A 224,792-nucleotide genomic window follows, 5' to 3' on the forward strand; every position below is an offset into this window, starting at 1 on the left:
ACCACCGACAGGACGCGGCGGGACGCGGCTAGGCGTTCTCCCACAGCCCGATCAGGTTCCCCTCGGGGTCGGTGAAGTACGCAGCGAAGCCCATGTCGCCGACCGGGGTGCGCTCACCCACGGCCCGGCCGCCCGCCGCCTCGATCCGGCGCAGCGTCGCGTCGATGTCGGCCACGTCCACGACGATGTTCGGTCCCTTGCCCGGGAAGTCGTCGGTGCGCTCGAACATGCCGCCGTTGATGAACCCCGGCTCGGTGGGTCCGGACGCCTGCTCCGTCGGCCCGGTCCGCACGAGCGTGTAGCCCATGCCGGGCATGTGCTCGACGTGCCAGTCGAAGACCTCGGTGTAGAAGGCGCGGGCGCGGTCGCCGTCGTCGAACGGGATCTCGAAGTGGACGACTCGTCCGGTCATGGCGGACCTCCCTGGTGGCGTGCCTCCAGTGAACGACCGGCGCCTCGCTGCCGTCAACGACCGTGGCGGACGGTCGGCGGGGTCCGCCGTCCGTCCGCCACGTCGTCAGTGGGGCCGGGTGCTCACGGGTACAGACCGCGCAGACGGTGCGCCTCGGCGACGCGGCGCACGGCCAGGCACGTGGCCGCCGTCCGCAGCGTGACGCCGCGCTCGGCCGCCTCGTTCATGACGTCCGTCCAGGCCGACGTCATGCGCTGGGCGAGCCGTTCCTCGACCTCCTCCTGGCTCCACCAGTAGGCCTGGTTGGCCTGCACCCACTCGAAGTACGACACGACGACGCCGCCGGCGTTGGCCAGGATGTCCGGCACCACGGTGACGCCGCGCTCGGCCAGCACCGCGTCGGCCTCCTGGGTCGTCGGGCCGTTGGCGCCCTCGACGACGACGCGGGCGCGCACGAGCCCCGCGTTCCCGGCGTGGAGGACGCCCTCGACGGCGGCCGGCACGAGCAGGTCGACGTCCGCGGTGAGGATGTCCTCCCCGTCGACCGGGTGGCCGCCGGCGAAGCCGACGACCGAGCCGGTCTCGTCGACGTGCGCCTCGAGGGCAGCGACGTCCAGGCCGTCCTCGTGGGCGACGCCGCCGTACTGGTCGCTGACCGCCAGCACGCGGACCCCGGCCTCGGCCAGGAAGCGGGCGGCACCGCGGCCGACCTTGCCGAAGCCCTGCACCGCAGCGGTGCAGGCCGCCGGGTCGAGGCCGACGTGGCGCAGGGCCGCGAGGGAGACGTGCACGACGCCGCGGGACGTCGCGCTCGGCCGGCCGGCCGAGCCGCCCAGGCTGGCCGGCTTGCCGGTCACGACGCCGAGGACGGTGTGCCCGGCGGCCACCGAGAAGGTGTCCATCATCCAGGCCATGACCTCCTCGTCGGTGCCGATGTCCGGGGCGGGGATGTCCTTGGCCGGGCCGATGAGCGGCATGATCTCGGAGGTGTAGCGTCGCGTCACCCGCTCCAGCTCGGCGCGCGAGTAGAGCCGCGGGTCGATCGTGATGCCGCCCTTGGCGCCGCCGTACGGGACGTCCAGCAGGGCGCACTTCCAGGTCATCCACATGGCGAGGGCGCGCACCTCGTCCAGGTCGACGTCGGGGCTGAACCGCAGGCCGCCCTTCGCCGGGCCGCGCGACAGGTTGTGCTGCACGCGGTGGCCGGTGAGCACCTCGATCGTCCCGTCGTCGCGGCGCAGCGGGATGCTGACCGTGACCTCGCGCCGCGGCACGGCGAGCATGTCGATGAGACCCGGCTCGAAGCCGAGGATCTGCGCCGCCTCCGCGAGCTGGGAGCGTGCGTCGTCGAGCGGGTTGTGCTGGCTGGCCTGGCGGGATCCGTCCGCGGTCGTGGTCATGGGTCCTCCTCGTCCTCGCCAGTCAGTCTGGAAGGCGGCGTCCATGCTGTCCAATACTTGTTCGGGCTGACATCCATGCCTGAGGGGCATGTGTCGCCGTGCCCCGCGGGACCGGCCGGGCTAGCGTGGCCGGACCCGAGCCAGGAGGTCTCCGTGCCGGACGCGAAGGACGTCGAACGCAGCGACGACGGTCGCTACGTCGTGGTCGACGGACGCCGCTGGCGGGCGAGCGACCCGAGCATCCCCGACGCGCTGCGCCAGGAGCTGGTCGACGAGCTGATGGCCGCCCGCCGCGCCGTCCGGGCGAAGGAGCCTGACGCCCGCGACCGGGTCCAGGACGCCAAGGTGGCGCTCGGCGAACGTGGCCCCCGGTGGTGGGACGAGCCGAGCGACGACGACGTCGCGACCCGGACGGAGGCGACGATCCGCGCCCTGCTGCGCAAGCGGGACGGCCGCACGATCTGCCCCAGCGACGCCGCGCGGGTCGTGGGCGGCGACGGCTGGCGCGGCCGCATGGACCAGGTGCGGGCCGTGGCCGCCGACCTGGCCCGGCGCGGCGAGCTCGTGGTCACCCAGAAGGGCGTCCCGGTCGACCTCGAGGCGGGCGTGAAGGGTCCGGTGCGGCTCGCCCGCCCCGAGGACGTCGACGCCTGACCGGCGCGCTCAGCTCCCGTGCGGGTCGAGCCGGTTCAGCGTCGCGACGACCTGGTCGTAGTCGCCGCGCGCCTCGCCGTAGCGCAGGAACTTCACGTTCTCGACCTGGATCTCGGTCGCGTCCGGATGGGACTCGACCAGCTCGACGACCTCGCTCACGAAGGCGTCCAGGGGCATCGCGAACGGGCTCTCCTTCTGGCCGGGCATGAGGTCGGTCGCGACCGATGGCGGCTCGAGCTCGAGCACCTCCACGCCGGTCCCGCTCAGCTGCAGCCGGATGCTCTCGCTGAGCATGTGGATGGCCGCCTTGGTCGCGTTGTAGGTGGGCGTCACCTTGAGCGGCGCGAACGCGAGTCCGGACGAGACGGTCATGATCGTCGCGTGCGGCCGGGTGCGCAGGTGGTCGATGAACGCGTCGACCAGCCGGATCGGGCCGAGCAGGTTGGTGGTGACGGTCTCGGTGGCGCTCTCGGCGAAGCCGGACGTCGTCCAGTCCTCGGTGCGCATGATGCCGGCCATCGTGACGAGCACGTCCAGGTCGGGGTGCTCGGCCGTGACCTGCTCGGCCGCGGCGGCGATGCTGGCCGGGTCGGTGGTGTCGATCGCGACCGTGCCCAGGCCGTGCTCGGCGGCGATCTGCTCGAGCCGGCCGGTGCGCCGGCCGCCGACGACGACCGTGGCGCCCTTCTGCTGCAGGGCGACGGCGAGCGCGAGGCCGATGCCGCTGGTCGCGCCGGGGATGAAGATGGTGCTGCCGTGGATTCTCATGCCTCGAGTCTTCGCACCCGGCGCCGGCCGGGCCAGGGTCGGCTCATCGGGGGACCGGCGGTCCCTGCCTGCGCGGGCGCGGCTCGGGCATGATCGGCGCATGGACCGTCCTGCCCTCGCCGAGTTCCTCGTGCGCCGCCGGAGCGAGCTGCGGCCGCGCGACGTCGGTCTGCCGGACGGGGCACGCCGACGCACGTCCGGACTGCGGCGCGAGGAGGTCGCGAGCCTGGCGCTCATGTCCACCGACTACTACACGCGGCTGGAGCAGCAGCGCGGTCCGCAGCCGAGCACGCAGATCCTGGCGTCGATCGCCCGCGCGCTGCGCCTCACCCCGGACGAGCGCGACTACCTGTACCGCGTCGCCGGCCACGACGCCCCGGCGCGCGAGGCGCCGACCGAGTACGTCGCGCCCGCCTTGCTGCGCGTCCTGGACCGGCTCTCCGACACGCCGGCGCTGATCCTGAACCCGCTGGGGGAGGTGCTCGTCCAGAACGGCCCGGCGCGGGCGCTGCTCGGCGACGCGTCCGGGTACACCGGCCTGGAGCGCAGCGAGGTCTACCGCTGGTTCGCCCGCCCCGAGACCGAGCGGCAGCGCTACCCCGAGGACGACCGTCCGCGGCAGAGCCGGGCGCAGGTCGCCTCGCTGCGGGCGGCGTACGGCTCGATGGGCGCGGACTCGCGGGTGGGTGAGCTCGTCCGCGAGCTGCAGCGGATCAGCCCCGAGTTCGCCGACCTGTGGGACCGGCACGAGGTGGCCCGCCGCTTCGCCGACCACAAGGTGCTGATCCACCCCGAGGTGGGACCGATCGAGCTCGACTGCCAGGTGCTGCTCACCGAGGACCAGACCCAGGCGCTGCTCGTCCTGACGGCGGCCCCGCGCACCGAGGACGAGGAGAAGCTGCGCCTCGTCTCGGTGCTCGGCACCCAGCAATTCTCCGACGCCCGCTGACGCGTCCGACCGCCGGGCCGCGGTGTGCGGGCGAGGGCCACAATGACCGGGTGGGCCTCCGGGCCGTCCCGAGCGCGAGGAGCGACAGCATGGATGATCGTCAGCAGGTCGACCTGGTGGTCGTGGGCCTGGGCCCCGGCGGCGAGGCGCTGGCCACGGGGGCGGCGAAGGCGGGGCTGCGGGTCGTCGCGGTCGACAAGCACCTGGTCGGCGGCGAGTGCCCGTACTACGGCTGCATCCCGACCAAGATGATGCTCCGCGCGGCGGACGCCCTCGCCGAGGCCGACCGCGCCGGCACGCTCGCCGGGGACGTCACCGTCGTCCCGTCCTGGACCCCGGTCGCGCGGCGCGTGTCGCAGGACGCCACGGCCGACTGGGACGACCGCGCCGCGGTGGAGCGTCTCGAGGCGGCCGGCGCGACCGTGCTGCACGGCGCCGCGCGGCTCGACGGCGCGCGCCGGGTCGTCGTCGACCCGGCCGGTGGTTCCGGCCCGCTGACCTTCGAGGCCAGCCGTGGCGTGGTGCTCAACCCGGGCACCCGGCCGGCCGCGCCGCCGGTGCCGGGGCTTGAGGGCACGCCGTACTGGACGAACCGCGACGCGGTCCGCGCGACCGAGCTGCCCGGCTCGCTCGTGGTGCTCGGCGGCGGCCCGATCGGGTGCGAGCTGGCCCAGGTCTTCGTCCGGTTCGGCGTCCGCGTGACGCTCGTGCAGCGCGGCGAGCGGCTCCTGCCCGGCGACGAGCCCGAGGCGTCCAGGCTGCTGCGCGACGTGCTCGAGGGCGAGGGCGTGGAGGTGCTCACCGGTGCCGAGGCGTCCGCGGTCGAGCACGCCGAGGGCGTCTTCACCGTGACGCTGCAGGACGGTCGCCGGCTCGAGGGCGACCAGCTGCTCGTCGCGGCCGGCCGCCGGTCGAACCTGGACGGCACCGGCCTGGAGTCCGTCGGCCTATCCGCGGACGACCTCGCCGTCGACGAGCGGCTCCGTGCCCAGGACGGGCTCTGGGTGCTCGGGGACGTCACCGGCCACGGCGCCTACACGCACGTGTCGATGTACCAGTCGGCCATCGCCCTGCGCGACGTGCTCGGTGAGGACGGCGCGCCCGCTCGCTACGAGGCCGTGCCGCACACGACCTTCACCGACCCCGAGGTGGCCGGTGTGGGCCTGACCGAGTCGGCAGCGCGGGCCGCGGGCCTCGCCGTGCGTGTCGGCACGGCCGACCTCGGCGCGTCCTCGCGCGGGTTCACGCACGGTCCCGGTGCGGTCGGGCTGGTCAAGCTCGTCGAGGACGCCGACCGTGGCGTGCTGGTCGGCGGCAGCGTCGTGGGCCCGGCCGGCGGCGAGATCCTGTCGATGATCACCCTCGCCGTGCACGCCGCGGTGCCCGTGTCGACGCTGAGCACGATGATCTACGCCTACCCCACCTTCCACCGGACGATCGAGTCGGCGCTGGCCGACCTCGAGGCGTAGCCGACCGAGGCACGACGGGCGCTCCGAGCCGAGGCTCGGGGCGCCCGTCGTCGTCCGGGGCGGTCGGTCAGTCGAGGCCCTGGGCGGCGAGCCAGTCGGCCGCGATCTTCTCCGCCGGCAGCTTCTCGTCGACGCTGCGCTGGTTCAGGTCCACCAGCGCGTCCGTGGTCATCGCCGCGCTGACCTCGTCGATGACCGCGGCGGCGTCGTCGTCGACGTCGTCGCTGGCCACCGGGACGACGTGGGAGGCCAGGAACAGGCCCTCGGGATCCTCGAGGCTGACCAGGTCGTTCTTCTTGATCGACGGGTCGGCCGTGTAGATGATCGCCAGCTGGACGTCGTCGTCCTTGAGCGCCTTGACGGTGAGCGGTCCGCCGCCGTCCTCGATCGGGGCGAAGTCCGCCTTCACGCCGTAGGCGTCCTGGAGTCCCTTCGGTCCGTTGGGCCGGTTCTCGGCCTCGGAGTTGGCGCCGAGGGTGAGCGGCTCGGTGACCTTCGCCAGGTCGGCGATCGTCCTCAGGTCCCACTTCTCGGCGAACTGGCGGGTCACGACGTAGGAGTCCTGGTCGGTCGCGTCGGCCTGGTCCAGGACGCGCAGGCCGTCGGGCGTGGCGTCCTCGAGCGCGGTGTAGACCTCGTCGGTGAGCCGGGCCTTCGTCTTCGGCTCCCAGTACTGGAGCAGGGGACCGGTGTACTCGGGGAACAGGTCGATGTCGCCGGACTCGAGCTCGGGCACGTAGGCCTCGCGCTGGCCGATGCGGAGCTGGCGGTCGACGTCGTGCCCCTCGGCCTCGAGCGCCTGGGCGTAGATCTCGGCGACGATCTCGTTGGAGTAGTAGTCCTGCGAGCCGACGACGATGGTGTCGCCGTCGCCACCGCCGCTCGACAGCGGGTCGGAGCCGCCGCACGCGGAGAGCACGAGCGCGGCGGCGGTGCCGGCGACGAGGCCGGCGGTCAGACGGGAGCGGGACATGGGGCTTCCTTCGGTCAGGCACCGAGCCGGGAGTCGGCGGCGGTGCGTCGGGCGAGTCCGGTCGCGCGGCCCTGCGCGACGGCCAGCAGACGGTCGAGGACGAGTGCGAGCAGCGCCACGAGGATGGCGCCGCCCAGCATCAGCGTGTAGTCGCGGGACTTGAGTCCGGAGAACAGGTACCGGCCCAGGCCGGTGTCGGAGGTGTACGCCGCCAAGGTGGCGGTGGCCACGACCTGCAGGGTCGCGGCGCGGAAGCCGCCGACGAGCACGCCGGCGCCGAGCGGCAGCTCGACGTGCCGGACGATCTGCCGCTCGCTCATGCCCATCGCCCGTGCGGCGTCCACGGCCTCGGGGTCGGCCGACTCGACGCCGGCGTAGGCGCCGGCGAGCAGCGACGGGACGGCCAGGGCCACGAGCGCCAGGAGCGGGGCCCAGACCCCGACGCCGAGCAGCAGGGCGAGGAGGGTCAGCAGGCCGAGGGTCGGGACGGCCCGGACCGCCCCGGCCAGCGCCACGACGACGCCGCGGCCGCGGCGGGTGTGACCGATGAGCACGCCGAGCGGCACCGCGGGCACCGCGGCCAGCAGGACGGCGGCGACGGTGATGGCCAGGTGCTGGGCGACGCGCACGGCGATGCCCTGCGAGCCGCCCCAGCTGCTGGGGTCGAGGATCCAGGCCAGCGCGTCCAGGAAGGTGCTCACCGGACGAGCTCCGGCGGTGCGGGAGCGCGCACGGACCGGCGCCGTGGCTGCCACGGGGTGAGCACCCGGCCGAGGACGACGACCAGGGCGTCCAGCGCGAGGGCCAAGGCCATCGTGACGCCCACACCGATCGCCACCTCGCTGGTGATGCCGCGCTGGAAGCCGTCGGTCAGCAGGGTGCCGAGGCTGGAGATGCCGACGAGCGCGCCGATGGTGACCAGGCTGACCGTGCTCACCGTGATGACGCGCACGCCCGAGATGAGCACCGGCACGGACAGCGGCAGGTCGACGCGCCAGAACAGCGCCGACCGGCCGTGCCCGGTGGCCGTGGCCGCGTCGCGGACCTGCCCGTCGACGGAGTCGAAGGCGTCCGTGGCCGTGCCGACCAGCAGCGCGGTGCCGTACAGGGTCAGCGCGACGACGAGCGTGAGCGGCGAGCGCAGCGGGATGCTCAGCACGAGCGGGACGACGATGAGCAGCGGCAGGGCCGGCACGGCGTACACGACGCTCGCGAGGGCGAGGACGGGCTGGCGCAGGCGCGGACGCCGGTGGGCGACACGGCCCAGGGCGACGGCCAGGACGACGCTCGCCGCGATCGCGGGCAGGGCCAGCAGCAGGTGCCGCCAGGCGAGCTCGACGACCCAGGCGGCGTTGTTCTGCAGCCAGGTCACTGCAGGATCCCGAGCGGACGCCCGTTCGCGTCGACCACGACACGGCGCCCGTCGATCTCGGACGTGCTGAGGGTGCGGTCGGGGCGATCGGCACCGACGAACTCGCGCACGAACGCGTCGGCCGGTGCGGCCAGGATGTTCTTCGGGGTGCCGGACTGCGCGACGACGCCGCCGGCCCGCAGCACGACCACCTCGTCGGCGAGCCGGAAGGCCTCGTCGACGTCGTGGGTCACGATCACGACGGTCTTGCCGAGCTCGGCCTGCAGGCGCAGCATCTCGTCCTGCAACTCGCGGCGGACGATGGGGTCGACGGCTCCGAAGGGCTCGTCCATGAGCAGGATGTTGGGGTCGGCGGCCAGGGCCCGGGCGACCGCGACACGCTGCTGCTGGCCGCCGGAGAGCTGGGCGGGGTAGCGGCGGCCCAGGGACGGGTCGAGCCCGACGAGGGCCAGCAGGTCGGCGGCCGCGGCACGCGCCGCGCGGCGCGGGGTGCCGCCGAGCACCGGCACGGTCGCCACGTTGTCGACCACGGTGCGGTGGGGGAGCAGGCCGCCGGCCTGCGGCACGTAGCCGATGCGCCGGCGCAGGGCGACCTTGTCGAGCTCGCGGACGTCCTGGTCGTCGATCAGCACGGCGCCGCTCGTGGGGTCGACCATCCGGTTGACCATGCGCAGGAGGGTCGTCTTGCCCGACCCGGACGACCCGACCAACGCCACGGTGGTGTGCGACGGCACGACGTGCGAGAACCCCGCGACGGCCACGGTGCCGCCGGGATAGGTCTTGCCGACGTCCCGGAACTCGATGCCCACGCAGGTCTCCCTCGGCTCGGCGATCGGCCGTCGCCCACCCTAGCGACGTGCACTGACAACGGCGCGTCGTCGGACGGCCCAGCTCAGGCGAGCCAGCCGCGGCTGACGACGACCTCGGTGCCGGCCGGCAGGACGACGTCCTCACCGTGGGCGACGCGCTCGGCGAGGGAGCAGAGGCGGTCGGTGTCGTAGGCCGGGTCGCCGCCGGCGCCGCCGCCGTCGGGATGCCACTCGGCCGTCCAGCCGTGGCCGCGCAACATCGCGTACGGCCCGGTGACGACGGAGAGCACGGAGTCGTCGACCGCCTCGAGCAGGTCGGCCGAGCCGGTGTCGCAGGCGTCGCAGCCGCAGTCGGGCCAGCCACCGACGACGAAGTCGGGACGGTCGAGGGCGACGTCGAGCACCGGCAGGGGCGGTCCGGACTCGCGGGCGACCTCGATCTCCACGAGCAGCAGCGGACGGGCTCCGGAGGCCGTCGGCACGAGCCGGCTCCCGCCCACCACGACACGGGACGGGTGCTCGGGGTCGGGAAGCGAGCCGAGCGGCTCGACCCGGACGCCCAGCCGTTCGGCCAGCACCTCGGTCCAGACCCCCGCCCGCAGGTGCACGATCCGGTAACGGTCGGGGTCGGTGACGCGGGAGTACGCCTCGTCCGGTGGCACGGTCGTGTCCCAGTCGTACGCCGGCTCCCAGCTCGGGCCGTCGAGCATGGCGTAGCGCTGCTCGACGAGAGCCTGCAGCTCGTCCGCAGTCGTCATGGCGCGATCATGCCGCGTCATGCCCCCGCACCGCAGCGCCTTTCGCGGGTCACAGGTCGCGGTGCAGGTGCTCCCGGTCGACCGTGTCCTCGGCGTCGGGACGACGGTTGAGGCTGACGATCGCGACGGCTAGGCCGCCCCACAGGATCACCATCGCGAGGACCATCATGACGATCGCACCGGTGCTCATCGGCCGGCCTCCTTCTCCGAGTCGTCCACCGGGGCGGGGGTGACGGGTGCGCGCCGGGTGAACGCGATGACCACCCCGACGACCAGCACCAGCGCCGCCGTGCCCCAGCCGAAGACGTTCAGCATCCAGGTGGGATGGCCCCCGTACGGCGTCTCGACGGTGTCGAGGAACTCGCTGAGCAGCACGTAGCCCAGCGCGAGCGGCGCCACGACGCCGACCAGCGCCATCCACACGCGACCGAGCTTCAGCGACCCGTGCCGGTTGAGGTGGGCCGCGAGGCTGGGCAGCGACCGGACGCCCCAGGCGAGCACGACCATCATCACGACGGCCGCGAGCAGGATGCCGAACCGGTTGATGAAGAAGTCGACGATGTCGAGGACGGTCAGGCCGCTCGTGGTCGAGAACAGCAGCACGCTCACGACGGTGGCCGGGATGCCCACGGCGAGCACCGCGGTGGTGCGTCCGAGGTCGAACCGGTCGCGGACGGCCGAGATCACGACCTCCAGGATGCTGATCAGCGACGTGATGCCGGCGATGAACAGCGACGCGAAGAACAGCACGCCGATCAGCGAGCCGCCGGCCGCCTCGCTGATGATCGTCGGGAAGGCGATGAACGCGAGCCCGATGCCGTTGCTGACGACCTCGTCCACCGCCACGCCGCCGGCCTGGGCCATGAAGCCGAGCGCGGCGAAGACGCCGATGCCGGCGAGCAGCTCGAAGCCGGAGTTCGCGAAGCCGACCACCAGGCCGGACCCGGTCATGTCGGTGCGACGCCCGACGTACGAGGCGTACGTGATCATGATGCCGAAGCCGATCGACAGCGAGAAGAAGATCTGGCCGTAGGCCGCCGCCCACACCGAGGCGTCGGTCAGCGCGCCCCAGTCGGGGCTGAACAGGGCGTCGAGGCCGTCGGCCGCGCCGGGCAGGAACAGGGACCGCACGACGAGGGCGCCGAACGCCAGGACGAGCAGCGGGATGAAGACGACCGACGTCGCGCCGATGCCCTTCTGCACACCCAGCCACATGATGACTAGCACCAGCGCCCACACGAGCAGCAGCGGGACGAGCACGCCCGGGACGACGTCCAGCGTCACGCCGGGGTCGTTCGCCTGGAGGAAGTCGCCGAAGAAGTAGCCCTCGGGGTCGTCGCCCCAGGCCTTGTCGATCGAGAAGAACGTGTAGCGCAGCGAGTAGGCGATGATCACCGCGTAGTAGACGGCGATGACGAAGCAGATGCCCACCTGCCACCAGCCGAGCGGCTCGGCCTTGCGCGACTCGCGCGCCAGCGACAGGGGAGCGGACCCGCGGTGCTTGTGCCCCAGCGCGTAGTCCAGGAACAGGAACGGCAGGCCGGCCGTGAGCAGCGCGACCAGGTAGGGGATGACGAAGGCGCCGCCACCGTTCTCGTAGGCGACGTAGGGGAAGCGCCAGATGTTGCCCAGCCCCACCGCCGACCCGATCGCCGCGAGGATGAAGACCTTGCGGGAGGAGAACGCGCCTCGGCGCGCCTCCTGCGTCTCGGCCGGTGCTGCGCCCTGGCCCGGGCCTGGCGTCGTCATGGTGTGAGCCCCCTCACGTCGGTGTCCGGTCACGGCATCGTAGGACAGACGGGCGGGCGCCGCTGCGGGGGCCTCGGCCGAGCGTCACGGGCGGCGCTCGGCCGCCCGCAGCAGGCGGGTGATCGTGCGGTAGCCGCGGCGCTCGGCGTGCTGCCGCGGCGTGACGCCGTCCCGGTCGGCGATGCTCGGGTCCGCTCCGGCGTCCAGCAGCGCGCGGACGACCTCCTGGTGGTCGCGCCCGCCGTCGCCGAGGATCACCGCCTCCAGCAGCGCCGTCCAGCCCAGGTCGTTGACATGGTCCAGGTCGACGCCGGTGCGCGCGACACGTCGGACGTAGTCGGCGTGCCCGCGCTCGCTGGCCGGGATGGGGGACAGCCCGCCGAACCGGTTGCGGATCGTGAGGTCAGGACGCGCGGGCAGCAGCGTCTCGAGCATCGCCACGCTGCCGGTGACGCCGGTGACCAGCCAGGGGGTGTCGTGCCGGTCGTCGAGGGCGTCCGGGTCCGCGCCCATCGCCACCAGCAGCCTGGCGACGGCGACGCGGTCGTGGGTCGAGGCGAGCAGCAGGGCGGTGCGCTCGTGCCGGTCGCGGGCCTCCAGGTCGGCCCCGGCGCGCAGCGCCACCGCGACGGCGTCCGCGTCGCCCCGCTCAGCCGCCCGGAGCAGGGCGCGGTCCGGGTCGGCCGGACGACGGGCGGACGTGACGGCCTGCAGCGTCCGCTCGAGCCGCTCGTGGCCGCGGCTCCGCGCCATCTGCAGCGGGGTCAGGCCGGCCGACGGCGAGCGCCGGTCGAGCTCGGCCCCTCCGGCGGCGAGGGCGCGGACCGTCGTCACGTAGGACGCGGTGTCGCGGCCGAGCCACACCGCCTCGTGGATCGCCTGGTAGCCGATGCGGTTGACGTGGTCGCGGTCGATGCCCGCCCGCAGCAGCGTGCCGACGACGTCCGCGTGGCCGCGCTCGGCCGCACGGATCAGCCCGGTGCCGTTCCAGCCGTCCTTGTCGTCGACGCGGGCGCCGTGGGCGAGCGTCAGGCGCAGCAGGTCGAGGTGGCCCTCGCTGGTCGCGACCAGGTACGCCGACTGCTGCGTGTCGTCCTTCGCGTTCACGTCGGCCCCCTGCTCGACGAGGCGGCGGGCGCGCGGCACGTCGTCGTCCCAGGCGGCGTCGCGCAGCCGCTCGTCCAGGCCGGGCTGCTCGGCCCGGCCGGGCACGGTCGGTGCGGTCGGGCCTGGCGACGCGCTGGGAGCCGTCGTTGACGGCGACGCCGCGGCGTCCTCGGCCGGACGCTCGGGAGTCGGGTCGGTCTCGCCGCCGCACGCGGCCAGCAGCAGGGCCACCGGCAGGACCGCGAGGGCGGTGCGGGTGAGGGAGGACGTGCGCTTCATGCTCGCTCCTGGGCGGGGGACCGGGACCCCACCACCTTCGCCCTCCGCGCGGGCCGCGGACGTCGGGCGGACGGCCACGGATCGGTAGCCGATCGGATGATGTCCGGCACCTGGTCGGCTGCCTAGAGTGGTCCGACCATGACCGCGTCCCCCGACCGTCCCGGCCCGGCCACGGGTGAGCACGGCATCCTCGCCCCCGCGCGGCTCGACCGTTGGCTGCTCGCCGTGCTGGTGGTGCTGCTCGTCGCCTCGGCCGTCCGGTACGTCGACCGCCACGGCCTCGGGCCCACCGGTGTCGCCGTCCTGGTCGGGGCCGCCGTGCTCGCCCTGGCCTACGCCACGCGCGGGCTGCTGGCCGGACGCGCGTGGTGGCCGACCGTGTGGGTCGTCGCCATGGTGCTGCTGTGGGCGGGGCTGACCGCCGTCGCGCCGTCGTTCGCGTGGTGCGCCGTGCCGGTCGCCTTCGCGGTGCTGCGTGTGCTGCCGTTCGCCTGGGCCGTCGGGGTCGTCGTGGCGATGACCGTGCTGCTCACCGCCGCGTGGCAGCGCATCGCGTCCGGGTTCGACCCCGTGCAGGTCGCTGGGCCGCTCGCGGTGGCGCTGGTGACGGTGCTGGCCTACCGGGCGCTCGACGTGGAGTCCCGGGCCCGGCAGGACCTGCTCGACCGGCTGCTGCTCGCCCAGGACGAGCTGGCCCGCGAGCAGCACCGCACGGGAGCGCTGGCCGAGCGCACCCGGCTGTCGCGCGAGATCCACGACTCGGTGGGGCAGGGACTGTCGAGCATCCACCTGCTGCTGCAGGCCGCCGACCAGGACTGGGAGGTCCGCCCGGAGCGGGCCCGTCAGCACGTCCGCGGCGCGGCGGCGACGGCGCGTGACGGTCTGGCCGAGGTGCGCCGGGTCGTCCGCGACCTGGCCCCGGGCGACCTGTCCGACGCCGCGGCGCTCGCCGAGGCGCTGCGCCGGGTCGCTGAGCAGGCCGGCCCGGCCATGGACGTCGAGGTGCGGGTCGACGGGGACCCGGTGCCTGTGGCGCCCGAGCGCGCCGCGGCGCTCGTCCGGACGGCTCGTGGCGCGCTGGCCAACGTCCGCGAGCACGCCCGGGCCCGGCGGGTCGTGGTCACGCTGACCTACCACCCCGACGAGGTCGTGCTGGACGTGCGCGACGACGGCCGCGGCTTCGAGCCGGCGCGCACGCGGCCGTCCGGCTCACGCGGCCGCGGGCTGGCCGGCATCCGCGACCGGGCCACGCTGCTCGGCGGCGTCGCCGACGTCGAGAGCGCACCCGGCGACGGCACGACGGTGTCGGTGCGCTTCCCGCTGGCCGGGGGAGCGGCGTGATCCGGCTCGTCCTGGTCGACGACCACCCGGTCGTGCGCGCCGGGCTGAGGGCGCTCGTCGAGGGCCAGGACGACCTCACCGTCGTCGCGGACGTCGACGGGCTCGAGCCCGCGCTCGAGGCCGTGCAGCGAGAGCACCCCGACGTGGTGCTGATGGACCTCAACCTCGGCGAGGGACGTCCCGGCGGCGCCCAGGTCACGGCCGCGCTGCGCGTCCTGCCCGACCCGCCCGAGGTGCTCGTCCTGACGACGTACGACACGGAGTCCGACGTCCTGCGTGCCCTCGAGGCCGGCGCCCGAGGCTACCTGCTGAAGGACGCCCCGCCGGCGGAGCTGTTCGCCGGCATCCGGGCCGCCGCCCGGGGCGAGACGGTGCTCGCGCCGTCCGTCGCCGCGACCCTCGTGCGCCGTGCCGCGCCCGGCGCGACGACCATCACCGAGCGCGAGGTCGAGGTGCTCGAGCTGCTAGCCCGCGGCCTGGGCAACAAGGAGATGGCCCGTGAGCTGTTCGTCTCGGAGGCGACGGTGAAGTCGCACCTGTCGCACGTCTACACCAAGCTCGGCGTCGACACCCGGGCCGGCGCCGTCGCCGCCGCCCTCGACCGGCGCATCATCCGGCGCTGAGGGCGACAGCCCCACGCTCGGACGGGCCGGACGGGGCTGTGGAGCGGGGCATCGAGCAACGGTAAGCCGTTCACAATATGGGCGGGGTTAGGTTGGCGCCAATGGCTAGATCGGTGACGTGCTCTTGAATGCGCATGCGGTGCCCCTCGAGCAGGGACCAATCGCTTTCTCGTAGCGAACCGGGAGTCTGCAACTCGTCCCTTAGAAGGGCCGAGATCGCGGAAGTTTCGTCGTAGATTTGCTTCAGCAGCCGGGCGGCGCCTGGCTCAAAAGTTGCGTAGGGTCGTGTGGTCGGCACGCCGACGTCATTGACTCCCTGGGTGAGAAGCCGGCGGATGCTAAGCATGGCTTCCTGCATGGCGTGCCAGTCTTCCTCGGCCGATCTGCGGTCGCGTATCGCCTTGCGGTCTAGGAAAGGGAGGACCGCCTTCTCGAGTTCTTCGCTGTCCGAGCGCAGATGGAACGGACTGATAGTTGACGCGAGACCGTGAAATGCTCGGTCGAGCTGGTCGAGAGCGGCTTCGCCTTGATTCTCGAGTTCAAGGCGCTTCTCGAGGGAAATCCCACGAATCTCGACCGTCTGTTTCGGTGTCGAGATCTTCGTCCAGGACGTAACCTTGACGTTGTTGACGCAGGCCAGTCCGATCACTTCAACCTTCTTGAGGGCCTCGAGACGGTTCTTCCGCTGGTTTAGTTCTTTAGCCAGCACCTCAATGGTCTTGTCGAACTTGGCCTTCCTCAGGTCAGCGGTCGCTTGAATGCCGTAGGCATGGTCCGGCGACACGATGTCGATACCTGGATAGTTGTTGCTTGTTGCGTTGAGATTCGTCCACTGCTCCCCGGTAATGGCCGATATAGCATCCGCAACGGCAGTCTCGGTGTACATCGAGATGTTCTGGCCGTGTCTGCCGAGCAGTTCGACCTGATACCGAATTGTCGCCAGATTGCGCAGGATGCGGGTCTGGGTCTCGACTTTGTTCATCCGCCCACCTCGGGAGACATGGCGCTTTCCATCGCCGTGACCCTATCCGCTGGTCGGGTCTCAGCCCGACGACGGATCATCTGTAGCGGGTCAGAGGCAGCCGCGTCGGCACTCCCACTTAACGTCGAGTTCAGGCGTTGCAGGACGTCCTGCTTGCGAAAGTTGTCGGAGTGGTGGTGGATGTCGTTGCCTCGTAGGGTCACGACCTCGCGGGCAGGGGCTTGCGGCTGTGGCTCCGGATCACCCGGTCGGCAGTGAGGTTGTGGCGTGTCAGCGCCTCGGTGACGGCGTCAGGTCGCTTCCACGCCTCGTCAACTGCGACCTCCGCGGCGAAGCCGATCATGCTCGTCTTGAGGCTATCGAGGTCGTCGGGAGTGATTACCCGGGTGCCCGCCGGCGCTGAGGCAAGGGCGTGGAGCCGCTCGCTCCGAGCCAAGAGGACCGGCACGACCTGATCTGTTTCGTTGACGCTGTTGTCCCAGCTGACGGCGCCGGAAAGCTGGTCCGTCTCCTCTTTCTTGATGTCGGTGTCGAGGCGTGTGGTCCCGGTCTTGAGCTCGATGACTGCGGACATCGTGGGAGTGAGGGGCCAGTGGCCGTCGGGTCCGCGCCCGGCGTCCTTCTCCGGGCGGGACGCCTCGAAGCCCAAGAGCAGGCCCACCTCCTTCATTGCCGCCTCGGCGGGACTGACGCGGTCCTGGTCCGGCGAAAAGACGAGGTCGTCGAGGATCTCCTGGACACGAAGCCGAAGGGCATTGCCGGTCTCAAACCTGGCGCTCATGTACTCCGAGGAGTCCTTGCCCTGCTGGGCGCGACCACGCACCTTGCGGGGGCCGAGGGCCACTGCGGGCATTAGGACGTTGCTATTGAGCTTCTTCGCCGCGGCGACAGTCTGCTGCGCAGCCTCCGGACTTACCTCGTGCTTGTAGGCGGCAACCTCTTCCAGTCGCCAACCGCGCTCGACAGGGTCGAGCCCGTTGGTCGCAGCGTTCAGCAGGTCAGCCGCGCCGCCAGGGTCGCCTGCGACGGCGGCATCCCAGGCGGTTCGCCGGGCTTGGGCGATGCGCGAGACGTGCCCCACCGGGTCGTACTCAGCGCCAGCGATGGCGCTACTGCTTAGCTCGAGCCAGGTTTCATGCCGGTCGAGGAACATGGTAAGGGCCTCGCGGACAGCATCCAAGCCTTCGTCCTCGATCTGGTCGGCGATCCGCTGGCTCAAGTCGATCTGAGCGAGCGTCGCGGGCGAAAACAAGCGTCGGTCGGCGCTGTCGATCAGGGAAAGGGCGAGCGGGTTTCCGATGAGGATGACCGCGCAGTGGTCCTCGGCATCGCGGATGCCGCGCCCCATGCCCTGTTCGAGCCGCTGGACCTTATTGATGCGCATGATGTCGCTGCCCGCCAGCGCGCCGGCTTCGCGCTGCTCACCGGGGTCGAGCGGTGTCGGTACGCCGTCGACGACCAGGAGTCGGCAGGCGTGGTGCGGGAGGTCGACGCCGTCGTACTTGTTGACGAGCACCACCAGGCCGATGTGTTCCCCGCTGCAGAGCCGCTCGATGGTCGGCTTCATGTCGCCGACGTGCAGGGTCGCGTTGGCGTAGGGCGCCCAGTGCGAGGCGCGCGCATCGCTGGGGACAAGTACAACCACATTCACGGGTTCAGCGTCTACCACGCCATCCCCGTCGCGGTCGCCGTGGGCGTAGTCGAACGCCATCTTACGGACGGTGTCGTCGATAATCGAGGGGTTGAGCGCCCCGGGCGCAAGGATCAGCCGGTCTCCGAGATCGGTGGCCCGCTCGGGCGTGATCGGCTGGCGGACCGAGTCGGCGTTGGCGCCGAGTTCGGTGACGAGGACGCCGTCATCGGCGAGGGTGGCCGTGAGGTACACACGACGCCTGGCCTGGTGGAAGGCCGGGATGAGGTGGATGGGCGGGCAGGGGGTCCGCAGTTGGAGGCCACGGTCGGAGATCGTGGCCACGGCCTTATCGAGGTGGTCGGCTATGAGTGGCCAGGTGAAGTAGATAGACTTTTGGGCGATCTGCTTGGACTTGCCGTCCTCGCCCCGTTCGCGGGCACGCTGCGCGTCCTCGGCAACCGACGCGGCGATGAGGTCAGTGATCTCTTTGTGCTTTTCACTCCACGACCAGAACGGGATGCGCAGGGGCGCACAGCGGTCGCCCTCCAGTAGTGCCGCGGCGTTCTTGTAGCTCTGACGCTTTAGCACCTCTCCGAAGACGGTTAGCGCCTTGGCAAAAGCCGGGTGGTCTGCCGGAACGGTGACGGTGAACTGCTTCCGGGCGACGGCGAGCGCGGCGTGTGCGTCGTCGACGATGACGGTGCCAAGGACGACGGCGTGTGGGTCACCGCTCAGACCGAAGACCGTGCGGCCGTTGATGACCTTGTGGAACGTGGCGACAAGGATTGCTCGCCCGGCCCGGAACACCTGGTCACGCGCGTCGGTGGTTACAGGGATACCGAGGCCCACGGCCTCGTCCACGACCTGCTGCACGAGGTAGGTGTCGGGGACCAGGTAGGCAACGGGGCCAATGCCCTCGTTCAGGCTCGACTTGCCGACCAGGAGACCCACCACAGTCTTGCCCCCGCCGGTGTTCTGCTTGATCACCAGGTCACGGTCCTGGTTGCGCCTCTCATGCCAGGTCTTGAGCACCTGGTCCTGCTCAACCCGCAGGCGCGGCCAGGGCTTCCTAGGCAGGCTGGTGAAAATGTCGCGGGGCTCGGTCAGGACGTCGGTCTTGCCGGTCTTGATGCGGCTGAGGTCGAGAGGCACGCGCGACTCCGAGAAGTGGGAACGGGCTCTGCATTCTACCTGGCCCGAGGTCCCAGCGCCTCAGTCGTTGCTCGTCGTTGTCGCGCAGGGACTACAACGCGGCTGCACGCGACGAGGAGCCCCTGCCGGACCGGGTGGAGGCTGGCACGTTCTTGCAACGCAAGGAAGCCCCGGTGAGCAGCGCCAGCTGCGATCGTGCACCACCGCCAGCGGGTCAATCCAGGCGGGTGCGGACCCGGCGCACAGTGGGCGGCGCGGGCGAGGGCCCGCCGGGCCTGGACCTGGTGCCTGTCGGTCCTGTCGCCGCCGTCCTTCGAGCGCTTGCGGTGGATCGGGTTCGACACCTACTGGCAGATGACCTTTCCCGAGGGTGTCGGCTCCGGTCGGACCGCCGGCAAGCTGGAGCATCCGGGCACCGGGGGCGTCCGAATCACCCGGTCCGGGCGAGCATCTGGGCGAGCCGCAGCCGCACGATCGACTCGCGGCCGTGGACCTCGGTCGCCGACGTGCCCTCGCTCCGCGACGCGTCTGACCCGCGATCGTCCTCGTGCAGGAGCCGCCCATGACCGACGTCCAGCAGCTCCTCGGCACCGGCGCCCTCCTCGTCGTGATCGACCTGGTGATCCGCGTCGTCGCGCTGGTCGTCATCCCGCGCAACCGCCTGCCCACCGCCGCGATGGCGTGGCTGCTCGCGGTGTTCTTCATCCCGGTCGTGGGGGTGCTGCTGTTCCTGCTCATCGGCAGCCCTCAGCTGCCGCGGCGGCGGCGCGAGAAGCAGCGCGAGATGGACGTCGTGGTCGAGCAGGCGTCGCGCGACCTCGAGCCGCCCATGCTCGCCGACGCCTGGCCTCCGTGGCTCGACCCGGTCGTGACGATGACCCGGACGCTCACGGCCATGCCGATGGTCGGCGGCAACGACGCCCGTCTGGAGGCCGACTACGAGGGCTCGATCGCCGCCATGGCCGCCGAGATCGACGCCGCCGGCTCCTACGTCCACGCCGAGTTCTACATCCTGTCGCTGGACGCCACGACGGCGCCGTTCTTCGACGCGCTCGAGAAGGCGGCGGGGCGCGGCGTGGTCGTCCGGGTCCTGCTCGACCACTGGGCGTCCTCGCACTGCGCGGGCTACGACGAGACGCTCGAGCGGCTGACCTCCCTGGGTGCCGAGTGGCAGGTGATGCTGCCGGTGCAGCCGCTCAAGGGCCGCTACCAGCGGCTCGACCTCCGCAACCACCGCAAGCTCCTCGTCGTGGACGGCGAGGTCGCGTTCGTGGGCTCGCAGAACGTCATCGACCGCAGCTACAACAAGAAGAAGAACCTCAAGCGCGGCCTGAAGTGGCAGGAGCTGATGTGCCGCCTGGAGGGTCCCGCGGCCACCGCGCTGGACCTGGTCTTCACCACCGACTGGCTCACCGAGTCCGGCGGCGAGCTCGCTTCCGCGCCGGACGACCTGCAGGTCGGGCCGCCGGTGGCTGCGCGCGGCCAGGTCGACTGCCAGGCGGTCCCGAGCGGGCCGGCCTTCGACGTCGAGAACAACCTGCACCTGTTCCTGAGCCTGGTCTACGGCGCCCGCGAGCGGCTCGTGATCACCAGCCCGTACTTCGTCCCGGACGACTCGATGATCCGCGCGCTCACCGCGGCGTCGGCCCGGGGCGTGGACGTGGAGCTGTTCGTGTCCGAGATCGGCGACCAGGCGCTGGTCTGGCACGCGCAGCGCTCGTACTACGGCACGCTGCTGCGCGCCGGCGTGCGGATCCGCTGCTACCCGGCGCCGTTCATCCTGCACGCCAAGCACCTCAGCGTCGACGAGGACGTGGCCCTGATCGGGTCCAGCAACATGGACATGCGCTCGTTCGCGCTCAACAGCGAGATCTCCGTGCTGCTGCGCTCGCGGTCGGTGGTGCGCCAGATGCGTGAGGTCGAGGACGACTACCGACGCCTGAGCGTCGAGCTGACCCGCGAGCAGTGGGAGCGCGAGCCGTTGCGGCGCACCACCCTCGACGGGCTCGCGCGGCTGACCTCGGCGCTGCAGTAGCCGGACTGCCGGGTCGCGCTCGGGGTCGACGCCGACCTCGTCCACGATCGGTTCGGGACGGTCGACGACGCCGACCCGTCACGGGCCGGCGCCGTCGGTTCCTCGGACGACCGTGGGGCGAGGTCAGGAGGACAGCAGCCGCGCCTTCTGCGCGGCGAACTCGGCCTCGGTGAGCACGCCTTGGTCCTTCAGGGCGGCGAGCCGGGTCAGCTGCTCGATCATGTCGCCGGAGTCGGCGGCCGGGGGCGATGGGGCCGGGGGCGGAGGCTGGTAGGCCTGCTGGTCCGGGTACGGCTGCTCCTGCTGGGCCCAGCGTCCGGCCTGGCGCCGCGACACCCGGTTGGAGACGGCGGTGGCGGTGCCGGCCACGACGGCCGTCCGTGCCACCCCGCGAAGTAGTCCTGGCATGACGTGGTCCTCTCCCTGGTGGTCGGTCAGCTCGCCGTGGCGGAGTCGCTGGCGGTGCTCGTGGGCTCGGTCGCCTCGACGGCCGAGAAGAGCTCGTCGGCGGGGATGCGGCCGCTGGCCACGAGCCGGGCCTGGCTCCCGTGCAGGGCGGCGACGAACGGCGCGGCCCAGACGTTCTCGTACAGCAGGATCGCGGCGGCGCTGTCCGGCTCCAGGACGGCGCCGGCGCTGGCGCGGTCGTCCTCGTCCAGCAGCCCGGTGGCCACGCCGGCGAACACCGACAGGTCGAGCTCGCCGTCCCCGTCGAAGTCGCCGATCTCCATGCCCGTGACGGTGCCGTCGGCGTCCTTGCTCACGAAGGTCAGGTCGAGGATCCGGATGATCCCCTGGTCGGCCAGGTCGACGAGGATCGCCAGCCCCTCGCCGGTCATGTGGTTGCCGGGGAACTCGACGACCAGGTAGTCGACCGGTCCCATCGGCGTCTCGTCGTTCTCGGGCATCAGCGCGCCTCCTCGATCGGCCTGGCGGCGGGCCGGTCGGCCGTCGTCCAGGCCTCTCGACGGTAGGTCCGGGCGGACGCCGCACGGCTCACCCGCAAAGGATGATCGGACCCACGCAGGTGCGCCGGAAGGGCCCGTCGTGCCGGACGCGTGCGGGCGGCTACTCCGGGCGCGCGGCGCGAGCGGCGCGCGTCCGGTGCCGCGCCAGCAGCAGAGCACCCGTGCCGGCGACGACGAGGGCGAGCCCCAGGACGCCGGCCGTGGGAGCCCAGCGCGACATGCCGGTGTCGGCCAGGGTGGACACCGGCGCGGCGGGGGCGGCCGGCGGGAACGGGTCGGTCGGGGGCGCCGGAGCGGCGGACGTGGGAGCCGGCGTGGGCGGCGTGGGCGGCGTGGGCGGCTCCACCACACGGATCGAGGCGTCCACGGGCGGCGCCGTCACCGCGCCGTCCTCGGCCGTCGCGGTCGCCACGTTGACGACGCGGCCGCGCCGGTCGACGTCGCTGGCGCGCACGCGGTAACGGCCACGGCACTCGGTCTCGCGGCCGGCCGCGTCGCTCCGGGGCGCTAGCCGGGTGCTGCGGCAGGCGACGGCCGGGATCCGGTCGTCGAGCACCCGCAGGTCGTCGACGGCGGCCAGCCCGGTGTTGGTGACGGTGTACCCGAAGTCGACCACGTCCCCGACCTGGAACGGCCCGTCGTCCAGCACACGCTTGCGGATCCGTAGAAGCGGCGCGGGGTCGACCGACTCCAGCACGACGTTGCGGACCAGGTGGACGTCCGTGAACGCCCCCGTGGAGGCCGAGAACCCGAACTTGTAGCTGTCGGGGACGGGGTCGGGCGCGGGCAGGTCGAGCACCTGCTCCGGCGCGCCACCACCGCGGGAGAGCGAGACGGTGACGCGCGGCGACGGCGCGGGGGAGACTGTGACGGTCACGGTGCGGCGCACCGCGTGCAGCGCCGCCTCGGCCGGCTCGGCCCCGGGCGGGAGCGCGACCAGGTCGCTGCGCAGCGAGAACGGCAGGGTCGAGGGCCACGGGCCCGCGGTGCTGTCGAGGTTGGCCGCCGTCGAGGTGAGGAAGCAGTACCCCTCCGTCCCGTCACCGGGGCCGCGGACCGTCACCTTGTCGGGCTCGGGCCGGCGGAAGCCTGCCCCGGCCGGGGAGCGCTGGTCCGCGGGGCAGCCGTTGCTGCGCCGCTCCCAGTCGCCGAAGAAGTTCCCCAGCGCGTCCAGCCCGATGCCCAGGTAGCCGTCGTTCACGCCGGGCAGGAAGTCGCGCGCCGGGTCGTCGTCGGGGAGCTTCTGTGCGTACCCCAGGCTGCCGCCGAAGGCACCGGGCGCGTCGAGCGTCGCCTCTCCGTCGGTGAGGAAGAACGCGATGCCGTCCGCAGGCGCCTGCGTCGGCCCCGTGGGCGTCGTCGTGCCGTACTGCCACTGCTCGAAGGTGACGGTGAGCCCCTGCGTCGCCGGGATGGGCACGTCGAACAGCACCGCGCCAGCCTGGTCGTTGGACGCGTCGGTCAGCTGCAGGAAGCCGTGCGGCGCGGCGTCCGTCGGGGGAACCGGTCCGGTCCGGGCGGTCGGACAACCGGCCAGCGGATGGTCCCCGCTGCCGGGCGCGCCGGCCGCGGCTCCGGTCAGGCAGGCCGATCCGTAGGCGACGAACCCGGGCACCACGGTCGCGCCGCTGAACGTCTCGTCCAGGTAGGGAGCGCCGTCGGCGGCGGCCGGCGCGGCGGTGGCGAGGCCGGCGACGGCGGCGACCACGCCCACGACGGCCAGCCGGACGCCGGCGGCCGACGTCCCGCGGGGGCGGCTCGTCGTGCGTCGCCGCTCGGACATGCTGCACCTTCCTCGACGTGACGTCCGCCCGTGCAAGGGCACCGGCAGGCTCGGCGTCCGGACTACGTGGCCTCGGGCCGTCGCCGCTTCACCCGTTTCGGGGGACCCGGCTCACCGTGGACTCGCGCCGTGCCCGGGGCGCCGTCGCCCAGCGCCTCGGCGAGCGCGGACGCGGTGGACTCGCCGAGCACCGGGGTGGCGGGCACGACGCGCACCCCGGGGTAGCGGGTGGTCAGGTCGTCGGCCACCCAGCGCCGCACGAGGTCCGGGTCGACGCCGGTCAGGTACAGCCGACCTCCGACGGCCTCGAGGGCGGACGCGTAGTCGCCGGCCACCTTCCAGAAGGTCGCGCCGAGCGTGGTGCGGCCGCGCAGGCGCACCAGCACGACCGGTCCTGGAACCGCGTCGCCACCCCGCCCGGACGGCTTCGGCAGGCGACGCTGCAGCGTCCGGGCGCCGGCGTAGAACAACGAGCCGTGGACGTCGAGCACCACCACGTCGCCAGGAGCCACGGCTTCAGGCAGGTCCACCTCGCGGACCCGGCCGTCGGCACCGCGGACGAGCCGCACGAGACGCAGGTCCAGGGCGTCCTGGTTGAGCTGCAGCACGAGCGAGGCGAGGACGCCGATGCCGACCGCCGTGGCGACCGGCAGCACGAGCACCGCCGCGAACGTCGCGAGCATCGCCACCGCCGGGATGCGGCCGGTGCGCAGCACGGTGAGCAGCTCGCGCGGCCGCACGGAGCCGATGCCGGCGAAGATCAGGACGGCGGCGAGCGTGGCCAAGGCGACCTGCCCGACCGCGTCGGCGAGGAGGACCAGGATCACGACCATCCACAGCCCCGACCAGATGCCGGCCCAGCGCGACCGAGCGCCCGCGGCCACGTTGAGGGCGGTCTGGCCCACCGAGCCGCCCACCGGCTGGCCGCCGACCAGCCCGGAGGCGAGGTTCCCGACGCCCTGGGCCACGAAGTCGCGGCGGGTCGAGGACGGCGACCCGTCCGGGTTGGGCACCGCCTCGGCCACGCCGGCGCCCTGGACGAGCACGAGCGCCGCCACCGAGAGCGCACCCCCGACGAGCTCGGGGCGCAGCAGCCCGAGGTCGGGGAGGGCCGGCGCCGGCAGGCCCTGGGGGATGCGCCCGGTGTCCGCGACGCTCGCGACCGAGTCGGCCCCGAGCAGCAGCACGGCCGCGGTCGGGACGACCAGCGCGACGAGGGAGCCGACGACCGCCAGCCGGGTCCGGGCCATGACCACGAGCAGCAGCAGCGCCCCACCGGTCGTGGCCGCGGTCGGCCAGTCGGTCTCGTCGAGGTGGGCCAGCAGGTGCGCCGCCTTCGTGATGGCGAGGTCGCCCGAGGGCGCGACGCCCGTGGCGTCGGGCAGCTGGCCGAGCACCATGTTGACCGCGACGCCGGTGAGGAACCCGAGCATGACCGAGTAGGACACGAACCGGATCACCCGGCTGAGCCGCAGCGCCGCGGCGAACAGCATCGCGGCGCCGGTCAGCACGGTCAGCAGGATCATCGCCTCGGACCGCTCGTCCGCCTCGTAGGAGGACAAGGCGGAGCCGGCGGCGAGCGCCGCCGCACTGGTCGTGGTCACCACCATCAGGCGGGTCGAGGAAGTGGCGCCCCCGGCGATCGGCCCGGCGAACGACGCGTACAGCCCGTGGGCCGGGTTGACCCCCGCCAGGACGCTGCTGGCCATGCCGTCCGGCACGCTGGAGATGGCACCCGGGATCCCGGCCACCAGGTCGCGGCGCAGGTGCCGGCGCTCCGGCGCCACCGACCGGACGCCCCGGAGCACGCGCTCGCGGTAGAACCGGCTCAGCGCGGTCTCGGGCTCGTCCACGGGTCGGTCCCGTCGTGGCGGGTCGGGGCTCGGCTCACTCCCGGGCCATCGCCGCGGCCGCCTCGCGCTCCAGGTCCAGGTACGTCTCCTCGCTCAGGTCGATGCCGACGCCCGCGATCGTGCCGCCGGTGAACCGGAACGGGCTGGTGTACGTGCGGCTGACGTTGTCGCCGCTGTCGAAGCCGACGCACAACCCGTCACCGCACAGCGTGAACTTGCCGACCTGGGACCGCATCGGCCCCTCCGCCGCGACGTCCTCGTTGACGAACAGCCGGGTGGTGCCGACGGACTCGCCGTTCTCGCCCGTGCTCTCGCGGGTGAACTCCACGCCCAGCGTGTAGCTGCCCGCCCCGAGCACGTCCGAGACGAACGTCTGCTCCGGTGGGATGCCGAGGAAGTTGTAGACGTAGTGCAGCCGGTGGTCGCGCACGAACAGGGCGTGCCCGCCGAAGCGGGAGCCGTGGGCGAAGATCACGCCCTCGGCGTCCGCCTCCAGCTCGACGTCGGTGACGATCTTGTACGAGCGCCCGCGGATGCTGGCTGCGACGCTCTCGGGCACGGGCGACGTGTCGGGGTAGTACACGTAGCGCGTGCGCGGCGGCTCGGCCTGCGGACGCTCGATGGTGAGCTGCTCGCGCGCCGTCCGGTCGTCCAGCGGCAGGACGTTGTTCCGCTGCGCCTCCTCGAACCAGACGTCGATCAGCTCTTGCAGCTTCTCGGGGTGCTCGTCGGCCAGGTCGTGGGCCTCGGCCCGGTCCTCGTCGACGTGATACAGCTGCCAGCGGTCCTGGTCGAAGTGGCCCTTGCCGCTGATCGGCGCGTGGACGGCGACCGCCTTCCACCCGTCCTGCCAGATCGCCCGGGTGCCGAGCATCGCGTAGTACTGGCGCTCCTTGGCGGTCGGGACGTCGGCGGCGTCGAAGCTGTACCGCATCGACACGCCGTCGAGCGGGCGCTGCTCGACCCCGCGGTAGACCGTCGGCATCTCGAGCCCGACGACGTCCAGGATCGTGGCCACCACGTCGGTCGCGTGGTGGTACTGGTGGCGGATCTCGCCGCGTGCGCTCATCCCGGCCGGCCAGTGGACGACCATCGGGTCGCACGTGCCGCCCGAGTACTGGGCGTACCGCTTGAACATCTGGAACGGCGCGCTGAACGCGGTCGCCCATCCGGTCGGGTAGTGGTTGTAGGCGTCCGGTCCGCCGAGCGTGTCCAGGTGCGTGAGGTTCTCGTCGAGGTCGTCGGGGTAGCCGTTGAAGAACTTGTTCTCGTTGACCGACCCGTGCGGGGAGCCCTCGCCGGACGCGCCGTTGTCGGCGCAGTAGAGCACCAGCGTGTTGTCGAGCTGCCCGGTCTGGTCCAGGTAGTCGATGATGCGTCCGACCTGGGCGTCGGTGTACTCGGAGAGGGCGGCGAAGACCTCGGCCATGCGGGAGAAGAGCCGCTGCTCGTCCTGGCTGAGGCTGTCCCACGGCGGCACGTGGTCGGCGGGGACGGCGACCTCCTCGGGCAGCGGGTTGGTCGGGGTCAGGACGGTGCCATCGGGCAGGACGCCCTTCTGCACCATCCGGGCGAGCACCCACTCGCGGTAGGCGTCGTAGCCGTCGTCGAACATCCCGCGGTACTTGTCGATGTACTCCTGGGGCGCGTGGTGCGGGGCGTGGTTGGCGCCGGGGCAGAACCACAGGTACCAGGGCTTGGAGGGGTTGGACGAGCGCTGGTCGCGCAGCATCCGCAGGGCCTGGTCGGCCAGGTCCTTGGACAGGTGGTAGCCGTCCTCGGGGGCGTAGGGCTGCTCGATGAAGTGGTTGTCCTCGACGAGGTCGGGGTACCACTGGTTGGTCTCGCCGCCGAGGAACCCGTAGAACCGGTCGAAGCCCTTGGCCAGCGGCCACTCGCGCTTGCTGCCGCCGCTGGAGACATCCTCCTCGGGGACGTTGTGGTTCTTGCCGACCCAGAAGGTGCTGAACCCGTTGTCCTGCAGGACCTGCCCGATGGTCGCGCACTCGTCCGGCAGCCGGCCGGCGGCGCCGGGGAAGCCGTTGGTGCCCTCCATGATCACGGCGCACCGGTTGACGTGGTGGTTCCGTCCGGTGAGGAAGATCGACCGCGTCGGCGAGCACAGCGCGCTGGTGTGCCACTGGGTGTAGGTCAGGCCCTCGTCGGCGAGCCGCTGCATCGTCGGCATCTGGATGCGTCCGCCGTAGGGCGACCACGACGCCATGCCGGTGTCGTCGTACAGCACCACCAGGACGTTGGGGGTGCCCTTCGGGGCGCGCTTGAGCTCGTAGGGCGACCAGTCCGGGACGGAGTCGCGTACGTCGAGCTCGATCTTGCCGGAGAACTCGTCGGCCATGGGTCTTCCTCCTGGTGGGTGCCGGTGCGGGCCGAACGCCCACGTCGCCACTGTCGGACGCCGGGACCGTCCGTGCCCTCACCCTCAACGGGGGAGTCAGCGGCGGACCCGGGTTCCTAGCGTCGGAGCCGTCCGTTCCCGAGCCCTCCGAGAGGACCACTCATGCTCGTCCGTCGCTTCGGCCGCCCTGGTCTCCTGGGCACCATCGCCCGCACCGCCGTCGTCGCCGGCACGGCGTCGGTCACGGCCAACGCCGTCAATCGCCGCCAGCAGGCGCGGGCCCAGCAGCAGCAGGAGGCGGCCGCCTACGAGCGGCAGGCGCAGTCGTCGGGTGCGGCCGCGCCCAGCCTCGGCGACCAGCTCGAGCAGCTCGCCGCGCTGCACTCCGCCGGTGTCCTCACCGATGCCGAGCTCGCGTCCGCGAAGCGGCGCCTCCTCGGCTGAGCGGGGTCGCCGGTCACGCGGGCGGCGTCGGCGGGAGGTCGCGCACGAGGGCGGCCAGCGTCTCGGGCGCGTCGTCGGCGAGCTGCACGTGCATCAGCGTCACGTCGCCGCGAGCGAGCCCCCGCTCGACGAACGGGCGCACCGCGTCGACGTCGGCGTCGGCCGACAGCACGAGCAGGGCGGACGTGCCCGGCGCCAGCCGTCCGCGGATGCCCTCGAGCACCCCGTCGTCGATGCCGGTCGAGCGGAGCCGCTGGACGACCGTCGCGACCCCGGCGCCAGCCGCCGCGCCCGCCAGCGGGGCGAGCAGGACCGCTCCGGCGAGGGCGCCGAGCACCGACCCCCGCGAGGCGGCGACCGTGGTGCGGTGGCGCAGGTGGCCGATGCGCGGGCGGTCCGCTCCCCGGGCCCAGGTCACGGTGATGGCGTCCAGGACGGTGAGGGCACCTCGTTCCTGCAGGTCCTTGAGCCGCACCTCGCCGCCGGAGGCACCCATGGCGGAGTCGTAGTGCCAGACCGTCAGCGAGCTGGTGCCCATGAGGTCTCCTCGTCGCCGTCAGAGGTCCGGGGGCGAGTCGAGCTGGTGGCACAGCGCCCACAGGACGACCACGTCGATCGTGATGAGCACGAACGCCCACACCGGGTAGTAGGGGATGAACGCGAAGTTCGTCACGACGCTGACCGTGGCCAGCAGCAGGCCGGCGACGCGGGCCCACGTGGCACCGGTCAGCAGGGCGATCCCGACCGCGGCCGCGACCGCGCCGACGCCGACGTGCACCCAGCCCCACGTGGTCAGGTCGAGCGCGGCCCAGTAGTCGGTGCTGATCGCGAACACGTCGTCCTCGGCCAGGGCCGAGAGGCCCTGCAGCACCTGCAGCACGCCGACGGTGGCCAGCAGCGAGCCGGCCACCGCGATGGTGGCCCACGCGAACGCGTCGGCGGTGGAGGCCCGGCCGTTCGAGCGGCGGCCCGGTGGGGTGGTGGTCATGGTCGCTCCTTCGTCCGGCCCGCGGCCTGCGGACCGAGATCGACGCTAGGCACGGACCGCCGGGGGCACGTCGCCCGAATCAGGCGACACCGGCCGTCTTCACCCGGGCCGGGGGAACGCAGCCGCGGGGAACGCCCCGAAGACTGGCCGGACGCCGCGTCGCCTGCCGCGGCGCGTCGATCGCCTCGGACGGGAGGTGGCCCGCGTGAGCGTGGTGGCGCGAGCACGCGAGCACGCCTCGGCCGTCCGCGTGCGGGGGCAGGCGCTCGGAGAGCGGGTGCTGGCGTCCGTGCCGCTCGCCCGCCGCGTGCTGCGCGACCTGGTCCGCGTGGAGTTCGTGGACCGCGCGATCGTCGTGGCGGCCCAGGCGCTGCTGGCGCTCGTGCCGCTCATCGTCGTGCTGGCCGCGTTCCTGCCGGACGAGGCCCGCCAGGTGGCGGCGGACCGGATGCAGGCGGTCACGGGGCTGGAGGCGGGGCGGGAGGCGGTCGCCTCCACCGGAGCGTTCGTCCAGGACCCCGGGCGGGCGCAGCTCGGCACGGTCGGCGCGCTGATCACCGTCCTGTCGGCCTCGAGCTTCGCCCGGGCGCTCATGCGCGCCTACGAGGTCGTGTGGGAGCTGCCCCACGTCGCCGGCCTGCGTGGACGGCGCCGCTGCCTGGGCTGGCTGCTGGGATGGTTGGTGGCGCTCGAGGCGCTGGCGGCCACCCGAGGGTTGCGCGACGTCGTCGACGGCAGCGCCGGGGAGCTGGCCCTGCGCCCGGTCGTGATCGCCGGGCAGGTCGTCCTCGTCTGCGCGCTGTGGTGGTGGACGCTGCACGTGCTGCTGGCCGGGCGGGTGGGGTGGCGGCCGCTCGTCGTCCCGGCCGTGGTCACGGGTGTCGCGGTCATGGCCACCGCCGCCGGTTCCTCCGTCGTGATGCCCCGGTACGCGGCGTCCTCGGTCGAGCAGTTCGGCGGGTTCGGGCTGGTGCTCGCGCTCGCCGCGTGGCTGGTGGCCGTCAGCGGGGTGCTGGTCGTCGGCGCGATCGTCGGCCGGGCGGTCGCGGAGGACCCCACGTGCGCGCGGTGGTGGCACCGCGTGACGGAGCTCGGGCACCGGGCGCGCCAGGTCGCTCGTCGCTGACCGCTACACCAGCTTGGGGAAGGACAGCAGCACGGCGGCGAGCACGAGGAAGCCCACGCCGCCCACGCCGAGCATCGTCCACTGCGCCGTCGTGCTCCGCATGCGTCCCGAGAGCGCGCCGAAGAAGAGCACGGCGGCGAAGCCGATGGTCAGCACGGTGTAGTCGTCGCCGCGCTGGTTGTTCCGGAGCCCCTGCTGGAACTTCCGGTCCGCCCGGGCGTCGGCCGCCTTCGCCTCGGCCAGCTCGGGGATCGCGTACTCGGGCAGGTCGAACGGCGTCGCTGCGGCGTCGGGGTCGATGAGCGGGCGCGAGGCCACCCATACCGGGAACGCGGTGGCGAGCGGCTCCGGGAACCGGGTCTGCAGGAAGGCGGTGAGCTGGTCGTCCTCCGCCTGGTAGGCCTGCAGCCACTGTGTGAACAGGCCGGTCTGCACCGTCAGCCTGCGGTTGGCGTCGGCCTCGAGGCGGGCGGCGGTGATCCGGCTCGACGAGGCCTCCGAGAACGCGATCGACATGGCGCCGCCCCACTTGCTGGCCTGGAAGCCGGTCCAGGCGGTCACGACGGCGGTGATCGACAGCAGGATCACGGCCAGGAGCTCACGCGTCCCCTCGCCCAGGAGCGGGTGAGGGCGGTCGCGCGCAGGCTTGGGGTCGTCCGCCGTCTCGGTCACACGGACCACGAGAGCATCGGCACGGGCCGCGAGCGGTCACCGGATTCGGGCGAACCGACGGTCGCCCGCGTGTCGCACGGTGACGCCATGCATGGATCTGCGAAGGACGCCACTGCCGCCACCGTCGCCCAGCACCGCGCGCTGCTCGAGTCCTTGCCGTTCTCGGACGTGCGGGACTTCCACGACGCGCGTCGTGGACTCGTCGGCCGGCGCCGGCCGAACGCCGTGACCGCCGAGGACGGGTCGACGGTGTGGGACAACGACACCTACGACTTCATCGCGGGGGAGGCGCCCGACACGGTCAACCCCAGCCTGTGGCGGCAGTCCCAGCTCGTGGCCACCGATGGCCTGTTCGAGGTGGTCCCCGGCCTGTACCAGGTGCGGGGCATGGACCTGTCGAACATCAGCTTCGTCGAGGGGGAGACGGGCGTGATCGTCATCGACCCGTTGATCTCCACCGAGACCGCCGCGGCCGCGCTCGCGCTGTACCGCGAGCACCGGGGTGACCGGCCGGTGACCGGCGTCATCTACACCCACTCCCACGTGGACCACTTCGGCGGCGTCAAGGGCGTCACGACCCAGGACGACGTGGACGCCGGACGGGTGCCGGTGCTCGCGCCGGAAGGCTTCGTCGAGCACGCCGTCTCGGAGAACGTCTACGCGGGCACGGCCATGGGCCGGCGCGCGGGCTACATGTACGGCGCCGCGCTGCCGCGGAGCCCCCACGGCGCGGTGGGTGCCGGCCTGGGCCAGACGACGTCCACCGGCACGGTGACGCTCATCGCGCCGACCGTGGAGATCACCACGACCGGTCAGGAGGAGGTGGTCGACGGCGTCCGCATCGTGTTCCAGATGGCACCGGACACCGAGGCGCCGTCGGAGATGCTCTTCTACTTCCCCGACCTGAAGGTGCTGTGCGCGGCCGAGGACGCCACCCACACCCTCCACAACCTGCTCACCCTGCGTGGAGCGCTCGTCCGTGACCCGCACGTGTGGGCGCGGTACCTCACGGAGACCATCGACCTGTTCGGCGGCGAGGTGGAGGTCGTGTTCGCCTCGCACCACTGGCCGACGTGGGGCAACGCGGAGGTCGTCGAGTTCCTGACGCTCCAGCGCGACCTCTACGCCTACCTCCACGACCAGACCCTGCGGATGCTCAACCAGGGCATGACCGGGTCGGAGATCGCCGAGCGCATCGTGCTGCCGCCGGCGATGGAGGACTCCTGGTCCGCCCGCGGGTACTACGGGAGCGTGAGCCACGACGTGAAGGCGATCTACCAGCGCTACATGGGCTGGTTCGACGGCAACCCGGCCCACCTGTGGGAGCACACCCCGGTGGACAAGGCCGAGCGGTACGTCGCCCTGGGCGGCGGGGCCGACGCCATGGTCGAGAACGGGCGGGCCGCCTTCGAGGCCGGTGACCTGCGCTGGGCCGCGGAGGTCCTGGGCCACGTGGTGTTCGCCGAGCCGGAGCACGCCGGGGCCCGCGCCCTGCTGGCCGACACGCTCGAGCAGCTCGGGTACGGAGCGGAGAACGGCACCTGGCGCAACTTCTTCCTGTCGGGTGCCTACGAGCTGCGCAACGGCTCGTTCGGCACCCCGACCGTGACGGCGTCGCCGGACATGGTCGCGCAGCTCAGCCCGGCCATGCTGTTCGACGCCCTGGCCGTCCAGGTCGACGGCCCGGCGGCGTGGGACGAGCGGCTCAACGTCGACGTGGTGCTCACGGACACCGACGAGCGCTACCGCTTGCGGCTCTCCCACGGAGCGCTCACCTACAGCGACCGGCCGCAGCCCGACGAGGCGGACGCGACGCTGACCACCACGCGTCGAACGCTGCCGGCCCTCGCCGCCGGCGCTCCGACGCCGGACCGGCTGAGCGCCGCGGGCATCGAGGTCAGCGGGGACGAGTCGGTGCTCGCCCGGCTGACGGCCGTGCTCGACCCCGGCGACCCCGACTTCGCCATCGTGACGCCGTAGGGAGAGGCCCGGGGGCCACCGGCTCGGCGGGGTCGCGCTTCAGATCAGGTGCATCGTGCGGGCCACGGCGAGCGCCTCGCTGCGCCGCGAGACCGACAGCTTGGAGTACAGGTTCGACACGTGCGTCTTGACCGTGTTCTCCGAGACCACGAGGTTCCGCGCGATGTCGGCGTACGTCGACCCGCGCGCGAGCTCGACCAGCACGTCCCGCTCGCGGGCGCTCAGCACCAGGCGGACGGCCGGCAGCGCCGCGCCGTCGCGCTCGGCCTGCGTCGCGACGGTGCTGGAGAAGGCGGCCGCCACGTCGCCCTGCCCGGTGCGGGCGGCGACCACCTGCTGCAGCCACGAGCCGGGCCGGGGCTCGTCGCGACTCGCCAGGACGTCCAGCAACGACGACAGCGGCGTGCCGTGCCGCGACCAGCCCAGGAACGGCACCGCGTTGTTCCGCACCGCGGTCGACGTCGCCGCCTCGCGCAGCAGGTCGAGCGCGAGCTCGGGCTTGCCGAGGGCGTCGGCCAGCTGGGCGTGGCAGGTCAGGGCGAGCTCACGGCTGGCCGGCTGCGCGAACCGCGTCCCGGCGGCGGCCGCGGCGTGCAGCTCGCCGGCGGCCCGCTGGTCCCCGACGAGGTCGGCCTGCAGCCCGAGCAGCAGCGAGTGCTCTCCGGGCGCGTCCAGCTCGCGCGCCTCGTCGGCCGCGTGGGCGAGCCGGTGCCGGTCGCCGGAGAGGTAGGCCAGGAAGGCCTGCTCGATCACCAGCACGATCCGCAGGTGCGCCGGCAGCGCCGCGGTGGCGACCGGCAGTCCGAGCGGCGCGACCAGCACACGCTCCGCCTCGTCGATCGCCCCCTCCCTCAGGGCCGTGCGGGCCTGGACCATCCGTAGCCAGAACCGGGTGGCCAGGTCGCCGGGGTGCGCCGGGCCGGGCTCGAGCCGGCGATCGAACGGGGTGGTGAGCGAGGGGAGCCCCGGGAGGTCGGCCAGGACGAGCGCGGCGGCCGCCCGGGCGCGGGTGAAGCGCGGCTGCCACCCCGGCACCCGCTCGACCTGCTCGAGCGCCTGCCGGGCCAGCTCGACGCACGCCTGCTCGCGCCCGCGCATGTACTGCGTGAGCGCCAGGTGGCTCGTGGCCGCGCACGTGAGCGCCGGCAGGCCACGGGTGCGGCCGAGCTGTGCGGCGAGCGTGAGGTTCTGCTCGGCCCGCACCAGGTCGCCGGTCCAGTTCTGCGTGATGCCGAGCTCGGTGAGCAGCTGCGGCAGCAGGGCGTGGTCGTGCACCCGGACACCCGGCGCCGCGGCCAGGTCGTCGGCCAGCTGCTGGGCCAGTGCCACCGCGCCGTCGAGGTCCTGCTGGCCCAGGCGCGTGAGCACGAGACCACGGAACGCCTCGATCGCGGCCGCGGTCGCCGTGCTGGGATCGTCCGGCGGCTCGACCGGCCGGTCGCCGAGCCGCTCGGCCCAGCGGCGTGCTGCCTCGGCGTCGCCGGCGACCCACCGCTCCAGCATCGCGACCAGCCACGTGCCGGGGTGCGCCTCCAGCACCGCACCGTGGTCGCGCGCGAACGCGGCGACCGCGGCTCCCTCGCCGCGCATGAGCATCGTGATGCCCTCGGCGGCCAGGAGACGGGCCGCCGCCTCGTGCTCGTGCACGGCGACCAGACGACGGAAGCCCCCATCGCCCTCGCCGCGAGCCACGTCGAGGGCGACGGCGGCCGCGACGGTGGCCCGGGCCCGCAGGACGTCGACGCCGCCGGCCACGAGACGTCGCCGGATCACCTCGGCGAGCAGCGGGTGGATGCAGAAGCGCGTCGTCGGTGCACCGGCCGGTTCGTCCGGGGACACACCGTCGTCGAGACGGGTCACGAGCAGGCCGGTCGCCTCCAGGTGCGCCAGCACCTCGCCGGCGTCCGGGTCGCGCGAGAGGTGCACGGCCGTCGCCGCGGTGACCGTCTCCTCACCGGCGACGCACAGCAGCAGGTGGCGCTCGCGCGACGGCAGCGAGGCGAACACCTCGCTGGTGACCTGACCGGCGATGCCGCCGCCGTCACGGGCGTAGGCGATCGCCGCCGCGACCGGGTCGCGGGACGCCGCGACCGCCCGCGACACGAGCACCACGGCGGCGCACCAGCCCTGGGCCTGGGTCGTGATGGCCTCCACCACCTCGGGGTGGTCGGTGCGCGCGTGCTCGGCCACCAGCACGGCCACCTCGTCGTCGGCAAGCCGCAGCACGTCGCCGCGCAGGACGGTGAGATGGCCCAGCAGCTCCGGCACCAGCCGCCGGAGCGGCAGGTCCCAGCGGGCCAGGAGCAGCAGACGCAGCGCGGTGGGCGCGTCCGACAGCCGCTGGTCGATCAGGCTCACGGTCTCGGCCGGCAGCAGGTGCGCGTCGTCGACGACCACGAGCAGCGGCTCGTCCCCGGCTGCTGCCGCGTGGTCGAGCAGGGTGCGCATCCGCTCGGCGTCCCAGTGGGCGTCGGCCTGGACCCACACCGTCCCCTCGGGGTGCCGCAGCCGGGCCCAACCGCCCGCCCCGAGCGTCTTGCCGGTACCGGTGGGCGCGACCAGGAGCGTGACCGGGCCGCGGGTGGCCCGGTCCAGCTGGGTGAACAGGTGCTGGCGCCGCACGTAGGTGCGGGGGAGCCGGGGTGGCGCGCCGCCGTCCGGCGGCGTGAGCGACGGGGCACCGTCGGACGACGGGGGACCGGCGGCGGTCTGGGGCTCTGGCGACACGGACTCATCCCTCCGAGACGTCGCGCTGCGGACCGTCCTCCCTGAACCGGCCCGCCCGAGCGTGCCCCCGCAGCGCTGGTGGGGCGGCCGTGGGCCGTCCCACCAGCGACGCTACGAGCAGGCCCACCCCCGGGCTATCACCCGGGCCGGGTGAGGACCGGGTGAGAACCGGGCCGGCTACGGGTTCATGTCTCGGCTCAGCTGGGTGGACAGGGCCCACACGACGGCGACGTTGAACAGCAGGATCGCGAGCGACCACCACGGGTAGTAGGGCAGGAACAGGAAGCTGGCCAGGCACCCGAGGACCGCCAGGACGATGCCGGCGTACCGCCCCCATGCGGCGCCCATGAGGAAGCCGATGGCGACGACGAAGGCGAGCACCCCGAGGGCGAGGTGGATCCAGCCCCACGTGCTGACGTCGAGCTCGTACGTGTACGCGACGCCATCGACGAAGATGTCGTCCTGCCCGATCGCGGCCAGGCCCTGCAGGGCCTGGAAGAGACCGACGATCGCGAGCATGAACCCGGCGAAGGCCGAGACCCCTGCCGCGGCGAGGCCCGACGACGAGTCGTCGAAGCCGGACGTCCTGGTGGTCATGACTACCTCCGCGAGCCTGCCGGCGGCTGGCCCGCCGGTCCCGGACGACGTTGGCGGGCGGCTGGGCGGCGCTGCTCACCCCAATCGGGCGAAACGTGTCACTCGGACGTCGCTCAGAGCAGGCCCCGCGTGCGGGCGGCGACGAGTGCCTGGACGCGTCCGTCCGCGGCGAGCTTGCGGTACAGCGAGGCCAGGTGGGTCTTGACCGTGTTCTCGGAGACGAACAGCACGCGGGCGATGGTGCGGTTGGTGCCGCCCCGGGCGAGGGCGTGCAGCACGTCGAGCTCGCGTGAGGTGAGGCCGAGCTCGGCGACGACCGTGGGATCGGCGGGATGCGCCGGCGACCGCCCGTCGGTCCCGCGCGCCGAGACGGTGGGACGGTCGATCGCCCCGAGTGCGGTCGCGACGGCCGGGTGCGGGTCGAGGTGGGCCGCGGCGTCGACCAACAGGTCGCGCAGGCGCGGCGAGATCCCGCCGACGCTGGTGAACGACCGCCACAGCCGCTGGGCCGAGGCCCGGCTGAGCGCGTCCGGGAGCAGGTCGGTGGCCCGACGGTCGGCGGCCGGGTCCTGGGCGCGCAGGAGGAAGCCGAGTCGCGCCGCGGCAGCCATGACCCCGACTCCGCGTGGGAGGCGGACGTCCCCCGGTGCCAGGACGGCGTCGAGCCGGGCGACCGCGCCCGAGGCGTCCCCGGCCAGCCCGGTGCCGAGGGCGTCGACGACCGTGGCCTCGGGGTGCTGGCTTCCGGCCCGCAGCTCCGCCGCCTGCTCGGCGAGGGCGTCGAGGTCGGCCAGGGCGACGGCGACAGAGACGTGGGCCATCGCCACGTGCCGCCGCGCGAACCGCGGGAGGCTGTCGCGGGGCAGCACCTCCAGCACGCGCCGCGCGGTGTCGCCGTCGCCGTCCGCGGCGGCGAGCTCGGCCTCCAGCAGGTGCCGGTAGGCCGTCGACAGGTGGTCGTACGGATCGGGGTCGGCCGCGGCCCGCGCCAGCTCGTCCCGGGCGGCGTCGAGCTCGAGGGCCTGCAGGTGCCCCACGGCGAGGACGAGGTGGGCCCGGGACGCCACCGGGCGTGCCACGACGCCGTCGATCCGGGACGAGGCGAGGCCGGCCAGCGCGCGACGGGCGGACCGGGCGGCGGTCTGGTGTCCGTCGCCGGCCAGCTCCACGACGGCGCGCAGGCTCGCGGCGGACGCGACGGCGACCGGCGACGACGACGCCTGGGCGTGCGCGGCCGCGGCCTGCAGGTGGTGCGCCGCGCCGACGAGGTCGTCCGTGCCGACCTGCAGGGCGGCCAGGTCGAGCATGAGTCCCGCGACGCGCAACGACGAGACGCCGGACGCGTCGTGGACGTGCGGCGCAGCGGGGTCGTCCGGGCAGCCGAGCACCTCGGCGGCGGCGCGCACGGCGCGGGCCGGCGGCGACCAGCCGCAGCGGGCGGTCCAGACCTGCAGGCCGGCCAGGTCGGCGTCGAGGTCCCGCTCGTCGGGAGGCGCCCAGGCCGGCAGGTCCGTCCCGGTCCGGCCCGCCGGGGTCACCGCTCGGTCGGCGAGGCGCTTGGCGATCTCGGGACGTCCGGTCGACCGGAGCAGGAGCGCGTCCAGCGCCAGCACCGCCGGTGATGCGTCCCGCAGCTCGCCCGGGACCGCCTCGAGTGCAGCGGCCACGAGCTCGGTCTCGCTCCGCGCGAGCAGCTCCGGCGCCGTCTCGTGAAGGGTGTCCAGGTGCAGCGCGATCCGCTCGGAGAGGACGGCGTGGCGCAGCGCCTGCGCGGCCTCGCCGGCCCGCAGGTGGTGGGCGACCGCGCGCTCGTGGGCGTCGGCCACCGTCCGGTGCCAGGCGCCACCGGAGAGGGCGCGGCGTCGTAGCACCTCGCCCACGACCGGGTGCAGGCGCCACGCGGGTCGGCCCGGGTCGTCGCCGCGGCGGGCAGCGAGCAGCACGGCGTCCGCCGCGACCTCCTGCAGCAGGGCCGGCGCGCGGGCGTCGCCGGTCAGCACCACGGCCGCCTCGGAGGTCAGGTGCGCCTCCTGGCTCAGGCACGCCAGCACCAGACCCAGGTCGGACGGGTAGCTGTCCAGGGCGGCGTCCACGAGCAGCGCCGCCCGCGCCGACAGCCGGGCCGGGACGTCGTCACCGGGTGCACCGGTCAGTCGGCGCACGCTGCACCAGTCGCCGGCCATCAGCGTCACCGCCGCGGCCCAGCCGTCGGCCGCCACCACGATGCGGGTGACGTCTTCCGGCTCACCACCGGGCAGGAGCGACCTGGCGAGCTGAGCGGCCTCCTCGTCGTCGAGCCTCAGACGGTCGGGACGGGCCACGGACATGTGGGTGGTGAGTGCCGCGTCGGCCCACTCGGGCTCGCGGCGCGCGAGCATCACCAGCCGGGTGCCCCGGACGGCCAGGCGGCGCGCGAGCAGCGCCTGGTCCGCGGTGCCCAGGTCGTGGGCGTCGTCGACGACCAGGGCGGTCGCCGGGGAGAGCGGCTCGTCCAGCACCGTGTCGGCGACGTCGGCAGCGCTGCACCAGCGGACGGAGCCCGCGGGCTGCTGCTCGGCCCACGCGGTGGTGCCACACGTCTTGCCCGTGCCCGCCGGTGCCACGACCAGAGCGACCGGGTGGCCCTCGTCCAGGAACCGTTCGAGCCGGACGCGTCGCAGCACCGGCTCGGCGCCGGACAAGGTCCCCGTCGGCAGGCCCAGCACGCGCGTGTGGTCGCCGGACACCTCGCCTCCCCCCTCCCGTCCCGCGGACGTGCCGCCGGGCCGGGCTCCCGGTGACATCGTGGACCCCTCCGGGTGCACCGCGCAGCACGACGGGCCCGGATCGGGAGATCCGGACCCGTCACGCGGTGTCGGTCAGTCCTGGGCGAAGACCGTCCGCATCGCAGCCTCCTGCTCCGAGCTGAGGTTCGTGAACAGCAGGTCGGACGGCTCGTGGCCGGCGAAGGCGTCCTTCACCTTGTCGACGACGGCGTCGCTGCTCATGAGGAACAGCGCCGACGTCCCCGGCGTGACCTGGTCGCGGACCCGGTTGATGAACTCGTCGTCGATGCCGACGTCGGTCAGCGACCCGGTCAGGGCGCCGGTCGCCGCGCCGACCGCGGCCCCGAGCAGGGGCACGAAGAAGATGAGGCCGAACAGCATCCCCCAGAACGCCCCGCCGAGCGCTCCGGCGCCCGTCGTGGACACGCCCTGGTGGGTCTTGGGCTTCTTCTTGCCCTCCTCCCACGACACGGTGGCCGCGTCGAGCACGGTGATGACGTTCTCCTTGGCGAGCTGGGCGAGCGTCCGAGCGGCCTCCTCGGCGCCGCCGGGGGTGTCGAACTTCCATACGGTCAGAGTGGCCTGGGCCATGTGATGCTCCTTGGTCGGCGCGTCGGCGACGCGGCTGTCGAAGTCGTGTCCAGTTCAGCCGTCCCGGTCGGGACGCCCCTCACCCGTTCGGGGTGAACGTCCAGCCGGTCCGGCGCCCTTCGGGGCCGTCCGCAAGGCGTCCTCGATGGTGGGGTGCAGTGGCGGCTCCGGCTCACCGGCCCGGGCCAGGACGTCGCGCACCTGGCCGACGTCCTCCGCGAGGGCGAGCTCGGCGCCCATGGCGCGCAGGTCCGCCCGCAGCTGGCCGAGCATCTGGACGGCCGTCACGTCGACCGAGGGCGTCGTCCGTCCGTCGAGCACCACCAGGCGCAGCCCCTCCACGCCGGCCGCGAGCTCGCGGATCCGGGCCCGGACGTGGTCGGCGTTGGCGAACACGAGCGGCGCCTCCACGCGCACGACCAGCACGCCCGGCAGCTGCGCGTACGCGGGGTTGCGCTCGGCGTCGACCCAGGCGCCGGTGGGGCCGCCGGGGGAGCCGGTGCCCACCGGGGCGAGCGGTGCGATGTGCGGGCGGGAGGTCCGGGCCAGCAGCAGCACCAGCGAGACGCCCACCCCGATGATCAGGCCGGCGAGGGTCTCGAACAGCAGGACGCCGAGCAGCGCTGACGCGGCGGCGACGAAGTCGGCCCGAGCGGTCAGCTGGTAGACCCGCGCGAGCGGTCCGGTGCGGACGCGCCACAGGCGGCGCAGCGAGGCGAGGTCCACCAGCTCGATCACCGCAGCGATGACGATCGCGGCCAGGAGCGCCTCGGGCAGCTGCTCGAACAGGCCGGTGAGGAACAGCAGCGTCACGAGCGTCAGCACCGCCGCGGTCACGCCCGACAGGGGCGAGCGTCCGCCGGCGGCCCCGTTGACGGCGGTCTTGGAGAGGCTGCCGTTGACGACCATGCCGGACGTCAGGCCGGCCCCGAGGTTGGCCGCGCCGAGCCCGAGCAGCTCGCGGTCGGGGTCGACGTCGTAGCCGGCCTTGGCCGCGTACGTCTTCGCGGCACCCAGGCCCTCGGCGAACCCGACGAGCATGACGGCGACGCCGCCGGCGAGCAGGTCGAGGTAGTCGCTGCCGGAGGCGTCCGGCACGCCGAGGCCCGGCAGGCCGGCGTCGATGTGGCCCACGACGTCCAGCCCGCGCTCCTCGAGGTCGAGCAGCGCCGTCAGGGCGATGCCGGTCAGGGCCACGACCAGCGAGCCGGGCACCGCCGGCACGAACCGGCGCAGCACGAGGAGCGCCGCGAGGCTGCCGACGCCGACGGCCGCGGTGAGCGGATCGGTCTCGCCGAGGTCGCGCACCACGTCGGCGGCCTTCTCGAAGAACGAGCCGGAGCCGCCGTCGAGCCCGAGCAGCGCCGGCACCTGGCCGATCATGATCGTCAGCGCCAGGCCGATGATGAAGCCCTTCAGGACGGGCTCGGAGATGAACGAGGCCAGGAACCCCAGGCGCAGCAGCCCGGCGGCGACCGCCACGACACCGGTCGCGAGGGCGAGCGCGGTGGTCAGCACCAGCACGTCGTCGGACCCGGTGGCGACGGTGGCCACGACCCCGGCGGAGAGGGCTGCGGTCGCCGACATGGGAGCCACGACGAGGTGCCGCGACGAGCCCACGAGCGCGTACAGCACGAGGGCCGGGACCGCGGCGTAGAGGCCGACGACCGGCGGGACGCCGGCGATCGTGGCGTAGGCGAAGGACTCGGGCACGAGCACCGCCCAGACCGTCAGTCCGGCCAGCAGGTCGGGCCGCACCCACGACCGGCGGAAGCCGACGAACGCCGGCGCGAAGGGGCGGGTCACCCCGGCACGGTAGGAGCGTGGCGCAGCCGGTCAGGTCACCTGGAAGGGGTGAACGGCCTGGCTCACAGGTCCCGTGGCTTGACCGCGGCGGCCGGAGGAGGGGGCCACTCGACGGCGACTCCCCGGTGCAGCGGCGACCCTGGAGCGGCGACGGCGTGGGTCACCCGCGAAGCGACCTGTGGTCCGGAGCCGGGGTCGTGCCAGACGTGCAGCAGGAACGTCAGGCGGCCGGGCTCGGCGCCGCAGAGCAGCGCCGACGGTGCGGGGGAGTCCAGGACGCCGGGCAGACCGGCCACCGCGTGGACCAGGACGTCCGCGACCGCCTCGGTGCCCAGCGCGGCGGCGCCGGCCTCGTGCTGGTCGGGCCCCACGTCCACCCGGACCTGCAGGTCGAGCCGCGTGCGGCCGTGGGCGGACTCGTTGACGAGCGGCTCGTCCATGACCAGGCGGTTCGGCAGGTGGACCGTTCGCCCGTCGAGCGTCACGAGCACGACCGAGCGGGAGGTCAGGTCGGACACGTGGCCGCGGTAGCCGTGCGCCTCGACCAGGTCGCCCAGGCGGATCGGGTGCCGGGTCTGGATGGCCAGGCCCGCGCCGAAGTTGTCCGCGATGCCCCGGACGAGCAGGAACGTTCCCGCCAGCAGGACGAGCACGGTGGCGAGCAGGGGCTGGATCGGTGCCCCGAGGATGGCGAGCACGACGCCGACGCCCACCACGATGACGCCGTACCGCGCGACCCGGGCCGCCTGGAGCGCGACGTCGTCGGCGATGCCCTGGACACGAGCGGACACGCGCATCACGGCGCGGGCGGCGTAGCGGGCGGCGAGCACCGTGACGAGCGACGCGGCGATCGCCCACAGGACCGACGACACCGTCAGGTGGAGACCGGCCACCGGCACGTCGAGCGACCAGGCGGCTCCGGCGACCGGCAGCATCGGCACGTCCCTCCTCGGCGGTGCGCGGCGGCACCGGGTCGATCGTCCGGAACGGCGTGGCCCCGGTGCTCGCCCTTTTCCGGTGAGTCGCGGCACCGCCCGGGCTCGTAGCGTCGCGGCGTCGCCCGCCTTCGCCGGGCCCGCAACCGAAGGAGACCGGTCGTGAACGAGGTCGTGGGCGAGCTACTCCCGCTGGCACTGGGCGTGGCGATCTCGCCGGTGCCGATCATCGCGGTCATCCTCATGCTGCTGGCGCCACGCGCCCGGGCCGCGTCGGTCGCCTTCCTCGCCGGCTGGGTCGTGGGCATCACCGTGGTCGTGGGCCTCGTCGCGCTGCTCGTGGACCCGGCGACGGGCGACGAGGACGCGCCGACCTGGGTGGCCGTGGTCAAGCTCGTGCTGGGCGTCGTGGTGCTGCTCCTCGCGGTGCAGCAGTGGCGCGGCCGCCCGCGTGCCGGCCAGAACGTCGAGCTGCCCGGCTGGATGGCGGCGATCGACAAGGTGACGCCCGTGCGCGCCGGCGGGCTGGGCGCGTTGCTGTCCGGCCTGAACCCCAAGAACCTGGCGCTCGGCGTGGCCGCCGGCGTCGCCATCGGCGGCGGAGGGCTGTCCGGCGGCCAGGCGGTCGGGGCGGCCGCCGTGTTCGTCGTGCTGGCGGCGAGCTCGGTCGCCGTGCCGGTGCTCGGCTACCTCGTGGCGGCCGACCGGTTGCGCGGTCCGCTCGACGAGCTGCGCACCTGGCTGACCGCGCACAACGCGGCGGTCATGACCGTCCTGCTCCTGGTCATCGGGGTGGCGATGGTCGGCAAGGGCCTCGCGGGGCTGTGACGACGGGGCGACGAGGGACGACCATGAGCAAGATGGTGATCCGGGTGGACGCCGAGCTGTCGGCCGAGCTGCTGGGCGCGTTCCCGCACCTCGTCCCACGGCACCACCGCGCGTCGACGACCATCACCGGCACGGTCGCCGACCAGCAGGAGCTGCAGGGCGTGCTCAACCTGCTCACGTCGCTCGGCGTCGACGTGGTCGAGGTCGTCACGATCCCCGAGGGCTGAGCTGGCGCGCCCGCCGCGCGCTCACGCCGCGCGGGTGACGCAGCGGAACCCGACGTGCGACGCCGTGTCGCGGACGCCGTGGCCCTGGCGGGCCGCCGGCCGGTACCGCTGGCAGTAGTACGGCGAGCACAGGTGCGAGCCGCCCTTGGTCACCCGCCGGTCGCCCTCGGTGACGACGTCCGGGACGTCCTGCGCGGACGGCGCCACGGCGGCGGTGCGCGAGTGGCCGCCGCAGCAGCTGTGGCCCGCGGCGGCGTGTGGACCGGCGTCCGGCTCGGCGCCGAGCAGCGTCGTGGCGGGGACGAGGTCGCGGTGGTCGGGGGTCCACGGCGTCCGGGTCCACTCCCAGACGTTGCCGATCATGTCGGCGAGTCCGTACCCGTTGAGCGGGTACGACCCGACCGGCGACGTGCGGTGGTGCCCGCGCGCGTCGTCGCTGCGCCACGGGAACGGTCCCTGCCAGGTGTTTGCCAGCACCGTGCCGTCCGGGTGCAGCTCGGTGCCCCAGGCGTAGTCGTCCGGTGGGTGCCCCCCACGCGCCGCGTGCTCCCACTCGGCCTCCGTGGCCAGGTCCTTGCCGGCCCAGCGAGCGTAGGCCAGGGCGTCCTCCCAGCCGACGTGCACGACGGGATGGTCCAGGCGGTCGTCGACGGTGCTGCCCGGTCCGTCGGGGTGGCGCCACTGGGCGCCCGGCTGCCACCGCCACCAGAGGGTCCAGTCGGTGAGCGGCACGGGACGTGGGGCCTGGGTGAAGACCTGGGAGCCGGGCACGAGCATCGCGGGGTCGGCGCCGGGGAAGTCGGCCGGGTCGAGCTCGCGCTCGGCGACCGTGATGTGCCCGGTCTCGGCGACGAACGCCGCGAACTCGGCGTTGGTCACGGGGTGCACGTCGAACCACATGTCGCCCACCGAGACCGGGACGACCGGACGCTCCTCGGGGTAGAACCGCCCGTTGCCGATCGTCGTGACCCCGCCCGGGACGAGCACCGTCGGGGCGCTCGTCCCGGGCGTCACCGGGTGCGTGGCGGTCATCAGTCGCGGGCCATCGCCGCGGCCAGGTGTGCCTGGACGTCCACGTACGCGTCGTCCGCGACGTCGAAGACCACCTTGTGCAGCACGCCGCCCGTGAAAGGGAACCGTGAGCCGACGTACGCCGAGGAGACCGAGTCCCCGCTGTCGTAGCCGATGCACAGGCCCTCGCCGCACAGCGAGAAGTGACCGAGCACCGTGCGGATACGCTGCTCGCCGACCAGCTCGTCGTCGACGTACAGGCGCAACGGCCCGACGCCCTCGCGGTGCGGTCCCGTCTCCTCCTTCACGAACTCGACACCGAGCACGTGGCGGCCGCTCGTCGGGACCTCCGCCGAGATCCGGTCCTCGGGCGGGATCCCCAGGAAGTTGTAGGCGTAGGTGACCTTGCCGTCCTTGAGGAACAGGGAGTGCCCGCCGAAGCGCGAGCCGTGCGCGAACACGACGCCCTCCGAGTCAGGCGTGAGCTCGACGTCGGCCAGCACCTTGTACGAGACCCCGTGGACGTTCGCCGCGGACCGTTCGGGGATCTCCGAGGTGCCCGGGTAGTACGTGTACTGGCCGCTGGGCGGCACCGGCACGTGGAACTCCATCTTGATGAACGTCTCGAAGTCCTCGGGATTGCCTAGGATCTGCAGGTCGTTGAGCGGCAGGACGTTGTTCGCCCGGGCCTCCTCGAACCACAGCGCGACGAGCTCCTCCACCTTCTCGGGGTGCTCGGCGGAGACGTCGTGCGCCTCGGACCGGTCGGTGTCGGTGTGGAACAGCTGCCAGCGGTCGTCGTCGAAGCTGCTGTGCCCGCTGCCGGGACCGTGCTCGGTGACCGCCTTCCAGCCGTCGTGCCACAGCCCCCGGTTGCCGAACATCTCGTAGTACTGCGTCCGCTTGGCCGTGGGGGCGTCGCCCTGGTCGAACGAGTACGCCATGGAGACGCCGGACAGCGGGGTCTGCTCCACGCCCTCGAACACGTCGGGGAAGGTGACGCCGCACGCCTCGAGGATCGTGGGCACGATGTCGGTGCAGTGGTGGTACTGGTCGCGCACCTGGCCGCGGGCGGTGATGCCGGCCGGCCACGAGATGACCAGCGGGTCGCTCACCCCGCCCTCGTACGTGTAGCGCTTGAACATCCGGTACGGGGTCGAGAACGCCGCCGCCCACCCGGTCGGGTAGTGACCGTAGGTGTTCGGGCCACCGAGCTCGTCGACCATCGAGAGGTTCTGCTCGAGGTCGTCGGGGTAGCCGCCGAAGATCTTGCCCTCGTTGACCGAGCCGTTCGGGCTGCCCTCGCCGGACGCCCCGTTGTCTGCGCAGTACACGACGAGGGTGTTCTCCAGCTGGCCGGACTCCTCGAGGTAGTCGATGATGCGGCCGACCTGGGCGTCGGTGTACTCCGACATCGCGGCGTACACCTCGGCCATCCGGCTGAACATCGCGCGCTCCTTCTCGTCCAGCTCGTCCCAGGGTCGCACCAGGTCGGACTCGCTGAACGTGCCGTCCGGCATGGGGTTCAGCGGCGTCAGCTCGGTGCCCTCGGGCAGGATGCCGCGCTCGATCATGCGCGGGAGCACCCACTCGCGGTAGGCCTCGTAGCCGTCGTCGAACACGCCCCGGTACTTGTCGATGTACTCCTGCGGCGCGTGGTGCGGGGCGTGGTTGGCGCCGGGGCAGAACCACAGGTACCAGGGCTTCTCGGGCTCGGTCTGCTTGGAGTCGCGGATCATCCGCAGCGCCTGGTCGGCCAGGTCCTTGGACAGGTGGTAGCCGTCCTCGGGCAGGTAGGGCTGGTCGACGTAGCGGTTGTCCTCGGCGAGCGAGGGGAACCAGTTGTTCGTCTCGCCGCCGATGAAGCCGTAGAACCGGTCGAAGCCCTGTCCGAGCGGCCAGCGCTTCTTGGAGGCGCCGCTCGTCCACTCGTCGATCGGCACGTTGTGGTTCTTGCCGACCCAGAACGTGCTCCAGCCGGCCTCGCGCAGCACCGCCGGCATCGTCGCGTTCGACGGCGGGATGTGCGAGCTGTAGCCGGGGAACCCAGTGGACGACTCCGAGATGGACGCGAACCCGTTGAGGTGGTGGTTGCGGCCGGTGAGCAGCGTGGAGCGGGTCGGCGAGCACAGCGCGGTCGTGTGCCACTGCGTGTAGGTGAGGCCGTTCGCGGCGAGCCGCTCCATGGTGGGCATGCTGATTCGGCCTCCATAGGGCGACCAGGCGGCCTGCCCGGTGTCGTCGTAGAGGACGACGAGCACGTTGGGCGCTCCGGAGGGCGCCTTCTCCGGGAGGAACGCCTCCCAGTCGCCCTGCGAGTCACGGACGTCGAGCTCGATCCTGCCTTGGAACTCCCGCGTCATGGCTTCCATCCCTCCGAGGTCGGGCGTCGGGCCGCCCACGGACGGGCGGCCGACGACGGGACCAATGTGCGGGTCCGGACGAGGGGGAGCCTCACCTGAGACGGGTGAGGCTCCGCCCCGGACGCGCAGGTGGACTGGATCACGACGAAGGGGGGCGCCGGTGGCTGACGACAGGCACGCGCGACGCATCCTGCCGACGATGCAGGGCTACCGCCGGGCGTGGCTGCCCGGCGACGTGCTCGCGGGGCTCGCGGCCGGCACGGTCGTCATCCCGCAGGCGATGGCGTACGCGACGATCGCCGGGCTGCCGGTCGAGGTGGGGCTCTACACGTGCATGGCGCCGATGCTCGTCTACGCCCTGCTGGGCGGAGCGCGCGCCCTGTCGGTGTCGACCACGTCCACGATCGCCGTGCTGGTCGCCGCGACCGTCGCCGGGCTGCCGGCCGCCGACCGGAACGCCCCCGACGAGCTGCTCGGCGCGGCGTTCACGCTGACCTTCCTGGTCGGCGTGGCCCTGCTGGGCATGCGGCTGCTCCGGCTCGGGGCCCTCGTCGAGGTGATCTCGCCGGCCACCCTCACGGGCATCCGGCTCGGCGTCGGACTCACCGTCGCCGCCAGCCAGCTGCCCAACCTGCTCGGGGTGCCGGCCGGGGGCTCGGGGAAGGGCTTCTTCACGATGGTCGCCGACGTGGTGGAGAAGCTGCCGGACGCGAGCGCCGCCACGGCCCTCGTGGCGGGCGTGACGCTGGTCGTGCTGCTGGTGCTGCGCCGGCTCGCGCCGCAGGTTCCCGGCCCGCTCGTCGTCGTCGCCGGCGGCATCGCTCTCGTGCTGCTCTCGGACGTGGAGGACCGCGGGGTCGCCCTGGTCGGCGAGGTGCCTCGCGGGCTGCCGTCCGTCTCGTGGCCCGTGCCCGGCGACGTCCCCGGCCTGCTGCCCGGTGCGCTGGCCATCGCGTTCATGGCGTTTCTGGAGACCGTGCTCGTGGGACGCACGAACCGCCGCCGCGACGAGCCCGCGATCGACACCGACCAGGAGCTGCTGGCCACCGGTTGCGCTGCGCTCGCCGGTGGGCTCACGCAGACGTTGCCGCCCGCGGGCGGCTTCTCGCAGTCGGCCGTGAACCTGCGTGTCGGGGCCCGGACCCAGCTCGCCCAGGTCGTCACGGTGGCCCTGGCGGTCATGGTGGCGCTGCTGCTGGCGCCGCTGCTGGCCGACCTGCCGGAGGCGGTGCTCGCCGCGATGGTCCTGGTCGCCGTCCTGGGGCTGCTCGACCCCGTGGAGCTGCGGCGGTACGCCCGGGTCGACCGGGCCGAGCTCGTCGTCGCGCTGGTGGTGGCCGCGCTGGGCCTGGTCGGCGGGATGCTGCTGGCGGTGGCCGTCGGCGTGGCGCTGACCCTCGTGCTGGTGGTCCGTGCCGTCAACCAGCCGCAGGTGGGGATCGTCGGGACGGCCGACGACGGGTCGCTGCGGCTGCGCATGCTGGGCGGGGTGTACGCCGGCAACGCCCGGCCGACCGGCGACGCGATCGTCCGCCTGGCCGCGGACGCCGCTCCGCCGCCGGTGACGGTCACCCTGGACATGGCGCTCGTGCCGCGCGCGACCGTCCCGCTGCTGGACATGCTCCGGGCCGCCCACGACGACCTCGACGGGTCGGGCACGAGCCTGCGGCTGGACGACGTGCAACCCGCCGTCCTGGCGGCGCTGGTCGGCGAGCGGTGGTGGAACGACCGGGAGCCCGGCCCGTCGGTCGGTGGCCCCCCGGCCGGCCCGGAGCCGGAGCCTGAGGCGCCGCGCGGCTGACTCAGTCCGGCGCGGGCGACGCGACCGGGTCGTCGGCCTTGTTGGCGATGAGCGGACGCAGCCAGCGGGTCTCGTCGTCGGCGTCCACGAGCAGCGCCTTCACCAGCAGCGTCAGCGGGACGGCCATGATCGCGCCGACCGGACCGATGATCCAGGACCAGAACACCAGGGAGACGAACGTGAGCGTGGTCGACAGCCCGACCGCGTCGCCCACCACCTTGGGCTGGATGCCGGACTGGATGATGAGGTTCAGCACGCAGTAGACGGCGATGACGGCGAGCATGAGGCCCGGCCCGGAGTCGAGCAGCGCCAGCAGGGCCGGCGGCACCAGACCGATCACGAAGCCGATGTTGGGGATGTAGTTGGTCAGGAAGGCGAGCAGCCCCCACAGCAGCGGGACCGGCACGTCCATCAGGTACAGCGCGATCGTGTCCAGGATCGCGACGACGAGGCCGAAGACGGTCGAGACGAGCAGGTAGCGACGGGTCCCGGAGGCGAAGTGGCCCAGGGCGCCGACGAGGGACGGACGGTCGGCCCGCGCGGTGTGGAGCTGGGCCGGGAACGAGCGTCCGTCCACGGTCAGGAACAGGCACAGCGCGAGCAGGAACACCAGGGACGACGCGAGGCCCGCGACGCCCGACAGCGTCGACCCGACCACGCCGGCGAGCCGAGCGAGGTCGAACGAGTCGACCAGGCGCTGGACGTCGTCGGGATGCACGCCGAGGTCGTGCAACCACCGGGTCGCGTCCTCCACGGTGGCGACGAAGTCGTCCTCGTAGGCCGGCAGCAGGGTGGCGAACCGCGCGATGGCCACGACGATCGCCGCAGCGATGCCCACCACCAGCAGGTACACGCTGAGGATGCACAGGGTCGAGGCGAGCCAGCCGGGCATCCGGCGCTCGAGCCACAGCCGCAACGGGTGCACGACGATGGCCAGCACCAGGGCCAGGAACAGTGGACCGAGGATCCCGCGGGCCGACTGGACGCCGGCCGCGGTGATGACGGCGGCCGCGGCGCCGACCAGCAGCACGACGGACCGGGGGAGCGCGACGCTCGACCGCGGCGACGGGGTGGGCGCGTGGGTCACACGACGATCGTCGGCGACGTCCGCCGAGCCCTGGTCACCCGCGTCGGGTGAAGCGTGCGGCCCGCGCTGCCAACACGACGCAGCAGCCCCCGCCCGGACGGACCGGGCGGGGGCTGCTGCCTGCGGGCGAGTGCCGACCTCAGCCGGCGTCCCGATCAGATGTCGTAGTACAGCTCGAACTCGTGCGGGTGCGGGCGCAGCTGGACGGGGAGGATCTCCTCGTTGCGCTTGTAGTCGATCCACGTCTCGATCAGGTCGGGCGTGAAGACGCCGCCCTGGAGGAGGAACTCGTGGTCGGCCTCGAGCGCGTCCAGCACCGCGTTGAGGGAGGTGGGCGTCATGTCGATCGCCTCGTACTCCTCCGGCGGCAGCTCGTAGATGTTCTTGTCGATCGGGGCGGCGGGCTCGATCTTGTTCTTGATGCCGTCCAGGCCGGCCATGAGCAGCGCGGCGAAGGCCAGGTACGGGTTGGCCGACGGGTCGGGGCAGCGGAACTCGATGCGCTTGGCCTTCGGGTTCGAGCCGGTGATCGGGATGCGGACGCAGGCCGAGCGGTTGCGCGCGGAGTAGACGAGCGCGATCGGCGCCTCGAAGCCCGGCACCAGGCGGTGGTAGGAGTTCACCGTCGGGTTGGTGAACGCCAGCAGCGCGGGGGCGTGCTTCAGGATGCCGCCGACGTACCAGCGCGCCATGTCCGAGAGTCCGCCGTAGCCGGCCTCGTCGTAGAAGAGCGGCGAGCCGTCCTGCCAGATCGACTGGTGGACGTGCATGCCCGAGCCGTTGTCGCCGAAGATCGGCTTCGGCATGAAGGTCACGGTCTTGTCCGCGGCCCACGCCGTGTTGCGGATGACGTACTTGAACTTCATGACGTCGTCGGCCGACTTCAGCAGCGTGTCGAAGTTGTAGTTGATCTCGGCCTGGCCGGCGGTGCCCACCTCGTGGTGGCCGCGCTCGACGGTGAGGCCCACGTTCTCGAGGTTGCTCATCATGTCGTCGCGCAGGTCGGCGAAGTGGTCGGTCGGCGTGACCGGGAAGTAGCCGCCCTTGTAGCGGACCTTGTAGCCGCGGTTGTCGGCGATCTCGTCACCGGTGGCCCAGGCGCCGGCGGACGACTGGATCTCGTAGAACGAGCGGTTCGCGCTGGTCTCGAACTTCACCCGGTCGAAGATGTAGAACTCGGCCTCGGGGGCGAAGTACGCGGTGTCGCCGATGCCGGTCGTGGCCAGGTACGCCTCGGCCTTGCGGGCGACGTTGCGCGGGTCGCGCGAGTAGGCCTCGCCGGTGATCGGGTCGTGGACGAAGAAGTCCATCGCGATCGTCTTGTGCGCGCGGAACGGGTCGACGTACGCCGTCTTCGGGTCCGGGAACAGCGCCATGTCGGACTGGTCGATGCTCTGGAAGCCACGGACCGAGGAGCCGTCGAAGGCCAGGCCGTTCTCGAACACGCCCTGGTCGAAGGACGAGACCGGCACCGTGAAGTGCTGCTGGATGCCCGGCAGGTCGGTGAACCGGACGTCGATGAACTCGACACCCTCGTCCTTGATGAACTTGAACAGCTCGTCGGCGTTGCCGAACATGTGGCCTCCTCAGCCTGGCCGCCCGGGGAGCGGCCTGTCGTGCTTTGTTGGGCTTCTGCGGTGCGAGTCATCGCACCCTCGCCGTCGAACCTAACGGGAGGCAGTTTCTCGACCGTCACCGCATTGTTTCGGGCATGTTACGGGCGTCGCGGGGATGCTGCGAGCCGGTTTCGCGGGGCGCTGGCTAGGCTCGCGGCGTGGAGAATGCTGGCTGGCCGCGTCGCGTGGGTGCCCTGTTCGTCGACTGGATGATCGCCTGGGCGACCACCCTGCTCATCACCGGGGCGAGCTACGGCGACGCCCCGGACGAGATGCCGTTCTGGCTGCCGATCTTCGTCTTCTGGGTCGAGGTGACCCTCGTGACGTCCCTCCTGGGCATGTCGATCGGCAAGCGCCTGTTCGGCATCCGCGTCGCCGGCTACGACGGGCAGCCGATCGGCCCGGCCGGGGCCGCGATCCGCACCGCGCTGCTGTGCCTGGTCGTCCCGGCCCTGCTGGTCACCGATCGCCAGCGCGGCCTGCACGACGTCGCCGCGAAGTCCATCGTCGTCAAGGCCTGAGCCGGACGCACGAAGGCCCGCCTCCCGGTGAGGGAGGCGGGCCTTCGTCTGCGTCGGGGTGGGTCAGCCGCGCATGGACTTGCGGTGGCCCTTCATGCTCGTGGGCACCGGGCCGCGCGGCATGGGCGCCGGCGGGCGCATGGCGTCGAGCGCCTTCGTGCGCGAGACGACCTCGGTGACCTGCGCCGGCTTGATCGCCTTCTTCATCTTGCGCACGTGCTTGACCAGCTTGGTGACCGGCACCTGGCCCTCGCCGCGGCCGACGACGACCTCGTGGATCGGGACGTCGGCACCGACGATGCGGGCGTGCTTCTTGCGCTCGGCCGACAGCAGGCCGCGGACGCCGCCGGGGGAGCCCTCGCCGACCAGAATGACGCCGGGACGACCCACGACGCGGTGGACGACGTCCTGCTGGCGGTTGAACGCGACGGCCGGCTTGGTGACCCAGCCGCGACGCAGCATGGTCAGGACGCTGGCACCGGCGCCGATCTGTCCCTCGACCTGGGCGTAGGCGGCCTTCTCGGCGCGCTTGCCGAAGATGATGAGGGCACCCAGCGTGCCGCCGAACAGGGCCAGCACGACGCTGATGACGATGCCGAGCCAGCCGGTGCCGAAGATCCACAGGCCGAGGCCCACGAACAGGCCGCCGACCACGAGGAAGGCGAGCAGCATGTACAGCGGCAGCGCACGGTCGGTGCGACGCGTCATGGTGAACGCCTGACGCATCTGGGCGATGCGGCCGGCGGGGACTTCGGGCTGGGCAGCAGACATGCGGCCCAGTCTAGTCGTCAGTGCTGGAGCGAGGCGCGCGCGTCGACGGCCTGCTGGTACAGGCGTCCGGCGCGGTACGACGAGCGCACCAGCGGGCCGGACATCACGCCGAGGAAGCCGATCTCGTCGGCCTCGTCCTTGAGCTCGACGAACTCCTGCGGCTTGACCCAGCGCTCGACCGGGTGGTGCCGCGGCGAGGGCCGCAGGTACTGAGTGATCGTGATGAGGTCGCAGCCGGCCTCGTGCAGGTCGCGCAGCGCCTCGGAGACCTCCTCGCGGGTCTCGCCCATGCCCAGGATGAGGTTGGACTTGGTGACCAGGCCGTACGCGCGGGCCTGGGTCAGCACGTCCAGCGAGCGCTCGTAGCGGAACGCCGGGCGGATGCGCTTGAACAGCCGCGGCACGGTCTCCAGGTTGTGCGCGAGCACCTCGGGACGGGAGTCGAAGACCTGCTCGAGCAGGTCCGGCTTGCCGTTGAAGTCGGGGATGAGGTTCTCGACGCCGGTGCCCGGGTTGAGCGCGTGGATCTGGCGGACCGTCTCGGCGTACAGCCACGCACCGCCGTCGGGCAGGTCGTCGCGGGCGACGCCGGTGATGGTCGAGTACTTCAGCTGCATCTTCTGGACGCTCTCGGCCACGCGGCGCGGCTCGTCACGGTCCAGGTCGGCGGGCTTCCCGGTGTCGATCTGGCAGAAGTCGCAGCGCCGGGTGCACTGCTCGCCGCCGATGAGGAAGGTGGCCTCGCGGTCCTCCCAGCACTCGAAGATGTTGGGACAGCCGGCCTCCTGGCACACCGTGTGCAGGCCCTCGCCCTTCACCAGCCCCATGAGCTCGGTGTACTCAGGACCCATCTTGGCGCGGGTCTTGATCCACTCGGGCTTCTTCTCGATGGGGGTCTCGGCGTTGCGGACCTCGAGTCGGAGCATCTTGCGGCCGTCGGGTGCGATCGTCACGCGGTCACTCTACGCCGCGCTGTGAAGTCGACCACCCCTCCGGTCGGTGGCATAGGGTCGGCGCCGTGAGGCCCCGCATCGACCGCTCCTGGGACCGTCCGCCCCCGACGCCCGCGCAGGTGCGCACCGACGTCGTCGTGGGCGTGCTGCTGGCGGTGCTGAGCGTCGCGTCCGTGGAGGTGTTCCACAGCGTCGCCGGCGCGTCGATGGGCTGGCGGGGCGTCGAGGCCTACGGCTGGTTCGCCCTCGCCGGGCTCGCCCTGGCCGGCCGCCGCGCGTGGCCGCTGACGACGCTGGCGCTCGAGTCGGTCGTCTTCGTGGTCGTCGGCGAGCGGCTCGTCGAGCTCGGCGTCGTCTTCACGATCCAGATGATCATGTTCGCCGCCCTCTACAGCGCCTGGGCCTGGTCGCGCCGGCCGCGGACGCTCGTGGTGGTGACCGCCGGGGTCCTGGTCGTGATGTTCGGCTGGCTGGCGATCGTGTTCGCGCGGCCCGGCGGCACGCCCACGGGTCCGTCGATCGGCCTGCTGCCGCCGGACGTCGCGATCATCGTCTACAGCCTGGCCATCAACGTCGTGTACTTCCTCGGCGCGATCGTGTGGGGCCAGTCGGCCTGGCAGAGCTCCCGCCGCCGGGCCCTGGTCGAGGCGCAGGTCGAGAACGAGCGGCGCCGGCGCGACGCCGAGCGCCGCGAGGCGGTGCAGGCCGAGCGGCTGCGCATCGCCCGCGACCTGCACGACGTCGTCGCCCACCACGTCAGCGGCATCGGCGTCCAGGCGGCGGGCGCGTCGCGGATGATCGACGTCCGCCCCGAGACCGCCCGCCAGGCGCTGGGGACGATCGAGGTCTCGTCGCGCCGCGCGGTCACGCAGATGCAGCAGCTGGTCGGCCTGCTCCGCGGTCCCAGCGACGGGCCGGTCGACCGCGGCCCGCAGCCGGGCCTGGACGACCTGCCGGCGCTCGTGGCCGAGAGCCGCGACCCGAGCGCGACCCTGACCGTCGTGGGCGCGCCGCGACCCGTCGACCCCGGCGTCGGCCTGTCGCTGTACCGCGTCGTGCAGGAGGCGCTCACCAACGTCCGCCGGCACTCCACTGCCCGCGAGGCCCGTGTGACCGTGCGCCACCTCGCCGACCCGCGCGCCGTCGAGGTCGAGGTGCTCGACGACGGCGCCCCACGCACGCCCGACGAGGACTCCGGCGGGCACGGCCTCATCGGCGTGCGCGAACGGGCCGCCGCGCACGGCGGCGTCGCCGAGACCGGGCCGCGGCCGCAGGGCGGGTTCCGCGTGCGGGTGCGCGTGCCGCTCGAGGACGTCTCGTGAGCGCGCCCGTTCGCATCCTGCTGGCCGACGACCACGACCTCGTCCGCGCCGGGTTCAGCATGATCCTCGAGGTCGAGGACGGGCTGGAGGTCGTCGGCGAGGCCCGCGAGGGCGCCGAGGCCGTCCGCCAGGTGGCCGCGCTCGCCCCCGACGTCGTGCTCATGGACGTCCAGATGCCCGGCACGGACGGCATCGCCGCCACCGAGCGCATCACCGCCGAGCACCCCGGCACCCGAGTCGTCATCCTCACCACGTTCGACGACGACGAGTACCTGTTCGCCGGTCTGCGCGCGGGCGCCAGCGGCTTCCTGCTCAAGAACTGCCCGCCCGAGGAGCTCGTGTCGGCCGTGCGCCACGTGGCCGAGGGCCACGCCCTGCTCGCGCCGGAGGTGACCCGGCGCGTCATCGCCCGCTCGGCGTCGCGCGGCTCGCAGGACCTCGACGAGCGGATCGCCGGGCTGACCGACCGCGAGCGGGACGTGCTGGTGCTCGTCGCCCGCGGCCTCAGCAACGCCGAGATCGCCCGCGAGCTGCACGTCAGCGGGGCCACGGTGAAGTCGCACGTCTCGCGGGTGCTGGCCAAGACCGGCGCGCGCGACCGGGTGCAGGCCGTGGTCGTCGCCTACGAGTCCGGGCTCGCCGGCCAGGACTGAGCGTCTCGTCCGCGCGGACGAGGCAGGTGTAGCCGCGCGGCCGATGCGCCGCCCCCGTCGGCGTCCGTAGCGTCGGCGGCATGCTCACCGTCGAATCCCTGACCCGTGCCTTCGGCGACACCGTCGTCGTGGACGACGTGTCCTTCCAGGTCCGTCCCGGACGGATGACCGGCTTCGTCGGCGCCAACGGCGCCGGCAAGACCACGACCATGCGGATGATGATGGGCGTGCTCGCGCCCACCTCCGGCCGCGTCCTGTGGGAGGGCAACGACGTCACCGCCGCCGAGCGCCGCCGCTTCGGCTACATGCCCGAGGAGCGCGGCCTCTACCCGCGCATGTCCGTCTCCGACCAGCTCGTGTACTTCGCCCGGCTGCACGGCATGGACGCCCGCCGCGCCCGCGAGCGCACCACCGAACTGCTGGGGCACTTCGGCCTGAGCGAGCGCGCGGACGACCTGCTCGACACGCTGTCGCTGGGCAACCAGCAGCGCGTGCAGATCGCCGCGGCGCTCGTCCACGAGCCGACCGCGCTGGTGCTCGACGAGCCGTTCAGCGGCCTCGACCCGCTGGCCGTCGACTCCATGGTCGACCTGCTGCGCAGCGAGGCGGGCGACCTGCCGGTGCTGTTCTCCAGCCACCAGCTCGACCTCGTCGAGCGCCTGTGCGACGACCTCGTCGTCCTGTCGCGCGGACGCGTCGTGGCGTCCGGGAGCGCCGACGACCTGCGCGGCACGGCCCGTGAGCGGCATCGGGTGCGCCTGGGCGGTGACGCCGCCTGGCTGCGCGACGTGCGCGGCCTGACCGTGCTCGACGCCGATGGCCCCACCGCCCTCCTGGAGCTCGAGGACCTCGCGGTCGCCGAGCTCGTCCGCCTGCTGACCGAGCGCGCCGACGTGCTCGAGGTCGCCACCGTCCGCCAGCCCCTGTCCGAGGTCTTCCGGGAGGTCACCCGATGAGCACCGATCCCAGCACCCGCGGCATGTGGCGCGTCGTCGCCCAGCGCGAGGCGTCCGTCCAGGTGCGGCAGAAGTCCTTCAGGTGGTCCACCGTCATCTCCGTGCTCGGCGTCGTGCTGTTCGTCGTCGGCCTGCACTGGTTCCAGGGCCGCGACCAGGACCGCACCGTCGCCGTCACCGACCCGGAGGCCGCGGCCATCGTGTCCACCGCGGCGGACGTCGCGCGGGCCACCGACGACCGGGTGGACGTCGAGTCCGAGCAGTACGACGACGTCGAGTCCGCCGAGGCGGCGGTGCGCGACGGCGACGCCGACGCCGCGCTGCTGCTGACCACCACCGGCTGGGAGGTCGTGGGCGACCGCGACGTCGACTCCACGCTCTCGTCCGCCCTGACGTCCGCCGCTCGCACCGCCGCGCTGGAGGCCAACGCGTCCGCCCAGGACGTCGACCTGACGGCGCTCGAGCAGGGCGCCGCCGTGGGGCAGCGCCTGCTCGACCCCACGGCGGACGAGTCGGGCACGCGCCAGGCGGTCTCGTTCGTCTTCGTGCTGCTGTTCTTCCTCACGGCGATCGGCTTCGGCATGGCGATCGCCGGCAGCGTCACGCAGGAGAAGGAGAGCCGGGTCGTGGAGATCCTGGCCGCGGCTGTCCCGATCCGTCAGCTGCTGTGGGGCAAGATCGCCGCCAACACCGTGTTGGCCGTCGGGCAGGTCGTGCTCTACGCGGTGGCCGGCGTCGCGGCGCTGCTGGCCACCGGCCAGCGCGGCGTGCTGGACGTCATCGGCACCCCGCTGCTCTGGTACGTGGTGTTCTTCCTGGTCGGCTTCGTGGCCCTGGCGAGCCTGTGGTCCGTCGCCGGCTCCCTGGCCTCGCGCCAGCAGGACCTGCAGTCCACGACGTTGCCCGCGCAGATGCTGGTGATGGGCCCGTACTTCCTGGCGGTGCTGGGCGGCGAGCAGCTCAAGACGATCTTCTCGATGGTGCCGGTGGTGTCGTCGATGATGATGCCGGCGCGCATGGCCGAGACGGACGTCCCGTGGTGGCAGGTGGCGGTCGCGCTGGCCGGCACCGTGCTGGCCGCGGTGGTGCTCGTGCGGATCGGCGCCCGGGTCTACGAGCGGACGCTGCTGCGCACGGGCGACAAGATCTCCTACCGCGAGGCGCTGCGCCTGGCCGAGTGAGGCCTAGAGCAGGGCGATGGACGGGTGCTCGTCCACGACCCGCTCGATGTCGGGGGAGGGCGCGAACGGAGCCCAGCCGAGCAGGTCGCGCAGGTGCGGCTCGACCGCCGAGGCCGCCTCGTGGACGTCCACGGGGCGGCCCAGCTCGAGCGCCAGGCTGGTGACGCCGGCGTCGGAGATGCCGCACGGGACGAACCGGTCGTACGCGCTCATGTCCATGTCGCAGTTGAGGCTGAATCCGTGCATCGTCACGCCGCGCGAGACGCGGATGCCGATCGCCGACAGCTTGCGCTCCGGGCGTCGGGCGCCGGCGGCGACCCACACGCCCGAGCGGCCCGGCACGCGTCCGGTGGCGACGCCGAGGTCGGCGGCGGCCCGGATGACGGCCTCCTCGACCCGGCGCACGTAGTCGACGACCAGGACGTGCTTCGGCAGCTTGACGATCGGGTAGCCGACCAGCTGGCCGGGACCGTGGTAGGTGATCTTGCCGCCGCGGTCGACGTCGACGACCTTGGAGCCGTCCTGCGGGCGCTCCCACGGCTCGGTGCGCTTGCCCGCCGTGTAGACCGCCGGGTGCTCGAGCAGCAGCAGCGTGTCGGGGCCGGTGTCGGCGACCCGGGCGGCGTGCACCTCGCGCTGCAGGTCCCACGCCCGCTCGTAGTCGAGGGCGGCGGGACCGAGCCAGTCGGCGGCGACGACGAGACCGTCAGGGACGTGCGCGGTGGCCATGGCCACACCGTACTCCGGCTGTGGACGACGCCGGCCCGTACCAGCGGCCCGGGCGCAGGCTGGGGCGATGATCGACTGGCTGCTGGTCCTGGTCGCCGCGCTCGGCGGGTCGTCCGACCCGGGGTGCCTCGTGCTCGACGCGCTCGACGAGCGCCGTGCCCACGCCCTGGCGCACGACGATCCCGCCGCGCTCGCACAGGTCTACCCGCCGGAGTCGACCCTGCTGGCCGCCGACCGGGCCGTCCTGGACGCGTACCGGGAGCGGGGGCTGCGGCTGCGCGGCGGAGCCGTCGAGCGGCTCTCGTGCCGGACGGCCGCCGAGCGTCCCGGGCGGTACGAGGTGGACGTCGTCGACCGGGTGTCCGAGTCGGCCGTGGAGGCGTCCGACGGACGCCGGGCGCTGCCCCGTGACCGCCCGACCCGGCACCTCGTGACGCTCGTGCGGACGCCGGGAGGCTGGCGGGTCGAGCGGGTGCGCTGAGCTACCCGCGGGCGAGCTCGACCGCGACGTCGAGGTGGCCCAGGTGGCGCGAGTACTCGTCGCACACGTGCAGCAGGATCGCCTGCAGGCTCGGCACCTCGTCCGCGGCCAGCTTGCCGGTGGGGTCACGACGGTCGTCGAGGGCGTACGACTGCACGATCTCGCGGGTGCGCCGGCCGCCGTCGTCGAGCTGGGCCAGCAGGTCGTCCAGGTCGACGTCGTCGCTCCACGGCGCGCCCTCCGCGTCCCCGTCGTCGGCCCAAGGGTCGTCGATCTCCTCGCCCAGGAAGAGCCACACCAGCCAGCGCCGCTCCATCGAGACGAGGTGGTGGAGCAGGCCGAGCGGAGTCCACCCGGACGGGACGAGAGAGGTGGTCAGGTCGGCGGGGTCGAGCTCGGCGAGCTTGGCGCGCACGTCGGACCGGTGCTCGTCGAGGTAGGCGAGCAGCGCCTCGGCGGTGTCGTCGGGCACCTGCTCGTGCTGCTCGATCACGACAGCGCTGCCTTCAGCGTGGAGGCCAGCGACGGATGGGCGAAGGTGAAGCCGGCGGCCTCGAGCGCGGCAGGACGGACGTCCAGCGAGCCGAGCAGGTCGTCGGCGATGCCGCCGAGCGCGAGCCGGATGGCGGGGGAGGGCACGGCCAGCACGGTGGGGCGGTGCAGCTGGCGGCCCAGCTCGGCGGTGAGCTCGGCGTTGGTGACCGTCTGCGGGATGGACACGTTGAACGGGCCGGCGAGCGAGTCGTGCTCGACCAGGAACGTCACCGCCGACACCCAGTCGTCGCGCGAGACGACCGACATCCGCTGGCGGCCCGACCCGAGGCGGCCACCGACGCCCAGCCGGAACGGCACCGCCATGAGCTTGAGCGCGCTGCCGGAGGCGTCCATCACCAGCGAGGTGCGGACGAGGCAGACGCGGGCACCGGCCTCGGCGGCCGGCGCGGTCGCTGCCTCCCACTGCTGGGAGACGTCGGCCAGGAAGCCGCTGCCCGGACCGGCGGACTCGTCGAGCGAGTCGTCACCGCGGTCGACGCCGTACCAGGACATGCCCGAGCCGGAGACGAACGCGGGAGGACGGTCGGCCGCCGCGATCGCCCGGGCGAGCGTGCCGGTGGCTCCGAGCCGTGACTGCAGGATCTCGCGGGCGTACGACGAGGTCCGCGGCCAGCGAGAGATGTTGGCGCCGGACAGGTTCACCACGGCGTCGGCCGCGCCGACCAGAGCCTGGTCGACGCGGCCGCTCGCGGGGTCCCAGCGGGACGCGTCCGGTGCCGTGTCGTCGCCGCGCACCAGGCGCGTGACCTCGTGACCGCGCTGGCGCAGCCGTGCCACGAGCGGGGTCCCGAGGAACCCCGACGCGCCCGCGACGACGACGTGCACCGGCCCCGCCTTCCCTACAGCCCGAGCTCGGCCTCGAAGGAGCCGTTCTGCAGGCGCTCCTTCACGGTGGTGAGGAAGCGGCCGGCGTCCGCGCCGTCGATGATGCGGTGGTCGTACGTGAGCGACAGGTACGCCATGTGACGCACCGCGATGCTCTCGCCGCCGTGCGCGTCGGTGATGACGACCGGGCGCTTGACGACCGCGCCGACGCCGAGGATGGCGACCTGCGGCTGGTTGATGATCGGCGTGTCGAACAGGGCGCCGTTGCTGCCCAGGTTCGTGATCGAGAACGTGCCGCCCGAGAGCTCGTCCGGCGTGATCTTGTTCGTCCGCGTGCGCTCGGCGGCATCGGCGATCTTGCGGGCCAGGCCGGCGATCGACAGGTCGCCGGCGTCCTTGATCGTGGGGACGATCAGGCCGCGCTCGGTGTCGACCGCGATGCCCAGGTGCTCACCGGCCGGGTACGTGATCGTGCCCGCCTCGAGGTCGAGCGCCGAGTTCAGGCGCGGGTACACCTTGAGCGCCTCGACCGCGGCCTTCGCGAAGAACGGCAGGAACGTCAGCTTGACGCCCTCGCGCTGCAGGAACGCGTCCTTGTGCTTGGTGCGCAGACGCGCGATCTCGGTGACGTCGACCTCGTGGACCTGCGTGAGCTGGGCCGAGATCTCCAGCGACTCGACCAGGCGCGACGCGATGACCTTGCGCAGGCGCGAGACCTTCTCGGTCTTGCCACGCAGCGGGGAGGGCTCGGACGTGGGGGCCGGCGCCTGGCTCGCGGCGGGCGCCGCGGGGGCGGCGGCGGCCGGCTCGGGCTGCTGCTCGGCGGCCTTGGCCGCGTCGAGGACGTCCTGCTTGCGGATGCGTCCGCCGACGCCGCTGCCGGTGATCGACGCCAGGTCGACGCCGTGCTCCTTGGCCAGCTTGCGCACGATCGGGGTCACGTAGGACTCGGCGTCCGACGAGCCCGACGACTGCTGCGGGGCCGGAGCCTGCTGCTGGGCCTGGGGCTGCGGGTCGGGCGTGGCCTGCGGCTCGGGCTCGGGGAAGCCGGTGGGCTGCGGCGTGGGGGCGGCCTCCTGCTTCGGCTCCTCCTGCTGGGGAGCCTGCTCCTGCTTCGGCTCCTCCTGCTGGGGAGCCTGCTCCTGCTTCGGCTCCTCGGCGGGGGCCTGCTGCTCCTGCTGCGGCTGCTCGGGCTCGCTCTGCTGCGGGGCGGACGCGCCCTGCTCGCCGATCACGGCCAGCTCGGCGCCGACCTCGACGGTCTCGTCCTCGTCGACCTTGATCTCCAGCAGCGTGCCGGCGACCGGCGACGGGATCTCGGTGTCGACCTTGTCGGTGCTGATCTCGAGCAGCGGCTCGTCGACGGCCACGTCGTCGCCGACCTGCTTGAGCCAGCGGGTGACGGTGCCCTCGGTGACCGACTCGCCCAGCGCGGGCAGCGTCACCGACGTGCCCTCGCCGCCGGAGGCGGGCTTGGCCTCGGGCTGCGGGGCGGGCGCCTCCTCGGCGGCCTCGTGCTGCTCCTCGGCGCTCGCCTCCGGGGACGTCTGCTCGGGCTCGGGGGAGGCCAGCTCCTCGTTGTCCTGGCTCGGCGCGCTCTCGCCGGAGTCCTCGCTGCTCGGGGCCTCGCCGCCGCCGGCGGACTCGCCCTCGTCACCGATGACGGCGAGCTCGGCGCCGACCTCGACGGTGTCGTCCTCGTCGACCTTGATCTCCAGCAGGACGCCGGCCACCGGCGAGGGGATCTCGGTGTCGACCTTGTCGGTGCTGATCTCGAGCAGCGGCTCGTCCACCGCGACGGTGTCGCCGACCTGCTTCAGCCAGCGGGTGACGGTGCCCTCGGTGACGCTTTCGCCGAGAGCGGGGAGGGTGACTGACGTGGCCATGGTGTCCTCTGCTTGGTTGTCAGGCGTGAGCCGGGTTGGGTACGCGGGGACCGGACGCCGGTGCGGCGTCGGTGAGCTGGGTGGTGGTGCGGAACCGTCCGGCCGGACGGCTCGACGCGTGCGTGCGGGCAGGGCGACGGAGGTCGGCGATCGAGGTGTCGACCACGGTGCCCTCCCTTCCGCTCGGAACTGTCTGCATCTTTCCACTGCGCCGCGCACGGCCGCCACCGGGGGCCTGTGACCCGGATCTCCTTCCCTTGCGTCCGGCACACTTGTCCGCATGCCGCTGTTCGGACGCCGTCGCACCGCCCCCTGGCCCGTGGGGGCGGCCCGCCGTGCCCGCGAGTCGCTGCAGGAGGAGCTGGAGGCGTTCGTGGCCTCGCGCGCGGGGGTCGAGGCGTTCCTCGAGCCGGCCTCGGCGACGTCGGGGCTGTCGCTGCTGCTCGTCGCCGGCGACGGCGAGTCCACCCGCCGGCCGGTCGACTCGCCCAAGGCGGCCAACCGGCTCGCCGCGGCCCTCGGCGTCCCGCTCTACGAGGTGAACCGCGTGGGCTACCCCCAGCGCATGCGCGACTACGCGCTGCGCCAGCAGGGCCGCCGGCCCCGCTCGCCGTTCTCGACTGCCGCCCCGTCCGCCGACGACCGCGAGCCGGCCGCGCCCACGGCGTACTCGTCGCCGCGCGAGCGTGAGGCGATCGCCGTCCTGGAGCGCGCCGCGGGCGACGAGGCCGGCTCCGGCGCCGCCGACGAGGAGGCGCTCGGACGGCTGTTCCGCCGGGCGCGCGCCGCCAGCCACCCCGACCGGTTCGACGGCGACCGTCTCCGCTGGGACGAGGTCGAGCAGGCCGGTCGCGTGCTCGGCCTGTAGCGCTCGGCCCGCACCCGTGGCTGCCTAGGATCGCGGCAGCCGAGCGAGGGGGAGGGCATGGAACGGCACGTGGCGAGCGTCGAGGACGTCCTGGCGCTGATGGACGACCTGTTCGACGAGGGCGCCGACCGCTGGAGCAGCGGCGCGGGCGCCGACTGGTGGGACGCCTTCTACGACGACCGCGAGCGCGGCGTCCCGTTCTTCCGCGACGCCCCGGACGAGTCGCTGGTCGCCTGGCACGAGGAGGGCCGGCTGCCCGTCGGCGGACGCGTCCTGGACCTGGGGTCCGGACCGGGTCGCAACGCCGTCTGGCTGGCCCGGCAGGGGTACGTCGTCGACGCCGTCGACCTGTCCGCCGAGGCCGTGACGTGGGGGCGGGAGCGGGCGGCCGCGGCCGGCGTCGAGGTGCGCTTCGTCCACGGCGACGCGTTCGCGCTGGACGTGCCGGAGCCGTACGACCTGGTCTACGACTCCGGCTGCTTCCACCACCTGCCGCCGCACCGCCGGCTCAGCCACCGGTGGCTGCTGAAGCGGGCGCTGCGGCCGGGCGGCGCGTTCGGCCTGGTCTGCTTCGCCTGGGGCGCGATGGGCACGCAGGCGCCCGACGCCGACCTGTACCGCGCGGGCGGCCTGGCCGGGGGAGTCGCCTACCGCGACGACGACCTGCGCCGCCTGTTCGGCTGGCTGGACCCGGTCGAGCTGCGTCGCATGCGCCCGCAGCCGCCCGACGCGTCGGCCTTCGGCGAGGAGTTCCTCTGGGCCGGGCTGTTCGAGCGCCCGGCCTGACCGCCGTGGCCGTGGGCGCTCAGTGCCAGCCGGCGTCGTCATGCCCGCCGGGCACGTCGGTGGCCCGGTCGTAGGGCGTCCGGGTGAGCACGAACGACGCCACCTCCAGCGCCACCACGGCGCCGCTGTCGTCGTGGCGCAGCGTCAGGGGCTCGCCGGAGTAGTAGCCGGCCTCACCGGTCCACGTGCCGTCGCCGGTCGGCCGGAAGCGGGCGCCGCGGCCCTGTCCGGGCTCGCCGAGGCGCAGGGCGCCGTCGGGCTCCAGCACGAGGCGGAAGGGGTAGGTGCCCCAGAACCAGTCGCCGACCAGGTCGAGCCGCTCGGCCTGCGCCGGGTCGGCCGTCCACGCCGGTGCGCCGGCGGCCGGCTCGTGCTCGGCGAGCAGGTCCAGCAGCTCGCCGCCCACGGGGGTGAGGCCGGACGTCGCGTTCGCCAGCACCACGACGCCGTCGCCGGACGTGAGGTCGACCCGCAGGTTGGCCAGGAAGCCCGGCATCGAGCCGCCGTGCCCGGCGAAGCGTCGCCCGCCGGCGTTCCAGACCTGCCAGCCCAGCGCGTGGGCGGTGGTCCAGGGGAGCTCGGGCAGGTCGTTGACCGCGACGGGCACGAGCATCTCGCGCAGCGTGCCCTCGGCGAGGACGTCACCGGTGTGCCCGGCCAGGAACGCGGCCCAGCGGGCCAGGTCGCGCGCGGACGACCACAGCTGCCCGGCGGGCGCCATCGCGACGCCGTCGTGCTCGGGCTCGGCGTGGACGAGGTCGGCGAACGGGTGCACGGCGAGGCCGGGCGCGGCCGGCGCCTCGGGACGCAGGGTCGTGCGGGTCATGCCGAGCGGCACCAGCAGCTCGTCGCGCACCACCTCGTGCCACGGCCGTCCTGACAGCCGGGCCACCAGCTCGCCCAGCACGGCGTACCCGACGTTGGAGTAGTGGAACCGGGTGCCCGGTGCCGAGCGCAGCGCCGTCGACGACGCCGCCAGCTCCGCCCACGACACCCCGGCGGTGCGTTCCCACCAGTCGCCGTCGTTCTCAGCCTGGAGGCCGGACGTGTGGGTGAGCAGCTGGGCCACCGTCACGTGGCCGCAGGGCAGCTCGGGCAGGTGGTCGCCGACCCGGTCGGCCAGGTCGAGCTGTCCGGCGTCGCGGAGCCGCAGCACCGCGACGGCCACGAACGTCTTGGTGATCGAGCCGATCCGGTACTGCACGTCGGCCGCGGCCGGCGGGCCTCCGGCGCGGCCGTCGAGGGTGCCGGCGGCACCCGCCCACACGACCTCGCCACCGCGCACGAGCGCCGCGGTCACCGACGGCAGCCGCTGCGCGGACTGCTCGCGGGCCAGCCGCGCGTCCAGCGCCCGGACGGTGGCGGGGTCGAGCCGGGTCACGCGGTCAGGTGCTCGGCCAGCCGGACGAGCGTGCGGACGCCCGAGCCGGTGCCGCCGACGGGCGTGTAGTCGAACGCGCCGCCCTCGTTGAACGCCGGGCCCGCGATGTCCAGGTGGGCCCAGGGCGTGTCGCCGACGAACTCGCGCAGGAACGCGGCGGCGAACAGCGTGCCGCCGGCCGGCTTCGGGTTGTGCTGGCGCAGGTCGGCGATCGACGAGGTGTGGACGCGGTGGGCGACCTCCTCGGGGATCGGCAGCGGCCACATCGGCTCACCGGCCAGCTTCGCGGCGTCGAGCACCTGCTCGCCGAGCGCGTCGTCGTTGGTCAGGACGCCGGCGGTGCGCTCGCCGAGCGCGACGATCGCCGCGCCGGTCAGCGTGGCGACGTCGACCACGAGGTCGGGCTCGAGCTCGGTGGCCAGCGCCAGGCCGTCGGCCAGCACGAGGCGTCCCTCGGCGTCGGTGTTGTGCACCTCGACGGTCTTGCCGCTGCGCATGGTGAGCACGTCGCCGGGACGCGTCGCCGAGCCGCCGGGCATGTTCTCGGCCAGGCAGGCGAACGCGGTGACCTTGATCGGCAGGCCGAGGCGGGCGATCGCGACGGTGGCGGCGACGATCGCGGCGGCGCCGGCCATGTCGCACTTCATGGTCTGCATCGAGGCGCCGGGCTTGATCGAGAGTCCGCCCGAGTCGAACGTGATGCCCTTGCCCACGAGGGTGAGGTGCTTGGTCGCGCCCTCGGGCGCGAGCTCGAGGCGCACGAGGCGCGGGGGAGCGTCCGATCCCTGGCCCACGCCGAGGATGCCGCCGCAGCGCTCGTCGGCCAGCGTCGTCTCGTCCCACACGGTCACGCTGAGGCCGGGGACGTCGAGCGCCGCGATCTCGTCGGCGAACTGCGGCGGGCGCAGGTCGCCGGGCGGGCAGTTGACCCAGTCGCGGGCCAGGGCGACCGCCTCGACGACGGTGTGCGCGGTGGCGACGGCCTGCTCGGCGGCATCTGCGTCGAGGTCGGTCACGACCACGGCGGTCTCGAGCGACGGCGGCACCTCGTCCTCGGCCGGCGCGGCCTTGAAGCGCTCGTAGCGGTACGCGGAGAGCAGCGCGCCCTCGGCGACGGCCGCGACCTGCTCGGCCGACGTGGCGTGGAGCTGCAGGGCGACGGTGGCCGACCGCGGGACGGCGCGCACCGCGTTGGCGGCGGCGCGGCGCAGGTCCTCGGCACTCGGCTCGGCGGCCAGGCCCACCGCGACGACGAGCGGCGCGGACGCCGCACCGTTCGACGGGACGACCGCGACGCTGCCCGGCTTGCCGGTGAAGCCGAGCAGCTTCAGCGGCTCGCTCAGGCCGAGCGGGTCGTCGTCGGGACGGACGCCGAGGACGAGCGCGTCGGCCTCGGTCGTCGTGGGCTGGGCGGAGGTCACGGTGACGGCTGGCATGCCTCCCACCCTAGGACCCCGCGCCGCTCGCGCCTCCGGCGTGCCGCGCGGGCGCGGACGACGCTAGGTTGGCGCCCATGGAGCCGCTGCACTCGCCCCTGCACGACCGCCACCTCGCGCTGGGCGCCAAGCTCGCCGAGTTCGGCGGCTGGAGCATGCCGCTGGAGTACGCCGGGGGCGGCGTGCTCGCCGAGCACAAGGCCGTCCGCGAGGCGGTGGGCCTGTTCGACGTCAGCCACCTGGGCAAGGCGCTGGTGCGGGGCACCGGCGCGCTGGAGTTCCTCAACGCCTGCCTGACCAACGACCTGCAGCGCATCGGTCCCGGTCGGGCGCAGTACACGCTGTGCTGCGACGACGACGGCGGCACGGTCGACGACCTCATCGCCTACGTGCGCAGCGACTTCGAGGTGTTCCTCATCCCCAACGCGGCCAACACCGCCGCGGTCGTCGCCAAGCTGCAGGCCGCCGCGCCCGACGGGCTCGAGGTGACCAACCTGCACCGCCAGTACGCGGTGCTCGCCGTCCAGGGCCCGCTCAGCGACGAGGTGCTGCAGGAGCTCGGCCTGCCCACCGACCACGACTACATGTCGTTCGTCGACGCGACCATCGGCGGCCAGGAGGTCACCGTGTGCCGCACCGGCTACACCGGCGAGCGCGGCTACGAGCTCGTCGTGACGTCCGAGGGCGCCGAGGCGGTCTGGGACGCGGTCATGGCGGCGGGGGAGGCCCACGGCATCCGGGCCTGCGGCCTGGGCGCGCGCGACACGCTGCGTACCGAGATGGGCTACCCGCTGCACGGCCACGAGCTCTCGGCGACCATCAGCCCGGTCATGGCGCGTGCGGGCTGGGCCGTCGGCTGGGACAAGCCGAGCTTCTGGGGCAAGGACGCGCTCGCGCGCCAGCGCGCCGAGAAGACCGTGCGCACGCTGCGCGGGCTCAAGGCCGAGGGGCGCGGCATCCCGCGCCCGGGCATGGCCGTCCGCACGGGTGACGGCGCCGAGGTCGGCGAGGTCACCTCGGGCACCTTCTCGCCGACGCTGCGCACCGGCATCGCCCTGGCCCTGCTCGACCCCGGCACCCCCGACGGCGCGACGCTGACCGTGGACGTCCGTGGCCGGCAGGAGCCCTTCACGGTGGTCAAGCCGCCGTTCGTCGACCCCTCGACCAAGGAGGCATGAGAGATGAGCTGGACCTGGACGTACGAGAAGTCCGACGGCACCGCGACCGGCACGTCGCAGGAGTTCGAGAGCCGCAGCGACGCCGAGACCTGGATCGGGGAGGCGTTCGGCGACCTGCTCGAGGCCGGTGTCGACCAGGTGCGCCTCATGGACGGCGAGACCGAGGTCTACGGGCCCATGGGCCTGGCCGCGGAGTAGCCGCACCCACGACGACGCCCCACGTCCGAGCCGGACGTGGGGCGTCGTCGTGCCGCAGGGGCGAGGGTCAGGGACGTTCCTTGAGCGGCGCGCCGCGCGGCACCATCGGCTTGGGCAGCCGGAAGCGGCGCAGCTGGGTCGAGCGCAGCAGGGCGTACGTCGTCGTGCCGCGCACGAGCTCGGCGCCGAAGCGGGCCCGGATCTGGCGGCGCACGCCGACGACGAGCCGCACGGAGTCCAGGCCGACCAGCAGGATCGTGGCCATCCACAGGTACACGACGACGACCGAGCCCCACTCGCCGCCGACGGTGCTCAGCACCAGCATGAGGACGAGCAGTGGCAGCAGGAACTCCGCGACCGAGAAGCGGCGGTCGACGTAGTCGCGCACGAACGCCTTGACCGGCCCGCGGTCGCGCGGCGGCAGGTCGGCGGCACTGCCCTCGCCGGCCAGCGCGCGACGCTGCTTGTCGCGCGCGGCGTCGCGCAGCGCGCGCTGGGCCTTCATCTGGTCCTTGCGCGTGTTCGCCTTCTTCATCTGCGCCTTGCGCGCGGCCTCGGCCTCGCGGCGCGACGGCGTCGGGCGGCCCTTGCCGCCGGCCTGGTCGTTGTCGCTCACGGGCTACAGAGTAGGGGGTGAGACCTGGGCGTCCGGACACCCGTCGAGGCTGGCGGGCGCTGGCTATCCTGACGCCATGGCGCACGAGGACGCATCGCGATGAGGGCCGTCAGCTTCCGCAAGGACCCCGGCCTGTCCGCCCGCATGGGCGGGGTGGGCCTGGGGCTGGGCGCGCTGTACGTGCTGTTCGGCGTCGTGCTCATGCAGTGGCTCGGCAGCGCCGTGCTCGGCTTCGCCGTCGTGCTGATCATGGCGGCGGGCCAGTGGTTCTTCTCCGACACGCTCGCGCTGCGCTCGATGCGCGCGAAGGTCGTCACGCCCCAGCAGGCCCCCGAGCTGCACGCGATGATCGACCGGCTCTGCCTGCAGGCCGGTCTGCCGAAGCCGAAGGTCGCGATCGCCCAGACCGACCTGCCCAACGCCTTCGCCACCGGACGCTCGCCGAGCCGCTCGGCCGTCTGCGTCACGACGGGCATCCTGCAGCGGCTCACCGCCGACGAGCTGGAGGGCGTCCTGGCCCACGAGCTGGCCCACGTCGCCAACCGCGACGTCTCGGTCATGACCGTCGCCTCGTCGCTCGGCCTGCTGGCCGGCTTCGTCACCCAGTGGGGCTTCCTGCTCGGCGGCAACCGCAACCGCAACAACGGCGGCCCGGCGTTCATCGTCGTGTGGCTGGTGAGCATGGTCGTGTACTTCCTCAGCTTCATCCTGACCCGCAGCCTGTCGCGCTACCGCGAGCTCAGCGCCGACCGGCGCGGCGCCTACCTCACCGGCGACCCGCGCCAGCTGGCCACCGCGCTGCAGAAGATCTCGGGCGACATGAGCCGCCTGACCCCGGCCCAGGTCGAGCAGACGCAGGGCGCGAGCGCGTTCTTCTTCGCCCCGGCGCTCAGCCGCCAGTCGTTCTCGGCGCTGTTCTCGACCCACCCGCCGCTCGAGCAGCGGCTCGCACAGCTCGCCCAGATCGAGGTTGAGCTGCGCAACCCCGGCGCGTCCTGACCGGGTTCCGGCCCGGCCCGCGCGATACCGTTCCGGGGTGAGCCTCCAGACGCTTCCCCGCGACCAGATCCAGCGCCTGCACGACGAGTTCCTGACCGCCTACCGGCAGCTGCAGGACGAGCAGCTGACCCTGGACATCACCCGGGGCAAGCCCTCGCCGGCGCAGCTGGACCTGTCCGAGGTGCTGCTGTCGCTGCCCGGCGCGATCCGCCAGGACGCGTCCGGCACCGACGTGCGCAACTACGGCGGCCTGGACGGCAACCTGCAGCTGCGCCAGACCTTCGCCGAGATCCTCGGCATCCCGGTCGAGCAGCTCCTGGCCGGCGAGAACGCCAGCCTGTCGGCCATGCACGACGCGATCGTCTACGCGCTGCTGCACGGCGTGCCCGGCTCCGAGCGCCCGTGGGCCCGCGAGGACTCGATCGCCTTCATCTGCCCGGTGCCCGGCTACGACCGCCACTTCGCGATCACCGAGCGCTTCGGCATCGAGATGCTGACGGTGCCGATGCTCGAGGACGGCCCCGACATGGACGCCGTGCGCGAGCTCGTCGCCGATCCGTCGGTCAAGGGCATGTGGCTCGTGCCCACCTACTCCAACCCGACCGGCTACACCGTGAGCGACGACGTCGCCCGTCAGCTGGCCGAGATGACCACCGCGGCCCCCGACTTCCGCATCTTCTGGGACAACGCCTACGCCGTGCACCACCTCACCGAGGAGCGCACCCCGTCCGCCGACCTGCTGGGCCTGTGCGCGCAGGCCGGCAACCCCGACCGCGCGTTCGTGTTCGCCTCCACGTCCAAGATCACCTTCGCCGGCTCCGGCGTCGGCTTCTTCGGCTCGTCGCCGGCCAACGTCGCGTGGTGGCGCGAGAACATCTCGTTCCGCACCATCGGCCCGGACAAGGTCAACCACCTGCGCCACGCGATGTACCTGCGCGACCCCGAGGCCGTGCACCAGCTGATGGCCGGGCACCGCGAGATCCTCGCGCCGAAGTTCGACACGGTGCTGCGCATCCTGTCCGACCGGCTCGGCCCGCACGAGGTCGCCACCTGGACGCAGCCGCGGGGCGGCTACTTCGTGAGCCTGGACGTCGTGGAGGGCACCGCCAAGCGCGTCGTGCAGCTCGCGCGCGAGGCCGGCATCGCGCTGACCCCGGCCGGGTCGGCGTTCCCGCACGGGCTCGACCCGCGCGACAGCAACATCCGCATCGCGCCGTCGATGCCGACGGTGGAGCAGCTCGAGGTCGCGATCGACGGCCTGGCCACGTGCGTGCTGCTGGCCGCGACGGAGCAGGCGCTCGCGTCCTGACATGACCCGCGTCCTGGTCGCGCCCGACAAGTTCGCCGGCACGCTGTCGGCCCCTGAGGCCGCCCGCGCGATCGCGGCGGGCTGGGCGCGCCGGGCACCGGACGACGTCCTGACGCTCGCGCCCATGGCCGACGGCGGCCCCGGGTTCGTCGACGTCCTGCACGCCTCGCTGGGCGGCGACCTGGTGCCGGTGCCCGTCCGCGGGCCGCTCGGCGAGCCGCTCGTCGTGACGCTGCTGGTCACCGACGACGCCGTCCACCTGGAGTCGGCGCAGGCGTGCGGCCTCGCGGTCACCGACGGGCGCCGCCCGCTCGACGCGTCGACCACCGGGGTGGGGCAGGCGCTCGCCGCGGGCGTCGCGCTCGCCCGCGAGCGGGGAGTCGGTCGCGTCGTCGTCGGGCTCGGCGGCTCCGCCACGAACGACGGGGGAGCGGGCCTGCTCGGCGCGCTCGGCGCCGTCGCCGACGTGCCGCTGGACGCCGGTCCCGCCGCGCTGGACGGCGTGACCCGCGTCGACCTCGCCCCCGCTCGCGACGCCGTCGCCGGGGTGGACGTCGTCGCGGCGACCGACGTCACCAACGTGCTGCTCGGCATGTTCGGCGCCACCCGCACGTTCGGCCCGCAGAAGGGGCTCGACGAGGACCAGGTGCTCCGTGTCGACCGGGTCCTGGACGGCTGGGTCGACGCTGCCTGCGGCTCGACGCCCGCCGAGCGCCGGGTCGCCGACGCCCCGGGATCGGGAGCCGCCGGCGGACTGGGTCTCGGGCTGCTGCTGCTCGGCGCCGAGGTGCGCTCGGGCATCGAGCTCGTGGCGGAGGCGGTCGGGCTCCCTGCGCTCGCGGGCTCCCACGACCTGGTGATCTCGGGGGAGGGGGCGTTCGACCACTCCTCGCGCAGCGGCAAGGTCGTGCACGGCGTCGCGTCCGTGGCCGCCGCCGCGGCGCGCCCCTGCGTCGTCCTGGCCGGACGCGTCACGGTCGGCAGTCGCGAGATGCGGGCCATGGGCGTCGAGTCCGCGTACGCCCTGACCGACCTGGTGGGGGAGACGACGGCCATGGCCCACCCGTACGAGTCGCTGGTCCACCTGGCCGAGCGGGTCGCCAGGAGCTGGACGCGCTGAGCCCCCTGGCCGGCCCCGGTTAGGATGGAATGAAAGCGTCGTCGGCGCGGTTGTCGATGACGTGACCTCGAGCCTCGAGGCCCCACGCAAGCCAACGCAGGGAGACGACATGACGACGGACAGCACCGCCACCCCGGTGGAGATCCAGTCCCAGAAGCCCATCGACGGCGTGCAGCTCAGCGACGGAGCGGCGTCCAAGGTCCGGAGCCTGCTGGAGCAGGAGGGCCGTGACGACCTGGCCCTGCGCATCGCCGTCCAGCCCGGCGGCTGCTCGGGCCTGCGCTACCAGCTGTTCTTCGACGAGCGCACGCTCGACGGCGACGAGATCCGCGACTTCGACGGCGTCAACGTCGTCGTCGACCGCATGAGCCTGCCCTACCTCCACGGCGCGACGATCGACTTCGTCGACACCATCGAGAAGCAGGGCTTCACGATCGACAACCCCAACGCCACGGGCTCGTGCGCGTGCGGCGACAGCTTCCACTGAGCCGCACCTCCCAGCGCGCGTAGCACGCCGCGACCCGACGATCCCCTCGGCCGCCCTCACGGGCAGGCCGGGGGGATCGTCTAGTCTGGGTCGGTGCGCATCGCGGTAGCTGGATCGGTCGCGACCGATCACCTGATGACCTTCACCGGCAAGTTCGCCGACTCCCTCGTCCCCGACCAGCTCGACAAGATCGCCTTGTCGTTCCTGGTGCAGGACCTCGACATCCGTCGCGGGGGCTGCGGGGCGAACATCGCCTTCGGCCTGGCCCAGCTGGGTCACACGCCGCGCCTGGTCGCGTCCGTGGGCCCGGACTTCGAGGAGTCCGGCTACCTGGGGTGGCTGCGCGACTCCGGCGTCGACTGCTCGACCCTGCACGTCTCGGAGCAGCACACCGCGCGCTGCACCATCACCACGGACGAGTCGCAGGCCCAGATCGTCACCTTCTACGCCGGCGCGATGTCCGACGCGCGGCACATCGACGTCGAGGCGCTGCACGCGGCCGAGCCGATCGACCTGCTGCTCATCGGCCCCGACGACCCCGACGGCATGGTGCGCCACACCGACACCGCCCGCCGGCTCGGCATCGCGTTCGCGGCCGACCCGTCCCAGCAGCTGGCGTGGGCCGACGGCGACCTCATCCGCGAGCTCGTCGACGGTGCCGCCTACCTGTTCAGCAACGACTACGAGGACGCCCTGATCCAGCAGAAGACCGGCTGGAGCGCCGCCGACGTGCAGGCGCACGTCGGCACCCGGGTCGTCACCCGCGGCAAGGACGGCGTCACCGTCTTCACCGCCGAGGGGGAGCAGGTCGACGTGGCCGCCGTGCCCGGCATCACCGCGGTCGACCCGACCGGCGTCGGCGACAGCTTCCGCGCCGGGTTCCTGGCCGGCATCGCCGCCGACCTCTCGCTCGAGCGCAGCGCCCAGGTGGGCTGCACCATCGCCGCCGGCGTCGTCGAGACCGTCGGCACGCAGGAGTACCGCGTCACCCGTGAGGGCTTCCTCGGGCGGGTCAAGCAGGCCTACGGGCCCGAGGCGGCCGACGAGATCGGCGCGGCGCTGCACCTGGTCTGATCCTCAGGGACCGCACGCGGGGTCGGCCGACACAGCCCGACCCGCACGGCGGCGGTCCCGGCACCCTGGAGTAGGGTGCTGTTGTCGTCAGCTGTGTCTTGAACAGTCAGAAAGGCGCCACGTGGTTCGCATGAAATGGGCGGTCATCGCCCTCGGGATGGCGGTGCTCGCCGGGTGCTCCCCGCGCGACGAGTCGGACTTGAAGCGCCTCGCGCTGCCGATCGCCGGAAGCGACCGTTCGGACGCGATGTGGAACGTCTGGCTCGGTGCCTGGATCGCCGCCGGCGTCATCGCCGCGATCGTCCTGTTCCTGATCCTGTACCCGGCCGTCGCGCACCGTCGTCGTCACCCCGACGAGGTGCCGCCGCAGGTCCGGTACAACCTGCCGATCGAGGCGCTGTACACGATCGCGCCGGTCATCATCGTGGCGGTGTTCTTCTACCACACGATCACCGCGCAGAACGAGATGATCAAGGACGTCGAGAACCCCGACCACACGGTCACGGTCGTCGGCTCCAAGTGGCAGTGGTCGTTCAACTACCAGGACGAGCAGGCCGTCTCCGAGGACGTGTTCGACCTCGGCACGCCGGAGGACCCGGCCGAGCTGTGGCTCCCGGTCGACGAGTCGGTCCGGTTCGAGCTGCTCTCGCCGGACGTCATCCACTCGTTCTGGGTCCCGGAGTTCTACTTCAAGATGGACGTCGTCCCCGGACGCGAGAACTCCTTCGACCTGACCCCCACGCGTGAGGGCACGTTCACCGGCCGCTGCGCCGAGCTGTGCGGCGTCTACCACACGCGCATGATCTTCAAGGTCAACGTCGTGTCCCGCGCCGAGTACGACGCCCACCTCCAGGAGCTGGAGCAGGCCGGCGCCGTGGGCGCCCCCGAGGGCCAGAAGTACGCCTCGGAGCTCGCGGGCTCGAGTGACGACGATGCACAGGATGGAGCTGGCAACTGATGGCAACCACCGCAGCGTTCGACGCGGGTGACACGCGGACCGCCGCGCGCTCGGAGTCGTTCGGCCGCAGGGCCGTGCGGATCATGACGACGACCGATCACAAGGTGATCGGCAACATGTACATGATCACGTCGTTCGTGTTCTTCATCATCGGCGGCATCCTCGCGCTGCTGATCCGCGCGAACCTCGCGCAGCCGGGCTCGAAGCTGCTCAGCGACGAGACCTACAACCAGATGTTCACGATGCACGGCACGATCATGCTGCTGATGTTCGCGACGCCGCTGTTCTTCGGCTTCTCGAACGCGATCATGCCGCTGCAGATCGGCGCACCGGACGTCGCGTTCCCGCGGCTCAACATGTTCAGCTACTGGCTGTACCTGTTCGGCTCGACGATCGTCGTCTCGGGCTTCTTCGTGCCCGGCGGCGCGGCCAGCTTCGGCTGGTTCGCCTACGCCCCGCTGAGCGACGGGGTCAACAGCCCCGGCGTCGGCGGCGACCTGTGGGTCATGGGCCTGTACATGTCGGGCCTGGGCACCATCCTCGGCGCGGTCAACTTCGTGACGACCATCTTCACGATGCGCGTGCCCGGCATGACGATGTTCCGCATGCCGATCTTCACCTGGAACACCCTGGTGACGAGCCTGCTCGTGCTGATCGCCTTCCCGATCTTCGCCGCCGCGCTGCTGGCGCTGGGCGCCGACCGCATGCTGGGGGCGAACGTCTTCGACGCCGCGACCGGCGGGCCGATCCTGTGGCAGCACCTGTTCTGGTTCTTCGGCCACCCGGAGGTCTACATCATCGCGCTGCCGTTCTTCGGCATCGCGAGCGAGATCCTGCCGGTCTTCAGCCGCAAGCCGATCTTCGGCTACGTCGGCCTGGTCGGCGCGACGCTCGCCATCGCGGCCCTCTCGGTCGCGGTGTGGGCCCACCACATGTTCGTCACCGGTGCGGTCGACCTGGCGTTCTTCTCCTTCATGACGTTCCTCATCGCGGTCCCGACCGGCGTGAAGTTCTTCAACTGGATCGGCACGATGTGGGGCGGGTCGGTGTCCATGGACTCGCCGCTCCTGTTCACGCTGGGCTTCATGGTCACCTTCCTCCTGGGCGGTCTGACCGGCGTCATCCTGGCGTCGCCCACGCTGGACTTCGCGCTGTCCGACACCTACTTCGTGGTCGCCCACTTCCACTACGTGGTCTTCGGCACCGTCGTGTTCGCGATGTTCGCCGGCTTCTATTACTGGTGGCCGAAGTGGACCGGCCGGATGCTCGACGAGAAGCTGGCCAAGATCCACTTCTGGCTGCTGTTCATCGGCTTCCACCTGACGTTCCTGGTGCAGCACTGGCTGGGCGTCGAGGGCATGCCGCGTCGCTACGCCGACTACTCGCCGCTGGACGGCTTCACGACCCTCAACGAGATCTCGTCGGTCGGTGCCTTCCTGCTCGGCGCGTCCACGCTGCCCTTCCTGTACAACGTCTGGAAGACGCGCAACGCGCCGCTGGTCGGCCTGGACGACCCGTGGGGCTGGGGCCGCTCGCTGGAGTGGGCCACCTCCTCGCCGCCGCCGCGCCACAACTTCGTGTCGCTGCCGCGCATCCGCTCGGAGAGCCCCGCGTTCGACCTGCACCACCCGGACGTCGCGGCCCTCGAGCTCGCCCACAACCCCGGCGAGAAGTCGTCGCTGGCTGACGCCCCGGACGTCGAGGGACGTTCCGAGGCCATTGACCACGGAAAGGACGGTCGCTGACCTTGAAGACCGAGGCCTGGATCTTTGCCAGCTGTGGCATCTTCTTCCTGCTGATCGCCCCGATCTACTGGTTCCTCACCCAGGAGGTCACCGGCACCACGGCGCTGGTGATGACGTTCTTCCTCTGCGCGCTGGTGGTGTTCTACCTCGGCGTCGTGGCCAAGCAGATCCCCGCGCGTCCCGAGGACCGTCAGGACGGCGAGATCGCGGAGGGTGCCGGCGAGCTCGGCTTCTTCCCGCCGTTCAGCTGGTGGCCGCTGTACGCCGCGGGCGCGTTCGCGGTGTGCATGCTCGGCATCGTGTTCGGCTGGTGGCTGTTCATCATCGGCGCCGGCTTCGGTGCCGTCGCGGTGTGCGGCTGGGTGTTCGAGTACTACCGGGGCCTGCACGCCCACTGAGGCTCGGCAGACCCGTCATCAGGTCCCTCTCCCGTCCGCGGGGGAGGGACCTGCTGTTGTCCCGCTCGTAGACTGTCGTGGTGAGAGCAACCGCCCGCCTGGCCGCCGTCGTGGCCGTCCTGGTCCTGACGTCCGCCTGCCAGCCGTTCGGTGGTGACGAGCCCGAGCAGTCCGACGACCGCGGCGGCTCGGCGACCGCGGACGGCGCGAAGCCGGGCCCGGAGGTCAGCGCCTCGGTCGACGACGGCGCCGAGCAGGTGCCGGTCGACACCGTCGTCACCGCCACGAGCGATGGCGGCGAGATCGATCGGGCGCGACTCGTCGCGACGGTCGAGGGCGAGCGGGTCGAGGTTCCCGGCACGGTCGTGGGCGGCCGCTGGCAGGCCGACGGGCTGCTCGAGCCGGGTGCGCGGTACCGCCTGCGGGTCGAGGCCACCGGCGACGACGGGGGACGCACGACGGAGACCCGCTCGTTCACCACGCAGGCGCTGACGCTCGCCCAGCAGACGTACCCGAGCGTCGCCCCGCTCGACGGCGAGACCGTGGGCGTCGGGATGCCGGTGGTCGTCACGTTCGACCTGCCGGTCAAGGACCGGGCCGCCTTCGAGAAGCACATGACGGTCGACGTCGAGGGCAAGGACGTCCCAGGCGCGTGGCACTGGTTCAGCGACACCGAGGTCCACTACCGGCCGCAGTCGTACTGGCCGGCCCGGTCGACGGTGAAGGTCGACCTGGACGTGAACGCGGTGCCGACCGGCAACGGCACGTACGGCCAGGACTCGCGTACCGTCACCTTCCGCACGGGCGCCGCGGCGATCACCCGGGTCGACATCGCGCGGCACCGGATGACCCACTACGTCGACGGTCGCAAGGTCCGCACGTTCAAGGTCACGACGGGCGACGACCGGCACCGCACGCGCCAGGGCACCAAGGTGATCATGGAGAAGTTCTCCAGCATCGACATGGACGCCGCCACGACCGGCGTCGACTCCGCCGACCCCGACTACTACAACATCAAGGGCGTGCGCTGGGCGATGCGCCTCACGTACTCGGGGGAGTTCATCCACGCCGCCCCGTGGTCGACCGGGTCGCAGGGACGGGCCAACGTCAGCCACGGGTGCACCGGCATGAGCATGGCCGACAGTCGATGGCTGTACGAGAACAGCCGGCGTGGCGACGTGGTGGTGTACACCGGCAGTCCGCGCAAGCTCGAGCCGCAGAACGGCTGGACGGACTGGAACCAGGACTGGACGTCGTGGCAGGGCGGCTCGGCGCTCTGAGGGGCGCTCAGGGCCGTCTTCGACGCCAGGGACGCCGAAAGGCCCCGGTCACCGCGAGGTGACCGGGGCCTTCGCCGTACGGGGAGCGTCAGCTCGCCTTGAGCAGGCGGCTGCGCTCGGGGGTGAGGATCTTCTTCGACGAGAGCATGTCGGCGTAGATGTCGATCGACTCCTCGCTGCGCATGACCGTGCGGTACGCGCCGGCGGCCATGCGGAGCTTCGGCTCGTCGTCCAGGCAGGAGCGCTTCACCGTGACCGTGATCGAGCCGTTCCTGCCGTTGCGCGTGCGCAGCTTGGCGGTGCAGGCGCGGTCGAAGTCGCGGTCCAGGACGTCGGCCCGCCTCGAGCCGTCCCAGCCGTAGAGCATGAACGACGCGCTCCTCCGGCCCGGCTTGTAGAACTCCACGTAGATCGTCGAGCCGGACTTGAGCCGCGAGAACTTGGCGGTGATCGTCACCGTCTTCTTGCCGTGCTTGAAGCGCACGCCCTTGGCGTCGATGCCCGACTTCTTGCTCGCGGCGGCGCTGAGCCGCTCGTAGTCGCCCTCGCTGTCCTCCGAGACGGTGGTGCGCAGGACGTCGGCCCGCTTGTCGGTGATCGAGGTCTGCTCGGCGTGGGCCGCCGAGCCGGTGCCCAGGACGGTGGCCGCGGCCAGGGTGGCGGTCGTCAGGGCGGTGATGAGACGCATGCGTGTTCTTTCCTTCGTGGTGGTGGTCCGGGATCCCGATCGGCACGCCGCCCGGCCCCCTGAGCGGATCGTAGGGCCGGCGCATGTCCTGACGCGGCCGTTCGGCCGAAGGACCCACGAGGTCCGGGCGGGCGTGGGGGAGGGGACCCCCCAGGGACGGCGAAGGGCCCCGGTCACCGTGAGGTGACCGGGGCCCTTCGCGTGTCCGGGGGACGCGCTCAGTGCTGCTTCGGCACGCCCGTCTCCGAGACGCCCGCGAACTCCTGGCCCAGCTCCACGGGATGACCCTCGTGGCCGGCGAAGTGCTCGAGCGCGTGCTCGACGTCGTGCGTGGTCGGCTTGTCGTGCGCGCCGGCGTAGTACCAGCGGCGGACCTTGTCGCGGCGCTTGGCCTTGCGACGGGCCTTGCCGGTCAGCTCGACGCCGTTCTCGTCGACCAGCGGCGTCTCGGTCAGCTCGGGGAGCCGCTCGTGGTTGGTGATCGCGTACTGGCGGTTGACCTCCAGCGGAGCGTGACGCTCGCTGTAGGTGCCGTCCGGCGTGCGCTCCAGGACCCCGGTCTCGTAGCCGTGCAGGACGCGCTCGGCGTCCGCACGCTGCAGGCCGATGCAGATGCGCTTGGTGACGATGTAGGCGACGACCGGGAAGACGAAGAACCCGATCCGGAACACCCACGTGATCGCGAAGATGTCCATGTTGAACTGCGTGGCGATGATGTCGTTGCCGCCCGCGGCCCACAGCACGCCGTACGCGGTGACGCCGGCCGCGCCGAGAGCGGTGCGGGTGGGCGCGTTGCGCGGACGGACCAGCAGGTGGTGCTCACGGTCGTCGCCGGTGATCCAGCGCTCGACGAACGGCCAGGCCGCCAGGATGACGAACAGGGACGTCAGGCCGCCGACGGCGGGGATGAAGACGTTCCAGCTCCACGTGTAGTTGAGGAAGCTCCACTCCCAGTTCGGCATGATGCGCACCGCGCCCTCGGCGAAGCCCATGTACCAGTCCGGCTGCGAGCCGGCGGTGACCTCGGAGGGGTTGTACGGGCCGTAGACCCAGATCGGGTTGATCTGGATGATCGCGCTCATCACGGCGGTGAAGCCGAACACGATGAAGAAGAAGCCACCGGCCTTCGCGGCGTACACCGGCAGGACCGGGTAGCCGACGACGTTCTCGTTCGTGCGGCCGGCACCGGGCCACTGCGTGTGCTTGTGGTAGACGAGCAGCAGCATGTGGGCGGCGATGAGGCCGAGGATGAGCGCCGGGATCAGCAGGATGTGCGCCATGTAGAGGCGGGGGATGATCTCGTTGCCCGGGAACTCGCCGCCGAACAGGAAGAACTCGATGTACGAGCCGACGATCGGGATCGAGCGGATCAGGCCGTCGACGAAGCGCAGGCCGGTGCCCGACAGCAGGTCGTCCGGCAGCGAGTAGCCGGCGAAGCCCTCGACCAGGCCCAGGCCCAGCAGGCCGACGCCGATGAGCCAGTTGACCTCGCGCGGCTTGCGGTACGCACCCGTGAAGAAGATGCGCAGCATGTGGGCCATCATCGCCGCGATGAACAGCGCGGCGGCCCAGTGGTGGATCTGGCGGACCAGCAGACCACCGCGGATGTCGAAGGAGATGTCGAGCGTCGAGGCGTAGGCCTGCGACATCTCGACGCCCTGCAGCGGGGCGTACGAGCCGTGGTAGTGCATCTCGGCCATGCTCGGCTGGAACCACAGCGTCAGGAACGTGCCGCTGAGCAGCAGCACGATGAAGCTGTAGAGCGCGATCTCACCGAGCAGGAACGACCAGTGGTCGGGGAAGACCTTGCGGATCAGGCCCTTGCTCAGCGAGGCGCCGCCGACCCGCTCGTCGATCCACTTGACCGGACCAGCGGCCTTCTTCGCGAAACCGGTGTCCTCGACGCGAGGAGTGTCCTCAGCGCTCATGCCTGATCACCCTTATCGAGCTTCTTCTGGTCGCGGTACAGCTCGGGGTAGCTCGGGGCGACGATGTCGGGGAAGTCGCTGGTGGCGATCAGGTACCCCTCCTCGTCAACGGCGAGCGGGAGCTGCGGCAGCGGCCGGTGTGCGGGGCCGAAGATGACCTTGCCGTTGTCGGCCAGGTCGAACGTCGACTGGTGGCAGGGGCACAGCAGGTGGTGCGTCTGCTGCTCCCACAGGGAGATCGGGCAACCCACGTGGGTGCAGATCTTGGAGTAGCACAGGATGCCGTCGACGCCCCAGTTCTCCTTGCCCTTGTCGGGCGAGATGTCCTCGGGACGCATGCGGACGACGATCACGGCCGCCTTGCTCTTGGCCTGGAGCAACTCGGTGCCCTCGACCACGCGCTCGCCCTCGTCGTCGACCTCGTAGAAGACGGCCGGCTCGGCGTTGATGAGCTGGCCGACCTCGACGTCGGACGGCTTGATCGGCATGCCCGAGACGTCGTTGACGACGCGCATGCCCTTCTTCCAGACGGTCTTCCACTGGCTGTGGGGGAGCGGGCCGAGGTCGCGCAGGACGACGATGGCCGGCAGGCCCAGGGCGGCCATGGCGCCGAGCATGCTGCGGCGGATCAGCGGGCGGCGGCCGAAGCCGGACTCGCGGTTCGCGGCGTTGATCGACTCCATGAACGCCGCGCGGTCCTCGGTGGAGGACGCGACCGGGTGGCGCATCTCGACGGCCTCGTGGTCGTCCATGAGCTTCTTGGCCCACTGGACGGCGCCGACGCCGATGAACAGCAGCGACAGGCCCACGGTGGTGCCGAGCGCGAAGTTCAGCGCCGACCAGCCGAGGAACGTCGCGTCGATGTCGACGGCGAAGTAGGCGACGCAGAAGCCCAGCGAGAGCAGGATCGCCAGGATGAACAGCGTGCTGACCTGGCGCTCGGCGCGCTTGGCCTGCGCGGGGTCGACGTCCGTCGGCCGGGGCAGGTGCGCCGGGAGGCCGGGGTTGTCGATCGGCTCCTCGGCGGGAACCGGGGTGACGTCGTGGCTCATGCGTTCGCCTTCTTCTTGCTGCGTGCGCCGTGCGCGCCGATCCAGATCGCGAAGACGATGAGGCCTCCGATGCCGACGACCCACACGATCAGGCCGTCGACCACGGGGCCGAGGCCGCCGCCGCCGAGACCGCCGTAGTTCGGCTGGTCCTGGACCGTCTTGACGTACGCGATGATGTTGCGCTTGTCCTCGGGGGTGAGGACGTCGTCGGAGAACACCGGCATCTGCTGCGGGCCGGTGACCATGGCCTCGTAGATGTGTGCAGCGGTGACGCCCTCCAGCGAGGGGGCGTAGCGACCGCTGGGCAGGGCTCCGCCGGCGCCGACGGAGTTGTGGCACGCGGTGCAGTTGGTGCGGAAGAACTCGCCGCCCTCGGCGATCTCCTCCGGCGTGGCGTTCTGCCAGTCCAGGACGTCCTCGGACGGGATGGAGGGACCGGCGCCCAGCGTGGCGACGTAGGCGGCCAGCTGCTCGATCTCCTCCTTGTCGTACACGGGGGCCTTGCGCGGGGCCTGCGGCGCCAGCTGCGCCATCGGCATGCGGCCGGTGCCGACCTGGAAGTCGACCGCCGCGGCGCCGACGCCCACGAGCGACGGGCCGTAGTTGTTGCCGTCCTTGGTGGTGATGCCCTCACCGTTCTCGCCGTGACAGCTCGCGCAGCCGACGAGGAACAGCTCGCGGCCGGCCTCGACCGTCCGGGAGTCGTCCGCGGCCGCGGTGGCCGGCGACGTCGGTCGGACGACCGAGTACACGCCGCCGATGACCAAGAGACCCAGGACCAGGACGAGCGCCCCCGCCAGGGGGTGTCGTCGTCGGGTCGACAGTTTCCGCACGAAGATCCTCAATTCCTCACAGGTGCGACCAGGCTACTCGCCAGGACCGTACGAAGATGACTTAGGAGACGCTCACACGATGAGGTAGACCGCGGCGAACAGCGCGATCCAGACCACGTCGACGAAGTGCCAGTAGTAGGAGACGACGATCGCCGAGATCGCCTGCTCGTGGGTGAAGCGGCGGGCCAGGAAGGTGCGGCCGATCACGAGGAGGAAGGCGAGCAGGCCGCCGACCACGTGGATGCCGTGGAAGCCGGTGGCGAGGTAGAACAGGCTGCCCCAGGCCGAGCTCTGGATGGTGATGCCCTCGTGGACGAGCTCGGTGTACTCGAACGCCTGGCCGGCGATGAAGACCGAGCCCATCACGTACGTGAGGATGAACCACTCACGCATGCCCCAGAGCTTGAACTGGTGCAGCTTGCCGGTGCGTCCGGGACGGCCACGCTCGGCGGCGAAGACGCCGAACTGGCAGGTCACCGAGGACAGCACCAGGATCGTGGTGTTCGCGGCCGCGAACGGGACGTTCAGGTGCGAGTGCTGCTCGCTCCACAGGTCCGGCACGACGTTGCGGGTCGTGAACCAGGCCGCGAAGAGGGCCGCGAAGAACATGAGCTCGCTGGCCAGCCACACGATCGTGCCGACAGCCACCGCCGAGGGGCGGCCTTCGGTGCCGTGGAGCCGGGACGCTGGGATCGCTGAGGTAGTCGCCACCCCCTCATTATGTACGATCGCTTCGTGAGCGAACGCGACCCCCTGCGTGTGTTGGTCTACAGCGACGATCTCACCGTGCGGGCCCAGGTGATTTCCTCCCTCGGCCCGCGTCCGCACCCCGACCTGCCGGCCTTCGACTACGTCGAGGTGGCCACCGAGCCGGTCGTCTTCCAGCACCTCGACGAGGGCCGGATCGACCTCGTGGTGCTCGACGGCGAGGCGGCTCCGGTGGGCGGCATGGGCATCGCCCGGCAGATGAAGGACGAGATCTTCGACGGTCCACCCGTCGTGCTGCTGACCGGACGCCCGCAGGACGCGTGGCTCGCGATCTGGTCGCGGGCCGAGGCCGTCGTGCCGCGCCCGATCGACCCGGTCCGGCTCGCCGAGGCCGTCGTCGAGGTGGCCCGCGGCCGCCTCACGCGCCGCTGACGGCAGACTGTCCGCCATGAACGTCCCCACCTGGCCCCAGGTCCTGTCCGCGCTCGTGGCCGGCCGTGACCTCGCGACGTCCGAGACGGCCTGGGTGATGGAGGAGATCCTGGGCGGCAACGCCACCCCCGCGCAGATCGCCGGCTTCGCCGTCGCGGTGCGGGCCAAGGGGGAGACCCAGGCCGAGGTCCAGGGCCTGGTCGACGCGATGTACGCCCATGCCGTGCCGCTCTCGGTGCCCGGCCGGGTCGTCGACATCGTCGGCACCGGCGGCGACATGGCCAAGACGGTCAACATCTCCACGACCGCGGCGATCGTCATCGCCGGCGCCGGGGTGCCCGTGGTCAAGCACGGTGGCCGCGCGTCGTCCAGCGCGAGCGGCTCGGCGGACGTGCTCGAGCGGCTCGGCGTCCGGCTCGACGTGCCGGCCGAGCGGGTGGGTGACGTGCTGCAGGAGAGCGGCATCACCTTCTGCTTCGCCCCGGTCTTCCACTCCTCGCTGCGCTACTCGGCCGCGCCGCGGCGCGAGCTGGGCATCGCGACGGTCTTCAACTTCCTCGGGCCGCTCACCAACCCGGCCCGGCCCGACGCGTCGGCCATCGGCTGCGCCGACGTGCGCATGGCGCCGATCATGGCCGGCGTGTTCGCCGACCGCGGGGCCGACGCGATCGTCTTCCGCGGCGACGACGGCCTGGACGAGATCACCGTGACCGCGCCGACGCGGGCCTGGGTCGCGTCCGGCGGCACGGTGAGCGAGGACCGCATCGACCCGCACGACTTCGGCATCGAGTACTGCGAGCCCGAGGCGCTGCGCGGCGCCGAGCCCGAGCACAACGCGCAGGTGCTGCGCCAGGTGCTGGCCGGGGACCGGACGCCCGTGCGTGACGCCGTGCTGCTCAACGCCGCCGCGGCGATCGCCGCGCACGAGGGGACGTCGGGTGCGCTTACCGAGCGACTGCGGTCGGGCCTCGCCCGGGCCACGGAGTCGATCGACTCCGGTGCGGCGGCCGCGGTGCTGGACCGCTGGGCTCGCACCACGCAGTCGTTCGTCGCCTGAGCCGGGTCAGAGCAGCACGGAGCGCAGCCGGGTGCGGCCGATCAGCAGGCCCACCGCCCATGGCAGCAGGAGGGCGGCCCAGAACACCCACCAGCGGGTGTCCATCACGACGTTGGTGTCGATGAACGCCATCACCAGCGTGTGGGTGAACAGCAGCGGGAGCGCGGCCGTGGCCAGGGGGACGACGGGTCGCAGCAGCAGCTCCGGCAGGACGCCCGCCGCCCACTCGCAGACGAGCAGGATGCCGATCGAGATCGCGGTGGCGCACAGCACCGACAGGTAGGGCGTGCCGAAGAAACCGGACTTCAGGTTCAGCGACGAGACGTCGCCGCTCACGACCGGGACCAGGCCCAGCGCGATCAGCGCCACGCCGGTCACTGCGGGCAGTGGGACGCGGTCGCGCTGGGTCCGCAGCACCTGGCCGGCCAGGACGAACACCAGGCAGGCCACCCCGGTGGCGACGGACCAGTAGACGCCGGCCCAGCGGACGCGGTCCTGGAAGAACAGCCCGAGCAGGAGCGCCGCGACCACCCAGGGTGCCCACGGACCGATCTTCTCCAGGGCTCGCAGGGCGACCGTCGCGGCGAAGAGCGCCGTCACGAACCAGAAGGCGGAGAACGGACGCGGGGCGTCGACGCCGCCCAGGGCGGTGCGGGCCGCTGCGTGCCAGTCGAAGTCGTCGTAGAGCTTCTGCGAGGCGTAGGTGAACCAGATCCCGGCCACGATCAGGTACCAGAGCACGTACGGCACGAGCAGGGTGCGCGCCCGCTTGCGCACCTCGGCGCCGAGCGGACGTCCGGGCCGCCACAGGTAGCCGGTGAGCAGGAAGAAGATCGGGACGTGCCAGCTGAACAGCCAGACGCTGACCTCCTCGCCGTCCCAGGTGTGCCCGGCGACGATGGCGACGAGGCCGACGACGCGGGCGAGGTCGATGCCCACGGAACGAGCGGCGGCGGGCGCAGTCCTCTGCGCAGCGGCGGTGGCGGTCACGTCGGTCACAGGCCGATGCTGAACGCGTCTTCGAGGTCGTGCCGGCTGAAGGTGCGGAACGCGATCTGCGTCTGCGTCGACACGATGCCGGGCACCTTGTTGACCTTGCCGGTGACCACGCGCGCGATGTCGTCGTGGGTGCGAACACGCACCATGGCGACGAGGTCGAGCTCGCCGGTGACGGAGTAGACCTCGCTCACCCCCTCGACGGCGGCGACCTGCTCGGCCACCTCGTCGAGACGAGAGACGTCGGCGTGGATGAAGACGATGGCCGTGATCACCTCGACAGGCTACCGCGCGGACAGGAGGCCGGCCGGCGAGGCCGACGGGTCCGGGGCCCAGGTGGCCAGGTGCCGCTGGGCGCCGGCCGCGCTGCACTGCCAGGTGCCGCGCACCATGCGGACGCCGTCGGACTCCAGCCAGCGCAGCAGCACCTCGGTCTCCTCGACGGTCGCGGCCGGCGCGGGGCCGAACCCGGGCTCGACGGTCTCGGCGCCGGCGACGAGCCGGTCGATCCAGCCCAGCTGGTCGACGCCGCGGGGCGGCATGACCCCGGACGCGGCGAGCCGTCCGTGGCGCACCACGTGCATCTCCCAGCCGTGCTCGCCGCGGCGGGCGGCGACGACCTCCGGCTCGGCGGTGAGCTGGCGCAGCCGCTGCGAGCGGGCTGCGCCGCGCAGGAACGTGGCCAGCCGGTCTCGCCACACCGCGGCGTCCTCGTAGCGCTGCGCCGCGGCCAGCGCCCGCATTCGGTCGCCGGCGTGGTCGATGAGGGTCAGCGGCTCGCCGACCATCGTCTCGCGCAGCCGCGCGACCTCGGCCGCGTAGGTGTCGGCGTCGACCGAGCCGTCACAGGGGGAGAGGCAGTGCCCCATCTCGGCCAGGACGCAGGCCGCGCCGCGCGGACGCACCGGCAGGCGGCCGGTGCACTGGCGGACGCGGAAGGCGTCGTGCGCGGCGGCCAGCGCGGCCTCGGCGCTGCGCTTGTGGCGGAACGGGCCCACGTAGTCGGCGTCGTCGTCGAGCACGCGACGGACGATGGACAGTCGCGGCCAGGGCTCACGGGTCAGCTTCACCCAGGTGAGCCGGTCGGGGAACCGGGACCGCCGGTTGTACGGCGGGGTGTGCCGGGCGATGAGCCGCAGCTCGCGCACCTGGGCCTCGAGCGGGGTGGCGCACTCGATGCCCTCGATGCGCTCGGCCAGCCGGACCATCTCGCGCATGCGGGCGCGGGTCTCGCTGCCGGTGAAGTAGGACTTGGCCCGCGTGCGCAGGTTGCGCGAGGTGCCGACGTACAGGACCCGCTCGTCTCGGTCGCGGAACAGGTAGACGCCCGGGACGGCCGGCAGGTGGTCGGCCAGGTGACGCTTGGCCCGCTCCGCGGCGGTGATGCGGGTGGTGAACCCGGCCAGCTCCTCGAGCGTGCCGATGCCCAGGCTGCCGAGGCGCTCGAACAGCCCGTGCAGCACGTGGACGGTGGCGCGGGCGTCCTCGAGGGCGCGGTGGTTCGGCGTCGTGGGGCTGCCGAAGTGCGCCGCGAGCGTGCCGAGCTTGTGGTTGCGCACCTCCTCGCGCAGCATGACGCGCCGGGCCAGGGTGACGGTGTCGAGCACCTCGAACCCGGGCCACGGGACGCCCAGGCGCTTGGCCTCGTGCTTGAGGAAGCCGACGTCGAACGGGGCGTTGTGGGCGACCAGCACGCTGCCGTGGGCGAACTCCAGGAAGCTGGGCAGCGCCTCGTCGATGCGCGGCGCCCGGCACACCATGGCGTCGGTGATGCCGGTGAGCACGGTGATGAACGCCGGGATGGGGCCCTCGGGGTCGACCAGCGTCTGCAGCTCGCCCACCACCTCGCCGCCGCGCACCTTCACCGCGCCGATCTCGGTGATGCGGGCGCCCTTCGCCGCCGAGCCTCCGGTCGTCTCGAGGTCGACGACGCAGAAGGTCACGTCGGCCAGCGACCGGCCCAGCTCGTCGAAGGTTCCTTGCACGGCGTCCACGCCGCACACCGTACGAAGCGGGTCCGACAGGACCGGGAGCCGCGCCGGTGCGGCGGGCGTGACGCGCGTCCTTGTCAGACCCCCGCCCTAGCGTCGCCGGCATGAACGAGAACCTGTCGCGGGACGCCGTCGCTCCCGCCCCCGAGCACGACCCCTCCGACGCGGTCGTCGTCGACTGCGGCACGTGCCTGGTGCGCAGCGCCGCCGCGTGCGGCGACTGCGTGGTGACCGTGCTGCTCGGCGCACCGCCCGAGGGCGTCGTCATCGACGCCGACGAGCGGGCCGCCTTCGACGCCCTGGCGGCGTCCGGACTCGTGCCGCCGCTGCGCCTCGTGGTGCCGCTCGACGACGGGCACCAGTCCGGCCAGGTCGGTTGATCGGGCCCCTGCGACCACCTAGAGTGGGTGGCTGTGCCCATGCCGCCCTCCGGGGCGGTGCGGGCCCGCCACCCGGAGTCCCCCCGACCCCGGTCCGCGCCTTCGGGCCGGTGGGTGGCGACGCCACAGAACTCTTGAGGGAGAGATCTTCTTGCGCCGTGCCGTGCGTCTTGCGTCCCTGACTGCTGGAGCCGCCCTGGGAGCCTCGCTGGTGCTCTCCCCGGTCGCCAGCGCCGACCCCAAGCCGACCCGTGAGTCGGTGGAGCAGGCGTACGACAAGGTCGAGGCCGTCACCGAGGAGGTCAACGGCCTCACCGAGCGCATCGAGCAGACGCAGGAGGAGATCGACGCGCTCAGCCGCGACCTCGCCTCGCAGGACAAGGCCTTCCGCGCCCAGCGCGACGCGCTCGGCGCCGCGGTGGTCCAGCAGCAGATCCAGAACCCGCTCGGTCCGACCGTCGGCCTGCTCGGCAGCGACGACCCGACCGCGTTCCTCGACGGTCTCGGCGCGGTCCAGGCGCTCAACGCCTCGCGCGCCGACCAGCTCGAGCAGTTCAGCCGCACCGCGGCCGAGATGCGCAACCGCCAGGCCCAGCTCGCCGAGCGCAAGCAGGCCCTGGCCGCCGACAAGCAGCAGGTCCTCGAGCGCCGCAAGGCGATCAAGGCCGCCTACGAGAAGGCCAAGGCCGCCCACGACCGGCTGGAGGCGCGCGAGCGTGCCCGCATGGCCGCCGCCGACGACCAGGTCGATCCCTCCGGCATCAAGGTCGAGGCCACCGGACGCGCCGCCGAGGCCGTGAAGTTCGCGCTCGCCCAGCTGGGCGACCCGTACTCCTACGGCGGCAACGGCCCGAACGCGTGGGACTGCTCGGGCCTCACCAGTGGTGCCTGGGCCGCGGCCGGCGTCTCGATCCCGCGCACCGCCCGCACCCAGGTCGGCGCGGGCCAGAAGATCTCGATGAGCGAGCTGCAGCCCGGCGACCTGGTCGCGTACTCCAGCCTCACCCACATCGGCATGTACATCGGCGACGGCAAGGTCGTCCACGCCCCGCGCACGGGGCTGAACGTCTCCATCACCTCGCTCTCCAGCTTCCAGATCGCGGTCCGGGTCGGCTAGCACCGTGCGCGCGCGGACGTCGGTCGTCGGCGCGCTGCTGCTCGTCCTCGTCGTGGCCGGCGCCCTGGTGTGGCGTCCGTGGGGCGGTGACGCCCCCGCCGACGAGACCGAGGCGTCGCGCCCCACCGTCTCGCTCGGTCTCGAGGCGAGCGCGCGGGTCGAGTCGATCCAGCGGGCCGGCTCGCTCGACGAGCTCGTCGAGGCGGCGGGCGACACCGCCGAGGCCGCCGCGTGGGCCCGTCGCACGTGGGCCGCGATGCAGGCCCTGGACGTCCGCGAGGTGGCGCTGCGCTACGTCCGAGGCGCCGACGGCGAGCTCGGTAGCGACGGCACGATGCGCGCCGCCGTCGACGTCGCCTGGACGCCCGGCCCGCGCAGCGGACTTCCCAGCCGCGAGACCTGGTCGACCCAGGTCGCCCTGACGATCCGCCCGGTCGGTGACGGCGTCGCCGTCGAGGGCGCCGCGCAGGACCGCGGCCCGATCCCGCTCTGGCTCGCGGGCGACCTGGCAGTCGACCGCAGTGGCGGCGTCACGACGGTCGCCGTCGACGGGGGAGCACCCACGCTGGACGTGCGGCGCTGGACCCGCACCGCCGCCCGCGAGGTGCGAGGCCTGGCCACCGCCCGGCAGCAGCTCGTCGTGGTCGTGCCGCCCGACGCCGCGACCGCCGCTGCCCTCGTCGGCCAGGAGCCCGACGCCATCGCCCAGGTCGCGGGGGCGACGACGACCTTGGACGCGTCCGAGGAGGCAGGTGGGCCGACGGCGGTCGTCGTGAACCCCGAGGCCTTCGCCCCCATGGACGACCGCGCCGCCCAGGTCGTGATGACCCACGAGGCCGTGCACGTCGTCACCGGCGCCGCGACGTCGGTCGCCGAGCCGTGGGTGGTCGAGGGGTTCGCCGACTGGGTCGCGCTGCGCGACGACACCGCCCCGCTCGACGTGAGCGCCGGCCAGGGGCTGGAGGCCGTCCGCGCCGACGGGGCGCCCGCCGCCCTGCCGTCGTCGGACGACTTCTCGTCCGCGGCGCACGGACTCGGCGCGACCTACGAGCTGGCCTGGCTCGTCTTCCGGGTGCTGGACGAGCGGCACGACGACGCGGCGATCGAGCGCTTCTACCGCGCGTGCCTGGGCGGCGCCGGCGTCGACGCGGCCCTGCGCTCGGAGCTGGGCACCACGACCGAGCGGCTGACGCGCGACTGGCGGTCCTTCCTCACGCAGGCCGCCCGAACGCGCTGAGCGTGACGTTCTGGCGGTGACACGCCGGTGGCGGCCGCAGGAACGTCACGCTCAGCGACGAGGGGAGCCGATCAGCGGGTGTAGAGCGACTCCACCTCGGTGGCCATGTCGGCCAGCACGCGGTTGCGCTTCACCTTGAACGACGGGGTCAGGTAGCCGTTCTCCTCGGTCCAGTCCTCGTCGAGGATGAGGAACTTGCGGATCGACTCGGCCTTGGAGACCTGCGTGTTCGCGTCGTCGACGGCCTTCTGCACCTCGGCCAGCAGGGCCGGGTCGTCCAGCGGGCCGGTCCAGGCCTCGGTGTCGATGGTGACGAGCGCGGCGATGAACGGCTTGCCGTCGCCGACCGCCAGGCACTGGCTGACGTACGGGTTGGCGCGGACGCGGTCCTCGAGCACGGCCGGGGCGACGTTCTTGCCACCGGCGGTCACGATGATCTCCTTCTTGCGCCCGGTGATGCGGATGAAGCCGTCGGCGTCGATCTCGCCCAGGTCACCGGTGCCGAACCAGCCGTCGGCGTCCAGCGCCGCGGCGGTCGCCTTCTCGTTGCGCCAGTAGCCCTGGAAGACCTGCGGGCCGCGGCACTGCAGCTCGCCGTCGGCGGCGATGCGCACCTCGGCGCCCGAGATCGGGAGGCCGACCGAGCCGACCCGCTCGCGGTGCGGCGGGTTCACGGCGAGCGCGGCGGTGGTCTCGGTGAGGCCGTAGCCCTCGAGGATCGTCACGCCCACGCCGCGGAAGAAGTGGCCGAGGCGCTCGCCGAGCGCGGCGCCGCCGGAGATGGCGTACTGCGCCTGGCCGCCGAGCGCGGCGCGCAGCTTGCCGTAGACCAGCTTGTCGAACACGCCGTGCTTGAGCCGCAGGCCCAGGCCCGGCTTGCCGGCGTCCAACGCGCGGCTGTACTCGATGGCGGTGGCGACGGCCTTGTCGAAGATCTTGCCCTTGCCCTCGGCGTGCGCCTTCTGGCTGGCCGAGTTGAAGACCTTCTCGAACACGCGCGGGACGGCGAGGACGAAGGTCGGCTGGAACTCGCCCAGGCGCGGCACGAGGTCCTTGATGTCGGGGGAGTGGCCCAGCCGGGCGCCGGCACGGATCGTGCCGACCTGGATGATGCGCGCGAACACGTGGGCCAGCGGCAGGAAGAGCAGCGTGGACGCGCCGTCGGCGTCGAACAGGTCGGGCAGCGTCTCCAGGGCACCGCCGAGCTCGGCACGGAAGTTGCCGTGCGTGAGCATGCAGCCGCGCGGCCGGCCGGTCGTGCCCGAGGTGTAGACGATGGTCGCCAGCGTGGACGCGTCCATGGTCGCGTAGCGCTCGTCGAGCACCGTGTCGTCGACCGCCTCGCCGGCGGTGGCCAGGACGGCCAGCTCGTCGGCGTCGATGGTCCAGGTCTGGCGCATGGCGGGCGCGGTACCGCCGGCCTGCGCGACGCGCTGGGCGTGCTCGGGCGTCTCGACCACGGTCGCGACGGCGCCGGAGTCCTCGAGGATCCAGGCGATCTGGTCGACCGAGGACGTCTCGTAGATCGGCACCGTGACGGCACCGGCGTACCAGACGGCGTAGTCGACGAGCGTCCACTCGTAGCGGGTGCGCGAGAGCAGGGCGACGCGGTCGCCGGCCTGCACGCCCGAGGCGACCAGGCCCTTGGCCAGGGCGCGCACCTGGGCGTCGAACTCGCCGATGGTGACGTCCTGCCAGTCGGCGGACCCGGTGTGCCGGCTGAACGCCACGGCGTCCGGGTCGATGGCCAGCCGGTCACGGACGTCGTCGACGAGGTTGCCGTCGTATCGCAGCAGGGAGTCAGTCACATCCGGCAGGTTACGACACGGTAACCGCCGGTGCCGCGGTGACCCGGCTCACCCGGTCGTGCCCGGCCCGGTCGCGCGCGCCGGTGCGGATAGACTCGGGGCTCCGTCCGAGAGGGAGGTGTGATGGCCCGCACGACCAGCGACATCGTCATCGACGCGCCGGCGCACCAGGTGATGGCCGTCATCGCCGACTTCGAGGCCTACCCCGAGTGGGCGACCGGCATGAAGGAGGTCCGTCCGCTCGCCGAGGGCAGCGACGGGCGTCCCGAGACCGTCTCGTTCGTGCTCGACGCCGCGCCGATCCGCGACTCCTACGTGCTGCGGTACGTGTGGCACGGCGACCATGAGGTGTCGTGGTCGCTCGCCGAGCCGGCGACCATCCTGCGCTCGATGGACGGCTCGTACGTCCTCGAGGACGCCGACGGCGCCACCCGGGTCACCTACCAGCTGGCGGTCGACGTCTCCATCCCGCTGCTGGGGATGCTCAAGCGCAAGGCCGAGAAGGTCATCATCGACACCGCGCTGCGAGGGCTCAAGACGCGGGTCGAGGCCGCGTGAGCGCCGGCGTCACCCGGCTCGCGGCGGCGAGCCGGTGAGCGAGCGCGAGTCCGAACCGGTCGGCTCGCTCGCGCAGGAGGCGGCCCGGCTGCTGCACGCGCTGAGCGGCGGTGAGCCCGGTGCCGAGCCGGCGCGCTGCCCGCACGCGTGGTGCCCGATGTGCCGGCTCGTCGAGCACGTCCAGGACAATCCCGAGGTTCTCGAGCAGGCGACCCAGGCGGCCGCGGACGCGGTCCGTGCGGTGCGCACCCTGCTCGACCAGCTCGCCCCGAAGGAGGAGCGATGACGTACGCGGTGGGGATCGACATCGGTGGCACCAAGATCGCCGGCGGTCTCGTCGACGACGAGGGTCGGATCGTGCGCGAGGCGCGCGAGGCGACCCCCGGTGACGCGGCCCAGATCCCCGAGGTCGTGGCCCAGGTGGCCCAGCAGGTGCGCGGCGACGCGGAGGTCGCCGGCATCGGCATCGGTGCCGCCGGCTTCATCGGTGCGGACCGCTCGACGGTGCTGTTCGCGCCCAACATCCGCTGGCGCGACGAGCCCCTGGCGAAGCGCGTGTGCGAGCTGACCGACGTCCCGGTGGTGGTCGAGAACGACGCCAGCGCCGCCGCGTGGGGCGAGTTCCGCTTCGGCGCGGGCGCCGACAGCGACGACCTGCTGCTCGTGACGGTCGGCACCGGTGTCGGTGGCGGCATCGTGCACCGCGGCCAGCTGTTCCGTGGCGGCTTCGGCATCGGCGGCGAGATCGGTCACCTGCGCGTCGTGCCGGACGGCCTGCTGTGCGGCTGCGGCCGGCGCGGCTGCCTGGAGCAGTACGGCAGCGGCAGCGCCCTCGTCCGTGAGGCGCGGCTGCGCCTCGACGAGCCCGCCGCCGGACCGTTGCGCGAGGCCGTCGGCGACGAGCCCGACCGGCTGAACGGCCCGCTCGTCACCCGCCTGGCGCAGGAGGGCGACCCGCTGTGCGACGCCCTGCTGGCCGACCTCGGACGCTGGCTGGGCGAGGGCATCGCCTCGCTGGCCGCCGTCCTGGACCCCAGCGTGGTGGCGATCGGTGGCGGCGTGGCCGAGGCCGGCGACCACCTCATGGTCCCCATCCGGGAGGCCTTCGAGGCCGCCCTGCCCGCGCACGGCCACCGTCCGGTTGCCGACCTGCGCGTGGCGACGCTCGGCAACGACGCCGGCCTGGTCGGCGCCGCCGACCTCGTCCGCAGCGAGCCGGTGTAGCCGTGGCCGAGAAGCTCAGCATCGGCATCGACATCGGCGGCACCAAGGTCGCCGCCGGCGTCGTCGACGAGGACGGTCGGGTGCTGGAGCGGCTGCGCCGCGACAGCCCCACCACGAGCTCGTTGGACGTGCTCGACGCGATCTCCGACATCACCGAGGAGCTGCGCCGCAACCACCACATCCGCTCGATCGGCATCGGCGCCGCCGGGTTCGTGGACGCCACGCAGTCGACCGTCGTCTTCTCGCCGCACCTGGCGTGGCGGCACGAGCCGCTGCGCGACGCGGTCTCACGCCGCACCGGTCTGCCGGTGCTCGTCGACAACGACGCGAACGCGGCCGGTTGGGCCGAGTGGCGCTTCGGGGCCGCGCAGAACGAGTCCGACCTGGTGCTCATCACGCTCGGCACGGGCATCGGCGGTGCCGTCGTCATCGACGGCCAGGTCTACCGCGGCCGCTACGGCATCGCCGGCGAGTTCGGCCACATGCAGGTCGTCCCCGACGGACGTCCGTGCGAGTGCGGCAACACCGGCTGCTGGGAGCAGTACGCCAGCGGCCGGGTGCTCGCCCGCCGCGCGAAGGCGGCGGCCGGCGACGGCACCGTGCTCGGCAAGGCGCTGCTGCGCGACGCCGGGTCGCTGGACGCGATCGGCGGCCAGCACGTCACGCGCCTGGCCCAGGCCGGCGACGAGGAGGCGGTCGCCTGGATCGCCGAGGTCGGGGAGTGGCTGGGCAGCGGCATCGCGAGCCTCGCGGCCGCGCTCGACCCGGGCATCTTCGTCATCGGCGGCGGCGTGAGCGACGCGGCGGACCTGCTCATCGAGCCGGCCCGGCGCACCTTCGCGGCGTCCCTGACCGGACGCGGCTACCGCGCCGAGGCCCGCATCGTCCGGGCCCACCTCGGCCCGGAGGCCGGCATGATCGGCGCGGCCGACATGTCACGGATCAGAGCACGGCGCCGTCGTCCGGAAAGTCCCGGTGCGAGGGTCCGTATCCGGGGAGCGTCGAGACCAGCACGACAGCCGCGGCGACAAAGATGAGCACGGCACCGAGCACCACGGCCTGAGGCAGGTTCACGCCCAGCAGCGTCCCGATCACGAGCACCGCGGGGCCGCCGAGCAGTCCGGTCCAGCCGAGCTGGCGGCGCGGGTCCGCCCGACGGGCCGGCGGGGGCTCGGGGTGGCGGTAGAACGCGTCGTCGTCGGGCTCGTCGTCCAGCTCCCAGGGCTCGTCGACCGTCGGCTCCTCGGCGGGCGGCTCGACGGCACGCTCGCGCGCGCGGCGGGCGTCGGCCTCGTCCATGGCGGAGAAGTCCAGGTCGAGGCCCTCGACGAGCCGGCGGAACTCGTCGTCGGAGGGGTCCTGATCGCTCACGCACCCAGTCTCGCAGGCTGGCGGCGGCCACGAAAGCACCGCGCGTCCGGGCTCCCGGGCGGCGGACGTCCGGCGGGGTACAGTTGCGCCGTCCTGAGGGAGGTCGAGTGTTCTACTGGTTTCTGAAGTTCCTGGCGTTGGGTCCGCTGCTCAAGCTGATCTTCCGCCCATGGGCGGAGGGCACCGAGAACGTCCCGCGCGAGGGCGCCGTCATCCTGGCCTCGAACCACCTGTCGTACTCGGACTGGCTGTTCATGCCCCTGGTGATCCCGCGCCGCGTGACCTTCGTGGCCAAGGCCGAGTACTTCGAGACGCCCGGCATCAAGGGCTGGTTCCAGAAGAAGTTCTTCTCCGGCGCCGGCCAGGTGCCCATCGACCGCACGAGCGGCTCGGCCGCCGCGGGCGCGATCCGCACCCAGCTGCGGCTGCTGTCCGAGGGCGAGGTGTGCGGCATCTACCCCGAGGGCACCCGCTCGCACGACGGCAAGCTGTACCGCGGCCGCACGGGCGTGGCGCGCCTGGCGCTCGAGGCCCAGGTGCCGGTCATCCCGGTCGCCGTCGTGAACACCGACGTCATCGCGCCCCCCGGCAAGGTCTTCGGCCGGTTCGTCCGGCCCGGCGTCCGCTTCGGCGAGCCGCTCGACTTCAGCCGGTACGAGGGCCTGCAGGAGGACCGCTTCGTCCTGCGCGCCATCACCGACGAGATCATGTACGAGGTCATGCGCCTGTCGGACCAGGAGTATGTCGACATGTACGCGACGGACGCCAAGAAGCGTGACAAGGAGCTGCGTGACGCCGCCCGCGCGGCCGCCAAGGACGCCGCGGAGGACGCCGACGACGAGCCGGCCGCCGGCTAGACGTCTCACCGCCGCACACGCGTGCCGGGCCCGCGGCACCACGCCGTATCCTGGCGCGGTGAGCACCATCCCCACCCTCGAAGAGCTGGACGCGCTGGGTCGCGTCCAGCAGCCGACCTTCCGCGACCCGGCCGCGCGTGACGCCGCCGTCTCGCGGCTGCGCACGATGCCGCCGCTGGTCTTCGCCGGCGAGTGCGACGCGCTGACCGACAAGATGGCCGCCGTCGCCCGTGGCGAGGCCTTCCTGCTCCAGGGCGGCGACTGCGCCGAGACCTTCGAGGGCGTCACCGCCGAGAACGTCCGCAACAAGCTGCGGGTGCTGCTCTCCATGGCCGTCGTGCTGACCTACGCCGCGAGCGTCCCGGTCGTGAAGGTCGGCCGGCTCGCCGGCCAGTACGCCAAGCCGCGCTCGAGCGACTCCGAGACCCGCGACGGCGTCACGCTGCCGGCGTACCGCGGCGACGCGGTCAACGGCTTCGACTTCACCCCTGAGGCGCGCGAGCACGACCCGAACCGGCTGCTCGAGGTCTACCACGCGTCCGCCGCGACGCTGAACCTCGCGCGCGCCTTCACCACCGGCGGCTACGCCGACCTGCGCCAGATGCACGCCTGGAACAAGGACTTCGTGCGCAGCAGCCCCCTGGGCCAGCGCTACGAGGCCGTCGGTGCGGCGATCGACAAGGCGCTGGCGTTCATGGACGCGATCGGCATCGACCCCGAGTCGCTGCACGCCGTCGACTTCTACTCCTCGCACGAGGCGCTGCTGCTGGAGTACGAGCAGCCGCTGACCCGCATCGACTCGCGCACCGACAAGGCGTACGACGTCTCCAGCCACATGCTGTGGATCGGTGAGCGCACCCGCCAGCTCGACGGTGCCCACGTGGAGCTGCTGAGCCGCGTCGCCAACCCGATCGGCGTGAAGCTCGGCCCCACGACGACTCCGGACGACGCGCTGGCGCTGGCCGCGAAGCTCAACCCCGAGAACACGCCCGGCCGCCTCACCTTCATCACGCGCTTCGGCGCGGGCAAGATCCGCGACGGCCTGCCGCCGCTGGTCGAGAAGGTGCGCGCTGCCGGCCTGCAGGTCGCGTGGGTGTGCGACCCGATGCACGGCAACACGTTCGCCACCGAGAACGGCTACAAGACGCGTGAGTTCGACGACGTCATCGACGAGGTGCGCGGCTTCTTCGAGGTGCACCGTGCGCTCGGCACGTGGCCCGGTGGCGTCCACGTCGAGCTGACCGGTGACGACGTCACCGAGTGCCTCGGCGGCGGCGCCCGCCTGTCGCAGGAGGACCTCGTCACCCGCTACGAGACCCTGTGCGACCCGCGCCTGAACCGGGCCCAGAGCCTGGAGCTGGCGTTCCTCGTCGCGGAGATGCTCGCCGAGCGCAGCTGACCCCCGCTCGTCCCGCCGCCGGTCGTCCCTCACGGGGCGGCCGGCGGCGTCGTTCTGCTGGGCGAGCAGGTCCAGGACGTGGCCGAGAGCTGCTCCCGGGTCAGCACCAGATGGTGACGGCGGAACCGCGCTTGAGCTTGCCGCTCGCCGGGTTCTGCACGATCACGCTGTCGTTGCCGGGCAGGACGTCGCGCACCTGCGGCTTGAAGCCGGCGGCGGTGAGCGCCTGCTCGGCCTCGGCGCGCGAGCGGCCGCGGACGTCCGGCACGGGCAGCAGCTCGGGGCCCTTGGAGACGACGAGCTTGACCTCGTCGCCGCGGAACAGGGTGCCCTCGCGCGGGTTCTGGTCGATGACGACGCCCTCGGGCACCGTGTCGGAGAACGCCTCGGTGACGGTGGGCTTCAGGCCCGACTTCTCCAGCGCCTCGACCGCCGCCGCACGCTTGCGGCCGACCTGGCTGCTCACCTCGACAGGCTGCTTGCCCTTGCTGACGGTGAGGTCGACCGGGGTGTCGCGCTTGAGCAGCGTGCCCGGCTTGATCGAGGTGAGCCGGACGACCCGGCCGTTGGCGACCTTGTCGTCGTAGACCTGGCGCACGTCGCCCAGTGCGAGGTTGCCGTCCTCGAGCGCGGCCTTGGCCTGGTCGAGCGTGCGCCCGGCCAGGTTCGGCGCCTGGTAGCGCTCCTTGCCGAGGGAGACGACGGCCTCGATGGTGTCGCCGGGCAGCACCTTGGACCCCGGCTCGGGGTCGGTGCTGATGACGGTGTCCTTGGGGACGGTCTCGGAGTACTCCGGCTGCCCGGTCTCGAGCGTGAAGCCCTCCTGCTCGGCGGTCTGCTGCGCCTGCGCGAGCGAGACACCGACCAGATCGGGCGCCTCGGTGTAGCGGCCGACGCCGTAGTACCAGCCGCCGCCCGCGGCCAGCACGGCGAGGAGCAGGACGCACAGCAGCAGAAGGCCGCCGCGCCGGCGGCGACGGCGCGCCGGGGGAAGCGCCGGGGCCGGCGGCTCCGGCTCGGCCGGAGCGGACTGCCAGGCCATGGTGTGCTCGGCGTCGGGCGCGACGACCACCGTGCTGGAGCCGACGTCCTCGGGCGCGAGCCCCAGGACCGAGGCCGGACGGACGTCGGCGACGCGCTGCGTCACCTCGGACTCCCAGGCGTCCGAGGAGCCGGGGTCGAGGTCGGCGGTCAGGTCGGGGTCGTCGGCCAGCCCGGCGTCGAGGGCGCGCAGGACCGTGCGCACCTGCTGCAGCAGGACGTGGGCGTCGGGGGAGCGGCGGTCGCGGTCGCGAGCCGTGGCCCGGGCGACGAGCGCGTCCACGTACGGCGGGATGCCCGGCACGAGGCTGGAGGGAGCCGGGACGTCCTCGTGGACGTGGCGGTACGCGACCTGGATCGGCGACTCGCCGGTGTGCGGCTTGGAGCCGGTCAGCATCTCGAACAGCATCGCGCCGCAGGCGTACACGTCGGAGCGGGCGTCGGTGCCGGCGTTGACGACGATCTCGGGCGCCAGGTACGAGACGGTGCCGATGAGGGTGCCGCCGGTGGCGGTGGTGGCGGCGCTGACCGCGCGCGCGAGCCCGAAGTCGGCGACCTTCAGCACGCCGTCGGGCGCGATGAGGACGTTCTCGGGCTTGATGTCGCGGTGCACGAGGTGGGCCGCGTGGGCGGCCGACAGCGCCAGCAGCACCTGCTCGAGCAGGCGCAGCGCACGGGCCGGGCGCATGGGCGCCTCGTCGCGCACGACGTCGCGCAGGGTGTGCCCGGGGACGTACTCCATGACGAGGTAGGTGAGCTCGGCGTCGGTGCCCTGGTCGAACACGGCCACGACGTTGGGGTGGTTGAGCTTGGCCGCGGAGCGCGCCTCGCGCACGAAGCGCTCGGTGAACTGCTCGTCGTCGCCCAGGCCCTGGTGCATCACCTTGACCGCGACCTGGCGGTCGAGCCGGCGGTCGTGGCCCAGGAAGACGCTGGCCATGCCGCCGCGGGCGATGCGCTCGCCGATCACGTAGCGACCTTCGAGGACGCGACCGCGCAGGGCCTCGTCGCCTCGTGCCGCCATCGATCGCTCCTGTTCCCCGGGAGTCGTTCGGACGGACCCCTGCCCGCCGATTCTAGAGAGTCGGCCGCGGCGAGCCCCCACCGCCGCGCCGGGCCGGACGGTTCAGCGCGTGCGGCGGGTCGCCTGGTCCAGCAGGACGGCCAGGAAGCCGCGGGCCGGCTCCTCGACGTCGGCGAGGGCGTCACGGACGGCCTCCACCCGGTCGTCGATGTCGGCCTCGACGGCGTCGAGCGCACCGCTTTCGCGCAGCATCACGCTCAGCTCGGCCACGTGCTCGGCGTGGCCGAGTCCCTCGTGCAGGCGCTGGCGCTCGGCGGGGGAGAGCCGCTCCGCGGCGCGGGCGACCAGCACGGTGCGCTTGCCCTCGCGCAGGTCGTCGCCGGCCGGCTTGCCGGTCTCGGCCGGGTCGCCGAAGACGCCCAGGACGTCGTCGCGCAGCTGGAACGCCTCGCCCAGCGGCACGCCGACGGCGCTCAGCGTCTCCACCAGAGCGGCGTCGCCGCCGGCCAGGACGGCACCGATGTGCAGCGGACGCTCGACGGTGTACTTGGCCGCCTTGTAGCGGACGACGCGCAGGGCCTCGTCGACGCTGAGCGACGGCACGGTCTGGCCGGCGACGTCCAGCAGCTGGCCGGCGACGACCTCGGTCTTGCACTCGTCGAGCACGGCACCGGCGGCGGACACGTCGAGCCCGCAGTCGCGGAACATCTCGTCGCACCACGACAGCATGAGGTCGCCCAGCAGGATCGCGACGGCTCGGCCGTACGCCTCCGGGTCGCCGACGCGTCCCTCGGCGACGTGCCGGGCGGCGAACTCGCGGTGCAGGCTGGGCCGTCCGCGACGGGTGTCGGAGTCGTCCATGACATCGTCGTGGGCGAGCGCGCTGCCCTGCAGCCACTCCAGGGCCGCGGCGGCGCGCACGAGCCGGGTGTCAGCGGGGTTGCCGCCGGCGGCCGTCCAGCCGGCCAGGCAGAACAGCGGCCGCAGGCGCTTGCCGCCCTCGACGAAGCGGACGGCCGCGTCGACGTACTCGCCGGCCTGGTCGCCGAGCGGCGCGAGGCGCAGCCGCTGGTGGACCACGAAGGCCTCCAGCTCCTCGTCGACGAGCGCGCGGAATCGGTCCGGGTCCAGGCCGGGGACGGTGCTGTCCGTCCCGTGGTCGTCGGCGGGGCTGATCACGTCCGCGACGATACCGTTGGGCCATGTCCGAGCCGGTCCCGTCCCTGGTGCGCCTCCTGCGCGCGCCCGAGCCGACCTTCTCCTTCGAGTTCTTCCCGCCGAAGGACGACGAGGGCGAGGCGCTGCTGTGGCGCACGATCGCCGAGCTCGAGCCGCTCGGGCCGTCGTTCGTGTCGGTGACGTACGGCGCCGGCGGCGCGGGCCAGAGCCGCACGATCCGCGTGACCCGGCGCATCGCCGAGGAGACCTCGCTGACCCCGGTCGGCCATCTCACCGTGGTCGGGCAGAGCCGGGGCGAGATCGAGGACGTCCTCAAGCAGTACGCGGCCTCGGGCGTCCGGCACGTGCTCGCCCTGCGCGGCGACCCGCAGGGCGGTCCCCGGGCGCCGTGGGAGACCCACCCCGACGGCATGACCCATGCGACCGAGCTGGTCGAGCTCGCCCGCGACCTGGGCGGCTTCGAGATCGGCGTCGCCGCGTTCCCCGAGGGGCACCCCGACTGCGAGACCCTCGAGCGCGACGCCGAGGTGCTGGCCGCCAAGCACGAGGCCGGTGCGTCGTTCGCCATCACCCAGCTGTTCTTCCGCGCCGACGACTACTTCGCGCTCGTCGACCGTCTGCGCGCCAACGGCTCGGACCTGCCGGTCGTGCCGGGCATCATGCCCGTGCTGAACCTCAACCAGGTGGCCCGCATGGCCGAGCTGTCCGGCGTCGCGATCCCCGACCCGGTGCTCGCCGAGCTCGAGCCGCACCGCGACGACCCGGCGGCGCTGCGGGCGGCCGGCATCGACCTGGCCGTCCGGCTGTGCCGCGAGCTGCTCGACGGCGGGGCGCCGGGCCTGCACTTCTACACGCTCAACCGCTCCAAGGCGACGCGCGAGATCTTCGAGCAGCTGCGTCCGCGCGGCTAGGCCCTGCCGACGGCCGCCGCGATCGCCGCGGTGGCCTCGCCGACCATCTCCAGCGAGCCGCCCGGGTGGGCGTGGGCGCCGGCGTGGAACAGCCCGCCCTGCGGGCCGACGCCCGGACGCGCGAGGGCGGTGCGCCAGCCCTGCCACTGCCAGCCCCAGTGCCCCTGCGTCACGAGCTCGCCGGGCGAGGCGTCCCAGCGGTCGACCACGTGGTCGCGCAGGTCGATGCGGTGGCGCGCCAGCGTGACCAGCGGGTCCTCGCTGCGGGTGTGCTCGATCGTCCAGCAGCCGGGGTCGGCCTCCCACATGCGCAGCGGCGGGTCGGCGTGGACGACGACGTCCTGCACCAGGGCGGGCGCGTCGGGTCCGAGCCGCACGTAGGTCTGCCGCGCGGGCACGGCCGGCAGCAGCCGTCGCGGCTCGGGCAGGGGAGCGGGCCAGGTCGGGGCGCACCACACCACCACGTCCGCGGGCACCGTGCCGGCGTCGGTCTCGACCCCCCGGACCTGCTGACCGTCGAGCACGAGCCCGGACGCCGCGGTGCCGAGCCGGACGTCCACGCGTCGCTCCTGCATGCGGGTGGTGAGGCCGTCGGCCAGCACGCCACGACCGCCGACCACGTGCCACAGGCCGAAGTTGCGCTCCAGGTAGTGCTGCACCGTGGTGAACGCCGGGACGCGACGCGGGTCGTCGCCGTGCACGCGCACCGCGTCGCGCAGCACGGTCGCGAGCCGGTCGTCGCCCATGTCCTTGGCGACGCGGTCGACGGTGCGGCGCGGTCGCAGGGCCCGCCACTGCCCCTTCGTGAACGCGTCGCGGCCGGTGAGCACCTGGTCCAGCGACTGGCGGCGGATGACGTCCCACGGGGTCGGGAGCCCGTCCAGGTACGGCGACCACTCGTCCTGGCCGGTGAGGGCGACGACCGCGTCGTGCTGCGCCCCACGGGTGCCCATCGGCAGGTCCAGCACCGTCCCGTCGGCGAAGACGTGGCGACGCCCGGGCACGGTCTCGATCTCCAGGACGCGGTCGATCGTGCGGCCGGACTTGCGGAACAGGTCGCGCAGCACGCCGGGCAGGGTGAACGTCTCGGGGTGCAGAGCCCAGCGGTGGCCGTCGCGCTCGACGCCGCGCAGACGTCCGCCGAGCCGGTCCGAGGCCTCCAGCAGCACCACCTCGTGGCGCAGCTTGGCCAGCCGGCCGGCGGCCGAGAGCCCGGCGAACCCGCCGCCGACGACGACGACCCGGGCCATCAGGCGAGCGCTCCGGGCGCGGCCGGGCGGGGGAGCGTCAGCGGCATGCGCCCGACCCTAGGCCATCCCTCCGTGGCACAGTGTCCGCATGGGACCTGTGCGCGCCGAGCTCCTCTGGCAGACGGTGCTGGACGCCGTCGAGCTGACCGGTGGGGGCGCGCTGCGCATCGTCGACCTCGGCGGAGGTGCGGGCGGTGACGCCGTCCGGCTTGCCGGAGCCGGTCACGCGGTCCATGTCGTCGACCCCAGCCCGGACGCGCTCGCGGCGCTCGAGCGTCGCGCGAGCGAGGCGGGGGTCGCCCAGAACCTCACCGGCTCGCTCGGCGACGCGTCCGACCTCGCGGCGCAGGTGACCGAGCCGGTCGACCTGGTGCTGTGCCACGGCGTGCTCGAGCACGTCGACGACCCGGCGGCCACGGTCGCCGCGGCCACCCAGGTGCTGCGCCCCGGCGGACGCCTCAGCGTGCTGGTCGCCAACCGGCTCGGCGCGGCGGTCCGGCGCGCCGTGGCCGGCGACTTCGACGGCGCCTCGCGGCTGCTTAGCATCGACCTGGCCGGCTGGGACCGGCGCTCCGACGGGGCCCGCCGGTTCGTCCTGGCCGAGGTCGCGGACATGCTCACGGCCGCCGGCCTGAGGGTCGAGCACACCGCCGGGACGCGTGCGTTCGCCGACCTCGTGCCCTCCAGCCTGGTGGACGTGGAGCCCGGCGGACGCGACGCGTTGTACGCCCTGGAGCGTCAGGCGGCACTTCTCGGAGAGTTCACAGCACTCTCCGCTGGCCTGCACCTCGTCGGGTGCCTAGAATCAGAGGCAGACGTCCACACCTTCGGAGGCTCCAGTGCCGCTCTCTGACGAGGAAGCCCGACTTCTGCAGCAGCTCGAGCAGTCGCTTGCTGCCGAGGATCCCGAGTTCGCCTCCACCCTTCGCGGCTCGCGCCTGGTGGCGCGCACCCGCCGCGTCGCCGTTCTGTCCGCCCTCGGGTTCCTGGCCGGCATCGGCCTTCTGCTCGCCGGCGTCATGGTGCCCCAGACCATCCTGGGCGTCATCGGGTTCGTGGCCATGCTCGGCTCGGCCTACCTCTTCGTCACCAGCTACCGCCGCGGCCTGGCCGTCGGTTCCGCGCCGTCGTCGGCCGGCCCGAAGGGTCCGCGTGGCGGCAAGGGACGCAAGCCCAAGTCCTCGGGGTCGTTCACCGACCGCATGGAGCAGCGCTGGAACCGCCGCCGCGACGGCGACGAGTACTGACGTCCCGGGTGGAGCGGCGCTGATCGCTCCACCGCGCCCCACCACCCTCCACCGCCCCTGACCGGGGCGGTTTTTTCGTTGCCCTGACGGCGATCCTCAGCCACTCCACGCCCCACGTCCCCCGGCGAAGACACGCCGTGATGTGGGGCGTTCTGCGTTGACGGTGGGGGATTGTGGAGTAGGGTGGGGGAAAGTGGTGAACTTGGGAGCGTAGGAGGAAGCGAGGTGAGTCCCGTTGAGCTGGTCAATTTCTTCGGCACCTACACGCCGCGCCTCGACGACAAGGGCCGCCTGTTCCTGCCGGCCAAGTTCCGTCCCCGCCTCGACGGGGGCGTCGTGCTGACCCGCGGGCAGGAGAACTGCGTCTACGGCTGGACGCCGGAGAGCTTCAACACCTTCACCGACGAGCTGCGACGCGCGCCGATCACCGACAAGCGCAGCCGCAACTTCGCTCGCATGCTCTTCTCCGGCGCCTCGCAGGAGGTCCCGGACAAGCAGGGACGCATCGCGGTGCCGGCGGTGCTGCGCGAGTGGGCGTCGCTGGACAAGGACTGCGTCGTGATCGGTGCGATGGACCGCATCGAGATCTGGGACGCCGCGCGCTGGAACGAGTTCCAGGAGAACGAGTCGGCGGCCTTCGCCGACATGTCCGACGAGGTGATGCCCGGCGACTTCTGATCGCGGGTCCCGATCTCCGACCGGTTGACTCTGACGCCACTTCCCCGGCGCCAGATCCACCCGGCCGGTGATCAGGCCCCACGAGCAGGGAGCCGGGTCGGTACGAGCCCAAGGAGGGGAGCGATGGACACGACGACGACGACGCGACGCGTGCGCGAGCGGCTGGCCGACTCGGCCGCCGTCATGGCGTTCTCCCTGGGCACGAGCGCGCTCATCGCCGGGCTGCTCGCCCTCGCGCTGGGAGCGGCCGCATGACGCAGCACGTGCCGGTCATGCTCACCCGCATCCTGGAGCTGCTCGAGCCCGCGCTGACCACCCCCGACGCCGTCGTCGTCGACGCCACCCTCGGCCTGGGCGGTCACGCCGAGGCCCTGCTGACCGCCTTCCCCGACGTCCGCCTGGTCGGCATCGACCGCGACCCCGAGGCGCTGTCGCGGGCGGGGGAGCGGCTCGCCCCGTTCGGCGACCGTGTCCACCTGGCCCACGCGGTGTACGACGAGATCGGCACCGTGCTCTCCGACGCCGCGATCCCCGAGGTCGCCGGCGTGCTGTTCGACCTGGGCGTCTCGTCCATGCAGCTCGACCTGGCCGAGCGCGGCTTCGCGTACAGCCAGGACGCTCCGCTGGACATGCGCATGAACCCCGAGGACCCGCTCACCGCGGCGGACGTCCTCAACACCTACGACGCGCGCGACCTCACCCGCGTCCTGCGCGACTTCGGCGAGGAGAAGTTCGCCCGCCGCATCGCCGACGCCGTCGTCGCCGCCCGCGCCGAGGCGCCGTTCACCACGAGCGCCCGCCTGGTCGAGCTCGTCCGCGACGCGATCCCGGCGCCCGCCCGGCGCACCGGTGGCAACCCCTCGAAGCGCACGTTCCAGGCGCTGCGCATCGAGGTCAACGCCGAGCTCGCCGTCCTGACCCGTGCCGTGCCCGCCGCCCTCGAGGCCACCCGCGTCGGGGGGCGCGTCGTGGCCATGGCCTACCAGTCCTTGGAGGACCGCATCGTGAAGCGCGCCTTCGCCGCGGTGACCGCCTCGCGCGCCCCCCGCGACCTGCCCCAGGTGCCCGACGACATGCTGCCCCGGTTCGCGCTGGTGACGCGCGGTGCCGAGCAGGCGTCCGACGACGAGATCGAGGAGAACCGCCGGGCCAAGCCCGTGCGGGTCCGGGCCGTGGAGCGGGTGGCGCGATGAGCACGTCCGCCGTCGGCGCCGCCCGCCGCCTCGCCGCCCGCACCGTCCCGTCCGCGCCGCGGCTGCGGCTCGTCCAGGCCCCCGCCACGACCCGCGGACGCACGCCGTTCGTGGGCCTGGTGATCGTCCTGCTGTCGCTCGGCCTGACCGGCCTCATCGTGCTCAGCACGGTGCTGCAGCGCCAGGCGTTCGAGATGCAGGACCTCGACCGCACCGCGGACCGTCTGCAGACCCAGCACGACGCGCTCGCCGCGGAGGTGGCCGAGAGCCGCAGCCCCGGCCGGCTCGCCGCCGAGGCCGTGCGCCTGGGCATGGTCCCGAACACCAACCCCGTCTTCCTGCGGCTCAGCGACGGCTCCGTCGTCGGCAAGCCGCGACCGGCCGAGAAGGGCACCAACGTGAAGCGGGTGGACCGATGAGCGCACGCGGTGCGACGCAGACGATGACCCACAAGCGGCTGCGCGCGTGCCTGGTCGTCGTCCTGGCCGTGCTCGTGATGTTCGGGCTGCGGCTGTTCCAGATCCAGGGCATCGACAGCCAGGCGTTCGCCGCGCTGGCGACCGAGCGCGGCACCGACACCGTCGTGGTCCCGGCCCCGCGCGGCTCGATCACCGACCGGAACGGCATCGAGCTGGCCGCGAACGTCGAGGGCATCACGCTCACCGCCGACCCGACCATGACCACCGCGGACGCCCCGCAGATCGCCGCCGTCCTGACCGGCGTGTTCGACGACCTCGACTACTTCGCCGTGGTCAAGAAGCTGCGCACGCCCAAGTCGCGCTACGTCGTGCTGGTCAAGCAGGCGCCCGCGACCCGCGCCCAGAAGGCGCTGGACCGGCTCAAGGAGAAGGGCCTGGTCGGCGTGTTCAGCGACTCCGCGCCCATCCGCACCTACCCGGGCGGGGCGCTGGCGGCCAACCTCGTGGGCTACCTCAACGCCCAGGGCGAGGGCGTGGCCGGGCTCGAGCGCACCTACGACGACCAGCTGCAGGGCGAGGACGGGCGGATGACCTACGAGGTCGCGCCGAGCGGCCAGCGCATCCCGCAGGCCGACACCACCGTCGACGAGATGGTGCCCGGTCGCGACGTCGTGACGACGATCGACCGCGACCTGCAGTGGTACGCCGACCAGCGCCTCGCCGACGGCGTCCGCTCGAGCAGCGCCGACTGGGGCCTGGCCATCACGATGGACGTCACCAACGGCGAGCTCGTCCAGCTGTCGCAGTACCCCTCGTTCGACCCCGACACCCGCACGGGCATGACCGAGAAGAACACGGTCGCCCGGGCGTGGCAAACGGTCTACGAGCCCGGCTCGGTCATCAAGACGCTGACCATGGCGGCGCTGGCCGACCAGGGACTGGTGTCAGCCGACACCAAGATCAAGGTGCCCGGCTCGATGACGATCGACGGCTTCAACATCAGCGACTACTGGGACCACGGCACGATCAAGCTCACCGCGGCCGGCGTCATCGCCCAGTCGTCCAACATGGGCACGATCGTCGCGTCGCAGCAGATGAAGAGCTCGACCCTGCACTCGTACCTGAGCAAGTTCGGCCTGGGCGCCAAGACCGGCGTCGGCCTACCCGGCGAGTCCAAGGGCATCCTCGTGCCGGCCGAGCGCTGGTCGCGCTCGCAGGCCGCGACCGTCACGTTCGGCCAGGGCGTCTCGGTCACCGCGCTGCAGATGGTCAAGGCCGTCGGCGCGATCGCCAACGGCGGCGTCGCCGTCGAGCCCACCGTCGTGTCGGGCCTCAAGGCAGCCGACGGCTCGGTGGAGAAGCCGGCCCGTCCGAAGGGCCAGCGGGTCGTCAGCCAGCAGGCCGCCAAGCAGGTCACCCGGATGATGGAGGCCGTCACGGCCGACGACGGCACGGCCCCGGCCGCGCAGATCGAGGGCTACCGCGTCGCGGGCAAGACCGGCACGGCCTGGCGGGTCAACCCCGAGACCGGGCGCTACGTCCGCGGCCAGAACACGGTGTCGTTCATGGGCTTCGCGCCCGCCGACAACCCGCGCTTCGTCACCTACGTGGTGCTCGACAACCCGGTCTCCAGCGCCGGCGGTGGCTCCACCGCGGCGCCCGTCTTCCAGCAGGTCATGTCCATGGCGCTCGAGCGCTTCGGCATCGCGCCGACCGGCGCCAAGAGCCCGAAGGTCGCGCAGGACTGGTGACCGGCACCGCACGCCACGGCGTGCGGTCCGGGCACAGCCATGCCATAGGTTGGACCGGTGACGGGGACGATGCGAGTGCGCCCGAGCGAGGCGCCGAGCCGGACGCTGGCGCAGGTGGCGAGGACGCTGGGCGTCCCGACCGACGACACCTCCACGACGATCACCGGGCTGGCGCTCAACACGCGTGACGTGCGCCCCGGCGACCTGTACGCGGCGCTCCCGGGCGCCCGCGCGCACGGCGCCGACTTCGCCGACCGGGCCCGCGAGGCCGGAGCGGTCGCGGTGCTCACCGACGCCGACGGTGCGGCCCGCCTGGACGGCTCGCTCCCGGTGCTGGTGCACCCGACCCCGCGCTCGGTGCTGGCCGGTCTCGCGGCCGACCTGTACGACCACCCGTCCGAGGCGTTCACGACCCTCGGCGTCACCGGCACGCAGGGCAAGACCACCACGACGTACCTCGCCGAGGCGGCGCTCGGCGCCGAGCAGGCGGCGGTCGTCGGCACCATCGGCACCCGGGTCAAGGGCGTCCCGGCGGCGTCCGCGCTGACCACGCCCGAGGCGCCCCAGCTGCAGGCGCTGTTCGCGGTGATGCGCGAGGAGCACGTCCGGCTCTGCGCCATGGAGGTCTCGAGCCACGCGCTCGTCCAGGGTCGGGTCGACGGCTTCGCCTTCGACGTCGCCGTCTTCCTGAACCTGGGCCGCGACCACCTGGACTTCCACGGCGACGTGCGGTCCTACTTCGAGGCCAAGGCGTCGCTGTTCACGCCCGAGCACGCGCGCCACGCGGTGCTCAACGCCGACGACGAGCACGGCCGCCTGCTGGCCGAGCGCACCAGCCTGCCGGTCACCACGTTCTCGGTCGACGGACGCGCCGCCGACTGGCGCGCGGTCAACGTGCGCCCGCACCGGCTCGGCTCGGACCTGACCGTGCTCGGCCCGGACGGCCTCGAGCTCGAGATGAGCGTGCCGCTGCCGGGCGTCTTCAACGTCTCCAACGCGCTGGCCGTCGTCGCGGCCCTCAGCACCGCCGGGCACGACCCGGCCGCCCTGGTCGCGGGCATCGGCCGCAGCACCGGCGTCCCCGGACGCATGGAGCGCGTCGAGCGCGGCCAGGAGTTCACCGCGGTCGTCGACTACGCCCACAAGCCTGACGCCGTCACCGCCGTGCTGGCCGCGCTGCGACCGGTCACGCCCGGCCGCCTCGTGGTCGTGCTCGGGGCCGGGGGAGACCGTGACCACGGCAAGCGTCCGCTCATGGGTGCCGCCGCAGCCGAGTGGGCGGACGTGCTGGTCGTCACCGACGACAACCCGCGCACCGAGGACCCGGCCACGATCCGCGCCGCCGTGCTGGCCGGCGCGCACGACGCGTCCGGTGTCGAGGTCGTCGAGATCGGCGGACGCCGCGAGGCGATCGCCCACGCCGTCTCGCTCGCGCGCCGCGGCGACACCGTCGTGGTCGCCGGCAAGGGCCACGAGCAGGGCCAGGAGGTCGCCGGCGTCGTGCACCCCTTCGACGACCGCGACGTGCTGGCCGAGCTGATCGACGCCGCGGGGGAGGCCTCCGCGTGATCGAGCTGACCCTGGCCGAGCTGGCCGACGTCACCGGCGGGACGCTGCACGGCGACCCGGCGACGGCCGTGACCGGCGCGCCGTCCGTCGACTCGCGCGCCGTGGATCCCGGTGGGCTGTTCGTGGCCGTGGCCGGCGAGCACGTCGATGGGCACGACTTCGCCGCCGCGGCCCTGGCCGGCGGTGCCGCCGCGGTGCTCGCGTCGCGACCGCTCGACGGACCGTGCGTCGTCGTGGACGACGTGGTCGTCGCCCTCGGACTTGTCGCCCGCCACGTCGTGGACCGCCTGGACGGCCTGCGCGTCGTCGGCGTCACCGGCTCGGCCGGCAAGACGAGCGTGAAGGACCTGCTCGCGCACCTGTTGGCGGGCTTCGGGCCGACGGTCGCACCGACCGGCTCGTTCAACAACGAGCTCGGCGTCCCCCTCACCGTGCTGCGGGCCGACGAGCGCACCCGCTTCCTGGTCGTCGAGATGGGCGCCCGCGGCGTCGGCCACATCCGGCTGCTGTGCGACATCGCACCGCCCGACGTGGCCGTCGTGCTCAACGTCGGCTCGGCCCATCTCGGCGAGTTCGGCTCGCCCGAGCGCACCGCCCAGGCCAAGGGCGAGCTGGTCGAGGCGCTGCGCCCCGACGGCATCGCGGTGCTGAACGCCGACGACGTCCGGGTCGCCGCCATGGCGTCGCGCACCCAGGCGCCGGTCCTCACCTTCGGCGGCGAGGGTGCCGACGTCGCCGCCACCGACGTCTCCCTGGACGCCTCCGGCGAGGTCGACCTCGTGGTCGTCCACGCCGGCCAGCGTCGTCCGGCCCACCTGCCGCTGCTCGGCGAGCACCAGGCGGCCAACGCCGCCGCCGCGCTCGCCGTGGTGCAGGCGCTCGGCCTCGACGTCGACCGGGCCGTCGACGCGCTCGCGACCGCCCGGCCCGCCTCGCCCATGCGCATGCAGCGCGAGGTGCGCGCCGACGGCCTCGTCGTCGTCAACGACGCCTACAACGCCAACCCCGAGTCCGCCGCCGCCGCGGTCGACGCGCTGGCCGCCATGGGTGGCGAGGGCGCGACGTACGCCGTCCTGGGCGAGATGCTCGAGCTCGGTGAGGGCAGCGACGCCGCCCACCGTGCGCTCGGCGAGCACGCCGTCGCGCGCGGCGTCGACCACGTGCTCGCCGTCGGCGCCGGAGCGGCTCCGGTCGCCGAGGGCGCCGGCGAGCGCGGCCACGCCGTCCCCGACACCGACGCCGCCGTCGCCTGGCTGCGCGAGCGCGTGGCGCCGGGCGACGCGGTGCTGGTCAAGGCCTCGCGCGGCTCGCGGCTCGAGCGAGTCGCCGACGCCCTCCTGACGGGGTGACGGCATACTTCTCGTTGTCCTGCCCACCCCTGCCTGTCGTCCCCCGAACGGAGCCCCTGCTCGATGAAGGCCATCCTGATCGCCGGTGCGGTCTCGCTGCTCGTGACGCTCCTGGGCACCCGGGTCGCCATCAGCGCGCTGGTGAAGCAGGGGTACGGGCAGCTGATCCGCGACGACGGCCCGACCTCGCACCACACCAAGCGCGGCACCCCCACGATGGGCGGCCTGGTCATCATCCTGGCCGTGCTGGTGGGCTACGCCGCCTCGATGCTGGTCACCCAGACCGAGCCCAGCGCGTCCGCGCTGCTGCTGCTGTTCCTGTTCTGCGGACTGGGACTCATCGGGTTCCTCGACGACTTCATCAAGATCTTCAAGCAGCGCAGCCTGGGGCTGCGCAGCAAGGCCAAGCTCGTCGGGCAGACCGTGATCGGGCTGATCTTCGCGATCCTGGCCATCAACCTCGAGGACGCCGAGGGCTCGACGGTCATCACGCACGCCGTCTCGTTCACGCGTGATATCCCGGGCTGGACGCTGCCGAGCGTCGCCCTGGTGATCTGGGTGCTGCTGCTCATCGCCGGCACCAGCAACGGCGTCAACCTGACCGACGGCCTGGACGGCCTGGCCACGGGCACCTGCGCCATGATCTTCGGCGCCTACGTGATCATCAACATCTGGCAGAGCAACCAGAACTGCGACACGAACCCGCTCGTCTCCAAGTGCTACGAGGTGCGCGACCCGCTCGACCTGGCGGTCGTGGCGTCCGCCCTCATGGGCGCCTGCATCGGCTTCCTGTGGTGGAACGCCGCCCCGGCCAAGATCTTCATGGGCGACACCGGCTCGCTGTCGCTCGGCGGCGCCATCGCCGGTCTGGCGCTCATGACCCGCACCGAGCTGCTGCTCGTCGTGCTCGGCGGCCTGCTGGTCGCGATCACCGCCTCGGTCATCCTGCAGGTCGGCTTCTTCAAGGCGACCAAGGGCAAGCGGCTGTTCCGCATGGCCCCGCTGCAGCACCACTTCGAGCTGCTCGGCTGGGCCGAGGTCACGATCGTCGTGCGCTTCTGGCTGATCAGCGCGCTGTGCGTCGCCACCGGCCTGGGCATCTTCTACGCCGAGTGGGTCGCGAGCCTGTGAGCGAGGACGTCACGCGGCTCGGGCGCACCTCGGACTGGAGCGGCGTCCGCGCCGTCGTCGCCGGCTTCGGCCGCAGCGGGTTCGCCGCCGCCGACACGCTGCAGCACCTCGGGGCACAGGTCGTCGTGGTGGACGAGCAGGAGCCCACCGCCATGGCCGAGCAGGCCGAGCTCATGCGCGTCCTGGGCGTCGAGCTGCGCGTCGGCCCGGGCAGCACGGCCACGCTGCCGGAGCCGGTCGACCTCGTCGTCGTGTCGCCGGGCTGGCGCCCGGACGCCCCGCTGCTGCGCCAGGCGCTCGACGCCGGCGTGCCCGTGTGGGGCGAGGTCGAGCTGGCCTGGCGCCTGCGCGGCGACGACGCCGCCCCGTGGCTCGTCGTCACCGGCACCAACGGCAAGACCACCACGGTGCAGATGCTCGAGGCGATGCTGCAGGCCAACGGCGAGCGGGCGATCGCGGTCGGCAACGTCGGCACCCCGGTGCTCGAGGCGGTCATGGACCCCGAGCCGTGGGACGCGCTGGCGGTCGAGCTGTCGAGCTTCCAGCTGTACTGGCAGTCGTCCATGTCGGCCCAGGCCGCCGCAGTGCTGAACCTCGCGCCGGACCACCTGGACTGGCACGCCGCCGAGCCCGGTGGCGCCGACGACCCGATGGCCCACTACGCCGCGGCCAAGGGCAAGGCGTACGAGCACGCGCAGGTCGCCTGCGTCTACAACGTCGACGACCCCGCGACCGAGCACCTGGTCGAGGAGGCCGACGTCGTCGAGGGCTGCCGCGCGATCGGCTTCACCCTCGGCGTCCCGGCGCCCAGCATGGTCGGGCTGGTCGAGGACGTGCTGGCCGACCGCGCGTTCGTGGAGAACCGCACCACGTCCGCCGCCGAGCTGGGCACGCTGCGCGACCTGGAGCAGGCGCTGGGCCGCGCGCCCGCGCCGCACCAGGTGGCCAACGCGCTCGCCGCCGCGGCCCTCGCGCTCGCGCACGGCGTGCCGCCCAAGGCGGTCCGCGACGGGCTGCGCGCCTTCCGGCCCGACGCCCACCGCATCGAGCAGGTCGCCGAGTCCGGCGGCGTCACGTGGGTCGACGACAGCAAGGCCACCAACACGCACGCCGCGCTGGCGTCCCTGCGCGGCGTCGAGCACGCGGTCTGGATCGCCGGCGGCCTGGCGAAGGGCGCGTCGTTCGACGAGCTCGTCGAGCAGGCGCACGACCGGATGCGGGCGGTCGTCCTCATCGGCCGCGACCGCGACGTGATCGCCGACGCGCTGCGACGACACGCGCCCGATGTGCCCGTCGTCGAGGTCGAGCCGGGGGAGACTGACCTCATGGACCGCGTCGTGGACGCGGCCGCGTCGTTCGCCCAGCCGGGCGACACGGTGCTGCTGGCCCCCGGCTGCGCGTCCATGGACCAGTTCGAGAGCTACGGCGCCCGGGGGGACGCGTTCGCTGCGGCGGTACGACGGAGGGTGCACGAGCAGTAGTCACGGCGCAGACGAGGGAGCGAGATGGCCACGAGCACGGAGTCGGCCCGCCCGTCCCGGAGCGGCTTCCTGGCCGGCCTGCGCGGGGCCCTCGACCGGCCGCTGACCTCCCACCAGCTCGTCCTGGGCGTCGGCACGATCCTGCTCTGCCTGGGCCTCGTGATGGTGCTGAGCGCGAGCTCGGTGCTCGCGCTGCGCCAGCACGGCAACGCCTTCTACTACTTCGAGCGCCAGCTGCTGTTCGCCGTCGTCGGTGGAGCGGGCGCGATCGTGGCCGCCAAGCTCCCGTTCCGGACGCTGCACTGGGCCACGTACCCGGTGCTCATCGGCAGCGTCGCGCTCATCGCCGCCACCTACGTCATCGGCGTGGAGATCCGCGGCAACCGCAACTGGCTGCCGCTGGCCGGCGGCTTCATGCTGCAGCCCTCGGAGTTCGCCAAGCTCGCGGTCGTCCTGTGGGTGGCGCACCTGTACTCGCGCAAGCAGAAGCTGCTCGGCCGCACCTCGCACGTGCTGGTGCCGATGCTGCCGGTCACCGCCGGAGTCGCGCTGCTCGTCGTCGGCCAGAACGACCTGGGCACCGCGCTCGTCCTGTTCGCGGTCATGCTCGGCATGCTGTGGGTCGCCGGGCTGAAGAGCCGTCCGCTCATGGCCATCTTCCTCACGCTCGGCGCCGTGCTCGTGTTCTTCGTCGCCGCCGCACCGCACCGCGTGGCGCGCCTGCTGACGTTCATGGACCCCATGTCGGCGGCCGACACCGACGGCTACCAGTCGATCCACAGCCGCATGGCCTTCGCCAGCGGCCAGTTCTGGGGCGTCGGGCTGGGCGGCAGCCGGCAGAAGTGGGGCACGCTGCCCGAAGCCCACAACGACTTCATCCTGGCCATCATCGGCGAGGAGCTCGGCCTGTTCGGCGCCTGCGTCGTGCTGGTGCTGTTCGGCCTGCTGGCCTACGCGGGCATCCGCATCGCCACCCGCACGCGCGACCCGTACGCCCGCTACCTGGCCGCCGGCATCACCATCTGGCTGCTCGCCCAGGCGCTCATCAACATCGGCATGGTGCTCGGTCTGCTGCCTGTCATCGGCATCCCGCTGCCACTCATCTCGTCCGGAGGATCCAGCCTGATGACCACCCTGGTGGCCGTGGGCCTTCTGGTTAACTGTGCCAAGAGCGAGCCCGGCGCCAAGCGTGCGCTGGAGGCTCGCGCCGCGCGTCGCTCCGGCCGCGGACTCATGGGGATCGGACGGAGGGGCTGACCGGGTGCGAGTGCTGCTAGCCGGGGGAGGGACCGCCGGCCACACGTCACCACTGCTCGCGACCGCGCAGGCGCTCACCGAGATCGACGCGTCCGTCGAGATCACGTGCCTGGGCACCCCGCGCGGCCTGGAGGTGACGCTCGTCCCGCAGGCCGGCTACGACCTCGAGCTCGTCCCGCCGGTGCCGCTGCCCCGCTCGGTCGGGCCCGACCTGCTCAAGCTCCCCGTCCGGCTGCGCCGCACGGTCAAGGCCACCTCGGACGTCATGCGGCGCGTGCGCCCGGACGTCGTGGTCGGCTTCGGCGGCTACGTCTCGGTGCCGGCCTACCTGGCGGCGCGGCGTCGCGGCATCCCGATCGTCGTGCACGAGGGCAACGCGCTGCCCGGCGTGGCCAACAAGCTGGGCGCCCGTCTCACCGAGCACGTCGCCACGAGCTTCCCGGGCACCGAGCTGCCGCACGCCCAGCACCTCGGCCTGCCGATCCGGCGGGCCATCTCCGGGCTCGACCGGGCCGCCACCCGCACCGAGGCGCGCGCGTTCTTCGGCCTCGACCCCGAGCTGCCCACCCTGCTGGTCACCGGCGGGTCGCAGGGCGCCCGGCGCATCAACCACGCCGTCTCGGCCGCCGCCGGGGCCCTGGCGGAGGCCGGCGTCCAGGTGCTGCACGCCGCCGGACGTCCCGAGGAGGTCCAGCCCGAGCGCGTCGCCGGTGGACCTCCCTACGTCGTCGAGCCGTTCATCGACCGCATGGACCTGGCGCTCGCCGCCGCCGACCTCATCGTGTGCCGCTCCGGCGCCAACACGGTCGTCGAGGTGGCCTCGGTCGGCCTGCCCGCCGTCTTCGTCCCGCTGCCGCACGGCAACGGGGAGCAGGCGCTCAACGCCAGCGCGGTCGTGCAGGCCGGCGGCGCGCTGCTGATCGACGACGACGCGCTCACCGCCGCGTGGATCACCGACGTGGTCGCCCCGCTCGTGAGCGACCCCGAGCGGCTCGCCGCGATGTCGGCGGCCGCGTCCGACCTGGTGCCGCGCGACGCCGACGTGCGCCTGGCCCACCTGGTGCTGCAGGCGGCCGATCGATGAGGATCCCGGTCCCCGAGCACGTCGTCCCGGCGTCCGAGCTGCGCCGCGTCCACCTCGTCGGCGTCGGCGGGGCGGGGCTGTCGGCCATCGCCCGGCTGCTCGCCGCCCGCGGCGTCGAGGTCTCCGGCAGCGACGCGAACGACTCCGCCGTGCTGCAGGCGCTGCGCACCGAGGGCGTCACGGGCCACGTCGGGCACGCCGCCGAGCACGTGGGCGACGTCGACGCGGTCATCGCCTCCACGGCCGTCCGTGAGGACAACCCCGAGGTCGTCGCCGCGCTCGAGCGAGGGCTGGCCCTGTGGCCGCGCTCGGCCGGCATGCAGTCGGTGCTGTCCGGCCACCGCGTCGTCGCGGTCGCCGGCACCCACGGCAAGACGACCACCACCGCGATGCTGGCCGTCGCGCTCACCGAGACCGGCCTCGACCCGTCGTACGCGATCGGGGCCGAGGTGCCGGCGCTCGGCACCAACGCCCACCTGGGCGGCGAGGTCTTCGTGGCCGAGGCCGACGAGAGCGACGGCGCCTTCCTCGTCTACACCCCGGCCGTCGGCGTCGTGACCAACGTCGACGCCGACCACCTCGACACCTGGGCCACGGTCGAGGCGTACGAGGAGGCGTTCGAGCAGTTTGTCTCGCACCTGACCGAGGCGGTCGTGCTGTGCGCCGACGACCCGGTGGCCGTGCGGCTCGCCGAGCCCGCGCGCCGGCAGGGACTGCGCGTCGTGACGGCCGGCCTGGCCGACGACGCCGACGTCCGCGCGGTCGACCTGCGGGTCGAGGGCGGACGCACGTCCTTCGACGTCGTCGCGTTCGGCGAACCGCTGGGCCGGGCCGAGCTGGCCGTGCCCGGACGCCACTACGCGGTCGACGCGCTCCTCGCCCTGGCCGCCGGCCTGGTCGTCGGTGGCGAGCCCGCGGCCCTGCTGCGCGGCCTCGGCCGCCACCAGGGCGCCAAGCGCCGCATGGAGCACCGCGGCGACGCCGGCGGCGTGCGGGTGTACGACTCCTACGCCCACCACCCGACCGAGATCGCCGCCGACCTCGAGGCCGCCCGGTCCCTGGCCGGCGACGACCGCCTCGTCGTGGCCTTCCAGCCGCACCTGGTCAGCCGCACGCGCACCCACGGCGCCGCCATGGGCCAGGCGCTCGCGGCCGCCGACGAGGTGCTGGTCGCCGACATCTACCTCGCCCGCGAGGACCCCGACCCCGAGGTCACCGCCCGGATGGTGGTCGACGCGGCCGGCTCGGACCACGTGCGCGCCGGCGGCTCCCTCGCCGACGTCGAGCGCGAGCTTGTCCGCGTGCTCCGGCCCGGCGACCTGCTGCTCACGCTCGGCGCCGGTGACGTGACGACCCTCGGACCGGCGGTGCTGGCGGCGCTGGAGCCTCGGTGAGCCAACGGCTGTTCGAGCAACGACGTCGCGCCGGCCGCTGGCAGCGCTGGCGGTGGCGGGTCCTCGCCCTCCTGGTGCTCGTCCTGCTCGGCGCGGGGGCCTATGCCGTGTGGTTCTCCGACGTGCTGGGCGTCCGTGACGTCGAGGTGCGCGGCGCCACCACGATCGAGCCCGCCCAGGTGCTCGCCGTGGCGAAGGTCCCCACCGGCGAGCCGCTGGCCCGGCTCGACACCGCCGCGGTCGAGCGACGCGTGACCGAGGCGCTGCCGCGGGTGGCGACGGTCGAGGTCCGGCGCGACTGGCCGCACGGCGTCGTCGTCGACGTGACCGAGCGCGTGGCGGTGGTCTGGACCCGCGACGACGGCACGGTGCGGGCGCTGGACGCCGAGGGCGTCGCCTTCCGCACCTACGCGCGAGCCCCGAAGGACCTGCTCGAGGTCACGTCGTCCGCGACGGGGGAGCGGCGCCGCCGGCAGGCCGTCGCCGCGGCCGCCCAGGTGCTCGCCGACGTGAAGCGCCGGGCGCCGGAGCTCTACCAGGAGGTGCGGAGCGTCCGCGCCGACACCCGCGACGACGTCCGGCTCGAGCTGCGTCGTGGCCGCACCCTCGTGTGGGGGAGCCCGGACCAGACGACCGCCAAGCTGCGCGTCGTCGACCGGCTGCTCGACCTGCGGGCGAAGGTCTACGACGTCAGCGCGCCCGACACGCCCACCACCAGCTGACCCGGCCGAACCCGAGCGCGTCCGTCGGCGTGTCGGCGCCGCAGAGTGCGGTGCGGTCCGTAGATTCAGTGGTGTCGAGGTTGACATAACTATAACCCTGAGGTCAAGGGTTAGGGTTCAGCTCCGGCCCCGAGTCTTCGAAGTATCAGCGAAAGGTGCGAGCCGATGGCCGTGCAGAACTACCTCGCCGTCATCAAGGTCGTCGGTATCGGCGGTGGCGGAGTCAACGCCGTCAACCGCATGATCGAGGTCGGCCTCAAGGGTGTCGAGTTCATCGCCATCAACACCGACGCGCAGGCGCTGCTCATGAGCGACGCCGACGTCAAGCTCGACGTGGGCCGTGAGTCCACGCGCGGCCTGGGCGCCGGTGCCAACCCCGACATCGGCAAGCGCGCCGCCGAGGACCACGCCGAGGAGATCGAGGCGGCCATCAAGGGCGCCGACATGGTCTTCGTGACGGCGGGCGAGGGCGGCGGCACCGGCACCGGTGGCGCTCCCGTCGTGGCCCGCATCGCGCGCTCGCTCGGCGCCCTGACGATCGGCGTGGTGACGCGCCCGTTCAAGTTCGAGGGCCGCAGCCGCTCCATGCAGGCCGAGGCCGGCATCGAGGCGCTGCGCGAGGAGGTCGACACCCTCATCGTCATCCCGAACGACCGCCTGCTCAGCATCAGCGACAAGAACGTCAGCCTCCTGGACTCCTTCCGCCAGGCCGACCAGGTGCTGCTGCAGGGCGTCTCGGGCATCACCGAGCTCATCACCACGCCCGGCCTGATCAACCTCGACTTCGCCGACGTCAAGTCGGTGATGTCGGACGCCGGCTCGGCGCTCATGGGCATCGGCTCGGCCCGGGGCGAGCAGCGTGCTGCCGTCGCGGCCGAGATGGCCGTCTCCAGCCCCCTGCTCGAGGCGTCCATCGAGGGCGCCCGCGGCGTGCTGCTGTCGATCGCCGGCGGCTCGGACCTCGGCCTGTTCGAGATCAACGAGGCGGCCGGCCTGGTCGCCGACGCCGTCCACCCCGAGGCCAAGATCATCTTCGGCGCGGTCATCGACGACGCGCTCGGCGACGAGGTGCGGGTCACCGTCATCGCCGCCGGGTTCGACGGTGGCGAGCCCAAGGCGCGCGACGTCGAGCGTCCCGCGCTGCTCCGGGAGCGGCCGACCACGGCCGGCGAGGTGGCCGAGGCCTCCGCGCCGCCGGCGGCCCCCGCCCCCGAGCCGCGTCGCGACGTCCCGCCGGCCGCCCAGCCGATGAACGTCGACTACGACGACGACCTCGACGTCCCGGACTTCCTGCGCTGATCGTGGGTCACGACGCCGTGCTGCACGACCGGGCCGAGACCGGCCCGGTCGTCGTCGCGCTCACCGCGCGCGCCGGCGGCGTGAGCGAGGGCCCGTACGCCGCGCTCAACCTCGGTGACCACGTGGGCGACGACCCCGTCGCGGTCGCCGAGAACCTGCGCCGGCTCGCCGACGCGCTCGAGGTCGAGCGGGTGGTGGGGATGACGCAGGTGCATGGCTCCGACGTCGCCGTGGTCGGGAGCGACTCCGACGAGCCGACCGCCGACGCGATGGTCACGGTCGAGCCGGGCGTCGCCCTGCTCGTCCGGGTCGCCGACTGCCTGCCCGTGGTGCTGGCCGACCCCGAGGCCGGGGTCGTCGGCGTCGCGCACGCCGGACGCAAGGGGCTCGAGCTCGGGGTCGTCCCGCGCACCGTCGGCGTCATGCGCGAGCACGGCGCGGCCGGCCTGCGGGCCTGGACCGGGCCGCACGCGTGCGGGCGCTGCTACGAGGTGCCCGCCGACATGGCGGCCGAGGTCGAGCGCGTCGCGCCCGGCAGCGCGTCGCGGACGTCGTGGGGCACCGCCGCGATCGACCTGGCCGCCGGCGTCGCCGCGCAGCTGACGGCGGCCGACGTGCTGGTCGAGCAGCTCCCGGGCTGCACGATCGAGGACGACACCTTCTTCTCCCACCGCCGCCAGGGCGGCACCGCGGGACGCTTCGGCATGGTGGTGGTGAACCGTGGACCGGCGTGACGAGCTCGAGCAGAACCTGGCCGCCGTCGAGCGCCGCATCACCGCCGCGTGCGACGACGCCGGGCGGTCCCGATCCGACGTCCACCTCGTGGTCGTCACCAAGACCTACCCGGCGTCCGACGTCGACCTGCTCGCCGGGCTCGGCGTCACCGACGTGGGGGAGAACCGCCACCCGGAGGCGCGCGACAAGCGTGAGCAGACGGGCGCCGACCTGCGCTGGCACTTCGTCGGTGGCCTGCAGTCCAACAAGGCCGCGGCGGTCGCGCGCTACGCCGACGTCGTGCAGAGCGTCGACCGGGTCAAGCTCGTCGGTGCGCTCTCGCGCGGCGCCGCCGAGTCCGGGCGCGAGGTCACGTGCCTCGTGCAGGTCGACCTCGACGACCCGGCCTCGCACGACGGACGGTCGGGGGCGACGCCCGCCGACGTCCCGGCCGTGGCCGACGCGATCGCTGCGGCCGAGGGCCTCGTGCTCGGCGGCGTCATGGCCGTCGCCCCGCTCGGGGCCGACCCGGCGCCGGCGTTCGCCCGGCTCGCGGAGGTCGCCGAGCGGCTGCGCGACGACCACCCGGACGCCACCACCGTCTCGGCTGGCATGAGCGGCGACCTCGAGGCCGCCGTCCACGCCGGCGCGACACACCTGCGCGTCGGGCGCTCGGTGCTCGGCGAACGCAGCACCACGCACTAATCTCAGACTTGTCATTTCCTCAGGAGGAGCAACCATGGCTGGCGCAATGCGGAAGATGGGCGAGTACCTCGGTCTCGTCGTCCAGGCCGACGACGAGGACTACGTCGAGGAGCCCACCCCGGCGCGGACCCCCGCGCCCCGTCAGCAGCCTGCGCCGGTGGCGCACATCGAGGAGCGGCGCAAGCCCGCCCCGGTGGCGACGGCGGCCGCTCCGGCGGTCGAGTCGCTGGCGCGCATCGAGACGGTGACGCCGCGCTCGTACAACGACGCGCGCACGCTCGGCGAGCACTACCGGGCCGGCGTGCCGGTCATCATGAACCTCTCCGAGATCGACGAGGACGACGCCAAGCGGCTGGTCGACTTCGCGGCCGGCCTCGTCTTCGCCGTCCGTGGCACCATCAACCGCGTCACCCCCAAGGTGTTCCTGCTGTCGCCCGAGAACGTCGTCGTGAGCGACGAGGACCGGCAGCGGATCGTCGAGGGCGGATTCTTCAACCAGAGCTGAGTGCGCGTGCAGATCGTCGGATCCTTCATCGCGCTGGTCCTGTGGCTGGCGCTCGTCCTGCTCATCGCGCGGTTCGTCCTGGACTGGGTGCAGCTGCTCGCCCGCAGCTGGCGTCCCAGCGGCTTCGTGGCCGTGCTGTGCGAGGCCATCTACACCGTCACCGACCCGCCGCTGCGGCTCGTGCGGGGCGTCGTGCCGCCGATCCGCCTGGGCGGGGCGTCGCTCGACCTGTCGCCGATGATCCTCATCATCGTGATCTATCTGCTGCAGATCATCAACCGCATGATCTTCTTCTGAGCCGTCCGCACCGAGCCTGTGGCAGCCAGCCGTCGGCACGGAGTACGGTGGACCCTGAACATCTTCCTGACCGTGACACATTTGAGGTGAACTCATGCCGTTGACGCCCGAGGACGTGCGCAACAAGCGCTTTACCCCCGTCCGTCTTCGCGAGGGCTATGACATGGGCGAGGTGGACCAGTTCCTCGACGAGGTGGAGGCGGAGCTCGAGCGCCTGACCAAGGAGAACGAGGAGCTCAAGGCCCAGCTCGCGGCTGCGTCCAGCGGTGAGGCCACCGGTGTCATCTCGGCGGTCCCCGCCCCCGCGACCACCGGCACGTTCCCGGCCGTCCAGGAGCAGGCCCCGGCCCCCGAGCCGGAGCCCGAGCCCGAGCCGGAGCCCGAGCCCGAGCCGGCCCCCCAGCCGGTCGCCCCGCCCGTCGTGGCCGCCGCGCCCGAGGCCGAGCGCAAGACGAGCATGTCCGAGGCGTCCACCGCCGCGGCCCGCCTGCTCGAGATCGCCTCGACCAACGCCGACCAGCTCATGGAGTCGGCGAAGGAGGAGGCCGACCGCATCGTCGGCGAGGCCAAGACCAAGGCCGAGCGCATCCTCAACGAGGCGCGCGGCAAGGCCGACCGTCTCGAGACCGAGTCGCGCATCCGTGCGCAGAAGCTCGACGAGGAGACCAACGAGCGTCGCCAGCAGTCCATCGCCGCGATCGAGCGCGAGCGCTACGAGCTCCAGCGCGACGTCGAGCACCTGCGGGCGTACGAGCGCGAGTACCGCGCCCGGCTCAAGAACTACTTCCAGAGCCAGCTCGACGGCCTGGAGGTGCAGGAGAACGGCACCTCGACCCCGGTCGAGGCGCCCGCGCAGGCCGAGCCCAAGCGACTCCGCTCGCTGCTCGGCGACGACGACTCCTCGCTGTAAGCACGTCAGGATCACGAGGGCCCCGCACCGTCCGGTGCGGGGCCCTCGTGCGTCCGGCTCAGGCGGCGCCGTCGACGACGACCCGGTCGCGCCCGGCCGCCTTGGCCCGGTAGAGCGCGGCGTCGGCCCGGCGCAGCGCGTGGTCGAACGCCTCGCCCGGTGCCACCTCCGCGACGCCGAAGCTGGCCGTGACCGGCGGCAGGCCGGCGGAGCGGGCCAGGTCGGCGAGCCGCTCGCGCACCATCGCCGCCGCGCCCCGGGCGGCGGTCGTGCTGGCTCCCGGCAGGACGAGGACGATCTCCTCGCCGCCGTAGCGCACCACCAGGTCGGTGGAGCGCAGCGTGTCGCGGCACGCCGCGGCGAAGGCGACGAGCACGCGGTCGCCGACGAGGTGGCCGTGCGTGTCGTTGACCTGCTTGAAGTGGTCGAGGTCGGCCATCACGACCACCGACTGGCGGACGCCGCGCAGCATCGTGGCCGCGCGACGGTCGAGCCCGTTCCGGTTCAGCAGACCGGTGAGCGGGTCGTGGGACGCGGCGTGCCGCAGGTCGGCGGCCTGCAGCTCGTTGGTGAGGGCGCTCATGCTGAACGTCGCGCTCACCAGCATGACCGTGAGCACGACGGTGCTGGGCACGGTGCCGAAGACGACGGTGAAACGGTCGTCGTCCGCGCCCCAGACGAGCAGGGCGGTCGCGCGCGCCAGGTAGAACGCCGACATCAGCCAGCCGGCCAGGGCGGTGACCCGACGCAGCCGGCCGACGTCGTCCGTTCGTGCCGACCACATCGTGGCGGCGGCGAGACCGACGAGCACCGACACCAGCGGGAACAGCAGCCAGGACCCCGCCCACGGGTCGGTGGCGGGGGAGTCCAGCGCGGAGGCGACCAGGATGACGAGCGGCGCGACGACCACCCTCCAGCGAGGCAGGGGGCGGCGGTCGAGCGTGCGAGCCGCCCGCCACACGAGGGCCGCGCCCAGCGCGGTGAAGGCGTTGCCGAGCGGAGTGGTCCAGCGCTGCGCGTCGGTGCCGTCACCCAGGAACAGCATCGTGCCGGCGGCCAGCGAGAGCAGCGCCAGGCACCAGAACAGGGCGTACGACGACCGGGTCGTGCGGTAGACGACGCCGTAGAACAGCGCGAGCGTGGTGGCCAGCACGATGCCGAGCTCGAACCGCAGGGACGTCGGGTCCAGCTGGTCCACCTGAGCCTCCCGAGCGTCTGCGTCCAGTCGAGTCTGCCCCCGGAACGGTCAGGGAGCATCCGCGGCGGCGTGCAGCCAGGTCGTGCACAGCCACCAGGCCTGGGCGGCGTCGAGCACCTCGGCGGTGTCCAGCCCGGTGACCTGCTGGAAGCGCTGCACCCGGTTGCGGACCGTGTTGGGGTGGACGTACAGGGACGCGGCGGCCGCGGCGGTGTCGCGGCGGGCGTGGAGCCACGCGAGGACGGCCTCGGCCACGGGGGAGGCCTGTGGGCCGAGCCGCTCGAGGGCCGCCCGGTGACGCTCCTCGATCGTCGAGGTGAGGTCGGTGCGGCTCAGCAGGGCGAGCGGCACCGCGACGTCGGCGACCATGACCAGGCCGGTGCGTCCGGCGGCCCGGGCCGCGTCGATGGTCGCGGAGGCCAGGCGGTGCGCCGGCCCGACCTCCTCGACCGGCACGGGCCCGGCGCACCCCACCACCCCCTCCAGGTCGTCGCGGGACGTCGGCGGCCGCGCGGAGACGGCCACGACGCCCGCCTCCAGCGGCGCGCGCCAGGTGGCCGGACGCCCGCCGGCGACCCGGTGCAGGAGCCGCTCGGCGTCGGCACCGCGGGCCGCCAGCACCCAGACCGGGCGGCCGGGAGCGAACCCCGCCTCGGCGGCCGCGAGGCCTGCCGCGGTCCCGCCCTCGAGGAGCCGGCGGACGACCTCCAGCTCCCGGTCGACGCCGCGAGATCCGTGCGACCGGGCCTCTCGGTGCGCCCGGATCAGCCGGGCCCGCACCGCCTCGGCCCAGTCGTCGTAGAGGTCGCGCGCGTCCAGGAGCCGGGCCGGGTCGAGGCCGGACTGCTCGGCCAGCTCACGGGCCCGACCCCAGATCGCCCGCTCCGAGACGTGGATGGCTCCCAGCACGACCTCGATCGGGATGCCCTGACCGGCACGCGTCGTGGCCAGGTCCTCGACGAACGACAGCTCCGCCTCGGTCGGCCCGCGACGGCCCGCGACCGCCCGCGTCGCGGCGGCCATGAGAGCACGGGTCTGCCCGGCCATGTCGGCCGGCGGCAGCGCCGAGACCTCGCGCACGAGCTGGCGCACGCCGCCGATGACGGTCGGGACGAGGTCGTCGTCGGACATCACGGCGTCGATCAGCTGGACGACGCCGGACCAGTCGTCGTCGGAAGCAGGCATGGACGCATCCTGGCAGGCGGTTGTGGCGCGCCACAACCGGCGGCGGCAAGACGGTGACGTGCGCCATGTCCGGGCGCCCCTGTGCTCCCTAGCGTTGTGCCGATCCCACAACGCGCGTCTCTGGCGCGCGACGCACGAACGGAGCCGACGTGAACCCCCATCCCCGTGTCGCCGTCGTCGGCGCCGGTGCCGCCGGCCTGACCGCGGTCAAGGCCCTGCTGGACGTCGGGGCGGAGGTGACCGCCTTCGAGACCGGCGACCGTCCCGGTGGCCTGTGGGTGCAGGACAACGCGAGCGGCCGCTCGCCGGCCTACGCGTCGCTGCACCTGAACACCAGCAAGGGACGGACGCAGCTGGCCGACCTCCCGATGCCCGACGACTGGCCCGACTACCCCTCGGCCGAGCGGGTGGCCGAGTACCTCGGCGACTACGCCCGCACCTTCGGGCTCCTCGAGCACGTGCGGCTCGGCACCAGCGTCACCTCGGTCCAGCGTGCTGCCGACGGGACGTGGACGGTCGGCACCGACCGCGGTGACGCGGCCACGTTCGACGCCGTGGTGGTCGCCAACGGGCACAACTGGGACCCGCGCTGGCCCAGCCCCGCGTACCCGGGCCGGTTCGACGGCGTCCAGGTGCACGCCCACGAATACCGGACGCCGGACGCCTTCCGCGGCCGCCGCGTCATGGTCGTCGGGATGGGCAACTCGGCCATGGACATCGCGGTGGACGCCTCGTACGTCGCGGACGGCCCGGTGCTCCTCTCGGCCCGGCACGGCGTCCACGTGGTGCCCAAGTACCTGTTCGGCCGGCCGGCCGACGCCACCGGGGCCGCCCTCGCGCGGCTGCCCTGGCGGGCCCGCCAGCGGGTCGCCGAGACGATGCTGCGCCTGGCCGTGGGCCGTCCGGAGTCCTACGGCCTGCCGGCGCCGGCCGGAGGCCTGTTCCAGAACCATCCGACGATCAGCGACACGATCCTGCACCGGCTGACCCACGGCGAGGTCGTCGCGCGGCCCGGTGTCGACGGGCTGGACGGCCAGCACGTGGTCTTCACCGACGGGCGGCGCGAGCGGGTCGACGTCATCGTCTGGGCCACCGGGTACCGGGTCTCGATCCCGTTCCTGGACGACCGCTGGCTGGGCGGGGACGCCGAGGCGATGCCGCTGTACCGCCGGGTGTTCCACCTCGCCGACCCGTCGCTGGCGTTCCTCGGCCTCATGCAGTCGACCGGCGCCGCGCTGCCGGTCGTCGAGGCGCAGGCCAAGCTCTTCGCCGCCTGGGTCGGCGGCCGCTACGCGCTGCCCGAGCCGGCCCGGCAGCACCGGGCCACGGCCGAGGCGCTCCGTGCCGCGACGGCGCGCTGGGGCGACAAGCGCCCGGCGATGCGCATCGACTTCGACGACTACGTGGCCGACGTCCCGCGCGAACTCGCCGCCGGTGCCCGGCGCGCGTCCGCCGGAACCGGCGTGTCCTTCCGTCCCCGCCCCGCCGACCGCACCGAGGTGCCCGCATGAGCCTGCTCGTCCACGCCGTCCCCGCCCTGCGCGGCCTCGTCGACGGCGGACGCCGCGACGCCACCGGGCTGCGCGTGCTCGTCACCGGCGCGTCCGGCACGTTCGGCCGTGCCATCGCCACGGAGCTCACCGACCTCGGTGCCCACGTCGTCGGGCTGGACGTCGCGCCGCGCGCCGACGACCCGGTCGACGTCGTGCCCTGCGACCTGACCGACGACGAGGCCGTGCCGGAGGCCGTCGCCGAGGCGGTCGCGCGTCTGGGCGGGCTGGACGTGCTGGTCAACAACGCCGGCATCGGCGGGCCGGCGCCGGCCGAGCTGGCACCCTCGGCCGAGGTGCGCCGCCAGCTCGACATCAACCTGCTGGGCACGTGGCGCGTGACGGCCGCCTGCGCGGACGCGCTCGTCGCGTCGCGCGGCCGGGTGGTCATGCTGACGTCGCGCATGGCGGTCATGCAGCTGCCGCTGGCCGCCGCCTACGGAGCGTCGAAGCGCGCGATGGTGGCCTACGCCGACGCGCTGCGCCTGGAGCTGGCGCCGTTCGTGGACGTCACCTGCGTCTACCCCTCGTCGGTGCGCAGCCCGATCCACGACTCCACCGCCCGCGCGGGGCTTTCGCTGGAGGGGATGAGCCGGTACGAGCCGCTCGAGGGCGTCGTCGACGCGGTGCTGCGCGGTGCGCTGGCCCGGCGCCCGCACCGCGACCTGCCCACCACGCCGCGCGGCGCCGTGGAGATCTTCCTGGCCCGGCACCTGCCGACGGTCGCCGACCGCGTCGTGGCGCGCACCTTCGCCCAGCGCCTGGCGTCCGGCGCGCTGGACGGCGCCGAGCTCGCCGCCGGGCCGGTCGGACGCCGCCGCGAGCGGGTGGGCGCGTGAGCACGGCCGCCGAGCCGCGGACGCGTGCCGCGACCGGGCACCTGCTGGCCTACGGCACCGGGTCGCTCGGCATGGGCGTCTGGGTGACCGTCCCGGGGCTGCTCCTGCTCTACTTCCTCACCAACACCCTCGGCGTCCCGCCGCTGCTGGCCGGCTTCACGCTCCTCGTGCCCAAGGTGATCGACGCGGTCGTGCACCCGATGCTCGGGACGCTGTCGGACCGCGAGGCCCGGCGGGTCGGCCATCGCCGCGGACTCATGCGCGTCGGCCTGCTGCTGGCGCTGGCGCTGGTCGCGATGTTCACCGTGCCGTCCGGGCTCGAGGGGTGGACGGCGGCGCTCTGGGTCGGCCTGTTCTACGTGGTCGGCAACCTGCTGTTCGCCTGCTTCCAGGTGCCGTACCTGACGACCCCGTCGGACCTGCGGGTCGGCTACCACGAGCGCACGCGCGTGTTCATGGTGCGGATGCTCGTGCTGACGGTCGGCCTGCTGGTGGCCGGGGTCGTCGCGCCCGCCATGGTGAAGAGCGGGGAGCGGCTCGCCTACACCGAGATGGCCGTGGCCCTGGGCGTCCTCATGGTGGCGAGCGGGGTGGTCGCGCTGCGCGGAGTCCGCCGGCTCACCGAGACCTGCGGCTTCCGGAGCCCCGACGCCGAGCAGCACTCGACCCGCGCCGACGTCCGGCTGGCCTGGCAGGACCGGGACTTCCGGCTGCTCGTGATCTCCTATTTGCTCACCGGCACCACGACGCACCTCGTGCTCGCCGCGGTGCCGTTCTACGCCGCGTACGTGCTGGACAGCGAGGGCCTCACGGCCGTGCTGATGGGCGCGTTCCTCGGGCCGGCGGTCGTGGCCGGACCGCTGTGGCTGAAGGTGTCGCGGGCCGTGGGCAAGCAGCGCGGGCTGCTGGTCGCGCAGGCGATGTTCGTGGCCGGCTGCGCGGCGCTCCTGGTCGCGCACCAAGCCGGCACCGCCGTCACCGTGGCCGTCGTCGTCGTGCTGGGCCTGGCGTTCGCCGGTCTGCAGCTGCTGGCCTTCTCGATGGTGCCGGACGCGGTCGCGGCGGCCGAGGAGCGCGGGACGTCGAGGGCCGGCGCCTACACCGGCGTCTGGACCGCCACCGAGGCCGTGGGCACGGCGATCGGCCCGTACGTGTACTCGGCCGTGCTGGCGATCGGCGGCTTCGTGTCGGCCACCGACGGCGACCTGCTGCCACAGACCGGCCGGGCGCTCGACGCGGTGCTGCTCGGCTTCACCGTCGTGCCGGTCGTGCTCATGGCCGCGGCGTTCGCGGTGCAGCGTCGCTGTCGCCTGGACGTCGGTCCACCGCCCGCGTGACCGGCGCGCTCCTGACCCTCGTGCTGGCGGCGGTGGCGGCCGGGGCGCTCGCCCAGGCTGCCAGCGGCATGGGGTTCTCGCTGGTCGCGGCGCCGGCGCTCGTCCTGGCCCTGGGCCCGCGCGAGGGGGTGGCGGTCACCCTCGTGCTGGCCGCGCTGTCGTCCGTGGTCCCGCTGGCGCGGGACCACCGCCACGTCCGTCCGCGGGCGGTGCTGCCCCTGCTCGTGCCTGCCCTCGCGCTGACCCCGGTCCTGGCCTGGGTGCTGCGGGGCGTGGACACCCGCTGGCTCGCGCTGGGCAGTGGACTGGGGGTGCTGGCGGGTGTCGGGCTGCTGGCCGGCGGCGTGCGGTCGACCTGGTTCCGGCGCCGCCGGGCGGCCGTGGCCAGCGGCGGGGCGAGCGCCCTGCTGAACCTCGTGGGCGGGGTCGGCGGGCCGCCGGTGGGGATCTACGCGGCCAACGCCGACTGGGGCCCGGCCCAGACCCGGGCGAACCTGCACGCCTTCTTCCTGGTGCAGAACCTGGTGACGGCCGCGGTGCTGGGACCGCGGGTCCCGTCGCTGCCCGAGCTCGTCGCCCTGGGTGCGGGCACGGGGGCCGGCATGGTCCTGGCCGGACGGATGTCGGCCGCGGCCGTGCGCCACGTGGTGCTCGCGGTGTCCTTCGTCGGCGGCGTCGGCCTGACCGTGGGGGCGCTCTAGCGGCGTCGGACCGCGACGGCGCCGAGCCCGGCGACGGCCAGCAGCAGCGCGGGAGACAGGCAAAGGAAGACCCAGGCGTCGCGGCTCGGACCGACGTCGTGCCCGGTGCCGTTGACGGTCAGCGTCGACGACCAGGCCGCCTTCTCGACGACGGCACCCCGCGCCAGCAGCCGAGCGACGTCACGGTCGAGGTGGCGCGGCGCCGCGTCGTCCAGCGTGACCATCCAGACGTCGTCGACGCCCGGATGCTTCTCGTGCCGGACCTCGACGGAGGTGACGGTGCCGTCGAGGGCCAGTGGCAGGGCCGAGCGGGCCACGAGCGTCCAGGCGCCCAGCACGACGAGCAGGACACCGGTCAGGACGAGGGCGAGCACCGAGAGGCGGCGGTCAGGCGAAGGCAAGACCGAACCCTCCCACGAGGAGGGCCCCGGCGGCGACGAGCGCGACCGGCACCGAGCGGTCGTGCCGGGTCGCGGCGACCATGCCGAGACCCGCCAGCACCGCGCCCAGGCTCTGGTTGGCCAGGTCGACGGGGTCGAGCTCGGCGAGGCGGAAGACCGTCGCCTCGGTGCCGACGCCCAGCAGCACGGCCAGCCAGGTCAGGGCGACGACCAGCCACGCCCGGCCGGGCAGCGCCAGCGTGCCCAGGGCGAGCAGGGCGTACGTCCCGCCGGCCCCGGCCAGGAAGTGCCCGGCGTAGTCGGTGCGGTCGGGGAACAGCGCCCAGTACGCGCCGCCGACCAGCAGCACGACAACGACCGACGGAAGCGCCGCCGGGACGCGCGAGGACACGGGCACGCCGGGACGCTACCGCGGACTCAGGCCTTGGCGAGGTCGAACGCGAGCCCGAGCTCGTCGTCGCGGAAGGCCGTCGCGTCCGCCGTCTCCTCGACCGAGGTGGCCAGCACCTCGTCGGCGATCAGGCCGGCGTGGGCCCGCAGGGCCTCCGCGGCCTCGCCGGTCGCGGTCCAGCGCAGGGTGATGCGGTCGCTGACCTCCAGGCCGGACGACTTGCGCGCCTCCTGGACGAGCCGGACGGCCTCGCGGGCCAGGCCGGCCCGGCGCAGCTCGTCGTCCAGCTCGAGGTCGAGCGCGACCGTCTCGCCCTGGTCGTTGACCACCGACCAGCCCTCGCGCGGACGCTCGGACAGCAGCACCTCCTCGGCGCTCACCTCGACGTCCTCGCCCTCGACGACGACCGTGGCCGTGCCCGCGTCGCGCAGGGCGTGGGCGAGCGTCGTGGCGTCGGCCTCGGCGATCGCGTTCGCGACCAGCGGGGTGCGCTTGGCGAAGCGCTTGCCGAGCACGCGGAAGTTGCCCTTGGCGCTGTAGTCGACCAGGTCGCCGCCGGCATCGGCGAACGAGCCGAGGTCGCGGACGTTCAGCTCGTCGCACACCTCGCGACGCAGCTCGTCGTCGAGCGCGGCGTACGCGGCCGACGGCACGAGCGCGCGACGCAGCGGCTGGCGCGTGCGCACCTTCGCCTCGGCGCGCGCGGCGCGACCGAGCTCGGTGACCCGGCGGGCCAGGTCGACCTGGTCGGCCAGGCCGTCGACGACCAGCGAGGCGTCGGCCTGCGGCCAGGCGGCCAGGTGCACCGACGGCGCGGCGTCCGGGTCGACCGGGCGGACGACGTCCTGCCACACGCGCTCGGCCAGGAACGGGGCGAGCGGGGCGAGCAGGCGCGTGACGACGTCGAGCACCTCGTGCAGCGTCGACAGGGCCGCGGCGTCGCCGCGCCAGAAGCGGCGGCGCGAGCGGCGCACGTACCAGTTCGACAGGTCGTCGATGAAGCTCGCGAGCAGCGACCCGGCGGCCTGCGTGTCGAAGCGCTCGAGCGCCTCGGTGACGTCGCCGACGAGCTCGTGGGTCTGGGACAGCAGCCAGCGATCGAGCACCGGGCGGTCGGCCGGGGCCGGCGCCGTGCTGGTGGCCGGCGACCAGCCCTCGGTGTTGGCGTACAGGACGTGGAAGGCCACGGTGTTCCAGTACGTCAGCATGACCTTGCGGACGATCTCGGCGAGCGCGTTGTGACCGATGCGGCGGGCCGACCACGGCGAGCCGGAGCAGGCCATGAACCAGCGCAGGGCGTCGGCGCCGTGCTCGTCCATGAGCGGCATGGGCAGCAGGATGTTGCCCAGGTGCTTGCTCATCTTGCGGCCGTCCTCGGCCAGGATGTGGCCCAGGCACACGACGTTCTCGTACGAGCTCTGGTCGAACACCAGCGTGCCGACGGCCATGAGCGAGTAGAACCAGCCGCGGGTCTGGTCGATGGCTTCGCAGATGTACTGCGCCGGGTAGGCGCGCTCGAGCTTCTCGGCCGAGCCGGGCACGTGGGGGTAGCCCCATTGCGCGAACGGCATCGAGCCGGAGTCGAACCACGCGTCGATGACCTCGGGCACGCGGCGGTAGGTGCCGTCCTCGCCGTCGACGGTGAACGTCACGTCGTCGATGTACGGACGGTGCGGGTCGAGGTCGGCCAGGTCGCGTCCGGCCAGCTCGCCGAGCTCGGCCAGCGAGCCGACGCACACGACCTTGCTCGGGTCGGCGTCGTTGCGCCAGATCGGCAGCGGCGTGCCCCAGTAGCGGCTGCGCGACAGCGCCCAGTCGATGTTGTTGTCGAGCCAGTCGCCGTAGCGGCCGTGCTTGATCGTCTCGGGGAACCAGGACGTCTTCTCGTTCTCGGCGAGCAGCTGGTCCTTGACCTTGGTCGTGCGGACGTACCAGGCCGGCAGCGCGTAGTAGAGCAGCGCGGTGTGGCAGCGCCAGCAGTGCGGGTACGCGTGCTCGTAGGCCAGCTCGCGGAACAGCAGGCCGCGGGCCTCCAGGTCGGCGACGAGGGTCTTGTCGGCGGTCTTGAAGAAGACGCCGCCGACCAGCGGCACGTCGTCCTCGAAGTGGCCGTCGGGCCGCACCGGGTTCACGACCGGCAGGCCGTACGCCTTGCCCACCGCCATGTCGTCCGCGCCGAACGCGGGGGACTGGTGCACCAGGCCGGTGCCGTCCTCGGTGGTGACGTACTCGGCCAGGACGACGAAGTGGGCGTCCTCGGTGAAGTCGACCAGCGCGAAGGGACGCTCGTACGTCCAGCGCTCCATGTCGCGGCCGGAGATCGTGTCGGTGACCTCCCAGCCCTCGCCGAGGGCCTTCTCGACGAGCGGCTCGGCGACGACGACGGACTCGGTGCCGTTCGTGGCGCGGACGTAGGCGACGTCGGGGTGCACGGCGACGGCGGTGTTGGACACGAGCGTCCAGGGCGTGGTCGTCCAGACCAGCAGCGGGGTGCCGGCCCAGGGGCCGCTGGTGAGCGGGAAGCGGACGTAGACCGACGGGTCGACGACGTCCTCGTAGCCCTGCGCGAGCTCGTGGTCGCTCAGGGTGGTGCCGCAGCGCGGGCAGTAGGGCGCGACGCGGAAGTCCTCGCGCAGCAGGCCCTTGTCGAAGATGGTCTTCAGCGCCCACCAGACGCTCTGGACGTACTCGCTGTCCATCGTCCGGTAGGGGTCGGACATGTCGGTCCAGTAGGCCATGCGCTCGGTCATGTCCTCGAACAGGTCGACGTTGCGCAGCACCGACTCGCGGCACTTGGCGTTGAACTCGGCGATGCCGAACGCCTCGATGTCGGGCTTGCCGTTGAAGCCCAGCTCCTTCTCGACCGCGATCTCCACGGGCAGGCCGTGGCAGTCCCAGCCGGCCTTCCGCTCGACGTGGAAGCCCTGCATCGTCTTGAAGCGCGGGAAGACGTCCTTGAAGACGCGGGCCTCGACGTGGTGCGTGCCGGGCGTGCCGTTCGCGGTGGGCGGGCCCTCGTAGAACGTCCAGCGGGGGGCGTCCTGGGTGGCCTCGAGCGAGGCGTCGAACGTCCGGTTCTCGTCCCAGAACGACAGGATCTCGCGCTCCATCGCCGGCAGGTCGACGTGGGCGGGGACGGGGCGGTACCGAGGGGTCTGCGTCACGACGTGGAAGTCTACGGGGGAGCGCGCCGCCGAGAGCCCACGGCCGAGCCCGGGCCGAGTTGTCGCGTGACCGGGGCGGGTCTACTGTCCGGGCATGCCCACCGAGAAGCTGGCCGTGCGCGAGGGCGAGGAGCCCTGGACCGACGCCGAGCGCGACGAGGTCCGCGCCGAGCTGCACAACGACCTGGAGCGGCTGCGCCGCGAGCTGGACCTGTCGGCGCAGGAGCTGCAGGACCTGCTGCGCGACGGCGCCGACGGCGCCGGACGCGACCAGGCCGACGAGGGGTCGGTGGCGCTCGAGCGCGACTCCGAGATGAGCCTCGCCGCCAACCAGCGGATGCTGCTGGTGCAGACCGAGAAGGCCCTGGAGCGGCTCGGCTCGGGCGTCTACGGCGACTGCGAGTCGTGCGGGCAGCCCATCGGCAAGATGCGGCTCATGGCGTTCCCGCGTGCCACGCTCTGCGTGACCTGCAAGCAGCGCGAGGAGCGTCGCTGAGCCTGCCGCGCCCGGGAGCCCGTCCACGGACCCGGTGAGCCAGATGCATGCGGTGGTCTGGGTCGACGCGTGGCAGATGGAGTGCTGCGGCGAGGCGTTCGCGGTCGGTGACGACGTCACCTGGCAGCTGGACGACGACCCGGACCGCGACTGGTTGGAGGCGGCGCTCGGGCCGCAGGTTGCTGCGCGCGTCACCCATGCCGAGGAGCACCATCCGGACGGTGAGGACCTCCCGCAGGTGACGGGACGAGTCGTCGCCATCGCGCGCTCATGGTGCGACTACCGCCCGGACTCCGACGATGGACGTCTCCTGCTTCCCGTCCCGGGATCGGCCGTGCTCTCCGCGGTGGACCGGTACGACGGAGGCATCGAGCGAGCGGCGCGCCCTGGCCTGACCTTCAACGGATGGGTCGTCGACCTGCAGCTCGACGGCGTCGATCGGGCATGACCGAGCCGTCCGGCGTGGACGGTGACTCGCGGGCTGCCGGTCGCGGGTTCGGGTCCGGCTCGCCTCGTGTGGGAGACTCGGCGTCAACATGCAAGCAGCGCGAGGAGCGTCGCTGACCCCGGCCGGAGACGGCCCCGGCTCGCGGCCATACGTCCTGACCTTCACCCTCGTCGCCCTCGGCGTGTGGGTGCTCGACCAGCTCTCCAAGCTGTGGGCGGTGGACCGGCTGCAGGGCGAGCCCTCGATCGAGGTGCTGCCCCCGGTGCTGAACCTGACGTTCGTCCGCAACCCCGGCGCCGCGTTCGGCATGGGCACGTCGATGACGATCGTGCTCAGCATCGTCGCCGTCGCGGTGGCCGTCGTGGTCGTCCGCGCCGCGTCCCGGCTGCGTGACCGCGGCTGGGCCATCGGCCTGGGCCTGCTGCTCGGCGGGGCGATCGGCAACCTGACCGACCGCATCTTCCGCGAGCCGGCCGTGATGCGCGGCCACGTCGTGGACTTCCTGGACTACGGCCCGTTCGTGGGCAACGTGGCCGACGTCGCCCTGACGTTCGCCGCTGTCGTGATCGTGTGGCGCACCCTGCGCGGAGTCGGCCTGGACGGCCAGAAGGTCGAGGACGGCGCATGAGCACCCCCATGGAGCACAGGGTCCTGCGCGTCCCGGAGGGACTCGCCGGCGAGCGGGTCGACGCCGCCCTGGCCCGGCTGCTCGGCCTGTCGCGCACCCGCGCCAGCGAGCTGGTCGCCGAGGGGCACGTCCTGCTGAACGGCCAGCCGCCGATGAAGTCCGAGCGGGTCGAGCCCGGCGCGCTGCTCGAGGCGTCCATCCCGGCGCCGCGCACCGCCGAGGTCGTGGCGCAGGCGGTCGAGGGCATGCGCATCGTGCACGACGACGACGACCTCGTCGTGGTCGACAAGCCGATCGGCGTCGCCGCACACCCCAGCGTCGGCTGGGAGGGCCCGACGGTGCTCGGCCACCTCGCCGCCGCTGGCTACCGCATCTCCACGTCCGGCGCGCCCGAGCGCCAGGGCATCGTGCACCGGCTCGACGTCGGCACCAGCGGTCTCATGGCCGTGGCCAAGTCCGAGCACGCGTACACGGTGATGAAGCAGGCGTTCCGCACGCGCACCGTCGACAAGACGTACCACTCGCTCGTCCAGGGCCACCCGGACCCGCACACCGGCACGATCGACGCGCCCATCGCGCGCCACCCCAAGCACGACTTCAAGTTCACGGTGAAGGCCGACGGACGTCCGAGCATCACGCACTACGACACGCTCGAGGCGCACCGCTACGCGTCGCTGCTGACGATCAAGCTCGAGACCGGCCGTACGCACCAGATCCGCGTGCACATGAGCGCGATCAAGCACCCGTGCGTCGGCGACCTGCAGTACGGCGCCGACCCGGTGCTGGCCCGCAAGGTCGGCCTGGAGCGCCAGTGGCTGCACGCGGTGAAGCTCGGCTTCCTGCACCCGCGCACGAACGAGTACGTCGAGTTCGAGTCGACCTACCCCGACGACCTGCAGCAGGCGCTCGACCGCGTCCGCGACCTGTCGTAGCCCCACCCGGGAGAGGCCTCGCCTTCCCGGTGAGTGTGACGTTTCGGGGGTCATGGGGCCCGTTGGAGCCCCGAAACGTCACACTCAACGGGAGCCGGACCCCCAGCGATGGGCGCCGGGCCACTCGTGCCACCACGCCGGCTGCAGAGTCGTCCAGGTGCCCGGACCAGTCCGGGCCGCGTGGCTCGCGGCACGTCGCAGCCTTCGTACGAGGGCCGATCGGTCCCGGTGGTCGAGCGACGAGACGCGGACGACCACCAGGCCCGCTTGCTCCAGCCGCTCCTCGCGCCGGTTGTCCTCGGCGTGCTGCTCGCGCTCGCGATGGTGGTCGCCGTCGACCTCGACGACCAGCCCGCGGCGTCGGTCGAGCAGGTCGACCACGCCCAGCAGCGTCCCGCCGAGATCGAAGACCGGCACGTTGACCTCCAGACGTCCGAGGTCGGCGTCCAGCTCGGCCACCAAGCGGGTCCGCGTCTCCCACGGACTGCACGACCGCTCGCTTCCGAGCTCGAGGGCGCGACGGGCCTGCACCAAGCCGTGCACCTTGTGGTGCGCGGCCACGACCGCACGGACCCGCCGCAGCGTCGTGTGCGGCAGGCGCGACGTCGCCGAGACCGCCATGTCCAGGGCGACCACGGCGTCGCGCACGTCGCGGGCCGTGCGCATCTCGTCGAACGCGGCGCGGGCCGGCGAGGTGACGCGGTACGACTCCAGATGGAGGACCTCGTCCGGCAGGAGCGTCCCGCGGAACGGTTCGATGCCGGACCGCCGCCGCACCTGGGTGCCCGGTGGGCAGTGGACGAGCACAGGCCGCAGGCCCTCGGCGGTGTGTCCGTCGAACCAGGCGCAGCCCAGCAGCGCCAAGGCGGCCCAGCCACCGACCACGCCGTGCCGGCCGGCCACGGCGACGGCGTGGGCGACGTGCTCGAGCAGCTCGGAGGTCGGCGCGTCCGCCGGGCGGACGACGCCGTGCCCGGAGCGGGTCCAGGACGGCCCGCGCAGGACGTCGGCCGTCGTCCCGGCGGCGAGGGCCTCCGCCGTACGACGGGTCAGCAGGATCGGGTCGTCCATGGCGGCAGCGTGGCTCGGCTCCGCTCGATCGCGCCGGACGTCGTCCACATGCCGTCCCGCTGAGCGTGACGTTCCGGGGCTCGGATCGCCCGGCAGACCCCCGAAACGTCACACTCAGCGCGAAGGCGAGCCGCGCGCAGGCGACCTGCGCGAGTCTGGGGGAGTGAGGGACGTCCCACCCGGGCGACGGGTGCGCAGTGCGACAATGAGGCGCATGACCCGTGCGCTGCAGCAGTCCGAGAAGCTGAGGGACGTCCTCTACGACATCCGCGGACCGGTCAGCGCACGAGCCGCCCAGCTGGAGGCCGAGGGCCACCGCATCCTCAAGCTCAACATCGGCAACCCGCAGCCGTTCGGGTTCGACGCGCCGGCCGAGATCCTGCAGGACGTCATCGCGGCGCTGCCCGTGGCGCAGGGCTACTCCGACTCGCGCGGCATCCTGTCGGCGCGCCGTGCGGTCGTGCACCACTACCAGCTGCAGGACGGCTTCCCGGCCCTCGACATCGACGACGTCTGGCTGGGCAACGGCGTCTCCGAGCTGATCTCGATCGCGCTCCAGGCGCTGCTCGACAACGGCGACGAGGTGCTCATCCCGGTGCCGGACTACCCGCTGTGGACGGCGGTGACGAACCTGGCCGGCGGCCGCCCCGTGCACTACCGGTGCGACGAGGAGAACGGCTGGAACCCCGACCTCGAGGACCTTGCGTCCAAGATCACCGACCGCACCAAGGCGATCGTCGTGATCAACCCCAACAACCCCACCGGCGCGGTCTACTCGCGCCAGACGCTCGAGGGCATCGCCGAGCTGGCGCGCAAGCACGGTCTCGTGCTCATGGCCGACGAGATCTACGACAAGATCCTGTACGACGACGCCGAGCACGTCCCGCTCGCGAGCGTGGCGCCGGACGTCATGACGCTGACCTTCAACGGCCTGTCCAAGGCGTACCGCGTCTGTGGCTACCGGGCGGGGTGGATGGTCGTGTCGGGCCCGACCGACCACGCGTCGAGCTACCTCGAGGGCGTCAACCTGCTCGCGTCGATGCGGCTGTGCCCGAACGTGCCGGCACAGCACGCGATCCAGGTGGCGCTCGGCGGCTACCAGTCGATCAAGGAGCTGATCCTGCCCGGCGGACGCCTGCTCGAGCAGCGCGACACCGCGGTCACCGAGCTGCGCAAGATCCCCGGCGTCAGCGTCGTGGCCCCACGCGGCGCGCTGTACGCCTTCCCGCGGCTGGACCGCGAGATGTACCCGGTGAAGGACGACCAGCAGCTCGCGCTGGACCTGCTGATGAAGGAGAAGATCCTCATCACGCCGGGCACCGGCTTCAACTGGCCCGACCCCGACCACCTGCGCATCGTGACGCTGCCGTGGGCGCGCGACCTGGCCGAGGCGATCCAGCGGCTGGGCAGCTTCCTGTCCTCCTACGAGCAGGTCTAGCCGGACTGGCAGTAGGTGAACGTCACCGGGTTGCCCGCCCGGACGAACTGGTTGTGGCTGACGCCACGGACGACCCAGGTGCCGGCGGCGAACGACGTCGTGGTCGAGCCCTGGGACTCCGGAACGCGCAGGAGGCGGTGACGCGGATCGGTGATGCCGGGGGTGGTCGGGCCGAGCGTGGCCTGCCAGCGTTGCCAGGTCGTCGAGGTGGTGATGACCGTGACCTCGGCGCAGTAGCTCGTGGTGCCCCACGCGCTGGTGACGGCGACCGTCGCCGCCGCCTCGACGAGCGGGGCGGTGGCGTTCATCGGGTAGCAGTACCGGAAGGTCCGTGGCGTGTCGGCTCGCACGACGGCGGTGGACGGGCTGCTGCCGCGGAACGTCACCCGTCCGGCCGCGGCGTCCCACTGGTGGACCGTCGCGACCTGCAGCGGCGTCGGGGCGGCGCCGAGCCAGAGGACCGGGTCGGTGAGGCCCGGCGTCGTGCGGTCGATGATCGCCTCCCAGCTGACGAACGACGCCGAGGTCGTCGTGACGTCGACGTCGACGCACGTGGAGGAGCTGGGGTTCGGCGCCGGCGTGACGCGGACCGCGACGGCGACGCGGGGATCGCCCGGGACGACTGGGGGCGGGGTCCGGGTGCCGCACCACTGCGCGGTGTGGCTGGCTCCTGGGGCGAGGGTCGGCGCGTTCGACGGACCACGGACGACCCACGACGTGCGGCTCCAGGACACGGTGCGCAGCTGGCCGCTGCTCGGCTGGGTGCTGCTGTCGAAGGGCGGATCCATCGGGATCGTGATCTGCCAGGTCTGGGGAACGGTGCTGCGGTTCGTCACGGTGATCGACACGCAGAAGCCGGTGACCCAGTCCTGGGTGACCGTCTGGGTGTAGGTGACCGGCGAGGTCGTGACGTGGGCCGGCCGCGACAGGGCGAACAGGCTGTCGGGACGCAGGCCGCCGAGGGTCGCTGCCGTGCCCGGAACGGTGCCCACCAGCACGAGCCCCGACGCGAGCACCAGGGCGACCAGCCGTCGCCGAGCGAGGGGAGCAGCCGGCCGGGAGCGCCGAGACGGCTCGCCTCGCTCCCGGCGCCGGCGGGTGCGCCGCGAGCGGTTCCCTCCGCCGCTCGAACCGGCTCCGTCGGTCGCCCACGACCAGACGCTGGCGCCGACCAGGAGGCCGGACAGCAGAGCGAGGCTGAGCGGGGACAGCACCCACCGGACCACGGCCCCGGCGTGCGGGAGCAGGACGAGCACGCGTCCTTGGACGTCGGCGTCGTTCGGCGTCCACGCGTCCTGGCCACGGTTGTTGTCACCCTGCAGCGAGTAGGTCCGGTCGGCGTTGACGGCGACGATCCGGTGGACGACGTGCACCCCGGCTCCGACGTGTCCTTCCGGCACCCGGTACACGAGCGCGTCGCCCTCGGAGTACGGGCCGGAACGCCAGGTGACGAGCAGGTCGTCCTGCTCGTACTCGGGAAGCATCGAGGTCCCGGACACGACGCTGAGGCGCAGGCGGGGCTCGTCCAGGCCGATCGCCGGCCAGCGGACGCTCGTCGCCAGGACGAGCAGCACAGCGGCCCAGGCGCACGCCGCGACGAGCCGGTGGGCCACACGTCTCCACACCCGCCGCTCCCGTCCTGGAAGTGCCGTCGTCTCCGAGGTCAGCCGCTGATGACGACGGCGATCTTGGTGACGTCCTCGGCGCGGATCGCCGTGGCCGGCGCGGTGGCGCTCAGCGGGACGGTGACGTTCGTGCCGGCGAGGGCGGTCCGTGTGCCGCTGCCCAGCGTGCCGCTGGCGCCGGCGAGGGTCACCTCGGCGTCCTGGCCGGCACAGGCGGCAGCGACGCCCTGCAAGGTCAGTCCGCTCACGACGTACTGGCCGGCCGTCGTGTCGTACGTCGTGGTGTAGTCCACCGAGACGCCGTCGGTGTCGCACGAGGCGACGGTGTCGGTGTCGGCACCGAGGTCGGGCCCACCGAGACCGCCGAGCGTCGCGGCGGACGAGAGGACGGCGCCGGCCGCGGTGATGCCGGCGGCGAGGGCGAGGGCGAGCGGCTTCTTCATGGTTCTCCTCAGGAGTCGGAACCCGTCGCACGCTAGACCCGGGAACCCGGGCCAGACGGTTTTCGCGGCAAAGATCCCAGGTACGTGGGGCCAGAACCGTGTGGGTCGCGCAACCGTCCTCGACGGTTGTCAGACCCTGGTGTGAGCATGTGACGCAGACCACGAGGGAGTCCGCGATGACCGACATGATCCGCGCCAGAGGACTGGTGAAGCGCTACAAGGAGGTCGAGGCCCTGGCCGGCCTCGACCTGACCGTGCCGCAGGGCACGGTGCTGGGCCTGCTCGGGCCCAACGGGGCCGGCAAGACGACGGCGGTGCGCATCCTGGCCACCTTGCTCGTTCCCGACGCCGGCTCGGCCGAGGTGGCCGGGGTCGACGTGCTGGCCGACCCCGACGGCGTCCGCAGCCGCATCGGCCTCTCGGGCCAGTACGCCGCCGTCGACGAGCACCTGACCGGCTACGAGAACCTCGAGATGGTGGGCCGGCTCTACGGCATGCCCCGGGCCCGGGCCGGACGCCGCGCGCGCGAGCTGCTCGAGCGCTTCGACCTCGCCGACGCCGGTGACCGTCCGGCCAAGACGTACTCCGGCGGCATGCGGCGACGGCTCGACCTGGCCGGCGCGCTCGTGGCCGAGCCGCCCGTGCTCATCCTCGACGAGCCGACCACCGGCCTCGACCCGCGCAGCCGCCAGCAGATGTGGTCGGTCATCCGCGACCTGGTCTCGTCCGGTGCCACGCTGCTGCTCACGACGCAGTACCTGGAGGAGGCCGACCTGCTCGCCGACGACATCGTCGTCATCGACCACGGCCGGGCGATCGCCCAGGGCACCGCCGACGAGCTCAAGTCCCAGACCGGCGGTGAACGCATCGAGGTCGTCGTCGCCGACCCGGCCCGCCGGGGCGATGCCGCCCAGGTGCTGGCGACCGTCGCCCTCGGCGAGGTCCAGACCGACGAGAACGGCCGGGGCGTCACCGCGGCGGTCGAGGGCGACGGGGCCGGCCGGCTCATGACCGTCCTGGAGGGCCTGCGCCGGGTGGGGGTGGACGTCCTGGACGTCGGCCTGCGCCGGCCCACGCTCGACGACGTGTTCCTGACGCTCACCGGCCGTCCGGCCGAGGAGCAGCAGCAGGACGACGACGCCCGCACCGAGTCCGAGGAGGTGGCGCGATGACCAGCGCCGTCCGCGTCGCCACCGACGGCTGGGTCGTGGCCAAGCGCAACCTGATCAAGATCAAGCGCGTGCCGGAGATCCTGGTCTTCGTCCTGCTCTCGCCGATCATGTTCGTCCTGCTGTTCGCGTACGTCTTCGGCGGCGCGATCGACCCGGGCGGCGGCGTGAACTACCGCGAGTTCCTCATCGGCGGCATCTTCGCGCAGACGGTCGTGTTCGGGGCCACGTTCACCGGCGCCGGCCTGGCCGAGGACATGCAGAAGGGCATCATCGATCGGTTCCGGTCGCTGCCGATGTCGCGGTCGGCGGTGCTGGTCGGCCGCACGGCGTCCGACATCGTCTACAACGTGCTCTCGTTGATCATCATGGCGCTCACCGGCCTGCTGGTCGGCTGGCGCATCCGCGAGTCCGCGCTCGAGGCGCTCGGTGCCTTCCTGCTGCTCATCGTGTTCGCCTACGCGATCAGCTGGGTGATGGGCTACGTCGGCCTGCTGGTGCCGAGCGTCGAGGTGATCAACAACGCCTCGTTCATCGTCATCATGCCGCTGACGTTCGTCTCCAACGCGTTCGTGCCGCTGGAGTCGTTCCCGCCCGGGCTGCAGAAGTTCGTGGAGTGGAACCCTGTGTCGTCGCTCACCCAGGCGGTGCGCGAGCTGTTCGGCAACACCAGCGACGCGGTGCCCGTCCCGGACGTCTGGAGCATGCAGAACCCGGTGCTCTACACGCTGCTGTGGGTGGTGCTGATCCTCGTCGTGTTCGTGCCGCTGTCGATCCGTCAGTACCGGCTGTCGACGATGCGCTGAGCGGGGCGCGCCTGCCGATCTCGTCGGTGGCCTGACGTAGGCTGGAGCCCTTCCCCGAAGCGGCCTGGCACACGCCCTGCGTGCCGTCGTTCGTCCCTGCCTGAGGAGGCCCTCGCACCCATGCCGAGCGACTCGTCCTTCGTGCACCTGCACGTCCACACGGAGTACTCGATGCTCGACGGGGCGGCGCGCCTGGGGCAGATGTTCGAGCGCACCGCGCAGCTCGAGATGCCGGCCATCGCGATGACCGACCACGGCAACGTGCACGGTGCGTACGACTTCTACGCGCAGGCCAAGAAGGCCGGGGTCAAGCCGATCATCGGCATGGAGGCCTACCTCACGCCCAACACGCACCGCAGCGAGAAGAAGCGCGTGCAGTGGAACAAGGGCGGCGACGACGACGTGTCCGGTGGCGGCGCCTACACGCACATGACGCTGCTGGCTGAGTCCACCGAGGGCATGCACAACCTGTTCCGGATCTCCAGCCGGTCCAGCCTCGAGGGCTACTACTACAAGCCGCGCGCCGACCGCGAGCTGCTGGCCGAGTACGCCAAGGGCATCATCGCCACGACCGGCTGCCCGTCGGGCGAGATCCAGACCTGGCTGCGCATCGGCAACTACGAGAAGGCGCGCGAGAGCGCGGCCGAGTTCCGCGAGATCTTCGGCAAGGACAACTTCTTCCTCGAGCTCATGGACCACGGCCTGAGCATCGAGACCCGGGTGCGCGACGGCCTGCTGCGCCTGATGAAGGACCTCGACCTCCCGCCGATCGCCACGAACGACTCGCACTACTCCCACCCCGAGGAGTACAAGGCGCACGAGGCGCTGCTGTGCGTCCAGTCCGGCAGCAACCTGTCCGACCCCAACCGGTTCAAGTTCGACAGCCAGGACTACTACATCAAGTCCCCGGCCGAGATGCGCGAGCTGTGGGAGGACAAGCACGGGCTCAAGGAGGCGTGCGACAACACGCTGCTCATCGCCGAGCGCTGCGAGGTGGAGTTCACCGAGTCCACCGGCGGCTACATGGCGCGCGCCGACGTGCCCGAGGGCGAGACCGAGGAGTCCTGGTTCGTCAAGCAGGTCTGGGGCGGCATCGAGCAGCGCTACCCCGGCGAGAAGCTGACCGATGAGGTCCGCGCCCGCGTCGAGATGGAGCTCGACGTCATCCGCACCAAGGGCTACTGCGGCTACTACCTGGTGGTCGCCGACTTCATCAACTGGTCCAAGGACAACGGCATCCGCGTCGGGCCGGGCCGTGGCTCGGGCGCCGGCTCGATCGCCGCCTACGCGCTGCGCATCACCGACCTGTGCCCGATCGAGCACGGCCTGATCTTCGAGCGGTTCCTCAACCCCGAGCGCCCCTCGATGCCCGACTTCGACATCGACTTCGACGAGCGTCGGCGCGGCGAGGTCATCCAGTACGTCTCGAACAAGTACGGCAGCGACCGCGTCGCCCAGATCGCCACCTTCGGCCGGATCAAGTCCAAGCAGGCGGTCAAGGACGCCAGCCGGGTGCTCGACTACCCGTTCGCGATGGGCGAGCGCATCACCAAGGCGCTCCCGCCGGACATCATGGGCAAGGGCGTCCCGCTGGGCGACCTGTTCAACCCCGACCACAAGCGCTACGGCGATGGCGGCGAGTTCCGCTCCCTGTACGAGCAGGACGCCGACGTCCGCACCGTGGTCGAGACGGCGAAGGGCCTCGAGGGCCTGATCCGGCAGTGGGGCGTCCACGCCGCCGGCGTCATCATGTCCAGCGAGCCCCTGCTCGACATCGTGCCGATCATGAAGCGCGAGCAGGACGGCGCGATCATCACCCAGTTCGACTACCCGATGTGCGAGTCGCTGGGCCTGGTCAAGATGGACTTCCTGGGCCTGCGCAACCTCACGGTGCTCGACGACGCCCTGGTCAACATCAAGGCCAACCGCGACGAGGAGGTCGTCCTGGAGGACCTGCCGTTCGACGACCCGGCCACGTTCGAGCTGCTGTCGCGCGGCGACACCCTCGGCGTCTTCCAGCTCGACGGCGGCCCCATGCGCGCACTGCTGCGCAGCATGAAGCCGGACAAGTTCGCCGACATCTCGGCCGTCGGCGCGCTCTACCGCCCCGGCCCGATGGGTGCGGACTCGCACAACAAGTACGCCCGGCGCAAGAACGGCCGCGAGAACATCGACCCGATCCACCCCGAGCTGGAGGAGCCGCTCAAGGACGTCCTGGGCGAGACGTACGGCCTGATCGTCTACCAGGAGCAGGTCATGGCGATCGCCCAGGTGCTGGCCGGGTTCTCGCTCGGACAGGCCGACAACCTGCGTCGCGCCATGGGCAAGAAGAAGAAGTCCGAGCTCGACAAGCAGTACGCGGGCTTCCAGGCCGGCATGCTCGAGCGCGGCTACTCGCAGAAGGCGATCACCACGCTGTGGGAGATCCTGCTGCCCTTCTCCGACTACGCCTTCAACAAGGCGCACTCGGCCGCGTACGGCGTCGTCTCGTACTGGACGGCCTACCTCAAGGCCAACTACCCGGCCGAGTACATGGCCGCGCTGCTCACCAGCGTCCGCGGCGACAAGGACAAGTCGGCGGTGTACCTCAACGAGTGCCGCCGCATGGGCATCAAGGTGCTGCCGCCGGACGTCAACGACTCGGTGGCCAACTTCGCCTCGGTCGGCACCGACATCCGTTTCGGCCTCGCCGCCATCCGCAACGTCGGCGAGAACGTCGTCGCCGAGATCGTCGCCACCCGGCAGGAGAAGGGCACGTTCACGTCCTTCACCGACTTCCTGCAGAAGGTGCCCGACCGCGTCTGCAACAAGCGCGTCGTCGACTCGCTCATCAAGGCCGGCGGCTTCGACTCGATGGGTCACCAGCGCCGCGCGCTCGTCACCATCGCCGAGGACGCCGTCGACCAGTACGGCGTGCTCAAGAAGGGCTCGGACGTCCAGGACTCGCTGTTCGGCGGCACCGACGACGAGCTCGCCGGCGTCACGATCACCGTCCCGACCATCCCCGAGTGGGACAAGACCCAGCTGCTGGCCTACGAGCGCGACATGCTCGGCCTGTACGTCTCCGACCACCCGCTGCTCGGCCTCGAGCACGTCCTGCGGGCCAGCAGCGACTGCACCATCGGCGAGCTGAACGCCGACGCCGACCGTCCCGACGGCTCCACCGTGCGCCTGTGCGGCCTGGTCAGCGCGGTGTCCAAGCGCATGACCAAGAAGGGCGACACCTGGGCGATCGTCACCCTCGAGGACCTCGAGGGCGCGATCGACGTGCTCGTGTACCCGTCCGCCTACACGCTGGCCGGCCAGTCGCTGGTGCAGGACGCGATCGTCGTGGTCAAGGGCCGGGTGAAGCGCAAGGACGAGGGCCTGGAGGTCAGCGCGATGGAGGTGACCCAGCCGACGCTCAGCACGAGTGGCTCGGAGGGCCCGATCGTCGTGACGCTGCCGGTGGCGCGCTGCACGCAGGACACCATCGCGCAGTTCAAGCACGTCCTCGGCTCCTACCCGGGCACCGCCGAGGTGCACCTGCGGCTGCAGAGCGCGCAGGGAACCAAGCTCATGCGGCTCGACCGGGGGCTGCGGGTGACGCCGTCGTCGTCCCTGATCGCGGACCTCAAGGAGCTCCTCGGCCCGAGCTGCCTGTCATGAGGCGCCGTCCGGTCGCGAGCCTGCTGGTCCTCGCGGTGCTGCTCGGCGCCCTCGGCGGCGCGGTGTGGGCCGGCCTGGCCGATCCCGCGCTGCTGGAGGTCCGCGAGCAGGGCATCGTCCTGACTGAGCGCGCCTCGACCGCCGCGATCGACGTCGTGCTGCTCTACCTGCTCGTCGGCGTCGTGGTGTGCGTGCCGCTCGGGGTGCTGGTCGCGCACCTCGTGCGCGGGCCTCGTGGCGTGGCCGTGACGATCGTGGCCGGCCTGGTCGCCGCCGCCGTGGCGTTCGCCGTCGGCCGCACCCTGGGCCCGCCGGACCCGGCCGGTCTCACCGGTCTGGCCGCCGGCGACACCGTGCCGCAGCAGCTGGGCATCGGCAACGTCGTGCCCACCGTGGTGTGGGCCGCCGCCGGGCTGGTCGGGCTCCTGGCCGCGACCGCCGTCGGCGACCGCGAGCCCGAGCCCGAGCCTGAGGTGCCGGTCCCGCGCTAGCCGGCGTCCCGGTCAGCGCGCGACGTCGGCCAGCACGGCGTCGGTGACACGCTGCAGGTCCGCCGGCGCCAGCTCGATGTCGAGCCCGCGGCGTCCGCCGGACACGAGCACGGTGTCGTGCAGCTCGACGGTCTCGTCCAGCACGGTGCGGTGCGTCTTCTTCTGCCCGACGGGGGAGATGCCGCCCAGGACGTAGCCGGTGGCCCGTTGCGCCGCGTCCTTGTCGGCCATCTGCGCCTTCTTGCCGCCCAGTGCGGCGGCCATCGCCTTGAGGTCCAGCGAGCCCGAGACCGGCACGACGCCGACGCAGAGCTCCCCGTCGACGTCGACCATGAGCGTCTTGAACACCCGGTCGGGGTCGACGCCGAGCGCCTCGGCGGCCTCGAGCCCGTACGACTCGGCGCGGGGATCGTGGGAGTAGGGGCGCTCGGTGAAGTCGATGCCCAGGCGCGTCAGCAGCGCCGTCGCGGGGGTGCCCGAAGCCATGGCGTCACCCTAGCGACGCCGGATGCCGGCGAACGGGGGACCGGCAGGACCTGGCACGACTAAGGTCGTGTCGCCCGCCTGCCGAAAGGGAACCCCATGCCTTCCTCCGCCCTGGCTCGCGCCGTCGCCCTCGCGGTGGCCGCCTCGGGCCTGGCCCTCGTGCCCGGGACCGCGCAGGCGTCCGACCCGCTCACCAGCGACGCGGAGGGCCCGGTCACCGTGCAGCGCGACCGCGGCGGCCGGGTGTTCGCGTCCACCCGGGCCGGCGACAGCCTCGACAACCCGCGCGTGGGGCCGAGCACGTCGCCGCGCTCCGCCGCCCGGTCCCACCTGGACCGCTACGGTGCCGGCCTCGGCGTAGACGATGCCGACTTCGACGTGGTCGCGACGACCCCGCTCGCGTCCGGCGGCGACGTGGTGCGCTCCCAGCAGCAGGCCGACGGGCTGCCCGTCCTCGGCGGCGAGGTCGTCATGGTGCTCGAGGACGACCGCTCGCTCGCCAGCGTCCAGGCCAGCGTCGTGGACGTCCCGCAGGTCGAGACGCCGCAGGTCGGTCGCGCGGACGCCGAGGCCCGCGCCCTCGCCGTGGTGCGCAAGCAGGCCGGCGCGGACGTCCGCGTGTCGTCGGCCCGCCGCGTCGTGCTCGACCCGGCCCTGTTCGAGCTGCCGGCCGGGGCGGCCACCGCCTGGGAGGTCGAGGTCGGCAACGGGCTCGAGGTGCGACGCCACGTCTACCTTGACGACCGCAGCGGCGGCGTCGTCCGCGTGGTCGACCTGGTCCAGCACCTCGACCGGGTCGTCTGCGACGCCGCGAACGTGCGCGGCGCGGGCGAGTCGTGCACCGACGGGTTCGCCCGTCAGGAGGGCCAGGGCGCGACCGGCGTCACCGACGTCGACCTGGCCTACGACCTGGCCGGCGAGGTGGCCGCGATGTACGCGTCGGCCGGCGTCGACCTGGCCGCGATGCTGTCGACCGTCCCGGACGGATCCCGGCTCGCCGCCACCGTGCGCTTCTGCGAGCCGCTCGACGACACCCGGCCCGAGACCGACCAGGAGCCGTGCCCGTGGCCGAACGCCGCGTGGAACGGCAGCCAGATGCTCTACGGCCAGGGCTTCGCCGCGGCCGACGACGTGGTCGGCCACGAGATGACCCACGGGTTCGTGCAGCACACGTCCAACCTGTTCTACTTCGGTCAGCCGGGCGCCATCAACGAGTCGATGGCCGACGTCGTCGGCGAGCTGCTCGACCAGCGCCGCGGCAGCGACGACGACTCGGCCTGGCACCTGGGCGAGGACCTGCCGGGCGGTGCCGTCCGGAGCATGAGCAACCCGACGGTGGCCGGCGACCCGGACTCGACCGCGAGCCGCTTCTGGCACACCGACGCCTCGGACGCCGAGGGCGTGCACCTCAACAGCGGCGTGGGCAACAAGACCGCCTATCTCATCTCCCGCGGCGGCAGCTTCGGCGGCCAGACCGTGACCGGCATCGATGCCGGTGACCCGACGCGCACCAAGACGCTGCTGCTGTACCTGGACACGATCCGCTCGCTCGGCAGCGCCAGCGACTACGCGGCGCTCGGACGCACGCTCGTCGCCACCTGCCAGCGGCTGGTCGGCACCGAGGGCTTCACCGCGGGCGACTGCACGCAGGTGCAGAGGGCGGTCGCCGCGACCCAGCTCGCCAAGCGCCCGGCGAACCTGGGCAAGGACCCGTCGGCGTCCATGACGTGCCCCGACGGCACGAAGCCCACCGTCGTCCGCACCCTGGAGGACTTCGAGACGCCGGCTCCCGAGATCTGGCAGCAGGTTCCTCGTGACCCCTCGTTCGCGGTGCCCGCACCCGGAGAGACGGCCTGGTACGCCGACGACTACGCGGCGATGGGCCGCGGGACCGTGCCGCTGATCACCCGCGGCGTCGCGCTGAGGCCGCAGCAGCTCACCTACCTGTTCCTGGAGCACTGGTTCGCCTTCGAGACCGACCCCGAGACCGGAGAGCACTACGACGGCGGCATCGTCGACACCTCCAGCCCGGACACGCTCGCCGCGTCGCGCTGGGCGAACGGTCCGAGTGGCGTGCTGTTCGGCAGCGACGTGGTCGGCTTCGCCGGCTCCAGCCGGGGCTGGACGTCCAGCCGGGTCGACCTGACCGGGCTGCGCACGAGCGCGTCCGGGACGGTCGACGTCGCCCTGGCGCTCAGCGCGGACGACACGGGCTTCGAGCAGGGCTGGTACGTCCGCCAGGCGACGGTCTACACCTGTCCGGTCGGTCGGCTGACGGCCGGCACGGCCGCCGTGCAGGGGACGCCGCGGGTCGGCTCCCGGCTCGCCGCCGTGACGCCGCGGGCGTGGGGTCCCGCGCCGGTCGCGCTGAGCTACCAGTGGCTGCGCGGCAGCACGCCGATCGCCGGGGCGAAGCAGCGCACCTACGTGCCCACCACCCAGGACGTCGGCCGACAGCTGCGCGTGCGCGTGACCGGAGCCAAGCCGGGGTTCGCGGCCAGGACGGTCGTCTCGGGCCTCACCGGACGGGTCCAGGGCGTGCTGCGAGCCGGCCGCCCCGCCGTGCGGGGCAAGGCCACCGTCGGCACGCGCCTGCGCGCGTCCGTGCGCTGGACGCCGCGAAGCACCCGGTCGTCCTACCAGTGGCTGCGCAACGGGCGGCCGATCAAGGGCGCGACCCGGTCGTCGTACCGGCTCGTGGCCAAGGACCGGGGCCGGCGCATCTCGGTGCGGGTCACCGGACGTCTGAAGGACCACGTCACGCGCACGGTCACCTCGCGGAGCACCGCGAAGGTGCGCCGCTGAGCGGACGTCCTGCGCCTGCGTCCACCGCGTCGAGCGGCGGACGCAGGCGTGACGGGCGCCGGTAGGATCGACCGGTGCCCTTCCTGCGACAGATCGACCTGCGTCCCGTCGACGACCCCCGCGAGTACGCCGCCGCCGTCCCGCGCGGCGAGGTCGACATCGACCATGCGCTGCAGGCTGTCTCGGCCATCTGCGAGCAGGTGCGCGCCGAGGGCGACGAGGGCGTGCTGGCCCTGGGGGAGCGCTTCGACGGCGTCCGTCCCGCGACCCTGCGCGTCCCGGCCGAGCAGATCGCCGCGGCGCTGACCTCGCTCGACCCCGATGTCCGCGCCGCGCTCGAGCAGTCGATCACCCGGCTGCGCGCCACCTGCGAGGCCGAGCTCGAGCACAGCGTCACCACCACGGTCGCGCCCGGAGCGGTCGTCGAGCGCCGCATCGTCCCGATGCAGCGCGTCGGCCTGTACGTGCCCGGCGGGCTCGCGCCGCTCATCAGCACCGTGGTCATGAACACCGTCCCGGCGCAGGTGGCCGGCGTGCCGTCCATCGCCATCGCCACGCCGCCGCAGGCCGAGTTCGGCGGCGCGCCGCACCCGGCGATCCTCGCCGCGTGCGCGCTGCTGGGCGTCGACGAGGTCTACGCCGCCGGTGGTGCCCAGGCCGTCGCGATGCTGGCCTACGGCACCGAGTCGTGCGCCCCGGTGAACCTGGTGACCGGACCGGGCAACATCTACGTCGCCGCGGCCAAGCGGTTCGTCCGCGGCCAGGTCGCGATCGACTCCGAGGCGGGCCCCACCGAGATCGCGATCGTCGCCGACGAGACGGCGGACGCGGCGTTCGTCGCTGCCGACCTGATCAGCCAGGCCGAGCACGACCCGATGGCCGCCTCGGTGCTCATCACCGACAGCGAGGCGCTGGCCGCCGCCGTCGAGGCCGAGCTCGAGTCCCAGGTCGCCGCCACCAAGCACGCCGAGCGCGTCACCACCGCGCTCACCGGACGTCAGTCCGGCGTCGTGCTGGTGCGTGACACCGACCAGGGCGTCGACGTGGCCAACGCCTACGCCGCCGAGCACCTCGAGGTGCAGACGCGAGATGCCGCCGCCGACGCGGCCCGCATCGTCAACGCGGGTGCCGTCTTCGTCGGTCCGTTCGCGCCGGTGTCGCTCGGCGACTACGCGGCCGGCTCGAACCACGTGCTGCCCACGGCCGGCTGCGCCTGCCACTCCTCGGGGCTGTCGGTCCGGGCGTTCTGCAAGAACATGCAGGTCGTCACCTACACCGAGGACGCCCTCCGCGAGGTCGGCGGCCACGTCGTCACGCTCGCCGAGGCCGAGGACCTGCCCGGTCACGGTGCCGCCGTCTCGATCCGTACCGCCCGATGAGCGAGCGCCAGCGAGTGAACGATCTGATGTCACGAGTCGCGCCGTCGTCCTACGGTGCTCTTTTTCAGGCGGCGGCGCGATGAGCGAGCGCCAGCGAGTGAACGATCTGATGTCACGAGTCGCGCCGTCGTCCTACGGTGCTCTTCTTCAGGCGGCGGCGCGATGAGCGTTCCCGACTGGGTGCCGCTGCGCGAGGAGCTGCGCGACGAGGAGCCGTACGGTGCCCCGCAGCTCGACGTGCCGGTGCAGCTGAACACGAACGAGAACCCGTACGGTCCGAGCGCGGCCGCCGCGGACGACATCGCCGCGGCGGTGCGCGACGTCGCGCTGGGGCTCAACCGCTACCCCGACCGCGAGGCGACCGCGCTGCGCGAGGGCCTGGCCGACTACCTCGGCCACGGCCTGACCTCGACCCACGTGTGGGCGGCGAACGGGTCGAACGAGGTCATGCAGCAGGTGCTGCAGGCGTTCGGCGGTCCCGGACGCACGGCGCTGTCGTTCGCCCCGACGTACTCGATGTATCCCGAGTACGCCCGCAACACCCACACGCGGTGGGTGGCCGGACGCCGACGCGACGACTTCGGCATCGACGTCGACGCCGCGCTCGCGCTGATCGAGGCCGAGCAGCCGGACGTCGTGGTGCTCACCAGCCCGAACAACCCGACCGGCACCGCGCTCGACCCCGCCCACACGCGGGCCGTGCTCGAGACGGCGCCCGGCGTCGTGGTGGTGGACGAGGCGTACGCCGAGTTCCGTCGCGACGGCGTCCTGAGTGCGCTGGAGCTGCTCGCGGAGTTCCCGCGGCTGCTGGTCACGCGCACGATGAGCAAGGCGTTCGCGCTGGCCGGCGGCCGGCTCGGCTACGTCGCCGCCGACCCGGCGATCATCGACGCGCTGCGCATCGTGCGGCTGCCCTACCACCTCTCGGCGGTCTCGCAGGCGACGGCGGTCGCCGCCCTGCGCCACCGCGACGAGCTGCTCGGCCAGGTCGACCAGCTGCGCCGCACGCGCGACGAGACCGCGGCCTGGCTCACCGAGCAGGGCTTCGAGGTGGCGCCGTCGGACGCCAACTTCGTCCTGTTCGGCCGGTTCGACGACCGGCACGCCGTCTGGCAGGGCGTCTTGGACCGCGGCGTGCTCATCCGGGAGACTGGACCCGACGGATGGCTGCGGGTGTCGATCGGCACGCCGGCCGAGATGGAAGCGTTCAAGCAGGCACTGACGGAGGTGGCTTCGAGATGACCCGTACGGCTCGCATCGAGCGAAAAACGTCCGAGTCCCACGTCGTCGTCGAGGTCGACCTCGACGGCACGGGCCGCACGGACATCGACACCGGCGTGGGGTTCTACGACCACATGCTCACGGCGCTGGGCCGCCACTCGCTCATCGACCTCACGGTCCGCAGCGTCGGCGACCTGCACATCGACGCCCACCACACGGTCGAGGACACCGCCATCTCCCTCGGGGAGGCGCTGCGCGAGGCGCTCGGCGACAAGGCCGGCATCCGCCGCTACGGCAACGCCACGATCCCGCTGGACGAGGCGATCGCCACCTGCGTCGTGGACGTGTCGGGCCGCCCGTACTTCGTCCACACCGGCGAGCCCGAGCGCCAGATCACCGCGATCATCGGCGGCCAGTACGTCGGGTCGCTGACCTCGCACGTCCTGGAATCGATCGCCCACCACGCGGGGTTGACGATGCACATGACCCTCCTCGCCGGCCGCGACCCGCACCACATCGCCGAGTGCCAGTTCAAGGCGCTCGCGCGCGCCCTGCGCGAGGCGGTGGCCCTGGACCCGCGCGAGACCGGCATCCCCAGCACCAAGGGAGCGCTGTGACGGCGAAGGTCGCCGTCCTCGACTACGGCTCGGGCAACCTGCGCTCGGCCGTCCGCGCCGTCGAGCGCGCCGGCGCCGAGGTCGTGCTGACGACCGATCAGGACGTCGCCCTGGAGGCCGACGGCCTGCTCGTCCCCGGCGTCGGCGCCTTCGCGGCCTGCATGGAGGGGCTGCGTGCGGTCGACGGCGAGCGGCTGATCGAGAAGCGGCTCATCGCGAACCGTCCGGTCATGGGCATCTGCGTGGGCATGCAGATCCTCTTCGCCCAGGGCATCGAGCACGGCGTCCGCGCCGATGGCTGCGGCGAGTGGCCGGGCACGGTCGAGCAGCTGCAGGCACCGGTCGTGCCGCACATGGGCTGGAACACCGTCGAGCCCGGCGCCGGGTCGCGGATGTTCGAGGGCCTGGAGGACGCGTCGTTCTACTTCGTGCACTCCTACGGGGTGCGCGAGTGGCTGCTCGACCCGCCGCCGTCGTTCCCGCAGCCGGTCGTCACCTGGACGGCCTACGGAGAGGAGCGCTTCGTGTCGGCGGTCGAGAACGGCCCGCTCTGGGCGACGCAGTTCCACCCCGAGAAGTCCGGCGACGCCGGCGCGCAGCTGCTGCGCAACTGGGTCGGCACGCTCTAGGCCTCAGTCGGCGACGGCGTCGAGCAGGATCTCGGCCAGGTCGTCCGGACGGGTGAGGTGCGGCCAGTGGCTGGTCGGCAGCCAGGCGATCGTCAGGTCGTCGTAGCCGTCGAGCTCGTCGGCCACCGCGGGGTACTCGCGCCTCCACGTCTCGAGCTGCGCCTCGTCGAACCCGGACGCCACGACGAGCGCAGGCACGGCGAAGCGTCGCCCGGCCGAGAGGTCCCAGCCGTCGCGGGCGACCTGCGCGGGGAACGGGACAGCGGCCTGCTCGATCTCGGCGCGCAGCTCCGGTGACAGGTCGCGCTGCTCGGGCTCGCTCAGCTCGTCCCACGAGAACGGCACCTCGTCGCCGGACGGCTCCGGACTTCCGGACGGGTCGAGCGGCATGGGGGAGGAGTCGACGAACACGGCGAGCCGCACCAGCTCGGGGTGCTCCTCGGCGACCACCTGCACGAGGCGCCCGGAGAAGCTGCTGCCGGCCAGCACCACGGGCTCGTCGGCCGCCCGGACGGCGTCGAGCACGGCCTCGACGTGGTCGGCGAGCCGGACGCCGCTGCGGTCGTCGTCGGGACCGGTGCCGGGCAGGCTGGCCAGCAGCACGCGATGGCCGCGCTGCTCGAGCAGCGGCACCAGGTGGCGCCAGGACGACGCGTCGAGCCAGAAACCGCGGACGAGGACGAAGGTGGCCATGGTCACACCGTAGGCGCGACGTCCGACAAGGTCACGGGCCTCGGAGCGGTGAGCCTGCGTCCACCGCGCACCACGGCGTGGACGCCGGCTCACCGCCGCCCGGACGCCGTGGACGCTAAGTCTCCGCCGCCGCGCACGGCCGAAGCCCTCGCGTCCACGCCGCGCACCGGCGGGCGGGCGGGGGAGCGGCGGCCGATACGATCACCCGGTGACTCTCGAGCTCCTCCCCGCAGTCGACGTCGCCGACGGACAGGCCGTGCGCCTGGTCCAGGGCGAGCTCGGCAGCGAGACGACGTACGGTTCGCCCCTCGACGCCGCCCTGCAGTGGCAGACCGACGGCGCGGAGTGGATCCACCTGGTCGACCTGGACGCCGCGTTCGGCAAGGGCTCCAACCGCGAGCTGCTGGCCGAGGTCGTCGGCCGCCTGGACGTGAAGGTCGAGCTCTCCGGCGGCATCCGCGACGACGCCTCGCTCGAGGCCGCGCTCGCCACCGGCTGTCGCCGGGTCAACCTCGGCACCGCCGCGCTGGAGGACCCGGAGTGGTGCAAGAGCGCCGTGGCCCGCTTCGGCGACCAGATCGCCGTCGGCCTGGACGTGCGTGGCCGCACCCTCGCCGCGCGCGGCTGGACCGAGGACGGCGGGGACCTGTTCGAGGTGCTCGAGCGGCTCGAGCGCGACGGCGTCGCCCGCTACGTCGTCACTGACGTCACGAAGGACGGCACGCTGCAGGGCCCGAACCTGGACCTGCTGCGCCAGGTCTGCGACGTCACCGACAAGCCGGTCGTCGCCTCCGGCGGCGTGTCCAGCCTGGACGACCTGCGCGCGATCGCGTCGCTGACCGGCATCGGCGTCGAGGGCGCCATCGTCGGCAAGGCGCTCTACGCGGGCGCGTTCACGCTGCCCGAGGCGCTCACCGCCGTCGCCGAGGTCTAGAGCACCGTCCGGACCAGCTCGAGGAAGCCGTAGCCGGCACCGAGCAGCAGCGCGACCAACGCGCCCAGCACGAGGACGACCACCGCGGTCTCGCCGAGGTCGCTGGACTCGTCGTCCGCCTCCTCGGGGACGTCGGGCAGCCTCCGCAGGGCGAGGTGCTCGGCGGCGTGCGCCTGCGAGCAGAACCGCAGGTCCAGCCGGGTGCCGGACACGATCCAGGAGTCGTCCCACTCGTCGGCGTCCACGCCGCGACGGACGGCCAGGAGCAGGGGCCCCTCCGTCTCGGGGTCGAACAGCTCTCGGCACTCGTCGCAGCGCTGGGTCATCGGCACGGGCAGACCCTAGCGCCCGCCGGGGACGTCGGTGGGCCCCGATAGATTGCGGGGGTGACTCTCGCCGTCCGTGTGATCCCCTGCCTCGACGTCGACGCCGGCCGCGTCGTGAAGGGCGTCAACTTCGTCGACCTCCAGGACGCCGGCGACCCGGTCGAGATGGCCAAGGTCTACGACGCCGAGGGCGCCGACGAGCTGACGTTCCTCGACATCACCGCGTCCTCGGACGACCGCTCGACCACGTTCGAGGTCGTCGGCAGCACCGCCGAGCAGGTGTTCATCCCGCTGACGGTGGGCGGCGGCGTGCGCGAGGTCGACGACGTCAACCGCCTGCTCCGCGCGGGCGCCGACAAGGTCGGCATCAACACCGGCGCCATCGCGCGCCCCGAGGTCATCGCCGAGATCACCGGCCGGTTCGGCAACCAGGTGCTCGTGCTGAGCGTCGACGCGCGACGCAGCGACGAGCAGCCCAGCGGCTACGAGGTCACCACCCACGGCGGACGCCGCTCGGCCGGGCTGGACGCCGTCGAGTGGGTCAAGCAGGCCGGCGAGCTGGGCGTGGGCGAGGTCCTGCTCAACTCGATGGACGCCGACGGCACCAAGCAGGGCTTCGACCTGGAAATGATTCGGGCGGTCCGCAGCGTTACGAGAGTGCCACTCGTCGCGAGTGGCGGCGCCGGTCGGCTGGAGCACTTCGCCCCTGCCGTGCACGCCGGGGCCGACGCCGTGCTCGCCGCCAGCGTGTTCCACTTCGGTGAGCTGACCATCGGACAGGTGAAGGACAGCCTGCGCCGCGAAGGAATCCATGTCCGTTGACACCGCGGCGCCCGACGACCTGACGGGCACCGACGACCGCATCATGCGGCGCGGCTTCGGCCTGCTGGGTCGCGGCATCGTCGCCCAGAAGTGGTGGTTCACGGTCTCGGTGGTCGGCAGCCTGCTCTACGGCGCCATGACCGTCGCGGACGCCTGGGTGCTCGGCTGGGCCACCGATCACGTCATCCGGCCGTCCTTCGAGCGCGGCGACGTGGCCGAGGGCGCGCTGTGGACCGCGGTGTTCCTGTTCATCGGCGTCGCGGTGCTGCGCGCGCTGGGCATCGTCGGCCGCCGCCTGGTCGGCGGCCTGGTCTACTACCGGCTCATCGCCGACTACCGCCGCCGGGTCACCCGCCAGTACCTGTCGCTGCCGATGTCGTGGCACCACCGCCACCCGACCGGGCAGCTGCTGAGCAACGCCAACGCCGACGTCGAGGCCACGTGGGCGGTCTTCATGCCGCTGCCGATGGCGCTCGGCGTCGTCGCGATGCTGCTCACCGCGATCGTCGCCATGGTCGAGGCGGACGTCGTCCTGACCCTGGTCGGCCTCGTCGTGTTCCCGGCGCTGTTCGGCATCAACGTCTTCTACCAGCGCTGGCTCTCGCCCAAGGCCGCCCGCGCGCAGTCCCTGCGTGGCGACGTCAGCGCCGTGGCCCACGAGTCCTTCGACGGCGCCACCGTCGTGAAGTCGCTCGGCCGCGAGGCGGACGAGACCGAGCGGTTCCGCACCGCCACCGAGCGGCTGCGCGACGCCAACATCGAGGTCGGCCGCATCCGCAGCGTGTTCGACCCGCTGCTCGAGGCGCTGCCGAACCTGGGCATCCTGCTCGTCATCGTGCTCGGCGTCGGCCGGGTCGCGAGCGGGGCCGCCGAGCCGGGCGACGTCGTCCAGGTCGCCTACCTGTTCACCGTCGTCGCGTTCCCGGTCCGAGCCATCGGCTGGGTGCTGGGCGAGCTGCCGCGCAGCGTCGTCAGCTGGGACCGTGTCGACAGCGTCCTCGCCGCGACCGGCTCGATGCAGTACGGCGACCGCACCCTGCCGGGCGGCGGCGCCGTCCAGCTCGACCTGCGCGACGTCACCTACACGTTCCCCGACGCCGACCGCCCGGTGCTGTCGCACCTCGACCTGCACGTCGGACGCGGCTCGGTCACGGCGGTCGTGGGCTCCACGGGCAGCGGCAAGAGCACCCTGACGTCGCTGCTGGTGCGCCTGGTCGACCCGCAGCAGGGCCGGGTCGAGCTCGACGGCGTCGACGTCCGCACGCTCACCCACGACGACCTCGCGTCGACGGTCGCCCTCGTGCCGCAGTCGACCTTCCTGTTCGACGACTCGGTGCGCGAGAACGTCACCCTCGGCAGCGAGGGCATCGACGACGCCGCCGTGTGGGACGCGCTCCGCACCGTCCAGGCCGAGTCGTTCGTGCAGGCGCTGCCCGACGGGCTCGACACCCAGCTGGGCGAGCGCGGCACGACCCTGTCGGGCGGCCAGCGCCAGCGCCTCGCCCTGGCCCGCGCCCTGGTGCGCCGCCCGCGGCTGCTCGTCATGGACGACGCCACCAGCGCGCTCGACCCCGACGTCGAGCGGCGCATCCTGGCCGAGCTCGCCGCGCGCACGTCCGACGGCACCGGCCCCACGGTGCTCGTCGTCGCGTACCGCAAGGCCACCATCGCGCTCGCCGACGAGGTCGTCTTCCTGCAGGCCGGACGCATCGTCGACCGCGGCCCGCACCACGAGCTCGTCGTCCGGTCCGAGGCCTACCGCGACCTCGTCGACGCCTACGACCAGGCCCGGGAGGCCCAGTGACCACCACGACCGCCGAGCGGCGCACCGCGGCCCCGGCCCCGGCCAGCGAGGCGCACGAGGTGACCGGCTGGGCCGTCATCCGTCGCGGCCTGGCCCTCTCGCCGCAGGTCATGGACGGCCTGGGCGTCACGCTGTTCCTCGCCCTGCTGAGCACGGTGGGCGCCTCGATCGTGCCGATCGTCGTGCGCGCCGCCATCGACGACGGCCTGGGCGACGGCTCGCAGATGGACGAGGGCCGGATCTTCCTCTACGCCGGGCTGACGCTCGTCGTCGTGCTGCTCACCGCGGTGGCCGGCTACGCCATGCGCATCCGCCTGTTCACCCGCAGCGAGGTCGCCCTGTCCGACCTGCGGGTCCGGGCGTTCCGGCACGTCCACGACCTCTCGGTGCTGACCCAGAGCAGCGAGCGCCGCGGCGTGCTCGTCTCGCGGGTCACCTCCGACATCGACCAGATCTCGCTGTTCCTGCAGTTCACCGGCGTGATGATCGTGGTCAGCGTCGGCCAGATGCTCGTGGCGACGATGATCATGGCGTACTACTCCTGGCAGCTGACCGTGGTCGTGCTCGTGTGCTTCCTGCCGCTGTGGCTGTCGCTCACGCTGTTCGCCAAGCACATGAGCCGCGCGTACGACACCGTCCGCCGCACGGTGGGCGAGATGCTCGCGGTCATCGCCGAGCCGGTCGTCGGTGCCTCGGTGGTGCGCTCGTACGCGATCGAGCGCCGCACCCAGCGCCGCGTCGACGCCGGCATCGACCGCAACTACCGGGCGAACATCCGGGCGCAGAGCATCGTGGCCGTCACGTTCGCCTCGGCCGGCGTCGCCGGTGGCCTGGCCAACGCCGGCGTCATCGCGCTGGGCGTCGTGCTGGGCGTGGCCGGCGGGCTCTCGATGGGCACGGTGATCGCCTTCGCCTTCCTGGTCGGCCTGTTCGTCGGCCCGGCCCAGCAGGCCACCCAGGTCATCACGGACGCGCAGAACGCCATCGCGTCCTGGCGCCGCGTGATCGCGCTGCTCGACACCCCGGCCGACGTGGTCGACCCGGGGGAGCGGGGCACCACCATCCCCGACGAGCCGCTCGGCGCCCGCTTCGACGACGTCGCGTTCGCCTACCCCGGCGGTCCGCGCGTGCTGACCGACGTCGACGTCGAGATCCCGCCGCGCCAGCGCGTCGCCGTCGTGGGCGAGACCGGGTCGGGCAAGACGACGTTCGCCAAGCTGCTCACCCGGCTCATGGACCCGGTCGAGGGCGCGGTCCGCCTCGGCGGGGTCGACCTGCGCGACGTCCCGTTCAGCGACCTGCGCCGGCACGTCGTGATGGTGCCCCAGGAGGGCTTCCTGTTCGACGCCACGCTGCGCGACAACCTGCGGTACGGCCGCACGGGAGCCACCGACGCCGAGCTCGAGACCGCGTTCACCGACCTCGGCCTGGCCGACTGGTTCGCCGGCCTGCCTCAGGGCCTGGACACCCAGGTCGGCCAGCGGGGCGAGTCGCTGTCGGCCGGCGAGCGCCAGCTCGTCGCCCTCGTCCGCGCCGCCCTCGCCGACCCGGCCCTGCTCGTGCTGGACGAGGCGACCAGCGCGGTCGACCCGCAGACCGAGCTGCGCGCCACCCGGGCGCTCGAGACGCTGCTGTCGGGGCGCACCAGCGTCACCATCGCGCACCGGCTCAGCACCGCCGAGTCGGCCGACCGCGTGCTCGTCTTCGACGCCGGCCGGCTCGTCCAGGACGGCAGCCACGCCCAGCTGCTGGCCGAGGGCGGCGTCTACGGCCGGCTGCACGCCAGCTGGGTCGCCCAGTCGAACCTGCCTGGGAGGATGGACGCGTGAGCGATCTCGACCCCGCCGTCGCCGAGCGGCTCAAGCGCGACCCGAACGGCCTCGTCCCGGCCGTCGTCCAGGAGGCGTCCACCAAGGACGTGCTGATGCTCGCCTGGATGGACGACGAGGCGCTGCGCCGCACCCTCGAGACCGGCCGCGCCACCTACTGGAGCCGCAGCCGCCAGGAGTACTGGGTCAAGGGCGAGACCTCCGGGCACGCGCAGCAGGTGCGTGAGGTCCGGCTCGACTGCGACGGCGACACGCTGCTGCTCGTCGTCGACCAGACCGGCGCCGCCTGCCACACCGGCGACCACACCTGCTTCGACGCGGACCGCCTGGCATGAACGCCCGCCGGCTGTACGGCCCGGTCGTCCTGGCTCTGCTGGCGGTCGGGGGACTCGCGTTCCTCGGCGCCACCCGCGTGTGGGCGAAGGCGACGGTCGAGGCCGACGGCCTGCTGCCCGACGACGTCTCGGTCACCGGCCGCGACGTCACGCCGGCGGCCGCGGCCCTGGCCCTCGTGGTGGTCGCGTCGTCGCTCGCCGTGCTGGCCGCGTCCGTCCGGGTCCGCCGCGTCGTGGGCGTGCTCGTCGTGCTGGTCTCGGTGCTGGCCTGCGTGCTGGTGCTGACCGCCGACGTCACCGGCAGCGCGTTCGCCCAGGCGGTCGAGGAGTCCACCGCGTACACGGGCACCAACGAGCCGGACGTCGTCGCCGAGTCCGCCTGGCGGCTCGTGACGGCCGGTGCGTTCGTGCTCGCGGCCGTGCTGGGCGCCGTCGTCGCCGCCCTGGCCGGACGCTGGCCGACCATGGGCCGGCGCTACGACGCGCCGGCCGCGCACGGGCCCGGCGACGAGGTCGTCGCCGAGGACGCGTCACCCGCCGACCTCTGGAAGGCGCTCGACGAGGGCCGCGACCCGACGCAGTAGGCTGTGGCCGCACGCACGCACCGCGCACTCGAGGAGAGACCCATGCACCACGGCTCCACCCCCGCCGCCTGGACGGCCGTCATCATGGCCCTGGTCGGCCTGACGATCGGTGGCGTCGGCCTCGTGCCGGAGCCCAACTGGCTGATCTTCTGGATCGGTGTCGGTGTGACGCTCGCGGCTGGCATCGTGGGCCCGGTCATGTCCGCCGCCGGCCTGGGCGCGAAGCGCGCCGAGGCCGACCACCACTGATCTCGCGACTCCGAGGAGCCCGATGACCGACGGCCCGCAGTACCCCTCCTACCCCGGCGACCCGCAGCAGCCCGGCCAGACCCCGCCGCCGCAGCAGGGTGGCTACCCGCAGCAGCCCGGCCCGCAGCAGCCCGGCAGCTACCCGCAGGGCTACGGCCAACAGCCCTACCAGCCGGCCCCGCCGCCGCAGGGCTACGGCTACCCGGCGCACCCGTACGCCGGTTGGTGGTCGCGCGTCGGCGCCACCCTGCTGGACTCGCTGCTCTCGTTCCTGGTCGCCTTCGTGCCGTTCGTCATCGGCCTGGTGATCCTGTTCGCGACCGCCGAGACGACCACGAACCTCGACGGCACCGAGACGATCGACGACGCCGGCAACCCACTCGGCTGGATCCTCATGGTGCTCGCGGCGATCCTCTCGATCGCGTTCACGATCTGGAACTCGATCGTCCGCATGGGCCGCACCGGCCAGAGCCTGGGCAAGAAGTGGGTCGGCATCAAGGCGGTGCGCGAGAACGACGGTCAGCCGCTGGGCGTGGGCATGTCGTTCCTGCGCTACATCATGTACACGATCTTCGTGAACGCCTGCTTCCTGGACGTCCTGTGGCCGCTGTGGGACGCGCGCAAGCGCACCTGGCACGACATGGTCGTCAGCTCGGTCGTCGTCCGCGCCTGACATGAGCACCGTCTCGACCCGTGACGCCCGCTGGTCCGCCCTGCGCGGACCAGCGGGCGTCGCCGTCGCGGGCCTGGCCGCCGGCGTGCTGCTGCACGTGCGCGACCCGCACGAGTCCGGCTCCTACGGCTACTGCCCGTTCCTGCTCGTGGGCGACCGGCCGTGCCCGGGCTGCGGCGGCCTGCGGGCGGCGAACCTGCTGACCAACGGCGACGTCGTCGGCGCGATCTCCAGCAACCTGCTGGCCGTGCTGCTCGCCGCGGTGCTCGCGGTGGCCTGGGTGGTCTGGGTCGTGCGGCGCTGGCGGGGCGAGCGGGACGCCCGCATGATCGTCCTGAGCGGCCGGGCGGGCGCCGTCATCATCGCCGGGGTCGTCGCGTTCGGCCTCGTCCGCAACCTGCCGTTCGGGGCGTGGCTGGCGCCCTGACCCGGCCCGACGACGACCCACGCACGACGAAGCCCCCGGCACCACGTGGTGCCGGGGGCTTCTGGCGTCGGGGAGGCTCAGCTGGCGAAGACGGCGACCCGCAGGATGATGCCCACGACCCACAGCACGACGGCGACGATGCCCAGGATGTAGCCGGCCTTGGCCATGCCCTCACCGGTCTGGCGGCCGGCGCTGTCGGCGATCTCCTTCTTGGCCTGGTTGCCCAGGACGATCGCGACGATGCCGGCGATGCCGCAGCACAGCAGGCCGACGATGCCCAGGATCATCGACCACAGGGCCTTCTTGTTCTGCTCCGGCGGGGCGCCGTAGCCACCGTCGCCGTAGCCGTAGCCTCCACCGGGCGGCGGCGGGGGCACGTCGCCTCCGGAGCCGTACGGCGGCAGGCCGCCGGGCTGGTTCGGGTCGTTGGTGTACGGCGGCTCGTTGGTCGTCATGCGCGCGAGCGTAGTGAATCTCGCCGGGCGACGCGCGCTGCGACGCGCGGGGCGGCCCGGCCGGTCAGAACGCCAGCACCAGGTCGAGCCAGTTGAACGCCCAGGACACGGCGGTCCCGACGAGGCTGACCGCGCCCAGCACGAGCCCGGCGAGCGCCATGCCGCCGCCGTCCTGACGCCCGCCGCTCGCGTCGATCTCCTGGCGGGCCAGGATGCCGAGCACGATCGCCGGCACGCCGAGCAGGAAGCAGCAGCAGACCAGACCGAGGATCCCCAGGATCATCGACCACAGGGCCTTCTTGTTCTGCTCGGGCGGCGGCGGCCCCCACGCGGGCGGCGGCCATCCGGGGCCACCGGGCGGCGGGACGGACGGCGGCTCGTCGGGCGGCACCCAGCCGTAGGGCGGGAGGTCGTGCGGGTCGTCGGGGCCGGGGTCGTGATCGGTCACCGGCGGAGCCTACGGCCCGGCGGGCCCCGTGTCCGGCGTCCGGGTGAACCACAGGTAGGCGTGCCCCCACGCGACGTAGACGAGCGGGAGGGCGAGCACCAGACCGGCGCACACCACCAGCAGCCCGGCCAGCACGATCCCGATCGTGAGGAGCATGAGGCTCACGACGTCGCCCAGGTGCTGCACGACGAGCTCGCCACTGCGGCGCACGGCGTCCACCGGCCCGAGCCGCTCGACCAGGATGACGTAGGGCGTGAACCCGGTCAGCACCGCGACGGCGACGCCCGGCAGCAGGCACAGCAGCGTGCCGACCGTGGTCATCGTCGCGACGAGCAGCCCGGTCAGCACCACGTCGGGCAGGGGCAGCGACCGCGCGGCCCGGACGACGTCGAACTCGCCCCCGTCGAGGGCGTCCAGGCCAGCGCGCACGAGCACCGCGGCGAGCACCTGCCAGAAGGCGACCAGCACGACCGCCCAGCAGGCCCAGGCGATCCGGCTGGTGCCGGCGAGCGCCTGGACGCCGGCGGCCGACAGCACGCCCGCCAGCACCACCACGGCGCTGCCCCCGATCACCCGGGCCGGGTCGGCGGCGAGGACGCGCCAGGCCGCGGCCAGCGAGTCGAACGGCTCCAGCTCGGGCGGGGGAGGCGTGGCGGACGGGTCGGGGACCATGGGCCGGAGCGTAGCGACGCGTGGGACGGGGACCCCGGAGGCGGGCCCGGATGCTGGGCTGTCGTCCGGCGTGACGGGCGCTCGGACTACGCTGGGACGCATTCCGGCCCGTGCCGCGGCCGGTGCATCGGAGGAGGCCACGATGACCGTGCTCGACGACATCCTTGCGGGCGTCGCCGCGGACCGTGATCAGCGCATGGCGCAGACCACGCTCGAGGACCTCAAGGAGCGCGCCGCGCGCCAGCTGCCGTCGATCGACCCCATGCCCGCCTTCCGCGCGGACGGGGTCTCCGTCATCGCCGAGGTGAAGCGGTCCAGCCCCAGCAAGGGCGCGCTCGCCGAGATCGCCGACCCCGCCGCGCTCGCGTCCGCCTACGAGTCCGGTGGCGCGGCCGCGATCAGCGTGCTCACCGAGCAGCGCCGCTTCGGCGGCTCGCTGGACGACCTGCGCGCCGTCCGCTCGCGCGTCGACGTCCCGCTGCTGCGCAAGGACTTCATCACCACCTCCTACGAGCTGTGGGAGGCGCGGGCTGCCGGTGCCGACCTGGCCCTGCTCATCGTCGCCGCGCTGGAGCAGAACGCGCTCGAGAGCCTGATCGAGCGCGCGCGCTCGATCGGCCTGACGCCGCTGGTGGAGGTGCACGACGAGGAGGAGGCGCGGCGTGCCGTCGACGCCGGCGCCGACCTGGTCGGCGTCAACGCCCGCAACCTCAAGACGCTCGAGGTCGACACCGGCACGTTCGCACGCGTCGCGCCGGTGCTGCCCGACCACGTCGTCAAGGTCGCCGAGTCCGGCGTGAAGGGCCCGCACGACGTCATCTCCTACGCCCGCTCCGGTGCGAACGTCGTGCTGGTCGGCGAGACCCTGGTGCGCGGCGACGACCCGCGCGCGTCGGTCGCCGACCTCGTCGCGGCCGGCCAGCACCCCGCCCTGCAGCACCGATGGTGACGCGGCGTTCCGCCCCGCCGCCCCGTCCCACCTCCCGGTGAGGCTCGTCCGCGACGTTCGTGATCGTCGACGGCCGTCCACCGGACCCTTCGCAGAGGAACATTCGTCATGACGTACGCACAACCTGATGCCAGCGGTCACTTCGGCCGCTTCGGCGGGCGCTTCATGCCCGAGGCCCTCATCGCCACGCTGGACGAGCTCGACACCGCCTGGACCGAGGCCAAGGCCGACCCGGTCTTCACCGCCGAGCTGGACCGGATGCTGCGCGAGTACGCCAACGTCCCCAGCCCGCTGTACGACGCGACCCGCTTCTCCGAGGCCGCCGGCGCCCGCATCCTGCTCAAGCGCGAGGACCTCAACCACACGGGTGCGCACAAGATCCGCAACGTCCTGGGCCAGGCGCTGCTGGCCAAGCGGATGGGCAAGCCGCGCGCGATCGCCGAGACCGGTGCCGGCCAGCACGGCGTCGCCTCGGCCACCGCGTGCGCCTACCTGGACATGGAGTGCACGGTCTACATGGGCGAGGTCGACACCGAGCGCCAGGCGCTCAACGTCGCCCGCATGAAGATGCTGGGCGCCGAGGTCGTGCCCGTCCGCACCGGCAGCCGCACGCTCAAGGACGCGATCAACGAGGCGCTGCGCGACTGGGTCGCGACCGTCGAGCGCACCACCTACCTGTTCGGCACCGCCGCCGGGCCGCACCCGTTCCCGGCGATGGTGCGCGACCTGACGCGCGGCATCGGCGACGAGGCCCGGCGCCAGAGCCTGGAGCTGCTCGGACGCCTGCCCGACGCGGCGGTCGCCTGCGTCGGCGGCGGATCGAACGCGATCGGCCTGTTCACCGGCTTCGTCGACGACGCCGACGTGAGGCTGTACGGCGTCGAGGCCGGCGGCGACGGCGTCGAGACCGGACGTCACGCGGCCACGATCACCGGCGGCGACGTCGGCGTCCTGCACGGTGCGCGCTCGTTCCTGCTGCAGGACGAGGACGGCCAGACGATGGAGTCGCACTCGATCTCCGCCGGCCTGGACTACCCGGGCGTCGGCCCGGAGCACTCCTACCTGGCCGACATCGGCCGGGCGTCGTACTTCCCGGCCACCGACGCCGAGGCGATGCACGCCTTCGACCTGCTGTGCAAGACCGAGGGCATCATCCCGGCCATCGAGTCCGCCCACGCCCTGGCCGGCTCGCTGCGCCTGGCGAAGGAGCTGGGCCCGGACGCCACGATCCTGGTGAACCTGTCCGGCCGCGGTGACAAGGACGTCCACACCGCGGCGGAGTACTTCGGCCTGATCGACGGACCGGTCGTCCTCGAGGAGGGGGTGGAGGAGTGAGCGCCGTCGACGAGCTGTTCGCCCGCACCCGCGCCGAGGACCGCGCGGCCCTGGTCGGCTACCTGCCGGCCGGCTTCCCCGACAAGAAGACGTCCATCGCGGCGATCGAGGCGATGGTCGAGGGCGGCGTCGACCTGGTCGAGGTCGGCCTGCCCTACAGCGACCCGGTCATGGACGGTCCCACGATCCAGGCCGCCGCCGACACCGCGCTGGCCGCGGGCACCAAGGTGGGCGACGTGTTCGACGTCGTGGCCGTCAGCGCCGCCACCGGGGCACCGACGGTCGTCATGACCTACTGGAACCCGGTCGAGCGGCTGGGCGTGGCCACCTTCGCCGAGCGGCTCGCCGCCGCCGGCGGGTCCGGCCTCATCACCCCCGACCTCACGCCGGACGAGGCGGGGGAGTGGACGGCCGCCGCGCGCGAGCACGGCCTGGACCAGATCTTCCTCGTCGCGCCGTCGTCGACCGACGAGCGCCTGGCCATGACCGCCGAGGCGGCGAGCGGATTCGTCTACGCGACCGCCGTCATGGGCGTCACCGGCCAGCGCCAGCAGACCAGCAGCCTCGCGCCCACCCTGGTGCAGCGCCTGCGCGGCGTCACCGACAAGCCGGTCGGCGTCGGCCTGGGCGTCAGCAACGGCGAGCAGGCGCACGAGGTCGCCGCGTTCGCCGACGCCGTCATCGTCGGCTCCGCGCTCGTGCGCTGCCTGCTGGACGCACCCACCCCCTCGGCCGGCGTGGACGCCGTCCGCGAGCTGGCCCGCGAGCTCCGCGCGGGCGTCGAGAGGTCCTGATGCTCACGTACCTGCCCAGCCCCGACAGCGGGGTCTGGCACCTCGGACCCGTGCCCCTGCGCGCCTACGCCTTCGGCATCATCATCGGCGCCGTGCTGGCCATCGTCATCGCGGAGCGCCGTCTGCAGGCCCGCGGCGGACGTCCCGGGGTCGTCGGCGACATCGCCATGTTCGCGATCCCGGCCGGCATCGTCGGCGCCCGGATCTACCACGTCGTCACCGACAACGAGCTGTACTTCGGCGGCGGCCAGGACTGGACCGACGTCTTCCGCATCTGGGAGGGCGGCTTGGGCATCTGGGGCGCCGTCAGCGGCGGCGCGCTCGGCGCGTGGTACGCCTGCCACCGGTACGGCGTGCGGTTCCGCGCCCTGGCCGACGCCCTCGCGCCCGGCCTGCTCGTCGCGCAGGCGGTCGGCCGCATCGGCAACTGGTTCAACCAGGAGCTGTTCGGCAAGCCGACCACCGTGCCGTGGGCGCTGGAGATCGACGCCGACAACCGGCCGAGCGGGTTCGAGCAGTTCGAGACGTTCCACCCGACGTTCCTGTACGAGGCGGTCTGGAACCTGCTCGGTGCCGCGCTCATCGTCTGGCTCGGCCACCGCTTCCGGCTGCACGGCGGCCGCGTCTTCGCGCTCTACGTCATGGTCTACACGGCCGGACGCTTCTGGATCGAGCAGCTGCGCATCGACCCGGCCAACGAGATCGGCCCGTTCCGGCTGAACGTCTGGACGTCCGTGATCATGTTCGTGCTCGCCCTGGCCTACTTCGTCTGGGCGACGCGCAAGGGCTTCGACGAGCCGGGCGCGATGATGCCCCGCCACGAGGTCGACGCGCCCGCCGACGGCGACGAGGCCGTCGCGGCCGACGCCGACGACGCGACCGACCCGGCCGCCGAGGACGTCGCGGAGCACTCCGAGCCGGAGACGCCTCGGCCATGACGGAGGGGGCGCCGGCCGGCGAGATCGGGCACGAGCACGCCGACGTCACCGGCGGCTGGCTGCGGCCCGCCGTGTTCGGCGCCATGGACGGGCTGGTCTCCAACTTCGCGCTCGTCATGGGCGTCTCCGGCGGCACCGCCGACCGCGACGCGGTCGTGCTGGCCGGTCTGGCCGGCCTGGCCGCGGGCGCGTTCTCGATGGCCGCGGGGGAGTACACCTCCGTCGCCAGCCAGTCCGAGGCCGCGCTGCGCGAGGTGCAGAAGGAACGGGCCGAGATCCTCGGCAACGGTCCCGCCGAGGAGGCCGAGCTCGCCGAGATGTTCGTCGAGAAGGGCATGGACGAGGACGTCGCCCGCGAGGCGGCCGCCGACATCCACCGCGACCTGGAGAAGGCCGTGCGGGTGCACGCGGAGGTCGAGCTCGGCGTCGACGTCGACGACCTGCCGTCCCCGACGCTCGCGGCCGTGTCCTCGTTCGGCTCGTTCGCCGTCGGTGCCGTGCTGCCGCTGCTGCCGTTCCTGCTCGGCGCGGCCACCGTCTGGCCCGCGGTCGCCGTGTCGCTCGTCGCCCTGTTCGGGTGCGGCGCGCTCGTCACGCGTCTGACCTCCCGCCCGTGGTGGTTCGGCGGCCTGCGTCAGCTGCTGCTGGGCGGCCTCGCCGCGGCGCTCACCTACGGCTTCGGCTCCCTCGTGGGCGGCGCCGGGCTTTGACGCCCGTGCGGTGCGCCGGTTCGGCCGGCACGTGATCTGCGTGTAATGTGGCCGTGCTGACTCGGGCCAACGTCGTCCCAGGTCTGGACGATCGACGACGTGTGGAGGTCATGCATCATGCGCACCTACCCCGCCCAGGGGCTCTACGACCCGGCCTACGAGCACGACGCCTGCGGCGTCGCGTTCGTCGCCACCCTCACCGGTGAGCCGAGCCGCGACATCGTGCACAAGGGCCTGACGGCCCTGCGCAACCTGGACCACCGAGGCGCCGTCGGCGCCGAGGAGAACACCGGCGACGGCGCCGGCATCCTCATGCAGGTCCCGGACCGCTTCCTGCGTGGCGTGGCCGACTTCGACCTGCCGGCCGTCGGCGAGTACGCCGTCGGCATGGCCTTCCTGCCCGAGGCCGAGGACGAGGCGCACGCCGCGCGCGTCGCGGTCGAGAAGATCGCCGCCGAGGAGGACCTGCTGGTCCTGGGCTGGCGCGAGGTGCCGGTCGAGCCGTCGCTGCTCGGCTCCATGGCGCGCAGCGTCATGCCCCGCTTCGAGCTGCTGTTCGTCCGCTCCGAGCGCGAGCACCGCACCGGCCTGGAGCTGGACCGTCTGGCGTTCTGCCTGCGCAAGCGCAGCGAGCGCGAGCTCGGCGTGTACTTCCCGTCGCTGTCGAGCCGCACCCTGGTCTACAAGGGCATGCTCACCACCGAGCAGCTCGACGCGTTCTTCCCCGACCTGCTCGACGAGCGCATGGAGTCCGCGCTGGCCGTCGTGCACAGCCGGTTCTCGACCAACACCTTCCCGAGCTGGCCGCTGGCGCACCCGTTCCGGTTCATCGCGCACAACGGCGAGATCAACACCGCCCGCGGCAACCGCAACTGGATGCGCGCCCGCGAGGCGCTGCTCGAGAGCGACCTGATCCCCGGCGACATGAAGCGGCTGTACCCGATCTGCGATCCCGAGGGGTCGGACTCGGCGTCCTTCGACGAGGTGCTGGAGCTGCTGCACCTGGGCGGACGCTCGCTGCCGCACGCGATGATGATGATGATCCCCGAGGCGTGGGAGAACGACGCCGAGATGGATCCGGCCCGTCGCGCCTTCTACGAGTTCCACTCCAGCGTCATGGAGCCCTGGGACGGCCCGGCCTGCGTCTGCTTCACCGACGGCACCCAGATCGGCGCCGTGCTCGACCGCAACGGCCTGCGCCCCGGACGCTTCTGGATCACCGATGACGGCCTGGTCGTCCTGGCCTCCGAGGCCGGCGTGCTCGACCTCGACCCCGAGACGATCGTGCGCAAGGGCCGCCTGGAGCCGGGCACGATGTTCCTGCTCGACCTGGACGAGCACCGCGTCGTCGAGGACCACGAGGTCAAGGGCGAGCTCGCCGCCGAGCACCCCTACGACGAGTGGCTGTACTCGGGCCTCGTCCGGTTCGAGGACCTGCCCGAGCTCGAGCACATCGTGCACACCCACGCCTCGGTGACCCGTCGCCAGCAGGTCTTCGGCTACACCGAGGAGGAGGTGCGCCAGCTCATCGCCCCGATCGCGCGCACCGGCTACGAGCCGATCGGCGCGATGGGCACCGACACGCCCATCGCCGCGCTGTCGGACCGCTCGCGCAACCTGTTCGACTACTTCAACCAGCTGTTCGCGCAGGTCACGAACCCGCCGCTGGACGCCATCCGCGAGGAGGTCGTGACGTCGCTGGCCGGCACGATCGGCCCCGAGCGCAACCTGCTGGCCCCGAGCCCGGCGTCCTGCCGCATGCTGCAGCTGCCGTTCCCGGTCGTCGACAACGACGAGCTGGCCAAGGTCCGGCACATGAACAAGGACGGCGACATGCCGGGCTTCTCGGTGCACGTCGTCCGCGGCCTGTACGAGGTCGCCGGCGGTGGCGAGGCGCTCAAGGCCAAGCTGGACGAGATCTGCGCCGACGTCTCGCGCGCGATCGCCGACGGCGCCCGCATCATCGTGCTGTCGGACCGTCACTCCGACGCCGACCTGGCGCCGATCCCGTCGCTGCTGCTGACCTCCGCGGTCCACCACCACATGGTCCGCCAGAAGCTGCGCACGCAGGCCGGCCTCATCGTCGAGGCCGGCGACGTCCGCGAGGTGCACCACGTCGCGCTGCTCGTCGGCTACGGCGCCACCGCGGTGAACCCGTACCTGGCGCTCGAGACCGCCGAGGACCTGGCCCGCGAGGGCGTCCACGTCGAGTCCGTCGAGCCGGGCAAGGCCGCGCGCAACATGGTCTACGGCCTGGGCAAGGGCGTCCTGAAGGTCATGAGCAAGATGGGCGTCTCGACCGTCGCGTCCTACACCGGCGCGCAGATCTTCGAGGCCGTCGGCCTGTCCCACGAGGTCGTCGACGCCTACTTCACCGGCACGGCGTCCAAGCTGGGCGGCGTCGGCCTGGACGTCATCGCCGCCGAGGTGAAGGAGCGCCACGAGAAGGCGTATCCGCTGCGCGGCCAGTCCGGTCCCCGGATGCTGGACACCGGCGGCGAGTACCAGTGGCGCCGCGGCGGGCCGGAGCACCTGTTCGACCCCGAGACCGTGTTCCGCCTGCAGCACTCGACCCGCACGGGCCGCTACGACGTGTTCAAGCAGTACACCCAGCGCGTCGACGACCAGTCCGAGCGGCTCATGACGCTGCGCGGGCTGTTCGAGCTCAAGCGCGGCGAGCGTCCGCCGGTGCCGGTCGACGAGGTCGAGCCGGTCAGCTCGATCGTCAAGCGCTTCTCCACCGGCGCGATGAGCTACGGCTCGATCAGCCAGGAGGCGCACGAGACGCTCGCCATCGCCATGAACCGGCTGGGCGCCAAGTCCAACACCGGCGAGGGTGGTGAGGACCCCGAGCGGCTGCACGACCCCGAGCGTCGTTCGGCGATCAAGCAGGTCGCTTCGGGACGCTTCGGCGTCACCAGCGAGTACCTGACCAACGCCGACGACCTGCAGATCAAGATGGCGCAGGGCGCCAAGCCCGGCGAGGGCGGCCAGCTGCCCGGCCCGAAGGTGTACCCCTGGGTCGCGCGCACGCGTCACTCGACGCCCGGCGTCGGCCTCATCTCGCCGCCGCCGCACCACGACATCTACTCGATCGAGGACATCAAGCAGCTCATCCACGACCTGAAGAACGCCAACCCGTCGGCCCGCGTCCACGTGAAGCTGGTCTCCGAGGTCGGCGTCGGCACGGTCGCGGCGGGCGTGGCGAAGGCCAAGGCGGACGTCGTGCTGGTCTCCGGCAACGACGGCGGCACCGGCGCCTCGCCGCTGACCAGCCTCAAGCACGCCGGCGGTCCCTGGGAGCTCGGCCTGGCCGAGACCCAGCAGACGCTGCTGATCAACGGGCTGCGCGACCGCATCGTGGTGCAGACCGACGGCCAGCTCAAGACCGGCCGCGACGTCGTCATCGCCGCGCTGCTGGGCGCCGAGGAGTTCGGCTTCGCCACGGCCCCGCTGGTGGTCAGCGGCTGCATCATGATGCGCGTCTGCCACCTGGACACCTGCCCGGTCGGCGTCGCGACGCAGAACCGCGAGCTGCGCGAGAAGTTCACCGGCAAGCCCGAGTTCGTCGTGAACTTCTTCGAGTTCGTCGCCCAGGAGGTGCGCGAGCTGCTCGCCGAGCTCGGCTTCCGCTCGATCGAGGAGGCCGTCGGCCGCGCCGAGCTGCTCGACACGCGCAAGGCGGTCGACCACTGGAAGGCGTCCGGCCTGGACCTCTCGCCGGTGTTCTACGTGCCCGAGCTGCCCGAGGACGCGGCCCGGCACAACGTGCAGAAGCAGGACCACGGCCTGGACAAGGCCCTGGACGTCCAGCTCATCGAGCTCAGCGCGGACGCGCTCGAGCGCGGCGAGCCGGTGCGCGCCCAGCTGCCGATCCGCAACGTCAACCGCACGGTCGGCACGATGCTCGGCCACGAGGTGACCAAGCGCTACCGCGGCGAGGGACTGCCCGAGAACACGATCGACCTCACGTTCACCGGCACCGCCGGCCAGTCGTTCGGCGCGTTCGTCCCGCGGGGCGTCACGCTGCGCCTCGAGGGCGACGCCAACGACTACGTCGGCAAGGGCCTGTCGGGCGGACGCATCGTGGTGCGCCCGCCGCGCGAGGCGCGGTTCACCGCCGAGGCGCAGACCATCGCCGGCAACGTGATCGGCTTCGGTGCGACGTCGGGCGAGATCTTCCTGCGCGGACGCGCGGGGGAGCGGTTCTGCGTGCGCAACTCCGGTGCCACCGCGGTGGTGGAGGGCGTGGGCGACCACGCGCTGGAGTACATGACCGGTGGCCGCGTGGTCATCCTGGGACCCACCGGCCGCAACGTCGCGGCCGGCATGAGCGGCGGCGAGGCCTACGTGCTCGACCTCGACGAGTCGCTCGTCAACCCCGAGATGGTGGAGGTTCGGACCCTGGCGGGTCCGGACGCCGGCGGCTCCGCCGCTCAGGCTGCTGAAGAGCTGCACGAGCTGGTGCGCAAGCACCACGAGGAGACCGGCTCGGCCGTGGCCGAGCAGCTGCTGCAGGACTGGGACGCCTCGGTGGCCCGGTTCCGCGAGGTGATGCCGGTGAACTACCGCAAGGTGCTGGACGCGAAGGCCGAGGCCGAGCAGCTGGGCCTGACCGAGGACGAGACGACGGAGCGCATGATGGAGGTGGCCGCTCGTGGCTGATCCCCGAGGATTCATGAAGTACCCCCGCCAGGGCGCCGAGCGGCGTCCGGTCGAGGAGCGGGTGAAGGACTGGAACGAGGTCTACCCCGGAGGCGTCGGCCGCGCGCTGCTGCCGATCATCTCCGAGCAGGCCGGACGCTGCATGGACTGCGGCATCCCGTTCTGCCACTCCGGCTGCCCGCTGGGCAACCTGATCCCGGAGTGGAACGACCTGGTCTGGCGCGACGACTGGGACGAGGCGATCGATCGTCTGCACAAGACGAACAACTTCCCCGAGTTCACCGGCCGGCTGTGCCCCGCGCCGTGCGAGACGGCCTGTGTCGTGGGCATCAACCGCGACCCGGTGACGATCAAGAACGTCGAGGTCTCGATCATCGACAAGGCCTGGGACCGGCACAACGTCAAGCCGCAGCCGCCGGAGTGGCTGACCGGCAAGACGGTCGCCGTCATCGGCTCGGGCCCCGCGGGCCTGGCCGTCGCCCAGCAGCTGACCCGGGCCGGCCACACCGTCGCGGTGTACGAGCGCGACGACAAGCCCGGTGGCCTGCTGCGCTACGGCATCCCCGAGTTCAAGATGGAGAAGGTCCAGGTCGACCGCCGCGTCGACCAGATGAAGCGCGAGGGCACGGTGTTCCGCACCGGCGTCCGCGTGGGGGAGTCGCTGACCGGCGCGCAGCTGCGCGACCGCTACGACGCCGTCGTGCTGGCCATCGGCTCGACCGTGCGCCGTGACCTGCCCGCCCCGGGCCGCCAGCTCGGCGGCATCCACCAGGCCATGGACTTCCTGCCCCAGGCCAACCGGGTCGCGCTCGGCGAGACGGTCGACGACCAGATCGTGGCCACCGGCAAGGACGTCGTCATCATCGGCGGCGGCGACACCGGCGCCGACTGCCTGGGCACGGCGATCCGCCAGGGTGCCCGCTCGGTGACGAGCCTGGAGATCATGCCGCAGCCGGGCGACGACCGTCCCGAGAACCAGCCGTGGCCGACCTACCCGATGCTCTTCCGCGTCGCCTCGGCGCACGAGGAGGGCGGCGAGCGGGTCTACTCGGTCTCGACCCAGGAGTTCCTGGGCGACGAGGACGGCCAGGTGCGGGCCCTGCGCATCGTCGAGGTCGAGCTCATCGACGGCAAGCTCACCGAGCGGGCCGGCACCGAGCGCGAGATCCCCGCGCAGCTGGTGCTGTTCGCGATGGGCTTCACCGGCCCGGAGACCGGCGGCCTGGTCGAGCAGCTCGGCTGCGAGCTGGACGAGCGCGGCAACGTCAAGCGCGACAAGAGGTACATGTCGAGCGTCGACGGCGTGTTCGTCGCCGGCGACTGCGGCCGTGGCCAGTCGCTCATCGTGTGGGCCATCGCGGAGGGCCGCTCGGCCGCCGCGGGCGTCGACGCGTACCTGACCGGCAGCACGGCGCTCCCGGCGCCGATCCCGCCGAACGCCCGCCCGGTCGTCGTCTGAGCGACGTCCGACGCACGAACCGAAGGGGCCCGGCACCGCGCCGGGCCCCTTCGTCGTCGTCCGTTCACGTGAGCGACGTCTCACGAATGCGGGGCTCGGGTGCGGTAGTGGAGGACGGGTCGATAGGGTGGACCCGTGCGTAGAGCCAAGATCGTCTGTACCCTCGGGCCCGCTGTCGACACCTACGAGACCCTGCTCCAGCTGGCCGAGGCCGGCATGGACGTGGCTCGTCTGAACATGAGCCACGGTGACGTGCCCGACCACCAGCGACGGCTCGACGCCGTGCGCCGCGTGGCCGAGGAGACCGGCAAGGCCATCGCCGTGCTCGCCGACCTCCAGGGCCCCAAGATCCGCCTCGGTCGCTTCGCGGACGGGCCCCACCAGCTGAGCGTCGGTGACTCCTTCACCATCACCGTCGACGACATCGAGGGCGACGCGACGCGCTGCTCGACGACCTACAAGGGCCTGCCCGGCGACGTCTCGCCCGGCGACCCGATCCTGGTCGACGACGGCCGCGTCCGCCTGGTCGCCCGCGAGGTGACGGCCACCGACGTCGTCACCGAGGTCGAGGTCGCCGGCCCGGTCAGCAACAACAAGGGCATCAACCTGCCCGGCGTGAACGTCAGCGTCCCCGCGATGAGCGAGAAGGACGTCTCCGACCTGCGCTGGGCGCTCGGTGCCGGCGTCGACTACGTCGCGCTGTCGTTCGTCCGCAACGCGAGCGACGCCGACGACGTCCGCGCGATCATGGACGAGGAGGGCGTCAAGCGTCCGATCATCGCCAAGATCGAGAAGCCGCAGGCGGTCGAGAACCTCGACGAGATCATGGACGCCTTCGACGCGTTCATGGTGGCCCGCGGCGACCTGGGCGTCGAGCTGCCGCTCGAGGACGTCCCGATCGTGCAGAAGCACATCGTGGAGAAGGCCCGCCGGAACGCCAAGCCGGTCATCGTCGCCACGCAGATGCTGGAGTCGATGATCTCCTCGCCGCGCCCCACGCGCGCCGAGGCCTCCGACGTCGCCAACGCCGTGCTCGACGGCGCCGACGCGGTCATGCTCTCGGGCGAGACCAGCGTGGGCGACTACCCGATCGAGACGGTCCGCACGATGGCCAACATCGTGGAGTCCACCGAGGACCACGGCCTGCCGCGCATGGCCGCCTACACCTGGCAGCCCAAGACCCGCGCCGGCATCATCTGCCGCGGCGCGGCCACGGTCGCGGAGTCGATCGAGGCCAAGTACGTCGTCGCGTTCACCACGATCGGCGGCTCGGCGCGACGCATGGCCCGCTACCGCTCGCACGTCCCGGTGCTCGCGCTGACGCCCGACCCGGTCACCCGCAACCAGCTGGCGCTGACCTGGGGCGTGCAGACGTTCCTCATGCCCGAGGTCAAGCACACCGACGACATGGTGCTGCAGGTCGACACGGCGCTGCTCGAGCGTCACCTGGGCGAGGTCGGCGAGGAGGTCGTCATCGTCGCCGGTGCCCCTCCGGGAATCCCCGGCTCCACCAACGCGCTGCGCATCCACCGCATCGGCGACGCGGTCAACGCCGCCGCCCCCGCGTACGAGAGCTGAGCAGCCGAGGAGGCCCGCACCCCACGAGGGTGCGGGCCTCTTCTCGTCCGTCTCGTGGGAACGCTCCCAAAAGGTGTTCCGGATCACGTTCGCGTGTGCGAGGGTGGCTCCACCACTCGGATCGTCCGGCACGTTCCTGCCGGTGGAAAGGAGCCTTCGATGGCTGCAGTGACCTTCGAGCAGGCGACCCGCCTGTTCCCCGGGCAGGACCGCCCCGCGGTCGACGCCCTCGACCTGCGCGTGGAGGACGGTGAGCTGCTCGTGCTCGTCGGCCCCTCCGGGTGCGGCAAGTCCACCTCGTTGCGGATGCTCGCCGGCCTCGAGGACGTCGACGGCGGGCGCATCCTCATCGGCGACGACGACGTGAGCCGTCGTCCGCCCAAGGACCGCGACGTGGCGATGGTGTTCCAGAACTACGCGCTCTACCCGCACATGACGGTGGCCGAGAACATGGGCTTCGCGCTCAAGGTCGCCGGCGCGAAGGCGTCCGAGATCCGTCCGCGGGTCGAGGAGGCCGCGCGGATGCTCGACATCGAGCCGTTCCTGGACCGCAAGCCCAAGGCGCTGTCCGGCGGCCAGCGCCAGCGCGTGGCGATGGGCCGCGCCATCGTGCGCCAGCCCAAGGTCTTCCTCATGGACGAGCCGCTGTCGAACCTGGACGCCAAGCTGCGCGTGCAGACCCGCACGCAGATCGCCCAGCTGCAGCGCCGTCTGGGCACCACCACCGTCTACGTCACCCACGACCAGGTCGAGGCGATGACGCTGGGCGACCGCGTGGCGGTGCTCAAGGACGGCGTGCTGCAGCAGTGCGCGTCGCCGCGCGCGATGTACGACCGCCCGGCCAACGTCTTCGTGGCCGGGTTCCTCGGATCGCCGGCCATGAACCTGCTCGAGCTGCCCATCGAGGACGGCGGCGTGCGCTTCGGCGACCTGGTCGTCCCGGTGCCCCGCGACGAGCTGGCCGAGGCCGAGGGGCCGACCGTCGTCGTGGGCATCCGGCCGGAGAACCTCGAGATCTCCGACTCCGGCGTCGCGATGCGCGTCGAGATCGTCGAGGAGCTCGGGGCCGACGCGTGGATGTACGGCACCGCGCAGCTGGGCCACGAGTCGCCGCTGCTGGTGGCGCGCGCCGACTGGCGTCGTCCGCCGCAGAAGGGGGCCGACCTGCACCTGGCGCCGGCCGACCCCGGCAGCATCCATCTGTTCTCGGCCACCACCGGGCGCCGGCTGGGCTAGTCCTCGTCGTCCTCGTCGTCCGGGCGCGCGGCCAGCAGCGCGGTCTCGACCGCGTGGCTCCAGCGCCGCGCGCCCCGGCGGCGGGCTTTCGGGTCCATCCGGGGCTGCCACGACGCGGCGCGGTGCCAGTTGCGGCGCAGGGTCGAGAGGCCCGACCAGAAGCCGACGGTGAGCCCCGCGGCATAGGCCGCGCCCAGGCACACCGTCTCGGACACGAGCGGACGCTGCACGGGCACGTCGAGCACGTCGGCCACCATCTGCATGAGCAGGTGGTTCGAGGTCATGCCGCCGTCCACCCGCAGTCCGGCCAGGTCGATGCCGGCCTCGCGGCGCACCGCCTCGACGACCTCCCAGGTCTGCCACGCGGTCGCCTCGAGCACGGCCCGGGCCAGGTGGCCGCGACCCACGTACGAGGTGAGGCCGACGATGACGCCGCGAGCCTCCTGTGACCAGCGGGGGGCGTACAGCCCCGAGAAGGCCGGCACGATGGTGCACCCGCCGCTGTCGTCGACGGTGCGCGCGAGCGTCTCGATCTGCGGGGCCGTCGGGATGATCTCCAGCGAGTCGCGCAGCCACTGCACCAGCGAGCCGGCCATGGCGATCGAGCCCTCCAGCGCGTGCACGGGCGGCTCGTCGCCCAGCACGTAGCCGACGGTGGTGAGCAGGCCGTCGGTGTCCGGCGGCCGCTCGGTGCCGGCGTTGACGAGCAGGAAGGCGCCGGTGCCGTACGTGCACTTGGCGTCGCCCGCCTCGAAGCAGGTCTGCCCGAACAGGGCCGCCTGCTGGTCGCCGATCGCCGCGGCGATCGGCACGCCGCGCAGCAGGGAGTCGCAGTCGCCGTAGCGCTCGGCGTTGCTGCGGATCTGCGGCAGCATCGCGCGGGGGACGCCCAGCAGGGCGAGCATGTCGTCGTCCCACTGCCGCGTCGTGAGGTCCATGAGCATGGTGCGGCTGGCGTTGGTGGCGTCGGTGACGTGGATGCCCCCGTCGCGTCCACCGGTGAGGTTCCAGATCAGCCAGGACTCCATCGTGCCGAACAGCGCCTCGCCGGCCTCGCCGCGCTCGCGGAGCCCCGGCACGTGGTCGAGCAGCCAGCGCAGCCGCGGGCCGGCGAAGTACGTGGCCGGCCGCAGCCCGGTCGTGGCCCGGATGCGGTCGGCGTCGCCGGCGGCCACCAGGGCGTCCACGAGCTCGGACGTGCGGGTGTCCTGCCAGGTGATCGCCGGGGCGAGCGGACGTCCGGTGCCCGGGTCCCACACGACGGTGGTCTCGCGCTGGTTGGCGATGCCCAGCGCGGCGACGTCGCGCTCGTCCGCGCCGGCCTGGGCGAGGGCCGCCGGCACGACGCGCTGCACGTTGCGCCAGATCTCCAGCGCGTCGTGCTCGGCCCAGCCGGGCCGCCGGAACAGCTGGCGGTGCTCGCGCTGGGCGAGCGAGACGGTCTGGCCCTGGCGGTCGAAGAGCATGCAGCGGGTCGAGGTGGTGCCCTGGTCGATCGCGGCCACGTAGCTCACGTGACGACCGCCCGGGAGATCGAGTGCGCGGTGGAGCGCACGAGGTCGAGCAGGCCGGACGGCGGTCGCCCGTCGCGGCCCATCACGCGCTCGATCGGACCGCGGACCGACACCGCGCCCACCACGAGGCCGCCGTAGCCGCGCAGCGCGACGCCGACGCCGGCCTCGTCCGGGTGGAACTCGCCGGTCTCCGCGGCCCAGCCGCTCTCGCGGACGCGGCGCAGCACGGCGTCCAGCCGGGGGCGGTGGGTGATCGTCCGGCTCGAGTAGCGCTCCAGGTCGGGGGGGCGCGGCGAGCGCACGGCGTGGGCGAGCAGCACCTTGCCGGCCGCCGTCGCGTGCAGCGGCAGCAGGTCGCCGGTGCGCAGCTCCTGGGCGCTGTCGTCGGGGCGGAACACGTGGTGGACGACCCGGGCGCCCTCCGGCTCGGGCATGGTGATGAGCACCTCCAGCCGCGATCGGGCGGCCAGCGCGTCGGCCCAGTTGGTCGCGATCGAGCGCAGGTCGTGCGGGTCGAGGGCGGTCTGCTCCAGCCGGGACAGCGAGGCGCCGAGCGCGTACGCACCCCCGCTGCCGTGCTGTTCGACCATCCCGACGTCGCGCAGGGTGCGCACCAGGCCGAACGCGGTGGTCTTGGGCAGCTCGAGGGCCGCCGCGATCTCGGCCAGGTCGAGCGGGCGTCCGGCGGCGGCGAGCGTGCGCAGCACCGCCACCGCTCGCTCGACCGCCTGCACGTTCCCGGGCACGGGCCCACGGTAGGACACCGCGTTCGACATCGCCGAACGGATGGTGTTGCCGTGCGTCACACCGCTTCCTAGGTTCGCAGGAACGCCGGCAACGGAGCCGGCCGCGAGTGAGGACGGACGTGTGAAGCACAAGCCACTCGTCGGAGAGCTGTCCGCAGAGTTCTTCGGCACGATGATCCTGATCCTGTTCGGCGTCGGCGTCGTCGCCCAGGTCGTGACCGGCGGAGGCACCGGCGCCGAGGGCGTGTCGGGCGACTGGAACTCCATCGCCTGGGCCTGGGGCCTGGCCGTGACCCTCGGCGTGTACGTCGCCGCGCGGCTCAGCGGCGCCCACCTGAACCCCGCCGTCACCGTCGCGCTCGCGGCCTTCAAGGGCTTCGAGTGGCGCAAGGTCGCCCCGTACTCGCTGGCTCAGCTGGCCGGCGCGTTCGTCGCCGCGCTCATCGTCCGCGTCACGTACGCGGACCAGATCGCGAAGATCGACCCCGGCCACACGAAGGCCACCCAGGGCATCTTCTCCACGTCGCCCGCGGAGGGCGTCACGGTCGCGACCGCCTTCCTGGACCAGATCGTCGGCACGGCGATCCTCGTCTTCGTCATCTTCGCGCTGACCACGGCGGCCAACAACGGCCCGCTGGCCAACCTCGGACCCGTCACCGTGGGCCTCACCGTCGTCGCGATCGGCCTGGCCTTCGGCTCGAACGCCGGCTACGCCATCAACCCGGCCCGAGACCTCGGCCCGCGGCTGGCGTCCTGGATCACCGGCTACGGCGACGCGTTCTACTCCGCGAACGGCGACCAGCTCTACTTCTGGGTGCCGATCGTGGCCCCGGTCATCGGCGGCCTGATCGGCGGTGCGCTGTTCAAGTACGCCATCGAGGCGTTCCTGCCCGACGAGGACGCCCTGCCCAAGGCCGACGCCCCCGTCGGCGACACCAACACCTGATCCCGCACGGACCACGAGGAGCACACCGACATGGCTGACTACATCGGCTCGATCGACCAGGGCACCACGAGCACCCGGTTCATGATCTTCGACCACGGCGGCAACGAGGTCGCCCGTCACCAGCTCGAGCACGAGCAGGTGATGCCGAAGGCGGGCTGGGTCGAGCACGACCCGACCGAGATCTGGGAGCGCACGACCTCGGTCATCCAGACCGCGCTGCGCCGCGCGAAGCTCGAGGCGTCCGACCTGGCCGCCCTGGGCATCACCAACCAGCGCGAGACCACCGTCGTGTGGAACAGGAAGACCGGACGTCCGTACTACAACGCGATCGTCTGGCAGGACACCCGCACCGACCGCATCGCGTCGGCGCTGGAGCGCGACGGTCACGGCGACACCATCCGGCACAAGGCCGGCCTGCCCCCGGCGACGTACTTCGCCGGCGGCAAGATCAAGTGGATCCTGGAGAACGTCGACGGCGTCCGCGAGGCGGCCGAGGCCGGCGACGCGATCTTCGGCACCACGGACTCCTGGGTCCTGTGGAACCTGACCGGCGGCCCGCGCGGCGGCGTCCACGTCACCGACGTCACCAACGCCAGCCGCACGATGCTCATGGACCTGGAGACGCTCGACTGGGACGACGAGCTGCTCGCGATCTTCGACATCCCGCGCCAGATGCTGCCCGAGATCAAGCCGTCCTCGTCGCCCGAGCCGTACGGCCACACACTGGAGAACGGCCCGTTCGGCGGCGAGGTGCCGATCACCGGCATCCTCGGCGACCAGCAGGCCGCGACCGTCGGCCAGGTCTGCTTCGAGCCCGGCGAGGCCAAGAACACCTACGGCACCGGCAACTTCATGCTGCTCAACACCGGCACGGAGATCGTCCGCTCCAAGGCGGGCCTGCTGACCACGCCGGCCTACAAGTTCGGCGACGAGCCGTGCGTGTACGCGCTGGAGGGCTCCATCGCCGTGACCGGCTCGGCCGTGCAGTGGCTGCGCGACCAGCTGGGCATCATCTCCGGCGCCGCGCAGTCCGAGTCGCTGGCCAAGCAGGTCGAGGACAACGGCGGCGTCTACTTCGTGCCGGCGTTCTCGGGCCTGTTCGCGCCGTACTGGCGCTCGGACGCCCGGGGCGCCATCGTCGGCCTGTCGCGCTACAACACCAACGCGCACCTGGCCCGCGCCACCCTCGAGTCGATCTGCTACCAGAGCCGCGACGTCGCCGAGGCGATGGCCAAGGACTCCGGCGTCGAGCTCGAGGTGCTCAAGGTCGACGGCGGCGTGACCGCCAACGAGCTGTGCATGCAGATCCAGTCCGACGTGCTCGGCGTCCCGGTCAGCCGTCCGGTGGTCGCCGAGACCACCGCGCTGGGTGCGGCGTACGCGGCCGGCCTGGCCGTCGGCTTCTGGGCCAACACCGACGAGCTGCGCGAGAACTGGAACGAGTCCAAGCGGTGGGAGCCGTCCTGGGACGAAACCCGGCGCGAGGAGGGTTATGCCATGTGGAAGAAGGCCGTGACCCGCACCCTCGACTGGGTGGACGTGGACTGAGGAGGTTCGACATGCGATCGGTAGCCCTGTCACCACAGGCCCGGGAGGACGCGCTCGACGCGATGGAGAGCGAGGTGCTCGACGTCCTGGTCGTCGGCGGCGGCGTCGTCGGGGCCGGTGCGGCGCTCGACGCCGTGACGCGCGGCCTGACCGTCGGCCTCGTCGAGGCGCGCGACGTCGCGTCCGGCACCTCCAGCCGCTCCAGCAAGCTCATGCACGGCGGGCTGCGGTACCTGGAGATGCTCGACTTCCGGCTCGTCGCCGAGGCGCTCAAGGAGCGCGGCCTCAACCTGGAGCGGCTCGCGCCGCACCTGGTCAAGAAGGTGCCGTTCCTGTACCCGCTGACGCACCGCGGCTGGGAGCGGTTCTACGTCGGCTCCGGCGTGGCCCTGTACGACGCGATGAGCAAGGCCTCGGGCTACGGCTCGAGCGTCCCGCTGCACAAGCACCTGACCCGGCGCGGCGCCCGCAAGCTCGTGCCGTCGCTGAAGAAGGACGCCCTGGTGGGCGCCCTGCGCTACTACGACGCGCAGGTCGACGACGCCCGGCACACGATGTTCCTGGCCCGCACGGCGGCCGCCTACGGCGCGCACGTCGCCACCCGGGCCCGGGTCGTCGACCTGGTCAAGGAGGGGGAGCGCGTCGTGGGTGCGCACGTCCGTGACCTGGAGACCGGCCGCGAGCTCACCGTGCGGGCGCGGCAGGTCGTCAACGCCACCGGTGTCTGGACCGACGACACCCAGCAGATGGCGGGGGAGCGCGGCCTGTTCCACGTCCGCGCCTCCAAGGGCATCCACCTCGTCGTGCCGCGCGACCGGCTGCGCAGCGAGACCGGCATGATCCTGCGCACCGAGAAGTCGGTGCTGTTCGTCATCCCGTGGGGCCGGCACTGGATCATCGGCACGACCGACACCGCGTGGTCGCTGAGCAAGGACCACCCGGCGGCGAGCGAGAGCGACATCGACTACCTGCTCGACCACGTCAACGAGGTGCTGGAGACGCCGCTCACCCGGGCGGACGTCCAGGGCGTCTACGCCGGGCTGCGACCCCTGCTGGAGGGCGAGTCGGAGGCCACGTCGAAGCTGTCGCGCGAGCACGCGGTCGGCCACCCGGCTCCGGGCCTGGTCGTCGTGGCCGGCGGCAAGTACACGACCTATCGCGTGATGGCCAAGGACGCGATCGACGAGGCCGTCCACGGGCTGGAGGTGCAGCTCGACCGCAAGGTGCCGGAGTGCGTCACCGAGGACGTCCCGCTGCTCGGCGCCGAGGGGTACGAGGCGCTGTGGAACACCCGGCACCTGCTGGCCCGCACCAGCGGGCTGCACGAGGTGCGGGTCGAGCACCTGCTCAACCGCTACGGCTCGCTCGTGCACGAGGTGCTCGAGCTCGTCCAACAGGACCCGTCGCTGGGGGAGCCGCTCACCGGTGCGAACGACTACCTGCGGGCCGAGGTGGTCTACGCGGCCAGCCACGAGGGGGCCCGTCACGTCGACGACGTCCTGACGCGGCGCACGCGCGTCTCGATCGAGGAGTTCGACCGCGGACTCGGGGTCGTCGAGGAGGTCGCCGACCTCATGGCCGGCGTCCTGGGCTGGGACGGCTCGCAGCGCGACCGCGAGGTCGAGCACTACCGCAGCCGGGTCGAGGCGGAGCTGGAGAGCCAGCGGATGCCCGACGACGAGACGGCCGACGCCGCCCGCAAGGGCGCGCCGGACGTCGTGCCGGTGACGACCACCTGAGGTCGGAGCCGGCCGGACGGACCGACGGCGCCGTCGTGCGGAGAGATCCGCGCGGCGGCGCCGTCGTCGTGTCGGTGCTCGGGGTGCCGGGTACGGGACTCGAACCCGTACGCCCTCTCGGACAGTGGTTTTTGAGACCACCGCGTCTACCATTCCGCCAACCCGGCCAGGCGCCCGACGCGTCGCGGGCGCCGGATAACCTTCTCATGTGGACGACCTGACGACCGACGCGACACCGGCCCCGCGCGTGCTCATCGCCGAGGACGAGGCGCTCATCCGGCTCGACCTCTCCGAGATGCTCGCCGAGGAGGGCTACGACGTGGTCGGCCAGGCGGCCGACGGCGAGCAGGCCGTGGCCCTGGCCCACGAGCTGCGTCCGGACCTGGTGGTCATGGACGTCAAGATGCCCAAGCTCGACGGCATCGCCGCCGCCTCGCAGATCGCCCAGGCCCGCATCGCCCCCGTGGTCATGCTGACCGCGTTCAGCCAGCGCGACCTGGTCGAGCGGGCGGGGGAGGCCGGCGCGATGGCCTACCTGGTGAAGCCGTTCACGAAGTCCGACCTGGTGCCGGCGATCGAGGTGGCCCGCAGCCGCTTCGCCGAGCTGCGCCAGCTCGCCGACGAGGTCGGCTCGCTGGAGGAGCAGCTCGCGGCGCGCAAGGCGGTCGAGCGTGCCAAGTCGCTGCTGCAGGCCGCGCTGGGCATCAGCGAGGCCGAGGCGTTCCGCTGGATCCAGAAGACGGCGATGGACCTGCGCATGTCCGCGCGCGAGGTCGCCGAGCAGGTCGTCGAGAAGGGCCCGGGCCTCGGCGCGTCCTGATCGGACGCATTACAACTTGGCTACGAAACCGATCAATTCTCCGTGCGTAACCCATTCGGCACGAACGAGGACTACTTTCATCGCAACGCGACCTGGGTCACGACCCTGACGGAATCCAGGCCGACCATCCGTTGAAGATCCCCGGAGGATTGATGAAGAACAGCACCAAGCTTGTTCGCCTCGCCGCCGTTGCTGCTGCGAGCGCCCTCGTGCTCGCCGCCTGCGGCGGAGGCGACGACGACAAGTCTTCGGACGACAAGACCTCGGCCGCTCCCGCCGCCAAGGGCGACGGCACGCTGACCGTCGGCACCCTGCTGCCGTCGACCGGTGACCTCGCCTTCCTCGGCCCGCCGGAGTTCGCGGGCGTCGACCTCGCGGTCAAGGACATCAACGAGGCCGGCGGCGTGCTCGGCAAGCCGGTCGCGCAGTCCAAGGCCGACTCCGGCGACGGCACGCCGAAGATCGCCCCCGGCTCGGTCGACAAGCTGCTCGCCGCGAAGTCCGACGTCATTGTCGGCGCCGCGTCGTCGAGCGTCTCGCTGTCGGTCATCGACAAGATCATCGGCGCCGGCGTCGTGCAGTTCTCGCCGGCCAACACGTCGACCGCCTTCGACGAGTACGACGACAAGGGCCTGTACTTCCGCACGGCTCCGTCGGACGTCCTCCAGGGCGCGGTGCTCGGCAACCTGGTGCTGCAGGACGGCGCCAAGAACGTCGCCATCCTGGCCCGCCAGGAGGCGTACGGCGAGGCGCTGGCCGAGAACACCAAGAAGACCATCGAGGAGCAGGGCGGCAAGGTCGCCGAGACCGTGCTGTACGCGGTCGACGCCACCTCGTACACCTCGGAGATCCAGAAGATCAAGGACTCGGGCGCCGACGCGATCATCGTCATCGCCTTCAACGAGACCACCAAGATCATCCCGGGTCTGGAGCAGGCCGGCATCGGCCCGAAGCAGGTCCCCACGTACTTCGTCGACGGCAACACGGCGGACTACAGCAAGGACTTCCCGAAGGGCACGCTGCAGGGCGTCAAGGCCACCTACCCGGGTGCCGAGCTCAAGGACGACTTCAAGGCCCGCATGCTCGAGGTCGACCCGAAGCTGACCGACTTCACGTACGGACCGGAGTCCTACGACGCGACCATCCTGTCGGCCCTGGCCGCCGAGGCCGCGAAGGACGACTCGGGCAAGTCGATCGCCAGCAAGCTGGTCGAGGTCTCCGCCGAGGGTGAGAAGTGCACGACGTTCAAGGACTGCGTCGCGCTCGTCAAGGACGGCAAGGACATCGACTACGACGGTGTCTCCGGCCCGGTCGACCTGAACGAGTCCGGCAGCCCCTCGAAGGCCACCATCGGCATCTTCGAGTACGCCGCGGACAACACGTTCAAGAACACCGACTACATCACCGGCGTCGTCGAGTGACCTGCTGAACCCAGCAACAGCAAGGGGCCCCGGCTTTCGCCGGGGCCCCTTCGCGTGTGCGGTGCGGTGCGGGTCAGGACAGCGCCTGCTCCAGGTCCGCGAGCAGGTCGGCGGTGTCCTCGATGCCCACCGACAGACGCACCAGGTCGTCCGGCACCTCCAGCAGCGACCCGGCGGTGGACGCGTGGGTCATCGCGCCGGGGTGCTCGATGAGCGACTCGACCCCGCCGAGGCTCTCGGCCAGCGTGAACACCTCGGTGCGCGCGCACAGGTCGAGCGCCGCCTGGCGTCCACCGGCCAGCCGCAGCGAGATCATGCCGCCGAAGCGGCGCATCTGCTTGGCCGCGGTGTCGTGGCCGGGGTGCTCGGGCAGGCCCGGGTAGAGCACCTTCGCGACGGCGGAGTGGCCGACCAGCATGTCGACGATCGCCTCGGCGCTGGTGCAGTGCTGCTCCATGCGCAGCGCGAGCGTCTTGGCGCCGCGCAGCGTGAGGTACGCGCCGAACGGGTCCGGCACACCGCCGGCACCGTTCTGCAGGAACCCGAACCCGAGGTCGAGCTCCTCGTCGTCGGTGATCAGCACGCCGCCGACGACGTCGGAGTGGCCACCGACGTACTTGGTGGTGGAGTGCAGCACGATGTCCGCGCCGAGCGACAGCGGCTGCTGCAGGTACGGCGAGGCGAAGGTGTTGTCGACCAGCAGCTTCGCGCCGGACGTGTGCGCCAGCTCGGCGGCCGCCGCGATGTCGCCGACGTTGAGCAGCGGGTTGGTCGGGGTCTCCATCCAGACGAGCTTCGTCTCGGGACGGATGGCCTCGCGGATGGCGTCCAGGTCGTTCACCGCGGCGGGGGTGTAGCTGATGCCCCACTGGGTGAAGACCTTGTCGATCAGCCGGAAGGTGCCGCCGTAGGCGTCGTTCGGGATGACCAGGTGGTCGCCGGGGCGCAGGATCGTGCGCAGGGCGCAGTCGGTCGCGGCCATGCCCGAGCTGAACGCCCGTCCGTACGTGCCGTTCTCCAGCGCGGCCAGGTTCGCCTCGAGCGAGCGGCGCGTCGGGTTGCCGGTGCGCGCGTACTCGAAGCCCGAGCGCATGCCGCCGACGCCGTCCTGGGCGAACGTGGACGAGGCGTAGATCGGCGTGTTCACCGCACCGGTGACCGGGTCCGGCTCCCAGCCGGCGTGGACGGCGCGGGTGCTGAAGCCGTGGTCGGTCATACGTGCACTCCCAGCAGGTCGTGGCGGGTGAGGACGCCGACGGGCTGGCCCTCGTCGACGACCATGAGGGCGTCGCTCTCGCTGAGCGCCTTCATGGTGGCGGTGAGGTCCTCGCCGACGCCGATGAGCGGCAGGCGGGGCCCCATGTGGTCGGCGACGGCGTCGGTGAGCGAGGCGCGTCCCTCGAAGACCGCGCTCAGCAGGTCGCTCTCGTTGACCGATCCGGCGACCTCGCCGATGACGACCGGCGGCTCGGCGCCGACGACGGGCATCTGCGAGACGCCGTACTCGCGCAGGATCTCGATCGCGTCTCGCACCGTCTCGGACGGGTGCGTGTGCACGAGCGCCGGCATGTCGCCGGACTTCTTGCGCAGGATGTCGCCGACCGTCGGTTCGTCCGTGCGGCCGTCCAGCGACGTGCGCAGGAAGCCGTACGAGCTCATCCAGTCGTCGTTGAAGATCTTGCCCATGTAGCCGCGGCCCCCGTCGGGCAGCAGCACGACGATGACGGCGTCCGGCTCGCGACGGGCGACCTCGAGGGCGGCGACGACGGCCATGCCGCACGAGCCGCCGACGAGCAGGCCCTCCTCGCGGGCGAGGCGGCGCGTCATGTCGAACGAGTCGGCGTCGGTGACCGCGATGATCTCGTCGGTGACGGACGGGTCGTAGGCGCTCGGCCAGAAGTCCTCGCCGACACCCTCGACCAGGTAGGGGCGTCCGGTGCCGCCGGAGTAGACCGAGCCGACCGGGTCGGCGCCGATGATCTTCACGCGACCGTCGGACACCTCCTTGAGGTAGCGGCCGGCGCCCGTGATGGTGCCGCCGGTGCCGACGCCCGCGACGAAGTGGGTGATCTTGCCGTCGGTGTCGGCCCAGATCTCCGGACCGGTGGTCTCGTAGTGACTCTGCGGGCCGGCCGGGTTGGAGTACTGGTCGGGCTTCCAGGCGCCCTCGACCTCACGCACGAGACGGTCGGAGACCGAGTAGTACGAGTCGGGGTGCTCGGGCGGCACGGCGGTGGGGCACACGACGACCTCGGCGCCGTAGGCGCGCAGCACGTTGCGCTTGTCCTCGCCGACCTTGTCCGGGCACACGAAGATGCATTGGTAGCCGCGCTGCTGGGCGACGAGGGCGAGGCCGACGCCGGTGTTGCCCGAGGTGGGCTCGACGATCGTGCCGCCGGGCTTCAGGGCTCCGGACGCCTCGGCGGCGTCCACCATCCTGACCGCGATGCGGTCCTTGGAGCTGCCTCCGGGGTTGAGGTACTCGATCTTGGCCGCGACCAGCCCGGAACCGGGAGTGACGACGTTGTTGAGCCTGACCAGCGGGGTGCCCCCGACGAGGTCGACCACGTGATTGGCGATCCGCATGCCGCCATTCTTGCATCCAGTCCGTGAGACGCCCGGGCGAGGCGGGCTACCGGGCGGTCAGCACCGGGCGGGCCTCGCGGACGTCGATCGTGGTGGCCGGACCGGTGGCGGTGATCGTCTCCGCCAGGGTCTGCCAGGGGCCGCCGTCGACGCGGAAGCGCACCTCGTAGGTCGCGTCGACGCGGAGCGTGACGCCGCGGGCCGGGCGCTCGTAGCGGTGCACGACGTCCTTGCTCGGGTACGGTGCGCCCGGCGTCGTCGTCTGCTGGCTGGTGCCGTCGCCGTGGTGCCACGTGTAGGTGGTGGGGGAGGCCTCGAGCTCGACGCTGCTGCCCAGCAGGCTGATGCTGCGGGCGAAGTCCGGCTCGGTCGTGTGCAGGATCGTGTCGAGGTTGACCAGCGTCTCGCCGCCGGGCTGCACCGACAGCCGCAGGCTCGGCAGACCGATCTCGCGCACCGCGGTCAGCACCCGCCCCGGGGTGACCTGCGGAGCCTCCGGCTCGTCCGCCACCGGCTGCGCCGGGTTTTCGGCCTCGTTGGGGCTGAGTGCGCACCGCCAGTTGGGGTTCGACATGTCGAAGAAGCACCGAGGTGGGGGCGTGGAACGGACCGGCGCGCTCCAGGGCTTCCGCCCGCGTTGGGCATCGGGTGCTGGCCCACCAGATGTAATGCGAGGGTGCACGGCCTTGTCAGCCTGCAGTTCGATACCCGGTGACGTTTCACTCGGATCAACCGTCACATCATGAGGGAGGGCAGTCAGGAGCAAGAGGACGACGCTTGCGGTGTTCACTTCTCGATCCGATACAGCTCGACGATCCGTCGGGGTTCATCGTCGCTCACAACGAACGCGATCTTGAACATGTCGCGGCCGCCTGCGTCGTTCAGCGCTCCAATCTCGGCCACGACTCCGAGACCATCACCAGTGTCCTCTAACTCAACTGCGTTTCCCATCGCCCATAGAGGCTGCGTCGCGTTCACGCGAGGTCCGTCAAAGTTCTCGACGTACTGTGTGCATCCCACGCATTCGTCTGCACTCAACGCCTTGAGACGCGAGCTGTCACCAGTGCGGGCGGCGTGATTGAGCACGTCCACGTAGTACTTCGTGAACGCGGGTGCGCCCTCCGGGAACGGAGCGTTCGCCTGGGCCGGCATGGTGGGGGCGGGCTCGGTGGGTGTCGGTGACGCCGAGGTGGCCTCGCTGGTCGCCGTGGGCCTCGGCCTCGGCTCGGCGTCGGCGTCCTCGCCGGAGCAGGACGCGAGCAGCAGCAGCGCTCCGAGCGTCAGGGCGGCGGGTCCGGTTCTGTTCATGCTTCCCCCGAAGGCAGTGGACAGTCCTGCCAACATAACGCCGCCGTTCCGGCGTTGTCAGCCCTTGGCTCGTCGATGTGGACGTGCGTCCGAGCCTGGGGACGACGATGCCCCGCGGTCGCTGGGCGACCGCGGGGCATCGGGGAGGGCGGCTGCTAGACGGTGCCGGCCTCCCGCGTGCCGGTCTCGACGTGGGCGTACGGGTCGACGGCCTTCGGACCCTTCTCCGGGTCGTGCGGCCAGCGCTCCTCGAGCACGACCGCCAGGGCGGACGCGGTGAAGATCGTCGACAGGATGCCGAACCCGAGGCCGATCAGCAGGGCGAGCGCGAAGTCGCCCAGCGAGTCGCCACCGAGCACGTAGAGCGCAGCCAGGATGAACATGGCGCCCAGACCGGTGTTGATGGTGCGCGGGATCGTCTGCAGGATCGCCTCGTTGACCACGTCCCTGAGCCGTCGGCCGCGGTTCTCGGCCGTGTGCTCACGGATGCGGTCGAACACGACGATCGTGTCGTTCACCGCCAGGCCGATCACTGACAGGATCGCGGCCAGGAACACCCCGTCGACGAGCTTGCCGGACCAGGCGAAGAAGCCCACCACCGTCAGCACGACCGACGACATGGACAGCACGGCCGCGGCGGCGTAGGTCCAGCGGAACCGCCAGGCCAGGTACAGCATCTGCGCGGCGACGGCGATGATGAACGCCAGGATCGCCTTGTTGCGCAGCTCCTTGCCGAGCGTCGGGCCGATCAGCTCGTCGCGCTGCTTCTCGACCTGTCCGCCGACGGTGGCCAGCGCGTCCTGGACCTCGACGGCCTCCTCGTTCGAGATCTTCTCCAGGCGGACGCTGATGTTGTCGTCCGACCCGTCGCCGGACGACTCCTGGACGACGGCGGACGGGAAGCCCGCGTCGGCGATGGCGTCGCGCGCGGTGTCGATGGAGACGTCCTTGGAGTGCGAGAACTCCAGGACGCGACCGCCGGTGAACTCGACGCCGAGGTTGAGCCCTCGGATCAGCAGGCCGCCGATGGAGACGACGGCGATGACGATGGTGAGCGCGATCCAGGTGCCGGCGCGGCGCATCAGGTTCGGGCCCGACTCGGTGAGATAAGTCCGGATGCGTCCGGTCTTGGCCAGGCCGGTGAGGCCCGGACGGTTGCGGACGAACGAGCGGCGCACGGCCCACTCGCACAGCACGCGGGCGACGACCAGCGCCGAGAACATCGACGCGATCGTGCCGATGGACAGCGTGACGCCGAAGCCCTTGACCGGGCCGGAGGCCAGGAAGAACAGCAGCAGCGCCGCGAGCAGGGTCGTGATGTTGGAGTCGAGGATCGCCGACCAGGCCTTGTTGAAGCCGGTGCTGAGCGAGCGTTCCATGTTGCCGCGGGCGGCGTACTCCTCCCGGGCTCTCTCGAACACCAGCACGTTGGCGTCGATGGCCAGTCCGATGGCGAGTACGAAGCCGGCGAGTCCGGGCAGCGTCAGCGTGGAGCCGAGCCAGACCAGCAGGCCGTACGAGATGAGCGCGTAGGTGCCCAGCGCGATCGAGGCCAGGAAGCCCATGAGGCGGTACACGATGACGATGAAGATGCCGGTCAGCGTGATGCCGATGATGCCGGCCTCGATGGACGCGTCGATGGCTGCGTCGCCGAGCGTCGCACCGACGGTGCGCTGCTCGATGACCTCGACGGGCACGGGCAGGGCGCCGCCCTTGATGAGGACGGCCAGGTTGTCGGCCTCCTCCTGGCTGAAGTCGCCGGTGATGGACGTGCTGGAGCCGCCGCCGGAGGCGCACAGCTCGGGCACGATGCCGGGCGAGGAGATGACCTTGTCGTCCAGCACGATCGCGACGCGCTGACCGGCCGACGGGTTGGCGCAGGCCGAGGCCACGAGCTTCTTCCAGCCGGGCGCGCCCTCGCCGTTGAACTCGACGTTCACCTGCCACTGGCCGATGCCGCCCTCGGGGGTCACGGCGTTCGCGTCGCTGACGCCGTTGCCGTCCAGGACGACGGGGCCGACGAGGATCGGCGCGCCGCTCTCGTCCTGCAGGAGCTTCTGGCCCTCGGGGACCTGGGGCTCGGCCTCGGCCGGGACGCTGAGGACCTCGTGGAAGCCGAGCTGAGCGGTCTGGCCGATGACCTCGGCCGCCTCGCGCGGGTCCTGGACGCCGGGGAGCTCGACGACGATGCGGTTCTCGCCGGAGCGAGCGAGCGTCGGCTCGGACACGCCGAGGGCGTCGACGCGGCCGCGCAGCACTTCGAGCGCGCGGTCGGTGGACTCGGCGTCGGCCTTGACGCGCTCGCTGTCCTTGGTCTGCAGGACGATCTGGGTGCCGCCCTCGAGGTCGAGGCCGAGCTTGGCCGGGGTGGTGAGCGCGAGCGCGAACGACGCGGCGATGACCGCGAGCGCTGCGAGGGCGCGCCACATGTTGCTGCGGGATGTCATGGATGTCTTTCGGTGGTGACGCCGTGGGGCGTGGGACGGACGAGCGGGCACGGCCTCAGGCCGGCGGAGCGCGTCCTTCGCGGGTCAACGGGGTGGCCGGCTCGCCCGGGCTCGGGCGCGACGGTGCGGCGTCGGCGACGCCCTGGGGGAGCGGGGCTCCGGAGACGTCGGGCAGCGCCGCGGCCAGGTCCCAGTGCAGGTCCGGCGCGGCGCTCACCGCGGCCGGCTCGACCGTCGCCGCGAGGCGGACGGGCGCGGCGGCCGACGTGGTCTGCGAGGCGACGGTGCGCTGCACCGACGTGGGCGACGTGCGGGTCGCGGCGTGCACGACGACGAGCGCCAGGAGCAGCGGGACCGACAGCACGGCCGCGCAGCGCCGCCTGGTGGTCCCCGTGAGCATCCCCTGATCGTACGGGACGCACGTGGCCGGGCGGTGACGTCTCGGTGTGCGTCCTACGCTGACCGCATGACGATCCAGATGCGCCGGCTCGGCACGAGCGACCTGTCCGTCTCCGTGGTGGGTGTGGGGTGCAACGCCTTCGGGCGCCGCATCGACGCCGACCGCACGCGCGAGGTCGTGCTCGGGGCGCTGGACGCCGGGGTGAACTTCTTCGACACCGCCGACACCTACGGCCTGGGCGCGAGCGAGGAGATGCTCGGCGCTGCGCTCGCCGGACGCCGGGACGAGGCCGTCATCGCGACCAAGTTCGGCATGGACATGCAGGGCGCCAACGGCGACGACGGCGGACGCCGCGGCTCGGCGGAGTACGTCCGCCGGGCGGCCGAGGCGAGCCTGCGCCGGCTCGGCGTCGACCACATCGACCTGTACCAGCTGCACACGCCGGACCCGGAGACGCCGATCGAGGAGACGCTCGGTGCCATGACCGAGCTCGTGCGGGAGGGCAAGGTCCGGGCGATCGGCTCGTCGAACCTGCAGGCCTGGCAGCTCGTCGGCGCCCACCACCGGGCCAAGGCGGCCGGGCTGGAGGAGTTCGTCACCGCGCAGAACGAGTACTCGCTCTACAACCGCACGGCCGAGGTCGAGCTCGTGCCGGCCTGCGAGACGCTGCAGGTCTCGATCCTGCCGTACTTCCCGCTCGCGTACGGCCTGCTCACCGGCAAGTACCACCGGGGCCAGAAGCCGCCGGCGGGAAGCCGTCTGGAGAGCGAGACTCACCGCTACGAGAACGCCGACTGGGACACGGTCGAGGCGCTCGCCGCGTTCGGCGAGGCGCGGGGGCTGACCCTGCTGCAGGTGGCCATCGGCGGCCTGGCGGCGCAGCCGGCGGTAGGCAGCGTCATCGCCGGGGCGACCCGGGCCGACCAGGTCGTGGCGAACGCGGAGGCGGCGCAGTGGGTGCCGAGCGAGGACGACCTCGCCGAGCTCGCGACCATCGGGCGTCCGCGGCACTCGTACACGACGTTCGCGCCGCCGCGCTGAGGGAGGAGGTAGGGCGTCGGGCTGGGAAGCGCCTCACGGCGCAAGGCCGCTCGAAGCGGCTATTTGTGGGACCCGGGGCTTGCCACAGCCCGACGCCCCACCAGCGTAGCGGCCGTCCGGCGACGCACAAGCACTAGTGCAGCTCGCCGGCACGCTCCAGCTCGGCGGCCCGGTGCAGGGCCTTGGCGGTGTCGAGCAGACGGGCGGCGCTGTGCGGGTCGCCGTACTCCATCTGGGCGCGTCCGATGGCGACGACGTGGGCGAACGAGGCCGCGCGGTCGAGCGCGACGTCCAGGTCGGGGCGCACGATCCCGCTCACCACGGTGTCGACCAGGGCGATGACCTCGTCGGGTCCCGGGGGCTCGACCACGCCGGCCAGGACGACGTCGACGGGGGAGAACGCCCGCCCGGCGCTGAACTCGCGGGCGGCGCCCGCCGGGTCGCGCACGACCCAGGTGCGCAGCACGTAGAGCCGCCACAGGGCGCCGGCGATGGTCTCGGCCGAGGCCTGCGACCACAGCTCGGCGATGACGCCGAGCCCCTCCTCGTCGGCCAGGTGGACGACGCGCTCCACGAGGCCGGCGTCGGCGTCGTTGGCGGCGCCGCGGACCAGCAGGGACGCGATGCGGTGCCCGGCGGCTGCCCGCTCGGCGGGATCGGGCTCGCCGGGGAGGTCGTCGAACAGGTGGGCTCCGGGCATGGCCGGCCGGCGGAAGTCGCTCATCGACGACGACTGTACGCCGCTGACCCCGAGCAGTCAGGCAGGTGAGGGAGAACGCAGCGCGTCGGCCAGCGGCTCGGCGACGATGCCGACCTGCCAGCGCCGGGCGCCGGCCGCGACGAGGGTGTCGGCCACGGTCGGCGCGTCGATCGGTGACGGCGGGCTCCAGGCCAGCTCGCGCACCAGGTGCGGGGTCAGCAGGTTCTCGGACGGCAGGTCGTGCTCGTCCGCCAGTGCCGTCATCACCTCGCGCACCGCGCCGAGCCGCTCGGCGGCCGCCGGGTTCTTGTCGTTCCAGGTGCGTGGGGGCGGTGGGCCGTCGGCGCGCGGCGACGCTGCGGGCAGGTCGGCGTCGTCGAGCCGCAGGACGTCGTCCACGACCTGCTGCCAGCGGGCCAGGAAGCGGCGCGGGCCGCGGCGCTGCAGCGACTTCAGCCCACGCATGGCCTGAGCGTCGGCGGGCAGCGTCTGCGCGATCTCGAGGATCGCCGCGTCGGGCAGGACGCGGGACGGGGTGATGTCGCGCTCGCGGGCGATCTCGTCGCGGGCCAGCCACAGGTCGCGGACGACGCCCAGGGCGCGGCGTCCGCGGGCCCGGTGGATGCCGGACGTGCGTCGCCACGGGTCGGTGCGCGGGGCAGGGCCGGTGAACGACAGCAGCGCCTCGAACTCCTCGGCTGCCCACTCGCGCTTGCCGGCCGCGACCAGGCGCTCGTCCATGACGTCGCGCAGCTCGACCAGCACCTCGACGTCGAGCGCGGCGTACTCCAGCCACGGCTCGGGCAGGGGACGGGTGGACCAGTCGACGGCCGAGTGCTCCTTGGCCAGGCTCGACCCGAGGAGCGACTCCACCAGCGTGGCCAGGCCGACGCGGGGGAGGTTCAGCAGCCGTCCGGCGAGCTCGGTGTCGAACAGGGCGCGCGGATGCAGGCCGACCTCGGCCAGGCACACGAGGTCCTGGGTGGCCGCGTGCAGGATCCACTCGGCGTCGCCGATCGCCTCGTCGAGGCTGGACAGGTCGGGCAGCGCGATGGGGTCGATGAGCGCGGTGCCGGCGCCCTCGCGGCGCACCTGCACGAGGTAGGCGCGCTGGGAGTAGCGGTAGCCGGACGCCCGCTCGGCGTCCAGGCCGACCGGGCCGGAGCCGGCGGCCACCTTCGCCACGTAGGCGGCGAGCGCCTCGGGCGTGGCGATGACCTCGGGCAGCGGCTCGCGCAGGCGCAGCGGGGGCGCCGGCGGGGTGTCGGGCACCTCGGGCGCCTCGGGCTGGGCGGGGGTGTCCTCGCTCATCCGCGCTGGCCGCCACGCCGCGACGGGAACGGGATGACACCGGGCTGCAGCGGCGGCAGGCCGGCGAGGGTGCAGAGCAGGTCGGACCAGGCGGCGGCGTGCTGGCCGTCGGGCACGACCGGGGTCCAGGACGCGCGCAGCTCGACCTGGGCCGAGCCGGTGTCGTCGTCGAGGTCGCCGAAGCCCTCGGACCGCACGACGGTGACCGAGCCGCTGGCGACCGCGTGCTCGGCGCCGTAGCCGGCCAGCGCGTCGACCAGCCAGCTCCAGCCCACCGAGGGCAGGACGGGGTCGGCGGCCATCTCGGGGTCGATCTCGGCACGGGCGAACGTGACGCAGCGGAAGGTGCCCTCCCAGGCGTCCTGCCCGGCGGGGTCGTGCAGCAGGACGAAGCGTCCGGTGCCGACCTCGTCGTCGTCGACGGTGACGTCGCCGGTCATCGCGTACGCGTACGGCGCGATGCGGCGGGGAGGCGGCAGCTCGTCGGCGCCCACCTCGGGGCGCAACGAGGCGTGACGCATGGCCTCGACCGCAGCGACGAACGCTGCGGGCTCTCGGTCGATCGGCTCGCGGGCACCCACATCGCGATCGTAGGCGTCGGCGCCGACGTCGACCGGCTCCGACACTCCGAATCCGGCCGTCCGATGGGGACGGCGTGGGCCGCACCTGAGAGGATCGAGGGGTGACGACGACGTTGGCCGACAGCCCGTTCCTCCAGGCCGCCCGTGGTGGCACCCCCTCCCACACCCCGGTGTGGTTCATGCGCCAGGCGGGCCGCTCGCTGCCCGAGTACCGCGCGGTGCGCGAGGGCGTGGCGATGCTCGACTCCTGCTTCCGCCCCGAGCTGGTCGTGGAGATCACGATGCAGCCCGTGCGCCGGCACGGCGTCGACGCGGCCATCTTCTTCAGCGACATCGTCGTGCCGCTCAAGGCCATCGGCGTCGACCTCGACATCGTGCCCGGCACCGGACCGGTCGTCGCCGAGCCGATCCGCTCGGCCGACCAGCTGGCCCAGCTGCGCGACATCGAGCCTGACGACGTCGAGCCGATCGCCGAGTCGGTCCGCGGCCTGGTGGACGAGCTCGGCTCCACGCCGCTCATCGGCTTCGCCGGGGCGCCGTTCACCCTCGCGTCGTACCTGATCGAGGGCGGACCGTCGCGCGACCACCGCCGCACCAAGCAGCTCATGTACGCCGAGCCGGAGCTCTGGCACGCGCTCGCCGGCCGCCTGGCCGCGATCGCCGGACAGTTCCTGCGCGTGCAGGTCGAGAACGGCGCCTCCGCCGTCCAGCTGTTCGACTCCTGGGCCGGGGCGCTGTCGCTGGCCGACTACCGCCGGTTCGTCCTGCCGCACTCGCAGGCGGCGCTGTCCGCGCTCGACGGCCTCGACGTCCCGCGCATCCACTTCGGCGTCGGCACCGGCGAGCTGCTCGGTGCGATGGGCGAGGCCGGCGTCGACGTCGTCGGCGTCGACTGGCGCGTCCCGCTCGACGAGGCGGTCAAGCGCATCGGTCCGGGCAAGGCGGTGCAGGGCAACCTCGACCCCACCACGCTGTTCGCACCCACCGAGGTCGTCGAGCGCGAGGCCGCCCGCGTCATCGAGGCCGGCCGGACGGCGCCCGGGCACGTGTTCAACCTGGGCCACGGCGTCCTCCCCGACACCGACCCGGACGCCCTGACCCGCCTGGTCGACTTCGTCCACGGGTACGACGCGCGATGACCCGCGTCGCGGTCGTCGGTGGCGGCATCGCCGGGCTGGCCGCCGCGCTGCGGGTGCGTGAGCTCGCGCCCGACGCGGAGGTCGTCGTCCTCGAGGCCACCGACCGGGTGGGCGGCAAGCTGCGCCAGCAGGAGGTCGCCGGCCTGACGATCGACGTCGGCGCCGAGGCGATGCTCGCCCGTCGCCCGGAGGGCGTGGCACTGGCGCACGCCGCCGGACTGGGCGACGAGCTCGTCCACCCCGCCGCCGGCGTGGGTGCCGGCATCTGGACCCGCGGGGCGGTGCGTCCGCTGCCGCCGACCGTGCAGGGCATCCCGTCGGACCTGGAGGCGCTCGCGGCGTCCGGCATCCTCGCCGAGGCGCCGGTCTCGCACCCGGCCCCGGCGCCGGCCGACGACGTCTCGGTGGCCGAGTTCGTGACCGAGCGGGTGGGACAGGACGTGCTCGACCGGCTCGTCGAGCCGCTGCTGGGCGGCGTCTACGCCGGACGTCCGGAGCGGCTCTCGTTGCAGGCCGCGGCGCCACAGGTCGCCGCCCTCGCGCCCGACCTGCTCGCCGGGGCCGCGGCGGCCCGTGAGCGCACCTACCAGCAGCCCGACGCCGGGCCCGTCTTCGCCTGCGTGCGCGGGGGCATGGGCCGGCTGCCCGGCGCCGTCGCCGCCGCGTCCGGTGCGCAGGTGCGCACCGGCGCCCCGGTGCGCGACCTCGTCCGCCACGGCGACGGCTGGCGGCTGACGATCGGCCCGGCCCACGACCTGGACGAGCTGGACGCCGACCTCGTCGTCGTCGCCACGCCCGGTGCCGCCACGTCGCGCCTGCTGGCCGAGCTGGCGCCCGAGGCCGCGTTCGCCCTCGCCGACGTCGAGTACGGGAGCATGGCCATCGCCAGCCTGGTGCTCGACGGCGAGGTCGAGGGGGTCGGCACGGGCTTCCTCGTCCCGGCCGTCGAGGGCACCGCGATCAAGGCCTCCACGTTCTCCTCGCACAAGTGGCCGTGGGTGGCCGAGATGGCGCCCGGGCGCACCGTGCTGCGCACGTCCATGGGCCGGGTCGGCGACTCGACGCTGCTCGGCCTCACGGACGGGCAGGTCGTCGAGCGCTCCCTGGCCGACCTGACCGCGGCGGTCGGGCCGCTCCCGCCGCTGCTCGACGCGCACGTGCAGCGCTGGGGCTCGGCCCTGCCGCAGTACGACGTCGGCCACCTCGCGCGGGTCGACGTCGTCGAGCGCTCCGTGGCCGAGGTGGCGGGGCTGGAGGTGTGCGGCGCGGCCTACCGCGGCATCGGCATCCCGGCCGTCGTGGCCAACGCCCACGCCGCCGTCGACCGTCTGCTCGCGACCGCCTAGCCGGGCGCGGACGCGTGGTGCGCCAGGAGCACAATGGAGCCATGAGCGACATCGACCACGCAGCCATCGCCGAGGAAGTCAACGCCAGCACGCGGTACGTCTTCTACTCGGTGTTCAAGCTCGTCACGCCGCTGGCGGACGCCGACCGGGCGGCCGAGGCCGCCGAGGTCGAGGCGTTCTTCGCCAAGCTCGGCGACGACGACGTCGTGGTGCGCGGCACCTACGACGTGAGCGGCATGCGCGCCGACGCCGACCTGCTGATCTGGTGGCACGGCCCGAGCATCGACGTGCTGCAGGCGGCCTACAACGGCTTCCGCCGCACGGCGCTCGGCTCGCGCATGACGCCGGTGTGGTCGAACGCCGCGATGCACCGCCCGGCCGAGTTCAACCGGGCGCACATCCCGGCCGTCCTCGCCGGCGAGGAGCCCAAGCCGTACCTGTGCGTGTACCCGTTCGTGCGCTCCTACGAGTGGTACCTGCTGCCCGAGGACGAGCGCCGCACGATGCTGCGCGACCACGGCCTGGCCGCCCGCGACTACGCCGACGTGCGCGCGAGCACGCTCGCCTCGTTCGCCCTGGGCGACTACGAGTGGATCCTGGCCTTCGAGGCCGACGAGCTGCACCGCATCGTCGACCTGATGCGCGAGCTGCGCGCCACCGAGGCCCGGCTGCACGTCCGCGAGGAGCTGCCGTTCTACACCGGACGCGCCCGCTCGGTCGCCGAGCTCACCCAGCTCTGGCCCTGAGCCCACAGCACGACGAAGCCCCCGGACGCCTGAGCGTCCGGGGGCTTCGTCGTCCGCTCAGCCCTGGACGGGCTGCTGCGAGAGGCTGATGCCGTTGATGCAGTAGCGCAGGTCGGTGGGCGTGTCGAAGCCCTCGCCCTGGAACACGTGGCCCAGGTGCGACCCGCAGTTGGCGCAGCGCACCTCGGTGCGCTTCATGCCCATCGTGGTGTCGTCGATGTACTCGACGCGGTCCTCGGCCAGCGGCGAGTAGAACGCCGGCCAGCCGCAGTGGGCGTCGAACTTCGTGTCGCTGCGGAACAGCTCGGAGCCACAGGCCCGGCACGCGTAGACGGCCTCGGTGGTGTCGGTCTCGATGGGGGAGGAGAAGGGGCGCTCGGTGCCGGCCTCACGCAGGACGTGGTACTCGGCGGCGCTCAGCTCGCCGCGCCACTCGTCCTCGGTCTTGGAGACGTCGTACGCGCGGTCGCTCGAGGCGGGGATGTCGTGAGCCATGTGGTCAGGGTACGACCGGGCTCAACCGTGGTTCAGAGCGCCTGGGCGTCGAACGGGACGTGCTCGAGCAGGTGCAGCGTCGGCAGGTCCAGCGCCCGGCGGGCGCGCGAGGCCCAGTCCATGCGCAGCAGCTCGCGGACGGCGTGCGAGTCGGTCATGACGATGACCTCGGCGACCTCGACGCGCTTGGCCAGGGCCACGAGCTCGTCCAGCGGGTCGTCCTGGGCCAGCTCGCCGCTGACCTGCTGACCGCGCTCGCGCAGCAGCGCGACGCTGGCCTCGAGCTCGGCCTGCCCGGCCCGGCGCACCTCGCGCGACAGGTCGTTCACCAGGTCCGGCTCGGTGGGCGGGAGCACCTGGCCGCCGAACGCCGTCATCGACGACATCATGGTCGCGGTGGACGACTCCACCGGGAGCAGCAGGTGGTACGTGACGGGCTCGTCGAGCCCTTCGTGCAGCGACATGACCTGGTCGGCGTCGAGGGGCTCCAGCTGGTGCTCGATGAGCAGGGCGACGTCATACATGGCCCCAGCGTAGGCGTCGCCGGGTTGCCCCGCTCGTGCTAGGCAGGAGCCATGACCGACGCGCTGACCCCGATGCTGCGAGCCCAGGGCCCGATCGACCTCTCGGCGCTCGACTCCCGGGCCACCCCCGGGTTCGACGGTGACAAGGCGGACGGGCAGAAGGCCCTGCGGCACGAGGTCGGCGACGTGCTCGCCCTGCGCCAGGAGCAGCTGTACGCCCGAGGGACGACGGGTGCCCGCGAGCGGGTGCTGCTGGTGCTGCAGGGCATGGACACCTCGGGCAAGGGCGGGACGATCGCCAAGGTGGCCGGCCTCATGGACCCGCTGGGCGTCCGGGTCGCGTCGTTCAAGCGTCCGACCAGCGAGGAGCTGGAGCACGACTTCCTGTGGCGCATCGAGAAGCAGGTTCCGGCGCCGGGCATGGTCGGGGTGTTCGACCGCTCGCACTACGAGGACGTGCTGGTCGCGCGGGTCCACGAGCTGGCGCCGCCCGACGAGCTGGAGCGCCGGTACGACGCGATCGACGCGTTCGAGCGCCGGCTGGTCGACGACGGCGTCACGGTCGTGAAGTGCTTCCTGCACATCGACCTCGACGACCAGCGCGAACGGCTCGCCGCACGGCTCGACGACCCGGCCAAGCACTGGAAGTACGACCCGGGCGACCTCGACGAGCGCGCGCGGTGGGACGACTACCAGCGGGCGTACGAGGTGGCGATCGAGCGCTGCTCGTCCGTGCCCTGGACGATCGTGCCGTCGGGGCACAAGTGGTACCGCAACTGGGCAGTCGGGACGGTGCTGGCCGAGGCGATGGAGGCGATGGGCCTGGACTGGCCCGAGCCCGGGTTCGACGTGGACGCCGAGCGGGCCCGGCTCGCCGCGGCGGACTGACTAGCGCCGGCGGAGCAGTCGCGCCAGCAGGGGCGCGGCGAGCAGGACGAGCAGCAGGCGCAGCATCTGCACGGCCGAGACGAACGTGACGTCGGAGTCCGTGCCGGCGGCGGTCGCGAGCACCGCGTACAGGCCGCCGGGCGTCGTGGCCAGGTAGCCGTCGAGCCGGCTGGCGCCGGTCACCTCGGACAGCAGCACGCCGAGGCCGGCGCACCCGGCGATGATCAGCCCGATGACCAGCAGGGCGGTCGGCAGCATCCGGCCGATGGCGCGCAGGCTGTCGGCGGTGAAGCGCAGGCCGACGTCCACGCCCACGAGCAGGAAGCCGATGCTCTGCACGACCGGCGGCACTCCGGCGTCGGCGAACGGCGGCAGGAGCAGCAGCAGGATGGTCGCCAGCAGGCCGCCCAGCACGGCGGGCGACGGCAGGTGGAGCAGCCGGCCGAGCACGAGCCCGGCCACGACGGCCAGCGCGGAGAAGGCGACGTCGCTCCACCCGGCGTGGACGGCGAGCACCTCGCCCTCCTGCCCGGCCCCGAAGACGATCGTGACGACCGCGGGCATCGCCAGCAGCACGACGAGCACCCGCAGGTACTGGATGACGGTGACGACGCGGTCGTCCGCACCGAGGTCGCGCGACAGCGCGGTCATGCCCGACGCGCCGCCGGCGATCGCCGCGAACGAGGCGGTGACGCCGCTGGTGCCTCGGTGCAGCCGCAGCAGCTGTCCGACCAGCACGCTCAGCGCGAGCGTGGCGACCGTGACGGCGACGACGGCCGGCCAGTCCCAGCCCAGGCCGCTCAGCGTGGACCAGTCGATCGACGCGCCCACGGTGACGCCGATGATCGCCTGGCCGACGACGAACAGGATCCGCGGCGGCTCGACCCGCTGGCGGGGGAACGCCAACGCGTGGACGAGGCCGCCGAGCAGCCCGCCGAACAACAGCGGCGAGGGGAGCCCGGCCACGCCCAGCAGGGCGGAGACGGCGGCCACGACCCCGATCAGCAGCAGCCATGGACGCACGGCCGCCAACCTACGGCCTCCGCCACCGGACGCACGAGGGGCCCGCCGCGTGCGCGGCGGGCCCCTCGTGGTGACGGCTGGTCAGACGAACATCGCCTCGAGCGGGACGAGGTCCACGGCGCCGACCGCGTAGCGGGCCAGGACGACCCGGGCGATCTCCTCGTGCGCACCCATCGGCTCGGCGACCGCGACGGCGCCCGCCTCGAGCGCGAGCTCCTTGACCCGGTCGGGCAGGAAGCCCGGGGCCAGGAACAGCGAGCCCACCGCGATGTGACGGCGTCCGTCGGCGCGCAGCGCACGCACCGCCTCGCCGGCGGCCGGGGGAGCGGCCGAGGCGAACGCGGCGATCGTCGGCAGGTGGTGACGGTTGCCCCAGGCCCGGGCGGCGCGCGCCACGGCGGCGTTCGCGATCGGGTCCGAGGAGCCGGCGCCGGCCAGCACGAGGCCGTCGAGCTCGCGCACCCGGTTGGCGCGCAGGGCCTCGCGCAGGCGCTCGTCCAGGATCTGGAAGAAGGCCTGCTCGATGCCCAGGACGTCGGTCACCTGCACGTGGATGCCGGCGTGACGCGCCTCGGCGGCGGCCGCGGCCTGCGGCACGTCGACCTTCGCGTGGTACGCCTGCGTGAGCAGGAGCGGCACGACGACGATCTCGGAGTGGCCCTCGGCCACGAGGCGGTCGACGACCTGGTCGAGCGACGGCTCGGACAGGTCGAGGAACGCCGGGGCCACGCGCAGGTCGGGACGCATGCACGCCACGATCTCCGTCAGGGCAGTGATGGTGGCGGCCGAGCGGGGATCTCGGCTGCCGTGCGCCAGAACAACGAGGGCTGGTGCGGTCATGTGCGTGCCTCCCTTCCAGGAGCGTTCGTGGTGGTCGGGCTGAGGATGCCCAGGTACTTCACGGCGAAGGCGCGTCGACAGGCGCGACACTCCCACTCGCCGTGCTTCTGGCCGTGCGGCCAGAGGTTCTCGTCGCCGCAGTAGGGGCAGTGCAGGGGAGCGTTCCCGCTCATCGCAGGACCTCCTCGTCCACACGGGCCACCCAGCGGGCGAAGGTCTCGCCGTCCGCGCGCTGCTCCAGGAAGGTGCGCGACAGCTTCTCGACGTAGTCGGGCAGCTCTGTCGCGGTGACCTTGTGGGCGCGCAGCTTGCGGCCGAAGCCGGCCTCGAGGCCGAGCGCGCCGCCGAGGTGGACCTGGAAGCCCTCGACCTGGCGGCCGTCCTCGTCGAGCACGAGCTGGCCCTTGAGGCCGATGTCGGCGGTCTGGATGCGGGCGCAGGAGTTGGGGCAGCCGTTCACGTTGACGGTGATCGGCACGTCCAGCTCGGGCACGCGCTGCTGGAGCTCGTCCACCAGCCACGCCGCACGGTCCTTGGTGTCGACGATGGCGAGCTTGCAGAACTCGATGCCGGTGCAGGCCATCGTGTTGCGCCGCCACTGCGACGGGCGGGCCTCCAGGCCGATCGCGGCCAGGTCGGCGACGACCGCCTCGACGTCGGACTCCTCGACGTCCAGCAGCAGGAGCTTCTGGTGCGCCGTGGTGCGGATGCGGGTCAGGCCGTGACGCTCGGCGACGTCGGCCAGCTGCGTGAGCAGGGTGCCCGAGACACGGCCGACGACCGGGGCGGCGCCGATGTAGAAGCGGCCGTCCTTCTGCCGGTGCACGCCGACGTGGTCGCCGGGCACCTCGGGCAGCTCGGGGGAGGGGCCGTCGATCATCGGACGCTGCAGGTACTCGTCCTCCATGACCTGGCGGAACTTCTCCGGCCCCCAGTCGGCGACGAGGAACTTGATCCGAGCGCGCGAGCGCAGCCGGCGGTAGCCGTAGTCGCGGAAGACGCCGGCGACGGCGGCCCAGACCTCGGGCACCTCGGCGTCGGGGATCCAGGCGCCGAGCCGCTGGGCGAGCATCGGGTTGGTCGACAGGCCGCCGCCGACCCACAGGTCCCAGCCGGGACCGTGCTCGGGGTGGACGACGCCGACGAAGGCGATGTCGTTGATCTGCGGCACGGTGTCGTGGCTCGGGTGGCCGCTGATCGCGGTCTTGAGCTTGCGCGGCAGGTTCGAGTAGGCCTGGTCGCCGATGTACTCGCGCTCGATCCGCTCGATCGCGTCGGTGCCGTCGATGATCTCGTCCGCGGCGATGCCGGCCACGGGGGAGCCGAGGATGACGCGCGGGCAGTCGCCGCAGGCCTCCTGCGTGTGCAGGCCGACCGCCTCTAGGCGCTGCCAGATCGTCGGGACGTCCTCGACGCGGATCCAGTGGTACTGGACGTTCTGGCGATCCGTCAGGTCGGCGGTGTCACGGCCGTACTCGGTGGAGAGCTCGCCGATGGTGCGCAGCTGGGCGACGTCGAGCTGGCCGCCGTCGATGCGCACGCGGAGCATGAAGTAGGAGTCCTCGAGCTCCTCGGGCTCCAACGTCGCGGTCTTGCCGCCGTCGATGCCGGCCTTGCGCTGGGTGTAGAGCCCCCACCAGCGGAAGCGGCCGCGCAGGTCGGACTTGTCGATGGAGTCGAAGCCCCGGTGCGCGTAGATGCTCTCGATGCGGGCGCGGACGTTGAGCGGGTTGTCGTCCTTCTTGGCCTGCTCGTTGGCGTTGAGCGGCTCGCGGTAGCCGAGCGCCCACTGGCCCTCGCCGCGCTTGGGGCGGGGGCGTCGCGGGGTGGTGGTCGGTGCCGGTGCCATGAGTCCTCGTCAGGTCGGGGCACACGGCACGGGCGGGACGCGGTGGTCGGGCTCGGCCGCGCGCCGGAAGCAGTGCAGGGGGTCGCGCGGGACTCAGCGACACATCATGCTGCGGGAACGACCGAGGTCCACGTGGAGTCGCTCCACGAGGTGGGTCGTCGTCGCGTTCAGCATGGGTAGGAGTCTGGCGCGGGCACTCCGCCGGGCACAAACCCAGATATCACGATGTGGGACGAGTGCCCACACTGTGAGATGCGTCGACCGGCGAGCCCGGGATTCCAGGGTTCTGCGTCCGAGAAGAACAGTGGGGCGGTGAGTGATCCACGATCCCCGGGGGTCCTGTCGTGGATCACTCACCGCCCCGCGAGGGTCGTTCGTCAGGCCTGCGGCATCGCCCGCTCGGCCACGTGCTTGAGGTCGAGCCCCGCCGGCAGGGTGCCGAGGACGCCGCTCCAGTCGCCGCCCAGGCGGGAGGCGCAGAACGCGTCGGCGACGTGCGGGTCGCCGTCCTGGAGCAGCAGAGCGGCCTGCAGGCACACCGCCATGCGCGAGGCGATGCGGCGGGCGCGCGTCTCGGCGTCCTCGAGCGTGGCGAGCTCGGTGAGGACGTCCTCGACCGCGGCGTCGAGCCGGCGGTCGGCGCCGCGCACCGCGCCGACCTCGGTGATCCACGCGTCGAGCGACTCCGGCTCGCGGGTGAGGGCGCGCAGCACGTCGAGGGCGTTGACGTTGCCGCTGCCCTCCCAGATGGAGTTGAGCGGCGACTCGCGGAACAGCAGCGGCATGCCGGACTCCTCGACGTAGCCGTTGCCGCCCAGGCACTCGAGTGCCTCGGCCACCATGAACGGCGTCCGCTTGCACACCCAGAACTTCGCCAGGGCCGAGCCGATGCGGCGCAGCGCCTGCTCGTGGGCGTCGTGCGGGCGGTCCGACGCCGCAGCGAGCCGCAGGCCGATGCGGGTGGCCGCCTCGCTCTCGACGGCGAGGTCGGCCAGGACGTTGATCATCGCCGGCTGGTCGGCGAGCGTGCGGCCGAACGCGGCCCGGTGCGACGTGTGCCAGGCCGCCTCGGCGAGCGCCTTGCGCATGAGGCCGGCCGAGCCGAGCACGCAGTCGATGCGGGTGGCCGACACCATGTCGATGATCGTGCGGATGCCGCGTCCCTCGTCGCCGAGCCGCTGCGCCCACGCGCCGTCCAGCTCGAGCTCGGAGGACGCGTTCGAGCGGTTGCCGAGCTTGTCCTTGAGCCGGACGATCGAGATCGCGTTGCGCGAGCCGTCGGGCAGGACCCGCGGCACGACGAAGCAGCTGATGCCGTCCGGGGCCTGCGCGAGCACGAGGAACACGTCGTTCATGGGCGCCGACGTGAACCACTTGTGCCCGTGCAGCAGGTACTCGCCGTGGACGTCCGTCGGCGTCGCGGTCGTGACGTTGGTACGCAGGTCCGAGCCGCCCTGCTTCTCGGTCATGCCCATGCCGGCGAGCAGTCCCGCCTTCTCGCTCGGCGCACGCAGCCCGAAGTCGTAGCTCGTGGAGGCCAGGCCCGGCGTCCACTGCTTGGCGATCGCGTCGTCGGCGCGCAGCGCGGGGACGACGGCGTACGTCATGGTGATCGGGCACATGTGGCCCTGCTCGACCTGGCCCCAGGTGACGAAGCCGGCGGCGCGCTGCAGGTGGGCGACCGGGCTGGTGGACGTCCACGGGGCGGCGGTCAGGCCGAAGCCGACGCCGTGCTCCATGAGCCAGTGCCAGGACGGGTGGAACGCCACCTCGTCGACCCGGTTGCCGTAGCGGTCGACGGTGTGCAGGACCGGCTCGTTCTCGTTGGCCAGGTGCCAGTGCTCGCGGGCCTCCAGCGAGCCGGCCAGGCGTCCGACCGGGTCCAGGTAGCCGTGGACGTCCGCCGCGTGGTCGCCGGCGTAGGCGTCGACGGCGTCGACGAGGGCGAGGTCGCCGGCCGCCGCGTGATGGACGAGCGGCGTGGCCTGGTTCTGGGGTGCGCGCTGACGGGGATCCATGCCGTTACCGTAGGCGCCATGGTGGCCGACCCGGTAGGCGCGCGCCTGCGTCGGGTCGTGACGCAGACGGTCGCGGCGTGCCTGCGCTACCGGGTCACCGGCCTGGCCGCCGAGGCCGCCTTCTTCGCCATCCTGTCGCTGCCCCCGCTGGTCTTCGGGCTCGCCGGCACGATCGGCTACGTCGCCGAGCAGTACGACGTCGCGCAGGTCGACGTGCTCAAGGACCGCGTGCTCGACATCGCGTCCCGAGCGCTCACCGACAGCACCGTCGACGCCGTCATCGCGCCCACGCTGGACGACGTGCTGTCCGGCGGTCGCATCGACGTGGTCTCGATCGGCTTCGTGCTCGCGCTGTGGTCGGGCTCGCGGGCCCTGAACGTCTTCCTCGACACCATCTCGATCATGTACGGCCGGGGAGGGGAGCGCGGCATCATCGCGACCCGGGCGCTGTCGTTCGCCCTGTACCTGGTCGCGCTGGTGATCGGCATCGTCCTCGTGCCGCTCGTGCTGGCCGGCCCCGACGTCGTGCGCGACGTGGTGCCCGAGGACGTGGCGTTCCTGCGCGAGCTCTACTGGCCGACCGTGCTCGTGGTGTCGACGGGCTTCATGGCCACGCTCTACCACGTGGCCGTGCCCGGACGCTCGTCCTGGTTCACCGGCATGCCGGGCGCCGCGTTCACCCTCGTCATGTGGGTGCTCGGCAGCATGTTCGTGCGCTGGATCCTGGGCTACACCAGCGGCGGCTGGTCGATCTACGGCCCGCTGGCCGCGCCGATCGCGGTGCTGCTGTGGCTGTACGTGCTGGCCTTCTCGATCCTGATCGGCGCGGCGCTCAACGCCGCGGTGAACCGCGAGCGGAGCGCCGCGCCGGTGGCCGAAGGGCCGGGCTGGATCAGCGCAGCACGACGCGCAGGCGGAGCTGCTCTCGGTCGCCGTCGCGCTCGCCCGTGAGCAGGGCGTGGTCGATCGCACCCAGCTCGCCCGCGTCGTCCGCGTCCTCGCCGAGCAGGGCGCGGACGTCCACGACGCCCAGCATCGTGAGGTCGTCGAGGTCACCCTCGACGTGCTCGAGCAGGCGCGACCCGGTGAGCGGCTCGTCGACGTCGGTGGAGCCGCCCGGCATCGCGAAGCGCACGAAGCCGTCGCCGGCGTCCGCGGTCTCGGGCTCGAACGCCTCCGGCGCCGTGAGGTCGCCCAGGTCCTCGGCGATCATGTCGTCCGTGGCGTAGGCCGACTGGGGCGGCGTGCACTTCTCGAAGTCGTCCACGCTGGTGGCGGTCTCGAGGCACCGCTCGAACTCCGCGTCGAGCTCCGGGCCGCTGTGCTCGCCCTCCATCACGATGCTGCTGTCCGTGTCCATCGAGGGCCCCATGGCGAAGCCGCTGGTGAACAGCGAGACGAGCGACGAGACTTCGGTGACGCCCGCCCGCACGTCCTTCTCGGCAGCCTTGACCGCGCCGGTGAACGTCCCGTCGCCGTCGACGGCGACGCCCAGGGGCTCGGACAGCAGCTTCACGAACGACACCATCCCGGCCTTCTCGGCCTCGGCCAGGTCGGCCGCGGCCGGCGTCCCGCCGGGGGAGGCCAGCACGCCGACGGCGTCGGCGGGCAGCTTGCCGAGCACGTCGGCGACGGACGCCTCGGGCTCGGGCGCGTCGTCGGCGACCGGCATGGTGGCGAACAGCTCCAGGGACTCGTCGGACGCGCGCACGGTCGCGGCGATCCGGCCGTCGGCTCCGGTGGCGTCGACACCCAGGTCCTCGGCCGCGGACGCCGCCGCCTCCATGTCGGCCCAGGCGGTCGCGACGCCCTCGTCGCCGAGCGCGTCGACGTCGTCGCGGAAGTCGTCGGCGTCGGCCAGCGACTCGAATCCGTCCGTGCCGGGCAGGGCGGGCAGCGCGCCGTCGGTGGCGACCAGCCATCCGCCGTCCTGGTCGAGATAGGTCGCAGCGACGGTGGTGTCGTCACCGCAGTCGGTGCCGTCCTTGCCGAGCTTGTCGGCGAGCTCCTTCGCGGCGCGCTCGTCGTCGACCGACGCGTACACCGCGACGGTGACCGGCTCGTCCTTGCCCTTGGTCGGAAGGGCGACGATCGCGGCGCGGTCGCCGGCCCAGTCGCCGTCGGCCAGCGAGACGTCGTCGCAGGTGAGCTCCTCCAGGAGCGTGTCGACGCTGAGCACGTCGGCGTCGACGACGCCGGCCTCACCGCCCTCGCGCTCCAGGCGCTTCAAGAGGTCGTCCAGCGCGAGCTTCTGGGACGCGCTGGGGTCGAGGTTCACCGCGGCGAAGCCGAGCGCGTCCGACGGCACGAGGGCCGCCATCGCGGAGGCGTCGGAGCCGGTCAGGCGCGAGGCGGCGTACACGCCACCGGCGGCGATGGCGCCGATCGCCGCCACGGCCAGGCCGATGGCGAGCGGCTTGCGCACGCCGCGGCGCGCGGGCGGCTCGGCCGGACCCTGGTCGGCGGGCGTCGGGTCGGGGCTCGTGGCGTCGTCGATCACCGGTCAAGGATGGCCGATCGCGCCCCTCGACGGTTGGGATTCGGCCGATCTGGGCACGGGTCACACATGAGCGAAGCCCCCGCACCCGACTACGTTCCCGAGCCCGACAAGACCCCGGACCCGGCGGTCGAGCCCGACCCCGGCAGCACCACCGTGCCCGGTCCACTGACCGAGGAGCCCGAGGACTTCCCCGAGGCCGACCGGCCGCACCGAGAGGAGCAGCGATGACCACCATCCCGATGCACCCGGACGGACCCGTCCCGGGCTCGCCCACGGGCCCGCAGGAGCCGACGCCGGTCGGCCCGGAGGACCCGATCTCCACGCCCGAGCCGCCGGCCGCCGAGCCGGACGAGACGCGCTAGTGGCGCCGGAGAGTCCTGACGCACCATCGACGACGCCGGGCCGGGCCCTGGTCGTCGGAGCGACCGGGATCGTCGGACAGGCCGTCGCGCGCCGGCTCGTCGCCGAGGGCTGGGAGACCTACGGCCTCTCGCGCAGCGGGTCGAGCCCGCACCCGGACGTGATCCCGGTCAAGGCGGACCTCGGCGACCCGGCGGGACTCGTCACCGCGCTCGCCGACGTGGCCCCGCAGCTCGTGACGATCACGGCCTGGACCCGGATGGAGACCGAGGCCGAGAACATCCGGGTCAACGGGGGAGCGGTGCGCGACCTGCTGGCGGCCCTGTCGCCGGCGAGGTCGGTCGAGCACGTCGCCCTCATGACCGGGCTCAAGCACTACCTCGGTCCGTTCGAGGCCTACGGCCAAGGGACGATGCCCGACACCCCGTTCCGCGAGGACGAGGAACGACTGCCGTACCCGAACTTCTACTACGCGCAGGAGGACGAGCTCTTCGCCGCGGCCGAGCGCGACGGGTTCACCTGGAGCGTCCACCGCTCGCACACGGTGCTCGGGTTCGCCACGGGCAACGCGATGAACATGGTCGCCACGCTGTGCGCCTACGCCTCGATCTGCCGCGAGCTGGACCGGCCGTTCGTCTTCCCCGGCCCCGAGCGGCAGTGGAGCTCGTTGACGGACGTGACCGACGCGGACCTGCTGGCCGAGCAGATGATCTGGGCGGCACGGACGCCGGCGGGTCGGAACGAGGCTTTCAACACGGTCGACGGCGACGTCTTCCGGTGGCGCTGGCTGTGGCCGCAGATCGCGGCGTGGTTCGGCCTGGAGTGGGAGGGCTACGCCGACGCGCCTCGCCCGCTCGAGCAGTCGATGGCCGGCATGGAGTCGGCGTGGCGAGACCTGGCGGCCAAGCACGACCTGGTCGAGCCTGACCTGTCCCGCGTGGCGTCCTGGTGGCACACCGACGCCGATCTCGGCCGTGAGATCGAGGTCGTCACCGACATGAACAAGAGTCGCGCCGCGGGCTTCACGGCCACCCGTGACAGCCGGGCGGCGTTCCTGCAGTACGCCCAGCAGTACCGCGACGCCCGCATCATCCCCTGAGTGCGCCCCATGGAGGAAGCCCCGGAGCGATGCTCCGGGGCTTCTTCGCTCTGGCGGAACGGCCCAGCCGTGGACCCTCGACCGAGCGGACGACGACGTCCGGGTCACGCCGCCGCGGGGATCACTGCCGGGAGAGCGCGACCCGCAGCCGTTCCTCCGGGTCGATGAAGTGGTCGTGGTCGTCGTCGCCGGTGTCGAGCTGGACCCACCTGATCCGGCCGCTGAACCGGCTCGACGTCGCGGTGTAGTCCGGGCTCACGGTGGTGCCCGACTCGTGGCCGATGTCGGTGGTCTCGTCGGCGGAGAAGACCATCGGCTGGGTGGCGCCGACCCGGCCGGTGCCCACGGGCTCACCGTCGTGGAGGAGCGTCACGTCGCCGCCCTTGGCCAGGCCGCCACCGTCGTATGCGAACTCGGCGCGCAGCTGGTGCGTCCCGGTCGGGACGGGCACGTCGGCCGTGGTGGTGAACGCCTGGATCCCGAGGACGTTGTAGACGAACGTCAGGCGGCTGGACTTCACGTAGAGCGACCACCCGCCGAAACGGCCGCCCTGGGCGATGATCACGCCGTCAGCGCCGGTGTCGGCGGGAACCTCGACCTCCGCGGTCACCGAGAAGGACTTGTTCTTGATGCTGACCACGCTGTTCTCCGAGAGCCGACCCATGCCCGGGTAGAACAGCTGCGAGCTCCCACGGATCAGGGTGGGACGGCCGGCCAGCTCGGGGTTGACCCGCTCCGCCGACCGGTCGTCGAGCGGGAGGACGCCGTACGTCACGGCCTCGATCAGCCAGAGCCGCTGCAGGTGCGCCAGGCGCTCGGGCTGCTCACGGGCCAGGTCGCGCGCCTGGCTGAAGTCGCCGCCGGCCCCGTCGTACAGCTCCCAGACGTCGTCGTCGAAGGCCGGCATGTCGCCGCCGACCATCACCCACGGGGTCTTGTGCTTGGTCACGGCGCTCCACCCGCGGTGGTAGATCCCGCGGTTCCCGAACATCTCGAAGTACTGCAGGTCGTGGCGCTCGGGGACCGTCTCGTCGTTGAACGCGTAGAGCATGCTCGTGCCCTCGATCGGAGCCTGCTGCACGCCGTTGACCAGCACCGGCTCGGGGAGCCCCGCGGCCTCGAGGATCGTGGGCGCGACGTCGATGACGTGGGTGAACTGCGACCGGACGCCGCCGGGCCGCTCGATGCCCGCCGGCCAGTGCACGATCGTCCCGTTGCGGGTGCCGCCCCAGTGCGACGCGACCTGCTTGGTCCACTGGAACGGCGAGTTCATCGCCCACGCCCAGCCGACGGAGTAGTGGTTGTAGGAGCTCGGCGATCCGAGCTCGTCCATCTTGGCCCGCATGAACTCCGGCGTCTCCAGCCCCGCCATGCCGTTGAAGTTGGCCATCTCGTTGAAGGCACCGTTCATGGTTCCCTCGGCGGACGCGCCGTTGTCGCCGATGATGTAGTAGATGATCGTCTCGTCGAGGACGTCCAGCTCCTCCAGGGCGCTGACCAGGCGCCCCACCTGGTGGTCGGTGTGCTCCAGGAACCCCGCGTAGACCTCCATCTGACGCTCCAGGACCGGCTTGAGGTCCGCGGGCATGTCGTCCCAGGCCGTGATCAGGTCGCTTCGCGGCGTGAGCTCGGTGTCGGCGGGGACCACGCCCAGCTCCTTCTGGAGCTGCAGGGTCTGCTCGCGCTGGACGTCCCATCCGTGCTGGAACCGGCCCCGGTACCGATCCGCCCACTCCCGAGGGACGTGGTGCGGTGCGTGCGTGGCGCCGGGCGCGTAGTAGACGAAGAACGGCTTGGTCGGCATCAGAGCCTTCTGCTGGCGCATCCAGTCGACGGCTCGGTCCGTGAGGTCCTCGGTCAGGTGGTAGCCCTCCTCGGCGGTGCTCGGAGGCTCGACGGGCGTCGTGCCCTCGTAGAGCGCCGGCTCCCACTGGTTGTTCTCCCCGCCGATGAAGCCGTAGAAGGTCTCGAAGCCGCCGCCGCCCGTCGGCCAGGCGTCGAAGGGCCCCATCGGCGAGGTCTGCCACACCGGCACCTCGTGGCACTTGCCGAACTGTGCCGTGGAGTAGCCGTTCAGCCGGAGGGTGAGCGCGAGTGGCGCCATGGTGTTCGGACGCACCGACGACTGGCCCGGTGCCGAGGTGGCCGTCTCCGTGATGCTGCCCATGCCGACCGAGTGGTGGTTGCGCCCGGTGAGCAGGGCCTGCCGTGTCGGCGCGCACAGCGCCGTCGTGTGGAAGCGGTTGAAGCGCAGCCCGCCGGCGGCGAGCCGCTCGGCCGTCGGTGTGTGGCACGGTCCGCCGAACGCGCTGGCCGCGCCGAAGCCGACGTCGTCGAGCAGGACCACGAGCACGTTCGGCGCGCCCGGCGGTGGTTGCATGGGCTCGATCGGCGGGAAGTCGGTCTCGGGGTCCCGCGCGTCGTACGTCGTGAGGCCGGGACGCCGCCGGTCCGGCACAGGGAGGATCGTGCGGGCGTGGCGGTCGGGGCTCATGGGGCTACCTCCGGGGACGGACCTTCGTCGGGCGGACGCTCGGAACGTAACGCCGCCGCGACCCCCGCCGGATCGTCCGCCACGGACGACGCCGGCCCCGCGGCGTCGAGCGCCGGTGCAGGGCCAGTCCTGGGAATGACAGAAGCCCCGGAGCGATGCTCCGGGGCTTCCTCGCTGTGGGCGATACTGGGTTTGAACCAGTGACCTCTTCCGTGTCAGGGAAGCGCGCTACCGCTGCGCCAATCGCCCGTGCTTATTCACTTGTGAGGCTCTGGATCGAGCCTGAGAGGTGGGTACGGGATTCGAACCCGTGTTCACGGCTTTGCAGGCCGTTGCCTCGCCTCTCGGCCAACCCACCGCAGGATGGCCCTGCCGTGGACCCTCTCCGAGCGGACGACGGGATTCGAACCCGCGACCCTCACCTTGGCAAGGTGATGCTCTACCACTGAGCCACGTCCGCGTGCTTCTCTCGAAGCGGTTGCCCTCCGGGCCGGTTTTTCCGACCCCCTCGGGCCGAGATGAAACATTAGTACATGACCATCCGATGACCAAAACCGGGGTCGGTTAACGTGTCTCCATGCGTGCCTGGCTGAACGGAAAACTCCTGGAATCTCCGCAGGATCCGGCTCTCTCGATCCTGGACCACGGTCTCGTCGTCGGCGACGGGGTCTTCGAGACGGTGAAGATCGAGGACGGTCGCCCGTTCGCGCTCACCCGTCACCTCGACCGGCTCGCCCGATCGGCACGGGGGCTGGGCATCGGCGAGCCCGACCTCGGTGCCGTCCGCGAAGGCGTCGCCGCGACGATCGAGGGGCAGGAGCTCGACTTCGGGCGGCTGCGCATCACCGTCACGTCCGGTCCCGGCCCGCTCGGCTCGCCGCGCGGCTCCGGGCCGATGAGCCACGTCGTGGTGACCGAGCCCGCGAAGCGTCCGCCGTCGGTGACGTCCGTCGTGACGGTCGACTGGCCGCGCAACGAGCGCGGCGCCCTGGCCGGGCTCAAGACGACGTCGTACGCCGAGAACGCGCTCATGATCGAGCACGCGCACGACCTCGGGGCGTCCGAGGCGCTCATGCCCAACACGGTCGGCGACCTGTGCGAGGGCACCGGCTCGAACGTCATGTACGTGATCGGGGAGACCCTGGTCACGCCGACGCTGGCCTCCGGCTGCCTGGCGGGCGTCACCCGCGCCCTGGTCCTGCAGTGGTGCGCCGGCGAGCTGGACGTCGTCGAGCGGGACGCGCCGCTCGAGGTGCTCGAGGAGGCGGACGAGGTGCTGCTGGTCGGCACCACGCGCGACGTCCAGGCCGTCTCGCGGGTGGACGAGCGGGAGCTGCCGGCCCCCGGACCGGTGACGCGGAAGGCCCAGGAGATCTGGGCGCGCGAGGCGGTCAAGTCCGTCGACCCGTGACGGACGGGACCCGGTTTCGCGTCCTGTGAGGGGTGCGTTAGTGTGGTCCGCGCACCGATGGTGCGACGGGCGATTGGCGCAGTGGTAGCGCGCTTCGTTCACACCGAAGAGGTCACTGGTTCGAACCCAGTATCGCCCACCGAGAAACCCCCTGGAGAGATCCAGGGGGTTTTCGTCTTTCTCTCGGGCACCTTTCCTGTCGCACACCGCCGTCGGGCCGGCGTCAGCGCACGAGGGCGGTCACTCTCACACCGTCGCTGAGGTCGGTCGTCCAGGAGCCGCACACCCGCCCCACGATGGTCATGTCGCGGGCCAGCCCGACCTCGCTGAGCACCTCGCCGCTCGCGCCGACGACGCGCTGGCCGTGGTCGTGGACGGTCACCTCGACCGGGCCGGCGCCGTACGACCACGCGACCTCGAGCTCACCCTCGGGGGTCGGGGCTCCGTGCTGGATCGCGTTGCCGGCCAGCTCGGCGAGCACGATCCGCGCGTCCGCGACGGTGTCCGGGGACAGGCGAGAGGCTTCCAGCATCGCGCCGATCATCCGCTGGGCCCGGGCGACGCTCGCCCACTCGAAGGGCAGGACCAACGACACGCTCACCAGGTCAGGCTCGGACGCGCAGCCGCGGTCGGTCATCGCCTCAATCTAGAACGGCCGAGGCGTCCGCGCCTCAGGGACGGGGACGGTCGAGAGTGCCGTCCGACGCGGGGTGCGGGTAGACGTCGAAGGTCTCGTGGAGCCCGCAGATCTCGAACAGTCGCAGGATCCGGGGCTGGTCGCACGTCACCCAGAGCTGGCGACCACCGCGCACGAGCCTCAGCCGCGCGTCGACCAGGGTGCTGAGGCCGGCGGCGTCCAGGAAGTCCAGACGGCGCAGGTCGACGATCACGTCGTGGGTGTCGTCACGGACGAGCTCGTGGAGGAAGCTCCGGAACGGCTCGGCCGAGGCGACGTCCAGGTCGCCCCCGACCGTGACCATCGCGAACGGGCCGGAGGTGCGCAGTGCCATCGCGAAGGCCATGGCGATCTCCGTCGGCCCGTCGGTCGCGGGAGCCGTTACGGCGAGGTCCGGGCCGTAGACGCCGGCGCCAGCGAGCGATGCCGTGATCTGTGCGACCAGCCTGCGACGCTCTGGCGACGGGCGCAACCCCCTCCGGCCGCGGATGTCGCGGGGACGGCCACCGGCGTGCGAGACCGACCCGGTCGGCCGGTTGCCGAAGCCTCGGCGCAGGCGCAGCATGGAGACGTCGATCCGGCGTCGCGGTTGGTGCCTGGTCCGCACGGCCCAGACCCCGCCGTGCCGGCACCGACCCGTCCGGACGGGGGGAGGGGCCATGGCGCTGGCTGTCGCCGTCCGGGCATCCGGGCACCACTCGGTCGTCACGGTGGCCGGGGAGCTCGACTGCGCCACGGCCCCGTGCCTGCGCGGCTTCCTCTTCGGCGAGATCGAGGAGTCCCAGCGCGACCTGGTCGTCGACCTGCGCCGGCTCGACTTCCTCGACGCCGCGGGGCTCAACGTCCTCGTGAACGCGCGTCTGAGCCTGGCGTTGTCCGGCCGCGAGCTGACCGTCCTGTGCCATGATCCCAAGATCCTGCGGCTGTTCGTGATCACCGGGCTGCACGAGACGCTGAACGTCAACGCACTGAGCGAGTCCGGCGCACCTTCCCGCGGCCTCCGGGACCGGGAGGAGTAGCCGCTCCCGAGGCGCCGCAGGTCACCCCACCATCCGGGGCCCGGACAGCCGGTTCTCGAGCCGGTGCGCCTCCCGCTTGATCGGCTGCGCGACGTACTGGCCCAGGATCACGCCGGCCGCGAGCGCCAGTGCCGTGACGAGCGCCGTCGCCAGCATGAGCACGCCGTCCTGCCCCTCGGCGAGCATCGAGAGCCCTCGGTAGATGTCGAGCCCGGGCAGCAGCGGCACCAGGGCGGGGACCACGACGACCAGCGGCGGGACCCGGAACCGGCTGGCGGCGACGTGGCACACCGAGCCGATCGTGACGGCGGCGAGCGTCGCGGCCCACGGACGGGCGACCGCCGAGCTGTCGACGGCCAGGAACACGACCTGGCCCAGGCCTCCGATGAGCGACGCGCCGACCACCGCCCGCACCGGCGCGTACGACGCGAACGCGAACGCGGCCGCGGCCACCGCGGCCCCCACCACCGCGACGCCCGCCTCGGCCAGGCCGCGTGCGCCGGGTGTGAAGCCGGTCAGCCCGGCACCGAGGAGGTCCCCGAGGGTGAGCCCCGCGCTGACGCCGGCGATGATGCCGGCACTGTTGATGAAGGCGTCGATCAGGCGCGCGCTCGCGGTCAGCGGGAAGCCGGTCAGCGCGTCCTGCGTGGCGCCGAGGATGCCCACGCCGGCGAGGAGCATCACGATGCCGGTCGTGATGACGTGCGACGGGTTCACCTCGAGGTCGAACGCCGCGGTGACGAGGGCGACGAGCGTCGCGACGAAGCCTCCGGCCGCGTGCTGGTAGAACGACGGGATGCGGTGCTCGGGCAGCAGCAGCTGGGTGCCGTCGATCGCGCACGCGGCCACGAACGCCATCAGGCAGACGACCGGACCCGCGCCCAGCGTCAGGGCGACCCCGACGCCCATGACGCCCCAGCCCAGCGTGACCGCCCAGCGGCGGCGCGCGTGGCCGGTCGACACCGTCCGCGCGACCCGGTCACGGGCCTCGGCGCGGTCGATCCGCCCGGCGACCAGGTCGCTGACGGTGGCCTCGACCTCGATCAGGTCGGCGTAGTCGACGGGCCGGCGGTTGATGCGACGCACCTGGATGGTGAGCGGCTCGTCCCGGCTCGGCTGCTGGCGCAGCGAGAGGTCGACGAAGGTGATGTCGGCCGAGACGTTGCGCACGCCGCACGCGCGCGCGACCGCCAGCATCGTGGCGGTCACGTCCGCAGCACCGGCGCCGGACGACAGCAGGACCTCGCCGATCCGTAGGGCGAGGTCCAGGCTGGCGTAGACCTCCCGGGACTCCGTCATGCGTAGTGCTGGAGGAACAGCGCCTCGGCGAGGGCCATCGAGGCGATCTCGGACGGATCGACGCTCTCGTTCGGCGCGTGGATGAGCGCGAGCGGCTCCTCGACGCCCATGAGCACGATCTCGGCGTCCGGGTACAGCTCGGCGAGCACGTTGCACAGCGGGATCGAGCCACCCTGCCCCAAGCGGCTCATGGCGACGCCGTACGCCTCCTGCATCGCCGTGGCCATGGCGCGGTAGGCCGGCCCGTCGGTGGCGGCGGCGAAGGGCGAGCCCGTGGCCTCGGTCTCGACCATGCAGCGGACGCCCCAGGGCACGGCGGCCTCCAGGTGAGCCACCAGCGCGTCACGAGCGGCGTCGGGGGAGACGCCGGGCGGGATGCGCAGGTTCAGCCGGGCCGCGGCGCGTGGCACGACGGCGGCGGCCGACCCCACGACGGGCGGGCAGTCGATGCCCAGGATCGTCACGGCCGGGCGGGCCCAGAGCATGTCCGAGACGCTGCCGTCCCCGAGCAGCTCGACGCCGTCGAGGACGCCGGCGTCCGAGCGGAACTGCTCGGGCGGGTACGGCGCTCCGGACCACGTACGCGTGCTGTCGAGCCCGGTGACGACGGTGTTGCCGCGCGCGTCGCGGAGCGTGGCGAGGGCGGCGACGAGGGCGGCGAGCGCGTCCGGCGCCGCCCCGCCGAACATCCCGGAGTGGAGCTCGGACGTGCTGGACTCGGTCGTCACGACGACGTTGACCATGCCGCGCAGGCTGACCGTGACGGCCGGATGGCCGACGGCCGCGTTGCCGGTGTCGCACACCAGGATCGCGTCTGCGCGCAGCTGGTCGGCGTGCTCGGTCACGTACGCCTCCAGGCCGCCGGTGCCCTGCTCCTCCGACCCCTCGACGACGAGCTTGAGGTTCACCGGGAGGTCGTCCCCGAGGGCTCGTAGGGCGGCCAGGTGCATGACGATGTTGCCCTTGCAGTCGGCGCTGCCGCGGCCGTACCAGCGTCCTTCCGTCGCGGTGAGCTCGAACGGGGGCGTCCGCCACGCCTGGTCGTCCAGCGGCGGCTGCACGTCGTAGTGGGCGTAGAGCAGGACGGTGGGGGCGTCGGCCCGTCCGCACGAGCGGGAGCCGACGACGGCCATGCTGCCGTCCGGCGTCGGCTCCAGGCGCGCGTCAGCGAACCCAACGCCGGTGAACCGGTCCACGACCCACTGGGCGGCGCGTTCGCACTCCTCGGCCGGGAACTGGCGCGGGTCGGCCACGGACCGCAGGGCGACGAGGTCGCTCAGCTCGTCCCAGGCGGTGGGCATGAGGTCGGCGATGCTGCGGCGCAGGTCCATGTCAGTCACGGACCAGGTCGGCGGACTCGAGGTCGTCGACGAACTCGCGGAACTCGTCGAGCTCCTCAGGGCAGTAGATCTCGATGATGAGCAGCTGTCCCTGGACGACGCGGCTGTCGCTGATCACCGGGCGGGCCCCGGGTCCGGAGGCGCCGTTCGAGAACAGCGCGAGCAGCGTCGAGCGGCGCAGGGCGTGGTTCGGGTCCTGGCACGTGGAGCCGCCGTCGTCGCCGAGCACCCGGACGATCTGGTCGCGGTCGGGGGTGCGGGCACCCGCGTCCTCGAGCGCCGCGATCAGCTGGTCGGCCTTGTCGGTCGCCTGCGCGCTCTCCCGGGCGCCGTTGAACATGAGCAGGCCGGTCACGACGGCCACGCCGAGCAGCACGCAGGCCACGACGTAGATCCAGGTGCGCTCGCGGGGGTGCTGGTTCTCCACCGGTGTGGTCATGACGTGGCTCCTTCGAGCGGTTCGGGCTGCTTCCAGGACGGCTTGCGGAACCGGTAGAACAGGAACGGCACGAGCAGGCCGAGGCCGAGGGCGCCGCCACCGACGATGGCGAAGTACACGATCGGGTCGCCGGCGGCGAACTGCGACGGCGGGATGAACCCGACGAGCAGGGCGGCCAGCGAGGCGGCGAAGCCGATGCCGCACAGACCGATCAGCATCGGGGCCCGGTAGCCGCGGGGATGGTCGGGCTGCTTGCGCCGCAGCTGGATCGCGGCGACGAACATGAGCAGGTACATGATCAGGTACACCTGCGTCGTGATCACCGAGAAGATCCAGTAGGCGCTGGAGACGTCGGGGATGAGGGCGTAGGCGAGGCCGATCACCGTGGTGATGACGCCCTGGACGACCAGGATGTTCTGCTGCACGCCGTTCTTGTTCAGCTGCTGCAGGAACGGCGGGAGGTACCCCTCCTGGCGCGAGATGAGCAGCAGGCCCCGCGACGGGCCGGCGAGCCAGGTCAGCATGCCGCCCAGCGACGCGGTGACGAGCATGATGCCGACGATCGGCGTCAGCCACTGCCAGCCGAAGTTGGCGAACACGGCGTCGAAGGCCTGCATCACGCCGGCGGTGAGCGACAGCTCCTCGGCGGGCACGATCCAGGCGATCGCCAGGGCCGGCAGGATGAAGATGGTCAGCACCAGCCCCATGGCCAGGAACATCGACCGGGGGAACTCCTTGGCCGGGTCCTTCAGCGACGACACGTGCACGGCGTTCATCTCCATGCCCGAGTACGACAGGAAGTTGTTGACGATCAGCACGAGGCTGGACAGGCCGGCCCACGCGGGGAGCAGGTTCTCCGACGTCATCGGCGCCGCCGACTCGTTCCCCTGGCCCAGGAACACGACGCCCAGCAGGACGAGCACGACGCCGGGCACGAGCGTGCCGATGATGAGACCGCCGCTGGCCAGGCCCGCGACGCCCTTGGTGCCGCGCGACGAGACCCAGACACCGGACCAGTAGACGACGATGATGACCGCCGCCGTCCACACGCCGCTGCTGGCCAGGTCGGGGTTGAACACGTACGCCAAGGTGCTGGCCACGAAACCGAGCAGGCTGGGGTAGTAGAAGATCGTCATCGCGAACTGGCACCACACGGCCAGGAAGCCCATGGGCTTGGAGATGCCCTCGGAGACCCACTTGTAGATGCCGCCCTCCCAGCCGGACGCGAGCTCGGCCGACACCAGCGAGGTGGGCAGCAGGAACACGATGGCGGGGAGCAGGTAGAGGAAGACGCAGGCGAGCCCGTACACCGCCATTGTCGGCGCCGCCCGCAGGCTGGCCACCGAGCTCGTGGTCATCATCGCCAGGGCGATCCACGAGATCCACTGGGTCGTGGCCACGCGGCGGTGGGCCGACGAGACGACGCCCTCCACGGGGACGTCGGCGGCGCTCATGGACGTCTCCGCGACTGCGTTCGGATGCTCATGACCTTCTCCGTCCAGACGTCGTGCCTGAGTCAGTGGGTCGAGTGTCGGCCCGATGCCCTCGGGGCGGCCTCACCCGCGACGGGTGACGTCGCGCTACTCCACGACGCGCAGGGACCGGTCGGTGGTGTTGAGCCGGCGGGGGCCGGACGCGTCGACGGTCACGATGTCCTCGATCCGGACGCCGAGCTCGCCGGGCAGGTACACGCCGGGCTCGACCGAGAAGCACATGCCGGGCTCGAGCGGCTGCTCCTCTCCCTCGATCATGTAGGGCGGCTCGTGGGTCGTGGTGCCGATGCCGTGCCCGGTGCGATGGATGAACCGGTCGCCGTAGCCGGCGTCGGCGATGAGCCGACGGGCCGCGCGGTCGACGTCCTGGCAGGCGGCGCCGACCCGGGCCGCCTCGACGCCGGCGTGCTGCGCCAGCCGGACGACCTCGTGCACCTCGCGCAGCCGGGCGGACGGCTCGCCGACCGAGACGGTGCGGCTGGTGTCGGACCCGTACCCGTGCCTGAGCCCGCCGAAGTCGAGCACGACCGCGTCGCCCACCTCGATGACGCGATCGCCGGCCTCGTGGTGCGGGTTCGCGCCGTTGGGCCCGGAGCCGACGACGGTGAAGTCGACCTGCTCGTGGCCGTGCTCGCGCAGGAGCCGGGCGAGGTCGGCCGCGACGTCCGTCTCCCGGCGTCCGGCGAAAGGGACGTGGAGGATCTGCTCGTAGGTCGCGTCCGCCGCCTGCGCGGCGGCGTCCAGGCGGGCGAGCTCGGCGGGGTCCTTGACCGCGCGGAGCATGGGCAGGCTCTGCGTCAGCGACCGGTAGGACGTGCCGGGGAGGGCGTCCTGCAGGCCGAGCAGGTGCATGGCCCACGCCGAGTCCGAGATGCCCATCGTGGCGTCCGGTGCGACCAGCGTCCCGGTGCGGGCGAACGGGTCGTCGCCGTCGAGCCAGTCGACCATGCGCACGGTGGGCGCCCCGGCCGCCGACTCGGCGTCCGAGCGCTCGAGCGCCGGCACCACGAGGGTCGGCTCGCTGTCGGGCGTCAGCACCAGGACGGTCAGCCGCTCGGTGATCGCGGTCGGGCGGTAGCCCGTGAGCCAGACCAGCTCCGGGCCCGGCGTCACCAGCAGGCCGTCGAGCCCGGCCGCCCGTGCCGCGTCGGCGGAGCGCCGCATCCGTGCGGCGTAGTCGTCGCTCGTGAACGGGACCGGCTCGGTGCTCATCGGCGCTCACCGCCCACGCTCGTGGCCGAGGTCGGCAGGGTGTGACTCACCGCAGCGGCCGAGGCGGCGGCGTCGTCCAGCGTGCCCCGGGCCGCGCGGTAGCGACCCATGACGAAGGCCATCAGGACGCCGAGGAAGCTGAAGACGGCCATCAGCCAGGCGGCCGCCGCGAGGCCGGAGGCCAGGGCGTCCGCGGACGACGCGCCGTCCGCCGTCCGGTTGCCGATCACGGTGTCGTAGACGGTGGCGGCCAGCGCGGTGGCGACGGCGGCCCCGACGTAGCGCGCCATGTTCGAGACGCCCGAGGCGCCCCCGACCTCGTTCTCCGGCACCGCGGCCGTCGCGGCGGACGACGCCGGTCCGTTGGACAGGCCCATCCCGACGGCGATCGCCACCAGCGGCAGGAGGAACGCCACGTACCGCCAGTCCGACTCCACGAAGCCCACCACGACGAACCCCGCCGCCGTCAGCGCGAAGCCGACGCCGATGGTCTGGCGGCCGCCCAGCCGCGCCGCCAGCCGGGGCACGAGCGGAGCCACCACCACCAGGCCCACGGTCGCGGGGAGGGTGGCGAGCCCGGCCTGGAGCGGGCTGAAGTCCAGGGTCGACGGGTCCTGGAAGTACAGGCTCAGCAGGTACATGAGCCCGTTGATGGTGCCCGCGCCGATGAGGATCGCGATCGTCGAGCCGACCAGGACGCGGTTGCGCAGCAGGGCGAGGTTGAGCAGGGGGACGGCGACCCGGCGCTCGACCGCGACGAACGCGAAGCCGGCCGCGATGCTGACCGCCAGGCAGCCGAGGAACCTCACCGAGACCCAGCCCCAGTCGCTGCTCTCGGTGACGGCGAGGATCAGCGGCGTCAGGGTCAGGGCGATCAGCACCGTCCCGGCGTAGTCGATCGAGCGGGGCCGGTCGGGGTCGCGCGACTCGCTGACGGTCCGGAAGGTCAGGAGCATGCAGCCGACCGCCACGGCGGCGTCGATCCAGAACAGTCCCTGCCACCCGGTGAGGTCCACGAGCACGCCGCCGAGCAAGGGACCGGCCGCCGCGCCGACCGCCGCGGCCGCGCCCCACAGCGAGACCGCTCTCAGCTGCGCCTTCTTCTCGTTGGCCACCGACAGCAGGCTCAGCCCGCAGGCCAGGATGGTCGCGCCGGCCGCGCCCTGGACGAGACGGCCGACGATGACGGCCCCGCCGGACTGGGCCAGGGCGATGAGGACGCACGAGACGACGAACAGCAGCAGGCCGAGCTGGAACACGCGCTTGCGGCCGAACACGTCGCCGAGCGAGCCCGAGGTGACGATGACCGCGGCGCCGACGAGCGAGTAGCCGGTCACGGCCCACTGCAGCGTGCTCACCGACGTCCCGGTGTCCTCGGAGATGGCCGGCAGCAGGATGCTGACCGCCGACGTGTTGGCGTTGACCACGAGGGTCGAGAGGCAGGTGGCCACCAGCACGCCGTTGGCCTTCGCCTCCACCTGGACCGCGTCGCTCATCGGCACTCGTCCCGTCACGGCTCGCGCGGCTCGAAGGTCCCGAGCGTGTCGTCACCCTCCTCGACGATCCCGTAGGACGATTCCGGGACGGGGTTCCAGGCTCCGACGAGCTCGCCGAGGGGCTCGGACACCACGATGCGGGTCTCGTCGGAGATCTTGGTGAAGACCTCGTTCTCGGGGTACATCTGGCGCAGCGCCGACACGGCGGTGCTGAAGTACAGCGTCCGGCTCTGCTTCACGCTGGAGTAGCGGAACGCCCAGAGCTTCTCGCCGTCGGTGGTCGCCACGGTCATCTGCATGGGCGGCTCGACGCCGTGCCGGCGGGCCGTCGCCTCGACGAACCCCACCATCCGCTCGACCCCGGCCACGACGTCGTCGCGCATGCCGAAGGTGAGGGCGAGGTAGAACATCACCTCGGAGTCGGTCGAGCCGACCATCCCCGGGTAGAGCCCGGGGTCGACGGCCATGACCAGGTCGCGCTTGAGCACCTCGAAGTCGTGGATCGCCCCGTTGTGGCACCACAGCCACCGGTCGTGCCGGAACGGGTGGCAGTTCGTCTGCTGC

The 224,792-nt window shown here is 72.7% G+C and carries 212 protein-coding genes, 5 tRNA genes and 1 pseudogene (1 of these 218 only partly in view); 118 read left to right on the forward strand and 100 right to left on the reverse strand.

Translation table 11 applies throughout. From position 1 onward, the window contains the following. Positions 1 to 28 precede the first annotated feature (28 nt). Together HGAM_RS14770 and HGAM_RS14775 are read right to left on the reverse strand one after the other, a co-directional pair. Positions 29 to 412: a VOC family protein gene (locus HGAM_RS14770; protein ID WP_019146271.1), complete on the reverse strand. Its 384-nt coding sequence runs from the start codon at positions 410 to 412 to the stop codon at positions 29 to 31. Positions 413 to 534: 122 nt separating this feature from the next. Continuing rightward, positions 535 to 1,812: a Glu/Leu/Phe/Val family dehydrogenase gene (locus HGAM_RS14775; protein WP_019146272.1), complete on the reverse strand. Its 1,278-nt coding sequence runs from the start codon at positions 1,810 to 1,812 to the stop codon at positions 535 to 537. A gap of 153 nt (positions 1,813 to 1,965) precedes the next feature. Here HGAM_RS14775 and HGAM_RS14780 point away from each other — a divergent pair, with 153 nt between their 5' ends. Continuing rightward, on the forward strand, positions 1,966 to 2,466 hold the full coding sequence (locus HGAM_RS14780; protein ID WP_019146273.1) for a DUF3253 domain-containing protein: 501 nt from the start codon (positions 1,966 to 1,968) through the stop codon (positions 2,464 to 2,466). A gap of 9 nt (positions 2,467 to 2,475) precedes the next feature. Here the strand turns inward: HGAM_RS14780 and HGAM_RS14785 are convergent, their stop codons facing one another. Then, on the reverse strand, positions 2,476 to 3,234 hold the full coding sequence (locus HGAM_RS14785) for an SDR family oxidoreductase (RefSeq protein WP_019146274.1): 759 nt from the start codon (positions 3,232 to 3,234) through the stop codon (positions 2,476 to 2,478). A gap of 100 nt (positions 3,235 to 3,334) precedes the next feature. On the opposite strand from HGAM_RS14785, the gene HGAM_RS14790 reads away from it, so the two are divergent. Then, positions 3,335 to 4,183: a helix-turn-helix transcriptional regulator gene (locus HGAM_RS14790; RefSeq protein WP_019146275.1), complete on the forward strand. Its 849-nt coding sequence runs from the start codon at positions 3,335 to 3,337 to the stop codon at positions 4,181 to 4,183. An 89-nt stretch (positions 4,184 to 4,272) separates the two neighbouring features. Then, the gene (locus tag HGAM_RS14795; RefSeq protein WP_019146276.1) at positions 4,273 to 5,652 is read left to right on the forward strand and encodes a dihydrolipoyl dehydrogenase family protein; all 1,380 of its coding nucleotides are present in this window, start codon (positions 4,273 to 4,275) and stop codon (positions 5,650 to 5,652) included. A 67-nt stretch (positions 5,653 to 5,719) separates the two neighbouring features. Here HGAM_RS14795 and HGAM_RS14800 read toward each other — a convergent pair whose 3' ends face one another. The 8 genes from HGAM_RS14800 to HGAM_RS14835 all read right to left on the reverse strand — a co-directional run bounded on the left by HGAM_RS14800 (position 5,720) and on the right by HGAM_RS14835 (position 12,699). Next, positions 5,720 to 6,625: an ABC transporter substrate-binding protein gene (locus HGAM_RS14800; RefSeq protein WP_019146277.1), complete on the reverse strand. Its 906-nt coding sequence runs from the start codon at positions 6,623 to 6,625 to the stop codon at positions 5,720 to 5,722. Positions 6,626 to 6,639: 14 nt separating this feature from the next. Beyond that, complete coding sequence (locus HGAM_RS14805) at positions 6,640 to 7,326, reverse strand: ABC transporter permease (RefSeq protein WP_038951866.1); 687 nt, start codon at positions 7,324 to 7,326, stop codon at positions 6,640 to 6,642. Next, positions 7,323 to 7,997: an ABC transporter permease gene (locus HGAM_RS14810; RefSeq protein WP_019146279.1), complete on the reverse strand. Its 675-nt coding sequence runs from the start codon at positions 7,995 to 7,997 to the stop codon at positions 7,323 to 7,325. The genes HGAM_RS14805 and HGAM_RS14810 overlap by 4 nt, the downstream gene beginning before the upstream one ends. After that, the gene (locus HGAM_RS14815; protein WP_049798397.1) at positions 7,994 to 8,800 is read right to left on the reverse strand and encodes an ATP-binding cassette domain-containing protein; all 807 of its coding nucleotides are present in this window, start codon (positions 8,798 to 8,800) and stop codon (positions 7,994 to 7,996) included. Before HGAM_RS14815 ends, HGAM_RS14810 begins: the two co-directional genes overlap by 4 nt. Before the next feature lie 89 nt (positions 8,801 to 8,889). Beyond that, entirely contained in the window at positions 8,890 to 9,564 is a 675-nt protein-coding gene (locus HGAM_RS14820) for a DUF6226 family protein (RefSeq protein ID WP_019146281.1), read from the reverse strand. A gap of 49 nt (positions 9,565 to 9,613) precedes the next feature. Continuing rightward, the gene (locus tag HGAM_RS20165; protein WP_019146282.1) at positions 9,614 to 9,754 is read right to left on the reverse strand and encodes a methionine/alanine import family NSS transporter small subunit; all 141 of its coding nucleotides are present in this window, start codon (positions 9,752 to 9,754) and stop codon (positions 9,614 to 9,616) included. Continuing rightward, positions 9,751 to 11,313, reverse strand: a complete 1,563-nt coding sequence (locus tag HGAM_RS19590) for a sodium-dependent transporter (protein ID WP_019146283.1) — start codon at positions 11,311 to 11,313, stop codon at positions 9,751 to 9,753. Before HGAM_RS19590 ends, HGAM_RS20165 begins: the two co-directional genes overlap by 4 nt. Before the next feature lie 84 nt (positions 11,314 to 11,397). Next, positions 11,398 to 12,699 (reverse strand): ankyrin repeat domain-containing protein, encoded by a 1,302-nt coding sequence (locus HGAM_RS14835; protein WP_019146284.1) that lies wholly within the window; start codon positions 12,697 to 12,699, stop codon positions 11,398 to 11,400. 138 nt (positions 12,700 to 12,837) lie between these two features. On the opposite strand from HGAM_RS14835, the gene HGAM_RS19595 reads away from it, so the two are divergent. Beyond that, on the forward strand, positions 12,838 to 14,040 hold the full coding sequence (locus HGAM_RS19595) for a sensor histidine kinase (RefSeq protein ID WP_019146285.1): 1,203 nt from the start codon (positions 12,838 to 12,840) through the stop codon (positions 14,038 to 14,040). Then, positions 14,037 to 14,663 carry a response regulator gene (locus HGAM_RS14845; protein ID WP_019146286.1) on the forward strand — a complete coding sequence of 209 codons (627 nt, stop codon included), beginning with the start codon at positions 14,037 to 14,039 and terminating at the stop codon, positions 14,661 to 14,663. The genes HGAM_RS19595 and HGAM_RS14845 overlap by 4 nt, the downstream gene beginning before the upstream one ends. A 70-nt stretch (positions 14,664 to 14,733) precedes the next feature. Here the strand turns inward: HGAM_RS14845 and HGAM_RS14850 are convergent, their stop codons facing one another. Together HGAM_RS14850 and HGAM_RS14855 are read right to left on the reverse strand one after the other, a co-directional pair. Continuing rightward, entirely contained in the window at positions 14,734 to 15,645 is a 912-nt protein-coding gene (locus tag HGAM_RS14850) for an SMEK domain-containing protein (protein ID WP_019146287.1), read from the reverse strand. A 199-nt stretch (positions 15,646 to 15,844) separates the two neighbouring features. Next, on the reverse strand, positions 15,845 to 18,430 hold the full coding sequence (locus HGAM_RS14855) for a helicase C-terminal domain-containing protein (RefSeq protein ID WP_019146288.1): 2,586 nt from the start codon (positions 18,428 to 18,430) through the stop codon (positions 15,845 to 15,847). A gap of 562 nt (positions 18,431 to 18,992) precedes the next feature. Here HGAM_RS14855 and cls point away from each other — a divergent pair. Next, positions 18,993 to 20,465: a cardiolipin synthase gene (gene cls / locus HGAM_RS14860; RefSeq protein ID WP_019146289.1), complete on the forward strand. Its 1,473-nt coding sequence runs from the start codon at positions 18,993 to 18,995 to the stop codon at positions 20,463 to 20,465. A gap of 123 nt (positions 20,466 to 20,588) precedes the next feature. Here cls and HGAM_RS14865 read toward each other — a convergent pair whose 3' ends face one another. From HGAM_RS14865 to HGAM_RS14890, 5 genes are all read right to left on the reverse strand, one after another. Continuing rightward, positions 20,589 to 20,852, reverse strand: a complete 264-nt coding sequence (locus tag HGAM_RS14865; protein ID WP_019146290.1) for an SHOCT domain-containing protein — start codon at positions 20,850 to 20,852, stop codon at positions 20,589 to 20,591. Between the two features lie 47 nt (positions 20,853 to 20,899). Further along, entirely contained in the window at positions 20,900 to 21,373 is a 474-nt protein-coding gene (locus tag HGAM_RS14870) for a DUF6325 family protein (protein WP_019146291.1), read from the reverse strand. A gap of 160 nt (positions 21,374 to 21,533) precedes the next feature. Further along, a complete protein-coding gene (locus HGAM_RS14880) occupies positions 21,534 to 23,216 on the reverse strand; it encodes a DUF7507 domain-containing protein (RefSeq protein WP_019146292.1) in 1,683 nt (560 codons plus the stop codon). A gap of 62 nt (positions 23,217 to 23,278) precedes the next feature. Further along, positions 23,279 to 25,069, reverse strand: coding sequence for a SulP family inorganic anion transporter (locus tag HGAM_RS19600; RefSeq protein WP_019146293.1), 1,791 nt, complete (start codon positions 25,067 to 25,069; stop codon positions 23,279 to 23,281). A 34-nt stretch (positions 25,070 to 25,103) separates the two neighbouring features. Further along, positions 25,104 to 27,425 (reverse strand): arylsulfatase, encoded by a 2,322-nt coding sequence (locus tag HGAM_RS14890; RefSeq protein ID WP_019146294.1) that lies wholly within the window; start codon positions 27,423 to 27,425, stop codon positions 25,104 to 25,106. Positions 27,426 to 27,587: 162 nt separating this feature from the next. Between HGAM_RS14890 and HGAM_RS14895 the strand changes: the two genes are divergently transcribed. Continuing rightward, on the forward strand, positions 27,588 to 27,869 hold the full coding sequence (locus HGAM_RS14895) for an SHOCT domain-containing protein (RefSeq protein WP_019146295.1): 282 nt from the start codon (positions 27,588 to 27,590) through the stop codon (positions 27,867 to 27,869). Between the two features lie 13 nt (positions 27,870 to 27,882). On the opposite strand, the gene HGAM_RS19605 is transcribed toward HGAM_RS14895, so the two are convergent. Together HGAM_RS19605 and HGAM_RS14905 are read right to left on the reverse strand one after the other, a co-directional pair. Next, positions 27,883 to 28,407, reverse strand: a complete 525-nt coding sequence (locus HGAM_RS19605; RefSeq protein WP_019146296.1) for a DUF1269 domain-containing protein — start codon at positions 28,405 to 28,407, stop codon at positions 27,883 to 27,885. Positions 28,408 to 28,425: 18 nt separating this feature from the next. Further along, positions 28,426 to 28,857 carry a DUF7144 family membrane protein gene (locus HGAM_RS14905; protein ID WP_019146297.1) on the reverse strand — a complete coding sequence of 144 codons (432 nt, stop codon included), beginning with the start codon at positions 28,855 to 28,857 and terminating at the stop codon, positions 28,426 to 28,428. 205 nt (positions 28,858 to 29,062) lie between these two features. Between HGAM_RS14905 and HGAM_RS14910 the strand changes: the two genes are divergently transcribed. After that, the gene (locus tag HGAM_RS14910; RefSeq protein ID WP_019146298.1) at positions 29,063 to 29,983 is read left to right on the forward strand and encodes a YhjD/YihY/BrkB family envelope integrity protein; all 921 of its coding nucleotides are present in this window, start codon (positions 29,063 to 29,065) and stop codon (positions 29,981 to 29,983) included. Between the two features lie 3 nt (positions 29,984 to 29,986). Here the strand turns inward: HGAM_RS14910 and HGAM_RS19610 are convergent, their stop codons facing one another. After that, positions 29,987 to 30,655, reverse strand: a complete 669-nt coding sequence (locus tag HGAM_RS19610; RefSeq protein WP_019146299.1) for a hypothetical protein — start codon at positions 30,653 to 30,655, stop codon at positions 29,987 to 29,989. Between the two features lie 87 nt (positions 30,656 to 30,742). Here HGAM_RS19610 and HGAM_RS14920 point away from each other — a divergent pair, with 87 nt between their 5' ends. Further along, the gene (locus HGAM_RS14920; protein WP_038951873.1) at positions 30,743 to 32,635 is read left to right on the forward strand and encodes an alkyl/aryl-sulfatase; all 1,893 of its coding nucleotides are present in this window, start codon (positions 30,743 to 30,745) and stop codon (positions 32,633 to 32,635) included. 39 nt (positions 32,636 to 32,674) lie between these two features. Here HGAM_RS14920 and HGAM_RS20940 read toward each other — a convergent pair whose 3' ends face one another. From HGAM_RS20940 to HGAM_RS14950, 6 genes are all read right to left on the reverse strand, one after another. Then, positions 32,675 to 35,362 carry a LuxR C-terminal-related transcriptional regulator gene (locus tag HGAM_RS20940; protein WP_019146301.1) on the reverse strand — a complete coding sequence of 896 codons (2,688 nt, stop codon included), beginning with the start codon at positions 35,360 to 35,362 and terminating at the stop codon, positions 32,675 to 32,677. 177 nt (positions 35,363 to 35,539) lie between these two features. Then, a complete protein-coding gene (locus HGAM_RS19615; protein WP_019146302.1) occupies positions 35,540 to 35,959 on the reverse strand; it encodes a DUF7144 family membrane protein in 420 nt (139 codons plus the stop codon). Positions 35,960 to 36,072: 113 nt separating this feature from the next. Beyond that, positions 36,073 to 38,685: a LuxR C-terminal-related transcriptional regulator gene (locus HGAM_RS19620; RefSeq protein ID WP_019146303.1), complete on the reverse strand. Its 2,613-nt coding sequence runs from the start codon at positions 38,683 to 38,685 to the stop codon at positions 36,073 to 36,075. Positions 38,686 to 38,817: 132 nt separating this feature from the next. Beyond that, a complete protein-coding gene (locus HGAM_RS14940; RefSeq protein WP_019146304.1) occupies positions 38,818 to 39,315 on the reverse strand; it encodes a DUF1269 domain-containing protein in 498 nt (165 codons plus the stop codon). 54 nt (positions 39,316 to 39,369) lie between these two features. Further along, complete coding sequence (locus HGAM_RS19625; protein ID WP_019146305.1) at positions 39,370 to 41,121, reverse strand: SulP family inorganic anion transporter; 1,752 nt, start codon at positions 41,119 to 41,121, stop codon at positions 39,370 to 39,372. Between the two features lie 62 nt (positions 41,122 to 41,183). Continuing rightward, positions 41,184 to 42,056: a mechanosensitive ion channel family protein gene (locus HGAM_RS14950; RefSeq protein WP_019146306.1), complete on the reverse strand. Its 873-nt coding sequence runs from the start codon at positions 42,054 to 42,056 to the stop codon at positions 41,184 to 41,186. Between the two features lie 162 nt (positions 42,057 to 42,218). On the opposite strand from HGAM_RS14950, the gene HGAM_RS14955 reads away from it, so the two are divergent. Together HGAM_RS14955 and HGAM_RS14960 are read left to right on the forward strand one after the other, a co-directional pair. Continuing rightward, complete coding sequence (locus tag HGAM_RS14955) at positions 42,219 to 42,884, forward strand: GAP family protein (protein WP_019146307.1); 666 nt, start codon at positions 42,219 to 42,221, stop codon at positions 42,882 to 42,884. A gap of 23 nt (positions 42,885 to 42,907) precedes the next feature. After that, on the forward strand, positions 42,908 to 43,111 hold the full coding sequence (locus tag HGAM_RS14960) for a hypothetical protein (protein WP_019146308.1): 204 nt from the start codon (positions 42,908 to 42,910) through the stop codon (positions 43,109 to 43,111). A gap of 21 nt (positions 43,112 to 43,132) precedes the next feature. On the opposite strand, the gene HGAM_RS14965 is transcribed toward HGAM_RS14960, so the two are convergent. Together HGAM_RS14965 and HGAM_RS14970 are read right to left on the reverse strand one after the other, a co-directional pair. Then, a complete protein-coding gene (locus tag HGAM_RS14965) occupies positions 43,133 to 44,143 on the reverse strand; it encodes a formylglycine-generating enzyme family protein (RefSeq protein ID WP_019146309.1) in 1,011 nt (336 codons plus the stop codon). Beyond that, positions 44,143 to 46,485 (reverse strand): arylsulfatase, encoded by a 2,343-nt coding sequence (locus tag HGAM_RS14970; protein WP_019146310.1) that lies wholly within the window; start codon positions 46,483 to 46,485, stop codon positions 44,143 to 44,145. The genes HGAM_RS14965 and HGAM_RS14970 overlap by 1 nt, the downstream gene beginning before the upstream one ends. Before the next feature lie 160 nt (positions 46,486 to 46,645). Here HGAM_RS14970 and HGAM_RS19630 point away from each other — a divergent pair, with 160 nt between their 5' ends. Further along, positions 46,646 to 48,286, forward strand: a complete 1,641-nt coding sequence (locus HGAM_RS19630) for a SulP family inorganic anion transporter (protein WP_019146311.1) — start codon at positions 46,646 to 46,648, stop codon at positions 48,284 to 48,286. Position 48,287: 1 nt separating this feature from the next. On the opposite strand, the gene HGAM_RS19635 is transcribed toward HGAM_RS19630, so the two are convergent. Both HGAM_RS19635 and glnA read right to left on the reverse strand, forming a co-directional pair. Next, the gene (locus HGAM_RS19635; RefSeq protein ID WP_019146312.1) at positions 48,288 to 49,373 is read right to left on the reverse strand and encodes an AI-2E family transporter; all 1,086 of its coding nucleotides are present in this window, start codon (positions 49,371 to 49,373) and stop codon (positions 48,288 to 48,290) included. 155 nt (positions 49,374 to 49,528) lie between these two features. Next, on the reverse strand, positions 49,529 to 50,950 hold the full coding sequence (gene glnA / locus HGAM_RS14985; protein WP_019146313.1) for a type I glutamate--ammonia ligase: 1,422 nt from the start codon (positions 50,948 to 50,950) through the stop codon (positions 49,529 to 49,531). A gap of 197 nt (positions 50,951 to 51,147) precedes the next feature. On the opposite strand from glnA, the gene HGAM_RS19640 reads away from it, so the two are divergent. Next, positions 51,148 to 51,510: an RDD family protein gene (locus HGAM_RS19640; protein ID WP_245532137.1), complete on the forward strand. Its 363-nt coding sequence runs from the start codon at positions 51,148 to 51,150 to the stop codon at positions 51,508 to 51,510. 63 nt (positions 51,511 to 51,573) lie between these two features. Here HGAM_RS19640 and HGAM_RS14995 read toward each other — a convergent pair whose 3' ends face one another. Both HGAM_RS14995 and lipA read right to left on the reverse strand, forming a co-directional pair. Continuing rightward, a complete protein-coding gene (locus HGAM_RS14995) occupies positions 51,574 to 52,281 on the reverse strand; it encodes a DUF4191 domain-containing protein (RefSeq protein WP_019146315.1) in 708 nt (235 codons plus the stop codon). Between the two features lie 17 nt (positions 52,282 to 52,298). Then, the gene (gene lipA / locus HGAM_RS15000; protein WP_049798400.1) at positions 52,299 to 53,207 is read right to left on the reverse strand and encodes a lipoyl synthase; all 909 of its coding nucleotides are present in this window, start codon (positions 53,205 to 53,207) and stop codon (positions 52,299 to 52,301) included. Between the two features lie 92 nt (positions 53,208 to 53,299). On the opposite strand from lipA, the gene HGAM_RS15005 reads away from it, so the two are divergent. From HGAM_RS15005 to HGAM_RS15020, 4 genes are all read left to right on the forward strand, one after another. Beyond that, a complete protein-coding gene (locus HGAM_RS15005; RefSeq protein WP_019146317.1) occupies positions 53,300 to 54,556 on the forward strand; it encodes a sensor histidine kinase in 1,257 nt (418 codons plus the stop codon). A gap of 59 nt (positions 54,557 to 54,615) precedes the next feature. After that, entirely contained in the window at positions 54,616 to 55,209 is a 594-nt protein-coding gene (locus tag HGAM_RS15010) for a response regulator (RefSeq protein ID WP_245532145.1), read from the forward strand. A gap of 80 nt (positions 55,210 to 55,289) precedes the next feature. Beyond that, positions 55,290 to 56,165: an ABC transporter ATP-binding protein gene (locus HGAM_RS15015; RefSeq protein ID WP_019146319.1), complete on the forward strand. Its 876-nt coding sequence runs from the start codon at positions 55,290 to 55,292 to the stop codon at positions 56,163 to 56,165. Continuing rightward, complete coding sequence (locus HGAM_RS15020; protein WP_019146320.1) at positions 56,162 to 57,346, forward strand: ABC transporter permease; 1,185 nt, start codon at positions 56,162 to 56,164, stop codon at positions 57,344 to 57,346. Before HGAM_RS15015 ends, HGAM_RS15020 begins: the two co-directional genes overlap by 4 nt. 3 nt (positions 57,347 to 57,349) lie before the next feature. On the opposite strand, the gene lipB is transcribed toward HGAM_RS15020, so the two are convergent. Further along, a complete protein-coding gene (gene lipB, locus HGAM_RS19645; protein ID WP_019146321.1) occupies positions 57,350 to 58,075 on the reverse strand; it encodes a lipoyl(octanoyl) transferase LipB in 726 nt (241 codons plus the stop codon). Positions 58,076 to 58,142: 67 nt separating this feature from the next. On the opposite strand from lipB, the gene HGAM_RS15030 reads away from it, so the two are divergent. After that, entirely contained in the window at positions 58,143 to 58,556 is a 414-nt protein-coding gene (locus HGAM_RS15030; RefSeq protein ID WP_019146322.1) for a hypothetical protein, read from the forward strand. 1 nt (position 58,557) lies between these two features. On the opposite strand, the gene HGAM_RS15035 is transcribed toward HGAM_RS15030, so the two are convergent. Genes HGAM_RS15035 through sucB form a run of 3 tightly spaced genes read right to left on the reverse strand, consistent with a single transcriptional unit; the run spans position 58,558 to position 61,822 of the window. Then, on the reverse strand, positions 58,558 to 59,049 hold the full coding sequence (locus HGAM_RS15035) for a DinB family protein (protein ID WP_019146323.1): 492 nt from the start codon (positions 59,047 to 59,049) through the stop codon (positions 58,558 to 58,560). Next, entirely contained in the window at positions 59,046 to 59,936 is an 891-nt protein-coding gene (locus HGAM_RS15040; RefSeq protein ID WP_019146324.1) for a TIGR01777 family oxidoreductase, read from the reverse strand. Before HGAM_RS15040 ends, HGAM_RS15035 begins: the two co-directional genes overlap by 4 nt. Positions 59,937 to 59,950: 14 nt before the next feature. Beyond that, positions 59,951 to 61,822: a 2-oxoglutarate dehydrogenase, E2 component, dihydrolipoamide succinyltransferase gene (gene sucB, locus HGAM_RS15045; RefSeq protein ID WP_019146325.1), complete on the reverse strand. Its 1,872-nt coding sequence runs from the start codon at positions 61,820 to 61,822 to the stop codon at positions 59,951 to 59,953. Between the two features lie 280 nt (positions 61,823 to 62,102). Between sucB and HGAM_RS20705 the strand changes: the two genes are divergently transcribed. Both HGAM_RS20705 and HGAM_RS15060 read left to right on the forward strand, forming a co-directional pair. Next, positions 62,103 to 62,690, forward strand: a complete 588-nt coding sequence (locus HGAM_RS20705) for a hypothetical protein (RefSeq protein ID WP_019146327.1) — start codon at positions 62,103 to 62,105, stop codon at positions 62,688 to 62,690. A 57-nt stretch (positions 62,691 to 62,747) separates the two neighbouring features. Next, complete coding sequence (locus tag HGAM_RS15060; protein ID WP_019146328.1) at positions 62,748 to 63,476, forward strand: SAM-dependent methyltransferase; 729 nt, start codon at positions 62,748 to 62,750, stop codon at positions 63,474 to 63,476. A 19-nt stretch (positions 63,477 to 63,495) separates the two neighbouring features. Here the strand turns inward: HGAM_RS15060 and HGAM_RS15065 are convergent, their stop codons facing one another. Next, positions 63,496 to 64,857 (reverse strand): serine hydrolase domain-containing protein, encoded by a 1,362-nt coding sequence (locus tag HGAM_RS15065; protein ID WP_019146329.1) that lies wholly within the window; start codon positions 64,855 to 64,857, stop codon positions 63,496 to 63,498. After that, positions 64,854 to 66,293: a leucyl aminopeptidase gene (locus HGAM_RS15070; protein ID WP_019146330.1), complete on the reverse strand. Its 1,440-nt coding sequence runs from the start codon at positions 66,291 to 66,293 to the stop codon at positions 64,854 to 64,856. The genes HGAM_RS15065 and HGAM_RS15070 overlap by 4 nt, the downstream gene beginning before the upstream one ends. A gap of 77 nt (positions 66,294 to 66,370) precedes the next feature. Here HGAM_RS15070 and gcvT point away from each other — a divergent pair, with 77 nt between their 5' ends. Together gcvT and HGAM_RS15080 are read left to right on the forward strand one after the other, a co-directional pair. Next, positions 66,371 to 67,471: a glycine cleavage system aminomethyltransferase GcvT gene (gcvT, locus tag HGAM_RS15075; RefSeq protein WP_019146331.1), complete on the forward strand. Its 1,101-nt coding sequence runs from the start codon at positions 66,371 to 66,373 to the stop codon at positions 67,469 to 67,471. A 3-nt stretch (positions 67,472 to 67,474) separates the two neighbouring features. Then, positions 67,475 to 67,669 carry a hypothetical protein gene (locus tag HGAM_RS15080; protein ID WP_019146332.1) on the forward strand — a complete coding sequence of 65 codons (195 nt, stop codon included), beginning with the start codon at positions 67,475 to 67,477 and terminating at the stop codon, positions 67,667 to 67,669. 67 nt (positions 67,670 to 67,736) lie between these two features. Here HGAM_RS15080 and HGAM_RS15085 read toward each other — a convergent pair whose 3' ends face one another. Next, entirely contained in the window at positions 67,737 to 68,285 is a 549-nt protein-coding gene (locus tag HGAM_RS15085) for a DUF3043 domain-containing protein (protein WP_019146333.1), read from the reverse strand. Positions 68,286 to 68,384: 99 nt separating this feature from the next. Here HGAM_RS15085 and htpX point away from each other — a divergent pair, with 99 nt between their 5' ends. From htpX to HGAM_RS15130, 9 genes are all read left to right on the forward strand, one after another. Beyond that, complete coding sequence (gene htpX / locus HGAM_RS15090; RefSeq protein ID WP_019146334.1) at positions 68,385 to 69,284, forward strand: zinc metalloprotease HtpX; 900 nt, start codon at positions 68,385 to 68,387, stop codon at positions 69,282 to 69,284. A gap of 37 nt (positions 69,285 to 69,321) precedes the next feature. Continuing rightward, positions 69,322 to 70,593, forward strand: a complete 1,272-nt coding sequence (locus HGAM_RS15095; protein WP_019146335.1) for an aspartate aminotransferase type Ic — start codon at positions 69,322 to 69,324, stop codon at positions 70,591 to 70,593. Between the two features lies 1 nt (position 70,594). Further along, positions 70,595 to 71,713, forward strand: coding sequence for a glycerate kinase (locus tag HGAM_RS15100; protein ID WP_019146336.1), 1,119 nt, complete (start codon positions 70,595 to 70,597; stop codon positions 71,711 to 71,713). 109 nt (positions 71,714 to 71,822) lie between these two features. Further along, positions 71,823 to 72,200, forward strand: a complete 378-nt coding sequence (locus HGAM_RS15105) for a HesB/IscA family protein (protein WP_019146337.1) — start codon at positions 71,823 to 71,825, stop codon at positions 72,198 to 72,200. Between the two features lie 135 nt (positions 72,201 to 72,335). Continuing rightward, positions 72,336 to 73,274, forward strand: coding sequence for a carbohydrate kinase family protein (locus HGAM_RS15110; protein ID WP_019146338.1), 939 nt, complete (start codon positions 72,336 to 72,338; stop codon positions 73,272 to 73,274). A gap of 130 nt (positions 73,275 to 73,404) precedes the next feature. Beyond that, complete coding sequence (ctaC, locus tag HGAM_RS19655; RefSeq protein WP_019146339.1) at positions 73,405 to 74,232, forward strand: aa3-type cytochrome oxidase subunit II; 828 nt, start codon at positions 73,405 to 73,407, stop codon at positions 74,230 to 74,232. Then, positions 74,232 to 75,977 (forward strand): aa3-type cytochrome oxidase subunit I, encoded by a 1,746-nt coding sequence (ctaD, locus tag HGAM_RS19660; RefSeq protein WP_019146340.1) that lies wholly within the window; start codon positions 74,232 to 74,234, stop codon positions 75,975 to 75,977. The genes ctaC and ctaD overlap by 1 nt, the downstream gene beginning before the upstream one ends. A 2-nt stretch (positions 75,978 to 75,979) precedes the next feature. After that, on the forward strand, positions 75,980 to 76,375 hold the full coding sequence (locus HGAM_RS15125; protein ID WP_019146341.1) for a cytochrome c oxidase subunit 4: 396 nt from the start codon (positions 75,980 to 75,982) through the stop codon (positions 76,373 to 76,375). A gap of 80 nt (positions 76,376 to 76,455) precedes the next feature. Then, complete coding sequence (locus tag HGAM_RS15130; protein ID WP_019146342.1) at positions 76,456 to 77,655, forward strand: L,D-transpeptidase; 1,200 nt, start codon at positions 76,456 to 76,458, stop codon at positions 77,653 to 77,655. Positions 77,656 to 77,743: 88 nt separating this feature from the next. Here HGAM_RS15130 and HGAM_RS15135 read toward each other — a convergent pair whose 3' ends face one another. From HGAM_RS15135 to ctaE, 5 genes are all read right to left on the reverse strand, one after another. After that, positions 77,744 to 78,343 (reverse strand): hypothetical protein, encoded by a 600-nt coding sequence (locus HGAM_RS15135; RefSeq protein ID WP_019146343.1) that lies wholly within the window; start codon positions 78,341 to 78,343, stop codon positions 77,744 to 77,746. Between the two features lie 218 nt (positions 78,344 to 78,561). Further along, positions 78,562 to 80,271, reverse strand: a complete 1,710-nt coding sequence (gene qcrB / locus HGAM_RS15140) for a cytochrome bc1 complex cytochrome b subunit (RefSeq protein WP_019146344.1) — start codon at positions 80,269 to 80,271, stop codon at positions 78,562 to 78,564. After that, positions 80,268 to 81,323: a cytochrome bc1 complex Rieske iron-sulfur subunit gene (gene qcrA, locus HGAM_RS15145; RefSeq protein WP_019146345.1), complete on the reverse strand. Its 1,056-nt coding sequence runs from the start codon at positions 81,321 to 81,323 to the stop codon at positions 80,268 to 80,270. Before qcrA ends, qcrB begins: the two co-directional genes overlap by 4 nt. Then, a complete protein-coding gene (qcrC, locus tag HGAM_RS15150; RefSeq protein WP_019146346.1) occupies positions 81,320 to 82,156 on the reverse strand; it encodes a cytochrome bc1 complex diheme cytochrome c subunit in 837 nt (278 codons plus the stop codon). Before qcrC ends, qcrA begins: the two co-directional genes overlap by 4 nt. Before the next feature lie 72 nt (positions 82,157 to 82,228). After that, entirely contained in the window at positions 82,229 to 82,867 is a 639-nt protein-coding gene (gene ctaE, locus HGAM_RS20440; protein WP_147543780.1) for an aa3-type cytochrome oxidase subunit III, read from the reverse strand. A gap of 24 nt (positions 82,868 to 82,891) precedes the next feature. Between ctaE and HGAM_RS20445 the strand changes: the two genes are divergently transcribed. Together HGAM_RS20445 and trpD are read left to right on the forward strand one after the other, a co-directional pair. Further along, entirely contained in the window at positions 82,892 to 83,296 is a 405-nt protein-coding gene (locus tag HGAM_RS20445; RefSeq protein WP_019146348.1) for a response regulator, read from the forward strand. 16 nt (positions 83,297 to 83,312) lie between these two features. Then, positions 83,313 to 84,353: an anthranilate phosphoribosyltransferase gene (trpD, locus tag HGAM_RS15165; RefSeq protein WP_019146349.1), complete on the forward strand. Its 1,041-nt coding sequence runs from the start codon at positions 83,313 to 83,315 to the stop codon at positions 84,351 to 84,353. A gap of 6 nt (positions 84,354 to 84,359) precedes the next feature. Here the strand turns inward: trpD and HGAM_RS19665 are convergent, their stop codons facing one another. From HGAM_RS19665 to HGAM_RS19670, 3 genes are read right to left on the reverse strand one after another with little or no spacing between them, the layout of a single operon-like run. Beyond that, entirely contained in the window at positions 84,360 to 85,352 is a 993-nt protein-coding gene (locus HGAM_RS19665; protein WP_020692324.1) for an acyltransferase family protein, read from the reverse strand. Then, entirely contained in the window at positions 85,349 to 85,624 is a 276-nt protein-coding gene (locus HGAM_RS15175; RefSeq protein ID WP_019146351.1) for an Lrp/AsnC family transcriptional regulator, read from the reverse strand. The genes HGAM_RS19665 and HGAM_RS15175 overlap by 4 nt, the downstream gene beginning before the upstream one ends. Before the next feature lie 9 nt (positions 85,625 to 85,633). Continuing rightward, entirely contained in the window at positions 85,634 to 87,343 is a 1,710-nt protein-coding gene (locus HGAM_RS19670) for a DEDD exonuclease domain-containing protein (RefSeq protein ID WP_019146352.1), read from the reverse strand. A 101-nt stretch (positions 87,344 to 87,444) separates the two neighbouring features. On the opposite strand from HGAM_RS19670, the gene HGAM_RS15185 reads away from it, so the two are divergent. The 3 genes from HGAM_RS15185 to HGAM_RS19675 all read left to right on the forward strand — a co-directional run bounded on the left by HGAM_RS15185 (position 87,445) and on the right by HGAM_RS19675 (position 90,074). Then, positions 87,445 to 87,720 (forward strand): hypothetical protein, encoded by a 276-nt coding sequence (locus HGAM_RS15185; protein WP_019146353.1) that lies wholly within the window; start codon positions 87,445 to 87,447, stop codon positions 87,718 to 87,720. A gap of 211 nt (positions 87,721 to 87,931) precedes the next feature. After that, the gene (locus HGAM_RS15190) at positions 87,932 to 88,837 is read left to right on the forward strand and encodes a C40 family peptidase (RefSeq protein ID WP_019146354.1); all 906 of its coding nucleotides are present in this window, start codon (positions 87,932 to 87,934) and stop codon (positions 88,835 to 88,837) included. Between the two features lie 4 nt (positions 88,838 to 88,841). Further along, the gene (locus tag HGAM_RS19675; protein ID WP_019146355.1) at positions 88,842 to 90,074 is read left to right on the forward strand and encodes a hypothetical protein; all 1,233 of its coding nucleotides are present in this window, start codon (positions 88,842 to 88,844) and stop codon (positions 90,072 to 90,074) included. Between the two features lie 71 nt (positions 90,075 to 90,145). Here the strand turns inward: HGAM_RS19675 and HGAM_RS15200 are convergent, their stop codons facing one another. After that, a complete protein-coding gene (locus tag HGAM_RS15200) occupies positions 90,146 to 91,882 on the reverse strand; it encodes an AMP-dependent synthetase/ligase (protein ID WP_019146356.1) in 1,737 nt (578 codons plus the stop codon). A 123-nt stretch (positions 91,883 to 92,005) separates the two neighbouring features. Here HGAM_RS15200 and HGAM_RS15205 point away from each other — a divergent pair, with 123 nt between their 5' ends. From HGAM_RS15205 to HGAM_RS19680, 4 genes are read left to right on the forward strand one after another with little or no spacing between them, the layout of a single operon-like run. Then, the gene (locus HGAM_RS15205; protein WP_019146357.1) at positions 92,006 to 92,440 is read left to right on the forward strand and encodes an SRPBCC family protein; all 435 of its coding nucleotides are present in this window, start codon (positions 92,006 to 92,008) and stop codon (positions 92,438 to 92,440) included. 34 nt (positions 92,441 to 92,474) lie between these two features. Next, positions 92,475 to 92,726, forward strand: coding sequence for a hypothetical protein (locus tag HGAM_RS15210; RefSeq protein ID WP_019146358.1), 252 nt, complete (start codon positions 92,475 to 92,477; stop codon positions 92,724 to 92,726). Then, positions 92,723 to 93,664 (forward strand): ROK family glucokinase, encoded by a 942-nt coding sequence (locus tag HGAM_RS15215; RefSeq protein WP_019146359.1) that lies wholly within the window; start codon positions 92,723 to 92,725, stop codon positions 93,662 to 93,664. Before HGAM_RS15210 ends, HGAM_RS15215 begins: the two co-directional genes overlap by 4 nt. A gap of 2 nt (positions 93,665 to 93,666) precedes the next feature. Further along, positions 93,667 to 94,701, forward strand: coding sequence for an ROK family glucokinase (locus tag HGAM_RS19680; protein WP_019146360.1), 1,035 nt, complete (start codon positions 93,667 to 93,669; stop codon positions 94,699 to 94,701). Here HGAM_RS19680 and HGAM_RS19685 read toward each other — a convergent pair. Next, complete coding sequence (locus HGAM_RS19685) at positions 94,607 to 95,035, reverse strand: hypothetical protein (protein WP_019146361.1); 429 nt, start codon at positions 95,033 to 95,035, stop codon at positions 94,607 to 94,609. The genes HGAM_RS19680 and HGAM_RS19685 overlap by 95 nt on opposite strands. Positions 95,036 to 95,142: 107 nt before the next feature. Here HGAM_RS19685 and HGAM_RS15230 point away from each other — a divergent pair, with 107 nt between their 5' ends. Both HGAM_RS15230 and HGAM_RS15235 read left to right on the forward strand, forming a co-directional pair. Beyond that, positions 95,143 to 95,892 (forward strand): lysophospholipid acyltransferase family protein, encoded by a 750-nt coding sequence (locus HGAM_RS15230; protein ID WP_019146362.1) that lies wholly within the window; start codon positions 95,143 to 95,145, stop codon positions 95,890 to 95,892. Between the two features lie 58 nt (positions 95,893 to 95,950). After that, positions 95,951 to 97,291: a class II 3-deoxy-7-phosphoheptulonate synthase gene (locus tag HGAM_RS15235; protein WP_019146363.1), complete on the forward strand. Its 1,341-nt coding sequence runs from the start codon at positions 95,951 to 95,953 to the stop codon at positions 97,289 to 97,291. A 100-nt stretch (positions 97,292 to 97,391) separates the two neighbouring features. Here the strand turns inward: HGAM_RS15235 and pknB are convergent, their stop codons facing one another. Together pknB and HGAM_RS15245 are read right to left on the reverse strand one after the other, a co-directional pair. After that, positions 97,392 to 99,356 carry a Stk1 family PASTA domain-containing Ser/Thr kinase gene (gene pknB / locus HGAM_RS15240; protein ID WP_019146364.1) on the reverse strand — a complete coding sequence of 655 codons (1,965 nt, stop codon included), beginning with the start codon at positions 99,354 to 99,356 and terminating at the stop codon, positions 97,392 to 97,394. A gap of 102 nt (positions 99,357 to 99,458) precedes the next feature. Further along, complete coding sequence (locus HGAM_RS15245) at positions 99,459 to 100,535, reverse strand: polyprenyl synthetase family protein (protein WP_019146365.1); 1,077 nt, start codon at positions 100,533 to 100,535, stop codon at positions 99,459 to 99,461. A 23-nt stretch (positions 100,536 to 100,558) separates the two neighbouring features. Between HGAM_RS15245 and metF the strand changes: the two genes are divergently transcribed. Further along, a complete protein-coding gene (gene metF / locus HGAM_RS15250; RefSeq protein WP_019146366.1) occupies positions 100,559 to 101,446 on the forward strand; it encodes a methylenetetrahydrofolate reductase [NAD(P)H] in 888 nt (295 codons plus the stop codon). Here metF and HGAM_RS15255 read toward each other — a convergent pair. After that, positions 101,443 to 102,696, reverse strand: coding sequence for a phytoene desaturase family protein (locus HGAM_RS15255; RefSeq protein ID WP_019146367.1), 1,254 nt, complete (start codon positions 102,694 to 102,696; stop codon positions 101,443 to 101,445). The genes metF and HGAM_RS15255 overlap by 4 nt on opposite strands. An 88-nt stretch (positions 102,697 to 102,784) precedes the next feature. Here HGAM_RS15255 and HGAM_RS19690 point away from each other — a divergent pair, with 88 nt between their 5' ends. The 21 genes from HGAM_RS19690 to HGAM_RS15360 all read left to right on the forward strand — a co-directional run bounded on the left by HGAM_RS19690 (position 102,785) and on the right by HGAM_RS15360 (position 122,401). Further along, entirely contained in the window at positions 102,785 to 103,549 is a 765-nt protein-coding gene (locus tag HGAM_RS19690; protein WP_019146368.1) for a methyltransferase, read from the forward strand. Continuing rightward, the gene (locus tag HGAM_RS15265; protein WP_019146369.1) at positions 103,536 to 103,943 is read left to right on the forward strand and encodes a DUF3040 domain-containing protein; all 408 of its coding nucleotides are present in this window, start codon (positions 103,536 to 103,538) and stop codon (positions 103,941 to 103,943) included. The genes HGAM_RS19690 and HGAM_RS15265 overlap by 14 nt, the downstream gene beginning before the upstream one ends. Positions 103,944 to 104,168: 225 nt before the next feature. Beyond that, the gene (mraZ, locus tag HGAM_RS15270) at positions 104,169 to 104,621 is read left to right on the forward strand and encodes a division/cell wall cluster transcriptional repressor MraZ (protein ID WP_019146370.1); all 453 of its coding nucleotides are present in this window, start codon (positions 104,169 to 104,171) and stop codon (positions 104,619 to 104,621) included. A gap of 123 nt (positions 104,622 to 104,744) precedes the next feature. Beyond that, on the forward strand, positions 104,745 to 104,876 hold the full coding sequence (locus tag HGAM_RS21020) for a hypothetical protein (protein ID WP_019146371.1): 132 nt from the start codon (positions 104,745 to 104,747) through the stop codon (positions 104,874 to 104,876). Beyond that, positions 104,873 to 105,814 carry a 16S rRNA (cytosine(1402)-N(4))-methyltransferase RsmH gene (gene rsmH, locus HGAM_RS15280; RefSeq protein ID WP_019146372.1) on the forward strand — a complete coding sequence of 314 codons (942 nt, stop codon included), beginning with the start codon at positions 104,873 to 104,875 and terminating at the stop codon, positions 105,812 to 105,814. The genes HGAM_RS21020 and rsmH overlap by 4 nt, the downstream gene beginning before the upstream one ends. Then, positions 105,811 to 106,233, forward strand: a complete 423-nt coding sequence (ftsL, locus tag HGAM_RS19695; RefSeq protein WP_019146373.1) for a cell division protein FtsL — start codon at positions 105,811 to 105,813, stop codon at positions 106,231 to 106,233. The genes rsmH and ftsL overlap by 4 nt, the downstream gene beginning before the upstream one ends. After that, on the forward strand, positions 106,230 to 107,984 hold the full coding sequence (locus HGAM_RS19700) for a peptidoglycan D,D-transpeptidase FtsI family protein (protein ID WP_019146374.1): 1,755 nt from the start codon (positions 106,230 to 106,232) through the stop codon (positions 107,982 to 107,984). The genes ftsL and HGAM_RS19700 overlap by 4 nt, the downstream gene beginning before the upstream one ends. 69 nt (positions 107,985 to 108,053) lie before the next feature. Next, on the forward strand, positions 108,054 to 109,553 hold the full coding sequence (locus HGAM_RS15295) for a UDP-N-acetylmuramoyl-L-alanyl-D-glutamate--2,6-diaminopimelate ligase (protein ID WP_049798404.1): 1,500 nt from the start codon (positions 108,054 to 108,056) through the stop codon (positions 109,551 to 109,553). Beyond that, a complete protein-coding gene (locus HGAM_RS15300) occupies positions 109,550 to 110,902 on the forward strand; it encodes a UDP-N-acetylmuramoyl-tripeptide--D-alanyl-D-alanine ligase (RefSeq protein WP_019146376.1) in 1,353 nt (450 codons plus the stop codon). The genes HGAM_RS15295 and HGAM_RS15300 overlap by 4 nt, the downstream gene beginning before the upstream one ends. Positions 110,903 to 110,965: 63 nt before the next feature. Continuing rightward, on the forward strand, positions 110,966 to 112,033 hold the full coding sequence (mraY, locus tag HGAM_RS15305; protein ID WP_019146377.1) for a phospho-N-acetylmuramoyl-pentapeptide-transferase: 1,068 nt from the start codon (positions 110,966 to 110,968) through the stop codon (positions 112,031 to 112,033). Then, the gene (murD, locus tag HGAM_RS15310) at positions 112,030 to 113,514 is read left to right on the forward strand and encodes a UDP-N-acetylmuramoyl-L-alanine--D-glutamate ligase (protein WP_019146378.1); all 1,485 of its coding nucleotides are present in this window, start codon (positions 112,030 to 112,032) and stop codon (positions 113,512 to 113,514) included. The genes mraY and murD overlap by 4 nt, the downstream gene beginning before the upstream one ends. 24 nt (positions 113,515 to 113,538) lie before the next feature. After that, a complete protein-coding gene (ftsW, locus tag HGAM_RS19705) occupies positions 113,539 to 114,771 on the forward strand; it encodes a putative lipid II flippase FtsW (RefSeq protein WP_019146379.1) in 1,233 nt (410 codons plus the stop codon). 4 nt (positions 114,772 to 114,775) lie between these two features. Next, the gene (gene murG, locus HGAM_RS15320) at positions 114,776 to 115,855 is read left to right on the forward strand and encodes an undecaprenyldiphospho-muramoylpentapeptide beta-N-acetylglucosaminyltransferase (protein WP_038951888.1); all 1,080 of its coding nucleotides are present in this window, start codon (positions 114,776 to 114,778) and stop codon (positions 115,853 to 115,855) included. Then, positions 115,852 to 117,249, forward strand: a complete 1,398-nt coding sequence (gene murC, locus HGAM_RS15325; protein WP_019146381.1) for a UDP-N-acetylmuramate--L-alanine ligase — start codon at positions 115,852 to 115,854, stop codon at positions 117,247 to 117,249. The genes murG and murC overlap by 4 nt, the downstream gene beginning before the upstream one ends. Further along, entirely contained in the window at positions 117,246 to 117,971 is a 726-nt protein-coding gene (locus HGAM_RS19710; RefSeq protein WP_019146382.1) for a cell division protein FtsQ/DivIB, read from the forward strand. The genes murC and HGAM_RS19710 overlap by 4 nt, the downstream gene beginning before the upstream one ends. Positions 117,972 to 118,136: 165 nt before the next feature. Next, complete coding sequence (ftsZ, locus tag HGAM_RS15335) at positions 118,137 to 119,270, forward strand: cell division protein FtsZ (protein ID WP_019146383.1); 1,134 nt, start codon at positions 118,137 to 118,139, stop codon at positions 119,268 to 119,270. A gap of 2 nt (positions 119,271 to 119,272) precedes the next feature. Continuing rightward, positions 119,273 to 120,004 carry a peptidoglycan editing factor PgeF gene (gene pgeF / locus HGAM_RS15340; RefSeq protein ID WP_019146384.1) on the forward strand — a complete coding sequence of 244 codons (732 nt, stop codon included), beginning with the start codon at positions 119,273 to 119,275 and terminating at the stop codon, positions 120,002 to 120,004. Continuing rightward, positions 119,991 to 120,689 carry a YggS family pyridoxal phosphate-dependent enzyme gene (locus HGAM_RS15345; RefSeq protein WP_019146385.1) on the forward strand — a complete coding sequence of 233 codons (699 nt, stop codon included), beginning with the start codon at positions 119,991 to 119,993 and terminating at the stop codon, positions 120,687 to 120,689. The genes pgeF and HGAM_RS15345 overlap by 14 nt, the downstream gene beginning before the upstream one ends. 34 nt (positions 120,690 to 120,723) lie before the next feature. Next, entirely contained in the window at positions 120,724 to 121,194 is a 471-nt protein-coding gene (locus tag HGAM_RS15350) for a cell division protein SepF (RefSeq protein ID WP_038951890.1), read from the forward strand. A 6-nt stretch (positions 121,195 to 121,200) separates the two neighbouring features. Then, positions 121,201 to 121,491 carry a YggT family protein gene (locus HGAM_RS15355; RefSeq protein WP_038951891.1) on the forward strand — a complete coding sequence of 97 codons (291 nt, stop codon included), beginning with the start codon at positions 121,201 to 121,203 and terminating at the stop codon, positions 121,489 to 121,491. A 94-nt stretch (positions 121,492 to 121,585) separates the two neighbouring features. Further along, on the forward strand, positions 121,586 to 122,401 hold the full coding sequence (locus HGAM_RS15360) for a DivIVA domain-containing protein (RefSeq protein ID WP_038951892.1): 816 nt from the start codon (positions 121,586 to 121,588) through the stop codon (positions 122,399 to 122,401). Between the two features lie 58 nt (positions 122,402 to 122,459). Here HGAM_RS15360 and HGAM_RS15365 read toward each other — a convergent pair whose 3' ends face one another. Together HGAM_RS15365 and HGAM_RS15370 are read right to left on the reverse strand one after the other, a co-directional pair. Then, positions 122,460 to 123,599, reverse strand: a complete 1,140-nt coding sequence (locus tag HGAM_RS15365) for a GGDEF domain-containing protein (RefSeq protein WP_019146389.1) — start codon at positions 123,597 to 123,599, stop codon at positions 122,460 to 122,462. 48 nt (positions 123,600 to 123,647) lie between these two features. After that, on the reverse strand, positions 123,648 to 124,784 hold the full coding sequence (locus HGAM_RS15370) for an RsbRD N-terminal domain-containing protein (RefSeq protein ID WP_019146390.1): 1,137 nt from the start codon (positions 124,782 to 124,784) through the stop codon (positions 123,648 to 123,650). A 149-nt stretch (positions 124,785 to 124,933) separates the two neighbouring features. On the opposite strand from HGAM_RS15370, the gene HGAM_RS19715 reads away from it, so the two are divergent. The 4 genes from HGAM_RS19715 to HGAM_RS15390 are packed head-to-tail and all read left to right on the forward strand — an operon-like array spanning position 124,934 to position 129,211. Next, positions 124,934 to 126,295: a flavin-containing monooxygenase gene (locus HGAM_RS19715; RefSeq protein ID WP_019146391.1), complete on the forward strand. Its 1,362-nt coding sequence runs from the start codon at positions 124,934 to 124,936 to the stop codon at positions 126,293 to 126,295. Then, entirely contained in the window at positions 126,292 to 127,173 is an 882-nt protein-coding gene (locus HGAM_RS15380) for an SDR family NAD(P)-dependent oxidoreductase (protein WP_019146392.1), read from the forward strand. Before HGAM_RS19715 ends, HGAM_RS15380 begins: the two co-directional genes overlap by 4 nt. Next, positions 127,170 to 128,510 carry an MFS transporter gene (locus tag HGAM_RS15385; RefSeq protein ID WP_019146393.1) on the forward strand — a complete coding sequence of 447 codons (1,341 nt, stop codon included), beginning with the start codon at positions 127,170 to 127,172 and terminating at the stop codon, positions 128,508 to 128,510. Before HGAM_RS15380 ends, HGAM_RS15385 begins: the two co-directional genes overlap by 4 nt. Next, positions 128,507 to 129,211: a TSUP family transporter gene (locus tag HGAM_RS15390; RefSeq protein ID WP_019146394.1), complete on the forward strand. Its 705-nt coding sequence runs from the start codon at positions 128,507 to 128,509 to the stop codon at positions 129,209 to 129,211. Before HGAM_RS15385 ends, HGAM_RS15390 begins: the two co-directional genes overlap by 4 nt. On the opposite strand, the gene HGAM_RS15395 is transcribed toward HGAM_RS15390, so the two are convergent. Genes HGAM_RS15395 through ileS form a run of 3 tightly spaced genes read right to left on the reverse strand, consistent with a single transcriptional unit; the run spans position 129,208 to position 133,167 of the window. Beyond that, complete coding sequence (locus HGAM_RS15395; protein ID WP_147543786.1) at positions 129,208 to 129,612, reverse strand: hypothetical protein; 405 nt, start codon at positions 129,610 to 129,612, stop codon at positions 129,208 to 129,210. The two genes, HGAM_RS15390 and HGAM_RS15395, sit on opposite strands and share 4 nt — an antisense overlap. Next, the gene (locus tag HGAM_RS15400) at positions 129,599 to 130,009 is read right to left on the reverse strand and encodes a hypothetical protein (protein ID WP_019146396.1); all 411 of its coding nucleotides are present in this window, start codon (positions 130,007 to 130,009) and stop codon (positions 129,599 to 129,601) included. The genes HGAM_RS15395 and HGAM_RS15400 overlap by 14 nt, the downstream gene beginning before the upstream one ends. 20 nt (positions 130,010 to 130,029) lie before the next feature. Then, positions 130,030 to 133,167 carry an isoleucine--tRNA ligase gene (gene ileS, locus HGAM_RS15405; protein ID WP_019146397.1) on the reverse strand — a complete coding sequence of 1,046 codons (3,138 nt, stop codon included), beginning with the start codon at positions 133,165 to 133,167 and terminating at the stop codon, positions 130,030 to 130,032. Between the two features lie 94 nt (positions 133,168 to 133,261). Between ileS and HGAM_RS15410 the strand changes: the two genes are divergently transcribed. The 4 genes from HGAM_RS15410 to HGAM_RS15425 all read left to right on the forward strand — a co-directional run bounded on the left by HGAM_RS15410 (position 133,262) and on the right by HGAM_RS15425 (position 135,671). Further along, a complete protein-coding gene (locus HGAM_RS15410) occupies positions 133,262 to 133,663 on the forward strand; it encodes a TraR/DksA family transcriptional regulator (protein ID WP_019146398.1) in 402 nt (133 codons plus the stop codon). Positions 133,664 to 133,706: 43 nt separating this feature from the next. Then, entirely contained in the window at positions 133,707 to 134,111 is a 405-nt protein-coding gene (locus tag HGAM_RS15415; protein ID WP_315968834.1) for a DUF6578 domain-containing protein, read from the forward strand. Between the two features lie 88 nt (positions 134,112 to 134,199). After that, entirely contained in the window at positions 134,200 to 134,739 is a 540-nt protein-coding gene (gene lspA, locus HGAM_RS19720; RefSeq protein ID WP_020692339.1) for a signal peptidase II, read from the forward strand. Further along, positions 134,736 to 135,671, forward strand: a complete 936-nt coding sequence (locus tag HGAM_RS15425) for an RluA family pseudouridine synthase (protein ID WP_019146401.1) — start codon at positions 134,736 to 134,738, stop codon at positions 135,669 to 135,671. The genes lspA and HGAM_RS15425 overlap by 4 nt, the downstream gene beginning before the upstream one ends. 84 nt (positions 135,672 to 135,755) lie before the next feature. Here HGAM_RS15425 and HGAM_RS15430 read toward each other — a convergent pair whose 3' ends face one another. Next, positions 135,756 to 136,742: an endonuclease domain-containing protein gene (locus HGAM_RS15430; protein ID WP_019146402.1), complete on the reverse strand. Its 987-nt coding sequence runs from the start codon at positions 136,740 to 136,742 to the stop codon at positions 135,756 to 135,758. A gap of 214 nt (positions 136,743 to 136,956) precedes the next feature. On the opposite strand from HGAM_RS15430, the gene HGAM_RS15435 reads away from it, so the two are divergent. Next, positions 136,957 to 138,180 carry a pyridoxal phosphate-dependent aminotransferase gene (locus HGAM_RS15435; RefSeq protein ID WP_019146403.1) on the forward strand — a complete coding sequence of 408 codons (1,224 nt, stop codon included), beginning with the start codon at positions 136,957 to 136,959 and terminating at the stop codon, positions 138,178 to 138,180. On the opposite strand, the gene HGAM_RS15440 is transcribed toward HGAM_RS15435, so the two are convergent. Further along, positions 138,177 to 139,805 carry a S24 family peptidase gene (locus tag HGAM_RS15440; RefSeq protein ID WP_147543788.1) on the reverse strand — a complete coding sequence of 543 codons (1,629 nt, stop codon included), beginning with the start codon at positions 139,803 to 139,805 and terminating at the stop codon, positions 138,177 to 138,179. The two genes, HGAM_RS15435 and HGAM_RS15440, sit on opposite strands and share 4 nt — an antisense overlap. A gap of 38 nt (positions 139,806 to 139,843) precedes the next feature. Then, positions 139,844 to 140,248, reverse strand: coding sequence for a hypothetical protein (locus HGAM_RS15445; RefSeq protein WP_019146405.1), 405 nt, complete (start codon positions 140,246 to 140,248; stop codon positions 139,844 to 139,846). Positions 140,249 to 140,424: 176 nt separating this feature from the next. On the opposite strand from HGAM_RS15445, the gene HGAM_RS19725 reads away from it, so the two are divergent. From HGAM_RS19725 to HGAM_RS15465, 4 genes are all read left to right on the forward strand, one after another. Then, positions 140,425 to 141,420 carry an ATP-binding cassette domain-containing protein gene (locus HGAM_RS19725; RefSeq protein WP_019146406.1) on the forward strand — a complete coding sequence of 332 codons (996 nt, stop codon included), beginning with the start codon at positions 140,425 to 140,427 and terminating at the stop codon, positions 141,418 to 141,420. Continuing rightward, positions 141,417 to 142,223 carry an ABC transporter permease gene (locus tag HGAM_RS15455; RefSeq protein WP_019146407.1) on the forward strand — a complete coding sequence of 269 codons (807 nt, stop codon included), beginning with the start codon at positions 141,417 to 141,419 and terminating at the stop codon, positions 142,221 to 142,223. The genes HGAM_RS19725 and HGAM_RS15455 overlap by 4 nt, the downstream gene beginning before the upstream one ends. Before the next feature lie 120 nt (positions 142,224 to 142,343). Next, the gene (dnaE, locus tag HGAM_RS15460) at positions 142,344 to 145,871 is read left to right on the forward strand and encodes a DNA polymerase III subunit alpha (RefSeq protein WP_019146408.1); all 3,528 of its coding nucleotides are present in this window, start codon (positions 142,344 to 142,346) and stop codon (positions 145,869 to 145,871) included. Beyond that, a complete protein-coding gene (locus tag HGAM_RS15465; protein ID WP_019146409.1) occupies positions 145,868 to 146,362 on the forward strand; it encodes a hypothetical protein in 495 nt (164 codons plus the stop codon). Before dnaE ends, HGAM_RS15465 begins: the two co-directional genes overlap by 4 nt. Positions 146,363 to 146,374: 12 nt before the next feature. On the opposite strand, the gene ybaK is transcribed toward HGAM_RS15465, so the two are convergent. Beyond that, complete coding sequence (gene ybaK / locus HGAM_RS15470) at positions 146,375 to 146,848, reverse strand: Cys-tRNA(Pro) deacylase (RefSeq protein WP_019146410.1); 474 nt, start codon at positions 146,846 to 146,848, stop codon at positions 146,375 to 146,377. 96 nt (positions 146,849 to 146,944) lie between these two features. Here ybaK and HGAM_RS15475 point away from each other — a divergent pair, with 96 nt between their 5' ends. The 5 genes from HGAM_RS15475 (at position 146,945) to hisH (ending at position 153,499) form a co-directional block, all read left to right on the forward strand. Continuing rightward, the gene (locus HGAM_RS15475; protein ID WP_019146411.1) at positions 146,945 to 149,653 is read left to right on the forward strand and encodes a M4 family metallopeptidase; all 2,709 of its coding nucleotides are present in this window, start codon (positions 146,945 to 146,947) and stop codon (positions 149,651 to 149,653) included. A gap of 83 nt (positions 149,654 to 149,736) precedes the next feature. Next, positions 149,737 to 151,032, forward strand: a complete 1,296-nt coding sequence (gene hisD / locus HGAM_RS15480; protein ID WP_038951894.1) for a histidinol dehydrogenase — start codon at positions 149,737 to 149,739, stop codon at positions 151,030 to 151,032. Between the two features lie 162 nt (positions 151,033 to 151,194). Continuing rightward, on the forward strand, positions 151,195 to 152,274 hold the full coding sequence (locus HGAM_RS15485; protein WP_019146413.1) for a histidinol-phosphate transaminase: 1,080 nt from the start codon (positions 151,195 to 151,197) through the stop codon (positions 152,272 to 152,274). Further along, positions 152,271 to 152,870, forward strand: coding sequence for an imidazoleglycerol-phosphate dehydratase HisB (gene hisB / locus HGAM_RS15490; protein ID WP_019146414.1), 600 nt, complete (start codon positions 152,271 to 152,273; stop codon positions 152,868 to 152,870). The genes HGAM_RS15485 and hisB overlap by 4 nt, the downstream gene beginning before the upstream one ends. Next, a complete protein-coding gene (hisH, locus tag HGAM_RS15495) occupies positions 152,867 to 153,499 on the forward strand; it encodes an imidazole glycerol phosphate synthase subunit HisH (protein ID WP_019146415.1) in 633 nt (210 codons plus the stop codon). Before hisB ends, hisH begins: the two co-directional genes overlap by 4 nt. A 3-nt stretch (positions 153,500 to 153,502) precedes the next feature. On the opposite strand, the gene HGAM_RS15500 is transcribed toward hisH, so the two are convergent. Further along, positions 153,503 to 154,192: an alpha/beta fold hydrolase gene (locus HGAM_RS15500; RefSeq protein ID WP_019146416.1), complete on the reverse strand. Its 690-nt coding sequence runs from the start codon at positions 154,190 to 154,192 to the stop codon at positions 153,503 to 153,505. Between the two features lie 208 nt (positions 154,193 to 154,400). Between HGAM_RS15500 and priA the strand changes: the two genes are divergently transcribed. Then, positions 154,401 to 155,126, forward strand: a complete 726-nt coding sequence (priA, locus tag HGAM_RS15505) for a bifunctional 1-(5-phosphoribosyl)-5-((5-phosphoribosylamino)methylideneamino)imidazole-4-carboxamide isomerase/phosphoribosylanthranilate isomerase PriA (RefSeq protein ID WP_019146417.1) — start codon at positions 154,401 to 154,403, stop codon at positions 155,124 to 155,126. On the opposite strand, the gene HGAM_RS15510 is transcribed toward priA, so the two are convergent. Beyond that, a complete protein-coding gene (locus HGAM_RS15510) occupies positions 155,123 to 155,458 on the reverse strand; it encodes a hypothetical protein (RefSeq protein WP_019146418.1) in 336 nt (111 codons plus the stop codon). The genes priA and HGAM_RS15510 overlap by 4 nt on opposite strands. Positions 155,459 to 155,512: 54 nt before the next feature. Here HGAM_RS15510 and hisF point away from each other — a divergent pair, with 54 nt between their 5' ends. From hisF to HGAM_RS15550, 9 genes and pseudogenes are all read left to right on the forward strand, one after another. Continuing rightward, positions 155,513 to 156,274 carry an imidazole glycerol phosphate synthase subunit HisF gene (gene hisF / locus HGAM_RS15515; protein ID WP_019146419.1) on the forward strand — a complete coding sequence of 254 codons (762 nt, stop codon included), beginning with the start codon at positions 155,513 to 155,515 and terminating at the stop codon, positions 156,272 to 156,274. Positions 156,275 to 156,410: 136 nt separating this feature from the next. Then, positions 156,411 to 157,139 (forward strand): annotated as a pseudogene (locus HGAM_RS21095) (ABC transporter transmembrane domain-containing protein); the annotation flags it as partial. A 150-nt stretch (positions 157,140 to 157,289) separates the two neighbouring features. Next, positions 157,290 to 158,078, forward strand: a complete 789-nt coding sequence (locus tag HGAM_RS21100) for an ABC transporter ATP-binding protein (protein WP_390622764.1) — start codon at positions 157,290 to 157,292, stop codon at positions 158,076 to 158,078. Continuing rightward, positions 158,075 to 159,907, forward strand: a complete 1,833-nt coding sequence (locus HGAM_RS15525) for an ABC transporter ATP-binding protein (protein WP_019146421.1) — start codon at positions 158,075 to 158,077, stop codon at positions 159,905 to 159,907. Before HGAM_RS21100 ends, HGAM_RS15525 begins: the two co-directional genes overlap by 4 nt. After that, positions 159,904 to 160,242: a phosphoribosyl-AMP cyclohydrolase gene (hisI, locus tag HGAM_RS15530; protein ID WP_019146422.1), complete on the forward strand. Its 339-nt coding sequence runs from the start codon at positions 159,904 to 159,906 to the stop codon at positions 160,240 to 160,242. Before HGAM_RS15525 ends, hisI begins: the two co-directional genes overlap by 4 nt. Further along, positions 160,239 to 160,826 (forward strand): Trp biosynthesis-associated membrane protein, encoded by a 588-nt coding sequence (locus HGAM_RS19730; RefSeq protein WP_019146423.1) that lies wholly within the window; start codon positions 160,239 to 160,241, stop codon positions 160,824 to 160,826. The genes hisI and HGAM_RS19730 overlap by 4 nt, the downstream gene beginning before the upstream one ends. 42 nt (positions 160,827 to 160,868) lie before the next feature. Further along, positions 160,869 to 161,075, forward strand: a complete 207-nt coding sequence (locus HGAM_RS15540; protein ID WP_019146424.1) for an HGxxPAAW family protein — start codon at positions 160,869 to 160,871, stop codon at positions 161,073 to 161,075. Positions 161,076 to 161,097: 22 nt separating this feature from the next. Further along, positions 161,098 to 161,748, forward strand: a complete 651-nt coding sequence (locus HGAM_RS15545; protein WP_019146425.1) for an RDD family protein — start codon at positions 161,098 to 161,100, stop codon at positions 161,746 to 161,748. A gap of 1 nt (position 161,749) precedes the next feature. Next, positions 161,750 to 162,175 (forward strand): DUF2752 domain-containing protein, encoded by a 426-nt coding sequence (locus HGAM_RS15550; protein ID WP_019146426.1) that lies wholly within the window; start codon positions 161,750 to 161,752, stop codon positions 162,173 to 162,175. Positions 162,176 to 162,252: 77 nt separating this feature from the next. On the opposite strand, the gene HGAM_RS20180 is transcribed toward HGAM_RS15550, so the two are convergent. The 3 genes from HGAM_RS20180 to HGAM_RS15565 form a co-directional block, all read right to left on the reverse strand. Further along, positions 162,253 to 162,630 carry a DUF4190 domain-containing protein gene (locus HGAM_RS20180; protein ID WP_019146427.1) on the reverse strand — a complete coding sequence of 126 codons (378 nt, stop codon included), beginning with the start codon at positions 162,628 to 162,630 and terminating at the stop codon, positions 162,253 to 162,255. Positions 162,631 to 162,694: 64 nt separating this feature from the next. Next, complete coding sequence (locus HGAM_RS20945; protein ID WP_019146428.1) at positions 162,695 to 163,078, reverse strand: DUF4190 domain-containing protein; 384 nt, start codon at positions 163,076 to 163,078, stop codon at positions 162,695 to 162,697. Positions 163,079 to 163,087: 9 nt separating this feature from the next. After that, positions 163,088 to 163,750 carry a hypothetical protein gene (locus tag HGAM_RS15565; RefSeq protein ID WP_019146429.1) on the reverse strand — a complete coding sequence of 221 codons (663 nt, stop codon included), beginning with the start codon at positions 163,748 to 163,750 and terminating at the stop codon, positions 163,088 to 163,090. A gap of 142 nt (positions 163,751 to 163,892) precedes the next feature. On the opposite strand from HGAM_RS15565, the gene trpC reads away from it, so the two are divergent. The 9 genes from trpC to HGAM_RS15610 all read left to right on the forward strand — a co-directional run bounded on the left by trpC (position 163,893) and on the right by HGAM_RS15610 (position 177,414). Further along, complete coding sequence (trpC, locus tag HGAM_RS15570; protein ID WP_019146430.1) at positions 163,893 to 164,699, forward strand: indole-3-glycerol phosphate synthase TrpC; 807 nt, start codon at positions 163,893 to 163,895, stop codon at positions 164,697 to 164,699. Between the two features lie 108 nt (positions 164,700 to 164,807). Next, complete coding sequence (gene trpB / locus HGAM_RS15575; RefSeq protein ID WP_019146431.1) at positions 164,808 to 166,034, forward strand: tryptophan synthase subunit beta; 1,227 nt, start codon at positions 164,808 to 164,810, stop codon at positions 166,032 to 166,034. Continuing rightward, the gene (trpA, locus tag HGAM_RS15580; protein WP_019146432.1) at positions 166,031 to 166,828 is read left to right on the forward strand and encodes a tryptophan synthase subunit alpha; all 798 of its coding nucleotides are present in this window, start codon (positions 166,031 to 166,033) and stop codon (positions 166,826 to 166,828) included. The genes trpB and trpA overlap by 4 nt, the downstream gene beginning before the upstream one ends. Continuing rightward, entirely contained in the window at positions 166,828 to 167,766 is a 939-nt protein-coding gene (gene lgt / locus HGAM_RS19745) for a prolipoprotein diacylglyceryl transferase (protein ID WP_019146433.1), read from the forward strand. The genes trpA and lgt overlap by 1 nt, the downstream gene beginning before the upstream one ends. Next, on the forward strand, positions 167,763 to 168,476 hold the full coding sequence (locus HGAM_RS15590; protein ID WP_019146434.1) for a VIT1/CCC1 transporter family protein: 714 nt from the start codon (positions 167,763 to 167,765) through the stop codon (positions 168,474 to 168,476). Before lgt ends, HGAM_RS15590 begins: the two co-directional genes overlap by 4 nt. A gap of 117 nt (positions 168,477 to 168,593) precedes the next feature. Next, positions 168,594 to 173,141, forward strand: coding sequence for a glutamate synthase large subunit (gene gltB / locus HGAM_RS15595; protein WP_019146435.1), 4,548 nt, complete (start codon positions 168,594 to 168,596; stop codon positions 173,139 to 173,141). Continuing rightward, positions 173,134 to 174,600, forward strand: coding sequence for a glutamate synthase subunit beta (locus HGAM_RS15600; RefSeq protein WP_038951900.1), 1,467 nt, complete (start codon positions 173,134 to 173,136; stop codon positions 174,598 to 174,600). Before gltB ends, HGAM_RS15600 begins: the two co-directional genes overlap by 8 nt. Before the next feature lie 135 nt (positions 174,601 to 174,735). Next, positions 174,736 to 176,178, forward strand: a complete 1,443-nt coding sequence (pyk, locus tag HGAM_RS15605) for a pyruvate kinase (RefSeq protein ID WP_019146437.1) — start codon at positions 174,736 to 174,738, stop codon at positions 176,176 to 176,178. Between the two features lie 159 nt (positions 176,179 to 176,337). Then, positions 176,338 to 177,414 carry an ABC transporter ATP-binding protein gene (locus HGAM_RS15610; RefSeq protein WP_038951901.1) on the forward strand — a complete coding sequence of 359 codons (1,077 nt, stop codon included), beginning with the start codon at positions 176,338 to 176,340 and terminating at the stop codon, positions 177,412 to 177,414. On the opposite strand, the gene glpK (HGAM_RS15615) is transcribed toward HGAM_RS15610, so the two are convergent. Both glpK (HGAM_RS15615) and HGAM_RS20710 read right to left on the reverse strand, forming a co-directional pair. Next, the gene (glpK, locus tag HGAM_RS15615; RefSeq protein ID WP_020692343.1) at positions 177,411 to 178,928 is read right to left on the reverse strand and encodes a glycerol kinase GlpK; all 1,518 of its coding nucleotides are present in this window, start codon (positions 178,926 to 178,928) and stop codon (positions 177,411 to 177,413) included. The genes HGAM_RS15610 and glpK (HGAM_RS15615) overlap by 4 nt on opposite strands. After that, positions 178,925 to 179,674: an IclR family transcriptional regulator gene (locus tag HGAM_RS20710; protein WP_038951902.1), complete on the reverse strand. Its 750-nt coding sequence runs from the start codon at positions 179,672 to 179,674 to the stop codon at positions 178,925 to 178,927. The genes glpK (HGAM_RS15615) and HGAM_RS20710 overlap by 4 nt, the downstream gene beginning before the upstream one ends. Positions 179,675 to 179,795: 121 nt before the next feature. Here HGAM_RS20710 and HGAM_RS19750 point away from each other — a divergent pair, with 121 nt between their 5' ends. The 3 genes from HGAM_RS19750 to HGAM_RS15635 are packed head-to-tail and all read left to right on the forward strand — an operon-like array spanning position 179,796 to position 183,907. Next, positions 179,796 to 180,620: an MIP/aquaporin family protein gene (locus HGAM_RS19750; RefSeq protein ID WP_019146441.1), complete on the forward strand. Its 825-nt coding sequence runs from the start codon at positions 179,796 to 179,798 to the stop codon at positions 180,618 to 180,620. Between the two features lie 30 nt (positions 180,621 to 180,650). After that, a complete protein-coding gene (glpK, locus tag HGAM_RS15630) occupies positions 180,651 to 182,168 on the forward strand; it encodes a glycerol kinase GlpK (RefSeq protein ID WP_019146442.1) in 1,518 nt (505 codons plus the stop codon). 11 nt (positions 182,169 to 182,179) lie between these two features. Further along, the gene (locus tag HGAM_RS15635) at positions 182,180 to 183,907 is read left to right on the forward strand and encodes a glycerol-3-phosphate dehydrogenase/oxidase (protein ID WP_038951903.1); all 1,728 of its coding nucleotides are present in this window, start codon (positions 182,180 to 182,182) and stop codon (positions 183,905 to 183,907) included. Between the two features lie 84 nt (positions 183,908 to 183,991). Here the strand turns inward: HGAM_RS15635 and HGAM_RS15640 are convergent. Then, positions 183,992 to 184,074 (reverse strand) — tRNA-Leu (locus HGAM_RS15640). Positions 184,075 to 184,115: 41 nt separating this feature from the next. On the opposite strand from HGAM_RS15640, the gene HGAM_RS15645 reads away from it, so the two are divergent. Continuing rightward, positions 184,116 to 184,727 (forward strand): ANTAR domain-containing response regulator, encoded by a 612-nt coding sequence (locus HGAM_RS15645; protein ID WP_019146444.1) that lies wholly within the window; start codon positions 184,116 to 184,118, stop codon positions 184,725 to 184,727. A 152-nt stretch (positions 184,728 to 184,879) separates the two neighbouring features. Next, the gene (locus HGAM_RS15650) at positions 184,880 to 186,148 is read left to right on the forward strand and encodes an ABC transporter substrate-binding protein (RefSeq protein WP_019146445.1); all 1,269 of its coding nucleotides are present in this window, start codon (positions 184,880 to 184,882) and stop codon (positions 186,146 to 186,148) included. A gap of 73 nt (positions 186,149 to 186,221) precedes the next feature. On the opposite strand, the gene HGAM_RS15655 is transcribed toward HGAM_RS15650, so the two are convergent. From HGAM_RS15655 to HGAM_RS15680, 6 genes are all read right to left on the reverse strand, one after another. Next, a complete protein-coding gene (locus tag HGAM_RS15655) occupies positions 186,222 to 187,364 on the reverse strand; it encodes a cystathionine gamma-synthase (protein WP_019146446.1) in 1,143 nt (380 codons plus the stop codon). Then, the gene (locus HGAM_RS15660) at positions 187,361 to 188,734 is read right to left on the reverse strand and encodes a cystathionine beta-synthase (RefSeq protein ID WP_019146447.1); all 1,374 of its coding nucleotides are present in this window, start codon (positions 188,732 to 188,734) and stop codon (positions 187,361 to 187,363) included. Before HGAM_RS15660 ends, HGAM_RS15655 begins: the two co-directional genes overlap by 4 nt. A 46-nt stretch (positions 188,735 to 188,780) precedes the next feature. Further along, positions 188,781 to 189,308 (reverse strand): hypothetical protein, encoded by a 528-nt coding sequence (locus HGAM_RS15665; protein WP_020692344.1) that lies wholly within the window; start codon positions 189,306 to 189,308, stop codon positions 188,781 to 188,783. 212 nt (positions 189,309 to 189,520) lie between these two features. Further along, positions 189,521 to 190,042 (reverse strand): DUF6318 family protein, encoded by a 522-nt coding sequence (locus tag HGAM_RS15670; protein ID WP_147543790.1) that lies wholly within the window; start codon positions 190,040 to 190,042, stop codon positions 189,521 to 189,523. A 155-nt stretch (positions 190,043 to 190,197) separates the two neighbouring features. Further along, positions 190,198 to 192,489, reverse strand: coding sequence for a protein translocase subunit SecD (gene secD / locus HGAM_RS15675; RefSeq protein WP_038951904.1), 2,292 nt, complete (start codon positions 192,487 to 192,489; stop codon positions 190,198 to 190,200). A gap of 55 nt (positions 192,490 to 192,544) precedes the next feature. Beyond that, positions 192,545 to 192,889 carry a hypothetical protein gene (locus tag HGAM_RS15680; RefSeq protein WP_019146451.1) on the reverse strand — a complete coding sequence of 115 codons (345 nt, stop codon included), beginning with the start codon at positions 192,887 to 192,889 and terminating at the stop codon, positions 192,545 to 192,547. A gap of 66 nt (positions 192,890 to 192,955) precedes the next feature. Here HGAM_RS15680 and HGAM_RS15685 point away from each other — a divergent pair, with 66 nt between their 5' ends. Next, positions 192,956 to 193,930, forward strand: coding sequence for an aldo/keto reductase (locus HGAM_RS15685; RefSeq protein WP_019146452.1), 975 nt, complete (start codon positions 192,956 to 192,958; stop codon positions 193,928 to 193,930). Positions 193,931 to 194,063: 133 nt separating this feature from the next. Here the strand turns inward: HGAM_RS15685 and HGAM_RS15690 are convergent, their stop codons facing one another. Genes HGAM_RS15690 through HGAM_RS15700 form a run of 3 tightly spaced genes read right to left on the reverse strand, consistent with a single transcriptional unit; the run spans position 194,064 to position 196,522 of the window. Further along, on the reverse strand, positions 194,064 to 194,654 hold the full coding sequence (locus HGAM_RS15690; RefSeq protein ID WP_019146453.1) for a hypothetical protein: 591 nt from the start codon (positions 194,652 to 194,654) through the stop codon (positions 194,064 to 194,066). 33 nt (positions 194,655 to 194,687) lie between these two features. Then, positions 194,688 to 195,941: a ribonuclease D gene (locus HGAM_RS15695; RefSeq protein WP_019146454.1), complete on the reverse strand. Its 1,254-nt coding sequence runs from the start codon at positions 195,939 to 195,941 to the stop codon at positions 194,688 to 194,690. Then, positions 195,938 to 196,522, reverse strand: a complete 585-nt coding sequence (locus HGAM_RS15700; protein WP_038951905.1) for a DUF3000 domain-containing protein — start codon at positions 196,520 to 196,522, stop codon at positions 195,938 to 195,940. Before HGAM_RS15700 ends, HGAM_RS15695 begins: the two co-directional genes overlap by 4 nt. A gap of 101 nt (positions 196,523 to 196,623) precedes the next feature. On the opposite strand from HGAM_RS15700, the gene hemE reads away from it, so the two are divergent. From hemE to hemQ, 3 genes are read left to right on the forward strand one after another with little or no spacing between them, the layout of a single operon-like run. After that, complete coding sequence (gene hemE, locus HGAM_RS15705; protein ID WP_019146456.1) at positions 196,624 to 197,661, forward strand: uroporphyrinogen decarboxylase; 1,038 nt, start codon at positions 196,624 to 196,626, stop codon at positions 197,659 to 197,661. Continuing rightward, positions 197,658 to 199,007 (forward strand): protoporphyrinogen oxidase, encoded by a 1,350-nt coding sequence (hemG, locus tag HGAM_RS15710; protein WP_019146457.1) that lies wholly within the window; start codon positions 197,658 to 197,660, stop codon positions 199,005 to 199,007. Before hemE ends, hemG begins: the two co-directional genes overlap by 4 nt. Before the next feature lie 41 nt (positions 199,008 to 199,048). Then, the gene (gene hemQ, locus HGAM_RS15715) at positions 199,049 to 199,753 is read left to right on the forward strand and encodes a hydrogen peroxide-dependent heme synthase (RefSeq protein WP_019146458.1); all 705 of its coding nucleotides are present in this window, start codon (positions 199,049 to 199,051) and stop codon (positions 199,751 to 199,753) included. Between the two features lie 57 nt (positions 199,754 to 199,810). Here the strand turns inward: hemQ and msrB are convergent, their stop codons facing one another. Both msrB and HGAM_RS19755 read right to left on the reverse strand, forming a co-directional pair. Continuing rightward, complete coding sequence (msrB, locus tag HGAM_RS15720) at positions 199,811 to 200,248, reverse strand: peptide-methionine (R)-S-oxide reductase MsrB (RefSeq protein ID WP_019146459.1); 438 nt, start codon at positions 200,246 to 200,248, stop codon at positions 199,811 to 199,813. A 32-nt stretch (positions 200,249 to 200,280) separates the two neighbouring features. Further along, positions 200,281 to 200,772, reverse strand: coding sequence for a hypothetical protein (locus HGAM_RS19755; RefSeq protein WP_019146460.1), 492 nt, complete (start codon positions 200,770 to 200,772; stop codon positions 200,281 to 200,283). A 51-nt stretch (positions 200,773 to 200,823) separates the two neighbouring features. On the opposite strand from HGAM_RS19755, the gene HGAM_RS15730 reads away from it, so the two are divergent. Then, positions 200,824 to 201,660 (forward strand): PPK2 family polyphosphate kinase, encoded by an 837-nt coding sequence (locus HGAM_RS15730; RefSeq protein ID WP_019146461.1) that lies wholly within the window; start codon positions 200,824 to 200,826, stop codon positions 201,658 to 201,660. Here the strand turns inward: HGAM_RS15730 and HGAM_RS15735 are convergent, their stop codons facing one another. The 5 genes from HGAM_RS15735 to HGAM_RS15750 form a co-directional block, all read right to left on the reverse strand. Further along, positions 201,661 to 202,683, reverse strand: a complete 1,023-nt coding sequence (locus HGAM_RS15735; RefSeq protein WP_019146462.1) for an AbrB family transcriptional regulator — start codon at positions 202,681 to 202,683, stop codon at positions 201,661 to 201,663. Positions 202,684 to 202,764: 81 nt separating this feature from the next. Then, complete coding sequence (locus HGAM_RS15740) at positions 202,765 to 203,523, reverse strand: sirohydrochlorin chelatase (protein ID WP_038951907.1); 759 nt, start codon at positions 203,521 to 203,523, stop codon at positions 202,765 to 202,767. Further along, positions 203,520 to 203,696: a hypothetical protein gene (locus HGAM_RS20670; protein ID WP_165570411.1), complete on the reverse strand. Its 177-nt coding sequence runs from the start codon at positions 203,694 to 203,696 to the stop codon at positions 203,520 to 203,522. Before HGAM_RS20670 ends, HGAM_RS15740 begins: the two co-directional genes overlap by 4 nt. Then, positions 203,693 to 205,372, reverse strand: coding sequence for a nitrite/sulfite reductase (locus HGAM_RS15745; RefSeq protein WP_019146464.1), 1,680 nt, complete (start codon positions 205,370 to 205,372; stop codon positions 203,693 to 203,695). Before HGAM_RS15745 ends, HGAM_RS20670 begins: the two co-directional genes overlap by 4 nt. A gap of 377 nt (positions 205,373 to 205,749) precedes the next feature. After that, positions 205,750 to 207,390 (reverse strand): acyl-CoA dehydrogenase family protein, encoded by a 1,641-nt coding sequence (locus HGAM_RS15750; protein WP_019146465.1) that lies wholly within the window; start codon positions 207,388 to 207,390, stop codon positions 205,750 to 205,752. Between the two features lie 18 nt (positions 207,391 to 207,408). On the opposite strand from HGAM_RS15750, the gene HGAM_RS19760 reads away from it, so the two are divergent. Then, positions 207,409 to 208,341 carry a YihY/virulence factor BrkB family protein gene (locus HGAM_RS19760; protein ID WP_081592002.1) on the forward strand — a complete coding sequence of 311 codons (933 nt, stop codon included), beginning with the start codon at positions 207,409 to 207,411 and terminating at the stop codon, positions 208,339 to 208,341. On the opposite strand, the gene HGAM_RS15760 is transcribed toward HGAM_RS19760, so the two are convergent. Next, positions 208,283 to 209,890, reverse strand: a complete 1,608-nt coding sequence (locus HGAM_RS15760; protein ID WP_019146467.1) for a hypothetical protein — start codon at positions 209,888 to 209,890, stop codon at positions 208,283 to 208,285. The genes HGAM_RS19760 and HGAM_RS15760 overlap by 59 nt on opposite strands. 66 nt (positions 209,891 to 209,956) lie before the next feature. On the opposite strand from HGAM_RS15760, the gene HGAM_RS20450 reads away from it, so the two are divergent. From HGAM_RS20450 to HGAM_RS15775, 3 genes are read left to right on the forward strand one after another with little or no spacing between them, the layout of a single operon-like run. Continuing rightward, positions 209,957 to 210,118, forward strand: coding sequence for a hypothetical protein (locus HGAM_RS20450; protein ID WP_019146468.1), 162 nt, complete (start codon positions 209,957 to 209,959; stop codon positions 210,116 to 210,118). Beyond that, positions 210,115 to 210,252, forward strand: coding sequence for a hypothetical protein (locus HGAM_RS20455; protein WP_019146469.1), 138 nt, complete (start codon positions 210,115 to 210,117; stop codon positions 210,250 to 210,252). Before HGAM_RS20450 ends, HGAM_RS20455 begins: the two co-directional genes overlap by 4 nt. Further along, entirely contained in the window at positions 210,252 to 211,349 is a 1,098-nt protein-coding gene (locus tag HGAM_RS15775) for an SDR family oxidoreductase (protein WP_019146470.1), read from the forward strand. Before HGAM_RS20455 ends, HGAM_RS15775 begins: the two co-directional genes overlap by 1 nt. 121 nt (positions 211,350 to 211,470) lie before the next feature. Here HGAM_RS15775 and HGAM_RS15780 read toward each other — a convergent pair whose 3' ends face one another. The 4 genes from HGAM_RS15780 to HGAM_RS15795 all read right to left on the reverse strand — a co-directional run bounded on the left by HGAM_RS15780 (position 211,471) and on the right by HGAM_RS15795 (position 214,303). Continuing rightward, entirely contained in the window at positions 211,471 to 213,843 is a 2,373-nt protein-coding gene (locus tag HGAM_RS15780; RefSeq protein WP_020692348.1) for an arylsulfatase, read from the reverse strand. 177 nt (positions 213,844 to 214,020) lie between these two features. Further along, positions 214,021 to 214,092, reverse strand: a tRNA-Val gene (locus HGAM_RS15785). A gap of 38 nt (positions 214,093 to 214,130) precedes the next feature. Further along, positions 214,131 to 214,201: transfer RNA gene (locus HGAM_RS15790), tRNA-Cys, on the reverse strand. Positions 214,202 to 214,231: 30 nt separating this feature from the next. Further along, positions 214,232 to 214,303 (reverse strand) — tRNA-Gly (locus HGAM_RS15795). 117 nt (positions 214,304 to 214,420) lie between these two features. Between HGAM_RS15795 and HGAM_RS15800 the strand changes: the two genes are divergently transcribed. Together HGAM_RS15800 and HGAM_RS15805 are read left to right on the forward strand one after the other, a co-directional pair. Next, positions 214,421 to 215,254: an aminotransferase class IV gene (locus tag HGAM_RS15800; protein WP_019146472.1), complete on the forward strand. Its 834-nt coding sequence runs from the start codon at positions 214,421 to 214,423 to the stop codon at positions 215,252 to 215,254. Between the two features lie 67 nt (positions 215,255 to 215,321). After that, a tRNA-Val gene (locus HGAM_RS15805) sits at positions 215,322 to 215,393 on the forward strand. Between the two features lie 84 nt (positions 215,394 to 215,477). On the opposite strand, the gene HGAM_RS19765 is transcribed toward HGAM_RS15805, so the two are convergent. Both HGAM_RS19765 and HGAM_RS20675 read right to left on the reverse strand, forming a co-directional pair. After that, positions 215,478 to 215,891 carry an ATP-binding protein gene (locus HGAM_RS19765; protein ID WP_019146473.1) on the reverse strand — a complete coding sequence of 138 codons (414 nt, stop codon included), beginning with the start codon at positions 215,889 to 215,891 and terminating at the stop codon, positions 215,478 to 215,480. Positions 215,892 to 215,925: 34 nt separating this feature from the next. Beyond that, on the reverse strand, positions 215,926 to 216,276 hold the full coding sequence (locus tag HGAM_RS20675) for an STAS domain-containing protein (RefSeq protein WP_019146474.1): 351 nt from the start codon (positions 216,274 to 216,276) through the stop codon (positions 215,926 to 215,928). A gap of 313 nt (positions 216,277 to 216,589) precedes the next feature. Between HGAM_RS20675 and HGAM_RS20460 the strand changes: the two genes are divergently transcribed. Beyond that, entirely contained in the window at positions 216,590 to 216,949 is a 360-nt protein-coding gene (locus tag HGAM_RS20460; protein ID WP_019146475.1) for an STAS domain-containing protein, read from the forward strand. Between the two features lie 21 nt (positions 216,950 to 216,970). Here the strand turns inward: HGAM_RS20460 and HGAM_RS19770 are convergent, their stop codons facing one another. The 7 genes from HGAM_RS19770 to HGAM_RS15855 all read right to left on the reverse strand — a co-directional run. Then, positions 216,971 to 218,248 carry a threonine/serine exporter family protein gene (locus HGAM_RS19770; protein WP_019146476.1) on the reverse strand — a complete coding sequence of 426 codons (1,278 nt, stop codon included), beginning with the start codon at positions 218,246 to 218,248 and terminating at the stop codon, positions 216,971 to 216,973. Continuing rightward, positions 218,245 to 219,579 carry a dipeptidase gene (locus tag HGAM_RS15830; protein WP_019146477.1) on the reverse strand — a complete coding sequence of 445 codons (1,335 nt, stop codon included), beginning with the start codon at positions 219,577 to 219,579 and terminating at the stop codon, positions 218,245 to 218,247. The genes HGAM_RS19770 and HGAM_RS15830 overlap by 4 nt, the downstream gene beginning before the upstream one ends. A 1-nt stretch (position 219,580) precedes the next feature. Then, complete coding sequence (locus HGAM_RS15835) at positions 219,581 to 220,027, reverse strand: hypothetical protein (RefSeq protein ID WP_019146478.1); 447 nt, start codon at positions 220,025 to 220,027, stop codon at positions 219,581 to 219,583. Further along, a complete protein-coding gene (gene gadC, locus HGAM_RS19775) occupies positions 220,024 to 221,481 on the reverse strand; it encodes a glutamate/gamma-aminobutyrate antiporter GadC (protein WP_019146479.1) in 1,458 nt (485 codons plus the stop codon). The genes HGAM_RS15835 and gadC overlap by 4 nt, the downstream gene beginning before the upstream one ends. Before the next feature lie 126 nt (positions 221,482 to 221,607). Continuing rightward, positions 221,608 to 222,732, reverse strand: a complete 1,125-nt coding sequence (locus HGAM_RS15845; RefSeq protein WP_019146480.1) for an aminopeptidase P family protein — start codon at positions 222,730 to 222,732, stop codon at positions 221,608 to 221,610. Further along, positions 222,729 to 224,228, reverse strand: a complete 1,500-nt coding sequence (locus tag HGAM_RS15850; protein WP_019146481.1) for an MFS transporter — start codon at positions 224,226 to 224,228, stop codon at positions 222,729 to 222,731. The genes HGAM_RS15845 and HGAM_RS15850 overlap by 4 nt, the downstream gene beginning before the upstream one ends. Positions 224,229 to 224,242: 14 nt before the next feature. After that, positions 224,243 to 224,792: the 3' portion of a class II glutamine amidotransferase gene (locus HGAM_RS15855; protein ID WP_019146482.1), read on the reverse strand. It continues 317 nt past the right edge of the window; 550 of the gene's 867 nt are visible here — the last part of the coding sequence; its start codon lies off the right edge, out of view; its stop codon occupies positions 224,243 to 224,245.

The sequence above is a fragment of the Aeromicrobium massiliense JC14 genome, from assembly GCF_000312105.1.
Classification (GTDB): Bacteria; Actinomycetota; Actinomycetes; order Propionibacteriales; family Nocardioidaceae; genus Aeromicrobium; species Aeromicrobium massiliense.

What these genes read in the sequence shown, in the direction of transcription:
- HGAM_RS14770 (WP_019146271.1), bottom strand. Translation starts at nt 412, where the DNA reads ATGACCGGACGAGTCGTCCACTTCGAGATCCCGTTCGACGACGGCGAC.
- HGAM_RS14775 (WP_019146272.1), bottom strand. Translation starts at nt 1,812, where the DNA reads ATGACCACGACCGCGGACGGATCCCGCCAGGCCAGCCAGCACAACCCG.
- HGAM_RS14785 (WP_019146274.1), bottom strand. Translation starts at nt 3,234, where the DNA reads ATGAGAATCCACGGCAGCACCATCTTCATCCCCGGCGCGACCAGCGGC.
- HGAM_RS14790 (WP_019146275.1), top strand. Translation starts at nt 3,335, where the DNA reads ATGGACCGTCCTGCCCTCGCCGAGTTCCTCGTGCGCCGCCGGAGCGAG.
- HGAM_RS14795 (WP_019146276.1), top strand. Translation starts at nt 4,273, where the DNA reads ATGGATGATCGTCAGCAGGTCGACCTGGTGGTCGTGGGCCTGGGCCCC.
- HGAM_RS14800 (WP_019146277.1), bottom strand. Translation starts at nt 6,625, where the DNA reads ATGTCCCGCTCCCGTCTGACCGCCGGCCTCGTCGCCGGCACCGCCGCC.
- HGAM_RS14820 (WP_019146281.1), bottom strand. Translation starts at nt 9,564, where the DNA reads ATGACGACTGCGGACGAGCTGCAGGCTCTCGTCGAGCAGCGCTACGCC.
- HGAM_RS20165 (WP_019146282.1), bottom strand. Translation starts at nt 9,754, where the DNA reads ATGAGCACCGGTGCGATCGTCATGATGGTCCTCGCGATGGTGATCCTG.
- HGAM_RS19590 (WP_019146283.1), bottom strand. Translation starts at nt 11,313, where the DNA reads ATGACGACGCCAGGCCCGGGCCAGGGCGCAGCACCGGCCGAGACGCAG.
- HGAM_RS14835 (WP_019146284.1), bottom strand. Translation starts at nt 12,699, where the DNA reads ATGAAGCGCACGTCCTCCCTCACCCGCACCGCCCTCGCGGTCCTGCCG.
- HGAM_RS19595 (WP_019146285.1), top strand. Translation starts at nt 12,838, where the DNA reads ATGACCGCGTCCCCCGACCGTCCCGGCCCGGCCACGGGTGAGCACGGC.
- HGAM_RS14850 (WP_019146287.1), bottom strand. Translation starts at nt 15,645, where the DNA reads ATGAACAAAGTCGAGACCCAGACCCGCATCCTGCGCAATCTGGCGACA.
- cls (WP_019146289.1), top strand. Translation starts at nt 18,993, where the DNA reads ATGACCGACGTCCAGCAGCTCCTCGGCACCGGCGCCCTCCTCGTCGTG.
- HGAM_RS14870 (WP_019146291.1), bottom strand. Translation starts at nt 21,373, where the DNA reads ATGCCCGAGAACGACGAGACGCCGATGGGACCGGTCGACTACCTGGTC.
- HGAM_RS14880 (WP_019146292.1), bottom strand. Translation starts at nt 23,216, where the DNA reads ATGTCCGAGCGGCGACGCACGACGAGCCGCCCCCGCGGGACGTCGGCC.
- HGAM_RS14890 (WP_019146294.1), bottom strand. Translation starts at nt 27,425, where the DNA reads ATGGCCGACGAGTTCTCCGGCAAGATCGAGCTCGACGTACGCGACTCC.
- HGAM_RS14895 (WP_019146295.1), top strand. Translation starts at nt 27,588, where the DNA reads ATGCTCGTCCGTCGCTTCGGCCGCCCTGGTCTCCTGGGCACCATCGCC.
- HGAM_RS19605 (WP_019146296.1), bottom strand. Translation starts at nt 28,407, where the DNA reads ATGGGCACCAGCTCGCTGACGGTCTGGCACTACGACTCCGCCATGGGT.
- HGAM_RS14905 (WP_019146297.1), bottom strand. Translation starts at nt 28,857, where the DNA reads ATGACCACCACCCCACCGGGCCGCCGCTCGAACGGCCGGGCCTCCACC.
- HGAM_RS14920 (WP_038951873.1), top strand. Translation starts at nt 30,743, where the DNA reads ATGCATGGATCTGCGAAGGACGCCACTGCCGCCACCGTCGCCCAGCAC.
- HGAM_RS19615 (WP_019146302.1), bottom strand. Translation starts at nt 35,959, where the DNA reads ATGACCACCAGGACGTCCGGCTTCGACGACTCGTCGTCGGGCCTCGCC.
- HGAM_RS14940 (WP_019146304.1), bottom strand. Translation starts at nt 39,315, where the DNA reads ATGGCCCAGGCCACTCTGACCGTATGGAAGTTCGACACCCCCGGCGGC.
- HGAM_RS14950 (WP_019146306.1), bottom strand. Translation starts at nt 42,056, where the DNA reads ATGCTGCCGGTCGCCGGAGCCGCCTGGTCGCTCGACGTGCCGGTGGCC.
- HGAM_RS14960 (WP_019146308.1), top strand. Translation starts at nt 42,908, where the DNA reads ATGAGCAAGATGGTGATCCGGGTGGACGCCGAGCTGTCGGCCGAGCTG.
- HGAM_RS14965 (WP_019146309.1), bottom strand. Translation starts at nt 44,143, where the DNA reads ATGACCGCCACGCACCCGGTGACGCCCGGGACGAGCGCCCCGACGGTG.
- HGAM_RS14970 (WP_019146310.1), bottom strand. Translation starts at nt 46,485, where the DNA reads ATGACGCGGGAGTTCCAAGGCAGGATCGAGCTCGACGTCCGTGACTCG.
- glnA (WP_019146313.1), bottom strand. Translation starts at nt 50,950, where the DNA reads ATGTTCGGCAACGCCGACGAGCTGTTCAAGTTCATCAAGGACGAGGGT.
- HGAM_RS14995 (WP_019146315.1), bottom strand. Translation starts at nt 52,281, where the DNA reads ATGTCTGCTGCCCAGCCCGAAGTCCCCGCCGGCCGCATCGCCCAGATG.
- lipA (WP_049798400.1), bottom strand. Translation starts at nt 53,207, where the DNA reads ATGCTCCGACTCGAGGTCCGCAACGCCGAGACCCCCATCGAGAAGAAG.
- HGAM_RS15010 (WP_245532145.1), top strand. Translation starts at nt 54,616, where the DNA reads ATGATCCTCGAGGTCGAGGACGGGCTGGAGGTCGTCGGCGAGGCCCGC.
- HGAM_RS15015 (WP_019146319.1), top strand. Translation starts at nt 55,290, where the DNA reads ATGCTCACCGTCGAATCCCTGACCCGTGCCTTCGGCGACACCGTCGTC.
- HGAM_RS15020 (WP_019146320.1), top strand. Translation starts at nt 56,162, where the DNA reads ATGAGCACCGATCCCAGCACCCGCGGCATGTGGCGCGTCGTCGCCCAG.
- lipB (WP_019146321.1), bottom strand. Translation starts at nt 58,075, where the DNA reads ATGGCCACCGCGCACGTCCCTGACGGTCTCGTCGTCGCCGCCGACTGG.
- HGAM_RS15030 (WP_019146322.1), top strand. Translation starts at nt 58,143, where the DNA reads ATGATCGACTGGCTGCTGGTCCTGGTCGCCGCGCTCGGCGGGTCGTCC.
- sucB (WP_019146325.1), bottom strand. Translation starts at nt 61,822, where the DNA reads ATGGCCACGTCAGTCACCCTCCCCGCTCTCGGCGAAAGCGTCACCGAG.
- HGAM_RS20705 (WP_019146327.1), top strand. Translation starts at nt 62,103, where the DNA reads ATGCCGCTGTTCGGACGCCGTCGCACCGCCCCCTGGCCCGTGGGGGCG.
- HGAM_RS15060 (WP_019146328.1), top strand. Translation starts at nt 62,748, where the DNA reads ATGGAACGGCACGTGGCGAGCGTCGAGGACGTCCTGGCGCTGATGGAC.
- HGAM_RS15070 (WP_019146330.1), bottom strand. Translation starts at nt 66,293, where the DNA reads ATGCCAGCCGTCACCGTGACCTCCGCCCAGCCCACGACGACCGAGGCC.
- gcvT (WP_019146331.1), top strand. Translation starts at nt 66,371, where the DNA reads ATGGAGCCGCTGCACTCGCCCCTGCACGACCGCCACCTCGCGCTGGGC.
- HGAM_RS15080 (WP_019146332.1), top strand. Translation starts at nt 67,475, where the DNA reads ATGAGCTGGACCTGGACGTACGAGAAGTCCGACGGCACCGCGACCGGC.
- htpX (WP_019146334.1), top strand. Translation starts at nt 68,385, where the DNA reads ATGAGGGCCGTCAGCTTCCGCAAGGACCCCGGCCTGTCCGCCCGCATG.
- HGAM_RS15100 (WP_019146336.1), top strand. Translation starts at nt 70,595, where the DNA reads ATGACCCGCGTCCTGGTCGCGCCCGACAAGTTCGCCGGCACGCTGTCG.
- HGAM_RS15105 (WP_019146337.1), top strand. Translation starts at nt 71,823, where the DNA reads ATGACGACGGACAGCACCGCCACCCCGGTGGAGATCCAGTCCCAGAAG.
- HGAM_RS15110 (WP_019146338.1), top strand. Translation starts at nt 72,336, where the DNA reads ATGACCTTCACCGGCAAGTTCGCCGACTCCCTCGTCCCCGACCAGCTC.
- ctaC (WP_019146339.1), top strand. Translation starts at nt 73,405, where the DNA reads ATGAAATGGGCGGTCATCGCCCTCGGGATGGCGGTGCTCGCCGGGTGC.
- ctaD (WP_019146340.1), top strand. Translation starts at nt 74,232, where the DNA reads ATGGCAACCACCGCAGCGTTCGACGCGGGTGACACGCGGACCGCCGCG.
- HGAM_RS15135 (WP_019146343.1), bottom strand. Translation starts at nt 78,343, where the DNA reads ATGCGTCTCATCACCGCCCTGACGACCGCCACCCTGGCCGCGGCCACC.
- qcrB (WP_019146344.1), bottom strand. Translation starts at nt 80,271, where the DNA reads ATGAGCGCTGAGGACACTCCTCGCGTCGAGGACACCGGTTTCGCGAAG.
- qcrA (WP_019146345.1), bottom strand. Translation starts at nt 81,323, where the DNA reads ATGAGCCACGACGTCACCCCGGTTCCCGCCGAGGAGCCGATCGACAAC.
- trpD (WP_019146349.1), top strand. Translation starts at nt 83,313, where the DNA reads ATGAACGTCCCCACCTGGCCCCAGGTCCTGTCCGCGCTCGTGGCCGGC.
- HGAM_RS15185 (WP_019146353.1), top strand. Translation starts at nt 87,445, where the DNA reads ATGAACGAGAACCTGTCGCGGGACGCCGTCGCTCCCGCCCCCGAGCAC.
- HGAM_RS15205 (WP_019146357.1), top strand. Translation starts at nt 92,006, where the DNA reads ATGGCCCGCACGACCAGCGACATCGTCATCGACGCGCCGGCGCACCAG.
- HGAM_RS15215 (WP_019146359.1), top strand. Translation starts at nt 92,723, where the DNA reads ATGACGTACGCGGTGGGGATCGACATCGGTGGCACCAAGATCGCCGGC.
- pknB (WP_019146364.1), bottom strand. Translation starts at nt 99,356, where the DNA reads ATGGCGGCACGAGGCGACGAGGCCCTGCGCGGTCGCGTCCTCGAAGGT.
- metF (WP_019146366.1), top strand. Translation starts at nt 100,559, where the DNA reads ATGTCCGAGCCGGTCCCGTCCCTGGTGCGCCTCCTGCGCGCGCCCGAG.
- HGAM_RS15255 (WP_019146367.1), bottom strand. Translation starts at nt 102,696, where the DNA reads ATGGCCCGGGTCGTCGTCGTCGGCGGCGGGTTCGCCGGGCTCTCGGCC.
- HGAM_RS19690 (WP_019146368.1), top strand. Translation starts at nt 102,785, where the DNA reads ATGGGACCTGTGCGCGCCGAGCTCCTCTGGCAGACGGTGCTGGACGCC.
- HGAM_RS21020 (WP_019146371.1), top strand. Translation starts at nt 104,745, where the DNA reads ATGGACACGACGACGACGACGCGACGCGTGCGCGAGCGGCTGGCCGAC.
- rsmH (WP_019146372.1), top strand. Translation starts at nt 104,873, where the DNA reads ATGACGCAGCACGTGCCGGTCATGCTCACCCGCATCCTGGAGCTGCTC.
- ftsL (WP_019146373.1), top strand. Translation starts at nt 105,811, where the DNA reads ATGAGCACGTCCGCCGTCGGCGCCGCCCGCCGCCTCGCCGCCCGCACC.
- HGAM_RS19700 (WP_019146374.1), top strand. Translation starts at nt 106,230, where the DNA reads ATGAGCGCACGCGGTGCGACGCAGACGATGACCCACAAGCGGCTGCGC.
- HGAM_RS15295 (WP_049798404.1), top strand. Translation starts at nt 108,054, where the DNA reads ATGCGAGTGCGCCCGAGCGAGGCGCCGAGCCGGACGCTGGCGCAGGTG.
- mraY (WP_019146377.1), top strand. Translation starts at nt 110,966, where the DNA reads ATGAAGGCCATCCTGATCGCCGGTGCGGTCTCGCTGCTCGTGACGCTC.
- ftsW (WP_019146379.1), top strand. Translation starts at nt 113,539, where the DNA reads ATGGCCACGAGCACGGAGTCGGCCCGCCCGTCCCGGAGCGGCTTCCTG.
- murC (WP_019146381.1), top strand. Translation starts at nt 115,852, where the DNA reads ATGAGGATCCCGGTCCCCGAGCACGTCGTCCCGGCGTCCGAGCTGCGC.
- ftsZ (WP_019146383.1), top strand. Translation starts at nt 118,137, where the DNA reads ATGGCCGTGCAGAACTACCTCGCCGTCATCAAGGTCGTCGGTATCGGC.
- HGAM_RS15350 (WP_038951890.1), top strand. Translation starts at nt 120,724, where the DNA reads ATGGCTGGCGCAATGCGGAAGATGGGCGAGTACCTCGGTCTCGTCGTC.
- HGAM_RS15360 (WP_038951892.1), top strand. Translation starts at nt 121,586, where the DNA reads ATGCCGTTGACGCCCGAGGACGTGCGCAACAAGCGCTTTACCCCCGTC.
- HGAM_RS15370 (WP_019146390.1), bottom strand. Translation starts at nt 124,784, where the DNA reads ATGCCTGCTTCCGACGACGACTGGTCCGGCGTCGTCCAGCTGATCGAC.
- HGAM_RS15380 (WP_019146392.1), top strand. Translation starts at nt 126,292, where the DNA reads ATGAGCCTGCTCGTCCACGCCGTCCCCGCCCTGCGCGGCCTCGTCGAC.
- HGAM_RS15410 (WP_019146398.1), top strand. Translation starts at nt 133,262, where the DNA reads ATGCCCACCGAGAAGCTGGCCGTGCGCGAGGGCGAGGAGCCCTGGACC.
- HGAM_RS15415 (WP_315968834.1), top strand. Translation starts at nt 133,707, where the DNA reads ATGCATGCGGTGGTCTGGGTCGACGCGTGGCAGATGGAGTGCTGCGGC.
- lspA (WP_020692339.1), top strand. Translation starts at nt 134,200, where the DNA reads ATGCAAGCAGCGCGAGGAGCGTCGCTGACCCCGGCCGGAGACGGCCCC.
- HGAM_RS15425 (WP_019146401.1), top strand. Translation starts at nt 134,736, where the DNA reads ATGAGCACCCCCATGGAGCACAGGGTCCTGCGCGTCCCGGAGGGACTC.
- HGAM_RS15430 (WP_019146402.1), bottom strand. Translation starts at nt 136,742, where the DNA reads ATGGACGACCCGATCCTGCTGACCCGTCGTACGGCGGAGGCCCTCGCC.
- HGAM_RS15435 (WP_019146403.1), top strand. Translation starts at nt 136,957, where the DNA reads ATGACCCGTGCGCTGCAGCAGTCCGAGAAGCTGAGGGACGTCCTCTAC.
- HGAM_RS15445 (WP_019146405.1), bottom strand. Translation starts at nt 140,248, where the DNA reads ATGAAGAAGCCGCTCGCCCTCGCCCTCGCCGCCGGCATCACCGCGGCC.
- HGAM_RS19725 (WP_019146406.1), top strand. Translation starts at nt 140,425, where the DNA reads ATGACCGACATGATCCGCGCCAGAGGACTGGTGAAGCGCTACAAGGAG.
- HGAM_RS15455 (WP_019146407.1), top strand. Translation starts at nt 141,417, where the DNA reads ATGACCAGCGCCGTCCGCGTCGCCACCGACGGCTGGGTCGTGGCCAAG.
- dnaE (WP_019146408.1), top strand. Translation starts at nt 142,344, where the DNA reads ATGCCGAGCGACTCGTCCTTCGTGCACCTGCACGTCCACACGGAGTAC.
- HGAM_RS15465 (WP_019146409.1), top strand. Translation starts at nt 145,868, where the DNA reads ATGAGGCGCCGTCCGGTCGCGAGCCTGCTGGTCCTCGCGGTGCTGCTC.
- ybaK (WP_019146410.1), bottom strand. Translation starts at nt 146,848, where the DNA reads ATGGCTTCGGGCACCCCCGCGACGGCGCTGCTGACGCGCCTGGGCATC.
- HGAM_RS15475 (WP_019146411.1), top strand. Translation starts at nt 146,945, where the DNA reads ATGCCTTCCTCCGCCCTGGCTCGCGCCGTCGCCCTCGCGGTGGCCGCC.
- HGAM_RS15485 (WP_019146413.1), top strand. Translation starts at nt 151,195, where the DNA reads ATGAGCGTTCCCGACTGGGTGCCGCTGCGCGAGGAGCTGCGCGACGAG.
- hisB (WP_019146414.1), top strand. Translation starts at nt 152,271, where the DNA reads ATGACCCGTACGGCTCGCATCGAGCGAAAAACGTCCGAGTCCCACGTC.
- HGAM_RS15500 (WP_019146416.1), bottom strand. Translation starts at nt 154,192, where the DNA reads ATGGCCACCTTCGTCCTCGTCCGCGGTTTCTGGCTCGACGCGTCGTCC.
- HGAM_RS21100 (WP_390622764.1), top strand. Translation starts at nt 157,290, where the DNA reads ATGCAGTACGGCGACCGCACCCTGCCGGGCGGCGGCGCCGTCCAGCTC.
- HGAM_RS19730 (WP_019146423.1), top strand. Translation starts at nt 160,239, where the DNA reads ATGAACGCCCGCCGGCTGTACGGCCCGGTCGTCCTGGCTCTGCTGGCG.
- HGAM_RS15540 (WP_019146424.1), top strand. Translation starts at nt 160,869, where the DNA reads ATGCACCACGGCTCCACCCCCGCCGCCTGGACGGCCGTCATCATGGCC.
- HGAM_RS15545 (WP_019146425.1), top strand. Translation starts at nt 161,098, where the DNA reads ATGACCGACGGCCCGCAGTACCCCTCCTACCCCGGCGACCCGCAGCAG.
- HGAM_RS15550 (WP_019146426.1), top strand. Translation starts at nt 161,750, where the DNA reads ATGAGCACCGTCTCGACCCGTGACGCCCGCTGGTCCGCCCTGCGCGGA.
- HGAM_RS20180 (WP_019146427.1), bottom strand. Translation starts at nt 162,630, where the DNA reads ATGACGACCAACGAGCCGCCGTACACCAACGACCCGAACCAGCCCGGC.
- HGAM_RS15565 (WP_019146429.1), bottom strand. Translation starts at nt 163,750, where the DNA reads ATGGTCCCCGACCCGTCCGCCACGCCTCCCCCGCCCGAGCTGGAGCCG.
- trpC (WP_019146430.1), top strand. Translation starts at nt 163,893, where the DNA reads ATGACCGTGCTCGACGACATCCTTGCGGGCGTCGCCGCGGACCGTGAT.
- trpB (WP_019146431.1), top strand. Translation starts at nt 164,808, where the DNA reads ATGACGTACGCACAACCTGATGCCAGCGGTCACTTCGGCCGCTTCGGC.
- lgt (WP_019146433.1), top strand. Translation starts at nt 166,828, where the DNA reads ATGCTCACGTACCTGCCCAGCCCCGACAGCGGGGTCTGGCACCTCGGA.
- HGAM_RS15590 (WP_019146434.1), top strand. Translation starts at nt 167,763, where the DNA reads ATGACGGAGGGGGCGCCGGCCGGCGAGATCGGGCACGAGCACGCCGAC.
- gltB (WP_019146435.1), top strand. Translation starts at nt 168,594, where the DNA reads ATGCGCACCTACCCCGCCCAGGGGCTCTACGACCCGGCCTACGAGCAC.
- HGAM_RS15610 (WP_038951901.1), top strand. Translation starts at nt 176,338, where the DNA reads ATGGCTGCAGTGACCTTCGAGCAGGCGACCCGCCTGTTCCCCGGGCAG.
- glpK (WP_019146442.1), top strand. Translation starts at nt 180,651, where the DNA reads ATGGCTGACTACATCGGCTCGATCGACCAGGGCACCACGAGCACCCGG.
- HGAM_RS15635 (WP_038951903.1), top strand. Translation starts at nt 182,180, where the DNA reads ATGCGATCGGTAGCCCTGTCACCACAGGCCCGGGAGGACGCGCTCGAC.
- HGAM_RS15650 (WP_019146445.1), top strand. Translation starts at nt 184,880, where the DNA reads ATGAAGAACAGCACCAAGCTTGTTCGCCTCGCCGCCGTTGCTGCTGCG.
- HGAM_RS15655 (WP_019146446.1), bottom strand. Translation starts at nt 187,364, where the DNA reads ATGACCGACCACGGCTTCAGCACCCGCGCCGTCCACGCCGGCTGGGAG.
- HGAM_RS15660 (WP_019146447.1), bottom strand. Translation starts at nt 188,734, where the DNA reads ATGCGGATCGCCAATCACGTGGTCGACCTCGTCGGGGGCACCCCGCTG.
- HGAM_RS15665 (WP_020692344.1), bottom strand. Translation starts at nt 189,308, where the DNA reads ATGTCGAACCCCAACTGGCGGTGCGCACTCAGCCCCAACGAGGCCGAA.
- HGAM_RS15670 (WP_147543790.1), bottom strand. Translation starts at nt 190,042, where the DNA reads ATGAACAGAACCGGACCCGCCGCCCTGACGCTCGGAGCGCTGCTGCTG.
- secD (WP_038951904.1), bottom strand. Translation starts at nt 192,489, where the DNA reads ATGACATCCCGCAGCAACATGTGGCGCGCCCTCGCAGCGCTCGCGGTC.
- HGAM_RS15680 (WP_019146451.1), bottom strand. Translation starts at nt 192,889, where the DNA reads ATGCTCACGGGGACCACCAGGCGGCGCTGCGCGGCCGTGCTGTCGGTC.
- HGAM_RS15685 (WP_019146452.1), top strand. Translation starts at nt 192,956, where the DNA reads ATGACGATCCAGATGCGCCGGCTCGGCACGAGCGACCTGTCCGTCTCC.
- HGAM_RS15690 (WP_019146453.1), bottom strand. Translation starts at nt 194,654, where the DNA reads ATGAGCGACTTCCGCCGGCCGGCCATGCCCGGAGCCCACCTGTTCGAC.
- HGAM_RS15695 (WP_019146454.1), bottom strand. Translation starts at nt 195,941, where the DNA reads ATGAGCGAGGACACCCCCGCCCAGCCCGAGGCGCCCGAGGTGCCCGAC.
- hemG (WP_019146457.1), top strand. Translation starts at nt 197,658, where the DNA reads ATGACCCGCGTCGCGGTCGTCGGTGGCGGCATCGCCGGGCTGGCCGCC.
- hemQ (WP_019146458.1), top strand. Translation starts at nt 199,049, where the DNA reads ATGAGCGACATCGACCACGCAGCCATCGCCGAGGAAGTCAACGCCAGC.
- msrB (WP_019146459.1), bottom strand. Translation starts at nt 200,248, where the DNA reads ATGGCTCACGACATCCCCGCCTCGAGCGACCGCGCGTACGACGTCTCC.
- HGAM_RS19755 (WP_019146460.1), bottom strand. Translation starts at nt 200,772, where the DNA reads ATGTATGACGTCGCCCTGCTCATCGAGCACCAGCTGGAGCCCCTCGAC.
- HGAM_RS15730 (WP_019146461.1), top strand. Translation starts at nt 200,824, where the DNA reads ATGACCGACGCGCTGACCCCGATGCTGCGAGCCCAGGGCCCGATCGAC.
- HGAM_RS15740 (WP_038951907.1), bottom strand. Translation starts at nt 203,523, where the DNA reads ATGACCGCACCAGCCCTCGTTGTTCTGGCGCACGGCAGCCGAGATCCC.
- HGAM_RS20670 (WP_165570411.1), bottom strand. Translation starts at nt 203,696, where the DNA reads ATGAGCGGGAACGCTCCCCTGCACTGCCCCTACTGCGGCGACGAGAAC.
- HGAM_RS15745 (WP_019146464.1), bottom strand. Translation starts at nt 205,372, where the DNA reads ATGGCACCGGCACCGACCACCACCCCGCGACGCCCCCGCCCCAAGCGC.
- HGAM_RS15750 (WP_019146465.1), bottom strand. Translation starts at nt 207,390, where the DNA reads ATGGATCCCCGTCAGCGCGCACCCCAGAACCAGGCCACGCCGCTCGTC.
- HGAM_RS19760 (WP_081592002.1), top strand. Translation starts at nt 207,409, where the DNA reads ATGGTGGCCGACCCGGTAGGCGCGCGCCTGCGTCGGGTCGTGACGCAG.
- HGAM_RS20450 (WP_019146468.1), top strand. Translation starts at nt 209,957, where the DNA reads ATGAGCGAAGCCCCCGCACCCGACTACGTTCCCGAGCCCGACAAGACC.
- HGAM_RS20455 (WP_019146469.1), top strand. Translation starts at nt 210,115, where the DNA reads ATGACCACCATCCCGATGCACCCGGACGGACCCGTCCCGGGCTCGCCC.
- HGAM_RS15780 (WP_020692348.1), bottom strand. Translation starts at nt 213,843, where the DNA reads ATGAGCCCCGACCGCCACGCCCGCACGATCCTCCCTGTGCCGGACCGG.
- HGAM_RS15800 (WP_019146472.1), top strand. Translation starts at nt 214,421, where the DNA reads ATGCGTGCCTGGCTGAACGGAAAACTCCTGGAATCTCCGCAGGATCCG.
- HGAM_RS19765 (WP_019146473.1), bottom strand. Translation starts at nt 215,891, where the DNA reads ATGACCGACCGCGGCTGCGCGTCCGAGCCTGACCTGGTGAGCGTGTCG.
- HGAM_RS20675 (WP_019146474.1), bottom strand. Translation starts at nt 216,276, where the DNA reads ATGGCCTTCGCGATGGCACTGCGCACCTCCGGCCCGTTCGCGATGGTC.
- HGAM_RS20460 (WP_019146475.1), top strand. Translation starts at nt 216,590, where the DNA reads ATGGCGCTGGCTGTCGCCGTCCGGGCATCCGGGCACCACTCGGTCGTC.
- HGAM_RS19770 (WP_019146476.1), bottom strand. Translation starts at nt 218,248, where the DNA reads ATGACGGAGTCCCGGGAGGTCTACGCCAGCCTGGACCTCGCCCTACGG.
- HGAM_RS15830 (WP_019146477.1), bottom strand. Translation starts at nt 219,579, where the DNA reads ATGGACCTGCGCCGCAGCATCGCCGACCTCATGCCCACCGCCTGGGAC.
- HGAM_RS15835 (WP_019146478.1), bottom strand. Translation starts at nt 220,027, where the DNA reads ATGACCACACCGGTGGAGAACCAGCACCCCCGCGAGCGCACCTGGATC.
- gadC (WP_019146479.1), bottom strand. Translation starts at nt 221,481, where the DNA reads ATGAGCGCCGCCGACGTCCCCGTGGAGGGCGTCGTCTCGTCGGCCCAC.
- HGAM_RS15845 (WP_019146480.1), bottom strand. Translation starts at nt 222,732, where the DNA reads ATGAGCACCGAGCCGGTCCCGTTCACGAGCGACGACTACGCCGCACGG.
- HGAM_RS15850 (WP_019146481.1), bottom strand. Translation starts at nt 224,228, where the DNA reads ATGAGCGACGCGGTCCAGGTGGAGGCGAAGGCCAACGGCGTGCTGGTG.